The organism is Devosia yakushimensis (assembly GCF_030159855.1).
Taxonomy (GTDB): Bacteria; Pseudomonadota; Alphaproteobacteria; order Rhizobiales; family Devosiaceae; genus Devosia; species Devosia yakushimensis.
In genome coordinates, this window is record NZ_BSNG01000004.1 from 1 (window position 1) to 221,030 (window position 221,030).

General features: G+C 62.7%; 229 protein-coding genes, 3 tRNA genes and 1 pseudogene (1 of these 233 running past the window's edge). 115 read left to right on the forward strand and 118 right to left on the reverse strand.

Translation table 11 applies throughout. The features are described 5' to 3' along the window. The 3 genes from QQL79_RS20495 to QQL79_RS20505 all read left to right on the forward strand — a co-directional run. A partial coding sequence (locus tag QQL79_RS20495; protein ID WP_370461277.1) for a heme biosynthesis protein HemY occupies positions 1 to 1,062 on the forward strand: 1,062 nt, incomplete at its 5' end. Positions 1,063 to 1,089: 27 nt separating this feature from the next. Next, positions 1,090 to 1,165: transfer RNA gene (locus tag QQL79_RS20500), tRNA-Thr, on the forward strand. A gap of 81 nt (positions 1,166 to 1,246) precedes the next feature. Next, positions 1,247 to 1,501, forward strand: coding sequence for a hypothetical protein (locus QQL79_RS20505; protein ID WP_284393995.1), 255 nt, complete (start codon positions 1,247 to 1,249; stop codon positions 1,499 to 1,501). Positions 1,502 to 1,509: 8 nt separating this feature from the next. Here the strand turns inward: QQL79_RS20505 and QQL79_RS20510 are convergent, their stop codons facing one another. Then, positions 1,510 to 3,792 carry a putative bifunctional diguanylate cyclase/phosphodiesterase gene (locus QQL79_RS20510; protein WP_284393996.1) on the reverse strand — a complete coding sequence of 761 codons (2,283 nt, stop codon included), beginning with the start codon at positions 3,790 to 3,792 and terminating at the stop codon, positions 1,510 to 1,512. Between the two features lie 206 nt (positions 3,793 to 3,998). Here QQL79_RS20510 and QQL79_RS20515 point away from each other — a divergent pair, with 206 nt between their 5' ends. Beyond that, the gene (locus QQL79_RS20515; RefSeq protein WP_284393997.1) at positions 3,999 to 4,289 is read left to right on the forward strand and encodes a 4a-hydroxytetrahydrobiopterin dehydratase; all 291 of its coding nucleotides are present in this window, start codon (positions 3,999 to 4,001) and stop codon (positions 4,287 to 4,289) included. Between the two features lie 9 nt (positions 4,290 to 4,298). Here the strand turns inward: QQL79_RS20515 and QQL79_RS20520 are convergent, their stop codons facing one another. From QQL79_RS20520 to QQL79_RS20530, 3 genes are read right to left on the reverse strand one after another with little or no spacing between them, the layout of a single operon-like run. Continuing rightward, positions 4,299 to 7,772, reverse strand: a complete 3,474-nt coding sequence (locus QQL79_RS20520) for an error-prone DNA polymerase (RefSeq protein ID WP_284393998.1) — start codon at positions 7,770 to 7,772, stop codon at positions 4,299 to 4,301. Beyond that, the gene (locus QQL79_RS20525; RefSeq protein WP_284393999.1) at positions 7,769 to 9,430 is read right to left on the reverse strand and encodes a Y-family DNA polymerase; all 1,662 of its coding nucleotides are present in this window, start codon (positions 9,428 to 9,430) and stop codon (positions 7,769 to 7,771) included. The genes QQL79_RS20520 and QQL79_RS20525 overlap by 4 nt, the downstream gene beginning before the upstream one ends. Continuing rightward, complete coding sequence (locus QQL79_RS20530) at positions 9,315 to 10,118, reverse strand: hypothetical protein (protein ID WP_284394000.1); 804 nt, start codon at positions 10,116 to 10,118, stop codon at positions 9,315 to 9,317. Before QQL79_RS20530 ends, QQL79_RS20525 begins: the two co-directional genes overlap by 116 nt. 231 nt (positions 10,119 to 10,349) lie before the next feature. Between QQL79_RS20530 and QQL79_RS20535 the strand changes: the two genes are divergently transcribed. Beyond that, on the forward strand, positions 10,350 to 10,790 hold the full coding sequence (locus QQL79_RS20535; protein ID WP_284394002.1) for a tellurite resistance TerB family protein: 441 nt from the start codon (positions 10,350 to 10,352) through the stop codon (positions 10,788 to 10,790). Position 10,791: 1 nt separating this feature from the next. Here QQL79_RS20535 and QQL79_RS20540 read toward each other — a convergent pair whose 3' ends face one another. Next, the gene (locus tag QQL79_RS20540; RefSeq protein WP_284394003.1) at positions 10,792 to 11,349 is read right to left on the reverse strand and encodes a hypothetical protein; all 558 of its coding nucleotides are present in this window, start codon (positions 11,347 to 11,349) and stop codon (positions 10,792 to 10,794) included. A gap of 142 nt (positions 11,350 to 11,491) precedes the next feature. Between QQL79_RS20540 and ppa the strand changes: the two genes are divergently transcribed. After that, positions 11,492 to 12,025, forward strand: a complete 534-nt coding sequence (gene ppa, locus QQL79_RS20545) for an inorganic diphosphatase (RefSeq protein ID WP_284394005.1) — start codon at positions 11,492 to 11,494, stop codon at positions 12,023 to 12,025. 130 nt (positions 12,026 to 12,155) lie between these two features. Beyond that, positions 12,156 to 12,635, forward strand: a complete 480-nt coding sequence (locus QQL79_RS20550; protein ID WP_284394007.1) for a YegJ family protein — start codon at positions 12,156 to 12,158, stop codon at positions 12,633 to 12,635. 122 nt (positions 12,636 to 12,757) lie between these two features. On the opposite strand, the gene QQL79_RS20555 is transcribed toward QQL79_RS20550, so the two are convergent. The 4 genes from QQL79_RS20555 to QQL79_RS20570 all read right to left on the reverse strand — a co-directional run bounded on the left by QQL79_RS20555 (position 12,758) and on the right by QQL79_RS20570 (position 15,724). Continuing rightward, on the reverse strand, positions 12,758 to 12,952 hold the full coding sequence (locus QQL79_RS20555; protein WP_284394009.1) for a hypothetical protein: 195 nt from the start codon (positions 12,950 to 12,952) through the stop codon (positions 12,758 to 12,760). 182 nt (positions 12,953 to 13,134) lie between these two features. Next, entirely contained in the window at positions 13,135 to 13,740 is a 606-nt protein-coding gene (locus tag QQL79_RS20560) for a chloramphenicol phosphotransferase CPT family protein (protein WP_284394010.1), read from the reverse strand. Then, the gene (locus QQL79_RS20565) at positions 13,737 to 15,101 is read right to left on the reverse strand and encodes a serine hydrolase (protein WP_284394012.1); all 1,365 of its coding nucleotides are present in this window, start codon (positions 15,099 to 15,101) and stop codon (positions 13,737 to 13,739) included. The genes QQL79_RS20560 and QQL79_RS20565 overlap by 4 nt, the downstream gene beginning before the upstream one ends. An 86-nt stretch (positions 15,102 to 15,187) precedes the next feature. Beyond that, complete coding sequence (locus QQL79_RS20570) at positions 15,188 to 15,724, reverse strand: cytochrome b (protein ID WP_284394014.1); 537 nt, start codon at positions 15,722 to 15,724, stop codon at positions 15,188 to 15,190. A 70-nt stretch (positions 15,725 to 15,794) separates the two neighbouring features. On the opposite strand from QQL79_RS20570, the gene QQL79_RS20575 reads away from it, so the two are divergent. Continuing rightward, entirely contained in the window at positions 15,795 to 16,238 is a 444-nt protein-coding gene (locus tag QQL79_RS20575; protein ID WP_284394016.1) for a MarR family winged helix-turn-helix transcriptional regulator, read from the forward strand. Positions 16,239 to 16,253: 15 nt separating this feature from the next. Here QQL79_RS20575 and QQL79_RS20580 read toward each other — a convergent pair whose 3' ends face one another. From QQL79_RS20580 to QQL79_RS20630, 11 genes are all read right to left on the reverse strand, one after another. Continuing rightward, the gene (locus QQL79_RS20580) at positions 16,254 to 16,835 is read right to left on the reverse strand and encodes a dihydrofolate reductase family protein (protein ID WP_370461278.1); all 582 of its coding nucleotides are present in this window, start codon (positions 16,833 to 16,835) and stop codon (positions 16,254 to 16,256) included. A 669-nt stretch (positions 16,836 to 17,504) separates the two neighbouring features. Beyond that, entirely contained in the window at positions 17,505 to 18,659 is a 1,155-nt protein-coding gene (locus QQL79_RS20585; protein WP_284394019.1) for a hypothetical protein, read from the reverse strand. A gap of 70 nt (positions 18,660 to 18,729) precedes the next feature. Continuing rightward, positions 18,730 to 20,871 carry a sodium-translocating pyrophosphatase gene (locus tag QQL79_RS20590; protein WP_284394020.1) on the reverse strand — a complete coding sequence of 714 codons (2,142 nt, stop codon included), beginning with the start codon at positions 20,869 to 20,871 and terminating at the stop codon, positions 18,730 to 18,732. A 298-nt stretch (positions 20,872 to 21,169) separates the two neighbouring features. Next, positions 21,170 to 21,496: a DUF167 family protein gene (locus tag QQL79_RS20595; protein ID WP_284394021.1), complete on the reverse strand. Its 327-nt coding sequence runs from the start codon at positions 21,494 to 21,496 to the stop codon at positions 21,170 to 21,172. Positions 21,497 to 21,501: 5 nt separating this feature from the next. Beyond that, positions 21,502 to 21,792, reverse strand: a complete 291-nt coding sequence (locus tag QQL79_RS20600; protein ID WP_035099089.1) for a YggT family protein — start codon at positions 21,790 to 21,792, stop codon at positions 21,502 to 21,504. Between the two features lie 301 nt (positions 21,793 to 22,093). Continuing rightward, on the reverse strand, positions 22,094 to 22,711 hold the full coding sequence (locus QQL79_RS20605; RefSeq protein ID WP_284394022.1) for a DedA family protein: 618 nt from the start codon (positions 22,709 to 22,711) through the stop codon (positions 22,094 to 22,096). A 107-nt stretch (positions 22,712 to 22,818) separates the two neighbouring features. Next, entirely contained in the window at positions 22,819 to 24,630 is a 1,812-nt protein-coding gene (gene typA, locus QQL79_RS20610; RefSeq protein WP_284394499.1) for a translational GTPase TypA, read from the reverse strand. 355 nt (positions 24,631 to 24,985) lie between these two features. Continuing rightward, on the reverse strand, positions 24,986 to 25,375 hold the full coding sequence (locus QQL79_RS20615; RefSeq protein ID WP_284394023.1) for a VOC family protein: 390 nt from the start codon (positions 25,373 to 25,375) through the stop codon (positions 24,986 to 24,988). Positions 25,376 to 25,419: 44 nt separating this feature from the next. Further along, positions 25,420 to 26,010 carry an RNA polymerase sigma factor gene (locus tag QQL79_RS20620; RefSeq protein ID WP_284394024.1) on the reverse strand — a complete coding sequence of 197 codons (591 nt, stop codon included), beginning with the start codon at positions 26,008 to 26,010 and terminating at the stop codon, positions 25,420 to 25,422. A 513-nt stretch (positions 26,011 to 26,523) separates the two neighbouring features. Further along, positions 26,524 to 28,653, reverse strand: a complete 2,130-nt coding sequence (locus QQL79_RS20625) for a putative bifunctional diguanylate cyclase/phosphodiesterase (protein WP_284394025.1) — start codon at positions 28,651 to 28,653, stop codon at positions 26,524 to 26,526. Between the two features lie 120 nt (positions 28,654 to 28,773). Then, positions 28,774 to 29,997: an argininosuccinate synthase gene (locus QQL79_RS20630; protein WP_284394026.1), complete on the reverse strand. Its 1,224-nt coding sequence runs from the start codon at positions 29,995 to 29,997 to the stop codon at positions 28,774 to 28,776. 131 nt (positions 29,998 to 30,128) lie between these two features. On the opposite strand from QQL79_RS20630, the gene QQL79_RS20635 reads away from it, so the two are divergent. The 3 genes from QQL79_RS20635 to QQL79_RS20645 all read left to right on the forward strand — a co-directional run bounded on the left by QQL79_RS20635 (position 30,129) and on the right by QQL79_RS20645 (position 32,367). Beyond that, a complete protein-coding gene (locus QQL79_RS20635) occupies positions 30,129 to 30,596 on the forward strand; it encodes an Lrp/AsnC family transcriptional regulator (RefSeq protein ID WP_284394500.1) in 468 nt (155 codons plus the stop codon). Between the two features lie 216 nt (positions 30,597 to 30,812). Continuing rightward, the gene (locus QQL79_RS20640; RefSeq protein WP_284394027.1) at positions 30,813 to 31,460 is read left to right on the forward strand and encodes a LysE family translocator; all 648 of its coding nucleotides are present in this window, start codon (positions 30,813 to 30,815) and stop codon (positions 31,458 to 31,460) included. Positions 31,461 to 31,518: 58 nt separating this feature from the next. Continuing rightward, positions 31,519 to 32,367, forward strand: coding sequence for a 23S rRNA (adenine(2030)-N(6))-methyltransferase RlmJ (locus QQL79_RS20645; RefSeq protein ID WP_284394028.1), 849 nt, complete (start codon positions 31,519 to 31,521; stop codon positions 32,365 to 32,367). Here the strand turns inward: QQL79_RS20645 and QQL79_RS20650 are convergent, their stop codons facing one another. From QQL79_RS20650 to thpR, 8 genes are all read right to left on the reverse strand, one after another. Continuing rightward, complete coding sequence (locus tag QQL79_RS20650; protein WP_284394029.1) at positions 32,368 to 32,769, reverse strand: type II toxin-antitoxin system VapC family toxin; 402 nt, start codon at positions 32,767 to 32,769, stop codon at positions 32,368 to 32,370. It lies immediately after the preceding gene. Then, positions 32,766 to 32,996, reverse strand: coding sequence for a type II toxin-antitoxin system Phd/YefM family antitoxin (locus QQL79_RS20655; RefSeq protein ID WP_284394030.1), 231 nt, complete (start codon positions 32,994 to 32,996; stop codon positions 32,766 to 32,768). Before QQL79_RS20655 ends, QQL79_RS20650 begins: the two co-directional genes overlap by 4 nt. A 65-nt stretch (positions 32,997 to 33,061) precedes the next feature. Continuing rightward, a complete protein-coding gene (locus QQL79_RS20660) occupies positions 33,062 to 33,481 on the reverse strand; it encodes a GNAT family N-acetyltransferase (protein WP_284394032.1) in 420 nt (139 codons plus the stop codon). Then, positions 33,481 to 33,855: a VOC family protein gene (locus QQL79_RS20665; RefSeq protein ID WP_284394033.1), complete on the reverse strand. Its 375-nt coding sequence runs from the start codon at positions 33,853 to 33,855 to the stop codon at positions 33,481 to 33,483. Before QQL79_RS20665 ends, QQL79_RS20660 begins: the two co-directional genes overlap by 1 nt. A gap of 218 nt (positions 33,856 to 34,073) precedes the next feature. Then, positions 34,074 to 35,282 (reverse strand): dual-specificity RNA methyltransferase RlmN, encoded by a 1,209-nt coding sequence (rlmN, locus tag QQL79_RS20670; RefSeq protein WP_284394034.1) that lies wholly within the window; start codon positions 35,280 to 35,282, stop codon positions 34,074 to 34,076. 165 nt (positions 35,283 to 35,447) lie between these two features. Then, on the reverse strand, positions 35,448 to 35,951 hold the full coding sequence (locus QQL79_RS20675) for an invasion associated locus B family protein (RefSeq protein WP_284394035.1): 504 nt from the start codon (positions 35,949 to 35,951) through the stop codon (positions 35,448 to 35,450). Between the two features lie 87 nt (positions 35,952 to 36,038). After that, complete coding sequence (locus QQL79_RS20680; RefSeq protein ID WP_284394036.1) at positions 36,039 to 36,560, reverse strand: invasion associated locus B family protein; 522 nt, start codon at positions 36,558 to 36,560, stop codon at positions 36,039 to 36,041. Positions 36,561 to 36,769: 209 nt separating this feature from the next. Further along, positions 36,770 to 37,309, reverse strand: a complete 540-nt coding sequence (gene thpR, locus QQL79_RS20685) for an RNA 2',3'-cyclic phosphodiesterase (protein WP_284394037.1) — start codon at positions 37,307 to 37,309, stop codon at positions 36,770 to 36,772. A 204-nt stretch (positions 37,310 to 37,513) separates the two neighbouring features. On the opposite strand from thpR, the gene QQL79_RS20690 reads away from it, so the two are divergent. The 3 genes from QQL79_RS20690 to QQL79_RS20700 all read left to right on the forward strand — a co-directional run bounded on the left by QQL79_RS20690 (position 37,514) and on the right by QQL79_RS20700 (position 39,375). Beyond that, a complete protein-coding gene (locus QQL79_RS20690; protein ID WP_284394038.1) occupies positions 37,514 to 38,284 on the forward strand; it encodes a Bax inhibitor-1/YccA family protein in 771 nt (256 codons plus the stop codon). Positions 38,285 to 38,385: 101 nt separating this feature from the next. Then, complete coding sequence (locus QQL79_RS20695; protein WP_284394039.1) at positions 38,386 to 38,883, forward strand: GNAT family N-acetyltransferase; 498 nt, start codon at positions 38,386 to 38,388, stop codon at positions 38,881 to 38,883. Positions 38,884 to 38,886: 3 nt separating this feature from the next. Then, positions 38,887 to 39,375, forward strand: a complete 489-nt coding sequence (locus tag QQL79_RS20700) for a P-loop nucleotide/nucleoside kinase family protein (RefSeq protein WP_284394040.1) — start codon at positions 38,887 to 38,889, stop codon at positions 39,373 to 39,375. On the opposite strand, the gene QQL79_RS20705 is transcribed toward QQL79_RS20700, so the two are convergent. From QQL79_RS20705 to acnA, 4 genes are all read right to left on the reverse strand, one after another. After that, positions 39,356 to 39,862, reverse strand: a complete 507-nt coding sequence (locus tag QQL79_RS20705; protein WP_284394041.1) for a GNAT family N-acetyltransferase — start codon at positions 39,860 to 39,862, stop codon at positions 39,356 to 39,358. The genes QQL79_RS20700 and QQL79_RS20705 overlap by 20 nt on opposite strands. 22 nt (positions 39,863 to 39,884) lie before the next feature. Next, complete coding sequence (locus QQL79_RS20710) at positions 39,885 to 40,238, reverse strand: DUF2794 domain-containing protein (RefSeq protein WP_370461283.1); 354 nt, start codon at positions 40,236 to 40,238, stop codon at positions 39,885 to 39,887. A 334-nt stretch (positions 40,239 to 40,572) separates the two neighbouring features. Next, positions 40,573 to 41,307, reverse strand: a complete 735-nt coding sequence (locus QQL79_RS20715) for a DUF1223 domain-containing protein (protein ID WP_284394042.1) — start codon at positions 41,305 to 41,307, stop codon at positions 40,573 to 40,575. A gap of 153 nt (positions 41,308 to 41,460) precedes the next feature. Further along, entirely contained in the window at positions 41,461 to 44,214 is a 2,754-nt protein-coding gene (gene acnA / locus QQL79_RS20720; protein WP_284394043.1) for an aconitate hydratase AcnA, read from the reverse strand. 173 nt (positions 44,215 to 44,387) lie between these two features. Between acnA and ccmA the strand changes: the two genes are divergently transcribed. The 6 genes from ccmA (at position 44,388) to QQL79_RS20750 (ending at position 47,818) form a co-directional block, all read left to right on the forward strand. After that, positions 44,388 to 45,023, forward strand: a complete 636-nt coding sequence (gene ccmA, locus QQL79_RS20725) for a heme ABC exporter ATP-binding protein CcmA (RefSeq protein WP_284394044.1) — start codon at positions 44,388 to 44,390, stop codon at positions 45,021 to 45,023. Beyond that, complete coding sequence (gene ccmB, locus QQL79_RS20730; protein ID WP_284394045.1) at positions 45,020 to 45,685, forward strand: heme exporter protein CcmB; 666 nt, start codon at positions 45,020 to 45,022, stop codon at positions 45,683 to 45,685. The genes ccmA and ccmB overlap by 4 nt, the downstream gene beginning before the upstream one ends. Before the next feature lie 13 nt (positions 45,686 to 45,698). Next, positions 45,699 to 46,460, forward strand: coding sequence for a heme ABC transporter permease (locus tag QQL79_RS20735; protein WP_284394046.1), 762 nt, complete (start codon positions 45,699 to 45,701; stop codon positions 46,458 to 46,460). Next, a complete protein-coding gene (gene ccmD, locus QQL79_RS20740; RefSeq protein ID WP_284394047.1) occupies positions 46,457 to 46,627 on the forward strand; it encodes a heme exporter protein CcmD in 171 nt (56 codons plus the stop codon). The genes QQL79_RS20735 and ccmD overlap by 4 nt, the downstream gene beginning before the upstream one ends. After that, complete coding sequence (locus QQL79_RS20745; RefSeq protein WP_284394048.1) at positions 46,627 to 47,160, forward strand: DsbE family thiol:disulfide interchange protein; 534 nt, start codon at positions 46,627 to 46,629, stop codon at positions 47,158 to 47,160. The genes ccmD and QQL79_RS20745 overlap by 1 nt, the downstream gene beginning before the upstream one ends. A 67-nt stretch (positions 47,161 to 47,227) precedes the next feature. After that, entirely contained in the window at positions 47,228 to 47,818 is a 591-nt protein-coding gene (locus QQL79_RS20750) for an ankyrin repeat domain-containing protein (protein ID WP_284394049.1), read from the forward strand. A gap of 8 nt (positions 47,819 to 47,826) precedes the next feature. On the opposite strand, the gene QQL79_RS20755 is transcribed toward QQL79_RS20750, so the two are convergent. Then, on the reverse strand, positions 47,827 to 48,039 hold the full coding sequence (locus QQL79_RS20755; protein ID WP_284394050.1) for a DUF1674 domain-containing protein: 213 nt from the start codon (positions 48,037 to 48,039) through the stop codon (positions 47,827 to 47,829). A 95-nt stretch (positions 48,040 to 48,134) separates the two neighbouring features. On the opposite strand from QQL79_RS20755, the gene htpX reads away from it, so the two are divergent. The 8 genes from htpX (at position 48,135) to QQL79_RS20795 (ending at position 58,502) form a co-directional block, all read left to right on the forward strand. Beyond that, positions 48,135 to 49,118, forward strand: a complete 984-nt coding sequence (gene htpX / locus QQL79_RS20760; RefSeq protein WP_284394051.1) for a zinc metalloprotease HtpX — start codon at positions 48,135 to 48,137, stop codon at positions 49,116 to 49,118. Positions 49,119 to 49,127: 9 nt separating this feature from the next. Next, complete coding sequence (locus QQL79_RS20765; RefSeq protein WP_284394052.1) at positions 49,128 to 50,432, forward strand: RsmB/NOP family class I SAM-dependent RNA methyltransferase; 1,305 nt, start codon at positions 49,128 to 49,130, stop codon at positions 50,430 to 50,432. A 120-nt stretch (positions 50,433 to 50,552) separates the two neighbouring features. Next, positions 50,553 to 52,145: a heparinase II/III family protein gene (locus tag QQL79_RS20770; protein WP_284394053.1), complete on the forward strand. Its 1,593-nt coding sequence runs from the start codon at positions 50,553 to 50,555 to the stop codon at positions 52,143 to 52,145. A 70-nt stretch (positions 52,146 to 52,215) separates the two neighbouring features. Next, positions 52,216 to 53,802: a bifunctional phosphoribosylaminoimidazolecarboxamide formyltransferase/IMP cyclohydrolase gene (purH, locus tag QQL79_RS20775; protein WP_284394054.1), complete on the forward strand. Its 1,587-nt coding sequence runs from the start codon at positions 52,216 to 52,218 to the stop codon at positions 53,800 to 53,802. A 198-nt stretch (positions 53,803 to 54,000) separates the two neighbouring features. After that, positions 54,001 to 55,341, forward strand: a complete 1,341-nt coding sequence (locus tag QQL79_RS20780; protein ID WP_284394055.1) for a lipopolysaccharide biosynthesis protein — start codon at positions 54,001 to 54,003, stop codon at positions 55,339 to 55,341. Positions 55,342 to 55,343: 2 nt separating this feature from the next. Then, complete coding sequence (locus QQL79_RS20785; RefSeq protein ID WP_284394056.1) at positions 55,344 to 56,579, forward strand: carboxylate--amine ligase; 1,236 nt, start codon at positions 55,344 to 55,346, stop codon at positions 56,577 to 56,579. 94 nt (positions 56,580 to 56,673) lie between these two features. After that, positions 56,674 to 58,080, forward strand: coding sequence for a 3-isopropylmalate dehydratase large subunit (gene leuC / locus QQL79_RS20790; RefSeq protein ID WP_284394057.1), 1,407 nt, complete (start codon positions 56,674 to 56,676; stop codon positions 58,078 to 58,080). Beyond that, positions 58,071 to 58,502, forward strand: a complete 432-nt coding sequence (locus QQL79_RS20795; protein ID WP_284394058.1) for a metallopeptidase family protein — start codon at positions 58,071 to 58,073, stop codon at positions 58,500 to 58,502. Before leuC ends, QQL79_RS20795 begins: the two co-directional genes overlap by 10 nt. Before the next feature lie 28 nt (positions 58,503 to 58,530). On the opposite strand, the gene QQL79_RS20800 is transcribed toward QQL79_RS20795, so the two are convergent. Then, complete coding sequence (locus tag QQL79_RS20800; protein ID WP_284394059.1) at positions 58,531 to 58,830, reverse strand: hypothetical protein; 300 nt, start codon at positions 58,828 to 58,830, stop codon at positions 58,531 to 58,533. A gap of 119 nt (positions 58,831 to 58,949) precedes the next feature. Here QQL79_RS20800 and rimM point away from each other — a divergent pair, with 119 nt between their 5' ends. The 4 genes from rimM to QQL79_RS20820 all read left to right on the forward strand — a co-directional run bounded on the left by rimM (position 58,950) and on the right by QQL79_RS20820 (position 61,897). Further along, positions 58,950 to 59,486 carry a ribosome maturation factor RimM gene (rimM, locus tag QQL79_RS20805; RefSeq protein ID WP_284394060.1) on the forward strand — a complete coding sequence of 179 codons (537 nt, stop codon included), beginning with the start codon at positions 58,950 to 58,952 and terminating at the stop codon, positions 59,484 to 59,486. Continuing rightward, positions 59,483 to 60,175 (forward strand): tRNA (guanosine(37)-N1)-methyltransferase TrmD, encoded by a 693-nt coding sequence (gene trmD / locus QQL79_RS20810; RefSeq protein WP_284394061.1) that lies wholly within the window; start codon positions 59,483 to 59,485, stop codon positions 60,173 to 60,175. Before rimM ends, trmD begins: the two co-directional genes overlap by 4 nt. A gap of 194 nt (positions 60,176 to 60,369) precedes the next feature. Next, positions 60,370 to 60,921 (forward strand): 50S ribosomal protein L19, encoded by a 552-nt coding sequence (rplS, locus tag QQL79_RS20815; RefSeq protein ID WP_284394062.1) that lies wholly within the window; start codon positions 60,370 to 60,372, stop codon positions 60,919 to 60,921. Positions 60,922 to 61,084: 163 nt separating this feature from the next. Continuing rightward, on the forward strand, positions 61,085 to 61,897 hold the full coding sequence (locus QQL79_RS20820) for an exodeoxyribonuclease III (protein WP_284394063.1): 813 nt from the start codon (positions 61,085 to 61,087) through the stop codon (positions 61,895 to 61,897). On the opposite strand, the gene QQL79_RS20825 is transcribed toward QQL79_RS20820, so the two are convergent. From QQL79_RS20825 to QQL79_RS20840, 4 genes are all read right to left on the reverse strand, one after another. After that, positions 61,894 to 62,580, reverse strand: coding sequence for a DUF930 domain-containing protein (locus tag QQL79_RS20825; protein WP_284394064.1), 687 nt, complete (start codon positions 62,578 to 62,580; stop codon positions 61,894 to 61,896). The two genes, QQL79_RS20820 and QQL79_RS20825, sit on opposite strands and share 4 nt — an antisense overlap. Before the next feature lie 32 nt (positions 62,581 to 62,612). Beyond that, positions 62,613 to 63,080: a Crp/Fnr family transcriptional regulator gene (locus QQL79_RS20830; RefSeq protein ID WP_284394065.1), complete on the reverse strand. Its 468-nt coding sequence runs from the start codon at positions 63,078 to 63,080 to the stop codon at positions 62,613 to 62,615. A 108-nt stretch (positions 63,081 to 63,188) separates the two neighbouring features. Next, positions 63,189 to 63,872: a response regulator transcription factor gene (locus QQL79_RS20835; RefSeq protein WP_262170938.1), complete on the reverse strand. Its 684-nt coding sequence runs from the start codon at positions 63,870 to 63,872 to the stop codon at positions 63,189 to 63,191. A 158-nt stretch (positions 63,873 to 64,030) separates the two neighbouring features. After that, a complete protein-coding gene (locus tag QQL79_RS20840; protein ID WP_284394066.1) occupies positions 64,031 to 64,723 on the reverse strand; it encodes a YggS family pyridoxal phosphate-dependent enzyme in 693 nt (230 codons plus the stop codon). Positions 64,724 to 64,853: 130 nt separating this feature from the next. Between QQL79_RS20840 and leuS the strand changes: the two genes are divergently transcribed. The 3 genes from leuS to holA are packed head-to-tail and all read left to right on the forward strand — an operon-like array spanning position 64,854 to position 68,987. Continuing rightward, positions 64,854 to 67,472, forward strand: coding sequence for a leucine--tRNA ligase (gene leuS / locus QQL79_RS20845; RefSeq protein WP_284394502.1), 2,619 nt, complete (start codon positions 64,854 to 64,856; stop codon positions 67,470 to 67,472). Between the two features lie 28 nt (positions 67,473 to 67,500). Beyond that, positions 67,501 to 67,965 carry an LPS assembly lipoprotein LptE gene (gene lptE, locus QQL79_RS20850; RefSeq protein WP_284394067.1) on the forward strand — a complete coding sequence of 155 codons (465 nt, stop codon included), beginning with the start codon at positions 67,501 to 67,503 and terminating at the stop codon, positions 67,963 to 67,965. Beyond that, the gene (holA, locus tag QQL79_RS20855; protein ID WP_284394068.1) at positions 67,965 to 68,987 is read left to right on the forward strand and encodes a DNA polymerase III subunit delta; all 1,023 of its coding nucleotides are present in this window, start codon (positions 67,965 to 67,967) and stop codon (positions 68,985 to 68,987) included. Before lptE ends, holA begins: the two co-directional genes overlap by 1 nt. Positions 68,988 to 69,029: 42 nt before the next feature. Here holA and QQL79_RS20860 read toward each other — a convergent pair whose 3' ends face one another. The 8 genes from QQL79_RS20860 to hemE form a co-directional block, all read right to left on the reverse strand. Beyond that, on the reverse strand, positions 69,030 to 69,905 hold the full coding sequence (locus QQL79_RS20860; RefSeq protein WP_284394069.1) for a ParB/RepB/Spo0J family partition protein: 876 nt from the start codon (positions 69,903 to 69,905) through the stop codon (positions 69,030 to 69,032). 9 nt (positions 69,906 to 69,914) lie between these two features. Continuing rightward, on the reverse strand, positions 69,915 to 70,715 hold the full coding sequence (locus QQL79_RS20865; RefSeq protein WP_284394070.1) for a ParA family protein: 801 nt from the start codon (positions 70,713 to 70,715) through the stop codon (positions 69,915 to 69,917). A 22-nt stretch (positions 70,716 to 70,737) separates the two neighbouring features. Then, positions 70,738 to 71,385: a 16S rRNA (guanine(527)-N(7))-methyltransferase RsmG gene (rsmG, locus tag QQL79_RS20870; protein WP_284394071.1), complete on the reverse strand. Its 648-nt coding sequence runs from the start codon at positions 71,383 to 71,385 to the stop codon at positions 70,738 to 70,740. Then, positions 71,385 to 73,247, reverse strand: a complete 1,863-nt coding sequence (mnmG, locus tag QQL79_RS20875) for a tRNA uridine-5-carboxymethylaminomethyl(34) synthesis enzyme MnmG (protein ID WP_284394072.1) — start codon at positions 73,245 to 73,247, stop codon at positions 71,385 to 71,387. The genes rsmG and mnmG overlap by 1 nt, the downstream gene beginning before the upstream one ends. Positions 73,248 to 73,328: 81 nt before the next feature. Next, positions 73,329 to 74,624, reverse strand: a complete 1,296-nt coding sequence (mnmE, locus tag QQL79_RS20880; protein WP_284394073.1) for a tRNA uridine-5-carboxymethylaminomethyl(34) synthesis GTPase MnmE — start codon at positions 74,622 to 74,624, stop codon at positions 73,329 to 73,331. A gap of 51 nt (positions 74,625 to 74,675) precedes the next feature. Further along, positions 74,676 to 75,941 carry a transcription termination factor Rho gene (rho, locus tag QQL79_RS20885; RefSeq protein WP_035099144.1) on the reverse strand — a complete coding sequence of 422 codons (1,266 nt, stop codon included), beginning with the start codon at positions 75,939 to 75,941 and terminating at the stop codon, positions 74,676 to 74,678. Between the two features lie 185 nt (positions 75,942 to 76,126). Beyond that, positions 76,127 to 76,549, reverse strand: a complete 423-nt coding sequence (gene hemJ / locus QQL79_RS20890; protein WP_284394074.1) for a protoporphyrinogen oxidase HemJ — start codon at positions 76,547 to 76,549, stop codon at positions 76,127 to 76,129. A 36-nt stretch (positions 76,550 to 76,585) separates the two neighbouring features. Continuing rightward, positions 76,586 to 77,620, reverse strand: coding sequence for a uroporphyrinogen decarboxylase (gene hemE / locus QQL79_RS20895; protein ID WP_284394075.1), 1,035 nt, complete (start codon positions 77,618 to 77,620; stop codon positions 76,586 to 76,588). A 441-nt stretch (positions 77,621 to 78,061) separates the two neighbouring features. On the opposite strand from hemE, the gene QQL79_RS20900 reads away from it, so the two are divergent. From QQL79_RS20900 to dnaQ, 4 genes are read left to right on the forward strand one after another with little or no spacing between them, the layout of a single operon-like run. Beyond that, entirely contained in the window at positions 78,062 to 78,664 is a 603-nt protein-coding gene (locus QQL79_RS20900) for a Maf family protein (RefSeq protein WP_284394076.1), read from the forward strand. Then, on the forward strand, positions 78,661 to 79,488 hold the full coding sequence (locus QQL79_RS20905; RefSeq protein WP_284394077.1) for a shikimate dehydrogenase: 828 nt from the start codon (positions 78,661 to 78,663) through the stop codon (positions 79,486 to 79,488). Before QQL79_RS20900 ends, QQL79_RS20905 begins: the two co-directional genes overlap by 4 nt. A 2-nt stretch (positions 79,489 to 79,490) precedes the next feature. Next, entirely contained in the window at positions 79,491 to 80,087 is a 597-nt protein-coding gene (coaE, locus tag QQL79_RS20910; RefSeq protein WP_284394078.1) for a dephospho-CoA kinase, read from the forward strand. Next, positions 80,084 to 80,797 (forward strand): DNA polymerase III subunit epsilon, encoded by a 714-nt coding sequence (dnaQ, locus tag QQL79_RS20915; RefSeq protein WP_284394079.1) that lies wholly within the window; start codon positions 80,084 to 80,086, stop codon positions 80,795 to 80,797. Before coaE ends, dnaQ begins: the two co-directional genes overlap by 4 nt. A 57-nt stretch (positions 80,798 to 80,854) precedes the next feature. Here the strand turns inward: dnaQ and secB are convergent, their stop codons facing one another. Continuing rightward, a complete protein-coding gene (secB, locus tag QQL79_RS20920) occupies positions 80,855 to 81,376 on the reverse strand; it encodes a protein-export chaperone SecB (protein ID WP_284394080.1) in 522 nt (173 codons plus the stop codon). An 82-nt stretch (positions 81,377 to 81,458) separates the two neighbouring features. Further along, positions 81,459 to 81,914 (reverse strand): FxsA family protein, encoded by a 456-nt coding sequence (locus QQL79_RS20925; protein ID WP_284394081.1) that lies wholly within the window; start codon positions 81,912 to 81,914, stop codon positions 81,459 to 81,461. A 168-nt stretch (positions 81,915 to 82,082) separates the two neighbouring features. On the opposite strand from QQL79_RS20925, the gene QQL79_RS20930 reads away from it, so the two are divergent. From QQL79_RS20930 to QQL79_RS20940, 3 genes are read left to right on the forward strand one after another with little or no spacing between them, the layout of a single operon-like run. After that, a complete protein-coding gene (locus tag QQL79_RS20930; RefSeq protein WP_284394082.1) occupies positions 82,083 to 82,799 on the forward strand; it encodes a Tim44/TimA family putative adaptor protein in 717 nt (238 codons plus the stop codon). 24 nt (positions 82,800 to 82,823) lie between these two features. Further along, the gene (locus tag QQL79_RS20935; protein WP_284394083.1) at positions 82,824 to 83,408 is read left to right on the forward strand and encodes a Smr/MutS family protein; all 585 of its coding nucleotides are present in this window, start codon (positions 82,824 to 82,826) and stop codon (positions 83,406 to 83,408) included. After that, the gene (locus tag QQL79_RS20940) at positions 83,405 to 83,770 is read left to right on the forward strand and encodes a helix-turn-helix domain-containing protein (protein WP_284394084.1); all 366 of its coding nucleotides are present in this window, start codon (positions 83,405 to 83,407) and stop codon (positions 83,768 to 83,770) included. The genes QQL79_RS20935 and QQL79_RS20940 overlap by 4 nt, the downstream gene beginning before the upstream one ends. A 31-nt stretch (positions 83,771 to 83,801) precedes the next feature. Here QQL79_RS20940 and hslU read toward each other — a convergent pair whose 3' ends face one another. The 3 genes from hslU to hslV are packed head-to-tail and all read right to left on the reverse strand — an operon-like array spanning position 83,802 to position 86,205. Continuing rightward, entirely contained in the window at positions 83,802 to 85,112 is a 1,311-nt protein-coding gene (gene hslU / locus QQL79_RS20945) for an ATP-dependent protease ATPase subunit HslU (protein WP_284394085.1), read from the reverse strand. Next, a complete protein-coding gene (locus QQL79_RS20950) occupies positions 85,109 to 85,648 on the reverse strand; it encodes a GNAT family N-acetyltransferase (protein ID WP_284394086.1) in 540 nt (179 codons plus the stop codon). Before QQL79_RS20950 ends, hslU begins: the two co-directional genes overlap by 4 nt. After that, on the reverse strand, positions 85,645 to 86,205 hold the full coding sequence (hslV, locus tag QQL79_RS20955) for an ATP-dependent protease subunit HslV (RefSeq protein WP_284394087.1): 561 nt from the start codon (positions 86,203 to 86,205) through the stop codon (positions 85,645 to 85,647). The genes QQL79_RS20950 and hslV overlap by 4 nt, the downstream gene beginning before the upstream one ends. Before the next feature lie 510 nt (positions 86,206 to 86,715). Here hslV and hisB point away from each other — a divergent pair. The 7 genes from hisB (at position 86,716) to coaA (ending at position 91,307) form a co-directional block, all read left to right on the forward strand. Next, positions 86,716 to 87,354: an imidazoleglycerol-phosphate dehydratase HisB gene (gene hisB / locus QQL79_RS20960; RefSeq protein WP_370461279.1), complete on the forward strand. Its 639-nt coding sequence runs from the start codon at positions 86,716 to 86,718 to the stop codon at positions 87,352 to 87,354. Between the two features lie 135 nt (positions 87,355 to 87,489). Further along, positions 87,490 to 87,846: a DUF2628 domain-containing protein gene (locus QQL79_RS20965; protein ID WP_284394089.1), complete on the forward strand. Its 357-nt coding sequence runs from the start codon at positions 87,490 to 87,492 to the stop codon at positions 87,844 to 87,846. Next, positions 87,843 to 88,496, forward strand: coding sequence for an imidazole glycerol phosphate synthase subunit HisH (hisH, locus tag QQL79_RS20970; protein ID WP_284394091.1), 654 nt, complete (start codon positions 87,843 to 87,845; stop codon positions 88,494 to 88,496). Before QQL79_RS20965 ends, hisH begins: the two co-directional genes overlap by 4 nt. Further along, positions 88,493 to 89,224: a 1-(5-phosphoribosyl)-5-[(5-phosphoribosylamino)methylideneamino]imidazole-4-carboxamide isomerase gene (hisA, locus tag QQL79_RS20975; RefSeq protein ID WP_284394092.1), complete on the forward strand. Its 732-nt coding sequence runs from the start codon at positions 88,493 to 88,495 to the stop codon at positions 89,222 to 89,224. Before hisH ends, hisA begins: the two co-directional genes overlap by 4 nt. Further along, a complete protein-coding gene (gene hisF / locus QQL79_RS20980) occupies positions 89,221 to 90,018 on the forward strand; it encodes an imidazole glycerol phosphate synthase subunit HisF (RefSeq protein ID WP_284394093.1) in 798 nt (265 codons plus the stop codon). Before hisA ends, hisF begins: the two co-directional genes overlap by 4 nt. Before the next feature lie 17 nt (positions 90,019 to 90,035). Then, entirely contained in the window at positions 90,036 to 90,359 is a 324-nt protein-coding gene (locus tag QQL79_RS20985; RefSeq protein ID WP_284394094.1) for a phosphoribosyl-ATP diphosphatase, read from the forward strand. Then, positions 90,360 to 91,307 (forward strand): type I pantothenate kinase, encoded by a 948-nt coding sequence (coaA, locus tag QQL79_RS20990; RefSeq protein WP_284394095.1) that lies wholly within the window; start codon positions 90,360 to 90,362, stop codon positions 91,305 to 91,307. Positions 91,308 to 91,320: 13 nt separating this feature from the next. Here coaA and QQL79_RS20995 read toward each other — a convergent pair whose 3' ends face one another. Continuing rightward, on the reverse strand, positions 91,321 to 91,671 hold the full coding sequence (locus tag QQL79_RS20995) for a VOC family protein (protein ID WP_284394096.1): 351 nt from the start codon (positions 91,669 to 91,671) through the stop codon (positions 91,321 to 91,323). 121 nt (positions 91,672 to 91,792) lie between these two features. On the opposite strand from QQL79_RS20995, the gene dapB reads away from it, so the two are divergent. Beyond that, entirely contained in the window at positions 91,793 to 92,605 is an 813-nt protein-coding gene (gene dapB, locus QQL79_RS21000) for a 4-hydroxy-tetrahydrodipicolinate reductase (RefSeq protein ID WP_284394097.1), read from the forward strand. Positions 92,606 to 92,622: 17 nt separating this feature from the next. After that, positions 92,623 to 93,237, forward strand: coding sequence for a 2,3-bisphosphoglycerate-dependent phosphoglycerate mutase (locus QQL79_RS21005; RefSeq protein WP_284394098.1), 615 nt, complete (start codon positions 92,623 to 92,625; stop codon positions 93,235 to 93,237). Between the two features lie 145 nt (positions 93,238 to 93,382). Here QQL79_RS21005 and QQL79_RS21010 read toward each other — a convergent pair whose 3' ends face one another. Both QQL79_RS21010 and QQL79_RS21015 read right to left on the reverse strand, forming a co-directional pair. After that, positions 93,383 to 94,264: a methylated-DNA--[protein]-cysteine S-methyltransferase gene (locus tag QQL79_RS21010; RefSeq protein WP_284394100.1), complete on the reverse strand. Its 882-nt coding sequence runs from the start codon at positions 94,262 to 94,264 to the stop codon at positions 93,383 to 93,385. Positions 94,265 to 94,332: 68 nt separating this feature from the next. Beyond that, positions 94,333 to 94,815 (reverse strand): DUF2244 domain-containing protein, encoded by a 483-nt coding sequence (locus QQL79_RS21015; RefSeq protein ID WP_284394101.1) that lies wholly within the window; start codon positions 94,813 to 94,815, stop codon positions 94,333 to 94,335. 46 nt (positions 94,816 to 94,861) lie between these two features. Here QQL79_RS21015 and nth point away from each other — a divergent pair, with 46 nt between their 5' ends. Then, complete coding sequence (gene nth, locus QQL79_RS21020) at positions 94,862 to 95,536, forward strand: endonuclease III (RefSeq protein ID WP_284394102.1); 675 nt, start codon at positions 94,862 to 94,864, stop codon at positions 95,534 to 95,536. Between the two features lie 3 nt (positions 95,537 to 95,539). On the opposite strand, the gene QQL79_RS21025 is transcribed toward nth, so the two are convergent. After that, a complete protein-coding gene (locus QQL79_RS21025) occupies positions 95,540 to 95,995 on the reverse strand; it encodes a DUF2214 family protein (protein ID WP_284394103.1) in 456 nt (151 codons plus the stop codon). A gap of 60 nt (positions 95,996 to 96,055) precedes the next feature. Here QQL79_RS21025 and QQL79_RS21030 point away from each other — a divergent pair, with 60 nt between their 5' ends. Then, positions 96,056 to 96,616: a TetR/AcrR family transcriptional regulator gene (locus QQL79_RS21030; protein WP_284394104.1), complete on the forward strand. Its 561-nt coding sequence runs from the start codon at positions 96,056 to 96,058 to the stop codon at positions 96,614 to 96,616. A gap of 95 nt (positions 96,617 to 96,711) precedes the next feature. Beyond that, a complete protein-coding gene (locus tag QQL79_RS21035; RefSeq protein ID WP_284394105.1) occupies positions 96,712 to 97,716 on the forward strand; it encodes an adenosine kinase in 1,005 nt (334 codons plus the stop codon). Positions 97,717 to 97,887: 171 nt separating this feature from the next. On the opposite strand, the gene QQL79_RS21040 is transcribed toward QQL79_RS21035, so the two are convergent. From QQL79_RS21040 to QQL79_RS21055, 4 genes are all read right to left on the reverse strand, one after another. Beyond that, positions 97,888 to 98,658 (reverse strand): TIM barrel protein, encoded by a 771-nt coding sequence (locus QQL79_RS21040; protein ID WP_284394106.1) that lies wholly within the window; start codon positions 98,656 to 98,658, stop codon positions 97,888 to 97,890. Continuing rightward, positions 98,655 to 99,353 carry an orotidine-5'-phosphate decarboxylase gene (gene pyrF, locus QQL79_RS21045; protein ID WP_284394107.1) on the reverse strand — a complete coding sequence of 233 codons (699 nt, stop codon included), beginning with the start codon at positions 99,351 to 99,353 and terminating at the stop codon, positions 98,655 to 98,657. The genes QQL79_RS21040 and pyrF overlap by 4 nt, the downstream gene beginning before the upstream one ends. A gap of 63 nt (positions 99,354 to 99,416) precedes the next feature. Beyond that, positions 99,417 to 100,025 carry a histidine phosphatase family protein gene (locus QQL79_RS21050; RefSeq protein ID WP_284394108.1) on the reverse strand — a complete coding sequence of 203 codons (609 nt, stop codon included), beginning with the start codon at positions 100,023 to 100,025 and terminating at the stop codon, positions 99,417 to 99,419. 2 nt (positions 100,026 to 100,027) lie between these two features. Next, on the reverse strand, positions 100,028 to 100,576 hold the full coding sequence (locus tag QQL79_RS21055) for an NADPH-dependent FMN reductase (protein WP_284394109.1): 549 nt from the start codon (positions 100,574 to 100,576) through the stop codon (positions 100,028 to 100,030). A 135-nt stretch (positions 100,577 to 100,711) separates the two neighbouring features. On the opposite strand from QQL79_RS21055, the gene QQL79_RS21060 reads away from it, so the two are divergent. Next, entirely contained in the window at positions 100,712 to 101,116 is a 405-nt protein-coding gene (locus tag QQL79_RS21060) for a VOC family protein (RefSeq protein ID WP_284394110.1), read from the forward strand. A 262-nt stretch (positions 101,117 to 101,378) separates the two neighbouring features. Here the strand turns inward: QQL79_RS21060 and dnaJ are convergent, their stop codons facing one another. The 3 genes from dnaJ to dnaK form a co-directional block, all read right to left on the reverse strand. Continuing rightward, a complete protein-coding gene (gene dnaJ, locus QQL79_RS21065) occupies positions 101,379 to 102,512 on the reverse strand; it encodes a molecular chaperone DnaJ (protein ID WP_284394111.1) in 1,134 nt (377 codons plus the stop codon). Between the two features lie 192 nt (positions 102,513 to 102,704). Further along, positions 102,705 to 103,772 carry an alpha/beta hydrolase gene (locus tag QQL79_RS21070; protein ID WP_284394112.1) on the reverse strand — a complete coding sequence of 356 codons (1,068 nt, stop codon included), beginning with the start codon at positions 103,770 to 103,772 and terminating at the stop codon, positions 102,705 to 102,707. A gap of 186 nt (positions 103,773 to 103,958) precedes the next feature. Next, positions 103,959 to 105,872 carry a molecular chaperone DnaK gene (gene dnaK / locus QQL79_RS21075; protein ID WP_284394113.1) on the reverse strand — a complete coding sequence of 638 codons (1,914 nt, stop codon included), beginning with the start codon at positions 105,870 to 105,872 and terminating at the stop codon, positions 103,959 to 103,961. Between the two features lie 280 nt (positions 105,873 to 106,152). On the opposite strand from dnaK, the gene pncA reads away from it, so the two are divergent. Then, on the forward strand, positions 106,153 to 106,788 hold the full coding sequence (gene pncA / locus QQL79_RS21080) for a bifunctional nicotinamidase/pyrazinamidase (protein ID WP_284394114.1): 636 nt from the start codon (positions 106,153 to 106,155) through the stop codon (positions 106,786 to 106,788). Between the two features lie 132 nt (positions 106,789 to 106,920). On the opposite strand, the gene QQL79_RS21085 is transcribed toward pncA, so the two are convergent. The 3 genes from QQL79_RS21085 to hrcA form a co-directional block, all read right to left on the reverse strand. Further along, the gene (locus QQL79_RS21085) at positions 106,921 to 107,667 is read right to left on the reverse strand and encodes a class I SAM-dependent methyltransferase (protein ID WP_284394115.1); all 747 of its coding nucleotides are present in this window, start codon (positions 107,665 to 107,667) and stop codon (positions 106,921 to 106,923) included. A gap of 74 nt (positions 107,668 to 107,741) precedes the next feature. Next, positions 107,742 to 108,323: a nucleotide exchange factor GrpE gene (gene grpE, locus QQL79_RS21090; protein WP_284394503.1), complete on the reverse strand. Its 582-nt coding sequence runs from the start codon at positions 108,321 to 108,323 to the stop codon at positions 107,742 to 107,744. A 221-nt stretch (positions 108,324 to 108,544) separates the two neighbouring features. Beyond that, positions 108,545 to 109,615: a heat-inducible transcriptional repressor HrcA gene (hrcA, locus tag QQL79_RS21095; protein WP_284394116.1), complete on the reverse strand. Its 1,071-nt coding sequence runs from the start codon at positions 109,613 to 109,615 to the stop codon at positions 108,545 to 108,547. Positions 109,616 to 109,769: 154 nt separating this feature from the next. On the opposite strand from hrcA, the gene rph reads away from it, so the two are divergent. The 4 genes from rph to hemW are packed head-to-tail and all read left to right on the forward strand — an operon-like array spanning position 109,770 to position 112,494. Continuing rightward, positions 109,770 to 110,486 (forward strand): ribonuclease PH, encoded by a 717-nt coding sequence (rph, locus tag QQL79_RS21100; protein ID WP_284394117.1) that lies wholly within the window; start codon positions 109,770 to 109,772, stop codon positions 110,484 to 110,486. Next, positions 110,483 to 110,656, forward strand: a complete 174-nt coding sequence (locus QQL79_RS21105; protein WP_284394118.1) for a hypothetical protein — start codon at positions 110,483 to 110,485, stop codon at positions 110,654 to 110,656. The genes rph and QQL79_RS21105 overlap by 4 nt, the downstream gene beginning before the upstream one ends. Beyond that, the gene (gene rdgB / locus QQL79_RS21110; protein ID WP_284394119.1) at positions 110,653 to 111,300 is read left to right on the forward strand and encodes an RdgB/HAM1 family non-canonical purine NTP pyrophosphatase; all 648 of its coding nucleotides are present in this window, start codon (positions 110,653 to 110,655) and stop codon (positions 111,298 to 111,300) included. Before QQL79_RS21105 ends, rdgB begins: the two co-directional genes overlap by 4 nt. A gap of 33 nt (positions 111,301 to 111,333) precedes the next feature. Next, complete coding sequence (gene hemW / locus QQL79_RS21115; protein WP_284394120.1) at positions 111,334 to 112,494, forward strand: radical SAM family heme chaperone HemW; 1,161 nt, start codon at positions 111,334 to 111,336, stop codon at positions 112,492 to 112,494. A 190-nt stretch (positions 112,495 to 112,684) separates the two neighbouring features. Here the strand turns inward: hemW and QQL79_RS21120 are convergent, their stop codons facing one another. Then, complete coding sequence (locus QQL79_RS21120) at positions 112,685 to 113,908, reverse strand: penicillin-binding protein activator (protein ID WP_284394121.1); 1,224 nt, start codon at positions 113,906 to 113,908, stop codon at positions 112,685 to 112,687. A 122-nt stretch (positions 113,909 to 114,030) separates the two neighbouring features. Between QQL79_RS21120 and rsmI the strand changes: the two genes are divergently transcribed. Further along, positions 114,031 to 114,918, forward strand: coding sequence for a 16S rRNA (cytidine(1402)-2'-O)-methyltransferase (rsmI, locus tag QQL79_RS21125; protein WP_284394122.1), 888 nt, complete (start codon positions 114,031 to 114,033; stop codon positions 114,916 to 114,918). Then, the gene (locus tag QQL79_RS21130) at positions 114,887 to 115,270 is read left to right on the forward strand and encodes a YraN family protein (RefSeq protein ID WP_284394123.1); all 384 of its coding nucleotides are present in this window, start codon (positions 114,887 to 114,889) and stop codon (positions 115,268 to 115,270) included. The genes rsmI and QQL79_RS21130 overlap by 32 nt, the downstream gene beginning before the upstream one ends. Here QQL79_RS21130 and QQL79_RS21135 read toward each other — a convergent pair. Continuing rightward, positions 115,267 to 116,388, reverse strand: a complete 1,122-nt coding sequence (locus QQL79_RS21135; protein WP_284394124.1) for an endonuclease/exonuclease/phosphatase family protein — start codon at positions 116,386 to 116,388, stop codon at positions 115,267 to 115,269. The genes QQL79_RS21130 and QQL79_RS21135 overlap by 4 nt on opposite strands. A 148-nt stretch (positions 116,389 to 116,536) precedes the next feature. Between QQL79_RS21135 and gshB the strand changes: the two genes are divergently transcribed. The 5 genes from gshB to QQL79_RS21160 all read left to right on the forward strand — a co-directional run bounded on the left by gshB (position 116,537) and on the right by QQL79_RS21160 (position 119,642). Further along, positions 116,537 to 117,478, forward strand: coding sequence for a glutathione synthase (gshB, locus tag QQL79_RS21140; RefSeq protein WP_284394125.1), 942 nt, complete (start codon positions 116,537 to 116,539; stop codon positions 117,476 to 117,478). A gap of 56 nt (positions 117,479 to 117,534) precedes the next feature. Beyond that, on the forward strand, positions 117,535 to 117,789 hold the full coding sequence (locus QQL79_RS21145) for a DUF4258 domain-containing protein (protein WP_284394126.1): 255 nt from the start codon (positions 117,535 to 117,537) through the stop codon (positions 117,787 to 117,789). Beyond that, positions 117,786 to 117,980: a DUF2283 domain-containing protein gene (locus QQL79_RS21150; protein ID WP_284394127.1), complete on the forward strand. Its 195-nt coding sequence runs from the start codon at positions 117,786 to 117,788 to the stop codon at positions 117,978 to 117,980. The genes QQL79_RS21145 and QQL79_RS21150 overlap by 4 nt, the downstream gene beginning before the upstream one ends. Positions 117,981 to 118,005: 25 nt before the next feature. Next, positions 118,006 to 118,938, forward strand: a complete 933-nt coding sequence (locus QQL79_RS21155) for a serine hydrolase domain-containing protein (protein WP_284394128.1) — start codon at positions 118,006 to 118,008, stop codon at positions 118,936 to 118,938. A gap of 71 nt (positions 118,939 to 119,009) precedes the next feature. Further along, positions 119,010 to 119,642, forward strand: a complete 633-nt coding sequence (locus QQL79_RS21160) for a MarC family protein (RefSeq protein WP_284394129.1) — start codon at positions 119,010 to 119,012, stop codon at positions 119,640 to 119,642. Between the two features lie 299 nt (positions 119,643 to 119,941). Here QQL79_RS21160 and QQL79_RS21165 read toward each other — a convergent pair whose 3' ends face one another. From QQL79_RS21165 to QQL79_RS21175, 3 genes are all read right to left on the reverse strand, one after another. Continuing rightward, the gene (locus QQL79_RS21165; protein WP_284394130.1) at positions 119,942 to 120,064 is read right to left on the reverse strand and encodes a hypothetical protein; all 123 of its coding nucleotides are present in this window, start codon (positions 120,062 to 120,064) and stop codon (positions 119,942 to 119,944) included. Positions 120,065 to 120,150: 86 nt separating this feature from the next. Next, positions 120,151 to 120,990: a glycoside hydrolase family 25 protein gene (locus QQL79_RS21170; protein ID WP_284394131.1), complete on the reverse strand. Its 840-nt coding sequence runs from the start codon at positions 120,988 to 120,990 to the stop codon at positions 120,151 to 120,153. A gap of 165 nt (positions 120,991 to 121,155) precedes the next feature. Then, positions 121,156 to 122,709 carry a phosphodiester glycosidase family protein gene (locus tag QQL79_RS21175; RefSeq protein WP_284394132.1) on the reverse strand — a complete coding sequence of 518 codons (1,554 nt, stop codon included), beginning with the start codon at positions 122,707 to 122,709 and terminating at the stop codon, positions 121,156 to 121,158. 154 nt (positions 122,710 to 122,863) lie between these two features. On the opposite strand from QQL79_RS21175, the gene QQL79_RS21180 reads away from it, so the two are divergent. Beyond that, on the forward strand, positions 122,864 to 124,387 hold the full coding sequence (locus QQL79_RS21180; protein WP_284394133.1) for a YifB family Mg chelatase-like AAA ATPase: 1,524 nt from the start codon (positions 122,864 to 122,866) through the stop codon (positions 124,385 to 124,387). Then, on the forward strand, positions 124,387 to 124,794 hold the full coding sequence (locus tag QQL79_RS21185; protein ID WP_284394134.1) for an NUDIX domain-containing protein: 408 nt from the start codon (positions 124,387 to 124,389) through the stop codon (positions 124,792 to 124,794). Before QQL79_RS21180 ends, QQL79_RS21185 begins: the two co-directional genes overlap by 1 nt. On the opposite strand, the gene QQL79_RS21190 is transcribed toward QQL79_RS21185, so the two are convergent. Together QQL79_RS21190 and cfa are read right to left on the reverse strand one after the other, a co-directional pair. Further along, positions 124,791 to 125,213, reverse strand: coding sequence for a tetratricopeptide repeat protein (locus QQL79_RS21190; protein ID WP_284394135.1), 423 nt, complete (start codon positions 125,211 to 125,213; stop codon positions 124,791 to 124,793). The two genes, QQL79_RS21185 and QQL79_RS21190, sit on opposite strands and share 4 nt — an antisense overlap. A gap of 104 nt (positions 125,214 to 125,317) precedes the next feature. Then, the gene (gene cfa / locus QQL79_RS21195; protein ID WP_284394136.1) at positions 125,318 to 126,433 is read right to left on the reverse strand and encodes a cyclopropane fatty acyl phospholipid synthase; all 1,116 of its coding nucleotides are present in this window, start codon (positions 126,431 to 126,433) and stop codon (positions 125,318 to 125,320) included. A 159-nt stretch (positions 126,434 to 126,592) separates the two neighbouring features. Here cfa and QQL79_RS21200 point away from each other — a divergent pair, with 159 nt between their 5' ends. Then, positions 126,593 to 127,240 carry a DUF1294 domain-containing protein gene (locus QQL79_RS21200; RefSeq protein ID WP_284394137.1) on the forward strand — a complete coding sequence of 216 codons (648 nt, stop codon included), beginning with the start codon at positions 126,593 to 126,595 and terminating at the stop codon, positions 127,238 to 127,240. Positions 127,241 to 127,273: 33 nt separating this feature from the next. Here the strand turns inward: QQL79_RS21200 and QQL79_RS21205 are convergent, their stop codons facing one another. The 3 genes from QQL79_RS21205 to QQL79_RS21215 form a co-directional block, all read right to left on the reverse strand. After that, positions 127,274 to 127,975 carry a helix-turn-helix transcriptional regulator gene (locus QQL79_RS21205; RefSeq protein ID WP_284394138.1) on the reverse strand — a complete coding sequence of 234 codons (702 nt, stop codon included), beginning with the start codon at positions 127,973 to 127,975 and terminating at the stop codon, positions 127,274 to 127,276. Positions 127,976 to 128,038: 63 nt separating this feature from the next. Continuing rightward, complete coding sequence (locus tag QQL79_RS21210) at positions 128,039 to 129,154, reverse strand: epoxide hydrolase family protein (protein WP_284394139.1); 1,116 nt, start codon at positions 129,152 to 129,154, stop codon at positions 128,039 to 128,041. A 427-nt stretch (positions 129,155 to 129,581) separates the two neighbouring features. Next, positions 129,582 to 130,592, reverse strand: a complete 1,011-nt coding sequence (locus tag QQL79_RS21215; protein WP_284394140.1) for an aldose epimerase family protein — start codon at positions 130,590 to 130,592, stop codon at positions 129,582 to 129,584. 221 nt (positions 130,593 to 130,813) lie between these two features. Here QQL79_RS21215 and QQL79_RS21220 point away from each other — a divergent pair, with 221 nt between their 5' ends. From QQL79_RS21220 to QQL79_RS21270, 11 genes are all read left to right on the forward strand, one after another. Next, positions 130,814 to 131,857 (forward strand): LacI family DNA-binding transcriptional regulator, encoded by a 1,044-nt coding sequence (locus QQL79_RS21220; protein WP_284394142.1) that lies wholly within the window; start codon positions 130,814 to 130,816, stop codon positions 131,855 to 131,857. A gap of 92 nt (positions 131,858 to 131,949) precedes the next feature. After that, positions 131,950 to 133,413 (forward strand): xylulokinase, encoded by a 1,464-nt coding sequence (gene xylB / locus QQL79_RS21225; protein WP_284394144.1) that lies wholly within the window; start codon positions 131,950 to 131,952, stop codon positions 133,411 to 133,413. Continuing rightward, positions 133,410 to 134,717, forward strand: a complete 1,308-nt coding sequence (gene xylA, locus QQL79_RS21230; RefSeq protein WP_284394145.1) for a xylose isomerase — start codon at positions 133,410 to 133,412, stop codon at positions 134,715 to 134,717. Before xylB ends, xylA begins: the two co-directional genes overlap by 4 nt. 155 nt (positions 134,718 to 134,872) lie before the next feature. After that, positions 134,873 to 136,483 (forward strand): glycoside hydrolase family 43 protein, encoded by a 1,611-nt coding sequence (locus QQL79_RS21235; protein ID WP_284394147.1) that lies wholly within the window; start codon positions 134,873 to 134,875, stop codon positions 136,481 to 136,483. Between the two features lie 213 nt (positions 136,484 to 136,696). Then, a complete protein-coding gene (locus QQL79_RS21240) occupies positions 136,697 to 137,539 on the forward strand; it encodes a DUF2189 domain-containing protein (RefSeq protein ID WP_284394148.1) in 843 nt (280 codons plus the stop codon). An 86-nt stretch (positions 137,540 to 137,625) separates the two neighbouring features. Continuing rightward, positions 137,626 to 137,928, forward strand: a complete 303-nt coding sequence (locus QQL79_RS21245) for a hypothetical protein (protein ID WP_284394150.1) — start codon at positions 137,626 to 137,628, stop codon at positions 137,926 to 137,928. Positions 137,929 to 138,015: 87 nt separating this feature from the next. After that, positions 138,016 to 140,730 carry a DNA mismatch repair protein MutS gene (gene mutS, locus QQL79_RS21250; RefSeq protein ID WP_284394151.1) on the forward strand — a complete coding sequence of 905 codons (2,715 nt, stop codon included), beginning with the start codon at positions 138,016 to 138,018 and terminating at the stop codon, positions 140,728 to 140,730. Then, the gene (locus QQL79_RS21255; protein WP_284394153.1) at positions 140,711 to 143,509 is read left to right on the forward strand and encodes a [protein-PII] uridylyltransferase; all 2,799 of its coding nucleotides are present in this window, start codon (positions 140,711 to 140,713) and stop codon (positions 143,507 to 143,509) included. The genes mutS and QQL79_RS21255 overlap by 20 nt, the downstream gene beginning before the upstream one ends. A 36-nt stretch (positions 143,510 to 143,545) precedes the next feature. Then, on the forward strand, positions 143,546 to 145,111 hold the full coding sequence (murJ, locus tag QQL79_RS21260) for a murein biosynthesis integral membrane protein MurJ (RefSeq protein WP_284394155.1): 1,566 nt from the start codon (positions 143,546 to 143,548) through the stop codon (positions 145,109 to 145,111). An 89-nt stretch (positions 145,112 to 145,200) separates the two neighbouring features. Then, positions 145,201 to 146,232: a tryptophan--tRNA ligase gene (gene trpS, locus QQL79_RS21265; RefSeq protein ID WP_284394157.1), complete on the forward strand. Its 1,032-nt coding sequence runs from the start codon at positions 145,201 to 145,203 to the stop codon at positions 146,230 to 146,232. A gap of 15 nt (positions 146,233 to 146,247) precedes the next feature. Further along, positions 146,248 to 146,718: a universal stress protein gene (locus QQL79_RS21270; RefSeq protein WP_284394158.1), complete on the forward strand. Its 471-nt coding sequence runs from the start codon at positions 146,248 to 146,250 to the stop codon at positions 146,716 to 146,718. Positions 146,719 to 146,744: 26 nt separating this feature from the next. Here the strand turns inward: QQL79_RS21270 and QQL79_RS21275 are convergent, their stop codons facing one another. Continuing rightward, the gene (locus QQL79_RS21275; RefSeq protein WP_284394160.1) at positions 146,745 to 147,047 is read right to left on the reverse strand and encodes a DUF3817 domain-containing protein; all 303 of its coding nucleotides are present in this window, start codon (positions 147,045 to 147,047) and stop codon (positions 146,745 to 146,747) included. Positions 147,048 to 147,179: 132 nt separating this feature from the next. Here QQL79_RS21275 and QQL79_RS21280 point away from each other — a divergent pair, with 132 nt between their 5' ends. Further along, the gene (locus tag QQL79_RS21280; protein WP_284394162.1) at positions 147,180 to 147,746 is read left to right on the forward strand and encodes a NifU family protein; all 567 of its coding nucleotides are present in this window, start codon (positions 147,180 to 147,182) and stop codon (positions 147,744 to 147,746) included. A gap of 114 nt (positions 147,747 to 147,860) precedes the next feature. Here QQL79_RS21280 and QQL79_RS21285 read toward each other — a convergent pair whose 3' ends face one another. The 3 genes from QQL79_RS21285 to QQL79_RS21295 form a co-directional block, all read right to left on the reverse strand. Next, positions 147,861 to 148,892: a hemolysin family protein gene (locus tag QQL79_RS21285; RefSeq protein WP_284394164.1), complete on the reverse strand. Its 1,032-nt coding sequence runs from the start codon at positions 148,890 to 148,892 to the stop codon at positions 147,861 to 147,863. A gap of 74 nt (positions 148,893 to 148,966) precedes the next feature. Continuing rightward, positions 148,967 to 149,425, reverse strand: coding sequence for an rRNA maturation RNase YbeY (gene ybeY, locus QQL79_RS21290; protein WP_370461284.1), 459 nt, complete (start codon positions 149,423 to 149,425; stop codon positions 148,967 to 148,969). Positions 149,426 to 149,436: 11 nt separating this feature from the next. Then, on the reverse strand, positions 149,437 to 150,468 hold the full coding sequence (locus QQL79_RS21295) for a PhoH family protein (protein WP_284394166.1): 1,032 nt from the start codon (positions 150,466 to 150,468) through the stop codon (positions 149,437 to 149,439). Between the two features lie 197 nt (positions 150,469 to 150,665). Here QQL79_RS21295 and QQL79_RS21300 point away from each other — a divergent pair, with 197 nt between their 5' ends. Next, positions 150,666 to 151,190, forward strand: a complete 525-nt coding sequence (locus QQL79_RS21300; RefSeq protein ID WP_284394167.1) for a hypothetical protein — start codon at positions 150,666 to 150,668, stop codon at positions 151,188 to 151,190. A 115-nt stretch (positions 151,191 to 151,305) separates the two neighbouring features. Here the strand turns inward: QQL79_RS21300 and miaB are convergent, their stop codons facing one another. Next, complete coding sequence (gene miaB / locus QQL79_RS21305; RefSeq protein ID WP_284394168.1) at positions 151,306 to 152,703, reverse strand: tRNA (N6-isopentenyl adenosine(37)-C2)-methylthiotransferase MiaB; 1,398 nt, start codon at positions 152,701 to 152,703, stop codon at positions 151,306 to 151,308. A gap of 100 nt (positions 152,704 to 152,803) precedes the next feature. Here miaB and QQL79_RS21310 point away from each other — a divergent pair, with 100 nt between their 5' ends. From QQL79_RS21310 to QQL79_RS21330, 5 genes are all read left to right on the forward strand, one after another. Then, positions 152,804 to 152,992 carry a hypothetical protein gene (locus QQL79_RS21310; RefSeq protein WP_284394171.1) on the forward strand — a complete coding sequence of 63 codons (189 nt, stop codon included), beginning with the start codon at positions 152,804 to 152,806 and terminating at the stop codon, positions 152,990 to 152,992. A gap of 284 nt (positions 152,993 to 153,276) precedes the next feature. After that, positions 153,277 to 155,007, forward strand: a complete 1,731-nt coding sequence (locus tag QQL79_RS21315) for a sensor histidine kinase (RefSeq protein WP_284394174.1) — start codon at positions 153,277 to 153,279, stop codon at positions 155,005 to 155,007. A gap of 30 nt (positions 155,008 to 155,037) precedes the next feature. Further along, a complete protein-coding gene (rpsO, locus tag QQL79_RS21320; RefSeq protein ID WP_284394176.1) occupies positions 155,038 to 155,412 on the forward strand; it encodes a 30S ribosomal protein S15 in 375 nt (124 codons plus the stop codon). Positions 155,413 to 155,773: 361 nt separating this feature from the next. Further along, positions 155,774 to 157,912, forward strand: coding sequence for a polyribonucleotide nucleotidyltransferase (gene pnp, locus QQL79_RS21325; protein WP_284394179.1), 2,139 nt, complete (start codon positions 155,774 to 155,776; stop codon positions 157,910 to 157,912). Positions 157,913 to 158,151: 239 nt separating this feature from the next. Continuing rightward, positions 158,152 to 158,775, forward strand: a complete 624-nt coding sequence (locus QQL79_RS21330; protein ID WP_370461280.1) for a L,D-transpeptidase — start codon at positions 158,152 to 158,154, stop codon at positions 158,773 to 158,775. Positions 158,776 to 158,940: 165 nt separating this feature from the next. Here the strand turns inward: QQL79_RS21330 and QQL79_RS21335 are convergent, their stop codons facing one another. The 6 genes from QQL79_RS21335 to QQL79_RS21360 form a co-directional block, all read right to left on the reverse strand. Continuing rightward, entirely contained in the window at positions 158,941 to 159,483 is a 543-nt protein-coding gene (locus tag QQL79_RS21335) for a histidine phosphatase family protein (protein ID WP_284394181.1), read from the reverse strand. 75 nt (positions 159,484 to 159,558) lie between these two features. Beyond that, on the reverse strand, positions 159,559 to 162,390 hold the full coding sequence (gene infB, locus QQL79_RS21340; protein ID WP_284394184.1) for a translation initiation factor IF-2: 2,832 nt from the start codon (positions 162,388 to 162,390) through the stop codon (positions 159,559 to 159,561). A 14-nt stretch (positions 162,391 to 162,404) separates the two neighbouring features. Next, complete coding sequence (locus tag QQL79_RS21345) at positions 162,405 to 163,085, reverse strand: RNA-binding protein (protein WP_284394185.1); 681 nt, start codon at positions 163,083 to 163,085, stop codon at positions 162,405 to 162,407. 23 nt (positions 163,086 to 163,108) lie between these two features. After that, positions 163,109 to 164,707: a transcription termination factor NusA gene (nusA, locus tag QQL79_RS21350; protein ID WP_284394187.1), complete on the reverse strand. Its 1,599-nt coding sequence runs from the start codon at positions 164,705 to 164,707 to the stop codon at positions 163,109 to 163,111. Further along, complete coding sequence (rimP, locus tag QQL79_RS21355) at positions 164,708 to 165,331, reverse strand: ribosome maturation factor RimP (RefSeq protein ID WP_284394189.1); 624 nt, start codon at positions 165,329 to 165,331, stop codon at positions 164,708 to 164,710. A gap of 118 nt (positions 165,332 to 165,449) precedes the next feature. Next, a complete protein-coding gene (locus QQL79_RS21360) occupies positions 165,450 to 166,115 on the reverse strand; it encodes an FAD-binding oxidoreductase (RefSeq protein WP_284394191.1) in 666 nt (221 codons plus the stop codon). A 25-nt stretch (positions 166,116 to 166,140) separates the two neighbouring features. Here QQL79_RS21360 and QQL79_RS21365 point away from each other — a divergent pair, with 25 nt between their 5' ends. After that, positions 166,141 to 166,311 (forward strand): hypothetical protein, encoded by a 171-nt coding sequence (locus QQL79_RS21365; protein ID WP_284394193.1) that lies wholly within the window; start codon positions 166,141 to 166,143, stop codon positions 166,309 to 166,311. Positions 166,312 to 166,373: 62 nt separating this feature from the next. Beyond that, positions 166,374 to 166,661, forward strand: a complete 288-nt coding sequence (locus QQL79_RS21370; protein ID WP_284394195.1) for a hypothetical protein — start codon at positions 166,374 to 166,376, stop codon at positions 166,659 to 166,661. A gap of 55 nt (positions 166,662 to 166,716) precedes the next feature. Here the strand turns inward: QQL79_RS21370 and QQL79_RS21375 are convergent, their stop codons facing one another. The 4 genes from QQL79_RS21375 to lnt form a co-directional block, all read right to left on the reverse strand. Then, positions 166,717 to 167,103, reverse strand: coding sequence for a winged helix-turn-helix transcriptional regulator (locus QQL79_RS21375; protein ID WP_284394197.1), 387 nt, complete (start codon positions 167,101 to 167,103; stop codon positions 166,717 to 166,719). 203 nt (positions 167,104 to 167,306) lie between these two features. Beyond that, positions 167,307 to 168,011 (reverse strand): tRNA (guanosine(46)-N7)-methyltransferase TrmB, encoded by a 705-nt coding sequence (gene trmB / locus QQL79_RS21380; RefSeq protein ID WP_284394198.1) that lies wholly within the window; start codon positions 168,009 to 168,011, stop codon positions 167,307 to 167,309. 85 nt (positions 168,012 to 168,096) lie between these two features. Then, a complete protein-coding gene (gene metK / locus QQL79_RS21385; RefSeq protein WP_284394200.1) occupies positions 168,097 to 169,353 on the reverse strand; it encodes a methionine adenosyltransferase in 1,257 nt (418 codons plus the stop codon). A gap of 610 nt (positions 169,354 to 169,963) precedes the next feature. Next, entirely contained in the window at positions 169,964 to 171,580 is a 1,617-nt protein-coding gene (gene lnt, locus QQL79_RS21390; protein WP_284394202.1) for an apolipoprotein N-acyltransferase, read from the reverse strand. A gap of 116 nt (positions 171,581 to 171,696) precedes the next feature. Between lnt and tsaB the strand changes: the two genes are divergently transcribed. The 5 genes from tsaB (at position 171,697) to QQL79_RS21415 (ending at position 174,409) form a co-directional block, all read left to right on the forward strand. After that, positions 171,697 to 172,308, forward strand: coding sequence for a tRNA (adenosine(37)-N6)-threonylcarbamoyltransferase complex dimerization subunit type 1 TsaB (tsaB, locus tag QQL79_RS21395; RefSeq protein WP_284394203.1), 612 nt, complete (start codon positions 171,697 to 171,699; stop codon positions 172,306 to 172,308). Continuing rightward, positions 172,305 to 172,784, forward strand: coding sequence for a ribosomal protein S18-alanine N-acetyltransferase (gene rimI, locus QQL79_RS21400; RefSeq protein ID WP_284394204.1), 480 nt, complete (start codon positions 172,305 to 172,307; stop codon positions 172,782 to 172,784). Before tsaB ends, rimI begins: the two co-directional genes overlap by 4 nt. 89 nt (positions 172,785 to 172,873) lie before the next feature. Next, on the forward strand, positions 172,874 to 173,260 hold the full coding sequence (locus QQL79_RS21405) for a Fur family transcriptional regulator (RefSeq protein WP_284394506.1): 387 nt from the start codon (positions 172,874 to 172,876) through the stop codon (positions 173,258 to 173,260). After that, the gene (locus QQL79_RS21410) at positions 173,257 to 174,060 is read left to right on the forward strand and encodes a lysophospholipid acyltransferase family protein (RefSeq protein WP_284394205.1); all 804 of its coding nucleotides are present in this window, start codon (positions 173,257 to 173,259) and stop codon (positions 174,058 to 174,060) included. The genes QQL79_RS21405 and QQL79_RS21410 overlap by 4 nt, the downstream gene beginning before the upstream one ends. A 46-nt stretch (positions 174,061 to 174,106) precedes the next feature. Further along, a complete protein-coding gene (locus QQL79_RS21415; protein WP_284394207.1) occupies positions 174,107 to 174,409 on the forward strand; it encodes a hypothetical protein in 303 nt (100 codons plus the stop codon). On the opposite strand, the gene QQL79_RS21420 is transcribed toward QQL79_RS21415, so the two are convergent. The 5 genes from QQL79_RS21420 to QQL79_RS21440 all read right to left on the reverse strand — a co-directional run bounded on the left by QQL79_RS21420 (position 174,406) and on the right by QQL79_RS21440 (position 178,527). Further along, positions 174,406 to 174,660, reverse strand: coding sequence for a hypothetical protein (locus tag QQL79_RS21420; protein ID WP_284394209.1), 255 nt, complete (start codon positions 174,658 to 174,660; stop codon positions 174,406 to 174,408). The genes QQL79_RS21415 and QQL79_RS21420 overlap by 4 nt on opposite strands. Positions 174,661 to 174,787: 127 nt before the next feature. After that, positions 174,788 to 176,098, reverse strand: coding sequence for a nicotinate phosphoribosyltransferase (gene pncB / locus QQL79_RS21425; protein WP_284394211.1), 1,311 nt, complete (start codon positions 176,096 to 176,098; stop codon positions 174,788 to 174,790). A 430-nt stretch (positions 176,099 to 176,528) separates the two neighbouring features. Further along, positions 176,529 to 177,671: a winged helix-turn-helix domain-containing protein gene (locus QQL79_RS21430; protein WP_284394212.1), complete on the reverse strand. Its 1,143-nt coding sequence runs from the start codon at positions 177,669 to 177,671 to the stop codon at positions 176,529 to 176,531. Positions 177,672 to 177,908: 237 nt separating this feature from the next. Next, positions 177,909 to 177,984, reverse strand: a tRNA-Ala gene (locus tag QQL79_RS21435). 138 nt (positions 177,985 to 178,122) lie between these two features. Further along, positions 178,123 to 178,527: a TIGR02300 family protein gene (locus tag QQL79_RS21440; protein ID WP_284394213.1), complete on the reverse strand. Its 405-nt coding sequence runs from the start codon at positions 178,525 to 178,527 to the stop codon at positions 178,123 to 178,125. 184 nt (positions 178,528 to 178,711) lie between these two features. Between QQL79_RS21440 and aroA the strand changes: the two genes are divergently transcribed. The 15 genes from aroA (at position 178,712) to QQL79_RS21515 (ending at position 191,693) form a co-directional block, all read left to right on the forward strand. Then, positions 178,712 to 180,061 carry a 3-phosphoshikimate 1-carboxyvinyltransferase gene (gene aroA, locus QQL79_RS21445; protein WP_348523195.1) on the forward strand — a complete coding sequence of 450 codons (1,350 nt, stop codon included), beginning with the start codon at positions 178,712 to 178,714 and terminating at the stop codon, positions 180,059 to 180,061. Positions 180,062 to 180,168: 107 nt separating this feature from the next. Next, positions 180,169 to 180,810, forward strand: a complete 642-nt coding sequence (locus QQL79_RS21450) for a (d)CMP kinase (protein WP_284394215.1) — start codon at positions 180,169 to 180,171, stop codon at positions 180,808 to 180,810. Between the two features lie 163 nt (positions 180,811 to 180,973). Beyond that, on the forward strand, positions 180,974 to 182,683 hold the full coding sequence (gene rpsA / locus QQL79_RS21455; RefSeq protein ID WP_370461281.1) for a 30S ribosomal protein S1: 1,710 nt from the start codon (positions 180,974 to 180,976) through the stop codon (positions 182,681 to 182,683). Between the two features lie 70 nt (positions 182,684 to 182,753). Continuing rightward, positions 182,754 to 183,257, forward strand: coding sequence for a GNAT family N-acetyltransferase (locus QQL79_RS21460; RefSeq protein WP_284394217.1), 504 nt, complete (start codon positions 182,754 to 182,756; stop codon positions 183,255 to 183,257). A 48-nt stretch (positions 183,258 to 183,305) separates the two neighbouring features. Continuing rightward, positions 183,306 to 183,605 carry a BrnT family toxin gene (locus QQL79_RS21465; protein ID WP_284394218.1) on the forward strand — a complete coding sequence of 100 codons (300 nt, stop codon included), beginning with the start codon at positions 183,306 to 183,308 and terminating at the stop codon, positions 183,603 to 183,605. Beyond that, positions 183,577 to 183,909 carry a BrnA antitoxin family protein gene (locus tag QQL79_RS21470; RefSeq protein WP_284394219.1) on the forward strand — a complete coding sequence of 111 codons (333 nt, stop codon included), beginning with the start codon at positions 183,577 to 183,579 and terminating at the stop codon, positions 183,907 to 183,909. The genes QQL79_RS21465 and QQL79_RS21470 overlap by 29 nt, the downstream gene beginning before the upstream one ends. A gap of 63 nt (positions 183,910 to 183,972) precedes the next feature. After that, the gene (gene sppA / locus QQL79_RS21475) at positions 183,973 to 184,938 is read left to right on the forward strand and encodes a signal peptide peptidase SppA (RefSeq protein WP_284394221.1); all 966 of its coding nucleotides are present in this window, start codon (positions 183,973 to 183,975) and stop codon (positions 184,936 to 184,938) included. Between the two features lie 39 nt (positions 184,939 to 184,977). Then, positions 184,978 to 185,259 (forward strand): integration host factor subunit beta, encoded by a 282-nt coding sequence (locus QQL79_RS21480; RefSeq protein WP_035099264.1) that lies wholly within the window; start codon positions 184,978 to 184,980, stop codon positions 185,257 to 185,259. A gap of 35 nt (positions 185,260 to 185,294) precedes the next feature. Further along, positions 185,295 to 185,654 (forward strand): lipopolysaccharide assembly protein LapA domain-containing protein, encoded by a 360-nt coding sequence (locus QQL79_RS21485; protein WP_284394256.1) that lies wholly within the window; start codon positions 185,295 to 185,297, stop codon positions 185,652 to 185,654. A 7-nt stretch (positions 185,655 to 185,661) separates the two neighbouring features. Next, the gene (locus QQL79_RS21490; RefSeq protein ID WP_284394257.1) at positions 185,662 to 186,309 is read left to right on the forward strand and encodes a phosphoribosylanthranilate isomerase; all 648 of its coding nucleotides are present in this window, start codon (positions 185,662 to 185,664) and stop codon (positions 186,307 to 186,309) included. Between the two features lie 58 nt (positions 186,310 to 186,367). Beyond that, positions 186,368 to 187,579, forward strand: a complete 1,212-nt coding sequence (gene trpB / locus QQL79_RS21495) for a tryptophan synthase subunit beta (protein WP_284394259.1) — start codon at positions 186,368 to 186,370, stop codon at positions 187,577 to 187,579. A 3-nt stretch (positions 187,580 to 187,582) separates the two neighbouring features. Then, a complete protein-coding gene (trpA, locus tag QQL79_RS21500; protein WP_284394260.1) occupies positions 187,583 to 188,407 on the forward strand; it encodes a tryptophan synthase subunit alpha in 825 nt (274 codons plus the stop codon). Positions 188,408 to 188,624: 217 nt separating this feature from the next. Then, positions 188,625 to 189,599 (forward strand): acetyl-CoA carboxylase, carboxyltransferase subunit beta, encoded by a 975-nt coding sequence (accD, locus tag QQL79_RS21505; protein ID WP_284394262.1) that lies wholly within the window; start codon positions 188,625 to 188,627, stop codon positions 189,597 to 189,599. A 120-nt stretch (positions 189,600 to 189,719) separates the two neighbouring features. Continuing rightward, positions 189,720 to 190,178: a preQ(1) synthase gene (gene queF / locus QQL79_RS21510; RefSeq protein WP_284394264.1), complete on the forward strand. Its 459-nt coding sequence runs from the start codon at positions 189,720 to 189,722 to the stop codon at positions 190,176 to 190,178. Positions 190,179 to 190,400: 222 nt separating this feature from the next. Then, positions 190,401 to 191,693, forward strand: coding sequence for a bifunctional folylpolyglutamate synthase/dihydrofolate synthase (locus QQL79_RS21515; protein WP_284394266.1), 1,293 nt, complete (start codon positions 190,401 to 190,403; stop codon positions 191,691 to 191,693). Between the two features lie 162 nt (positions 191,694 to 191,855). Here the strand turns inward: QQL79_RS21515 and QQL79_RS21520 are convergent, their stop codons facing one another. The 11 genes from QQL79_RS21520 to rpmI all read right to left on the reverse strand — a co-directional run bounded on the left by QQL79_RS21520 (position 191,856) and on the right by rpmI (position 207,118). Further along, on the reverse strand, positions 191,856 to 193,526 hold the full coding sequence (locus tag QQL79_RS21520) for a glycoside hydrolase family 3 protein (protein ID WP_284394267.1): 1,671 nt from the start codon (positions 193,524 to 193,526) through the stop codon (positions 191,856 to 191,858). Positions 193,527 to 193,588: 62 nt separating this feature from the next. Continuing rightward, positions 193,589 to 193,912: a thioredoxin gene (gene trxA, locus QQL79_RS21525; protein WP_284394270.1), complete on the reverse strand. Its 324-nt coding sequence runs from the start codon at positions 193,910 to 193,912 to the stop codon at positions 193,589 to 193,591. 162 nt (positions 193,913 to 194,074) lie between these two features. Beyond that, positions 194,075 to 194,398, reverse strand: coding sequence for a thioredoxin (trxA, locus tag QQL79_RS21530; protein ID WP_035099248.1), 324 nt, complete (start codon positions 194,396 to 194,398; stop codon positions 194,075 to 194,077). An 83-nt stretch (positions 194,399 to 194,481) separates the two neighbouring features. Next, entirely contained in the window at positions 194,482 to 197,925 is a 3,444-nt protein-coding gene (addA, locus tag QQL79_RS21535; RefSeq protein ID WP_284394272.1) for a double-strand break repair helicase AddA, read from the reverse strand. Further along, the gene (gene addB / locus QQL79_RS21540) at positions 197,922 to 200,933 is read right to left on the reverse strand and encodes a double-strand break repair protein AddB (RefSeq protein ID WP_284394274.1); all 3,012 of its coding nucleotides are present in this window, start codon (positions 200,931 to 200,933) and stop codon (positions 197,922 to 197,924) included. The genes addA and addB overlap by 4 nt, the downstream gene beginning before the upstream one ends. After that, complete coding sequence (locus tag QQL79_RS21545) at positions 200,930 to 201,622, reverse strand: nucleotidyltransferase family protein (RefSeq protein ID WP_284394276.1); 693 nt, start codon at positions 201,620 to 201,622, stop codon at positions 200,930 to 200,932. The genes addB and QQL79_RS21545 overlap by 4 nt, the downstream gene beginning before the upstream one ends. Before the next feature lie 142 nt (positions 201,623 to 201,764). Then, complete coding sequence (gene pheT / locus QQL79_RS21550; protein WP_284394278.1) at positions 201,765 to 204,191, reverse strand: phenylalanine--tRNA ligase subunit beta; 2,427 nt, start codon at positions 204,189 to 204,191, stop codon at positions 201,765 to 201,767. Between the two features lie 12 nt (positions 204,192 to 204,203). Then, entirely contained in the window at positions 204,204 to 205,247 is a 1,044-nt protein-coding gene (locus QQL79_RS22545) for an ASCH domain-containing protein (protein ID WP_348523196.1), read from the reverse strand. A gap of 5 nt (positions 205,248 to 205,252) precedes the next feature. After that, complete coding sequence (gene pheS, locus QQL79_RS21565; RefSeq protein ID WP_284394280.1) at positions 205,253 to 206,383, reverse strand: phenylalanine--tRNA ligase subunit alpha; 1,131 nt, start codon at positions 206,381 to 206,383, stop codon at positions 205,253 to 205,255. 109 nt (positions 206,384 to 206,492) lie between these two features. Beyond that, positions 206,493 to 206,894: a 50S ribosomal protein L20 gene (gene rplT / locus QQL79_RS21570; RefSeq protein WP_284394282.1), complete on the reverse strand. Its 402-nt coding sequence runs from the start codon at positions 206,892 to 206,894 to the stop codon at positions 206,493 to 206,495. Positions 206,895 to 206,917: 23 nt separating this feature from the next. Beyond that, positions 206,918 to 207,118, reverse strand: coding sequence for a 50S ribosomal protein L35 (gene rpmI, locus QQL79_RS21575; protein ID WP_035099236.1), 201 nt, complete (start codon positions 207,116 to 207,118; stop codon positions 206,918 to 206,920). Positions 207,119 to 207,414: 296 nt separating this feature from the next. Here rpmI and QQL79_RS21580 point away from each other — a divergent pair, with 296 nt between their 5' ends. Continuing rightward, the gene (locus tag QQL79_RS21580) at positions 207,415 to 207,729 is read left to right on the forward strand and encodes a hypothetical protein (protein WP_284394288.1); all 315 of its coding nucleotides are present in this window, start codon (positions 207,415 to 207,417) and stop codon (positions 207,727 to 207,729) included. A 56-nt stretch (positions 207,730 to 207,785) separates the two neighbouring features. On the opposite strand, the gene QQL79_RS21585 is transcribed toward QQL79_RS21580, so the two are convergent. After that, complete coding sequence (locus QQL79_RS21585; RefSeq protein WP_284394290.1) at positions 207,786 to 209,306, reverse strand: MFS transporter; 1,521 nt, start codon at positions 209,304 to 209,306, stop codon at positions 207,786 to 207,788. A gap of 121 nt (positions 209,307 to 209,427) precedes the next feature. On the opposite strand from QQL79_RS21585, the gene QQL79_RS21590 reads away from it, so the two are divergent. Further along, positions 209,428 to 209,970: a TetR/AcrR family transcriptional regulator gene (locus tag QQL79_RS21590; protein ID WP_284394293.1), complete on the forward strand. Its 543-nt coding sequence runs from the start codon at positions 209,428 to 209,430 to the stop codon at positions 209,968 to 209,970. A gap of 156 nt (positions 209,971 to 210,126) precedes the next feature. Here QQL79_RS21590 and QQL79_RS21595 read toward each other — a convergent pair whose 3' ends face one another. Both QQL79_RS21595 and QQL79_RS21600 read right to left on the reverse strand, forming a co-directional pair. After that, positions 210,127 to 212,316, reverse strand: a complete 2,190-nt coding sequence (locus QQL79_RS21595; protein WP_284394294.1) for a methyl-accepting chemotaxis protein — start codon at positions 212,314 to 212,316, stop codon at positions 210,127 to 210,129. A 141-nt stretch (positions 212,317 to 212,457) separates the two neighbouring features. Next, the gene (locus tag QQL79_RS21600) at positions 212,458 to 213,303 is read right to left on the reverse strand and encodes a glycosyltransferase family 2 protein (protein ID WP_284394295.1); all 846 of its coding nucleotides are present in this window, start codon (positions 213,301 to 213,303) and stop codon (positions 212,458 to 212,460) included. Positions 213,304 to 213,450: 147 nt separating this feature from the next. Between QQL79_RS21600 and QQL79_RS21605 the strand changes: the two genes are divergently transcribed. Further along, the gene (locus tag QQL79_RS21605; protein ID WP_284394297.1) at positions 213,451 to 213,870 is read left to right on the forward strand and encodes an Hsp20 family protein; all 420 of its coding nucleotides are present in this window, start codon (positions 213,451 to 213,453) and stop codon (positions 213,868 to 213,870) included. Positions 213,871 to 213,885: 15 nt separating this feature from the next. Next, positions 213,886 to 214,173: a DUF1150 family protein gene (locus tag QQL79_RS21610; RefSeq protein ID WP_284394299.1), complete on the forward strand. Its 288-nt coding sequence runs from the start codon at positions 213,886 to 213,888 to the stop codon at positions 214,171 to 214,173. A 71-nt stretch (positions 214,174 to 214,244) separates the two neighbouring features. Here QQL79_RS21610 and QQL79_RS21615 read toward each other — a convergent pair whose 3' ends face one another. The 7 genes and pseudogenes from QQL79_RS21615 to QQL79_RS21645 all read right to left on the reverse strand — a co-directional run bounded on the left by QQL79_RS21615 (position 214,245) and on the right by QQL79_RS21645 (position 219,870). Beyond that, positions 214,245 to 214,712: a PTS sugar transporter subunit IIA gene (locus QQL79_RS21615; RefSeq protein WP_284394510.1), complete on the reverse strand. Its 468-nt coding sequence runs from the start codon at positions 214,710 to 214,712 to the stop codon at positions 214,245 to 214,247. 48 nt (positions 214,713 to 214,760) lie between these two features. After that, on the reverse strand, positions 214,761 to 215,336 hold the full coding sequence (locus QQL79_RS21620) for a ribosome hibernation promotion factor (RefSeq protein ID WP_284394300.1): 576 nt from the start codon (positions 215,334 to 215,336) through the stop codon (positions 214,761 to 214,763). A 409-nt stretch (positions 215,337 to 215,745) separates the two neighbouring features. After that, a complete protein-coding gene (gene rpoN, locus QQL79_RS21625) occupies positions 215,746 to 217,257 on the reverse strand; it encodes an RNA polymerase factor sigma-54 (protein ID WP_284394302.1) in 1,512 nt (503 codons plus the stop codon). Between the two features lie 135 nt (positions 217,258 to 217,392). Beyond that, positions 217,393 to 218,295 (reverse strand): LPS export ABC transporter ATP-binding protein, encoded by a 903-nt coding sequence (gene lptB, locus QQL79_RS21630; protein ID WP_370461285.1) that lies wholly within the window; start codon positions 218,293 to 218,295, stop codon positions 217,393 to 217,395. Then, a pseudogene (locus QQL79_RS21635) lies at positions 218,268 to 218,600 on the reverse strand (LptA/OstA family protein); the annotation flags it as partial. The pseudogene QQL79_RS21635 and the gene lptB, both read right to left, overlap by 28 nt. Next, the gene (locus QQL79_RS21640) at positions 218,597 to 219,235 is read right to left on the reverse strand and encodes a hypothetical protein (RefSeq protein ID WP_284394308.1); all 639 of its coding nucleotides are present in this window, start codon (positions 219,233 to 219,235) and stop codon (positions 218,597 to 218,599) included. The pseudogene QQL79_RS21635 and the gene QQL79_RS21640, both read right to left, overlap by 4 nt. Before the next feature lie 20 nt (positions 219,236 to 219,255). Next, the gene (locus tag QQL79_RS21645) at positions 219,256 to 219,870 is read right to left on the reverse strand and encodes a ribonuclease D (protein WP_284394309.1); all 615 of its coding nucleotides are present in this window, start codon (positions 219,868 to 219,870) and stop codon (positions 219,256 to 219,258) included. 161 nt (positions 219,871 to 220,031) lie between these two features. Between QQL79_RS21645 and QQL79_RS21650 the strand changes: the two genes are divergently transcribed. Beyond that, entirely contained in the window at positions 220,032 to 220,805 is a 774-nt protein-coding gene (locus QQL79_RS21650) for a CPBP family intramembrane glutamic endopeptidase (RefSeq protein ID WP_284394311.1), read from the forward strand. A 72-nt stretch (positions 220,806 to 220,877) separates the two neighbouring features. On the opposite strand, the gene QQL79_RS21655 is transcribed toward QQL79_RS21650, so the two are convergent. Together QQL79_RS21655 and QQL79_RS21660 are read right to left on the reverse strand one after the other, a co-directional pair. After that, positions 220,878 to 220,962: transfer RNA gene (locus QQL79_RS21655), tRNA-Leu, on the reverse strand. 59 nt (positions 220,963 to 221,021) lie between these two features. Beyond that, positions 221,022 to 221,030: the final stretch of a GFA family protein gene (locus QQL79_RS21660; protein ID WP_284394312.1), read on the reverse strand. The gene runs 354 nt beyond the window's last position; the window shows 9 of its 363 coding nt (coding positions 355–363); its start codon lies beyond the right edge, outside the window — the gene reads right to left on this strand; its stop codon occupies positions 221,022 to 221,024.

Sequence of the window (221,030 nt, forward strand, 5' to 3'; positions counted from 1 at the left end):
CTGGCCCGCGAGGCCCAGTCGCGCCTGCCGGCCAATGCCGCGGCGCGCCTGCTCGAAGCCCGCGCCGACCTCGCCCTGGGCGACATGTCCGCTGCCCGCGAGCATTACCGCGCGCTCATCGCCAGCGAGAAAACCGCCGTTGCGGCCCTGACCGGTCTTTACGACCAGGCCCGCACCCAGAACCGTCCGGAAGCCGCCCTCACCTTCGCGCGCAAGGCGCTGGCCCTGGCGCCGGCCAGCGGCTGGGCCGCCGAAGCCGTCTTCGACGACCTGACCCGGCGCGGCCAATGGGCCGAGGCCGTGGCCATGGTCAATGCCGAAGCCGTAAGCAGCCGCGAGGCCCGCGCCGTCAAGCGCCGCCGCCAGGCCGTGATCGAAACCGCCCGCGCCCGTGAGGCCGAAACCAGTGCGCCGCTTTCCGCGCTTGACCATGCCCTTACGGCCCTCAGACTCCTGCCCGATTTCGTGCCAGCCGCATTGATCGCCGCACGCATCCACATCAATCGCGGCGAGACGCGCAAGGCCATGAGCCTGTTGCGGCGCATCTGGCGCTCCACCGGCCATCCCGATATCGCCGCGCTCTATGCCCATGCCCAGCCCGGTGCCTCGGCCATCGACCGGCTCAAGCGCCTGGGCGAGATCATCGAAACGCCACCCCCGCACCGGGCGGCCGGCATGGCTCTCGCCCGCGCCGCCATCGACGCCTATGACTGGCCCCGTGCCCGAGCGGCGCTGGAACCCTTTGCCGGCGCCGACGCCACCCAGGGCGTTGCCAGCCTCATGGCCGAGATCGAGGAAGGCCAATCGGGCGACCAGGGCAAGGCACGCGAATGGCTGGCCCGCGCCGTGCGGGCGCCGCGCGATCCAGCCTGGACCGCCGATGGCCTGGTGAGCGACGAATGGGAGCCGATTTCCCCCGTTACCGGCCGGCTCGACGCCTTCGAATGGAAAGTGCCGGTTTCGGTCACCGGCCGCCCGGTGCCCCCGCCTGCCCCACCCGGTTTGCAATTGCCCGCCGCCGACCCCGCCTTGCCTCTTGCACCGGCGGAAAACCCAACGTAAAAGACCCAGCGTTCCGCACCGCGGAAAGCCGCTTTAGCTCAGTTGGTAGAGCACATCATTCGTAATGATGGGGTCGCGTGTTCGAGTCACGCAAGCGGCACCACGCCTTCCCATATTGCCGCGGTTGATCCTGTTCCCGGTGCCGGGGCCAAGCGGTCTGCTGCGCGTCGCCATGAGCCCTTCGATGACCGATAAACAGCCTTTGCCCACCAAGCTCATCGTGCTGCTCGCTTTTGACAAAGGCGAGGATGGCGATCTTGTGCCCGCCTTCGAGGCCCGCGAAATGCGCGACGAATCCACCGCCATCCGCACCGGCCGCGATCTTGCCAGCCGGCATGCCGGCGTCATCGCCTGGTCGCGCTCGGCCGATCTGGTCAATGGCGAATTCGGCGATCCGGTTGTGCTGTTTCAGCAGGGCGATGTGCCGGATCTGGAATAGACCGGTCCCTAGCCATGCCGCCGGTTTGCCCGGCCCATGCGCCGCGGTGCATTGAGCCGGCCGATCAGTTCGGCAATATCGCGCGCTGGTAGCGGCCGGCTGAAGAAATAGCCCTGCACCTGCTGCACCTGCGTCTGCTCGAGCACCACATTGAGCTGGGCTTCGGTCTCGACGCCCTCGGCGACCACGATGAGATCGAGATCGCGCCCAAGCCGGGCCACATTGGTCAAAAGGCGCTTGGATTTCTCGTTGCTGGCAATATCGGCCACGAAGGAGCGGTCGATCTTGAGCTTGGTAAAAGGCAGGGCGTGCAGATAGCTGAGCGAAGAATAGCCCGTGCCGAAATCGTCGAGGGCAATCGCGATGCCCTTGGCGGCCAGCGCCGTCAACAGGCGCTTGGCGATTTCATGCTCCTCGATCACCGCCGTTTCGGTGACTTCGATTTCGAGCCGCGCCGGATCGAGCCCGGAACGGGCCAGTGACCGCCCGATAACGGCCTCGAGATCCATGCCGCGGAAATCGCGCGCCGAGATATTGACCGCAACGCTGACCACGCCGGGCCATTGACTGCATTGGCTGGTTGCCGTGCTCACCACCCATTCGGTAATTTCGGAAATCAGCCCCATTTCCTCGGCCAGCGGAATAAAGGTCGAGGGCGCGACCAGCCCCAGTTCGGGATGGTTCCAGCGCGTCAGCGCCTCGCAGCTCACGATCCGGCGCGTGCCGATATCGACCAGCGGCTGAAATGCCAGGGTGAGCTGCCCATGGCGTAGTGCTTCGCGCAGATCGGCCTTGAGCCGCTGGCGATAATGATAGTCGATATCCATCTGGGCATGAAAAATCTGGCTTCTGGCCTTGCCGTCGCTTTTGGCCGAATAGAGCGCCAGATCGGCCTTGGTCATCAGCTCCTCAAGGCCTTCCTCGATATTGGCGCTGGTGACCAGGCCAATGCTGACATTGGCATTGAGCGTCATGCCATCGAGCAGAAAGGGCGCGCCAAAAGCCTCAAGCACCGCACCGGCCTGCCGATTGGCGGCTGCCGGATCGGGGATCGAGCGGCAATAGACGACGAATTCGTCGCCCCCCAGCCGCGCCAGTATCGTTTCGGCCGGCGTCGCGGCCCGCAGCCTCTGCGCCACCTGGGTCAGCAATTGATCGCCCGCGATATGGCCGGACGTATCGTTGACATGCTTGAAGTCATCGATATCGACAATCATCAGCGCCACCGTCCGGCTGCCATCATTGGCATTTTGCCGGCCGGCCAGATCTTCGGTGGCCAGCTCGCCGAAATAGCTGCGATTGGGCAGGCCGGTCAGCGCATCGTGCCGCGCCATGAAGGCGATGCGCTCCTCGGTATCGACCCGGGCGCTGATATCCTCGAACAGCAGCACGCAGCGCTCCTGCCGCACGCTCACCGTCACCTCGTAGTAGAGGCCGCCGGGCAGGCTGAGCAGCACTTTGCCTGATTGCCGCCGGCCGATCATGTCGAGCAGCCTGTCCACCGCCGTACGCGGCAGCCGGCCATCCTCGCCCATGGCGGCCAGGGTCGCGGCAAAAGGCCGGCCCAGCAGATCACGGGCGCCCAACGCCGCGAAACTGCGCGCCGCCCGCTCGTTGACCACCGAGACGATGCCCGCTTCATCGAGCATGCACAGGCCATGTTCGAGCGTGGCCATGGCCATGTCCAGCTCCGCCGCCAGCCGCGTAGCCTCGACCCGGCCATGCACCGCGCTCAGCAGCAGCGCGCGGATATCGGCGGCCAGCTTGCGGAAACCGGCCAGCATGGCACCCAGCAGCGCTGCCAGCGCGATATGATAGAGATCGCCATGCAGGGCATAGCCCGCCGTGAGCGGCACGATGATCAGCAGCATCTGGATGGTGACCAGCCGGTCGAGCCCGAAATTGCGCGCGCAGATGCGCACCATGACCGCAATGGAGACCGAGGCGCTGGCCAGCTCGGCAAAGGGGTCGCGCACAATGACCATGGCGACGAAACACCAGCTGCCATAGGCCAGGGCCAGCAGGCCTCCGCTGACCACCGCGCGATGCTCCCAATATTGGGCCGCCTGCGCGTCGTCGCTGTCTATGGCTGCGCGCCAGAACGCGCCGATATCGGCATAGCGGACCAGGCCAAGCACCACAAAGGCGAGAGTGACCAGAACCAGCGCGGCGGAATTGGCATGCTGGGCGGTCAAACCGGCTATGATGGCCGTGGCGAGAACCCCGGCCAGCATCGACCGCCTGTCGCCATGGACCGAGCGGATGATGGACACGTAATCGAGCGCCGGCATCGATTTTCGGGCCGAGGTAAACACCCTTTGTCCCCAATATATTGGGGCGATATCAGGCGCTTGAGGCATTAAGAACGCCTTGCCGAACCGCTTTTCCGCTGGGAAAGGTGAACAAGCTTTTAACGGGCTTTGCGAAGGCAGCGCCTTGGAAGCGTCGCTTTGCCCGGTTAAACCGCTGGTGGAAACAATAAAAGGAGGGCGGTGGCATGACGGAAAAGCTCACGGGCGGAGCGCTTGAGGATGGCCTTCAAACCCTCAATGGCTGGGTTTACGACGAAGCCGCCGGCGCGATCAGCCACGCCTTCAAGTTCAAGACCTTTTCCGAGGCTTTTGCCTTCATGAGCCGGGTGGCACTAGCCGCCGAAAAAGCCGGCCATCACCCCGACTGGTCCAATAGCTACAATAGCGTCACCATCACGCTGTCGACCCATGACGCCGGCGGGCTGACCGGCAAGGACATCGCCCTGGCCAGGGCCATCGACGCGATATTGGCCTAGCACCCGCGCTCAATGGAAATTGCGCCCCCCGGGCAAGGCCGCATAGGCCTGCCGTCGGGCCTTTTCCACTTCGAGCAAGGCCCGTCGGTCCCGCCCCGGCGGCGAACCAGACCTGGCTTCGTCGCCATGTGCCAGCATGCGCGCGCCGATATCCTGGCCATGAGCGAGATCGAGCAGATGGTGCGTCATGTCGGTCACCTGCTCGGCAATGATATGGATGACAAGTCCTTCGCGCTGCAATTGACCCCGCACCGCCAGCATGCGCGCACCCAGGATCGTCTTGCGATAGGCCTCAAAGACCTTGGGCCAGATCACCACATTGGCAATGCCCGTTTCATCCTCGAGCGTGGCAAAGATCACTCCGCTCGCCGTGCCCGGCCGCTGGCGCACCAGCACCAGCCCCGCCACCTCGATGCGCCTGCCCGGCGTGACATCCTTGAGCCGGTCCGAACGCACGACATGGCGAGCTTCGAGCAGCGGCCGGACGAATTGTAGCGGATGACCCTTGAGCGAAAAGGAGAGGGTCGAATAATCGTGGATCACCTCCTCGCCCGGCAGCATGGACGGCAAGTCCGCCTCGCACTCCCGTTCCGTTTGCACCTGTCCCGCCGCCTCGAACAGAGGCAGCGTATCGGCGCCATGAGTGCCGATCAGCCCCTTGACCGCCCAAAGCGCCTCGCGCCGCGATAATCCCAGAGACGCAAAGGCATCGGCGCGGGCGAGTTTTTCGAGACTGGCAATGGGCACCTGGGTCCTGAGCCAGAGATCGCGGACGGAATCATAGCCGCCTCCACGACGGGCGACGATAATATTGATATCGGCCTCCGCCACCCCGATCGCATGGGTAAGTCCCAGCCGGATCGCCTTGTTCGAACGGATGTCTTCCTTCATCTCGGCATGCTGCAACCAGAGATGATCGCGGGCCATGCGGTGCGTACCGTCTTCCTGTACGCAGTTCTCCAACACGCATTCGAGATCGGACAGGTTCACATCGACCGGCCGCACCTCAACCCCGTGTTCGACGGCATCGCGGATAATCTGGGATGGAGAATAAAACCCCATCGGCTGGCTATTGAGCAAAGCGGTCGCGAACACATCGGGATAATGGCATTTCAGCCAGCACGAGGCATAGACCAGCAGCGCAAAGGACGCCGCATGACTCTCGGGAAAGCCATATTCGGCAAAGCCCTTGATCTGAGAGAAGCAGCGCTGCGCGAATTCGAGGGGATAGTTGTTCTCGATCATCCCCTTGATGAAACGCTGCTCGAAGATTTCAATTTTTCCGGTTCGCCGCCAGGCAGCCATGGCCCGCCGTAGCTGATCGGCCTCGCCGGGGGAGAAACCCGCTCCCTTAATAGCCATTTGCATAGCCTGTTCCTGGAACAGGGGAATGCCCTTGGTTTCTTTAAGGACTTGATCGAGTGGATCATTGGGGTCGGCCTCCCATGGGTCGGTCCCATCGCGCCGCTTCAGATAAGGATGAACCATGCCACCTTGAATTGGGCCCGGCCGGACGATGGCAACCTCGATCACCAGATCATAGAATTTTACCGGTTTGAGTCTAGGCAGCATCGACATCTGCGCCCGGCTTTCAATCTGGAATACACCCAGCGTATCGGCCCGATGCGTCATGGCATAGACGCGCTCCTTGGCATAGGGGCCCTGCCCGGTTTCCTCGGCCAGCAATTCGGTCAACTCCAGCTTGCGCTGGTAATGGATCTGCATTAGCTCGAAGGCCCGCCGCAGGCAGGAAAGCATGCCCAGCGCCAGCACATCGACCTTGAGAATAGCCAGGGCGTCGATATCGTCCTTGTTCCATTCGATGATATTGCGGCTATCCATGGCCGATTTTCCGATCGGTACCAGGCTTTCCAGCGAGTCGCGGGTAATGACGAAACCGCCCACATGCTGGGAGAGATGACGCGGAAAACCGCGCAGCACTTTGACCACTTCGAACATCTGCGCCAGCACGGGATCGTCCGAATTGAGCCCGATGGCGCTCACCCCCGCCAGATCGAGGCTGGAGCCCCAGCCCCAATGGAGCTGATTGAAGGCATTGATCGTATCGTCGGAGACGCCAAACACCTTGGCCGTTTCACGAATGGCGCTTTTGGAGCGGTAGGAGATGACATTGGCCGTCAGGCCCGTGCGCTTGCCGCCATATTTCTGGTAGACATATTGCATCACCTCTTCGCGCCGCTCGTGTTCGAAATCGACATCGATATCAGGTGGCTCATCCCGTTCGGTGGAGATGAAACGGCCGAAAACCAGAGTCCTTTGGTTGGGATCGACTTCTGTAATCCCAAGGCAGAAACAAACGCTCGAATTAGCAGCCGACCCCCTTCCCTGGCACATAATCTTGCGATCATGCCGGGCATACATAACGATGTCATGCACGGTTAGGAAATAAGCGGCATAGCCTTTGTAGCCAATGAGGCAGAGCTCGGACCAAAGGCTGCGCTTGATTTTTTCGGGAACACCTTCCGGATAGCGCTTGCCCGCACCCTCCCAGGTTAGCCGCTCCAATGTCTGTTGCGCCGTTTCGCCATCACCGATGGTTTCCTCGGGATAATTATACTTGAGCTGGTCGAGCGAAAAATCGATGCGAGCGAGGAAGCGCTGGGTTTCCGCGATTGCCTGGGGGTGATCTTCGAACAGGCTGGCCATTTCCCGCGCCGGTTTCAGATGCCGTTCGGCATTGGCGGCGAGCCGCCAGCCGGCATTTTCGAGCGTCAGGTGCTCGCGGATACAGGTCACCACATCCTGCACAATGCGCCGGGACGGGGCGTGATAGAGCACGTCATTGCTCGCCAGCAGCGGCACGCCATGCCGCTTGGCAAGCTGGTCGAGGCGGTTGAGCCGGGCCCGGTCATTGCCATCAAAGCGCAGCGAGCCGGCGAGCCAGACCTGCATGCGTGCCTTGTCCGCGAGCTCTCCCAGCACACGTTCGCTCAGACCCCAATCGGTCTCTTCGGGTATGAAAATAAACAATTGCCCCTGGGCAAAATTCTCGGTTGGCCCCTGCTCGCTTGGCGATGCCGGCCCGCCCGAGCCGAAGAGATCGCTGAAGAACAGTACCGGCTTACCCTTTTCGCCGCGCTGATTGGCCACGGTGAGGAGTTTGCAAAGCCGTCCATAGGCCAGCCGGTCGGTGGGATAGGCGATAATGTCGGGCGTGCCGTCGGCAAAGCACAGCCGCACGCCAACCAGATAGCGGAAACCAGCAAATCGCTCAGGAAACTGCTCCTTGAGATCCCGCGCCTTCACATAGCCGCGCACCACGCCAGCAAAGCTGTTGCGATCGGTAACGCCGAACCCGGCAAGCCCCATGAACATGGCCCCAGCAACCATTTCCTCTGGATGGGAGCCGCTATGGAGGAAGGAAAAATTGGTGGTGGAGACCAGTTCGGCATAGGAGGGAGCGGGCAATGGCGCCGGCTTCCGGGATGGCTCTCGCGGCGTGAAGTCGACGACCTGGTTCATGCGAAAAACCCATGCAGGTACCACACCGCCGGCTCGCCTGGCTGATGGAAACCCTGCCGATAGATCCAGAAGCGGCGGCCGGTTTCGTCCTCGACGACATAATAATCGCGCGTCGCAGCATCGGGATCGTGCAGCGGCAGATCGGGAATATAGGGCGGTTGCTCGCCCTTTTCGGGCCTTGTGGCCAGCACCAATTGCAGCCGCTGGCCGCTGCGCCACCACTCGGCCCCCAGCCGCTCGGGTCCCGAGGCCCTTTCGATCTTGTAGCTTTCCCGCCGCCAGGTCATCGAGGCCGGCAGACCATGCGGCACCTCGGCATTGATGGCCACCGGTTCGGGCACCGGCAGCAGCCGCAAGGGGCGGACCAGCGCCGGCCGCGTGCCGGCGCCGGCCGGATCATTATTCGCCACCAGGGCCGGAACCAGCCGCGCTGCCCGCTCCGGAATATGGCTGGCAACCAATTGCGTCCGCAGCACTGCCAGCGATCCCAGCCGGCTGCTCATCCGGTCGTTGAGCTGGTCGAGATCCTCGGCGACATCCTGATGTGAAAAGGCACCCAGTTGCGCCGCATCGAGCCCGGCCACCGAACTCACCGCCAGCCGGATCATATCGATGCCGAAACCGGCATCGTAAGCCCCTTCCAGCCGTTCCGAGCGATGGGTGAAGAGCTTGGTGATATGCTCGGGATCGCGGCTGAGCCGGGCCGAATTGACCGAAAGGGTCATCACCTGATGGTCCACCCGATAGAGAAAGAGATGAAAGGCCTGCCCGCCCAGCCCTTCGGTTTCGAGGCGAATTGCCAATTGGATGGCCAGGTCATGGGCGGTCATCAGCACATCGTCCATCAACCCGATGGGGTCGGCGAAGCGGCGCTCGGCATAGCGCTCAGCCAAAGGCAGGCGCGGCGTCATCCGCTCTTCGATCATGCCATAGGCCTGATCGAGCCGGGTCAGTAGGGAAATGCCGAACCGGGCCTGCAGCGGCTTGCGTTCGCGCCCCCGCAATGGGCCGATGGTCTTGAGCCCCATCTGCGTGAGGCCGGCGATCTGGGCCTGGTCGAGCCGCAGCGCCGCGACCGGCAATGCATCCAGCACCGGTTCGAGATCGCCTGTTTCCACCACCTGGCTGCGGGCAAAATGGCTGATGGCCCAGGCTGCCCCAATGGTGGGAGCAATGGCGCCTGAAACCGTATAGCCCAGCTCACGCAGCCGGGTCAGCACCATGGCCAGCATGGCCCGCTCGCCCCCGAAGAGATGGGCCACCCCGGTAATATCGAGCACCAGATCGCCATAGCCGGCGCTCTCTTTCATCACCGCAACCAGGGGGCTGGCATTGGAGTGCCAATCGGCGAAATCGGCAAAAGCCGCTTCGAGCAGCGGGCGATTGAGTTCCTGTACGGTGAGCCCGGGCACCATGGCGCGCGCATCGGCCAGGTTCTGTCCCACGCTGAGACCGCTCCGCGCCGCCTCGCCATCGATGGCGGCCAGCCGCAACCCGCCCTTTATCCGCTCGTAAAGCGCCAGCGGAGCCTTGAGTGAGCCATCACCCCGCTTGAGGTAATCGGTCGGCCAGAACGGCAGGAACAGCGCGAGATAGCGGCGCGCCGGCAGCGATCCGGTCTTGAGAGCGACGTTGAGAAGCGATTGCTGAAAATCCATTTTCCGTCCAACCGAGCAGCCATTCGGTCTGTTTGATAAGCGTTCCCTTTTCCAGTTGCGCCCGCCATCGCAAGGGCCCGGGCGCCTTGGCGTCGTAGCGCTGCCGCGCACTGGGGGCCGGCAGCAGGCGCCAGCGCAGATGCGCCGCGCTTGCCTCGCGCCCCGCGCCATAGCGCAGGAGGAAGATCGAACTGCCCGTTTCGGCCGCCCTGAGGCTCAGCCGCCGGCTGGCCGTGAAATCCAGCAGCCGGGAGGGACTGCCGATATCGGCGATCACCGCCGCCACGGCACGGCAGGCGACCGCTTCCTCGGCCGCCCAGAGCAGCTCGGCCATATTGGCCGTGCGCACCAGGATCAGCGCCTCGGGAGCCAGCCCGAAGCTCACCAGCCCTGGCCCATAGGGCAGACCCAGCTGCTGAGCTTCAGCGGCCAGTTGCAGATAGATGATGGCCAGCCGCTGCTCGCTGAGCAGGCTCCTGGCCTGAGCCAGCGCAAAGCCCAGGATTGCTCCGGCATTGCGGCGCTGGTCGGTGAACACTTCCTGCAGGAGCCCCCCGGCCAGCACCGGAAACCCCTGCGCATCGTTCTTCACCATTGCCCGCGCTTCGGCCAGCGCCGGCTTGCGCTCGATATCGGCAATAGTGTCGCGCAGCGCGGCAAGGCGCTGTTGCCGGTCAGGCAAGCTCATCGCCCCGACCTTTCTTAAGTGAACAAAACAGGAACAATTAGACTCCGTTTGGCCGCAGAGTCGAGTCCTTTTTATTGGGCAGCAGCTGTGGCGGGGCTGCATCAATGCCAGTCAAGACCGCGTGACAGCGGCCGCCGGCCATTGAGAGAATCGAAAGGACTGCTATCTGTCTAAGGCCTGCCTCCCGGCGCGCACCCACATTACCGCCGCGCCCCACAGAGGAGGCCATTCATGTTCGAGGCCATCACCCGCCTGTTCAACAAGCCCGAAAGCGCCCTGTCCGACCACGACCCCAAATTGGCCGTCGCCGCGCTCCTGGTGCATCTGGCTTCCGTCGATGGCCAGGTCAACCAGGAGGAACGCCGGGCGATCAAGGGCGGCCTCATGGATTATTACGATCTCGACGAGGCCGCCGTGGAGCGCCTGGTGGAACAGGCCACGCTGCGCGATGCCGAGGCCGTGGATTTCTATAAATTCACCTCGGCACTTTCCTCGCTCGACAATGACGAGCGCCTCGAAATCGTGCGCATGATGTGGATGGTGGTCTTTGCCGACAAGAAGAACCACGAGCTCGAGGACAATATGGTCTGGCGCGTGGCCGAGCTGATCGGGGTATCCAGCCGCGACCGCACATTATTGCGCCAGCAGATCGGCAAGGCCGAAAGGGCCTGAGTTACCAGGCCTCGAATTTCCCGATCGTCTCGACCTCGTCATTGACGCAATCGAAATCGCCTGCCTTGTCGGCCGCTTCCCGCGCCAGGTCATTGGCATTCTCATTGGCCAGGGCATCGATATAGGCAATATGGCAGCTATTGCCCTCGGCCAATTGCGTCACCACCAGCACCTGGCCCTTGTTCTCTCCGGTTTCGGGGTCCGCGGTGTGATAGCGGACAATGGTGGCTACCGGCAGCCAGCGGCCCGACGCATTGGAGAGGCGCCATTCCAGCTTTGGCCCCAGATTGTTGAACGGCCCCAGCGTCTGTCCGCGCGGCTCCTTGTCGATATTGAAGCCATAGCGGATGGAAAAACGCAGATCGCCCTCGCTGACCAGCATGGGATAGCCCTTATAGCCCGGGCAGGCCCAGCTGGCGCCGAAATCATCGGCATCGAGCACCAGGCATTGGTCCAGGTCGATATCGGTATAGGCGCTGTTGAAGGCGGCATGGGCCGGCAGGGCCAGCGACAGGGCGCAGCAGGCGCCCAAGAGAATCGCCTGTATCGTGGATTTCATGGCGCTTTCCTTTCCGGGGACAAGTTTTTGCCGCGAGCAGCGGGGACAAACGGATAAAGCCAAACTGGCTTGCTTTTGCGGCCCGTTCTGGGCAACAAAAGCCCACTTTCCGCCCCCTTGATGAACGGACTTTGAACGCAAAATGAATATCGACGCGATCCCAATCGGCAAGACCCCGCCCGACGACCTCAATGTCATCATCGAAGTTCCCCTGGGCGGCGAGCCGATCAAATACGAGATCGACAAGGCATCGGGGGCGCTGTTCGTCGACCGCTTCCTCTATACGCCCATGCGCTATCCGGGCAATTACGGCTTCGTGCCCCATACCCTGTGCGGCGACGGCGACCCGCTCGACGTCATCGTCATGAATTCGCGTCCCCTGGTGCCCGGCGCCGTGGTGCGGTCCCGCCCGGTCGGCGTGCTCTTCATGGAAGATGATGGCGGGCAGGACGAAAAGATCATCGCCGTCCCCGTCAGCAAGCTCACCCGCATGTATGACAACATCAAGGATATCGAGGACTTCCCCGAAATCCAGCTCGAGCGCGTCAAGCACTTCTTCACCCATTACAAGGATCTCGAGCCCGGCAAATGGGCCAAGATCGACCGGATCGGCAACCTGGCCGATGCGCGCAAGGTGATCCTGGATTCGATCGAACTGGCCAAGACGCAGAAATAGGCCTTTGTCGGCCCTTTGGCTGAGGCTGCCATTCCCCGCCCCAAGGGTGAGGGACGCCTGGCAGTCTCGGCCGCTTTCCTATTACGGTCATATTCGCCGGGTTCAATCACCGCAGCTTGGAGAGACCGGCATGAACAAAATCGCTTTTCGCGCCATTGGCCTTGTGGCGCTGCTGGCTGGCCCCGCCTTGGCGGAAGATGTCGTCATTCCCTTTGCCACCGACGATGCCGAGATGAATGCGGCCATCGACAAGGCCCGCGCGAGCCTGCCCGAATTCTGGAGCAAGTTTGCCGCCCCGGCGGCCAATGAGGACGATTTTTCGCTCAAGCTGGGCATTTCCGACGGCAGCCAGACCGAGCATTTCTGGTGTGGGCAGATCGAGGGCAATGCGCAGGACGCCACCTGCGTCATCGCCAATGAACCCATCGATGTATTCACCGTCGCCTATGGCGAACGGGTAAAGGTCGATCCCACCGAGATTTCCGATTGGCTCTATTACCGCGACAACAAAATCGTCGGCGCCGAAACGCTGCGGGTCATGCTGCCACATCTGGAAAAGAAGGAAGCCGCCGCCATGCGGGCCCTGCTGGGCGATCCCCAGGACCAATAAACGTTCAGCTCTCTGATCGGCAGCAAACCCTGATCCGGTTCCCTCCCCTTAAGGGGAGGCAGGTCAGCTTTTTCGCGTCGCGAAAAAGCTGGGATCGCGGCTCTCGGCGGCCGGGCGGCAGTTCAATGCAGCGAACGGCGCATGCGATTGTTCCACCACAACAGAACGGCTCCGGCGATCACCACCAATATGCCCACGACCAGCCATTGGCCGCGGCCCGACATGGCGCTGCCGGTCAGCACATTGGCGCCCTGCAGAATCCAGACGGCACCGATAATCAGCAAGACGGCGCCGACGGCATTTCTCAGCATGCTCATAATGTCACCCTCCTTCCTTGGGCGAAGGGTGCGCTTGTGCGAGGTGCACGGCAAATCACGTTGTTGGGGGGCGCCAGGCAGAAGGCTCGCGGTTCCCGGTGAGAGGACCACGAACATCTCTTCAACCCCGATGACACCGCGCTTTTAATGCGCCCAGGTGCAGTCACGACATGAAGTTTGGCTCAATCCCCTGCCAGAATCTCGAAGGCACTCGGCCGCGGCGGGTTGGACAAAGCCGCCGCGATCGCTGCCATGCAGGCCTCCGGCGTCAATGCGCCCGTGTCGACCCTCAGGTCATAAATCCCGGGCACATGCACCGCGCTCTGCCAGCGCAAGACCGGCGGCGGTACCGTGTCGCCCCCCAGATAATGACCATTTTGCGGATCGGCATTGCGTCGCGCCATGATGGTTTCAATGGGGCAATCGACCCCCACGAACAGCACCGGCAGCCCGGCGAGGCGCCGGGCGCATTGCGGCAGGATGCCGAGCGGGCGCGAATAATCATCATGATGGCCAAGATCGGCAACCACATCGAAACCGGCGCGGGCATGGGCGGCAATGGCATCGTAGAGCGCCAGATAGAGCGGGGTCACATTGGGCTCGAGGTCCGGCCGCTCGCCGCCAGGACGCAGGCCGATGCCCGGCAGCAGCGCGGGCGGCAGGGTCCGGTTCTGCGCATCGACGCCCAGATTGATCCATTGGCCGGGCAGGTCGCGCTGCATGGCCGCCGCGATCGAGGATTTGCCGGCGCGCGGCGGGCCATTGAGGATGACGATACGCCCGCTCACAGCTTGCGCCCCGCAATATCCTGCCCGTTCTGGTGCAGGATCAGGCCCGTCGCCGCCCCACTGGCATCGGTTTCAAAACTGATCTGGGCATCGACCTGGCGGTAGAAAAACCGCGTGGCGCTTTCGGGAAAGACTTCGAACTTGTCCTGCCCGCTGGCCTTGACGAAGAGGCGGCCATTTTCGGCGGTGACCGTGAGGTGGAATTCGGGCCCGAGCTGATATTCGCCGGCATAGCCCGGCAGCACGGCCCGATCGATCTCGACCGTGGCGCGCGGCGCGGGCTGGACCGCCAGCGGCAGGCTCGCATCGAGCAGGTGAAAGCCGATATCCTCGATGCCGGTCTGGGTCACCTGATTGGCCAGCACCACCACGCCCTCCCCGCTTTCGCTGTTATAGCCGGCAAAGCTGTTGAAGCCGCCGGTAATGCCATTGTGCCAGACGATTTCGCTGCCGGGATGGGCGAGGATCATCCAGCCCAGCCCGATGCTCATATTGGGGGAACCCGCCGGGCGGGTCCTTGCCAGCATCAGCTCGAAAGCCGGCTTGAGGTCGCTGGGGGCGGCGCCACTGGCCGCGGCGATGAATTTGGCCATATCCTCTGCCGTCGAGCGATAGGCTCCGGCGGGCGCAAAAACATCGAAATCCCAATGCGGCACCGCCGTTCCGGCCGCGTCATGGCCGCTCGCGAAACGGGCCTCATCCACCGGCTGCAGCGTAGTCTCGCTCATGCCGAGGGGGGTGAGGATGCGCTCGGCGACAAGATCGGCATAGGGCTTGGCCGCGACATGGCTGATCGCCTGACCCAGAAGCGCAATGCCGATATTGGAATATTGGAATGTGTCGCCCGGTGCGCGCGGCAGCTCATAGGCGGCAAGAAACGCCGCAAGATTGTCGGCCCCATAGGCGGCATAGGGATTGGCCGGATCGCCAAGGCTCAATTCGGGCGGAATGGGCGGCAGGCCGGCGCTATGGGTCGCCAGATCGAAAAGGGTCATGGCCTGCCCGTCAAAGCCGGGCAATTCGGTATCCCGGGGCAGATAATCGGCAACGGGCTTATCGAGATCCATCCGGCCCTCCAGCACCATTTGGGCCAGCAGCAGATTGGTGAAGAGCTTGGTCAGCGAACCGATTTCGAAAATGCTATGTTCATCGACCGCAGCGCCATCACCGGCAAGTTTACCGCTGGAAACAAAGGTGATATCGGCGCCTGCTATCTCGCCGGCGACAATACCGACACCCTGTTTGTCGCGGGCAATACGGTCGGCAAGGATTTGGCCGATATCGGGAGCGGCCGTCTCCTGCGCCAGGGCGGGAAGCGCGCCCAGGCCGAGCACAAATAGCGTCGCGAACAGAAATTGCATCGAGCCCTCCGGTAAATGCGACCCCTATGCCGCATCGATGGGGCGAGGGTGTGACACAACGCGATCATGGCCCAATAGAGATTTGTCTAGCGCCCCAGCCCCATCCGCGCCAGCAGCCGGTCGCCGCGGATGAATTGGTGATAAAGCGCCGCCCCGATATGGCCCAGCATCAGCACGATCAGCAGCCGCGCCAGAATGCCATGGGCGCTATAGGGCGGCACAGCCGAAAAATCGGGCAAGGGCAGCGCGCCGCCACCGAATATCTGCTGACTGGCGCCGGTCAGCAGAAGCGTTGCCACCCCGCTCGACACCATGACGAGAATGACCCCATAAAGCCCGTAATGCACGCTTTTAGAGGCAATGGCCTGCCAGCCCGGCATGCCGGACGGCGCGGCGGGGCGCCTGTCGGCGGCAAGCCACCACAATATCCGCAACACCGTGAGCACCCCGATGCAGATGCCCATTATGGCATGCACCCGCAGGATCGCCGCCTCCGCCGCAGGGTCAGCGCTGTTGGCGGCGGCCAGCCCGCTGCCCAGCATGGCGAAGATCGTCAGGGCGGTAACCCAATGAATGGTAATGGCCACCAGGCCATAGCGCTCTGCTGTGCTTTTGAGGGGCATGGCAATTGCCTTTCCGCGGGATCAGGTCTAATAGATAGCATACTATGAATAAACATAGCAAGCTATCTAAATGCTGACCCGTGAAACTTCGGCAGGCTATCTCACCAATTGGGCGGCGCGGCTGTTTGCGCGCGAGCTGGAGCGGCAATTGGCGCCCAGCGGCATTTCGCCGGCCTATATGCCCATCATGTTCGCCCTGGCCGATGGCGGGGCGCTGACGCAAAAGGCGCTGGCCCAACGGGCGGCGGTGGAACAGCCCACCATGGCCGCCACGCTCAACCGCATGGAACGCGACGGCTTCATCGCCCGCCGCCCCGATCCGGCCGACAAGCGCAGCGCGCTGATCTCGCTCACCGGGACGGCCATGGCGCTGGTGCCCGAGGTCGAGCGCGTCGTCACCACCATCAACGCCCTGGCGCTGGACCCGCTCGATCCCGATGAGCGGGCCCAATATCTCACGCTGGTCCGCCGGATCATCGCCGTATTGGAGGCGCGTGACGCCCAATATGAGTGAGGCTTACTCGGCCTTTTACTTGGCCAGGCTATAGGTCTGGACCACATTGCCCTTGGACGTGGTGGTGCTGTTGACCAATGTCAGCCGCGTCGTCGCATCGCCCGGCTGGAACAGATGCCGCCGCCCTGCCCCCGCTACCACCGGATGGGTGATCAGCGTCAATTCATCCAGCAGCCCCGCGAACAGCAATTCGCGCACCAGGGTAATGCCCGCCATGGCGGCGATCTCGCCACCCTCCTGGGCCTTGAGCGCGCGGACGAAATCGAAGAAATCGCCCTCGACCAGGCTGGCATTCTGCCAATCCAACTTCCCCTTCAGCGTGCGCGAGGCGACATGCTTGGGCACCCCATTGATGAAATCGGCAAAATCACCATCGGCGGTGGCATTGGGCCAATAGCCCGCCCATTCCTGGTAGCCGACCCGGCCCAGCAATACCGTATCGACCTTGCCCATGACATCGCCGAGAAGCGCGCCCAATTCCTGGTCGAACGCATCGAATTGCCACTGATCGGGAGCCTCGACGACCCCGTCGACGGAATGGAACAGTCCGGCTGTTACTTTACGCATGATGATATTCCCTCTTCCAGCGCCCGTCATGGTCGCCCTTCACCAGCACAACGAGCGGGCCACGACGATTTCGACAGGTTGCGGGAAATTTCGGCCATGCCAAAGCGCCGCCCGGTTGCGGTTTTCGAATGGACGGACGGACCCCGAGACGGCATTCGCCTCGTGAGGAGTTTAGAATGAGACGGACGTCGCCTCGGGGTGCCGGGACTTTTTCGGACGGCGCGATCGCAGACCTCAGCGTTTGCCGTAGCGCCCGCCCGATTGCCTCGTCCGCTCGCCCCGGAGCGGAGCGCGACCCCCACTCCCCCGGCTGGCTTCCGGACGCTCGTCGCTGCAACGCCGCCCGTATCCCGGAAGATGGGAGGAGTATGGGGGAGGTTTTGCGGAGGGGGATAAGTTTTGGGGTTTGGGGCTCTGGGTGCGCTTTAAAGCGCGGTGTCATTCCGGCGAAGGCCGGGATCCATGCTGAGATGGATCAACACGCGCCAGATTGGCTGGTGAAACCATCTGAACCACTCACACACCTTGCGGCTGGGGAGATATCTCGAGATGGGCCCCGGCCTGCCGGGGTGACACCGTGGATGGAGGGCATTTGCGCAAAAGCCCGCCGACCCCCACCCTCAATCCCTCCCCTCAAGGGGGAGGGAGGCAGATCGGGGCAAATTGGCCTCAAGCTCAGCGTCGATTCAAGTTAGGCGGCTATACAAACGAAAACTGGCCTTCCTCCAGGTCCCAACGCACCAACCGCGGATTCTCAGGCCTAAATTGGGCGCCCATTACGGCAAGACCGTCCGGGAAAATGGCTCCCTCTAGACCGCCACGGCTACCCCTTGCTTGGTCGATAACGTCTTGAGGAATCGGGTCAATTTCCATATCTCCCCTGACTGCGGATGCTTGTGAGGAGCGAAAGTAGCTAAGGACCTTCTTGGCAATGCCCTGGTCGATGGCGAAGTAGAGCTGATAGCGGTCATACCACCACCTTGGTTCGTCGTAGTCATCCGGCCAGGATCGAAACTCCTCGCGGTGTGGCGATCGGGTTAGCCAATGACGCCCCTGCCATTGAAATCGCAGCAGCAGAGGTACACGCTCGACAAAACCCCTTCGAAACTGAGTTCCGTAACTCGATCCGAACACAAGGCTAAGTGCCGTCGCGTAATTTTGCCGTTGAACAAGTCCAAGCGAATAGTGGTCTACCTTTTTATCATCAGACGGCTCTGTCTCGGTTTGGTGGACCAAGATTTCGGCCTTAGTGGTGGAAGTAAGCCATGAGCCGATGCAGAAACCGTGACTCGCTTCGATCGCTCCAATCGATTTCCCAAGATGGGGTTCAACTTGGCCAAGGTATCCAGCTTCAACAACACTATCGAAGCTATTTTTGCCTGAACTGCGCGTACCTTTGGCCTCGGTCAACGCAACACCAGCTTCAACTGACGCAAAAACAAAATCTGGGGTGCGCCCCTTCGTGCCGACGCCCACCACATTTTCAAAATGATCAGACCAGTGATATCCGCCCTTGATCATGGTCAAATATGACACGCCAGCGGCCACCGTTCCAACGAAGAAACTCTTCACATAATCCTTGAAATCGTTGGCGCTGGAGAGAACTGCAAATTCATCGCTCATGTCATCCACATGGTGCTGGATTAGAGCAGCAATCATTTGAGATTCTGAGGTGACAAGCAGCGGGTCAACGAAGTGCATATGGCTGCAGCGAGCGGCGGCACCAAATAGCTCTAGCGCCGTAAAATCAATACTGGTGATTCCTAGCGCTTGGCCAACAACACCTTCCGCGTTGTTCATATGATCAGTAGCTAGAGTTATTGGCAGTTGCTTCGTCTTATGGGCCCAAGTCATTCCAGTTTCCCAACAGTTAGGCCCGGGATCACTCCCGGGCCTTCTTCATTCCAGTCCAGACTAAGTCTGGTTAGCCCAAGTGCGCCAGCACGGCCAACAACAACAGCGCCACGATATTGGTGATCTTGATCATCGGGTTCACAGCCGGACCAGCCGTGTCCTTATAGGGGTCGCCGACGGTGTCGCCGGTGACCGAGGCCTTGTGGGCGTCGCCGCCCTTGTGGTGGACGACGCCGTGGCTGTCGGTAAAACCGTCTTCAAAGCTCTTCTTGGCATTGTCCCAGGCGCCGCCGCCGGCAGTCATGGAAATGGCGACGAAGAGCCCGGTGACGATGACGCCCATCAGCATGGCGCCCAGGGCCGAAAAGCCCGCCGCCGGCCCTGCGATCCAGTAGATCACGAAGAAGACGACGATGGGGCTGAGCACCGGCAGCAGGCTGGGCACGATCATTTCCTTGATCGCGGCCTTGGTCAGCATATCGACGGCGCGGCCATAATCGGGCTTTTCGGTGCCGGCCATGATGCCAGGCTTTTCCTTGAACTGGCGGCGCACTTCGACCACCACCGATTGGGCCGCGCGGCCCACGGCAGTCATGCTCATGCCGCCAAAAAGGAAGGGCAGGAGCCCCCCGAACAGCAGGCCCACCACGACATAGGGGTCGGCCAGCGAGAAGCTGAGCGTGCCCAGGCCCGCAAAGATGGCCGGGGCGTCAGGCAGGGACGAGAAATAGATCAGGTCCTGCGTATAGGCCGCGAACAGCACGAGAGCGCCCAGGCCCGCCGAACCGATGGCATAGCCCTTGGTGACGGCCTTGGTGGTATTGCCCACCGCGTCCAGCGCATCGGTATTGTGGCGCACTTCCTTGTCGAGCCCGGCCATTTCGGCAATGCCGCCAGCGTTATCCGTGACGGGACCGAAGGCGTCGAGCGCCACGATGATACCGGCCAAAGCCAGCATGGTCGCCACCGCAAAGGCAATGCCGAACAGCCCGGCAAGATTATAGGTGACGATAATACCCGCAATGATGACCAGGGCCGGCAGGGCCGTGGATTCCAGCGATACGGCCAGGCCCTGGATCACATTGGTGCCATGTCCCGTCACCGAGGCTTCGGCAATGGAATTGACCGGGCGCCGATTGGTGCCGGTATAATATTCGGTGATGACGATGATGAGCCCGGTAATGACCAGCCCCGCCGCGCCGCACCAGAAGAGGCTCATGGGGGTGAAGCTCTTGTCGGAAGCCGCGATGACCGTATTGAGATCGCCAAAGATCATCCAGAGCACCGGCAGCAGTGCGATCAGCGACAGCACGCCGGTGGCAATGACGCCCTTGTAGAGCGCGCCCATGATATTGTTGGAGGCGCCCAGCTTGACGAAATAGGTGCCGATGATCGAGGTGACGACGCAGGCCCCGCCAATGGCCAGCGGCAGCACCATGCCGGCCAGCTTCCACTGCTCGGGCAGGATGATGGCGGCCAGGACCATGGTGGCGACAATGGTCACCACATAGGTTTCGAACAGGTCGGCGGCCATGCCGGCGCAGTCCCCGACATTGTCGCCCACATTATCGGCGATGGTTGCCGGGTTGCGCGGATCATCCTCGGGAATGCCCGCTTCGACCTTGCCCACCATGTCCCCGCCCACATCGGCGCCCTTGGTGAAGATGCCGCCGCCCAGACGGGCGAAGATGGAAATCAGCGAAGCGCCGAAGGACAGGGCCACCAGCGCATCGATGACCGTGCGGCTGGTGGGCGCATGGCCCATGGATGTGAGAATGATGAAATAAAGCGTGACGCCGAGCAGGCCCAGGCCCGCCACCAGCATGCCGGTGACAGCGCCCGATTTAAAGGCCAGGTCCAGCCCCTTGGCCAGCGAAGTGGTGGCCGCCTGGGCCACGCGCACATTGGCCCGCACCGAGACGTTCATGCCGATAAAGCCGGCCGCGCCCGAGAGCACCGCCCCGATCAGGAAGCCGATGGCGGCGTGGATGCCGAGCAGGAAAAAGGCGGCGATCAGGATGACCACCCCGACAATGCCGATCGTGGTATATTGCCGCTTGAGATAGGCCGACGCCCCCTCGCGCACGGCCGCCGAGATTTCCTGCATGCGGGCCGAGCCGGCATCGGCCGCCAGCAGCCCTCGGGTGGTGATCACGCCATAAACAATGCTGAGCGCGCCGCAGACGACGATCAGCCACAAAGCCAAAGTCATTCCTTTAGTCCCTCTTGTTCCTCCAGGGACGCAGCATGGACCGGGCCGATCCTCCAATCGGCGGCGAGCCATCCTCCTCTGTGCCCCTTCTGGAGCCGATGATGTGATGGATTGGCCCGTTAAGCAATGGATATTGCGGTGATTTGTCGCAGATGGGGTGGGCGGAACGTGGCGTGGGGCCGGGCAGCATCGGAGTACCCCCTCCTGGCCTCCCCCCGACAGGGGGAGGGATCTCTCCACTCTTGGAGCTGGATCGCGTTCCAATCACAAGGCGGTCCCTCCCCCTATCAGGGGGAGGCTAGGAGGGGGTATCTTCGAGCGCTTCGACAAGGCCCGCCAAAACACCCCCATCTCCCACCACCGCCAGCGTCTTGAGCCTTGCAGTCTCCCCGCTCACCACGCTCACCGCCGATTTGGGCACGCCCAGCGCCTTGGCGACCAGCGCCACCACCGCCGCATTGGCCTTGCCCTTGTCCGGCATCGCCTTGACCCGCAGGCGCAGCACGGCGCTGCCGTCGTCGCGCAGCTCCACCCCTTCGATGGCGTCGCGCCCGGCATTGGGCGTGACCCGAACGAAAAGGCTCAGCCCCGAGGGGCTGAGCCGGTAACAGGCCGCGCGATCCAATCGGATCAGAACACGTTGGGATAGATGTAATAGATGATGATGCGTTCGATGAAGAACAGGATCAGGAACAGGATGATCGGGGAAATATCGAGCCCCGAGAAATTCGGCATCACCCTCCGGATCGGCCGCAGCACCGGCTCGGTGAGCTGGTTGAGGATGCGCCAGACCGCGGCGACGAACTGATTGCGGGTATTGATCACGTTGAACGAGATCAGCCAGCTCATGATGATCATGGCCAGGACAACCCACCAGTACAGCTGGAGGATGAGAAGGATGATATCGAGCACGGCGCGCATGGGCGTCTCCGGTGAAGCGTTCGGCAAATTATCTAATGGCTATGCGCCCTTGCCACAAGAGCACATTGCCTCTCCCCCAAAGACATGAGAGCCCCGCACCGGTCGCACGGTGCGGGACCCACATGACTGACATCCGGTACGCATTACATGGGAAACTTCCGGACATCGCCTTCATTGCAACAAGCGTGCCAGACCGGACCCGCCCACAAACCGGGCGGCAGAGATTAAGGCATTGTGAATATTGCCATTTTACGGGCGGGATGCCTTGCAGAATGCGAGGCGCGTTGCGTTTTGCGAAAGCCTATTCCGCTGGCGTGCTGGGCTTGCTCGGCTTCCACATCACCAGCCGCACCAGATAGATCAGCACCACCAGGGCCAGCACCACATAGCTGAGCGGATCAAGGATCACCTCGACCAGTTCGTAATGCTCATGCAGCAGATAGCCGGCCGTGGTCAGGATGATATTCCAGATCAGCGCGCCGCTGGTCGATGCCAAAAGGAACACCGGCAACGGCATGCGGGCCAGGCCCGCCGGAATGGAGATCAGCGTGCGGATCAGCGGCATCAGCCGGCCGAACAGCACGATAATGGGGCCGAAGCGGTGGAACCAGTTGACCGCCACATCGATCTCTTCGGCATTGAGCGTCATCACCCGCCCGAAACGGTCGGCCAGGCGCCGCACGCGCTCGAGCCCGAACAGCCGCCCGGCATAATACCAGGGCAACATGCCCACCACCGCCCCGAACGTGGCGGCGGCCAGGACGCCAAAGAAATTGAGATCGCCATTAGCGGCGGCAAAGCCGGCAAAGGGGATGATCAATTCGGACGGGATGGGTGGAAAGATCGATTCGGCCAGCATCACCGCGAAAATGCCGGCATAGCCCCATTGGGAAATGGTCTGGATAATCCAATCGGTCATGGGGGTACTCCTGTTGAACTCTTCTGCCCGGCCCGAATGGCAAGATGGCGGCCAAATGCCAAGAAAAAGTAAGGGCCCCGACGTTTCCGTGGGGCCCTCGACTTGTCTTAGCCGGCTTTGGCGCGCAGCGCCCGCTTGCGGTCATTGGGATCCAGCCAGATCTTGCGCAGGCGGATCGACTTGGGCGTGACCTCGACATATTCGTCTTCGGCGATATAGCCCAGCGACTGTTCGAGGCTGAGCTTTTTCGGCGTGGTCAGGCGCACCGCTTCGTCCTTGGAGGTGGTGCGGATATTGGTGAGCTGCTTGCCCTTGAGCGCATTGACCTCCAGGTCATTGTCGCGGGAATGCTCACCGATGATCATGCCTTCATAGATATCGACGCCGGCATCGATCATGATCGGGCCACGGTCTTCCAGGTTCCAGAGGGCAAAGGCCACCGATTGCCCGGTGCCGTTCGAGATCAGAACGCCTGTGCGGCGGCCCGGCAGGTCGCCCTTATAGGGCACGAAGGAGTGGAACAGGCGGTTGAAGATCGCCGTGCCGCGGGTGTCGCTCAGCAATTCGGGCTGGTAGCCGATCAGCGCGCGGGTGGGAACCAGCAGCTTGATGCGGGTGCGGCCGACGCCCGAGGGGCGCATATCGGTCAATTCGCCCTTGCGCTCGGTCAGCTTCTGCACCACCGAACCGGTAAATTCGTCATCGACGTCGATGATGACTTCCTCGACCGGCTCGAGCTTGACGCCGTCTTCTTCCTTGAACAGCACTTTGGGGCGGCCGATGGTCAGCTCGAACCCTTCCCGGCGCATGTTTTCGATCAGGACGGCCAGCTGCAATTCGCCGCGGCCAGCCACGTCATAGCTGTCATTGTCGTCGCCGGGGGTGACGCGGATGGCCACATTGCCCTCGGCCTCGCGGAACAGGCGCTCGCGGATGACGCGCGACTGCACCTTGTCGCCTTCGCGGCCGGCCAGGGGGCCGTCATTGATGCGGAAGGTGACCGACAGGGTCGGCGGATCAATCGGCTTGGCGGTGATCGGGGTCGAGACAGAAAGCGCGCAGATCGTATCGGCCACGGTCGAGGTCTCAAGCCCGGCAATAGCCACGATGTCGCCGGCTTCGCCGACATCGATCGGGGTGCGTTCGAGGCCGCGGAAGGCCAGCACCTTGGACACGCGGCCCTTTTCGACTTCCTTGCCTTCACGGTTGAGCGTGTGGATCGGATCGTTCGACTTGACGCTGCCCGAGGCGATGCGGCCGGTCAGGATACGGCCCAGGAACGGATTGCGCTCGATAGTGGTGACGAGCATGCGGAAGGCGCCCTCTTCCACCTGGGGCTCGGGCACATGCTCGACGACCTTGTCGAGCAACGGGCCCAGGCTTTCCTTGGGGCCGGTGGGATCGAAAGCCATCCAGCCCTGCTTGGCCGACCCGTAGAGCACGGGGAAATCGAGCTGTTCGGGCGTGGCGTCGAGCGCGATGAAGAGATCGAAGATTTCTTCGAGCACTTCCAGATGCCGCTCATCGGCCTTGTCGATCTTGTTGATGGCAACGATGGGACGCAGACCCTGTGCCAGCGCCTTGCCGAGCACGAACTTGGTCTGGGGCATCGGGCCTTCGGCCGCGTCCACCAGGATCACCACGCCATCGACCATGGACAGGATACGTTCGACCTCGCCGCCGAAATCGGCGTGTCCGGGCGTATCCACGATATTGATGCGGGTTTCTTTCCACAGCAGGCTCGTGACCTTGGCCAGGATAGTGATGCCGCGTTCGCGTTCGATGTCATTGCTGTCCATGGCGCGTTCTTCGACGCGCTCGTTTTCGCGGAACGAACCGGACTGCTTGAGCAGCACGTCGATCAGCGTAGTCTTGCCATGGTCAACGTGGGCGATGATGGCGATATTGCGCAAGCTCATAGGGATCAGCCTCATTGGCATGATCCCAAAAATTGGCCCCGCAAATGGTTCGGGGCGCGCCTTGGCTGAAATCATGCGGAAACATGAACGCCAGCCGCATTTTGGGCAGGCTGGCGCATTTGTCGCGGCTCTTACAGCACTTGGACCCGCCCGACAAGCGTCCGCCATGCAAAGGTGGGTTGCAGGGGCAATCGCAGACTAGGCCGCGATCTCTCCACGTTCGCCTCCCTCCCCCTTGAGGGGAGGGATCGAGGGTGGGGGTCGATGGGCTCCTGCGCAAATCTCCAAGACCCCCTCCCTGGCCCTCCCCTCAAGGGGGGAGGGGACGCAGAAGCCTCTGCCGAGGTGATCGTTGTTAGAGAGATTTCAACGAGCGCGGCAACTCCCCCGATTGCCAGAGCCCCAGGCCAAAGCCATCCGGGTCCAGAAAGTCCGCGCTCCAGCCACCCGGCGCCTCCGAAACCGGGGTGACGATGGTAATGCCCTGGGCCGCGAGATCGGCCACGACATCGTCAATGCCGCCCTCGGTGACATCGAAGACCAGTGCCGGCGTATCGCCGCGCTTGCCTTCCATCTGGAAGAACACCATGTCCGGTCCCCCTTCGAGCCGCCCGGACAGCCAGAAGGGCTCGGCGCCCTCCATCCGCTGCAGGTCAAGCTGCAGCGTTTCATTGTAGAAGCGCTCGGTGCGCACGATGTCGGAAACGTAGAATACAATACTGGCCGATTTGGGTTTGAATGCCATGGCGTCCTCCTGTGATGCCGGTCTGATGTCCAGAGTTGCCGCTGTCACGGCTTTTGTGAGCGCCTGACGATAAAAAGATGCCCATCGGGATCGTGACTGGCAAAAATCCCGCCCTGCCGCAGCAGGCCCGGCAGCAGGGCGTCGCGGATACGGCCATAGGCCAGGTCCAGATTGAGCCCCGGCATGCCCTCGGGCATGGCGATGCCTGCCCCCTTGAGCTGGCGCTTGAGCGCGGCGATGCGCTGGCGCAGGGCGGCGTCGGAAAGATCAAGCAGATAGGCGATCTCGCGGCGGTTGTGACCGGCAAGGGTCAGCGCCGCCACAGCCTTGAGCGATGGCGGCAGGCCCGACAGCACCGCGGATAGATCGAGTGTTTCGGCCGCAGGTGCCGGCTCGGGCCGCAAGGCATGCCAATGAGTTTCCCGCAGCCGGGCGCGGCCCGCGCCCCTGGCCGCCAGTTTGGCCCGGTTGCGGATAATGCCGGCCAGCCAGCGCATATCCTGCGGGCCGGCAATCATCCGCCCGGTCCGCACCGCCTCGAGCAGCGCATCCTGCACCAGATCATCAGCCTCATCGGCCCGCCGCGTCGCGCGACGGGCAATGGCCAGCAATTGGGCATAATGGCTCGGCCGCATGATCTCTCCTCCTCCCCGAGGGTGACAAGGGAGGGATCAAAAGGCAATTGGCTTGTCTTTTGGGATGAGGAGAGGTGTGGAGCCGCTTACCGGCCAAGTACTCCCTCACCCGCCGCGCTTGTGGTGAGGTGAGCTTGGGGATCGTTCCGGGAGCTACTCCTTTCCGCGGTGTCATCCCGGCGCAGGCCGGGATCCATGCTGAAGGCCATCCGAACATCCAATGCCCGGAGAGTGCACAGCATGGATTCCGGCCTGCGCCGGAATGACGCGGTGGATGGATGAGTACGTGCCGGTTTCCTACCCGCGTATTTGCCGTGCGCCGCCCACACCCACCGCCGCTTCCCTCGGGCTTGACCCGAGGGCCCCTCCCAATCCGGCACAAGCGGCGAATGGCCCTCGGGTCAAGCCCGAGGGAGGCGATCGTGGTGCGTGGGATTGGGGGCACTCCCACTTTCACTTCGTCATCCAGCACGACGACGCAGCGGGGTGGGTAAATCCCCCCAACACCACTACCTACGACGCCTTCTTCCGCTCGGCTTCGCTCGCCCCCTTCTCGCTCTGCAGCAAATTGGCGAGCGCCGCGGGCGGCAGGGGTGGGGAAAACAAAAAGCCCTGCACTTCCGAACAGCCCTCGGCCCGGACCATGGCCAATTGCTCTTCGGTTTCCACCCCCTCGGCAGTGGTGGACATGCCCAGCGACTGGCCCAGCCCGATCACCGCCCGGATAATCGCCTGGCTGTCCTGCCGGCTGGTGAGGTCGGCCATGAAGGAGCGGTCGATCTTGATCTTGTCGAAGGGAAAGCTGCGCAGATAGGAAAGCGAGGAATAACCGGTGCCGAAATCGTCCATGGAGATGCGCACGCCCATGGCGCGCAGCTCATGGAGTGCCTTGAGCACGCTTTCGCTCTCGGCCAGCAGCAGCGATTCGGTGATCTCCAGCTCCAGCCGCGTTGGCGCCAGCCGCGCTTCGCTCAGCGCGGACTTGACGAGGCCCACAAGGTCCCGGCTCTTGAACTGGATGGGCGAGAGATTGACCGCCACCCGCACCTCGCCCGGCCAGGTCGCCGCCGTCCGGCAGGCCTCGCGCAGCACCCATTCCCCGATCGGCACGATGAGCCCGGTTTCCTCGGCAATGGGAATGAATTCGACGGGGGAAATCGTGCGATCGTCATGGTCCCAGCGCAACAGGGCCTCGACGCAGGTGACCCGGTTTTCCTTGAGGCCCAGCAGCGGCTGGTAGACCAGCCGCAATTCCTGGCGCTGCAAAGCCAGCCGCAACCCGGCCTCGATGGAGCGCCGCTGCTGCAGCGCCGCATCCATCCCCGCTTCGAAGAAATGATAGGTCGAGCGCCCTTCGCTCTTGGCCTTGTAGAGCGCCAGATCGGCATTCTTGACCAGCGTATCGGTCTTGACGCCATCGCCCGGCCCCAGCGCAATGCCCACGCTGACGCCGATCTCGATCTGCTGGCCGGCAATGTTCATCGGCGCCGAAATCGCCTTGATGATGCGATCGGCCACCTTCGCCGCGTCCCCCGCATTGTCCACCGGCCGCATCAGAATGGCGAATTCATCGCCCCCCAGCCGGGCCAGCAGGTCGGTTTCCCGCGTCGTGCCCCAGAGCCTTGCCGAAGCCTGCTTGATCACCTCGTCGCCCACCGCATGGCCCAGCGTGTCATTGACCGCCTTGAAGTGATCGAGATCGAGATAGAGCACGGCCGCCATTTCCCCGCGCCCCAGCCCCGCCTCGGTCTTGGCCATCTGTTCGAGGAATTCGATGCGATTGGGCAGGTCGGTCAGGGCGTCGTGCCGCGCCAGGTGCCGGATGCGCGCCTCGTTCTGGCGCTGTTCGGTAATGTCTTCATGGGTCGAGACCCACCCGCCATCTTTCATCGGATGGTGCTGCATCAGGATGACGCGGCCATTGAGCTCGTGCACGGTCTTGCCATATTCGCGGCGCGCGATCACCTCGCGCCTCCAGATGACATATTCCTCCCGCGTGCCCGATGCGCTCATGCCCACATCGAACAGATGCCCTAAAATATCCTCGAGCTGGGTGCCCGGCTTATGGAAGCGCTCGGGAAGATTGTAGATCTTGATATAGGGCTGGTTGCAGATGACCAGGCGCCCCTTGGGATCGAACATGCAGAGGCCCTGGCTGATATTGTTGACCGCCGCATCGAGCCTGATGTTCTGCCGCTCGAGTTCGAGCTTGCGCTTGGCCACGATTTCGGTGCGCGCGATCTCGTCGGTAACGTCCTCATGCGTCACCACCCAACCCAGCGCGTCCGAATAGATATGGGCGGTTTCAACGATCCGCCCGCCATGCACCACTTCCTGGCTTTTGTAACGGGCCCCGCTGCGATTGCCGAGCAGCTCGGCCGTATAGGCCTCGTAAAAGCCCTGCGCGCCCTGTTCGGGGTGGTTGCCCAGCCGGGCCGAGAGTTCCACCACCTCTTCAAGGCTCATGCCCCGCCGGACCTGATCGAGCCGGAAGCCATAGAGATCGCGCCAGTTCTTGTTCCACATGACGAGGCGGAACTGGGGTGACCAGACGCAGAAACCATAGGGAATATTTTCGAGGGCCGCATCGAGCAGCAGCGCCTCGGCCATCTCGCTCAAGCTGCCCGCGTCTTCTGACCGCACCAGCCGATAACTCCCCCGCCCGCCTGCCCCTGCATTCATGCTGGCGGAAAGCTAGAGTTTTCCGATTAATGACCCATTAAGGGCATCCGCCGGGCCCTGAAAGCCCGGCGGAAAGCTGCATTATTTGCCGGCCTTCTGGTTGCGGGCGGCATAAGTCTTGAGCCGCAGACCATTGAGCTTGATAAAGCCCTCGGCATCGTGATGGTCGTAAGTGCCCGAACCTTCCTCGAAGGTAACCAGGTCCATTGAATAAAGCGAATAGGGCGAGGTGCGGGCGATGACGCTGGCCTGGCCCTTATAGAGCTTGACCGTCACGTCGCCGGTGACGAATTGCTGGCTCTTGTCGATCAGCGCCTGCAGCATTTCGCGCTCGGGCGCATACCAGAAGCCATTATAGATCAGCTCGGCATATTTGGGCATCAGCTCATCCTTGAGATGGGCTTCCCCGCGATCGAGCGTGATCGATTCAATGCCGCGATGGGCCACCAGCAGGATCGTGCCACCGGGGGTCTCATAGAGCCCGCGCGACTTCATGCCGACGAAGCGGTTCTCGACCAGATCGAGCCGGCCCACGCCATGCTTGCCGCCCAGCTCATTGAGCTTGGTGAGCAGCGCTGCGGGCGACAGCTTTTCGCCATTGATCGAGACCGGATCGCCCTTTTCGTAGCCGATGGTGATGACCTCGGCTTCGTTGGGCGCGTCTTCGGGATTGACCGTGCGCTGGGCGACATAATCGGGTGCCGGCACGGCGGGGTCTTCCAGCACCATACCTTCGGACGAGGTGTGCAGCAGATTGGCATCGACCGAGAACGGCGCCTCGCCGCGCTTGTCCTTGGCGATCGGAATCTGGTTCTTCTCGGCATAATTGAGCAGCGCGGTGCGGCTCTGCAGATCCCATTCGCGCCAGGGCGCGATCACCTTGATGGCGGGATCGAGCGCATTGGCGGTCAATTCGAACCGCACCTGGTCATTGCCCTTGCCGGTCGCGCCATGGGAAATGGCGTCAGCCCCGGTTTCCTGGGCGATCTCGACCAGGCGCTTGGCGATCAGCGGGCGGGCAATGGAGGTGCCCAGCAGATATTGCCCCTCATAGACCGTGTTGGCGCGGAACATGGGGAACACGAAATCGCGCACGAATTCCTCGCGCAGATCCTCGATGCGGATATCCTTGATGCCGAACATCTCGGCCTTCTTGCGCGCCGGCTCCAGCTCTTCGCCCTGGCCCAGATCGGCGGTGAAGGTCACCACCTCGCAATTATAGGTCTCCTGCAGCCATTTGAGGATGATGGAGGTATCGAGCCCGCCCGAATAGGCCAGCACGACCTTTTTGATGTCTTTTGCCATGATAGAACGCAGTTCCCTTGGATTACCGGCGGAACAATAGACCAGACCCGGCGCAATGATCTTGCGATTCCATCACGCTGGGCTCATTATCTGGCACAATCTGCCAATTTTGCTTGGACAGGAGACCAAAAATACCAATATCGCTCGATGCCATCGACCGCCGCATCCTCAAGGCCCTGCAGCGCAATGCCCGCATGAGCAATGTCGAACTGGCCAACGAAGTGGGCCTCTCCCCCTCCCCCTGCCTGCGCCGGGTGAGGCTGCTCGAGGAATCGGGCGTCATCGAGCAGTACGTGGCCGTGCTCAACGGTCCCAAGGCCGGCGTGGGGCTGACCGTCTTCGTCCGCGTCTGGTTCAAGACCCAGGATTCCACCATTACCGCCCAATTTGCCGAAACGGTGCGAAAATTCCCCGAAGTGGTCGAATGCTACCTCACCACCGGGGAATGCGACGCCATCATGCGCGTGGTCACGGCGGACCTGCACGCCTATTGGCGCTTCCAGGCCGATTACCTCACCCGCATCCCCAGCGTGCAAAGCGTCAAGACGGATGTGCCCATGGAAACCATCAAGCGGAGTTATGAGCTGCCATTGGCGTGAGGGCATCCCGGGTGCTTGGTTGTTGCCCTCCCTCCCCCTTGAGGGGAGGGCCGGGGTGGGGGTCGTTTGGTTTTGCGCAAGGGCCCGCCGACCCCCACCCTCAATCCCTCCCCTCAAGGGGGAGGGAGACGGATCAAGGTCCCCAAACGCACTCGCTTCCCCACGCCTGGCACGCTATGGCTAATCCCCCCATCCAATTCCCCCGCGGAAAAACCCATGCCCGGCTTCGTTCCCGATCTCCCCGTCATCCTGGCCTTTGCGCTGGCGACTGTGGTTCTGGCCATCACGCCGGGGCCGGACATGGCGCTGCAGCTCAGCCGAGCGATCAATTATGGCCGCGCACATGGCCTGGCCTGCATGGCCGGCGCCATGGCGGGGATCATGGTGCATACCACGCTCGTCGCCCTGGGCATTTCCGTGCTGATCATCGCCGCCCCGCCTTTGTTCCTCGGCCTCAAGATCGTGGGCGCGCTCTACCTGCTCTGGCTCGCCTATCAGGCCGTCGTCCACGGCGGAGGCCTGCGCATTGCCGAGGCCGCCAAGCGTCAGCCAACGCTTGGCCAGAGCTTTGCCACCGGCATCGGCATCAACCTGCTCAACCCCAAGGTCGTGCTGTTCTTCGTGACCTTCCTGCCCCAATTCGTCGACGCACACGATCCATCCGCCACCGGCAAACTGTTCTTTCTCGGCGCCGAATTCGTACTGCTCTCGATCCCGTTGGGCGTCGCGACCGTCTTTGCCGCCGATTGGCTGGCCGCCGCCTTCCGCCACAGCAAATGGGTGGAACGCGCCCTCAACTGGAGCTTTGCGGCCATCTTCACCACCTTCGCCGTGACCATCCTCACCGCACAAGCCCGCCACTAGCCATGATAGTCGCGCTCCCGAAACGGAAAAGTCTGCAACTTTTCCTGGTCACGCTCCGATGAATTACCGCCACGCCTTTCATGCCGGCAATTTTGCCGATGTGGTCAAACACCTGATCCTGGTTCGCATTCTCGACTATCTCAAACGCAAGCAAGCCGCGTTCCGCGTGCTCGATACCCATGCCGGCGTCGGGCTCTATGATCTGGAGGGCGATCAGGCCGAGCGCACCGGGGAATGGCTCCAAGGCATTGCCCGCCTGGTGCAAACCGGTCTGCCCGCCGAGGCGGCGGAATTGGCAAAACCCTATCTCGACAGCGTCAAGGCGCAGAACCCCGATGGGCAATTGCGCTTTTATCCCGGCTCGCCCCTGATCACCCGTTCCCTGCTGCGCGAACAGGACCGGCTCTTTGCGCTGGAACTGCACCCCGCAGATGCCGAGGCACTGCGCGAAAACTTTGCCGGCGATTTCCAGACCCGCGTCACCCATCTCGACGGCTGGGCCGCTTTGGGCACCCATCTGCCGCCCAAGGAAAAGCGGGGCCTGGTGCTGATCGACCCCCCTTTCGAGGAGAAGGGCGAATTCACCCGCATGGTCCAGGGGCTCGTCAAAGGCCACCGCCGCTGGCCCGGCGGGATTTTTGCCTTCTGGTATCCGATCAAGGAGCCGAGCGAAGTGCAAAGCTTCGTCGCCGATCTCAAGGCCACCGGCATTCCAAAAATCCTGCGCATCGAACTGACCATTCGCGCGCCCTCCACCCCGGCGCGGCTTTTCGGCACCGGCATGATCGTGGTCAATCCGCCCTATGCACTGGAAGAAGAAATGAAGCTGCTGCTACCGCCGCTGGCGGAACTCTTGGCCGATGCAGGCCGGGGCGGGTTCAGGATTGAGTGGGTGGCGGGGGAGTAGCTACCAAACGCGGCCGGGCCAGTTTTGCAGCGATGCAATCTCGTCGAACACACTGTCGGCGGAAATCAGCGCGAGCCCTTCCGTCAGCGCGGTAGCGGCGACAATGCGGTCGAAGGGATCGCGATGCGCCCAATCCATTGTCGCGGCCATCAGGCTGGCCTGGGGCGAGATGGGCAGAAGCCGTCCACCCTGCCTGTCCGCCGCCGCAATCAGTTCCGACAGGTGGGGCGCCATTTCCGGCCATTTGCCCAAGCGCACCTTTTGCCCGATTTCATAGAGGCTGATGGCGCTGATCGAAACATCATCGGCAGCCTCGATAGCGGCCATGGCCGAGGCGGAAAGCCGGCCATCTGCTGTAAGCGTCCAGGCCCAGGCATGGGTGTCGAGCAGAATGCGGCTCAATCCGCGCCTTCCCACTCGGCCAGCTCATCGTGGCTCATCGGCTCGAGGAAATCCGGGCCCGGCCCGAGATTTTCCGTCCATATGCCGATCTCGAAACGGCGCTGCTTGATCGGTACGATTTTGACGACCGGCCGCTTGCCCTTGGCGATGACGACTTCCTCGCCCGACAAAGCGGCATCGATGAGCTTGGAGAGATTGGTCTTGGCCGAGTGGACGGTGAATTGCAACGGAGCTTCCTTAGCTAAGTTAGCTACATATAACACATTGCCATCGGCATTTCCAGAAGCCACGGCTAAAGCTTGAATTCGTAATACTTGATCGTGTCCTCTTCTCCGCCAAAGCGGCGATAGAGGCCATTGGCCGCGTCATTATCGAGTTCAGTACCCAGCCATGCCTCTTCGCAGCCCAACTCGCGGGCCCAGGCGAAGAGTTCGGTGAGCATGGCCGTGGCAATACCCTGCCGCAGATAGGCGCTCGCCGTACCGACCTCATCGACATAGAGCTCGGTAACCTTGTCGGGATGGTAATGCACGACGCCCACGCATTGCCCGACGACCAGATCGCCATCGAAAGCCAGCACCATCAGATGCCCTGGCGCATCGAGATAGGCCATGAGCCGGTCCAGCCGCACCGCCTCGTCGAACACATCATCGGCAATATTGACCAGAAGCGGCGCATCGCCGGGCACCATGCGCCGATAGGTGATGGCCATCAGTCCGGCCGAACCTGGCTCATAATGGCCAGCGGCCGCCCTTCATTGTCGGAAAAAAACGCCATCCATTCCTCCAGGCCATCGGCATGGCGATGGATCATATGGGGAGGATCGACAAACACCACGCCCCGGGCCGTCAATTCGGCGTGGCTGGCCGCAATGTCGGACACACGAAAATAGATGACATTGGCCTGCGACGGACCGGCTTCGGCGCTGAGCATCAGCCGCACGCCGCCGCAATCGAAAAAGGCCAGCGGCCCATAGGTGTAAAGATGGGGCATGCCCAAGACATCCCGCCACCACGCCTCGGCCGCCTCGATATCGGCAACACTGCGGCTGAGCTGGCCAATGGCGCCAAATTGGTTTGCTGTCATGGCCTAGCCTCCCCAACATGAAATGCCCCGATGTCATTCCGGCGAAGGCCGGAATCCATGCTGAGAGCTATCCCGCACCTGGATGCTCGCCGCTCGCTACGGACCTGGATCCCGGCCTTCGCCGGGATGACATCGTGGATTATTCATACTTTGAGGCAATTGCGCCCCTCCCCGCAAGGGGGGTGACGACTGAGAGGGTCAGTCAAAAAACTAAACGCTCAGACCCCAGCCAGCGCGTCACGATCTTTCTTGCTCAACCGTTCGCTTTCGCTCTTGAGCTGGCCGCAGGCGGCAAAGATATCGCGGCCGCGCGGGGTGCGGACGGGGCTGGCATAACCGGCTCTATTGACGATATCGGCAAAGCGCTCGATGCGGCTCGAAGGCGAGCAGCCGTAATTGGTGCCCGGCCAGGGATTGAACGGGATGAGGTTGATCTTGGCGGGAATCCCGGCCAAGAGCCGCACCAGTTCGCGCGCATCGGCGTCGCTGTCATTGATCCCGTCCAGCATCACATATTCGAAGGTGATGCGGCGGGCATTGGAGAGGCCCGGATAATTGCGGCAGGCCTCGAGCAGCTCGGCAATCTTCCACTTCTTGTTGATCGGCACCAGCACGTCGCGCAGATCGTCATTCACCGCATGCAGGGAAATGGCCAGCATGACATCGATCTCGCGGCCGGTCGGCTCGATGAATGGCACAACACCGGACGTGGACAAGGTGATGCGGCGCTTGGAAAGGCTCATGCCGTCGCCCGCCGAGGCGATCAGCAGCGCCTGCTTCACATTGTCGAAATTGTAGAGCGGCTCGCCCATGCCCATCATCACGATATTGGTGATGGCGCGGCTTTCGCCACCGGGGACCAGGCCCCCATCGTCCGGCCGGCTGCCGCCGGGGAAATCACCCAGACGCTCGCGGGCCATCAGAATCTGGCCCAGGATTTCGCCCGCAGTCAGGTTGCGCACCAGCTTCTGCGTGCCGGTATGGCAAAACGTGCAGGTCAGCGTGCAGCCCACTTGCGAGGAGACGCACAGCGTCCCGCGGTCTTCCTCGGGGATATAGACGGTTTCGATCTCGACCGGAGGATAGTTCGGATTGGCCGGATCGCGGAAGCGGAACAGCCATTTGCGGGTGCCGTCGGAAGAAACCTGCTCGGAGGCGATCTCGGGACGATCGAGAATAAAGGTATCGGCCAGTTTCTGCCGCACCGGCTTGGCCACATTGGTCATGCGGTCGAAATCGGTGACGCCATTGACATAGAGCCAGTTCCACAACTGGCTGGCCCGCATGCGGGCTTCCTTGTCGGCGGCGATGCCGGCCGTGGTCAGCGCCTCGGCGAGCTGCAGCTTGCTCAGCCCGATCAACGACGGCCGGCTCACCGCCGCAGGGCGGAGGGCAGACGAATGATCGAGATTAAGCGCAATGCTCATGGCAAAGGGGGTCCGGAGCTAACGGGAAACGCGGGCCAATACCATATAGGGCAGCTTTTGGCAAAGTCACGGGCGCGGGAGGCGGCTTTGCTTGGAGCGCAGGAGACCGAGTTCCTCGGTGTCATTCCCGCGAAAGCGGGAACCTCCGTTACCGCGCCCTCGGACCTAGCACCCGCTGCTGATCGACTGCGACGCAGCGGTGGCGCCGGATAGCGAGAACGTCTCCACCACCTTGATGCCGCCCGCCGTGGTGCCTTCAACGGTCAGGCTCGAACCCGCGCGGATGGCGCTGGCCAGGGCTCCGGACTGGCCGGCATCGTCGAGCCAGGCCGCATCGTTCTGGGTGAAGAGGTTGAAACTCTGTCCGCTCACCGTCACCGTCGCCATGCTGTCGGGCTGGAAGGCGAAGCCGGCAACGAGGTTGAATTCATTGGCGACATTCTCGCCCGGCCGGTTGGTGATATAGAGATAGGCCTGGCTATAGCCATCGGGCTCGGGCTGCACATTGGTCGGCTTGGTCATGGCAAAGCACACCGCGCCCGCCCCGTCGCTGGCCGCATAGCTCGACCAGGCGCGATGCTCACCCAGCAGCCGCACCGATTGCGCCATGGCTGCACCGGGCAGCGCCACACTGGCGGCAAGGGCGAGTGCAAAAGCGAGTTTGGTCATTATGGCCTCTTGATATGCAATAGGGGCGAGCCCTCTTTTGGACCCGCCCCAGTTATGGCGTTTCGCCCGAGCCGGGCAATGACAAAATTACTTGCAGGCCGCGTCGATGGCGTTGATCGCTGCCGTCGCGCCCGAAAGGGAATAGGTATCGGTCGTATTGGTGCCGCGCTGGCTGGTGCCCTTGATGACCAGGTTATTGCCCGCCTTGAAGGCCGAGACGAACCCGGCCTCGTCGCCGGTCGAAGCCAGCCAGGCGGCCGAGCCTTCGGTGACCATGGGATAGCTCTTGCCATCCACGGCCGCGCTCGCGCCGGCATTGGTCGTGTTATAGGGATAGCCGATGATCGTCTGCACCTCGTTCTTGGTGCCCATGCCCTTGCGGTGGATGATCATGAAATGGATGGGGTCGCGATTGGCCCCGGCCGGCTCGCTCTTCTGCGGCGTCGCCGACACATAGCAGATCACTCCGCTCGCGTCGGTCGCCTGCCAGGCGGTCCAGGCATTGAAGGTTCCCAGTTCCGTCGCCTGCTGTGCCTGGGCGGCCGGAGCCAGAGCCATGATTGCGGCGACCGCGAGCCCGAGCGTGAGGCCACCGGTTTTCGTCGTCATTGCCAATTCTTTCCTCATCATCAGATCCGGTTGGGAAGAGCTTGCCCGCTTCAACTTGCCCCAACATGGTTACCAAGGTGTCAAACGCCGCCGCATCCGACCGATTTGTCTCAAATGCGAGCCAATCGCGGCGGCAATTTGACACCGGCGCCGTCATAAGCCCCGGTTTGCGCCGTCAGGGTTAACAATGTGCTAACACTTGCGTGACTTCAGGCCGCCAAGGGGTAACTCTGTTCCACCACATAGGGGCCCCCGCCCACCGAGTCCTTGCTCGAATAGAGCACGAACCGGCCCACCGGAAAACTCAGCGGTTCGAACCGCCCCGCCTCGGCCATGAAGCGCGCCGCCTCCCCCGCGCTGCAATTGCGCAACCGCGCCAGCGACACATGCGGCACGAATTTGCGCCCCTCCGGCGGCAGGCCGGCCCGCTGCAACACCCGCTCCTGGGCGGCCTGCAAGCGGCTCAAAGCCTCGTTCATCTCGACCCCGGCATAGAGCGCCCGCGGCTTGTCGCCACCGAAAATACCTAAATGCGTCAAGCGGATGGAAAAGCGCAGCGAATTGGACAGCCGGTCGAGACTATCGACCACTTCATTGGCCGTCTGGTAATCGACATCGCCAATAAAACGGAGCGTGATATGATAATTTTCCGGATCGATCCAACGCGCCCCGGTCAACCCGCCCCGCTTAAGCGAGAGGGCAAATCCCACATCGGCCGGGATTTCGAGGCCGGTAAAGAGCCTGGGCATCGGCTCCTCCTCTGATAGATCAGACAGGCGATTCGCCCGATGACCCTAACACAAGCGCGTCATGTCGCCAGACGAAACGTCGCGGCGCTCCGTTCGGCCTTGTAAACGACTGGCGGGCCATCCATATTGTGCTGCAAGTGGCCAACATAATGCCCACCGGCGGTGCAAAAGGACCGCGCCATCAATTGGGAAAGGAAACCGACTATGGCTGAATATGACCGTCAGACCCTCAATGCGCGGGCCGGCTCGGCCTTGGCCATCGACGAGGGCCTGCGCAGCTACATGCTTCGCGTCTACAATTACATGGGTGTTGGTCTTGTCGTGACGGGCCTGGCGGCCTGGTTTGCCGCCGCTGCCGCCATCACCACCAATCCGGATGCCGCCGTGGGCCAGCTGGCCAATGGCCAATATGTGACCCAGTGGGGCTACTTGCTCTATGCAAGCCCGCTGCAATGGGTCGTGATGCTGGCTCCCCTGGCCTTCGTGCTGGTGCTGAGCTTTGGCATCAACAAGCTCTCCGTGCCCGCCGCACAGGGCGTGTTCTGGGCCTTTGCCGCCATTATGGGCGTGTCGCTGAGCTCCATCTTCCTGGTCTATACCGACGCTTCGATCGCCAAGGTGTTCTTCATCACCGCCGCGACCTTTGGTGCCATGAGCCTTTACGGCTACACCACCAAGCGCGACCTGACCCAGATGGGCAGCTTCCTGTTCATGGGCCTGATCGGCCTGATCATCGCTTCGGTGGTCAATATCTTCATGCAGTCCTCCATGCTCGAATTCGCCATCTCGGCGGTCGGCGTGCTGATCTTTGTGGGCCTCACCGCCTATGACACGCAGAAGATCAAGGAAGGCTATTCGGAGGCCCATGGCGCCGACGTGCTGGCCAAGGGCGCTATCATGGGCGCACTGAGCCTCTATCTCGACTTCATCAACCTGTTCATGATGCTGCTCCGCCTGTTCGGCAATCGCGAGTAAGCCTCAGCTTCCTTGATCGGACGATCAAGGAATTTGGTTGGACGACCGATCGGACCGCATCCTAAAAGGGATGCGGTCCTTTTCTTTTGCCGAGCTCTGCCGTGTCCACCCCCATACTGCGCCCCTTCGCCTGGGCCGACGTGCCCGCCATCACCGCCATCTACCGGCACTATGTGGACAATACCGCGATCACCTTCGACACCGAGGCGCCCAGCGAGGCGGCCATGGCCGAAAAATTCGCCCATCTGATCGCGCTGGGCCATCCCCTGATCGTGGCCGAACAGGATGGCAAAGTACTCGGCTACGCCTATGCCAGCTTCTACCGCCCCCGCGCCGCTTACCGCTTCACCTGTGAGGATTCGATCTATCTCGATCCCGCCGCGACCGGGAAGGGGCTGGGCAAGACCCTGCTGACCGAGCTGCTGGTCCAGTCCCGCGCCTTTGGCTTCAAGCAGATGCTGGCGGTCATCACTGCCGACACGGCCAATTCCATCGCCATTCACGAAAAGTTCGGCTTCACCCATGTCGGCCGCTACGAGGCAGTCGGCTATAAGTTCGACCGCTGGCACGATATCGTGCATCTGCAGCTGTCACTCTGATCCATGACCACGCTGCATCTCATGGTGGGACTGCCCTGCTCGGGCAAAAGTACGCGGGCAAAGCAGCTCGAGGCCGAGCTTGGCGCTCTGCGGCTGACGCCCGACGAATGGCATATTACCCTGTTCGGGAACGACGCGACCGACCCGGACCATGACCGGCGCCATGATGCGGTGGAAGCGCTGATGTGGCGCGTTGCCAGCACGGCACTGGCCAAGGGTGTCGACGTCATCCTCGATTTCGGATTCTGGGCCCGCGTCGAGCGCGAGGATTTTGCCGCCCGCGCCGCCGCCCTGGGTGCGGCGACAAGAATCCACTTCATGGACGTTTCCCGCCAAGAGCTATTGGCGCGCCTGGAACAGCGCAATGCCCAGGCGCCGGAATACGCCTTCATCATCACGGCAGATGACCTGCTGGGCTGGCTGGCGCGCTTCGAGGCGGTGACGGCCGACGAGCTTGCAACGATCGCAGCGATCAGCAGCCAAACTCGGTAGTGCCGCTATATCCCTCATCCAACAGCGTCTTGCGCATGGGATAGCCATTGACCACCCGGCCGCTGGCCTGCGGGCCATCGGCCTGCCAGCCCTGGCTTTGGTAGAAACTACGCGCTGTTCTGGTGCTTTCGAGCCGCCCTTCCCGATGCCCTAGTGCGACAAGCGCGGCTTCCAGATGCGCCAGCATGGCCTTGCTGACCCCGGAAAAACGCGCTTTCGGAGCGACATAATTGAGCGTGATCTTGCCGTCCTGGCTCACGGCGCCGACAGCCAGCACAGCGCCGTCGCGCTCGGCCACGTAAAAATCCTGCTCGGGATTGGCCAGCATGGCGGCAACGCCCGCCTCGCTCTTGTTGCGCGTCCAGGCGGCGATGGCGTACGGCTTTCCGCCATGGTCGGCGACACAGAGTTCAGTGATCGAGGCGGTCAATATCACGCTCATTGCCGGGATGTCGGCCTGCGTGGCGCGGCGAATGGTCAGGCTCATGCGCAGACCAGGACCCAAAAACTCACCCCACCACCACCAATTGCGGATCGAGCACGCGCAGAACCTGGGCCAGGTCGTGCCCGCGCTTGAGAATGCGGCCCTGCTGGTTGGTGACCGAATATTGCCCTTGCCGGTTGCGCAGCTTGGGGGACTTCTCGACGATGAAGAGCGGCCGTTCGGAGACACGGGCATAGATGGAGAACACGGCCCGCTCGCGCAGGAAATCCATGGCATAGTCGCGCCACTCGCCTAAGCTCACCTTGCGGCCATAGACCGACAGGATGAGCATCAGCTCGCGACGGTCGAAGGCGACGATGGGAAGGGCCCTGGCTTGTGGCGCGCTCGCGGGCGCCTCTCCGGAATGGACCAGAGCCAGGCTGACCGACTTGTCATGCGGCGTACGGCCCTGCACCGGTTACGCTCTCTCCGCTTGTCAACGCAATGTCATGATTGCGGTATTTGCGCTTTCGCGCAAGGGTCCGCGCCCGGGCATTTGGCACTGGGACCAAATACCTAAGTTTGAACACAGTTTCTCCCTCACAGCGCCCGATTGGCCGATCAGTCTGTGACCATTGCCTCCAGTGGTTGGCAACCGGACCGAACGAGCCCCCAAACCATGACGTCCGGTTGCCAACCGTCCTTTAGTTGACCAGTCAGCTATCTCCCGCTCCTGCCCCCAGGAGCGGGAGTTTCTTTTTGTGCCTCCGGCGCTAGCGTTCGAACGCGGCGGCCCCCAGGATCGGCCCCGGCAATCCGTTATTTTCCTGCTGCACGATAACGGCCATGCCGGTATTTTCCGCCAGCATCTCGGGCAGCGGCAATTTGAGGTCCGCGCCCGTATCGTTTTCCCACATGCCCAGCGCCTGCCGCCCGGTCACCACCTGGGTATAGACCATGGTCTTGCCGGCATTCTCACCCTTGTCGATCGCCACATCCGCGCGGTCGAGATAGGTCACCAGCCACACCACGGCATCGGAATAATTCGCATCTGGCGGCACGGCGATCTTGAGCATGTCGCCCTGCTTGGTAATGGCGACATCGAGCGGCAGACTGGCCGTGTCGAGCGCGCCATGCACTTCGCTGCGGCGCGACCCGACCACGCCCTTGTCGCCATTGACCACCATTTGCGGGGTATAGATGCGCGAGGAGCCCCAGCTTTTGGCATAGGCGCGCTGGCGGTCGGAATAATCGGCTTTGCCGAACGTGTCTTCCCAGCCGACGTAGTCCCAATAGTCGACGTGATAGGCGAGCGCGATGACGTCGCCCTCCTCGGCCAGGCTCGTGAGCAAGGCATCGGCCGGCGGGCACTGGGCGCAGCCTTGGCTCGTGAACAATTCCACCACCGCCTTGGGGCGGTCGCGCACTTTCTCCGCGCCGGCCGGAAGGGCCAGAACGGCAAAAGCGACAATGCCGAGAACCGGTGCAAGGAAGGAACGGGATATCATAGGGCAAACTTGTAAGCTGGCGCCTGCAAGCCCCGCTAGTCAAAAGAGGGTGAGAGCGGGCAAAAACGCCCCAAGAGTTTCCTTGATGCCACGCTCAAAGAAAATGGCGGCCCCGGGGGACCGCCATTTCCGGTTCAGCAATGCAGGCGGTGATTACGCCGCGACGAGGCTGCGCAGCACGTAATGCAGGATGCCGCCATTCTTGTAGTAATCGAGCTCATTGGCCGTATCGATGCGGCAGCGGGTCTCGACATTGAGCACGCTTCCATCGGCGCGGGTGATCTTGACGGTGACCATGGCGCGCGGCGCGATCTCGGTGACGCCTTCGATATCGATCGTCTCGGTACCGTCGAGCCCCAGGCTCTGCCAGCTCTCGCCATCCTTGAACTGCAGCGGGATGACACCCATGCCGACCAGGTTGGAGCGGTGGATACGCTCGAAGGACTGGGCGATCACGGCGCGCACGCCGAGCAGGTTCGTGCCCTTGGCCGCCCAGTCACGCGAAGAACCGGTGCCATATTCCTTGCCGGCAAAGATCACCAGCGGCGTGCCGGCGGCCTGGTAGGCCATGGCAGCATCATAGATCGCCATCTGGCTGCCATCGGGGCCCTTGGTATAGCCACCCTCGACGCCATTGAGCATCTGGTTCTTGATGCGGATATTGGCGAAGGTGCCGCGCATCATCACTTCGTGATTGCCGCGGCGGGCGCCATAGGAATTGAAATCGCGCGGGGCGACCTGGCGTTCTTCGAGATACTTGCCGGCCGGGGTCGAAGCCTTGAACGAACCGGCCGGGGAAATGTGGTCGGTGGTGATCGAATCAAGGAACAGGGCGAGCACCTTGGCCTTTTCGACATTGGTGATGGGCTTGGGCTCCATCGACATGCCATCGAAATAGGGCGGGTTCTGCACATAGGTGGAGCTTGAATTCCACTTATAGGTCTCGCCGCCATCGACAGCGATGCCCTGCCAATTGGTGTCGCCCTTGAACACGTCCGAATAGCGGGCGCGGAACATTTCGGCGGTCACGTGCTTGCGCACGATCTCGGCGATCTCGTGGTTGGAGGGCCAGATATCCTTGAGATAGACCGGCTGGCCATTGCTGCCGATGCCCAGGGGCTCGGTGGTGACATCGACATTAAGCGAACCGGCCAGTGCATAGGCCACCACCAGCGGCGGAGAGGCCAGGTAATTGGCGCGCACGTCGGGATTGACACGGCCTTCGAAGTTACGATTGCCCGACAGCACCGAGCAGGCGACCAGCTTGTTCTCGTTGATGCAATCGGAAATGGCCTGCGGCAGCGGGCCGGAATTGCCGATACAAGTGGTGCAGCCATAGCCGACCAGGTTGAAGCCCAGCGCGTCCAGATCATCCTGCAGTCCCGCGGCGGTCAGGTAATCGGTGACCACCTGCGAGCCGGGGGCCAGCGAGGTCTTGACCCAGGGCTTGGAATTGAGGCCCAGCGCCCGCGCCTTGCGGGCCACAAGGCCGGCGGCGACCAGCACCGAAGGATTGGACGTATTGGTGCAGGAGGTGATCGCCGCGATCACCACATGGCCGTCATCGATGCCATATTCGGCGCCATTGACGGGGAAAGCGGTTTCTTCGGGGATGTCGCCGACGCCGGTAGCGCCTTCATCGACAAAGCGCGATTCCTGCTTGTCCGCCGGCAGGCGGGTGCGTTCAGCGCGGCCACCGGCCAGCTCGGGCAGCGCCTTGGCGAAGGACGCAGCGGCATCCTTGAGGGCAACGCGGTCCTGCGGGCGTTTGGGGCCGGAGAGGGACGGCACGACGGTCGAAAGATCAAGCTCGAGGGTCGAGGTGAAGACCGGATCGGGCGAATTGGTCTCGCGGAACATGCCCTGGGCGCGTGAATAGGCTTCCACCAGCGCCACGCGCTGCGGGTCGCGGCCCGACGTGGTCAGATATTTCAGCGTATCGCTGTCGACCGGGAAATAGCCGCAGGTGGCGCCATATTCAGGGGCCATATTGGCAATGGTCGCCTGGTCTTCGAGGCTGAGATAGTCGAGGCCCGGCCCGTAGAATTCGACGAACTTGCCGACCACGCCCTTCTTGCGCAGCATTTCGGTGACCGTCAGCACCAGATCGGTGGCGGTAATGCCTTCATTGATCTTGCCGGTGAGCTTGAAGCCCACGACTTCGGGGATCAGCATGGTGATGGGCTGGCCCAGCATGGCCGCCTCGGCCTCGATGCCGCCCACGCCCCAGCCCAGAACGGCCATGCCATTGACCATGGTCGTGTGCGAGTCGGTGCCCACCAAGGTGTCGGGATAGGCGACGGTTTCGCCATTCTCGTCCTTGGTCCACACGGTCTGAGCCAGATATTCCAGATTCACCTGGTGGCAGATGCCGGTGCCGGGGGGCACGACGCGGAAATTATCGAATGCCGACTGGCCCCAGCGCAGGAATTCATAGCGCTCGCCATTGCGTTCATATTCGAGCTCGACATTCTGCCCGAAGGCCAGGGCCGTGCCGAAGCTGTCGACCATCACCGAGTGATCGATGACCAGATCGACGGGGACCAGCGGATTGATCTTCTGCGGATTGGCGCCGAGCTTGGCGGTGGCGTCGCGCATGGCGGCCAGATCCACCACGGCGGGAACGCCGGTGAAGTCCTGCATCAGCACGCGGGCCGGGCGATAGGAAATTTCATGCTCGGAGGTGCGGGTCGTGAGCCAAGTGGCGACGGCCTCGATATCGGCCTTGGTGACCGTGCGGTTGTCTTCGAAACGCAGCAGGTTTTCCAGCACCACCTTCATCGAATGGGGCAGGCTCGACACGCCCTTGAGGCCGTTCTTTTCGGCTTCGGCGATGGAATAATAGGTATAGGTCTTGCCGCCGACCGTAAGGGTCGATTTGGACTTGAAGCTGTTTACTGAGGTCACGGTGCTCCGCCCTTTGCTGGAATTGCTGCTGACGCGGCCAGGGCAGTCGGAAAAGCTCCCGAAATCCGCCGGATAGCGTCGCCTTTTCTGGAATGACTCCAATCTGTGACGGCTTATAGACACTAAAGATTGCCCTTGCCAGTCTTGCCTTTGGTTCAATACGAGATGGGGTCATGACGCAAAGGCAAGCCTACCCATCTTTAGTGCTGCGCGCGCAGGGGCTTGCCTGTGGCCGCGGCGGCCTGCCGCTGGCCGATGACATGAGCTTTGCCGTCCATGGCGGCACCTGTCTTTTGCTGCGCGGCCCCAATGGCACCGGCAAGACCACGTTGCTGCTGACGCTGGCGGGGATCGTGGCGCCTCTGGGCGGATTTTTTGCCCTTGAAGGGGCGGACCCGGAGGCCGGGCCGCTGCTGCATTATTGCGGTCACCGCAATGCCGTTAAGCCGCGCCTCAGCGTAGAGGAGAATTTGGGCTTTTGGGCGGGGGTCAATGGCGCAACCGGCGAGAGAATAGATGATGCGCTTGACCGGGTCGGCCTGGGCGAGCTGGCAACGCTCGATGCCGGCTATCTCTCGGCCGGACAGAGCCGGCGGCTGGCGCTGGCGCGGTTGCTGGTGACACGGCGGCCGCTCTGGCTGCTGGACGAGCCGACAGCGGCGCTCGACACCGAGGGCCACCAATTGGTGACCGAACTGATCGACGAGCATCTTAACGCCGGCGGCATTGCTATCGCGGCCACGCATGACCCGATCACCCTGCCCGACCCCGCCCGCATGGAAACCCTGGCCTTGGGGAAAGCGGCATGAGGGCCTTTTCCGCCATTATCGGCCGGGAGATGGCCCTGGCACTGCGCGGCGGCGGCGATGTGCTGACGCTGGTGCTGTTTTTTGTGATCACCGGCGCCATCGTGCCCTTTGCCGTGGGCCCCGATCGGGCACTGCTGGCCACCATCGCACCGGGGATTATCTGGATTGCAGCGTTTCTTGCCATGCTGCTGGGCCTCGACCGGCTGTTTCGTCCCGATCACGAGGACGGCACGCTGATCCTGCTGCGTCATGCCGACCTGCCGCTTGCTGGCATCATTGCCGCAAAAGTGATCGCGCACTGGCTGCTGACGGCTGTGCCGCTGATCCTGGCCAGTCCGATCCTCGCCGTGCTGCTGGCAATGGATTTCTCGGCCTTCTGGCGCATGGTGGTTTCGCTGCTGCTGGGCACCCCGGCTTTGGCCGCTTTTGGAGCCATCGGCGCTGCCGTGACCGTGGCCATTCGCCGCGGCGGCCTCATCGCACCCATCCTCATCGCGCCCTTGTCGGTGCCGGTGCTGATCTTTGGCACGGGAGCCATAGCCACCGGCCCCGGCCCGGACCAATCCACCCCCGCCTTGCTTTTTCTCGCCGCGCTCAGTCTCATAGCCGTAGCGCTGGCCCCGTTCGCGGCAGCACTTGCGATAAGCTCCGCCGAGGATTAGAGCGCTAGGGATCATGACTATCGAAACCGCCCCCAAACAGAGCTGGTGGAACCGGATTGCCCATCCGGGGCAATTCGTCGCCTGGACCCGCCCCCTGCTCTGGCCGCTGACGATCCTGACCGCATTGCTGTTTGCAGCGGGGCTCTGGTTCGCCCTCTTCAACTCGCCCGAGGACTATCAGATGGGCGATACGGTGCGGATCATGTATGTGCATGTCCCCACCGCCTGGCTCAGCCAATTCGTCTATGGCGTGATGGCAGTTTCGGCGCTTGGTTCGCTCGTCTGGCGCCACCCCATGGCCGATGTATCGATGAAGGCGGCTGCCCCCCTGGGCGCGACCTTCACCGCGCTGGCGCTCTTTACCGGCTCGCTTTGGGGCCGGCCCACCTGGGGCACGTTCTGGGAATGGGACGGCCGCATGACCTCGACCCTGGTGCTGCTGTTCATCTATCTCGGCATTATCGCGCTGTGGCGGGCCTTCGACGATCAGCTCCGCGCCGCCCGCGTCATCGCCGTCTTCACCCTTGTGGGCGCTGTTAACATTCCCATCATCAAATTCTCGGTCGATTGGTGGAGCACATTGCACCAGCCGGCCAGCGTCTTCCGCGCCGATGGTCCGCGCATGCCCGGTTCCATCCTGACGCCGCTTTTCGTGATGTTCTTCGCCTTTACATTTCTGTTCCTGGTGCTGCATCTCAAGGCCATGCATACCGAAGTGCAGCGCCGTCGCGTTGCCGCGCTCGAACGGCAGGCGGCGCAGGGAGCCCGGGCATGATCGATCTGGGACCACACGCCGTTTTCATCGTCTCGGCCTATGCAGGGGTAACGCTCGCCATTGCCGGGCTGATCGGCTGGACCCTCTTCGACGCCAGGCGCACAGCAAAAAAGCTCGCCGATCTCGAAGCCCGCGGCATTCGCCGCCGCTCGGCCGGACCCGCCTGATGCGCTATGTGCTTTTCGCCCTGCCGCTGCTCCTGCTGGTTGCGCTGGTCGCCATCTTTGCTTCTTCCATGGACCGCGACCCTTCGCTGGTGCGCAGCGTCCTGATCGATAAGCCCGCCCCGGCCTTTGCCATGGAAGCCATACCCGAGCTTGGCGTACCGGGCTTCGATACGGCTGCGCTCAAGGGCGAGGTCACCGTGGTCAATGTCTTTGCCAGCTGGTGCCTGCCCTGCCGGGCCGAGCATCCCCTGCTCGAAGCGGTCAAGGATGTCGCCAAGGTGCGCATGTTCGGCATCAACCAGTCCGACGCTCCCGAAAATGCCCGCGCCTTCCTCGCCGAGCTGGGCAATCCCTATGACGCGGTGGGTGCCGACCGCGACCGGCGTGTCTCGATCGATTGGGGCGTCTATGGCGTGCCGGAAACCTTCGTGGTCGACGCCAATGGCGTCATCACCTTCAAGCATGTCGGGCCCCTGACGCCACAGGCCGTGGACGATCACCTGCTGCCAGCCATCGAAAAGGCACGAGGCTAGCATGGTCCGCTCCTGGCGCAGCGCGGCACTGGCGGTTCTGGTAGGCCTGATAATGGGAGGAGCCGCCATGGCCAATGATCTGATCACGGCAGCCCGGCAGGGCGATATAGCCACCGTGGCGGCGCAAATCGCCGCCGGCACCGACCTCGAGGCCCGCGATGGCGACGGGGCAACGGCGCTACTGGCCGCAACGCACGCCAACCAGATCGAAGCGGCAAGACTGCTGATCGAGGCGGGTGCAGACGTCAATGCCAAGGACGCCATTGCCGATAGCCCCTATCTCTATGCCGGGGCGCGCGGACATCTCGAAATCCTCAAGCTGACGCTGGCCCATGGCGCGGACCTCAAGAGCATCAATCGCTATGGCGGCACCGCCCTGATTCCGGCAGCCGAGCGGGGTCATGTGGAAACGGTAGCGACCCTGATCGCCGCCGGGGTCGCTGTCGATCACGTGAACCGCCTCGGCTGGACGGCGCTGCTCGAGGCCATCATCCTGGGCAATGGCGGGCCCAGCCACGTCGCCATCGTCAAACTGTTGCTCGATGCCGGCGCCGATCCCAATCTGGCCGATGGCGATGGCGTCAGCCCGCTCGCCCATGCCCGCAGTCGCGGCTTTGACGAAATGGTGCAGATGCTGGAGGCGGCGGGCGGGCGCTAGCCGTTCGCCTAAAAGTCGCTGGTCAGGCCCTTGATTTCCCAATCGCCATAGCGGCCGGGTTCCAGCCCGCCGCGCCCGCCTTTTTCCTTTGGAGCAAAGGCGGTTTTGCCGTCGATGGCGTTGCGCCGGGCCTCGGCTTCGGCAAGGGCGCGCCGGGCGGCCGCGCTCAGTGGCGGCCGTGGGGCCTCTTCACCCTCAAAACTCTCTTCTGCATCACTCATCGACGGCTTTCGAAATGTGCTATGTTCATGCGCCTTGCATGAAACCCCTGTCGGCACAACATAGTTGCGGGAAAGACGAACCCCAAGAGGCTCCGATGTTCAACATGTTTCGCACTGCCGTCCTGATCGCCGGGCTGACGGCCCTGTTCATGGTGGTGGGTTATTTCATCGGCGGCACCGGCGGCATGATGATCGCCTTCCTCTTTGCCGCTGCCACCAACCTTTTCAGCTACTGGAATTCGGACAAGATGGTGCTGCGCATGCAGAACGCCGTTCCTGTCGAGCGCAGCCGGGTGCCCGAGCTTTACGACATGGTGGATACGCTCTCCAAGCGGGCCGGTATTCCGACGCCGGCGGTCTATATCATCCAGTCCGACCAGCCCAATGCCTTTGCCACCGGGCGCGACCCAAACAATGCTGCGGTGGCAGTTTCGACCGGCCTGCTGCGGAACCTCGAAACGCGAGAAGTGGCCGGCGTGGTTGCCCACGAACTGGCCCATATTCGCAGCCGCGACACGCTGACCATGACCATCACGGCGACCTTTGCCGGCGCGATTTCCGCCCTGGCGCAATTCGGGCTCTTCTTCGGTGGCGGCAATAATCGCGACAACCCGCTGGGCGGCATCGGCGCCCTGCTCATGGTGTTCCTGGCTCCCCTGGCTGCCATGGTGGTGCAGATGGCGGTAAGCCGCACCCGCGAATATGAGGCCGATCGCGACGGCGCCGAGATATCGGGCGATCCGCTAGCGCTGGCCTCGGCCCTCAACAAGATCGCCAGCCTGGCCGGCCGCCAGGTCAATGTCGCGGCCGAGCGCAACCCGGCCATGGCCCATATGTACATCATCAATCCCCTCTCAGGGCAGCGGATGGACAATCTCTTTTCCACCCATCCCGATACCGGCAATCGCATCGCGGCCCTGCAGAAGCTTGCAGCCGAGATGCAGGTGAACGATAAGGGCCCTGCGCCCCAGCCTCGTTCGCAACCGGCTTCGACCGCTCGCGGCACTGGCAGCGGCTGGCGCGTGCCGCCCACCGGAAGGTCCGATGACGGCGGCGGACAAAACGGTCCCTGGGGATAATTCTGAAGCGTGGCACCTAAAACCGAACCGGCGGGGCTCAAGCTCCGCCTCGTTGCCGCCCAGCGGCTCAAATCCGTTCTGGCGGGCGACAATTTCGCGCCGCTGACCGCGGCAGAGCTGGCCGATGGGCGCGATCGCGCGCTGGCCAACAGGCTGATCACCACGGCGCTGCGCCGCCAGGGCCAGCTCAATTTCATCATCCATGCCCTGCTCGACAAGGGCATGCCGGGCAAGTCGGGCACTTTCGAAGCCATTCTGCGCCTGTCGCTGGCGCAGCTGGTTTTCCTGCCCGATCTGGGCGCGCATAGTGCATTGTTCCTTGCCGTCGAGGCCACCAAGCGCGACCCCAAGGCACGCCATCTGTCGGGCCTGATGAATGCTGTATTGCGCAGCGCCCAGGCCAATTCGGCCAAGTTCGGCATGCTGAGCGATGACCTGCTGATCCCCGACACTTTTGGCGATACCTGGCTCCAGGCCTATGGCGAAGAAGCCATTGATGGCTTTTCCGACGCCCTGCTCGCCGGCGCGCCGCTCGACCTGACGCTCAAGAATGTCGATCCGGAGCTAATCGAGACGCTGGGAGCAGAACCGGTTCTTGCCGATACCGTGCGCATCGAGCAGCGCGACCGGCCCGTCGAGGCCCTGCCCGGCTATGCCGAGGGCCAATGGTGGGTTCAGGACGCCGCCTCCGCCATTCCGGCGCGCCTGCTGGCGCTTGAGCCGGGCGCCCGCGTGCTCGACCTCTGCGCCGCCCCCGGCGGCAAGACCGCCCAGTTGATCAAGGCCGGCTATGCCGTGACCGCGCTCGACAGCGATGCCAGCCGCATGGAACGCCTGCGTGGCAATCTTGCCCGCCTCAACTATACGGCGACCGAGACCATTGTCGGCGACGCCGGCACATTCGCACCGACCTCGCTCTATTCCGGGGTCCTGCTCGACGCGCCCTGCTCGGCTACTGGCACGTTCCGGCGCCACCCCGAAGTCATCTGGCATCGTTCGGTTGGCGATGTGGCAGGCCGGGTGCGCCTGCAGCGGGCGCTGCTGACCAATGCCTTCCGCTGTCTCGATACCGATGGAGTATTGCTCTATTGCGTCTGTTCGCTCGAACCGGCCGAAGGCGAAGAGCAGGTCGAATGGGCCCTTGATTCGCTGCCCGGGCTTGAGCTTTTCCCCGTTACAGCAGCGGAAATGGCCGGTCTCGAGCAGGCCGTGACCGAAAAAGGCCTGGTGCGGACCCATCCGGGCATGAACCCGGGCGGATTGGCTGGGGGCATGGATGGATTCTTCGTGGCGCGATTCCGCCGCCATCGCTAGAATCGGCTTGGGGGCGAACGGCAACGGTCGGGGGACGTTGCAGCGCAAAGGATTTGGGTCGTTGAGGTTTTTGAGGTGCAGTAGACTTGTCCTGGGCGCTGGGCGCGCGGGGACAGGCTGATGGCCGGACAGCTCGGTTTCACGCTGCGCCGGCTGCTGCTGGGCCTGGCCGACAATGTAGTGACGCTGCCCCTGCTGCGCTGGACCTGGCGCGGCCTGGCCGATGACGCCTTTGCCGGTGAGCTTCCCGAATTCCGCCCCGCCGACCGCGATGCGGTGCGCGACATGATGAGCGGCCGCTATCTTCTGGCCTCCAAATTGGTGGAAACCGGCGGCGCCTCGCCTTTCAATCTCGATATCGACCACATGGATTGGTGGCTCAATCTGCATGGCTTTTCCTGGCTGCGCCATTTCCGCGACGTGCGCGACCCCGGCGAGCGCAAGTTTGCCCGCATGCTGGTGCTCGACTGGATCAGCCGCGAGGGCCAGTTCGAGCGGGATACCTGGGCCCCCGCTCTTTGCGCCCAGCGCGTGCTCAATTGGCTGCGCCATCTGCCACTGCTGCTCGATGGCGCCAATCCCGAACAGGCCAAGACCATCCAGCGGGTGCTGGGCGCCCAGATCCAGAGCCTCAAGGTCCGCGCGCCACTGACCAGCGACCCCACCGAAACGCTTTATGCCGCCATCGCCCTGCTGGGCGCCGAAATCTGCGACCAGGACGACAAGACTGACGTGCCTGCCCGGCTCACCAAGCTCAATGCGGTTCTCGCCGGCCAGCTCGATGCCGATGGCATGCATCTGTCGCGCAGCCCCAAGCTGCAATTGCAATTGTTGGTGGAACTGGCCAGCGTCCGCCGCGCGGCGGGCGCCTGGAAGACCGAAGAAGGCAATGAACTGGGCGCCCAGATCGACCGCATGCATGAAAGCCTCGACGCGCTGACGCTCTCCAGCGGCGAGCCCGTCTATTTCAATGGCTGCGGACAATTGCCCCATGACGTGCTGATTGCCGTGCAGGCGCTCGCCCCCACCCGCAAGCGGCGATCCATGCTGCTGGGCGGCTACGGTATTCTGCGCAATGGCGAGGCCGTGGTCATCGCCGATTCCGGGCAAAGGCCGCCCAAGGGGTTTGACGCCGACGCCCATGCCGGCGCCCTCGCCTTCGAATTTTCCTATGGCAATGAATTGATCCTGGGCTCCTGCGGGCCGGCGCCGGCTGATCTCCCCGAGAGCCAGGCCCTGTTCCGCCAGACCGTGGCCCATTCGGCGCCCTCGATGGATGCCGACGATGCCGAGCGGACACCGCCCGCATTGGCGCTCGATCCGGCCGATCATCTGCTGACCTTGGGCACCGGCGGCTATGCCAAGCGCTATGGCGTCGATCTCGAGCGCCGCCTGACCCTGCTATCGGAGGGGACGACCCTGGTTGGGCAGGATCGCATGATTGCCAATGGCACGCCCTCGGGCCTGCTTTCAGTACGCTTTCACCTGGCGCCCAATGTCATGGTCCGTCGCGTTTCGGGCGAGGGGCTGGTGCGGCTGGTATTGCCCAATGGCACGGTCTGGAGCTTTTTGTGGGAAGGCGCCGATTTCCACGAGGAGGAAAGCGTGCGCCAATCCTCCTATCTCGGTTTTCACAAGACACGCCAGCTCGTGCTGGAAACCCCGGCGGCTCCCGATCGCGAGATCGCCTGGATCTTTACGCTCGAGCAGTAACGCGTGGTTCCCATCGCCGCCGCTTCGTGCTAGCGAGCGGCCGACATCATCACACGGGCGGAACATCCTCATGAGCAAGACGGTCAAGGTCGGGCGCGCGCTGCTTTCGGTATTCGACAAATCCGGCATGGCAGACTTTGCGCGGGGGCTGAGCGAAGCAGGCGTGGAGCTGGTATCGACCGGCGGCACGCATAAGCTCATCAGCGATGCTGGCCTGCCAGTCCGCGAGATTTCCGACCTGACCGGCTTCCCCGAAATGATGGATGGCCGCGTCAAGACGCTGCATCCCAAGGTACATGGCGGGCTTTTGGCCGTACGCGACAAGGCCGACCATGCCGCCTCCATGGCCGAGCATGACATCGGCGCCATCGATCTGGTCGCGGTCAATCTCTACCCCTTCGAGAAGACCGTGGCCTCGGGCGCAGGCTATGACGACATTATCGAAAATATCGATATTGGCGGGCCGGCCATGGTGCGCTCCGCCGCCAAGAACCATGCCTATGTGACCGTCGTCGTCGATCCCGCCGATTATCCAGCCATTCTCGACGCCATCAAGACCACTGGCGGGGTGCCGTTCGAGCTGCGCCAGAGACTGGCGGCCAAGGCCTATGCCCGCACGGCGGCCTATGACAGCGCCATTTCAAGCTGGTTCGCCAAAGCGATCGACTATCCCGAAATCCCCTATCGCAGCTTTGCCGGCACGCTGCGCGAAGTCATGCGCTATGGCGAAAACCCCCATCAATGGGCCGGCTTTTACGCCAATGGCGACAGCCGCCCGGGCGTTGCCACCGCAACGCAGGTGCAGGGCAAGACGCTCAGCTACAACAATATCAACGATACCGATGCCGCCTTCGAGCTGGTCAGCGAATTCGACCCCGTCCAGGGCGCGGCAGTGGCCATCATCAAGCACGCCAATCCCTGCGGCGTCGCCGTCGCCGATGATCTGGTGACCGCCTATAAGAACGCCCTGCGCACCGACCCGGTCAGCGCCTTTGGCGGCATCGTCGCCACCAATCGCGAGATCGACGCGGCCACTGCCGAAGAAATCGTCAAGGTCTTTACCGAGGTGATCGTGGCTCCCTCGGCCACCCCGGAAGCCCAGGCTATCATCGCCGCCAAGAAGAACCTGCGCCTGCTGCTGACCGGGGGCATTGCCGATCCCAAGGCCGATGGCCTCGTGGTCAAATCGGTCGCAGGAGGCCTCTTAGTCCAGTCGCGCGACAATCGCAATGTCGATGATTGCGATATCAAGGTGGTGACCAAAAAGGCTCCGAGCGCGGCCGAGCTGGCCGATCTGCGGCTGGCCGCCAAGGTTGCCAAGCACGTCAAATCCAACGCCATTGTCTATGTCCGGGACGGCGCCACGGTCGGCATTGGCGCCGGACAGATGTCGCGCGTGGATTCCGCACTCACTGGCCACCGCAAGTCGATCGATGCCGCAAGGGCGGCAGGCATCGAAGGCGCCCTGACACAGGGCTCGGTCGTTGCCTCGGATGCCTTCTTCCCCTTCGCCGATGGCCTTGAAGCATTGGTTGCTGCCGGCGCCACCGCCGTAATCCAGCCCGGCGGTTCGATGCGCGACGACGAGGTGATTGACGCGGCCGATGCCGCCGGCATTGCCATGGTGATGACCGGCATGCGCCACTTCCGGCACTAGAGTTTCCAGCAAAAGCGGCAATGTTTCGCGGTTCGCAAACGCGAAAAATCAAGGCTTCCAGCCTTACCGAATTGTAACGGGACCAGTAAGGGCTTCTTGAGATAGACCTGCCACAGTGGAAGCGCCGGTTCTGCCGGCCGCGATGGGGCAGATATGCTGAGGCAAGGGGGCGCTTTTGGGTCGCTGCTGCGAACGGGTTTGACCCGGTCGTTATCCTCGCTCGCGATCAAGCTGGCCTCGGCCGGCCTGACCTATATCGGCTTTGTTGTTCTGGCCCGCACCATGAGCGCCGCCGAATATGGCTATTTCGCCTTCGGCCTGGCGCTGGCAACCGTATTGGCGATCGGCGCCGGCATGGGACAGCAGACCGCCGTGATGCGGTTCCATGCCGAGGATATGGCCCGCAAGGACAGCGCCGCCGCCCGCACCACCTTGCGCGCCGGCAGCATGCTGACCATCCTGGGCAGCCTCCTGGTCGCCGCCGCGCTCTGCCTCTATGCCGCCATTGCCGATGCCCTCCGCGGCAGCGCGCCGAGCTGGCCGCTCTATGCCGCCGCCCTATTGGTGCTGCCCATGGCGCTGGGCGAATACACATCCGCCGCCTTGCGCACCCAGGGCTCGATCTGGACCGCGCTGGCGCCGCGCGATGTGGTGTGGCGGATCGCTCTGCCTCTCCTCGCGCTGGCCCTGGCTGCCGCCGGGGTCATGCTGACCGGCTGGGGTGCATTGCTGCTGGCCGCTGGGCTGCTGCTGGTCGTGGTGGCGGCGCAATACGGGCTGGCGCGGACCGAGCGCTATCAATTGCCGCTTGGCTTTGCCGGCCTTTCCGGCTTCTGGCGCGCCCGCGGCAAGATCAGCCTTTGGCTATTGCTGGGCGGCTTTATCAACGCGGCGGCGCTCAATGCCGATACCATCGTCATCGGCGCCCTCCTCGCCCCCGAACAGGCCGGCGCCTATTTCAACGCTTTCCGCACCGGCGGGTTGATGACCCTCTTCGCCTTTGCCATCTCCCTGGTAATAGCCCCGCCCATCGCCCGCCACTTCTATGCGGGGGAACGGCACAAGGCGCAGCTATTGCTGGCAGCCGGAACCTGGGGCGGCTTTATCTTCTCGCTGCTGGCCTTCCTTGCTTTCGTCTTTTTCGGCAATCCGATCATGAGCCTGTTCGGGGAAAGCTATGGCGATGCTTCCATCCTGCTGATCATTCTTGCCGTGGGTTTTCTGGCCGATGCGGCCACTGGCCCCTCGCGTTCGGTGCTGATGCTGACCGGCCATGAGAAGCGCTATGCGGCCATTTTCGGATTAACCACTCTGATCAGTATCCTGGCCCAGATCGCCGTGCTGCCTAGCTTTGGCGTCATTGGCGTGGCCATAGTAAGTTCACTTAACCGTATGCTGGCCTATGGCCTGATGAGCTGGCAATGCGCGGTTCGAACGGGGTTGGACCCCACTATTTTTGGCATTTTGCGGCTCCGGACCCATTCGGGGGGACAGGAGGGCGCCACATATGAAACACCGCTGGTGAAAAACGAGCCATGAGCATGTTGAAGACGTCCCCTCGCCCCAAAGGGGCAATTATCCTGGCAGGCTCCCACGGCGCCATCGCCCTGGCCCGCAGCCTTGCCAAGCAGGGGCTCGACGTCTGGTTCGTCACCAATTTCACCCCATTGCCGCGCTTCTCCAACGCCGTCCACCACTGGGCCGAATGGCCTGGGGCCGAGAACCCGGGCGCCATCGAGGCCCTCGAAGCGCTGGTGCGTGAGCATAGCCTCGAGAATTATCTGCTCGTTCCGGCCGCCGATGCCGATGTCAAACTTGTCGCCCAGGAGCATGCCCGGCTATCGGCCATGCTGCAGGTCGCGCTGCCCGATTGGGCGCAACTGCAATGGGCCTGCGACAAGGCGCTGACCTATCAGCGCGCCACCGAATTGGGCATCGCCGTGCCGCGCATCTACACCATCGGAGACGACCCGGCCGCCATTGCCGCGACCATGCAGTTTCCGGTGGTGCTGAAGCCGACCATGCGGATCACGCTCAACCGGTTCACCCGCGCCAAGGCCTGGCGTGCCGACAACGCGGCCCAGTTCCTCGAACTCTATGCCGAGGCGCTGCAATTGCAGGGCAAGGAGCATATCGTCGTTCAGGAATACATTCCCGGCGGCGGCGAGAACCAGTACTCCTATGCGGGCCTGTGGTGGAAGGGTAGCCCTCGCGCGAGCTTTGCCGCCCGGCGCAGCCGCCAGTTTCCGCTCGAATTCAGCTATACCTCGACCTTTGTCGAAACTGTCGAGCAACCCGACGTCATTGCCAAGGGCGAAGCCTTCCTGACCTCGATCCGCCATCACGGGGTATGCGAGATCGAGTTCAAGCGCGACCCGCGCAGCGGCGATCTGAAATTGCTCGACGTCAATCCGCGGCCCTGGTCCTGGTTCGGGCTGGCGCAGGCGGCGGGCGTGGATTTCGGCGCCATGCTGACCACGCTCAGCGCCGGAGAAATGATCGCCGCCACCGCGGCGACGCCCGGCATCGGCTGGATGTTCCTGTTGCGTGACGTCGTCGTTGCCGTGCAATTGCTAGGCCTGGGCAAGCTGCGCCTTGGCGATTACCTGCATTCGGTCGGCCGCACGCGAACCTTCGCCACCTTCTCGCTGCGCGACCCCAAGCCAGGGCTCGTGGAGCTGCCACTGACCGCATTGCGCCTGCTCAAGCGGCGGATCAGACCATCCCAGGCCAGCGCCCCGACGCCCGGCACGGTCACAAGCAGCATTTCGGAATAAAGAACCGTACCCGACGGTACGGTTGTGCTTGACCCCTGCCCCGTCCCGGCTTAGAACGGCTCCAAACTTCGCATTCCCTGCCGGAACCTAAACGATGACCAAGGCGCGCACGCTCTACGACAAGATCTGGGACGACCATCTGGTGCAGAACAACGAGGACGGGACCTCGCTGCTCTATATTGATCGCCACCTCGTGCACGAAGTCACGAGCCCCCAGGCCTTTGAAGGGCTGCGCATGAACAATCGCAAGGTGCGCCACCCCGAGCGCACCCTGGCCGTTGTCGATCACAACGTGCCCACCACCGACCGTTCCTTGCCCAATCCGGACCCGGAAAGCGCGATCCAGATCGCCGCTCTGGCCGAGAATACCAAGGATTTCGGCATCGAATATTTCGACCCCTTCGATAAGCGCCAGGGGATCGTGCATATCGTCGGTCCCGAACAGGGCTTTACCCTGCCTGGCATGACCATTGTCTGCGGCGACAGCCATACCTCGACCCATGGGGCTTTCGGCGCCCTGGCGCATGGCATTGGCACCTCCGAAGTGGAACACGTTCTGGCTACCCAGACGCTGATCCAGCAGAAGGCCAAGAACATGCTGGTGCGCGTGGATGGCAAACTGCCCCCGCACGTCACCGCCAAGGACATTATCCTCGCCATTATCGGTGAGATCGGCACCGCCGGCGGCAATGGCCACGTCATCGAATTCGCTGGCGAAGCCATTCGCTCCCTCTCCATGGAAGGCCGCATGACGGTCTGCAACATGACCATTGAGGGGGGTGCCCGCGCCGGCCTGATCGCGCCCGACGAGACCACCTTCAACTATGTGAAGGGCCGCAATCGCGCGCCGACCGGCAAGGCCTGGGACATGGCGCTCGACTATTGGAAGACGCTCAAATCCGATGAAGGCGCCCACTACGACAAGGTCGTCGTGCTCGACGCTGCCAAGCTCCCGCCGATCGTCTCCTGGGGCTCCTCGCCCGAGGACGTGATCTCGGTGACCGGCGTCGTGCCCAATCCCGACGAGATCGAGGACGAGAACAAGCGCGCCTCCAAATGGCGGGCGCTCGACTATATGGGCCTCAAGCCCGGCACCAACATCACCGATATTACCGTCGAACGCGTGTTCATCGGCTCCTGCACCAATGGCCGTATCGAAGACCTGCGCGCCGCTGCTGCCGTGATCGGCGATCGCAAGGTTGCCGCCGGGGTCGATGCCATGGTCGTGCCCGGCTCGGGCCTGGTCAAGGATCAGGCCGAGGCCGAGGGTCTGGACAAGATCTTCAAGGATGCCGGCTTTGAATGGCGCGAACCCGGCTGCTCGATGTGCCTGGCCATGAACCCGGACAAGCTCAAGCCGCAGGAACGCTGCGCTTCGACTTCCAACCGCAATTTCGAGGGCCGTCAGGGCTTCAAGGGCCGCACCCATCTGGTATCGCCCGCCATGGCGGCAGCGGCAGCCATTGCCGGCCACTTCGTCGATATTCGCGAGTGGCAGTAAGCAGCGCCGACTGGGGTTCGCGCTTCGCGCCCACCCTCGACGACATCGAGGCACTGGCCACCGCTGCCTTGAAGGAGCTCCCCGAGCCCTTCAAGTCGCTGGCGGCTGATGTCACCTGCTCTGTTGCCGACTTCGCCGAAGATGACGTGCTCGAAGGCTTCGGCATGGAAAGCCCTTTCGAGCTGATGGGGCTGTTCACCGGCATTGGCATGACCGAAGATGGCGCCGTGCCCCAGACCGGGCAATTGCCCAATACGGTCTTCCTCTATCGCCGCGCCATTCTCGATTACTGGGCCGAGAACGACGACAACACATTGGGTGAAATCGTCACCCACGTATTGATCCACGAACTGGGCCATCATTTCGGTTTTTCCGACGACGACATGGAAGCCATCGAGGCGGCGGCGGATAGGGACGAATAGCCGTGAAACCGATAGTGAGGTCTACCTCCTATCCACGCTCCACAAACTCGAACTCTGCCTCGCTCCCGCCCGCCGGATCGTCCGACACCCGCAGGGCCAGCTTGGCAGCCTCAAGCGCGGCAAACCAATCGTCCCAGCTGACGAGCTGAAAGCCGCCCACCCGGTCCGGTCCCTCATTGCCATCGGTATTGATGGCATGCTGGCCAAAGGTGAGCTGCAACAGCGTGCGGCTGCCGGTGCCATCGGGCGTTTCCATCAGCATCGGATTACCGCCGCGCGCTTCGGCCCATTGCCTTATATCGTCGTGGGAAGTCAGGGTCTTGGCCATCGCGGCGCTCCTTGTTGTTTCCTGCACAATCGTCATGACCATGGCACGGTTCCCAGGCCACGAGAATTCCCATTCCCACCGCCGCCTGCTAGGAACAGCCAGCAAAGCCGGAAACCGCAATGACCGAGACCAGTAATCGCATCCTGATGGGCCAGATCGGGGCCGCCCACGGCATCAAGGGTGAAGTGCGCATCACGCCCTTCACCCAGCATCCTGAAGCTATTGCCGACTATGGCCCGCTCCATACCGACCGGCCGGGGCTTGTCATCACCATTACCAAGGCCCGCGTGCAGAAGAATGTTATCGTCGCCAACATAAAAGGCGTCGCCGATAGAAACGCGGCCGAAGCGCTGAATGGGGTCTCCCTCTTTATCGACCGCTCCCGCCTGCCCGAGCCTGACGATGAGGATGATTTCTACCATGCCGACCTGCTCGGTCTTGAAGCCAGGCTCGATAATGGCGTGGTGCTGGGCAAGGTTTCGGCACTGCCCAATTTCGGCGCCGGCGACCTGATCGAAATCCGCGACTCCCAATCGGGCGACACCTTTCTTTATCCCTTTACCAAGGCCGTGGTGCCTACTGTCCGCATTGCCGAAGGCTATCTGACCATCGTGGTGCCGCTCGATGCCGAAGAGGGCGAGGAAGAACCCGATTGAGTTTTTCCGCCGAGATCATCACCCTTTTTCCCGAACTCTTCCCGGGCCCGCTTGGCGCCTCCGTACTCGGACGGGGACTGGCGGATGGCCTGTGGTCGCTCAAGGCGACCCAATTGCGCGATTTCGCCACCGATCGCCACCGCACGGTCGACGATACGCCGTCGGGCGGCGGCGCGGGCATGGTGCTCAAGCCCGATATTCTCGCCAGCGCGATAGACGCCATATCGCCAGCCGGTGACAAGCGCCCGCGCATCCTGATGTCCCCACGCGGCGCCCCGCTGACCCAGCACAGAGCGCGGCAACTGGCACTGGGCCCCGGCGCGCTCATCATCTGCGGGCGCTTTGAAGGCGTCGACCAACGGGTCATCGATGGCCGCCAGCTCGAGGAAATCTCCATCGGCGATTATGTGCTGGCCGGCGGAGAAGTTGCCGCCATGGTGCTGCTCGAAGCGGTGGTGCGGCTTATTCCCGGCGTCCTGGGCAAGGCCGAAAGCCATGCCGACGAGAGCTTCGAAAACGGTCTCCTGGAATACCCGCACTATACCAGGCCCCAGCAATTCGAGGGCGTCGACATTCCGGCCGTGCTCACCTCGGGCGACCATGGCCGCATCGCCAAATGGCGCGCCGAGCAAAGCCAGGCCCTGACCCGGAAGCGGCGGCCGGACCTGCTGGAACCGGACAAGTCATAAAACTGTCCGAAACCCTAGACTCCCGGCCATTTTTCCCCTATAGCCGCGCCACGACTGCGGCAATGGGCTGATCGGACCCGTTGTTGCGCGAATAAAAAGACGAAAACCCTCCGTTACCAACCAAGACCGGGCGATCGGAATCCTCAAAAATTCCGAACAATCGCTCCATTGAAAAGATCAGAACGGATCGACACATGGCCAATATCATCGAACAGCTCGAGGCCGAGCAGGTTGCCAGCCTCGCCGCCAAGCGCGAACTTCCAGAATTCACCCACGGCGACACCATCAAGGTGTGGGTCAAGATCAAGGAAGGCAACAAGGAACGCCTGCAGGCCTATGAAGGCGTCGTGATCGCCCGCACCGGCGGCGGCATCATGGAAAGCTTCACCGTGCGCAAGATTTCGTACGGCGAAGGCGTGGAACGCGTATTCCCGCTCTACTCCCCCAATGTTGCCTCCATCGAAGTGCTGAAGCGCGGTAAGGTGCGTCGCGCCAAGCTTTACTATCTGCGCGACCGTCGCGGCAAATCGGCTCGTATTTTCGAATCGACCAATTCGCGCACCAAGAAGATCGAAGCCAACGAACGCACCGCTGCCCAAGCTGCGCGCGACGCTCGTGAAGCTGAGAAGGTTGCCGCCGCAGAGGCTTTTGCCGCTGAACAGGCCGCCAAGGACGCAGAAGCCGCAGCAGCGGCCGCCGCTGCCGAACAGGCTGCTGCCGCCGAAGGCGAAGCCAAGAGCGAATAAGCTTTTTCGACAATGCGCTGATTTGAGAAACCCGGTCGCAAGGCCGGGTTTTTTGTTGGCTACTGACGGCAAGTGTCAGCAACGAGCGCCCCGCCGCCATTTCCGGCTTGTCCTTGGCGCCCCCCTCCGCGATAAGAAAGCCCGACAATCAAGGGCCACAAGAATGACCGTCGCCGTCGTCACCTGGAACATCAATTCGGTTCGCCTGCGCCTGCCCATGGTACTCGATTTTCTCAAGCAATATCAGCCCGACGTGCTGATGCTGCAGGAAATCAAATGTACCAATGACCAGTTTCCGGCTATGGCCTTTATCGAAGCCGGCTATCCCCATCAGGCGGTGCACGGCCAGAAGGGTTATCACGGCGTCGCCATCGTTTCGAAATTCCCTCTGACCGATATTTCGAGCCGCGTCTTCTGCGAAATCCCCGAATCGCGCCACGTCTCGGCAGTGCTCGATCTGGGCCGCGGGCCGCTGACAGTGCATAATTTCTACATTCCCGCCGGCGGCGACGAGCCTGATCCCGAGATCAACCCCAAGTTCAAGCACAAGCTGGGCTTTCTGAGCGAATTGACCACCTGGTTTGCCGAACCGGGCTTCCAGCGCGGCCATCTGATCGCCGGCGATTTCAATATCGCGCCGCACGAAAACGATGTGTGGAGCCACAAGCAATTGCTCAAGGTGGTGAGCCACACGCCTGTCGAAACCGAAGCCCTCAACGCCATTCTTAATGGCGGCCATGGCTGGACCGACCTAGTGCGCAAGCACGTGCCCTTCGACCAGAAGCTCTATTCCTGGTGGAGCTATCGCAGCGCCGATTGGCAAAATGCCGATAAGGGCCGCCGGCTCGACCATATCTGGGCCACCGCCGATATAGCCGAGCACTGCATCGCTGCCGAAATCGCCAAGCCCTTCCGCGGCTGGACCGATAAACCAAGCGACCACGTGCCGGTCATCGTCCGGTTTGCCGGGGTCTAGTCCAGCCAGTCGTCGTCACTATTGAGAAAGTGCTCTTCCCACTGGCTTTCGGGCACGGGGTCGCCAATGGCATATTCAAACGCCACAACCGCGCTCACATCAGGCGAGACCGCGCAACGATACCGCAGGTGGAACCAGCCTCCCCTGCTGCGAAACGCGCCGCCGTCAGCAGCAAGCGTGTTGCCCTGGACTGAAAGGTCCGCGAAAGCGTAGCCGACCAAAGCGTCGGGCGCCAGGTCGGTCCTGGCCAGATGAAGCTGTTCCAATGCTTCCATGTTGCACAATTGTACGACCTGCTCGCTGCTGGCGAGCAGCGGGAAATTGACCCGTACCTCCGCATTGGCCGGATCAGCGAGAATGCTGGCGGCGTAAAAGTCCGTCGCCCGCACCATGCCGTCTTGCGGTTCGGGCGGAGAAACCGGTGCCGCGGGCGCGATCGGGGATGACAGAACCGGCGCAACGGGCGCGGGCAATGTGGGCGGCGGGGCCATCGCCTGGCTTATGATCTCGACAGCAATAACCCGCATTCTGGGCTGCTCCAGACTACGCGGCACGACGAGCCACGCCACGGCCAGCAATATCGCGCCATGTGCCGCCACCGACAGCGGCAGCGACCAGCGAGTGATCATGAAGGGTTGCACCGGGGCCATGGCACGCGAAGCGTTCGAGATGACCGATGTCATGCCAAGCTATTGGGGCTCTTTGCGGGCGCCTGTTAGCTGTTGTCGCCAGACTTCATGCGAACGGCCACCGGCTCGAGCGCACCCAAATAATTGCCCAGATCGCGCTGCACGCGTTCGACCGCGCGCTGCGCCAGGTCGGGCGATTGCTGCACGAGCTTGAGAAAAGCCTGGCGTGGCACGAACAGCGCCTGGCAATCGGTGACGGCGGTGATGGTGATCGGGCGCGGCTTGGACAGAATCAGCGCCATGGCGGAGACCACACTGCCCGGCTCGGACATCGCATAAGGCTTGCCCGCCGCCGGCCCCTCGGGCTTGGCTCGCAGCGTCCCCGAAATCAGCACGAAGGCGCCAAGCGGCACGTCGCCGGCTTTGTACAGCACGGCATCGGCGTCGAAATAGCGGACGTCGCCGGCAAACGCCAGCATCCGCCTTTGCTCGTCATCGCAAATATCGAAGAATTCGGCCCTGGCCAGAACCTCAGCCGCGTCGTCCCTGATCATAAGCCCCAGTCCAGATGCAAGACTGTCCGCACCTGGAGGAGCGGACAGGTTCATCCTATAAGGCATTTTGCTTCGATTTGTACCCGATTTCCGAATCGGGCGTCCGGCCTAGGGCACGAGGCGATAGCCACCCTCTTCGGTGACCAGCAGCCGGGCATTGGACGGATCGCGCTCGATCTTCTGCCGCAGCCGGTAGATATGGGTTTCGAGCGTATGGGTGGTGACCCGGTTATTATAGCCCCAAACCTCCTTGAGCAGCACGTCGCGCGTAATGGTCTTGGGGCCCTGGCGGTAGAGGAATTTAAGGATGGAGGTTTCCTTGTCGGTCAACCGCACCTTGCCACCATCATTGGCTTCGAGGAGCTTCGCCGATGGCTGGAAGCTATAAGGCCCGATGGTAAAGACCACATCCTCGCTCTGGTCGTGCTGGCGTAGCGCGGCGTTGATTCGCGCCAGCAGCACCGGAAAGCGGAACGGCTTGGTCAGATAGTCATTGGCCCCCGATTCAAGGCCCTGAATCTGGTCGGCATCGCTATCATGCCCGGTCAGCATCAGGATCGGGCTTTTATAGCCTTCGGTCCGCAGCACCTTGACGGCGTCGCGTCCATCCATGTCGGGCAGACCGACATCGAGGATCATCAGATCGATATTGTTTTCCCGCGTGGCCTTGAGCGCGTCATTGGCAGTGCCAGCCTGGAGAATGTCGAACTCATTATGCGTTTCGAGCTGTTCGACCAGGGTCTGCCGCAGATCGGTGTCATCATCCACCAGCAGAATGCGTCGCTTGTTCATTGTTTTCTCCGGGTTTTTGGCGCTTTGCCCGATCAAGGGTCACACTATTGCGACCGGTTTTTGTTCAACCAATCACAACGGCGTTACGTGAGGGCAGGAACGACCGAGGAGCGGTAAAAGTTGCAGTGATCTCCGCCTTTTACAGTTTCGGGCCCGCTCTATTGCGCGTTTGATTTGGGCCGATAGCCGAACAGCGCCGACCCTACCCGGATATGGGTAGCACCCATGGCAATGCCAAGCTCGAAATCCCCGCTCATGCCCATGGAGAGCCCGGTGACGCCGGACAATCGCGCCAGCTCGGCCAGATGGGCGAAATAGGGCCCCGCCGGCACGCCATCAGGCGGGATGCACATCAGCCCGGCAATATCGAGCCCATATTCCCCACGGCAGCGGGCGACAAAAGCGGCGGTCTCCACCGGAGCAATGCCGCTCTTTTGCGCCTCCCCGCCAATATTGACCTGCACGAAGCAAGCCAGCCGCTTGCCGGCCCGCGCCATTTCCTCGGCGAGCACCTTCGCAAGCTTGTCCCGGTCGAGGGTTTCGATGACGTCGAACAGCGCCACGGCCTCACGTGCCTTGTTGGTCTGGAGCGGACCGATGAGGTGCAATTGCACATCGGGATAGGCCCCGCGCAGCGCCGGCCACTTCTCCTTGGCTTCCTGCACCCGGTTTTCCCCAAAGACACGTTGCCCGGCCTTGAGGAACGGCAAGACCTCTGCAGCCGCGAACGTCTTGGACACCGCGACCAGCTCGACCCCTTCGGCCCCAGACCCGAAACGCTTCTGCGCCGCTGCCATGCGGGCCCGGATATCGCCCAGGCTGCGGGCGGCAAGGATATCGCTCTCGTCCATGCTTTTGCCCTGTTCCTGTTGACCTAAGGGGGGTTTTCTGTTGATGGTCCGGTAGCCAAAATCCCCTTACAACGCAAGCAGCGCAGCAATTTTTCGCCGCTTGACCAAAAGCATATTCGAGGACGAAATCGTGAGCGTCGAACGCTACAATCCGCGCGAAGCAGAGCCCCGCTGGCAGCAGGTCTGGGACGATGCCAAGAGCTTCGTGACCAATACTGACGATCCGCGCGAGCCCTATTACGTCCTCGAGATGTTCCCCTATCCGTCCGGCCGTATCCATATGGGCCATGTGCGCAACTATACCCTGGGCGACGTTGTCGCCCGCTTTCAGCGCGCTCAGGGCAAGAATGTGCTCCACCCCATGGGCTGGGACGCATTCGGCCTGCCAGCCGAGAATGCCGCCATGGAGCGCGGGCTCAATCCGGGCACCTGGACGCGCCAGAACATTAGCGCGATGAAGGCCCAGCTCAAATCCATGGGCCTGTCCATCGACTGGACCCGCGAAATTGCGACCTGCGAGCCCGAATATTATTCCCATCAGCAATCGATGTTTATCGACATGCTGGAAGCCGGGCTGATCACCCGCAAGAAATCCAAGGTCAATTGGGACCCGGTGGACATGACGGTCCTCGCCAACGAGCAGGTCATCGATGGCAAGGGCTGGCGCTCCGGCGCCGCCGTCGAGCAGCGCGAGCTGACCCAGTGGTTCTTCAAGATCTCCGACTATGCCGAAGACTTGCTGAGCGCCTTGGACGGCCTGACCGACTGGCCGGAAAAGGTGCGCACCATGCAGCGCAACTGGATCGGCAAGTCCGAGGGGCTGCGCCTGCGGTTCGAGCTGACTGACGGTACCAGGGCCGATGCCACCAGCATCGAAGTCTTCACCACGCGTCCCGACACGATTTTTGGCGCGTCGTTTATTGCCCTATCGCCCGACCATCCGCTCACCACCCTCCTGGCGGTCAATAATGCGGAGCTGAGCGAGTTCGTCGCGGAGTGCCATCGCATGGGCACCGCGACCGAGGCCATCGAAACCGCCGAAAAGCGGGGCTATCGCACCGCCCTCATGGTGAAACACCCCGCGATCGAGGGCGCTACGCTGCCCGTTTATGTCGCCAATTTTGTGCTGATGGACTATGGCACCGGCGCCATTTTCGGCTGCCCGGCACACGATCAGCGCGATCTGGACTTCGCCCGCAAGTATGACCTGCCGGTCAAGCCCGTCGTACTGCCGCCCGGCGGCGACGCCGCGAGCTTTGCCGTCGGCGATATCGCCTATACCGATATGGGCTCGATCTTCAATTCCGGTTTCCTTGACGGCCTCTCCATAGAGGAAGCCAAGAAGGCCGCGGCGACCCATTTTGCCGCCCGCCTGGTCGACGGTGAGCCGCAGGGTCAGGTTGAGGTCAATTACCGGCTGCGCGACTGGGGCCTGTCACGCCAGCGCTATTGGGGAGCCCCCATCCCCATCATTCATTGCGAGGTCTGCGGCACATTGCCTGTGCCCAAAAAGGACCTGCCGGTGGTGTTGCCTGACGATGTGACCTTCGACAAGCCCGGCAATGCACTGGATCATCATCCGACCTGGAAGCATGTGAACTGCCCACAATGCGGCGGCGCGGCGCGGCGCGAAACCGACACCATGGACACCTTCGTCGATTCGTCCTGGTATTTTGCGCGCTTCACTGCCCCACACGCCGATACGCCTACCATCCCGGAAGTGGCCAATCGCTGGCTTCCGGTCGATCAGTATATCGGTGGCATCGAGCACGCGATCCTGCACCTGCTCTATTCGCGCTTCTTCACCCGCGCCATGAAGGCAACGGGGCATCTGGGCCTGGACGAACCCTTCAAGGGCATGTTCACCCAGGGCATGGTGACCCACGAAACCTATAAATCCGAGGACGGCCGCTGGCTCTCGCCCGAAGAGGTCCGGTTTGAAACGGTCGACGGCGAAAGGCGCGCGCTGGAAATCCAGTCCGGCCGCCCTGCCCGTATCGGTCCCATCGAGAAGATTTCGAAATCCAAGCGTAACGGCACTGACCCCGATGACATTCTCAAGGTCTATGGGGCCGATGCCGCGCGCTGGTTCATTCTCTCCGACTCGCCTCCTGAACGCGATGTCGAATGGACCGAAGCCGGCGTCGAAGGCGCCAGCCGCTTCCAGCAGCGCATCTGGCGGCTGGTCGGCGAGACGATCGATATTGCCAAACAGTCTTCTGATATTGTTCGAACTTCCGATGATGATGAAGCCCTGGCGCTGCGAAAATCCGTCCATCGCGCCGTGCATAATGTCGGTGGCGATATCGAAGGGCTTCGCTTCAATCGCGCTGTGGCCCAGATTTACGAGCTGACCAATGCCCTGGTCCGCTCGGCCGGCCTAGTCGCCGTGGCCCCCGCTGCCCGCCTCTCGGCGCTGGAGGAAGGGGTTGCAAGGCTGATCCAGCTGATCGCTCCGATGATGCCGCATCTGGCCGAAACCTGTTGGGAAGCATTGGGCAAGGCGGGCCTCGTGGCTGACGCAGCCTGGCCGGACGTCGATGCCGCCATGCTGGTGGATGACACTGTGACCCTGCCGATCCAGCTCAATGGCAAGCGCCGTGGCGAGATCGTGGTTGCCAAGGGCCTGCCTGCGGCCGAGGTGGAAAAACGCGTCTTGTCACTCGACGAGATTGTCCGCATGTTGGATGGCAAGGCACCCAAAAAGATCGTCATCGTGCCGGACAGGATCGTCAATGTCGTTGTCTAGAGCCCTGCGCCCCATCGCAATTGCCGGCATGCTGACGCTGTCGGCAGCGTTGGGGGCATGCAGCTTTGCCCCGGTTTACTCAAGCGGCTCGCTGGCCAGCCAACCGCTCCTGAACCTGGCTTTTGCCAAGCCCAATTCAAGGCTGGAGCAAGTGGTTTATCAGGAGCTAGCATTGCGTTTCGGTCATTCCGAGGCGCCGACGGCTCCCCTGGCACAGGTTTTTGTCAGCGCGTCGGCCAGCGACAGCGTTTTGTCGCGAACCGCAAATCCGGCAAAACCCATGGAAGTGACGGCTACTGCCACACTCACCATTACCTACCGGGACGACAGCGGCAAACAGCCGATTCGACTGACCCGCTTCGCCACCGCCGGCTACTCGCGCTCGGGTCAGGTTCTGGCCGATAAAGAGGCCGAACGAGAGGCCGCGGAAAGAGCGGCCAAGGCCGCCGCCGAATCGTTGCGCCTGGGCCTGTTGGCAACGCTGAGCCGCTGATGAGCGCGCTCAAAGCGCATGAGGTCGCCCGCTTTCTCGCACGGCCGGATCTGAGCGAGGGCATTTTCCTGGCCTATGGGCCCGATACCGGCCTGGTGCGGGAAACCGCGCAACGCCTGATTCGCGCGCTGACCAATAACGATCCTGAATCGGCAAGTGTGACCGTGCTCGATGGCGCCGAAGTCGATGCCGATCCCTCGATCCTTGCCGTTGAGGCCAAGACCATATCGCTGTTCGGTGGCAAGCGCATCGTGCGGGTGCGCGGCGCGAGCAAGTCCCTGGTCGTGACGCTCACCGAATTGCGGGACGATCCCGGCGGCGCGGCGATCGTGCTCGAGGCCGGTAATCTGACGCCCAAGGATGCTTTGCGAGCGCTGGTGGAAGCAGCAAAGCTCGGCCGCGCCCTGCCCTGTTATCCCGACAATGACGAGACGCTGACGGCGCTGATCCGCGAAACCTTCAATCAGCAGGGCATTCGCGCTGATGGCGATGTCATCGCCACACTACGCGAGATTCTCGGCAATGACCGCGAGATCACCCGGCGTGAGCTGGAAAAACTCTCGCTCTACGCCGCCGCCAGCAAGAGCCTGACGCGCGAAGACGTATTGCTGCTTTGCGCCGATAATGGCGCGCTGGTCATCGACGCCATTCTCGATGCCACAGCAGGCGGACACCCCGAAAAACTGGAACTGGCCCTCAATCGGGCCCTGTCATCGGCGGTTGACCCGCAGCGCCTGCTGGCCATGGCGACGATCCATTTTGGCAATCTGCGGCGGTGGCGCGTCGATGTCGATGCCGGAAAATCACCACGCGCGGTTCTCGATGGCCTGCGGCCAAAGCCACATTTTTCGCGCGTCTCGGCCCTGGAACAGCAATTGCGCCTCTGGACGGACAGTGCTTTGGCCGCGGCTGCAGACCGCATCCTGCAAGCGACCGCCGATAGCCGCCGGCGACCGGCTTTGGCTGAAACCAGCCTGCGCCGCGCCCTGCTCGCCCTCTGCCTGATGGCCGCTTCGCATTAGCATCGAGGTGCACGTTTCACGTGAAACGCAGCTATTACCCGATCAGTTGGGGTAACCCGTGAGACGGGCGCAAATGCCGTCCAGCTGTTCCAGCGTCTTGTAGCGGATTTCGAGCTTCCCGCCTCGCTCGCTATGGGCCAGCGATACCGATAGCCCCAGCGCATCCGACAAGCGCCGCTCCAGCGCCACCGTATCGGCATCCCGGCTGGCAACCGGTTCCGTAGGCTTGCGCTTGCCCGCGACATCCCGTTGCTGGCTGAGCGCCTCGGCCTCCCGCACCGACAGGCCTCCGGAAACGATCTGGCGCGCAAGATCGGCCGGATCATCGGCGGTGATCAATGTACGGGCGTGTCCGGCGGTCAGCGTGCCGCTGGCGACCATGCCGCGCACATCCTCGGGCAGTTTCAGCAGGCGCAGCGTATTGGCGACATGGGACCGGCTTTTCCCGATCACCTGCGCCAGATCCTGCTGCGTATACTCGAACTGCTCGATGAGCTGACCATAACCCTGCGCCTCTTCGAGCGGATTGAGATCGGCGCGCTGAACGTTCTCGATAATCGCGAGTTCCAGAGCTTCCTTGTCACCGACATCCCGCACGATAACCGGGACATCATGCAATCCGGCCTTCTGCGAGGCCCGCCACCGGCGTTCGCCGGCAATCAGCTCGAAAATATTGGGGTCGTCGCTAGGGCGCACCAGCAAGGGCTGCATCACACCCTTTTCGCGAATCGAATTGGTCAGCTCTTCGAGCTGATCAGGATCGAAGGTTCGGCGCGGATTGGCGCGATTGGCGATGATCATCTCCACCGGAAGACGCTTGACGCCACCGGTTTCGGTCACCCTTGCACCTTCGATCGTCGCCATATCGCCGATCAGCGCGGCCAGCCCGCGGCCCAGTCGTGTCGGTTTTTCGTTCATATCGGGCTCCTATGCCGCGTTGAGCTGCCGCTCGCGGCGGATCACTTCGGTCGCCAGCCGCAGATAGGCCTGGCTGCCGGCACATTTCAAATCATAGAGCAAAGCCGGCTTGCCGTAAGACGGCGCCTCCGACAATCGCACATTGCGGGGAATCACCGTGTCATAGACCAGATCGCCCATTTCGCTGCGAACATCCGCCAAGACCTGTTCGGAGAGATTGTTGCGCTTGTCAAACATCGTCATCACCACACCCTGTATCGACAGGCGGGGGTTGAGCGTCGAACGGATTTGTTCAATCGTCTGCAGCAGCTGGCTAAGGCCTTCCAGCGCAAAGAACTCGCATTGCAGCGGCACCAGCACGGCATCGGCCGCAACCAGGGAGTTCACGGTCAGCAGATTGAGCGAGGGCGGGCAATCGATGAGAATGTAACTAACGGGCCGATCATTAATCGTCAGATCGCCCAAATGCTTGAAAGCATTGCGCAATTTAAACGCGCGATCGGCCTGCCCCGCAATGGTCAACTCGACGCCGAGCAAATCCATGGTCGAGGGCACAATGGCGACATTGGGAACGCTGGTCATGATGGCCGATTGCGCGACTGTCGCCTCACCCACCAGCAGATCATAGGATGACACTTCGCGATCGGTGCGGGAAATGCCCAGCCCCGTCGAGGCATTGCCTTGTGGGTCGAGGTCGACGATCAACACGCGCTCACCAATGGCCGCCAGGGCCGTTGCGAGGTTGATCGCCGTCGTGGTTTTGCCCACGCCGCCTTTCTGATTGGCCAGTGTCAGAATTCGGGGCGTCACATCAGCCTCCAGAGTCGTTCCGCTAACGCACTGAAATCCGTCGCAGATTCGTGATCTCAAGGATCACGCCGCCCGGATCGGTGTTACTGGGAACCATTACCACGTCATGATGCCAATGCGCACCCGATTCCGCCAGCTCTTCAACATATTCCCGGCCCTTATGCAGTAAGGCACGGGTTTTGCTGACAAAAAAAGGCTCCATCCATTCGCAGAGCAGCGGCATGGCGGCCAGCGCCCGGGACGTTATGATATCTGGCGCCGGTGTTTCACGTGAATCAATTTCGTCGCTTCGCTGCGCCAGAACGGTCACTGCCAGACCCAATTCCCGCGCCACCGTGCGCAAAAAGCTGGCCTTGCGGCCATTGGGCTCAACCAATAGGAATCGCTGCGGTCCGCCCTTCAGCGCAATGGCCAATGGCAGCGCGGGAAAGCCGCCACCGCTACCGAGATCCATGAAGCTGCTGTCCCCGTCGCGCAATAGCGACAAAAGCTGCAGGCTATCGGCAAAGTGCCGGGTCCAGACCTGATTCAGTGTTTCACGTGAAACAAGATTCTGTACCGCCTGCCACTTGCGAAGAAGCTGAGCATAGGATTCCAGATCGGCAATAACGGCATCCACGGGCCGCACGAAATGCGACGCGTATCGATCAACGGCAGTGGCGTCGTTCATCAGCTCGCCTTGCGCAGTTCGCCGCGGCGAATGACCGATAGCAGCAAGGTGATCGCCGCCGGCGTCATGCCATCCATCGCCTGCGCCTGTGCGATCGTCTGCGGCCTGTGCTGCTGCAACTTCTGGCGGATCTCGATGGAAAGCCCTGGAATGGCGGCATAGTCGAGCCATTCGGGAATATTGCGCTGTTCATCGCGTCGAACGGCAGCAATATCTTCGCGCTGCCGTTCCAGATACACGGCATATTGCGCATCAACGACCAATTGCTCGACTGTCCCGGAATCGAGCGCCGCGATCTCCGGCCATAGTCGGATGACGTCCTCGGGCGCAACGTCTGGATAGGACAGTAGATCGAACGCCGATCGCGCCTTGCCATCCTCATTGACTGCAATCCCGACCTTACGCGCGGCACTTGGCGACGTGCTGAGTGTCTCCAAGAGATGACGACCGCCGCGCAAGGCCGTGGACTTGCGCTCGAAGATGGATTCACGTTGTTCGCCGACCAAACCAATATCGACACCGGACTGCGTCAAGCGTTGATCGGCATTGTCGGCGCGCAGATAAAGCCGGAATTCGGCGCGCGAGGTGAACATGCGATAGGGCTCCGACACACCGCGCGTCACCAGGTCGTCCACCATCACGCCGAGATAGCTTTCCGTGCGCGACAGGGTCAATGCGTCAGCGCCGCGGGCCGCCAGCGCGGCATTGGCACCAGCCAACAAACCCTGCGCACCGGCTTCTTCGTAGCCCGTCGTGCCATTGATCTGACCAGCCAGGTAGAGGCCCGGCTGCTTCTTGACCTCGAGCGTCAGACGCAACTCGCGCGGGTCGACATAGTCATATTCGATGGCATAACCCGGCCGGACGATCCGCACATTTTCGAGGCCCGGCATGGACTTCAAAAACGCTTCCTGCACATCGGCCGGCAGTGAAGTGGACAGGCCATTGGGATAAATCGTGCTGTCATCAAGCCCTTCGGGCTCAAGGAAAATCTGGTGGCTATCGCGATCGGCGAAGCGCACCACCTTGTCCTCGATGGAGGGGCAATAGCGCGGGCCCCGGCTCTGGATGCGGCCGGAATACATGGCCGAGCGATGCAGATTGTCCGAGATGATTTTGTGGGTCTCGGCCGTGGTGCGGGTAATATGGCAACTGACCTGTGGTGTCCTGATCGCCGTGGTCAATGCAGAAAAGGCCTCAGGCGGATTATCGCCGGGCTGCTCTTCCAGAGCCGAAAAGTCGATGGACGTGCCATCAAGCCGCGCCGGCGTACCCGTCTTGAGGCGGCCGAGATTAAGGCCAAGAGCCTCCAGCCGCGTCGATAGACCAAGCACGGGCTTTTCGCCGACCCGGCCGGCAGGGACGGTTTCTTCGCCGCGATGAATCAGGCCGCGCAGGAATGTGCCGGTTGTCAGCACAACAGCCTTGGTGGAAATCTGGCGCCCATCCAACAACACCACGCCGCTGACCAGGCCATCGGTGACGACAATATCGTCGACCTCACCCTCTATGACATCGAGATTGGGTTGAGCTGTGATCGCGGCTTGCATAGCCTGCCGATAGAGCTTGCGATCGGCCTGCGCGCGGGGACCACGGACAGCGGGTCCCTTGCGGCGGTTGAGCACGCGGAACTGGATACCAGCCTGGTCGGCGACACGGCCCATCAGCCCGTCCAACGCATCGATCTCGCGCACCAGATGGCCCTTGCCCAGGCCACCAATAGCGGGATTGCAGCTCATTTCGCCGATGGTCGCAAATTTGTGGGTCACCAGGGCCGTCGGAACACCCAGACGTGCCGAGGCCGCGGCAGCTTCGCAGCCCGCATGACCACCTCCGACAACGATGACTGCATAATCGCGCATGATAACTCTCCGGCGCGCCCTCATAGGCCAATGTTTCACGTGAATCAATTCACGGCACTGCAGGGCCGTGTTTCACGTGAATCATTTGCCGATGCAAAAGCTCATGAATAATCGGTCCAGCACGCGTTCCGCATCGAGCCGGCCAACCAGTCGCTCCAGCGCGAATGAGGCTTGGCGCAGGTTTTCGGCTGCCAGCTCCATGTCGTCCAACCGGGCCGCGGCGGCGTCGAGGGCGGCACTCGCCTCCTGCAATGCCAAGCGATCACGTTCGCGGCTCAGCAGCGTCGGCTCGCCCGTACCCATGGTTTCGCCGATGGCGCGAAGGCGGGCAAAGAGCTCATTTAGGCCAGCCCCCGTCTGCGCGGAGACGGCAATATCAGCCGCGACGTTCGCGTTTCCGAGATCGGACTTGGTCGCTATATGCAACATCGGGACTGACACAAGGGGCGGCACCATGTCGGGCGTGTCAGGTGCCGTTAGCCAGAGCACGATATCGGCAAGCTCGATGGCGTGACGCGCGCGACGCACGCCTTCGGCCTCAGCTTTGCTGTCGGTCTCGCGTAGTCCGGCCAAGTCCAGCAGCACAAAAAGTTGCCCGGCAATATCGAGCGGGACTTCCCGCACATCGCGGGTGGTTCCCGCTTCGTCGGTGACAATGGCAATATCCGAACGCGCCAAGGCGTTGAGCAGGCTAGATTTTCCGGCATTCGGCACGCCGGCCAGCGCCACGCGAATACCCTCGCGGACAATACGACCGTGTTCGATCGAGGCCAGCGCCGTACCAATGCTGGATTTCAGCACGGCGATATCGTCGCCGAATTGCGCCGGCAGACCATCGGCAACATCGCCTTCATCGGAAAAATCCAGCCGAGCCTCGATCTCAGCACGCAGATCAAGCAGGCGATTGCGCCAATCATCAATCTGCCGCGATAGGCCGCCTTCAAACCGGGCCAAAGCTTGGCGCCGCTGGTTTTCCGTTTCGGCCTGCAGTAGATCGCCCAAGCCTTCGATTTCAACGAGGTCGAGCTTGCCATTCTCGAAGGCCCGGCGGGTGAATTCGCCGGCTTCGGCCAGGCGAGCCCCCTGCCCGGTCAGCAATTTGAGGATGGCGCGCACGCCGGCGGGCGAGCCATGCACCTGTAATTCCGCGCAGTCTTCGCCGGTAAAGCTATGGGGCGCAGGAAAGTAGGCGACGAGACCACGATCGAGGACTGAGTCCAGACCAATCGGTCGAAGCACCATGCGACGCGGTTCGGGGACGCTACCAGCCACCTGGGCGAGGATTTGGGGCACGGCGGGACCGGAGAGCCGGATTACGGCCACGCCCGAGGGCGGTGCCCCGGAGGACAACGCCACGATTGTATCGCCTGACCGCATCGGATCAGACGGCAACAGGCGCGGCGAAAGCTCGCAACGCGCCCATATGCTTTAGGTATTCATCGAATCGAAGAAGTCGGAATTCGTCTTGGTCTGGCGGATCTTGTCCATCAGGAATTCCATGGCGTCGATCGTGCCCATCGGGGTCAGGATACGGCGCAGCACATACATCTTCTTGAGGATATCGGGCTCGACCAACAGCTCTTCCTTGCGGGTGCCGGACTTGGTGATATCCAGCGCCGGGAAGACGCGCTTGTCGGCGACCTTACGGTCCAGAATAATTTCCGAGTTACCCGTGCCCTTGAATTCTTCAAAGATCACTTCATCCATGCGCGAACCGGTATCGATCAGCGCGGTCGAAATAATGGTCAGCGAGCCACCATCCTCGATATTGCGGGCGGCGCCGAAAAAGCGCTTGGGGCGCTGCAGGGCATTGGCATCCACACCACCGGTCAGCACCTTGCCCGAGCTTGGCACGACAGTGTTGTAGGCGCGGCCGAGGCGGGTGATGGAATCGAGCAGGATGACCACGTCGCGCTTGTGTTCGACCAGGCGCTTGGCCTTTTCGATCACCATTTCGGCGACCTGGACGTGGCGGCTGGCCGGCTCGTCAAAGGTCGAGGAGATCACTTCGCCGCGCACCGAGCGCTGCATATCGGTCACTTCTTCGGGACGCTCGTCGATGAGCAGCACGATGAGATAGCATTCGGGGTGATTGGTGGCGATTGATTGTGCAATATTCTGCAACAATACCGTCTTACCGGTACGCGGCGGCGCAACAATCAAAGCACGCTGGCCTTTGCCGAGCGGCGCCACCAGATCCAAAATGCGGGCCGAACGATCCTTCAAAGTCGGATCGGGCAGCTCCATACGGAGCCGTTCTTCCGGATAAAGCGGGGTGAGGTTGTCGAAGTTGACCTTGTGGCGAACCGCCTCGGGATCTTCGAAATTGATGGTCGAAACCTTGAGCAGCGCGAAATAGCGCTCGCCTTCCTTGGGAGAGCGAATTTCGCCCTCGACCGTGTCGCCGGTCCGCAGGCCGAAGCGGCGGATCTGGCTAGGGCTGACATAGATATCGTCGGGACCGGGGAGATAATTGGCGTCGGGAGAGCGCAGGAAGCCAAAGCCATCCGGCAGCACTTCGACCACGCCTTCCCCGGTTATGTCGATATCCCGAGCCGCCAGCTCCTTGAGAATGGCAAACATCAATTCCTGTTTGCGCATGGTCGAGGCATTCTCGACCTCGTGTTCTTCGGCGAACACCAGCAATTCGGCCGGAGATTTGGCCTTGAGCTCGCTGAGCTTCATATTCTGCATGTAGCGGATGGACCCTTGAGGGAAATCGAAAAAAGCGTTGAGGCTATTTTGGGAGGGAGGCACCGCGCAGCGACTTGGGAAGTCGGCTTGGATATTCGGGTGCATTGGCAATCATGTAGCGTGATCCCCGCACTATTTCAAGATTGAAACGCGGCGCCCGGATTCGATTCACGTGAAACAGCATTTCAGAACGGCCGCCCGATCACCGCGATGACGATCAGGATCATGAGCACCGTGGGCACTTCATTGATGATGCGGAAATATTTCTGCGGCTTGGTATTGCTGTCCTGGGCGAAGTCGCGCGTGTGCCGGACAAGGATGCCGTGGCAGGCGCTGAGCGCAAGAACCGCGGCCGCCTTGAGATAGGGCCAGCCCGCGCTCCAATCGACCACACCGAACGATAGCATCCAAAGCCCGAAAATCCAGGTCGCGATCATGGCCGGTGTCATGATGCCGCGCAGCAGGCGCCGCTCCATGACCTTGAAGGTTTCCGATTTATCGGAGCCGATTTCAGCAACCGAATGATAGACGAACAAACGCGGCAGATAGAGCATGCCGGCCATCCAGGCGATGACCGAAATCACATGCGCTGCCTTGACCCATTCCATTTTGCGAACTCCTCAACAGTTCAGCTTTTTTGCGCTCTAGCCGTTTTTGACCACATCGACCAACCGCTCGACATGCGTGATCGGGGTTTCCGGCACAATGCCATGGCCGAGATTGAAAATATGCGGCCGGTCGGCAAAGGCGGCAATGATCTGGCGGGCGCGGTCTTCCATCTGCGCACCACCGGCCACCAGCCGCAAGGGATCAAGATTACCCTGCACGGTGAAACCGGCCGGAACGTGCCTCGCCGCAAATTCGAGCGGGGTAGCATAATCGAGCCCCACCGCATTGACCCCCGTCGCCGCGACATAGGCCGCGATATTGCCGGCCGCGCCACGCGGAAAGCCGATGATCGGCGCATTGGGCAGGCGGGCGCGAACGCCTTCGACGATGCGGCGATTGGGTTCAATGACCTGCCGGACAAAGGCCGCGTCATCCAGATTAAGCGCCCAACTCTCGAACAGCTGCACCACATCGGCGCCGGCGGCAAATTGGGCAACCAGGTAATCAATGCTGGTTTGCACCAGAATATCGATCAGGGCGTCAAAGGCTTCCGGGTGCTGCAGCGCAAAGAGCCGCGCGGCTGCCTGATCCGGCGAACCGCGCCCGCCGATCATATAGGTCGCCACCGTCCAGGGAGAGCCGCAGAAGCCGATAAGCGTCTTGTCCGGCGTAAGGCCGGCGCGAACCCGGCGCAACGTCTCGAATACCGGCGCCAGATGGTCCAAGGCCCGATCAGGCTGTAATTGCCCGATTGTCTCGGCCGTCACCGGCTCAAGCAACGGCCCTTCCCCAGCGGCAAACCGCACCGATTGGCCCAGGGCGTCGGGAATGACCAGAATGTCTGAAAACAGAATGGCCGCATCGAGCGGGAACCGGCGCAGCGGCTGCAGCGTCACTTCGGCCGCCAGCTCCGGCGTATAGCAAAGTTCGAGAAAGCCACCGACCTTGGTCCGCAACTCGCGATATTCCGGCAGATAGCGTCCAGCCTGGCGCATGATCCAGATGGGCGGCCGTTCCTGGCGTTCGCCAAGCACCGTTGCCAGCAAGGGTTTATGGGCCACAGCGCTCACTCGATCACCTCTTCCAAAACCTCAAAAGAGAATCTTGAACTTAGTATCTTTATTATCATGGCGGTGTTTTGGATGAATTCAGCGCCGTCCACAATTGCCCATGGTGGTGACACAAGGGCGCAGCCGATTGGTTAACAGGATGTGAATCCGCATCGGGAGGGGCCAGTTCTTAACGAAAGGTAAATGGTTAACGTCGCGTTAACGGGCGCGAGTCCGGAGTCAACGATTCGAATCCGCCTGTGCGTATCGGCTGGAAACAGCGCCCCTGCGCCAAACGGGTTTTCCCCAGACCTATCCATGACTCGTGTCGCACCGGGTGCCAACGCGAACTGTTAATGTTTCGTTTACCAAGTCGAACAAGTCCGGCCTCCCGCCAAATCCATGAGTCATTATCACAGCCAAGGCTTGAGCTGGGGATAACTCTATGGAAAACATGGCTCCATGCTGATCCTCGCCTCGCAAAGCAACACAAGAAAAACCCTGCTGGCACAGGCCGGTCTGGTCTTTTCTGCCCAGCCGGCAGCCATCGATGAACGCGTGATCGAAACCGAGGCTTTGGCCAATGGCGCCGACGCGCGCGACGTCGCTCTGCTCCTCGCGCAAAGAAAGGCCGAGGCCGTCTCCGCCCTTAATGAAGGGGCCTTTGTGATCGGCGCCGACCAGACCCTGGCGCTCGGGACCGAGCTTTTGCACAAGCCGGCCGACCGGGCTGCCGCTGCCGCTCAGCTCGAGCATCTCAGGGGCAAGACCCATCGCCTCCATGTTGGCGTGACCCTGGTGCAAAATGGCGCCGTGCTATGGTCCGATCTGCAGACGGCCGAACTCACCATGCGCGATTTCACCGCTGCGGAACGCGAGGATATCCTTGATCGCGAAGGCGAGGCCTTGCTGAGTTCAGTGGGCGGATACCGGCTCGAAGGGCCTTCCATTCGGCTCTTTGAAACCGTCATCGGCGACTACTTCACCATTCTGGGCCTGCCGCTGCTGCCGCTCCTGGCCGCGCTTCGCGCTATCGCCCCCGAACTTCTCGACGGAAAACCGTGACCATCAAGGCCTTTGTCATCGGGCACCCCATAGCCCATTCCCGTTCGCCATTGATTCATGGCGCCTGGCTGGCCCAGCATCACATCGATGGCAGCTACGAGGCCATCGATGTGGCGCCCGACCATCTGCCCGCTTTCTTTGACCGTCTTCGGGCGGGAGAATTTGCCGGTGGCAATGTCACGATCCCGCATAAGGAAGCGGTTTTTGCGCTCTGCGACAGCGTCGACCCGCTCGCCACCACGATCGGCGCGGTCAATACGCTGGTCGTCAGGGATGGCAAGGTGCATGGCACCAATACCGACTATCTCGGGTTTCTGGGCAATCTGGATGCCGGCGCGCCCGGCTGGTCGGATGGCGGGAGGCCGGCAATCGTGCTCGGCGCCGGCGGCGCTTCGCGGGCTATTCTGGTTGCTCTCAGGAGCCGCCATATTCCCGTCATTCTACTCAATCGGACCCGCTCGACCGCCGATCGCCTGGCCGCCGAGATCGGTGGTGACATCCGTACTGGAGACCTCTCCGATTTCAACGCTCTGGCGCCGCTGGCGGGCCTTGTGGTCAATACCACCTCGATCGGCATGCATGGCAGCCGGTTCGACGGCTTCGATCTCGGCCAATTGTCGCCCGGAACGCTGGTGACGGATATCGTCTATGCGCCGCTGGTGACCCCTTTACTGGCCGATGCCAGGGCGCGTGGCTTGCCGGTTGTCGATGGGCTGGGCATGTTGCTGCATCAGGCGGTGCCGGGCTTTGCGGCCTGGTTCGGCATCCGACCCGAGGTCACACCGGCCTTGCGCACCAGTATCGAGGCCACGCTGGAGCATTGAGCATGTGGCGCATCGGCATTACCGGATCGATCGCAACGGGCAAATCTACTGTCCTTGCGGCCTTCAAGGATCAGGGTGTGCCGGTGTTTTCGGCCGATACCGCCGTGGCTGAACTCTATGCCGGCGAGGCCGTGGGGCCTGTCGAAGCTCTGTTTCCCGGCGTGGCGCAGGATGGCAGGATCGATCGCGACCGGTTGTCGCAAAGGCTGGCGGCCGATCCCGGCGGTTTCAAGCGGCTCGAATCTGTGGTGCATCCCCTGGTGCGGAGACGGATCGCCCATTTTCTCGATTCTGCCGAGGCAGAGGGTCATGCACTGGCCGTGGTGGAAGTACCACTGCTGTTCGAAAGCGGCTATGATTATGGGTTCGACGCCATAGCCGTCACTGCGGTCGATGAAGCCATCCAGCGGCAACGGGCTTTGGCGCGGCCGGGAATGACCGTGGAAAAGCTCAATACCATCCTTGTTCGCCAGACTCCCCAGGCCGAAAAGAGGAAGCGCGCCACCTATATATTCGATACCGGCTCATCAATCGCACAGACCCGCCAGGAGGTCGCCGCGCTGGTCGCCGATATCCGCGCCAAAGGGCCCAAAAAATGAATCGCGAGATCGTGCTCGATACCGAAACCACAGGCCTGTCGCCCGCCGATGGCGACCGGCTGGTGGAAATCGGTGGCGTCGAGCTGATCAATCACATCCCGTCCGGCCGGCACTACCACGTCTATATCAATCCCCAGCGGTCCATGCCGGAAGAGGCTTTCCGCGTGCATGGCCTGTCGGAGGAATTCCTGTCCGACAAGCCGCTTTTTTCCGCCGTGGCCGACGAGTTCCGCGACTTTCTGGGCGATGCCAAGCTTATCATCCACAATGCCGCGTTCGACATGGGCTTCCTCAATGCCGAGCTCAAGAAAACCGGCCGGCCGGTCCTTGGCAATGAGGTGATCGATACCGTAGCGCTGGCGCGCGCCAAGCATCCCGGCTCGCGCGTCAGCCTCGACGCGCTCTGCAAGCTCTACGGCATCGACAATTCGCGCCGCACCCTGCATGGCGCCCTGCTCGACAGCGAGATCCTGGCCGAGGTCTATCTCGAACTGATCGGGGGCAAGCAGGTCAGCCTGGCGCTGATCGCGGAAAACCGTATATCGGGCGCCGATGCCATTGCCGCCCGCGTCGCGGTGGCGCCGCGCCCCGTGCCCCTGGTGCGCCAGATCAGTGAAGCCGAATTGGCAGCGCATGCGGCCCTGGTGGCCAAGCTCGGCCCCGATTCGGTCTGGGCGCAATATGAGAGCGAAGTGGCGGCCGCCGAATAAAAAACCCCGGATGGACCATCCGGGGTTTTTTTCATCGCAGAGCCAAAATGGCCAAAATTAGTTGGGCTTGTCGGTCTCGGCGCTGGCGGCGGTCAAGGGCGCTGCGCCCTGCTTGGCGGCGAGCTGGGCCAGATTCTGCCGATAGATGGCGGCAAAATCCACCGGTTCCATCATCAGCGGCGGGAAACCGCCCTGCTGGGTGACGCTGGCCAGCACCTGGCGGGCAAACGGGAAGATCAGGCGCGGGCATTCGATCATCAGCAATTGGCTGAGCTGGGCCTCGGGCACATTGCGCAGGCGGAACACCCCGCCATAGACCAGTTCCACATTGAACAGGATCGTGGTTTCGCGATTGGCCTTGGCATTGAGGGTCAGCTCGACCGCATAGACGTCATCGGCCTGCTTCTTGACGCCCACCGAGATTGAAACGTTGAAGGCCGGATTGCCGCCGCCGGCCATGATCGAGCCGGGCGCGCCGGGATTTTCGAAGGAAAGATCGCGGATATACTGCCCCACCAGATTCATGGAGGGCAAATTGCTGGGCTGGGGAGCTGCGGCGCCCTGGTTCTCGTCAGCCATTCTCTAGTCCTTTGCGGCAATAGCACTGCCCGGCTGGCTAGCATCTTTGGCCCGGTGCCACAAGCGCGGCGCCCGGTCCGGCTTATTTGGGGCGATAGTCTTCCTCGTCGAGGTCAATTGTGTCGGCCCCGGCAATGCGGCCATCCTGGTCCCGGGGCTGGGTCCGATAGCTGGTGACATCGACCACGCTGACCCGGCTCGACAACGCGCCATAAATCCAGCTGCGCACCGGTGGCAGCAGGAGCGCCAGGGCGGCGATATCGGTCAGAAAGCCGGGCAGGATCAGCAGCAGGGCAGCAAGGCCGATCATCATCGTATCGGCAATGGTGCGTCCGGGCAGGCGGCCGGAACTGATATTGCCGCGCATCTGATTGAGGACGTTCATGCCCTGCAACCGTAGCAGAAGCCCGCCAGCGATCGCGGCAATGACGACCAGCGCCAGCGTGGGCAAAAGCCCGATGGTCTGGCCCACCTTGATAAAAAGGGCGATCTCCACGATCGGCAGGACCAACAGGCCAAGGGCGAAAAAGCGGGCCAAGGGCATCCATCCTTCCACTAAATCCACGCCGCAGCGCGGCAAATTGCAACTCGCCCCATCGTGAACTGGTTTTGAGGTGAGGCTTTGCCTATATATAGGCCGATATCCGCGCTCAGCGAGCGTCACCCGCGTCGAATTTACGATGCGTCTTACGCAAGGTACCTATTGATGGACGAATTCTTCGACCTGCCGACCCTCATCGTCATCGCCGTGGCGGTGTTCGTCCTGTTCAGGCTTCGCTCGGTTTTGGGCACAAGAACCGGAACGGAGCGACCCCCGCTCGAGCGGCGCAAACCTGCCGAAGCCCAGGCCAGCGAGGATACGGTGGTGCCCATGCGTCCCCGCCCCGCCACGGCCGCCCCCGATCTTGACGAGGAGCGCCGCGCCCGCAAGGTCGAAGCCGAAATCGAGCAATTCTCCCATGGCGATGCCGGCCTGGCCAATGGCTTACGCCAGGTGGTCGAGGCCGACCCGACCTTCTCGCCCAAATCTTTCCTCGATGGCGCCAAGCAAGCCTATGAAATGGTGGTCACCGCCTTTGCTTCGGGCGATCGCACCATGCTCCGGAACCTTCTCGAAAAAGATGTGTTCGACGGCTTCCAGCGCGTCATCGCAGACCGCGAAGCGGCCGGGCATAGTGTGGATTTCACCTTTGTGGGCCTGCCCAAGGTGGAAATCTCCGAGGCTGAATACGACAGGAAGAACATCCTCCTCACGGTCCGTTTCCACGCCGAAGTCGTTTCGGCCACCCGTGACAAGGATGGCAATCTGGTCGAAGGCAATGCCGATCAGGTGCAGACCGTCGCCGATGAATGGACTTTTGCGCGCAATCCAAAATCGCGCGATCCCAATTGGAAAGTCACCTCCACCAGCCAGCTAGATTGATCCTTTGTCCGGCAGGCGTCTTGCATGTCCAAGCGTGATCCCAAGCGCCTGCCGCACGATTTTCATCTGTGGACGGCCGTTGCCGCGACGGTCGATCCGCTGCGCCGCAAGGGCCTGCTGAAAATGGCGGCCGGCCCTTTGCCCCTGCCCCTTGCCGATCCCGCGCCCGATCTGCCCAAGCCGCCGCCCACGCGAAAGCCGCCCCGCAAGGCTTTCCTGCCGCCCTATCAGGCGCCTCCGGGCAATACGCCCCTGCCCGACAAGGTGGTGGAGCCTTCGGTGCGCAAGAAGGTGGTGCGCGGCCGGATCGAGATCGACGGCACGATCGATCTGCATGGCATGACGCAAAACGAAGCGCGCGGCGCGCTGCATCGTTTCATCCAGGCGCGATTCGCCCGCGGCGACCGCACCGTTCTGGTCATCACCGGTAAGGGTCTCAAGACGGACAATGACTACATTGCAGCCATGAGCGAGCGCGGTGTGCTGCGCACCATGCTGCCGGTCTGGCTCAACGAGGCAAGCCTGGCGCCGCTGGTCTCGGGCTGGAGCGTGGCGGCGCGCGGCCATGGTGGCGAGGGGGCGTGGTATGTGCGCCTGCGCCGCTCATGACCCCGCTGGGCGCAAAAATCCGGGCGCTACGCGAGGAACGCGGCATCTCGCTCAAGGATATGGCGGCGGCGCTCAATGTCTCGAGCGCCTATCTCTCGGCGCTCGAACATGGCAGACGCGGCAAGCCCACCGGCTTTTTGCTGCACCGCATGATCACGTTTTTCAACGTCATCTGGGATGAGGCCGAAGAACTGCAGCGCCTGGCCGAGTTGAGTGACCCCAAGATCACCATCGATACTGGCGGGCTCGTGCCCGAGGCGACCGAGCTGACCAATCGGCTGGCCAAGGATATCGGCAAGCTCGATCCCGAAGATCTGCGGTTTTTGACCAATGAGGTCATGCGGCGGTCAGGGAAGAAATAAGAGGTGGCACCATCGCGCCACCCCCCATCGCCTACAGTACGAACTTGCTCAGATCCGTATCCGCCGCCAGCACGCCGACTTTCTCTGCGACAAAGGCAGCGTCGATCTTGATGACCTGGCCCTGCTTGTCCGGCGCGTCGAAGGAAATATCCTCGACCAGCCGTTCCATCACGGTCTGCAGCCGGCGGGCGCCGATATTTTCGACCGAATTGTTGACCCGCACGGCCGCGTCGGCAATCGCCTCGATGGCATCCTGCGTGAAGTCGAGCGTTACCCCTTCGGTGCCCATCAGCGCCACATATTGCTTGATGAGGCTGGCATCGGTGCTGGAGAGGATCTGGATGAAATCCTCGCGCGTCAGCGCCTTGAGCTCGACCCGGATCGGCAGGCGCCCCTGCAATTCGGGCAAGAGGTCGCTGGGCTTGCTGACATGGAAGGCGCCCGAGGCGATGAACAGGATATGGTCGGTGCTGACCGGGCCATATTTTGTGGAAACGGTCGTGCCCTCGATCAGTGGCAACAGATCGCGCTGCACGCCTTCGCGCGACGGACCACCGGTCACCCCGCCTTCGCGGGCGGCGACCTTGTCGATCTCGTCGATGAAGACGATGCCGTGGTTTTCCACGAGCTCAATGGCTTCGCTCTTGAGCTGGTCCTGGTCGAGCAGCTTGTCGGCCTCTTCGGCGATAAGCGGCTCATAGGCATCCTTGACCTTGATCTTGCGCTTGACCCCGCGCCCGCCCATGGCCTGCTTGAACATGTCGGAAAGATTGATCATGCCGATGCCGCCATTGGGCATGCCGGGAATTTCAAACCCTCCGGTATTGGCCGCCGGCATCATCTCGATCTCGATTTCGCTGTCATCGAGTTCGTTATTGCGCAGCTTCTTGCGGAAGGAATCCCGGGTCGAAGGGGCAGCCGAATGGCCGACCAGCGCATCGAGCACGCGGTTTTCCGCATTCTGATGCGCCTGGGCCTGCACATCGGCGCGGCGCTTGTCCCTGAGGACTGCAATGCCGGCTTCGACGAGGTCGCGGATGATCTGCTCCACATCGCGGCCGACATAGCCCACTTCGGTGAATTTAGTGGCTTCAACCTTGATGAAGGGGGCTTGCGCAAGGCGCGCCAGGCGGCGTGAAATCTCGGTCTTGCCGACGCCGGTCGGCCCGATCATCAAAATATTCTTGGGGCTGACCTCGCGGCGCAGTTCAGCCGGCAGCTGCTGGCGGCGCCAGCGATTGCGCAGGGCCACGGCCACGGCGCGCTTGGCGTCCTTCTGGCCCACGATGTTGCGGTCGAGCTCGGAAACGATCTCGCGCGGGGAAAAATTGGTCTCACTCACTTTTTGTCACTTTCCGTGGTGCCTTGCTGTTGGGCCGGTTCCCGGTCCAGGAAGCGCACCATCATGTGTTCGTCGACATAGCGACCGTTCACGAATTGGAAGCGGGGATCGGTGCCATAGATGGTGAACCCCGCCTTTTGATAGAGCCGGAGGGCCGGCTCGTTATGGGTGGCGACGGCCAGGTGCAATTGCTTGACCGTCGATTTTGCGTGAGTCACGACTGCTTCGAGCAAGGCCCTGGAGCAGCCGCTGCCGCGCATGTCCGGCTTGACGTAAACCTGCAGCAGCCAGCCGCGATGGGCTTCCCGCCCGGCGCCCTGGTCGAAGGCCATGATGCCTACGAGGCTCCCATCCGGCGTCACCGCTCCGAAAAAGCTCAGCTTTTCCAGGAGGCTTTCCAGGTCCTCGACCGAGCGCAGCAGAAATTGCTCGGCCGTGCTGGCAAAGGCCTCGGGATGATTGGTCAGCGCTTCGAGCCTTATGGCCCGATAGGCGGGGACATCGTCCCGGGTAAGACGCCGGACGGAATAGCTCACGCGTCGAGCTCGATGGTTTCGAGCGTCACATTGCCATTGGTATAGACGCAGATTTCCTCGGCGATCTTCATGGCGCGGCGCGCGATCTCTTCGGCGTCGAGTTCGGTCGCATCGGCCAGCGCCAGGGCGGCGCTCAGCGCATAATTGCCGCCCGAACCGATGGCGGTAACGCCGTGATCGGGCGTGAGCACGTCGCCGGTGCCGGTGAGGACCAGCGTCTCTTTCTTGTCGGCCACGATCATCATGGCCTCGAGCCGGCGCAGATAGCGATCGGTGCGCCAATCCTTGGCCAGTTCGACCGCAGCCCGCATCAACTGGTCGGGGTATTGCTCAAGCCGGGCTTCGAGCCGTTCGAACAGGGTAAAGGCGTCGGCAGTCGAGCCGGCAAAGCCGCCGATCACCTTGCCGCTAGCCAGGCGCCGGACCTTCTTGGCGCCATGCTTCATCACGGTCTGGCCCATGGAGACCTGGCCATCGCCAGCCACCACGACCTTATTGCCCTTGCGCACGGAAACGATCGTCGTCCCGTGCCACCCGGGGAAGTTATTGTCACTCATAGGGAGGGTACTCCAGAACTGTTGAGTGATATTTAGGTGACATGGCCGGGAATGCAATGCGTGCCAATACCCCGCACGGCGCTGGCGCCTGCGGTTACACGGTAACGGGCGGCCTTTGACTCGGCCAGTGTAGACTAGGGGAGCCAAAGGCCGCCCGTCACGATCCGCTTTTGCGCAAGGTCCGGTTCAGGCGGTACCATTCTTGCAGGTCCGGCTGCCGAGTTTCCAACCCCACTGGAAAGGCGCCCCTCTCCCACGGTCATTCCGCCCGGCCCTGCGTCGGGACCGGTGACTGGCGGAACGGGGGCATAGTCGCATGCGGTTTGGGGGCGGGGATAAGTTTTTGGGGCGGGGTTGGTTGTGGCATCGGAGTACCCCCTCCTAGCCTCCCCCTGATAGGGGGAGGGATCTCTCCACTCTTAGGACTGGCTCGTCACAACCACCAGACAGTCCCTCCCCCTATCAGGGGGAGGCTAGGAGGGGGTACCCCGATCCCGCAACGCAATCTTTATGCGTTCAGTCGCATATGTTAGAGAGCCGCCATACCCGGAGACACCGCCGATGCGCACCGCAAAGATTGCCCGCAAGACCAACGAGACCGAGATATCAGTCTCGATCAATCTCGATGGCACCGGCGCGCATAACATGGCGACCGGCATCGGCTTTTTCGATCACATGCTCGACCAGCTTTCCCGCCACTCGCTGATCGACATGGATGTCTCCTGCAACGGCGACCTGCATATCGACTTCCACCACACGGCCGAGGATGTCGGGATCGCGCTGGGCGAAGCCATTCGCCAGGCGCTGGGCGACAAGAAGGGCATTCGCCGCTACGCTTCCTGCGACCTGCCCATGGACGGTACGCTGACCCGCGCGGCGCTCGATGTCTCGGGCCGCCCGTTCCTGGTGTTCCGGGCCGAATTTTCCCGCGACAAGGTGGGCGAGATGGATACCGAACTCTTCCGCGAGTTCTTCCAGGCCTTCGCCATGAATGCCGGCATTACGCTGCATATCGAGAACTTCTACACCGACAATAACCACCATCTGGCCGAGTCCATGTTCAAGGCCGTGGCCCGCGCCCTGCGCGATGCGGTTGAGATCGATCCCCGCGCCGCCGACCGCGTGCCGAGCACCAAGGGCGTGCTGTAGGCTTTTGTTTTCCGGCCTTTTGCACTAAATCCACCCCAACCACGGTGTCACCCCGGCGAAAGCCGGGGCCCATCCTGAGATCTCAGGATGGATTCCGGCCTGCGCCGGAATGACATCGAGTTTTTGGAGCGTTCAGTGACCCTCTTTGCCATTTTCGATTCCCCTGCCCGCAAGTCTCTTGCCCCGGTCGCGATTCCGGAGAAATTCTCCTGGTTTGCCGCGATCCTGCCGCCGGTTTTCGCGCTGGTGCATGGGCTCTGGTTCGAACTGATCGGCTTTGTCGTGGCGCTGGTGGGCTTGAGTTTTGCTGCGCCCTGGCTGGGCCCGGACGCCACCATCTGGCTCTATATTCTTTTCGCTGGTGGCATCGGCTTCGCGGCCCCCGGCCTGCGCCGGCATAATCTTGCCGCCCGTGGCTGGCGCCATCGCGGCGACCGGGTGGCGGGCGATGCGGATCTGGCGCGGCTGGGCGCGCTGGAGAGCCGCTCATGAGTCTCGTCACCATTATCGATTACGGCGCGGGCAATCTGCACTCGGCCGCCAAGGCGTTTGAGCGCATGGCCGCAACGCTCGATTCCCGCCCGGTGATTGAGGTCACCTCCGACCCCGACCGCGTGCGTCGGGCCGATCGGATCATGCTGCCCGGCGTCGGCGCCTTTGCCGAATGCAAGGCGGGGCTCGATGCCGTTGATGGCATGGTCGAGGTTTTGCAGGAGCGGGTGATTGCCGGCGGCGTGCCCTTTCTCGGCGTCTGCGTCGGCATGCAATTGCTGGCCAGTGAAGGCCGCGAGAAAGTCGTCACGCCCGGCCTTGGCTGGATTGCCGGCGCGGTCGAAAAACTTGACCCCTCCGATCCCGCGCTGAAAATTCCGCATATGGGCTGGAACACGATTGAGGTCCTGCGCCCCCATGCGCTGCTTGCCGGCATTCCCACCGGGCCCGATGGGCTGCATGCCTATTTCGTGCACTCCTATCATCTGGTGACAGATGCGCCCGACACGCTTGTTGCCACCGCCGATTACGGCGGGCCGGTTACCGCCTGCGTCGGCCGCGACAATATCTTCGGCACCCAGTTCCACCCGGAAAAAAGCCAGGCGCTGGGCCTCAAACTGATCGAGAATTTTTTGCGGTGGGCGCCATGATCCTGTTTCCAGCCATCGACCTCAAGGATGGCCAATGCGTGCGCCTCAAGCTGGGCGACATGAACCAGGCCACCGTGTTCAACGACGATCCGGCGGCCCAGGCCAAGAGCTTTGAGGATCAGGGGTTCGAGTATCTCCATGTTGTCGATCTCAACGGCGCCTTTGCCGGCGAGAGTGTCAATGGTGCGGCCGTCGAGTCCATCCTGAAGGCGGTCAAATTCCCCGTCCAGCTGGGCGGCGGCATTCGCAATCTCGGCCATATCGAAAGCTGGCTCGACAAGGGCCTGGCCCGGGTGATCCTCGGTACGGTTGCCGTGCGCGATCCGGCACTGGTCAAGGAAGCGGCCAGCAAGTGGCCCGGCCAGGTCGCTGTGGGCATTGATGCCCGTGGCGGCATGGTGGCGGTTGAGGGTTGGGCGGAGACGTCCGAACTGAGCGTCATCGAACTCGCCAAGCGCTTTGAAGGCGCTGGGGTCGCGGCCATCATCTATACCGATATCGACAGGGATGGCGTGCTGGCCGGCATCAATTGGGAGTCGACGCTGGAGTTGGCTCGCGCCACCTCCATTCCGGTGATCGCCTCCGGGGGTCTGGCCTCCATGACCGATATCGAGCGCATGACGCAGCCCGATTATGCCGTGCTCGAAGGCGCCATTTCCGGCCGCGCGCTTTATGACGGGCGGATTGATTCACGTGAAGCATTGGCCTTGTTGAGGAAAGCCGCATGACCCTCAAGACCCGTCTGATCCCCTGCCTCGACGTGATGGGCGGCCGTGTCGTCAAGGGTGTGCAATTCGTCGATCTCAAGGATGCCGGCGACCCGGTGGAAGCGGCCATCGCCTATGATGCGGCGGGCGCCGATGAATTGACTTTCCTCGATATCACCGCCAGCCACGAAGGCCGCGACACCATTTTCGACGTCGTGGCGCGCACCGCCGAACACTGCTTCATGCCGGTGACGGTGGGCGGCGGCGTCCGCTCGATCGAGGATATCCGCAAGCTCCTGCTCGCCGGCGCCGACAAGGTCGCCATCAATTCGGCGGCGGTCAGCGATCCCGATTTCATCGAGCGGGCGGCCGACAAATTCGGCAATCAATGCATCGTCGTTTCGGTCGATGCCAAGCAGCGATTGGCCCAGCGCATTGGCGGGGACAATAAGTCCGAATGGGAAATCTTCACCCATGGCGGCCGCAAGCCGACCGGGCTCGATGCGGTGGAATTTGCCATCCGCCTGGTCGAGCGCGGGGCCGGCGAATTGCTGGTGACCTCGATGGATCGCGATGGCACCAAATCCGGCTTCGATCTGGCGCTGACCCGCGCCATTGCCGATGCGGTGGAAGTGCCGGTTATCGCTTCGGGCGGTGTGGGGAGCCTGCAGGATCTGGTCGATGGCGTGAAAGAGGGCCATGCCAGCGCTGTGCTGGCGGCCTCGATCTTCCACTTCGGCACCTTCACCATCCCCCAGGCCAAGCACTATCTGCGCGAGCATGGCGTGGATGTGCGCATGGACCGGGCCGCCTAACGGCATTGGAGGCATTCATGCCTATGACTCTTGAAACTCTCGACCAGCGCCTGGCTCTGCGCGCCGCCGCTTCGCCCGACGAAAGCTACACCGCCAAGCTGATTGCCCGTGGCGTGGAAAAATGCGCGCAGAAGCTGGGCGAGGAAGCCACCGAGGCGGTGATTGCCGCGGTCAGTCGCGACAAGCCGGAACTGGTCAAGGAAAGCGCCGACCTGCTCTATCACCTGCTGGTCCTGCTGCGCGCTTCGGGCGTCGCGCTGGACGATGTCATGGCCGAACTCGATGCCCGCACCGCCCAATCCGGCCTCGCCGAAAAGGCCAGCCGCAAGGACAATTCCTGAATGAGCAAGCGCAAGGGACCCAATCCCTACCACCATTTCACCAAGGCGGAATGGTCCGCTTTGCGCGCCGATGAGCCCATGACGCTGACGCGGGACGACATTGCCCGCCTGCGCACACTGTCGGACCCCATTTCGCTGGAAGAGGCCGAGGAAGTCTATCTGCCGCTGACGCGCCTCCTGTCCTTCTATGTCGAGGCCATCCAGGGCCTGCACAATGTTTCAGCGCGGTTCCTCGAAACACCGGACCACAAAGTGCCCTTCATCATCGGGGTCGCCGGATCAGTCGCGGTCGGCAAATCCACCACCGCGCGTATTCTCCAGGCCCTGCTGCAGCGCTGGCCGTCGAGCCCCAAGGTTGACCTGGTGACCACCGACGGTTTTTTGTATCCCAATGCGGTGCTGACCGAGCGCGGCATCATGCAGCGCAAGGGCTTTCCCGAAAGCTATGACCGTGGGCGCTTCGTCGCCTTCCTCGCCGATATCAAATCGGGCAAGGCCAATGTCAAAGCCCCGGTCTATTCGCACCTGGTCTATGACGTGGTGCCGGGAGGAGAGGTCGTGGTCGACCGGCCCGATATCCTGATCGTCGAGGGGCTCAATATTTTGCAGCCCGGCGAATTGCCGAAAAACGGCAATCCGATCGTCTTTGCGTCCGACTTCCTCGATTTCTCGATCTATATCGACGCCGACACCGACGAGCTGGAGGGCTGGTATCTCGAGCGCTTCTTCCGTCTGCGCGAAACCGCCTTCCAGGACCCGACCTCCTATTTCCGCCGTATCGCTGAAATGAGCGAGGAGGAAGCCGGCGAGTTCGGCCGCAATATCTGGCGGACGATCAACTTGCCCAACCTGATCGACAATGTCCTGCCCACCCGCGGCCGCGCCGATCTGGTGCTCAAAAAGGGCAGGGATCATCTGATCGAGGAAGTGCAGCTGAGAAGGGTTTAGGTTTTTCGCCGCCTCAATAGGTGCCCTGTTGTGGCTGGCTCAGGATGATCTGGTTACCATCCGGATCGCGGAACTTGGCGGTTTTGAAAAAATCCCCGAAGGCTTTGGCGACCGGCACGATGCCGTGCAGCCCCAGCCGCCCCAATTCCTCGGCAATGTCGTCGACCACCAGGGTCAGCGCCGAAGCGCCCGCCCGGTCGGCATCGGTGAACACCTGGATCCAGCCGCCGCCCGGCGTCTTCCATTCGGCCACGTCATTGATCGGCCTGGCATCGGGCATGCGTCCGAACAGGCGCTCGTAGAAGTCGATCGCCTCGCCAATGTCTTCCACGGCAATGCCGGCCAGGGCGTTGGTGATGGTCATGTCGCGTCCTGATTTGGTCTGTTGCTGGGCAAACACTATCACGCCCATTGTGTTCCGGTAGCGCTGTTGGCGTTTGCGCGTGCCGCTGCTATAGCCGATGCCGACTATTCGGAGATGGATGATGACGCAGCTCAAGGTGGTAGTGGCGGGTGCAGGCGGGCGCATGGGCGCGGCCAATATCAAAGCCATAGCCGGCCATCCCGATCTCGTGCTGCATGCCGCTATCGACCGGCCCGGCTCGCCCGCCATCGGCAAGGATGCGGGCACGCTGGCCGGCAGCGATGCCCTGGGCGTTCTGGTGAGTGACGATATCGATGCCGTGCTCGCTGGCGCCGATGCCATTATCGATTTCACCGCGCCCGGCGCCAGCGTCGCCCTGGCGCAAAAGGCTGCGGCGCGGGGGCTCGTTCATATCATCGGCACGACGGGTTGTTCGGAAGCCGACGATGCGGCCATTGCCGCCGCCGGCGCGGCGGGCGCCCGCATCGTCAAGTCGGGCAATTTCTCCATGGGCATGGTGGTGCTGGCCAATCTGGTGCGCCAGGCCGCGGCGGCCCTCGCCGATTACGATGTCGAAATCTTCGAAATGCACCACGCCAAAAAGGTCGATGCCCCCTCGGGCACCGCGCTGATGCTGGGCGAGGCCGCGGCAGCCGGACGCAATGTCCTGCTCAAGGACAAGAAAGTCAGCGGGCGCGATGGTCATACCGGCGCGCGCGAACCCGGCACGATCGGTTTTACCGCTTTGCGCGGCGGCACGGTGATCGGCGATCACCTGGTGATCCTGGCGGGGCCCTCTGAGCGCATCGAGCTCAATCACAAGGCCGAAGACCGCACCATCTATGCCAATGGCGCCGCCCGCGCCGTGCTCTGGGCCCATGGGCAAAAGCCGGGCCTTTATTCCATGGTCGACGTGCTCGGCCTTATCGACTGAACAAGGACAATTCCCATATGACCGGCACCCTGATCCTCGTGCGCCATGGCGAAAGCGAGTGGAACCTCAAGAACCTCTTTACCGGCTGGCGCAATCCGGACCTGACCGAAAAGGGCATCGGGGAAGCCCGCGCCACCGGCAAGGCGCTGAAAGCCAAGGGCATCTTGCCCGATCTCTATTACACCTCCGCCCTGCGCCGCGCCCAGCACACGCTGGACCTGATGCTGGAAGAGATGGATATCCTCAACGTCACCATCACCCGCAATATCGCGCTCAACGAGCGCGACTATGGGGACCTCTCGGGCCTCAACAAGGATGATGCGCGGGCCAAATGGGGTGAGGAACAGGTGCTGATCTGGCGCCGCTCCTTCGATGTGCCCCCGCCGGGCGGGGAAAGCCTCAAGGACACCGCGGCCCGCACCCTGCCCTATTACGAGGCGGAAATCCTGCCCCAGCTCAAGGCCGGCAAGACCATTCTTATCGCCGCCCATGGCAATTCGCTGCGGGCGCTGGTGATGGCGATTGAGGGGCTGACGCCCGAGCAGATTTTGAAGCGGGAAATCGCGACGGGTCAGCCCACGGTTTACAATATCGGGGCCGAAGGGCAGCTCGAAGCGCGGATCGAAATTTAAGAGGGATACCCCCTCCTAACCTCCCCCTGATAGGGGGAGGGACCGCTCAGTGGTTTGACTCGATGCAGTTCCAGGAGTGGAGAGATCCCTCCCCCTATCAGGGGGAGGCTAGGTGGGGGTAATCCCCCACCGATTCACGTGAAACTTAATGCGCGGCCGAGACCACGCCGGCTTCCCAGCCCAGGATGGCCCGTTTGCGCGGCACGCCCCAGTGATAGCCGGTCAGCGCGCCTGATGTGCCCACCACGCGATGGCAGGGCACGACGAAGCTGATGGGGTTCTTGCCCACGGCCGCGCCGACGGCACGCGCCGCGGTGGGCCGGCCGATATGGTTGGCGACGGCCGAATAGGTCGTTGCCTGCCCCACCGGAATCTTGAGCAGCGTTTCCCACACCTTGACCTCGAAATCGGTGCCGATCAGCACCACCCGCACCGGCCGGTCTGCCGACCAGCGCGCGGGATCGAAGGCCTGGGCGATCAGCGGGGCGACACGGGCATCGTTGCGGGTAAAGCGCGCCTTGGGCCAGCGATTGGCCAGGTCTTCGAAGGCCTGTTCCACGCTGGTTTTGGCATCGGCAAAGCCCAGCCCCGACATGCCATATTCAGTAGCCGTTACCACGGCCAGCCCGAAGGGCGAGGGCGCGACGCCCCAGACCATGTCGAGCCCTTCCCCACCGGCGCGGAAAATGCCGGGCGGCATGGCTTCATAGGCAACGAACAGGTCGTGCAACCGGGATGTGGAGCTCAATCCCACCTGATAGGTGGTATCGAGCACGCTTTCCCGCGCGCGCAGCAGGCTCTTGGCATGGTCCAGCGCCACGGCCTGGGCAAAGCTTTTGGGAGAAAGGCCGCACCAGCGCCGGAAGAGGTCGCTCAATTGCCGCTCGGTCAATCCCAGCGCGCGGGCAAAGCGCGGCAGGTCGGCAACGTCCGGGCCATTCTCGCTCAGATAGCGGATGGCAGTCTGGATGGTTTCGTAGTCGGTATCGGGCGTAAGGGGCATGATCTGGTTCATTGGAACACCCATGATCTTGTCTTGGTCATGGGATGATCTAGGCATTTGTGACTGATAATGCGACCCGGTTTTGACGCGCCTCAGGCGCGGGCCTTGCGCAGCGCGGTGCCAAAAGCCTTGGCGAAGCTCGCCTTGTCATCGCTGTTGAGGAAGGCTCCGATTTCGATGTCTTCGCGCCCGGCCCGCAGGCGCAGGGCCAGCGTTCTTTCATTGTCGTCCCGCTCCAGCACCAGCCGCACCAGCCGCGGCTCGAAGCGGCGCAAGACGCGGTCGCCTTTGGCATCCACGCTGGCAATCTCCAGCTGGTCGGACCACATGCGCACGATTTCGCGCCTTTTGCCCTGGCGCGAGGAAAAATAGAAGGTGAGGGCAATCGCCACGCCATCAAGCGCGGCAAAGCCCGCCATGGCCCAGAACGAGCCGGACAGCACCAGCAGGAGCGGCGAGAGAATCAAAAGAACCAGCAGGGCCGCGACAAGCCGCTTGCCGCCCCGCCCCAAGGCGCGGTGAGGCGTCAGTTCCGCGGCAAACAGCGGCGAAGTGGTTGTGGCTTGCATCGGCATGGCTGTCTCTGGGAAAGACTATAGGCGCAGAATCAGTGTCGAGAGAATGGCCGTGGCAAAAAAAGTGAAGAGCCTTCCCAAGGCGGATATCGAAGCCATCTTCGCCCGGTTTCATGAAATAGAGCCCGAACCCAAGGGCGAACTCGATTATATCAATGCCTTTACGCTTCTGGTGGCCGTGGTGCTTTCGGCCCAGGCAACCGACGCGGGGGTCAACAAGGCCACCAAGCGCCTGTTCGAGCTGGCCCCCTCGCCCGCCGCCATGGTGGCCCTGGGGCAGGACGCAATCGAAGCCCAGATCAAGACCATTGGCCTCTTCCGCACCAAGGCCAAGAATGTCTTTGCCCTGAGCCAGATGCTGCTCGATCGGCATAATGGCGAAGTGCCCGAGGATCGGGAGGCGCTCGAAGCCCTGCCCGGCGTTGGCCGCAAGACCGCCAATGTGGTGCTCAATATCTGGTTCAAGCAGCCGACCATCGCGGTGGATACCCACCTGTTCCGCGTCGGCAATCGCACCGGGCTGGCACCCGGCGCCACGCCCCTGGCGGTGGAACAGGCCCTGCTCAAGGCCGTGCCGCCGCAATATCTGCTGCATGCCCATCACTGGCTGATCCTGCACGGCCGCTATGTCTGCAAGGCGCGCAAGCCCGAATGCTGGCGCTGCGCCATCGCTCAATGGTGCCGGTTCGAGCCGAAATCACCCTTGCCCAGGGGTGCCTGAGCCTCAGGCTATGCCATAGCCGCGTGCCATGGCCGCGGCGAAGATCGGGATCAGCACCAGCACGGCCACCTCGCCATGCACGAATCTGCGGCTGGCGGCGATTTCGCTGGCCGGCGGGGCAAAATCCGGCTCGCTGGCCAGCCGCTTGCGCCAGCGCAGCAGCGATAGCGTCGGCTGGATCGACAATAGCCCCACCACGAGGAAGGCCGCCATTTTGCCCCAGAAGGCGAAATTGGTCAGGTAATAGCTCGCATCGGTGCCGCCGAAAAAGACGCGGAGGAACCCCACCACGATAACCAGGCCCGCCACCGCGCCATAGGCGCCATCGATTTTGGCGAGCTGGTTGAGCCGGCTTCCGGCAATGCCCGGCCGCAGCATGGCAAATTCGGCGGCAATGATGCCGACCAGGGTAAAGACCGCCAGGTGGTGAGCAATCGCCAGCAGGAGTCCGATATCCATTTGCCCGTCCTCAACACGGTATGTTATCATCGATCACATATCTGCTCTCTTATGTGATCAATGTCAACATCCATCAACGCCCCCTATCATCACGGCAATCTCCGCCAGGCCCTGCTCGAAGCGGCCCTCATTATTCTCGAGCGCGAGGGCGAGGCGGGGCTGGGTCTGCGCGATCTGGCGCGGGCCGTCGGCGTTTCGGCGGCCGCGCCCTATCGCCATTTCGATAGCCGGGCGGCCCTGCTCGAAGCGCTGGCGGTGACCGGCTTCCAGCGCTTCACCGCCGCCATGGAGGCCATTCCCGCCACCAATCCACCTGACCTGATGGCGGCCATGGGCAAGACCTATGTGCTCTTCGCGCTCGACAATGCCAATCTCTTCCGGCTGATGTTCTCGCCCCAACTCAGCAAGGACGGCCGCCCCGGCCTGCGCATCGCCGCCGATATGGCCTTCGATACCCTGCGCCATGTCAGTGGCGGCGATACCAGGACAGGCCGGATCGCGGCGCTGGCGGCCTGGGCCAGGGTGCATGGCCTGGCCGTATTGCTGCTCGACGGCCAGATCGCCCTGCGCGCCGGCGAGGACACCGAGGCGCTGATCGCCGAGATTGTCGAACATCTTTGAGGCCCGCATTGCGGCAGACGCGGCTAAAGCTTGCCCCGACGCCGTCACCCGTCTAAACCGGGCGACGGTAATTTTCCTCACCGGCGGACCGCTTCATGTCCCACACCCGTTTCGACGTCCTCACCATCGGCAATGCGATTGTCGACATCATCGCGCCGGTGGAAACAGGATTCATCGAGCGTGAGGGCATGAGCGAGGGCATCATGCACCTGATCGATACCGACCGGGCCGAAGAGCTCTACGGCAAGATGCCGCTGACCCGGCAGCAGATTTCCGGTGGCTCGGCCGCCAATACCGCCGCCGGGGTCGCCTCGCTGGGGGGCCGCGCCGCCTTTGTCGGCAAGGTCGCCGATGATCCGCTGGGCGATGTGTTCGAAAGCGATCTCGATGCCATCGGCGTGCATTATGCCACCAGCCGCCTCAAGAACGGCGCCTTGACCGCCCGCTCGATGATCTTCCTGTCCGAGGATGGCGAGCGGACCATGAATACCTATCTGGGCGCCTGCCACCAGCTGACCGAAGCCGATATCCGCCCCGACGAGATTGGCGGCGCTTCCATCACCTATATGGAAGGCTTCCTCTGGGATCCGGTCGAGGCCAAGAAGGCCTTTATCCTGGCTGCCCATTATGCCCACAAGAATGAGCGCGCGGCCGCCTTCACGCTGTCGGACCCGTTCTGCGTCGATCGCTATCGCGCCGAATTCCTCGACCTGATTCGCAGCAAGACCATCGACTACGTGTTTGCCAATGTGCATGAGCTGAAATCGCTCTATCAGACCGATGATCTGGGGGAGGCCGTGCGCGAAATCGCCAAGGATGCCGAACTTGCCGCCATCACCATGGGCGCCGATGGCGCCATGGCGGTCTATAATGGCGAAATCACCTCGGTTCCGGCCTTTCCGGTCGACAGGGTCGTGGACGCCACCGGCGCAGGCGATCTCTTCGCCTCAGGGTTCCTGCTCGGCATGGCCCGTGGCCAGACCATGGAATCGGCGCTCAAGACCGGGTGCCTGGCGGCCTCCGAAGTCATCAGCCATATCGGCGCGCGGCCGCAGGTGGAACTGACCGAATTGGCGGAAAGGCATGGGCTGGCGGGGTAAGTCCCTCTTTTTTCCCTTCTCCCCTTGAGGGAGAAGGTGCCCACAGGGCGGATGAGGGGTTTCTTTCTTCTGCGCTTCTGGCATGGGCGAGCGCAGAACCCCTCACCCTGTCATTTCTGCTGAACGCAGAAATGCCGTCCCTCTCCCTCAAGGGGAGAGGGGAAGAAAGAACTATCGCCCCAATGCCGCCCGCGTCTCGTCAAGCGCCACGGCAGTCTTGCCTGTCGGCTTGAACTCCAGCCCCACATAGCCGCCATAGCCATTGGCCGCGAGCCAATCGAGGCTTTCCCGCAAGGGCAAATCGCCCGTTCCGGGCTGGTTGCGGCCCGGATGATCGGCGACATGGATATGGGCAATGCGATCCACCCGCCCCGCCAGCACCTCTTGCGGCACTTCGCCCATCACCATGGAATGGTAGAGATCGTAAAGCAGCGCGATTTCCGGGCGGTTGACCGCCTCGACGATATCGAGGCCCTCAGCCGTCGAGTGCAAAAAGTAGCCGGCGTGATCGACCAGGATATTGAGCGGTTCCAGCGCCAGCCGCACCCCTGATCCCTTGAGCACATCGGCCGAGCGCGTCATGGCCTCGGCCAGCGCCTCATGCTGGCTTTCCCGCGACACGCCTGACAGCAGCGGCCCGGCCTGGGCGATCATCACCTTGGTCCCCAGCCGCTGCGCCACGGCCAGGCTTTGCGCCAGCCCGTCGAGAAAACGATTGTGATCGCTCGTCCGCGTCAATTCGGCAAAAGGTTCGGCAACGATCCCCGCCAGCGCCAAGCCGGTCTGGCCCAACCCGTCCTCGATGGCATTGAGGTCCTTGTTGGACCAGAGCCAGAATTCAACCGCAGCCATGCCGGCCGCCTTGGCGAGACGAATGCGCTGCGCCACATCGGCCGTTTCCGGCACGAAGAGCATGTCGATACAGGCAGAATATCCCCTCATGCCAACCGCGTGCCGCTGTTCATTTCGTTGAGGATCGCTTCGGCGGCCGCCTTGGGATCGGGCGCCGCAATGATCGGCCGTCCCACCACCAGGTGCGTTGCGCCCAATGCCAGGGCCTCGGCCGGCGCCATCACCCGCTTTTGGTCGCCAAAAGCCGAGCCGGCCGGCCGAATGCCGGGGGTGACGATGAACATTTTGTGCCCGATGATGGTGCGCACCATCTCGGCTTCATGGGGGGACGTCACCACCCCGCCGATGCCGGCATCGCGCGCCTGCTGCGCCCGCAGGGCCACCAGCCCTGCCGCGTCGCGCGCATAGCCAGCTTCCTTGACGTCTTCATCGTCCATCGAGGTGAGGACAGTGACGCCCAGCACGCAGAGATCGGAGCCCTCGGCAGCCTTGGCGGCGGCACGTATCGCCTTGGGATAGGCATGGACCGTCAGCATGGTCGCGCCGGTCTCGGCGATGGCGGCCACGCCCTTTTCCACCGTATTGTCGATATCGAGAAGCTTCAGATCGAAAAACACCTTCTTGCCGGCCCTGAGCAGGTCCCGGCCCAGGCCATAGCCGTCGGCGCCGTAAAAGCACTGGTAGCCGATCTTGTAGAAATCGACGCTGTCGCCCAGCAGCGAGACGATTTCCTCGGCGCGCGCGCGTGACGAAACGTCGAGGCCCACGATCAACTGGCCACTCATGGTCTTTCCCTCCGATGTCGCTATTATTGCCGCGTTAAAGCAAAAAGGGCTGCGCCGCAAGCCTCAGCCCCGGTGCCAGTCCGCCGCGATATCCTCGATCCGGGTCCATTCGCTGTGCAATTGCCGGCGGGCAAAGTCGAACACAAAGCCATTGCCGCCCCCGGTTCCACCCGTCCGGCCTTGGTCTTCCGCCCGGTCTATGGACCGCCCCCCGACATGGCATTTGAGCAGCGAACCCACCGCGCCATGGCCGCAAAAGATGACAATCGCATCCTGCGATACCCCTGCCAGCGCCACACGCACTGCGTCCACAATGCGCGCCTGCGCATCCACCGCCCGCTCCCAGCCGTCGACGCTGGTTTCCGGTTCGGCAAAGAACCGGTCGGCCGTGGCCTCGAAAAGTTCGGGCGGCAGGAAGCCCGTGGCACTACGATCATTCTCGCCCATCATGTGATCGCTGACGATCGGGCCGCCCGCCACCGCGGCGATGATCTCGGCCAGCTCCACCGCCTTGCGTTCGCTGCTCGAGAAAATCGTCGCGCCCCGCGGCACCGCGCTGCTGGCGGCAAAGTCTTCGGCGCGCCGCCGCCCTTCGGCGGACAATCCCCAGAGTGGCACCGGCACATTGGGGTCCATGGCAACCTGCGGATGGGTGAGATAAAGCGCCCGCATGCCTATCGCCCCCGCGAAAAATGCGTCAGCTCTTCAATCAGCTGTTCGACCTTGCGGATGATTGCCGGCTCGACCGGCGCCCCTGCCTCGTCGAACGCCTCGCTGGCCGGCCCGATGCCCAGGAGCGTCGGCACCACCAGGGCGCCCACCTTGGTCAGCGATTCGCGCAAGTGGCTGAGGGCCCAGATAGTGCCGTATTTGCCCGAGCTGACCCCACCAATGCCGAAGATTGCGTGCCGGAACGGGCTGGGCCGCTGGCGGCTGACCCAGGCCAGGGTGTTGACCATCAGCGGGGATACCCCGCCATTATATTCGGGGCTGGCGATGAAGACGATGTCATGGCTGCGCCAGAGCTCGGCCAGCCGCACGGCGGCCTCGGGCACATTGTCGGGCTCCAGGTCCTCGTTGAAGATGGGCATGTCGAAATCGCCGAGGTCGAGGGCGGTGACGGCAATGCCGGCTGCCTCCAGCTTCTGCCCGACATGGGCCTGCAGCATGCGATTATACGATCCCGTGCGGATAGAGCCGGAAAGGGTGAGAGCGGTCGGCATGGGTGGGGAAAATCCTCTTCGAACAAAGGAACTTTGCCCGGCCCTCCCCGCTTCGGCAAGAGCCGGCTTGACGCGTTGCCCCGCTTCGATTTAACTTAAGCAAATGCTTTAGTGAAAGCGTGAGGAGATCGCATCATGGCCACCAATATCTTCGTCAACCTGCCCGTCGCCGATCTGGAGGCGTCCAAGGCCTTTTTCGGCAAGCTTGGCTTTACCTTCAATCCCCAGTTCACCGACGAGACCGCGGCGGCCATGGTGATCGACGAGAATATTTTCTCGATGCTGCTGACGCATGAAAAATTCAGGCAATTCACGCCCAAGGCGATCGCCGATGCCAAGGTGGTGAGCGAGGTGCTGATCGCCATTTCCCGCGACAGCCGGGAAGCGGTTGCCGAACTTTTCGACAAGGCCATCGCCGCCGGCGGTAGCGAAGTGCGGCCCGGCGACGACTATGGCTTCATGGTCTCGAAGGCCTTTGCCGACCTCGATGGCCATATCTGGGAAGTGATGTGGATGGACCCGAATTATGTGCAGGAGTGAGGGCTAGAGCGGTCGAGCACTTTCTCTGCCCCGCCTCACCCACCGCGCCTCCCTCGGGCTTGACCCGAGGGCCATTCTCAGCCCGACACAAGCGACGAAAGGTCCTCGGGTCAAGCCCGAGGAAAGCGACTGTGGGAGACGAATACACAGCTCTCCCCAACCACGATGCCGGGATGGCATTCGGTATGGATTCCGGCCGGAGCCTGTCCTCGGGCGCGAAGCGTCCCGGGGGCCGGAATGACACCTTGGGTAAAACGGAAGCTTAGGCCTCAAACATCTTCTTGAGTTTGTCGAAGAAGCCACCCGAGGTCGGGCTGTTTTCTTCCGTCTCGAGCCGCGCAAATTCCTCGAGCAGTTCGCGCTGCCGCCGGCTCAGGGCCTGGGGCGTCTCGATATCGAGCTGCACATAGAGATCGCCGACATCCTTGCTGCGCAGCACGGGCATGCCCTTGCCCTTGAGGCGCACGCGCTGGCCCGGCTGGGTGCCGGCGGCGACCTTCACCTTGGCGCGGGTGGCGTCGAGCGTGGGCACTTCGAATTCCCCGCCCAGGGCCGCCGTGGTCATGGCAATGGGAATGCGGGCATAAAGATCGGCGCCGTCACGCTGGAACAGCTCATGCGGCTTGATCGAAATGAAGATGTAGAGATCGCCGGGCGGGCCGCCGCGCAGGCCGGCTTCGCCCTCATTGGCGAGGCGAATGCGGGTGCCGTCTTCGATGCCCTTGGGAATATCGACGCTGAGCTTGCGGTTTTCCTGGCGCCGGCCCTGGCCACCGCAATCGGTGCAGGGCTGGTCCATCATCTGGCCGCGCCCCTGGCAGACCGGGCAGGTCCGCTCGATGGTGAAAAAGCCCTGGGCCGCGCGCACCTTGCCATGGCCATTGCATTGCCGGCAGGTATGGGTGCCGGTGCCCGGCTTGGCGCCCGACCCATCGCAGGTGGTGCAGCCGACCAGGGTGGGCACATCGATTTCGACCGTGCGGCCGGCAAAGCTCTCTTCGAGGCTGATTTCGAGATTATAGCGCAGGTCGGCCCCGCGGAGCTTGGCCGCGCCACCTCCCCCGCTACGGCGGCCGCCACCCATGAAGTCGCCGAAAATGTCCTCGAAGATATCGGACATGGAGGAATTGAAGTCGCTGCCGAAACCGCCAGGGCCCCGTCCGCCGCCATTTTCAAAGGCGGCATGGCCGAACCGGTCATAGGCGGCGCGCTTCTGGCCATCCTTGAGCGTATCGTAGGCTTCGTTGATTTCCTTGAACTTGGCCTCGGCCTCGGCATTGCCGGGATTGCGGTCGGGGTGGTGCTGCATGGCGAGCTTGCGATAGGCGCTTTTCAGCGCTGCATCGTCGGCGCCCTTGGCCACGCCAAGCACCTCGTAGAAATCCCGTTTGGCCAAGAAACAACTCCGAATGCATTTTGGGGGCGCTTACGCCCCTGATCAAACCAGCCCCACGTCAAGCCCCTAGATGGCAATCAACCCCGCTCCCCGCAAGGGGCTGGGGGTTGCATAACGGGCAAAACCTGTGCCGCCGCTCTTAGCAAGCGACGGCACCGGGTTCAACATTGCTGATTCGAAGGTGCAAGCGGATTAGCCGCGCCGGTCGGACATAAAGGCCTTGCTCAGCGCATCGGCGGCGTCGCCCTGGGCGAACAGCGCCTTGGTGACCAGCACGCCCAGCCCGAAAAAGCCCTGCGTCACCCCGTCATAGACCCAGCAATTGACCGGGACATTGGCGGCCTCGAGCGCTTCGGCCAGCGCTTCGCCCTCCGAGCGCAGCGGATCGATGCCGGCCAGCACGATGGTGGCGGGAGCAACGCCGCGCCAATCGTCGCGCGCGACAAGATCGATGCGCTTGTCCGTGATGGCCTCGGCATCTTCGAACAGATGCCGGAAGCGCCAGCGCATGGCGGCCAGCCCGATCGGGCGGACCCGCAAGGTGGCGCCATAGGACGCGGTGGCGAGATCGCTGCCGGCAATGGGGTGGATCAGCACCTGATGCACGGGCTGGGTCACGCGCTCCTTGCGCGCGCGCAGCGCCACATTGGCTGCCAGATTGGCGCCTGCATCCTCGCCGGCAATCGCCAGCCGGCGAGGATCCCCGCCCAACTCGCGCGCCTTGGCCACCAGCCATTTCCACGCCGCCCAGGCATCCTCATGGGCGGCCGGGAATTTGTGCTCGGGCGCCAGCCTATAGGCTACCGAGATCACCATGGCGCCGGTGCGCCGCGCCAGGGCCCGGGCCGAGGCGTCATGGCTATCGAGATCGCCGGTGACAAAGCCGCCACCGTGGAAATAGAGGATCATCGGATTGAGCCGGCTGAGCAGGCCCAGCGGCCGGTAAAGCCGGCCGGGCAATGCGCTGTCCTCGCCGGTTTCGATGTCGATATTCTCGGCAGTGACGCCATCATCGGCAGGTTCGCGGGTCTGCAGCGCCAGGATGCCCGCAATGGCATCGGCGGCCTTGGGCTGGCGCCGCGCCGCGCTGGGCGTCGATTGCTCCAGTGGCCGCGCGCCCAGTTCGGCCAGGGCGTCGAGCACATGCTTCATATCGGTATCGAGCCGGCTCATCGGATCGCCGCCGATCAATTCGGCAAGGCGTCCGATCGTATCCATATTGGCTGCCGGCTCCGGAAGGTTCGCGCTGGAATCGGTCATGAGGCCACCTCGTTCTTGGCAAGCCTCTGTTTGATCCCCCTATTCGGCCGGGATTTAGGCCCAATCGTGCTGTTTTTGCGGCGGTGATTCACGTGAAACGGCGGGCTGGCATCGGCGCAACACCAGCCCAAAACAAAAAGGGCCCGGCTTGCGCCGGACCCCTTCTGCAAAAATTCAAAACCGGGCTTAAGCCGATTTCTTGTCGTCGTCGTCCTTGACCTCTTCGAAGTCGGCGTCGACGACATCGTCTTCGTCCTCATCGGCGGTGCCATTGGCCTTGGCTTCGGCTTCCGCCTGGCTGGCCTTGTACATGGCTTCGCCCAGCTTCATCGAGGCTTCGGCCAGAGCGGCGGTCTTTTCCTTGATCGCCTCGCCATCCTCGCCCTCGATCACGCCCTTGAGGTCGGCAATCGCGGTTTCGATGGCGGCCTTGTCCTCGGCCGTAACCTTGTCGCCATATTCCTTGAGCGACTTTTCGGTCGAGTGGATCAGGCTCTCGCCCTGGTTCTTGGCTTCCACAGCCTCGCGCTTGGCCTTGTCGGCTTCGGCATTCTGCTCGGCTTCCTTGACCATCTTTTCGATATCGGCGTCGGACAGACCACCCGAGGCCTGGATGCGGATCTGCTGCTCCTTGCCGGTGCCCTTGTCCTTGGCCGAAACCTGCACAATGCCATTGGCATCGATATCGAAGGTCACTTCGATCTGCGGCACGCCGCGCGGTGCCGGCGGAATGCCGGTCAGGTCGAAATTGCCGAGCAGCTTGTTGTTGGCGGCCATTTCGCGTTCACCCTGGAACACGCGGATGGTCACGGCAGACTGGCTGTCCTCGGCGGTCGAGAAGGTCTGGCTCTTCTTGGTCGGAATGGTCGTGTTGCGATCGATCAGGCGGGTGAACACGCCACCCAGCGTTTCGATGCCAAGGCTCAGCGGGGTCACGTCGAGCAGCAGCACGTCCTTGACGTCGCCCTGCAGCACGCCGGCCTGAATGGCCGCGCCCAGCGCCACGACTTCGTCCGGGTTCACGCCCTTATGCGGCTCTTTACCAAAGAGCTGCTTGACCACTTCCTGCACCTTGGGCATGCGGCTCATGCCACCGACCAGCACGACTTCGTCGATCTGGGCAGCGGTGAGGCCGGCATCCTTGAGCGCCTGCTTGCAGGGCTCGACGGTCTTCTGGATCAGGTCATCGACCAGCGATTCGAACTTGGAACGGCTGAGCTTGAGCGTCAGATGCTTGGGGCCAGACGCGTCGGCGGTGATGAAGGGCAGGTTGATTTCGGTCTGGGTCGAGCTGGAGAGTTCGATCTTGGCCTTTTCGGCAGCTTCCTTGAGACGCTGCAGAGCCAGCTTGTCATTGCGCAGGTCAATGCCCTGCTCTTTCTTGAACTCGTCGGCAAAGTAATCGACCAGACGCATGTCGAAGTCTTCGCCGCCCAGGAAGGTGTCGCCATTGGTCGACTTCACTTCGAACACGCCATCGCCGATTTCGAGCACCGACACGTCGAACGTGCCGCCGCCAAGGTCATAGACGGCGATCGTGCCGGCGGCCTTTTTGTCGAGGCCATAGGCGAGCGCGGCCGCGGTGGGCTCGTTGATGATGCGCAGCACTTCAAGGCCGGCAATCTTGCCCGCATCCTTGGTGGCCTGGCGCTGGCTGTCGTTGAAATAGGCCGGAACGGTGATGACGGCCTGCGTGACGGTCTCGCCGAGATAGGATTCGGCGGTTTCCTTCATCTTCTGCAGGACCATGGCCGAGATCTGGCTCGGCGAATATTTGTCGCCCGAAGCTTCGACCCAGGCATCGCCATTGTCGGCCTTGACGATTTTGAACGGAACCAGGTTCTTGTCCTTGGCCACGACAGCATCGTCAAACCGGCGCCCGATCAGGCGCTTGACGGCAAACAGGGTATTTTCGGGATTGGTGACCGCCTGGCGCTTGGCCGGCTGGCCGATCAGACGTTCGCCATCCTTGGAAAAGGCGACCATCGAGGGGGTGGTGCGCGCCCCTTCCGCGTTTTCGATGACCTTGGGGTTCGAACCATCCATCACTGCGACGCAGCTATTGGTGGTGCCCAGGTCGATACCGATAACTTTAGCCATTACTCTAGCCTCTCTTTCAGCAAACCCATTGGGGAGCCCTCCTTGCGAAGCAGCCCCGTGGCCATGCGAGCCGGGTTCCTTGCAACTGGAATGTGCCCATTGCTGGGCCTTGGGCGTATATAGGGGGGTGGCTCATGGGCTTCAAGCGCGCAGAGCCCTGATTTGCAACGGCTTGGTCGATTGTTGACGGCCAGTTCGCTTCATCGCCTGCTTCCACACCCTCTTGCCCCTTCTGTCGGGGCCGGGCACTCTGGCAGGAGTTCACTTCGAGGAGCCTGCCATGACGATCGCCATCACAACCAAAGACGTGCTGGTCGTCGTTGATATGCAATATGATTTCCTGCCCGGGGGGAGCCTGGCCGTGGCCGGCGGCGACGACATCGTGCCGCTGATCAATACGCTGGCCAAGAAATTCACCAATGTGATCTTTACCCAGGATTGGCACCCCGCGGACCACATTTCCTTTGCCAGCCAGCATGAGGGCAAAGCGCCTTTCGAAACCATCGAACTGCCTTATGGCAGCCAGGTTCTCTGGCCGGACCATTGCGTCTGGGCCAGCCATGGCGCCGAACTCTCGGCCGATCTCGATATCCCCCAGGGCCAGTTGATCATTCGCAAGGGCTATAATCGCCTCATCGATTCCTATTCCGGTTTCCAGGAAGCTGACCGCGAAACGCTGACGGGCCTGGCCGGTTATCTCAACGAGCGCGACGTGGACCGGCTCTATGTCGTGGGCCTCGCCACCGACTTCTGCGTCGGCTGGACCGCCATCGACGGCGCTGCGGCGGGCTATGACGTCACCGTCATCGAGGATGCGACACGCGCTATCGATAATGCTGGGAGCCTGGCCAGGGCGTGGGACGATATGGCGGAAGCCGGCGTGGAACGCGTGATGAGCAAGGATATTTTGGGGTAGTTCGATCTCTCAGTCGTCACCCTCCCCCTTTGCGGGGAGGGTCAGGGAGGGGGCGAGAGCCCCGATATCCGGGCTCATGCACCCCCTCCCAACCTCCCCCGTCGAGGGGGAGGTGCAGATCGAGTTTTTTTGCTACTTTGCTGCGCAGACCACCACTTGCCGCATGCTGGTGGGCGTGAGCGGACGACGATCAAACCCACCAAACCGCTCGACCAGCGCAAAACCGCCGCGCTCAAGTAACAGCACCAGCTCCTGCGGATAAATCTGCCGCATCTCCAGTCTCGTATGGCGGAAATCGCTCTCTGCCGGACGCGACCAATACCAGTCGATATGGCTGATCTGGCTGATCGGGTCATAAGCGATGGTTTCTTCGATACGGACCTCTCCCAATTCGGGATGCTCGAACAATCCCAATAACTGGCGTTCCCCGCTAGGCCGGCTGAGTATCCAGGCGCTGGGCACAAAAATATCGAAGATGAGGCGACCATCTGGCTGCAAATGCCGTGCCGCAGCGGCAAGAAACGCGAGGTGATTCCCTGTCTGGGTGAGGTGCAGTAGCGAATTGGCCGCCACGACAATCGTGTCAAAGCGCCGCCCAAGCTCGAAATCGCGCATGTCGAGCTGCGCCAGCCTGGGCGCCAATCCCTCTGCATTCGCCCGCTGCCGCGCTGTCGCGAGCATGGTCTGGGACAGATCGCCGCCCGTGACATCGGCCCCCGAACGCGCCAGCGGCAGGGTTAGCCGTCCGGTGCCACAGGCCAGTTCCAGAACCTGCCTGCCGGGTCCGCCCGCCTCCTCCACGTAGAAGTTCTCCATTTCCGGGTCGGCAGGCGACACCAGATCATAAAGCTCGGGCCGATCATACAGATCGTCTGCCAACGCCATCCTCCTCCCCGGAAAACAAAAAGGGCGCCATTGCTGGCGCCCTAGCTTGCTCAGCCGGCTTCACGCCGTCAAACGCTCTTGTCGACCGTTTCGTCCGCCGGGGCGTGGCTGGGGCCGCCTTTGGCGACGCCCACCATGGCGGGGCGCAGCACGCGGTCGCCAATGGCGAAACCGGCCTGCACCACCTGCACGACCGTACCTTCCGGCCGGCTCGGATCGGGCACTTCGAACATCGCCTGGTGCTTGTGCGGATCGAATTTCTGGCCTTCGGCCTCGATCGGCTTGACGCCATGCTTGGCGAGCAGGCGCTGCATTTCGCGCTCCGCCATTTCGATCCCCTCGATCAGGCCCTTGGTGGTGGCATCGCCCGATTCGCGTGCTTCGGCCGGCAGCACCAAGAGGGCCCGGCTCAGCGCATCGGTGGCTGCCAGCATGTCGCGGGCAAAGCCGGCAATGGCATAGGAGCGGGTATCGGCAACGTCGCGCTCGGTGCGCTTGCGCAGGTTTTCCATCTCCGCAATGGTGCGCAGCACCCGGTCCTTGAGCTCGGCATTTTCCGCGCGCAGTGCCTCGACCGGATCGACTTCCGGCGTCACTTCAGGGATTTCGACTTCGGGCGTTTCGCCATTGGCGGCGTTTTCGTCGCTCATCATGAATTTGGGTTCCGCAGAGATATCGGGATTTAACCAGCCATATCGGCCAAACAGGGCAGTTTTTCAACCCTTGGAAAACTTGGCGGGATCTTGGGACAGCCCCTCCCTCGCCCCTGAGGGGAGGGATTGAGGGGGCATGCGGCTTCTTGTTCCAACGACCCCCACCCCGGTCCTCCCCTCTGGGGCGAGGGAGGCAAACTATGCGCGGCCCAGCAATTCTACCGTTTCCGCGCCATCATCGCCGAAATCACATTGGCGGTGTAATCCACCACCGGCACGATGCGGGCATAATTGAGCCTTGTCGGCCCGATTACCCCAAGCACGCCCACCACCTTGTCATTGGCGTCCTTATAGGGGGAGAGGATCACCGACGAGCCCGAGAGCGAAAACAGCTTATTCTCCGAGCCGATAAAGATGCGCACGCCCTGCGCCTTTTCAGCATCGCCCAAGAGGTCCAGCAGCCCATCCTTGCTTTCCAGCTCATCAAAGAGCTGCCGCATCCGCGCCAGGTCGTCCGAGGCCATGGCGTCATTGATGAGATTGGCGCGGCCGCGCACGATCACCGTCGGCTGGCTCGAGGCCGAGGCCTGGCTGAGCGTCGCAATCCCAGCATCGACCAGCTTTTGGGTCAATTCATCGAGTTCTGCCCGCTGCTCGGCGCGTTGTTCGGCCAGGATCTTGCGGGCCTCGGCAATGGTCCGCCCCACTACATGGTGGGCCAGGTAATTGCTCGCCTGGGTCAGCGTGCTGGCGGCCAGGCCTGGCGGCAGGTCGAGAATCCGGTTTTCCACCTGCCCGTCCTGCCCCACCATCACGGCCATGGCGCGCGTGGCGTCGAGCCGCACGAATTCGATATGGCGCAGCACCATGTCCGATTTTGCCGCGATCACCACGCCTGCGCCCTGGCTGAGGCCGCTTAGCAATTGGCTGGCTTCGGTCAAAAGGTCTTCCACCTGCCCCTGTCGGCCTTCGATGTGGCTGGCGATCTGGCTGCGCTCGCGTTCATCGACCGCGCCCACTTCGAGCATGGCATCGACGAAAAACCGCAGGCCTTCCTGGGTCGGCGCCCGTCCGGCCGACGTGTGCGGCGCCGCGATCAATCCCAGATCTTCGAGATCAGCCATCACGTTACGCACCGAGGCGGGCGACAGCCCCACCTGCAGCATGCGCGAGAGATCTCGCGATCCCACCGGCATGCCGGTATCGAGATAGCGCTCGACGATCTTTCTAAAGATGTCCTGGCTGCGGGCGTTGAGCACGCTCAGGAAGTCTTCCGGGGGCTTTGTCATCACAAAAAGATAAAAACGTCCGCTTTAACCTTCTGCCCTCATTTAAGGGTATTGCTGGCCCGCGCCAAGCCGGTGCGGCTTGTGAGCGGGGCTCATCAGGGTTAAGAGGCGGTTAACAGCCCTTTTCTTTGACTTGTCTTCAGGTGATTTGCCCATGCGGCCTTCCGGACGTGAGCCCAACCAGATGCGCGCCGTAACAATCGAGCGCGGCGTCGCCCAGAAGGCGGAAGGCTCGTGCCTTGTCAGCTTCGGCAATACCAAGGTGCTGGTGACGGCTTCAGTCGAAACCAGCATCCCCAGCTGGCTGCGTGGCAAGGGCCAGGGCTGGGTCACCGCCGAATATGGCATGCTGCCCCGTGCCACCGGCAGCCGCACCCGCCGCGAAGCCACCGCCGGCAAGCAATCGGGCCGCACCCAGGAAATCCAGCGCCTGATCGGCCGCTCGCTCCGCGCCGTGGTCGACATGCAGTTGCTGGGCGAAAACCAGATCACCGTGGACTGCGACGTGCTCGAAGCCGATGGCGGCACCCGCACCGCCTCGATCACCGGCGCCTATGTGGCGCTGAGCGACGCCATCAAATGGATGGATGAGCGCAAGCTCACCAAGGGCGTGGCGCTGCGCGATTCGGTTGCCGCAGTGTCCTGCGGCATCTATCGCGGCACCCCGGTGCTCGATCTCGACTATCTCGAAGACGTCGAGGCCCATACCGACGCCAATTTCGTCATGACCGGCTCGGGCAAGTTCGTCGAAATCCAGGGTACGGCCGAACAGGTTCCCTTCAGCCGCGACGAGCTCAATGCGCTCATGGCCCTGGCTGAGCAGGGCATTGGCGAACTGACCCTGCTGCAACAAGCGGCTTTTGCCCCATGATCGGCTGGATCCTCAAGAAGATCGCCCGCAATCAGCCGGCGCCCCCGGTCGAGCCCATCCGCTCGAGGCCCGGCGAAAATTGTGCGCTCTGGCACGATGTGACCCGCGCCCTCGATCAGTCGGCGCGCGCCGCCGGCAAGGGCGGCAAGGCCAAGGGAGCAACCCGATGACTGCCATCCCGCGCCTGCATGCCGGCGACCGCCTCGTGCTGGCCTCCCACAACAAGGGCAAGCTGGTCGAATTCCAGGAATTGTTCGAGCCCTTCGGCCTCGAAATCGTCTCGGCGGCCGAGCTCGACCTGCCCGAGCCGGACGAGACCGGCACGACCTTCGCCGAAAATGCCCGCATCAAGGCCCATGCCGCCGCCCAGGCGTCGGGCATGCTGGCGCTCTCCGATGATTCGGGGCTGTGCGTCGATGCGCTGGGCGGCGATCCCGGTGTCTATACCGCCAATTGGGCCGGCCCCAACAAGGATTTCGGCCATGGCATGAAGCGCGTCGAGGATGCGCTGCAGGCCGCCAATGCCACCTCACCCAGCCAGCGCCAGGCCCATTTCATGGCAACGCTGTGCCTGGCCCATCCCGACGGCCGCGACGCCCTGTTCGAGGGCCGCGTCGATGGCACCATTGTCTGGCCACCGCGCGGCGAGATGGGCCACGGCTTCGATCCGGTTTTCATGCCCGCGGGCCACGACATCACCTTTGGTCAGATGGCCAGCACGGCAAAGCATAGCTGGACGCCGGGCCAGAATGGCCTCAGCCATCGCGCCCGCGCCTTTTCCAAGTTCGTCGAGGACCAGATTGCCCGGGACTGACCACATCGTGGCAGCCGTTTTGGGGAGCCGGTAATGTCTCAGCCAGCCAGCAATGACCTGTTCGGCGTTTATGTGCATTGGCCGTTCTGCGCGTCCAAATGCCCCTATTGCGACTTCAACAGTCATGTCCATCGCGGCCCCTTCGATGAGGAGGGTTATGTCGCTGCCTATGAGCGAGAGATCGCCCATGCCGCGCAGCTGACGCCGGGCCGGGTCGTGCAATCGGTGTTTTTCGGGGGCGGCACGCCCTCCCTGATGAGCCCCTGGGCCACCGGCAAGATCATCGACGCCATTGCCAAACACTGGACCATCGAGCGCAATGCCGAGATTACGCTCGAGGCCAATCCCACCAGCGTCGAAGTCGACCGCTTCAAGGGATTCCGCACCGCCGGCGTCAACCGCGTCTCGCTGGGCGTGCAATCGCTGCGCGAAAAGCCGCTGGCCGAACTGGGCCGCCGGCACACGGTCGAAGAGGCCGTGGCCGCCGTGCGTATCGCCCAATCGGTGTTCGAGCGCTCCAGTTTTGACCTGATCTATGCCCGTCCCCACCAGACGCTGGACGATTGGGAAGACGAGCTCAAGGAAGCGCTGTGGATGGCGCGCGGCCATATCAGCCTCTACCAGCTCACCATCGAGCAGGGCACGCGCTATTTCGATCTGCACCAGGCCGGAAAACTGGCCATGCCCGACGAGGACCTCTCGGCCGATTTCTATGAGCTGACCCAGGAATTGACCGCGGCGGCGGGCTTGCCCGCCTATGAGATTTCCAACCACGCCCGCCCCGGCCAGGAAAGCCGGCACAACATGCTTTATTGGCGCTATGGCGAATATGCCGGCATCGGTCCGGGCGCCCATGGCCGGCTGATGATCAACAACCAGCGCCACGCCACCGCCGCCGAGAAAATGCCCTTCGACTGGCAGAAAAAGGTCAATGCCCATGGCCACGGCATGGTCGTGGATGACGTGCTGACCTGGGAAGAACAGGGCGACGAATTCCTCGTCATGGGCCTGCGGCTCAAAGAGGGCATTTCCCCCTCCCGCTTCACCGCCATTTCCGGCCGCAAGATCAACCAGCGCCAGATCGATGACCTCAAGGGCTATGGTTTTGTCGAGACATTGCCCAATGGCAATATCCGCGTGACGGACCGTGGCTGGCCGGTGCTCGATGCGGTGGTGGCGGATCTGGCGGCCTAAATCGAAGACAGGTCGTTTGGGGGACTGAGAATGACCAGGATGGACGAATATCTTCGTGGGAAAAGAGACGGTGTTCGGCTGGCGGTTACCTGGCTCCACCAGCGCGCGGAGCGCATGAATGACGGGCATGCCCGCCAGGTCTTGAACGATGCGGCGTTCAACTTCGGCGCTGAGATGGCTCAGGAGCGGGCTAAAGCTTCACCCCGTCCACCATCACCGCCCCCCCCGTCGCGATCTTCTTGACCACCAGCCCATATTCGCTGCGCCCATTGCCTAAAAACCGGAACACGCCATCGCGCCCGTTAAAGCCGGTGGCCGAGATCAGCAGCGTCTGGTTATAGGGCGGGTTGGCCATGGAGAGTGTATTCACATTGGCCAGGATCGTGGCCGTATAGGCGATGGTCGAGAGCGGATGCGGCTGGGTGCCGAAGCGGGCCTGATACTCGCCGCGGATCGCATTGAGCCCGCCATCGTCGACACTGGGGAAAACCGCGCCGCTCAACGACGCCGATTGCAAGATCGCCATGTCCCCCTGCCAATCGGCCGAGCCCACGAGGAGCACCCGGCCGGGCGCCACGCCCGCTTGCTGCAAGGCCGCGGCAAAACCCGGCGCGCTGGCCCGATCAGGCAAAAAGAGCGTATCGATCACCCCGCTCTGGATCAGTGGCAGCGCCTGGCCGATGATTTGCGGGATTTCCCCGGCACTGGTGAAGCCATAAACCGCCTGCGGCTGATAGCCCGCCACCGCCGCCTGCTGCCGGAACGCCGCCTGTTGCGCCTGGCCAAACTCGCTATTGGGAAAAATCCCGGCAATGCCGCGTTTGCCTTGCGTCCGCACATAGGCCAGCGACCGCTTCATCTCGGCATCGGGCAAGACGCTCAAGAGGTATACCCCGGGGGCGGCGGCATTGGGATTGTTGGAAAATCCGATCAGCGGCAGTCCGGCCGAGCGCGCCACCGCGCCCGCCGCCGTCACCTGATCGGCCCGCAATGGCCCCAGGATCAGCTTGGCCCCATCCGACACGGCAGCACTCGCCGCGCTGGTCGCGCCCTCGATGCTGGTGCCCGTATCGCGCAGCGTGATGGTGATATTCTCGGCAATATTGGGATTGGCCTCGATGAAGCCGATGGCAAGCTTACTGGCATTGGCCAGCGCCATGCCTACCGAAGCCGTGCCGGGATCCCCGCTCAGCGGCAGCAGCAAGGCCACTTTGACCGGCCCCCGCCCAAAACTCTCCGAGGGCCCCGCCGCGACCGGCATGGGCATCATGCCCCCCTGTTGCATGGGGATGGGCTGCGCCTGTTGTTGCGGGCTCGAATCGCCAAAGGGAAAGCTGAAGGTGCGCGAGCCGATCTGGTATTGGCCGGGGGTGCAGGAGGACAGGGCGAGTGCCGCCGCCAGGAGCAGCGCCAACCGGATTCGCCCTGCGGATGGTCCGATATTGCCCATCCCCTGCCCTCGAATTGATAGCAATCGGTTAACATCTTGAGCCGATATCGTTAACTCGGCGTCAATGACGTGCGACAAGCAGAGCCATGACCGAACCCACCTCCGGCTATTTCATCGCCGGCACCGCCTTTGCCGCCCCGCCCCTCGCCCCCGGCCTTTATGTCGTGGCGACGCCGATCGGCAATTTGCGCGATATCACCATAAGGGCGCTCGAAACCCTCGCTGCCGCCTCTGTCGTGCTGTGCGAGGATACGCGCATGTCCGCGCGCCTGCTCGATCACTATGGCATCAAGGGGCGCCGGGTGGCGCTGCACGAGCACAATGAGCGCGCCAAGGCCGACGACATTGTCGCCCGCGTCGCTGCCGGCCAGGCCATTGCGCTGATTTCCGATGCCGGCACGCCGCTGCTGTCCGATCCGGGCTTTCCGCTGATCCGCGCTTTGGCCGAAGCCAATCTGCCGGTCTTCCCCATTCCCGGTGCTTCGGCCCTGCTCTCGGCGCTGGTCGTGGCGGGTCTGCCCACCGACGCCTTTGCCTTTCACGGCTTTTTGCCCAACAAGGCCGGCGCGCGGGCCAATGCCATTACCGCGCTCAAGGATTCACGTGAAACTTTGGTGTTTTACGAAAGTCCCCGCCGGCTCGATGACACGCTGGCTGCCATGGCCGAAATCCTTGGCGAGCGGCAGACCGCCGTGGCGCTGGAGCTGACCAAGCGCTTCGAGCGCGTCCATCGCGGCACCCTGCCGGCTCTGGCCGCCGAATTCGCCGATAGCGAAACCAAGGGCGAAGCCGTCATCGTCGTTGCCGGCGCTGCCGAAGCCAGCACGCCGGATGCCGCCGATTGGCAGGCCGACCTGTCTGCCGAAATGGCCAAGCAGCCCTTGCGCGCGGCAGTCGATGAAGTGACCAAAAAATATGGGCTAAAGCGCAAGGAAGTCTACGATGCCGCCCTCGCCCTCAAAGCCGAAAAGTAAGGCGCGCGTATCAGCCCAATTGGGCGGCCATCGCGGCGAGGCGCTGGCCGCCTGGTTCCTGCGGCTAAAACTCTACCGCATTGTCGAGACCCGTTACAAAACCCCGGTCGGGGAAATCGACCTCATCGCCGAGCGCTTCGGCGTGACGGTCTTTGTCGAGGTCAAGGCGCGCCGCGATGCCGCGAGCCAGGCTGAGACGCTCGAAGCGATCAACCAGCAGCGTATCGTGCGGGCAGCCGAATATTGGCTATCCCGCCACCCCGCGCTGGCGGCAACGCCACTGCGTTTCGACGTGATCTTTCTCACACCCCGCCGCTGGCCGCTGCACATCCGCAACGCCTTTGGTGGTTAGACCTGGTCGGAAATCTCCACCCAGATCAGATGGTGATCGCTGGCGGCGTGGATTTCCTTGTCCAGCTCAGGAAACACTTCCCAGCGCTTGGGCCGGGAGCCCGGCCAGGCGCCCTTGCGGAAAATGCCCGCCGCGGTCACCCGGTCAAACAGCTTTGGCGACAACAGCAGATAGTCGATCTTGTTGCTGTCATTGCCCAGCCCATAGGTGCCCTTGCCGGCAAACTCGCCGGTCGAGAAATTGGGATGGTCGGTGACTTCCCTCAGATCGGTTTCTGCCAGGAGGCGCTGTAGCGGTTCGGAATCGGGCGTGTCGTTGAGGTCGCCCAGGATGACGATTCCGTCGTGCCCCTCGGCACGCAGTCCCTCATAGATTTCGGCCGTGCGCTTGGCCTGGTCGCGGCGCTTGCCGATCGAATTTTCGTCATTGCCGCCGAATTTGGATTTGAAGTGATTGGGCAGGATCCAGATGGTCTCCCCGCCCGGCGTGATCACCTGATATTCCGGGCAATCGCGCGAATAGATGCGCTCGCCATTTTCCCGCATATCGGCAATGTGGCTGCGCATCAGGCCGACCGAATAGCCATTGGTGACCATCAGGCCCACGTCGATCCCGCGCTCGTCATTGCCATCGATCAGCATGATTTCGTCATAGGGATCGCCGCCCAGCTTGAGCAGCACCTGTTCGGAAAACTGTTTCAGCGCAACGCGATCTTCCGCCTCGATCACTGCCAGGATATCGGCACCGGCTTCCTTGATCACCCGCCCGGTATTCATCACCGCCACGGCATTGTTGGGCTCGGTGCGCAATTCCACCCAGCCCACCCAATCGGCGCGGCCCTTGGCTGATATCACCATGGGCCCGGTCTTGGGCTGTTTCCAGAAGCTGCCGCGAATCTTGCGGAAGATGGCGAAAGGCGGATTGGGCGAAGTGAGCTTGAGCTCCTTGATCAGCACCAGCATCCGCTTCTTGTCGGCTTCGGAATACTCGTCCTTGTTGATCAGGACATTGATCTCGGCCACCGCATCGGTGATCTCGGCACCCTTGGCCTGGTCTTCCAGATTAAAGGCCCGGGGCCGGTCGAACAGATTCTCCACATTGAATGCTGCGATCTTCATGGTGCCCTCCAGCGCATGAACAGCGCATGCACTATGCGCCGCCATTGTGACACTGGCGACTCGGGAAAAATCACTGGGCCAAAAGCTCTTGCGTCCGGCCGCGCCGCGCGCCATGTCATTGCACTCATTGCCAAGCAAAGGGCCTTCCATGTCGCTCAAAGTCGCCGTCCAGATGGACCATGTCGCCAGTATCAATCCACGCGGCGATTCCACCTTCGCCCTGATGCTGGAGGCCCAGGAACGCGGACATCACTTGCTGCATTATACGCCCGACACGCTGGCCCTGCGCGGCAATGTGGTCTCGGCGCTGGCCGCCCCGATCACCGTCATCGACAAGCCCAAGGACGAGCATTTCACCCTGGGCGAAGCGAGCCGGATCGATCTGTCCACCCAGGACGTGGTGCTGATGCGCCAGGACCCGCCCTTTGACATGAACTATATCACGCTCACGCATTTGCTTGAGCGCATCCACCCCAAGACGCTGGTGGTCAATCCGCCGGCCGCCGTGCGCAATGCGCCCGAAAAAATCCTCGTCACCGACTTCCCCGAACTGATGCCGCCGACATTGGTGACGCGCGATCGCACCCAAATCCACGAGTTCCGCAAGGAGCATGGCAATATCATCGTCAAGCCGCTCTACGGCAATGGCGGGGCGGGCGTGTTCTTCATCCAGGAGGGCGACCATAATCTGGCGAGCTTGTTGGAGCTGTTCGAGGCCAATTACCGCGAGCCCTTCATGATCCAGAAATACCTGCCGGACGTGCGCAAGGGCGATAAACGCATCATCATCATTGATGGCGAGCCGGTGGCCGGCCTCAACCGCATCCCCGCCGATGGCGAAGCGCGCAGCAATATGCATGTCGGCGGCCGCCCCGAACTGTCCGAGCTGACCGAGCGCGAACGCGAAATCTGCGCCACCATCGCCCCGGCGCTGAAAGAGCGCGGCATGATTTTCGTCGGCATCGACGTCATCGGCGACTACCTCACCGAAATCAACGTCACCTCCCCCACCGGCATCCGCGAAATCAAACGCTTCGGCGGGCCAGATATTGCGGTGATGATCTGGGATGCGATCGAGAAGCGGCGGTAGTTTTTCAGCTCAACCATTGCCGAACTAAGGATTGGCCTAATTCTTGGAGGTAAGAGATGGCCAAGCCAATGCTATTCACTCAACACGCGCTGGACGCCGTGGCGGAGCGGCAGCTCGATCCGGTCTGGGTGGAGCTGACGGTTTTCGAGCCCCATTGGCAGGAGGCCGACCCAGGCAATCCCGACGTCATTCGCCGCTTCCGCGCCATTCCTGAGCGCGGCGGCCGTTACCTCCGCGTGGCTCTTGTGGAAACTTCGGCAGAAATCCGTATACTTTCGGCGTTCCTTGATCGCCGCGCGAGGCCCAAATGAAGCCGACCGTCACCTATGACCGCGAAGCCAACGCCGCCTATATCCGCTTTTCGCCCGAACCCATCGAGGAAAGCGAAGAGGTCTCGGAAGGCATTGTGCTGGACTATGACGCCGATGGGCGCATTGTCGGCATGGAAGTCCTGGACGCCCGCGCGCATCTGTCGCCTGATCTGCTCGACAAGGTCGCTTAGCCAAACAAGTCGCAGAGGTGGTTGAATGCGTCCGCTGGCATCGCTCGTTGATCTTGCGGGCTTTGCCGCGGGCAATCCGGTCACTGTGGCGCGCTGCACCGCGTCCGGCATTATCGAGGATTTTGTCACCGGCACTTGGCCGGATGGCCGGGCGGTCGTGGCGTCCGACCGCTTCTATGGTGCCAGCCTTGCCAAGCAACTCACCGGGGCAGCGGCCGCAATCCTCGTCCGCGACGGGCGGCTTGATCCGGATCAGCCGGTGACGCGCCATTTGAGCGATCTGCCGCCTTGGGCCGCAGATATTACGCCGCGTCACCTTGCCCATCACCTTGCCGGCCTGCCTGCCGCCGGTGCGTTGGAAGCGCAGGCGTCAGGCGATTGGACCGAGGATTTTGTTTCCACGGCGCTGGCTGCCCTGCCGCGTTTGGTAACGCCACCCGGCACCAGCTATGCCTATTCAAATCTGGGCTATATTCTGCTCGCCCGGCTCGTGGAGCGCATTGCCGGCGAGCCATTCGCCGCCTTCGTCAATGCCCGCCTGCTTGCGCCGCTGGGCATTGCGGGCATGGCTTTTGTGCGGGATATCCCAGCCTATCCGCAGGTCGCTCATATGGGGCCGTGCCTGCCTCTGACGCAGGGCGATGGCGGGCTCTGGACAACCAGCCGCGCCTTTGCCCTGTGGCTGCGTCAGCAGAACCAGGACGCGCTGGGCATTGCCGGCATTGTCGAGGCTCCAGGGCAACTCGCCAATGGCATGACTGCGCCCTATGGCTGGGGTCTGGGCCTGCGGACCCATCACACCCAGCGCCTGCTCATTCATGGCGGCGAATGGACCGGCGCTGTCGCCAAGGCCGTGCGTTGCCCCGCCCGCGGCATCGCCGTCGTCGCCATGGCGGCCAATTGCCCGTTCCAGACGCTGGATCGCCTGGTCGAAATGGTGTTGAACGAGGCTTGGTGATCGCGCAGGACTGGCCCCCGCCCGTTTAAGCCGCTAATGCTGGTGGCCAAAAGCCGGGGACCTTTCAGCCAATGCCCACCACGACATTCTTCGTCGCCTTCGCGACCCTGTTTGCTACTGTGGGCGTGGCCGATATCGCGTTCATTTTCGCCGCGCTCACCAAGCACAATACGGCTAAGCAGCGCTTTGCCTTCGCCACCCGCGGCGTTGTTATTGCCGGGGTGATCCTGTTGCTGTTCGGAGTTCTGGGCAGCGCTATTCTCGAAATTTTCGGCATTACCATTCCGGCGCTGCGCACGGCGGGCGGGCTGCTGCTCTTCCTGATTGCCATCGACATGGTCTTTGCCCGCCATTCGGGTGGCACCGGCACGACCGATGAAGAAGAGGTCGAAGCCCGGCAACGCGAGGATATTGCCGTCTTCCCGCTGGCCATGCCGCTGCTGGCCGGTCCCGGCGCCATCAGCGCGGTGATCCTGCTCACCACCGGCGCCAGTACCAATCTCGAATTCTGGGCAGTGCTGGTTGCCGTCGTCGTGATTCTCTTCCTTGCCTGGCTGACCCTGCTGGTCGCCATCCCCATCCAGCGCGTGCTTGGGGTTACCGGGCTCGCCGTGGTGTCGCGCGTGGTCGGCATTCTCCTGGCGGCGCTGGCGGTGCAATTCGTCTTCGACGGCGTCAAGGCCAGCGGCCTGCTGGGCGGCTAGGCGCACCGTCCAAAATCTAAAAATTTCGTAAAATTGTTATGTTAATCAAGTCTTAATGGCATGGTTGACCCTTCGACGCGAGGGGCGCACCTATCGTTCCCAGGACCGGAATGAGGCGGAGGGGGCCTATGCGTATCACCGCAGCAATCGTCTTGCTGATCTTTGCCATTATCGGCACCGGGGCAGCCGGGATCGGTGCCACGCGCACCGTGCCATCGGCCGTTGTCGATATTTCGCATTGAAACGGAAACGGCCGGCATGAGCCGGCCGTCAGCAATCCCAGCGCAAAAAGCCTCGGCCTATTTCTTGGCCACGTTGCCATTGCTGCCGGCGCCCAGTCCGGTGACGGGCTTGGCGGCGGCCAACTTGTCCTTCTTGGGCTTTTTGGCTTCCTTGTTGCTGCGCATCTGTCCTTTGGCCATCTTCTGGTCCTCCTCGTGGTCGGGCGCCCGCCCGCAATTACGCTGCCGAAGCTAATCCCGCCTCAATAGGCTGGCAAGGCCCGCCACTACTTGGCAAAACCGCATCGCCCGGTCGGCAATAGTGCGGCAATGGCCCGCGGATCGCATCCGGTCGAGAGGAACGTCAGCCAGTCATTCTGGTTGCCGTAAAAGGCATTGCGGTCCACTTCCCCGCGCACGCCGCGCACCACCCCGGTCTGCGTCCACTGCCAGAAGGTCCAGGTGCGGTTCTTGTAGCGCTCATGCGGCTCGGCGGCCGTGGAGCGCAGCCAGAAGGCATTGGGGAAATATTCGCCTTCCAGAATATCGCGGTGGAAATTCATGTCGGTATAGATGATGGGCAGCTTGCCGGTATGGCGTTCCATCACGTCCAGCATCAGCCGGATCTTTTCCAGCGCATCGGCGCGGCTGGGCTTGTTCCTGCAGCTCGAATGATTGTTCCATTCGAGATCGAGCACCGGCGGTAGCGCATCGGGGTCGTTGGGTACATTGGCCACGAACCAGGCCGCCTGTTCGGACGCCAGCGAGCACCAGGTCATGAAGTGATAGGCGCCGCGCGGCATGCCCGATTGGCGCGCGCGTTCCCAGTTCACCCGGAAATTGGGGTCGATATAGTCCTTGCCCTCGGTCGCCTTCATGAAGACGAAGTGGATACCGGCGCCGAACGCCGCGGGAAAATCCACATTCTCCTGATAGCGGGCCACGTCGATCCCCTGGATCGGCATATTGCGGGCCCGGTCGACCCCCTTATGCGGCCGGTTATCGCCCGGAATGGCGCCGTAAAGCCCACCGCCCGTCGAACAGGCCGCCAGAATGAACACCAATGCGGCGGCAAGGCTCGCCTTGGTCAGGGCGGAAATGGAAAAGAATGGCCGGCTGGCGGTCATCGGGCAGAACTCTACGCAACAAATAAAATCTGCCTTTGAATCAACATGCTCGGGTTAATGGAGAATTAGGGTAACCAGTGTGGCAGCCGGCATGGTTAACAAGCCATAATCCGTTCGTGCCCCGTTCCGGGGCGCGGCAAAGCTCCGCGCCCCTGGCCCATCAGCCTATTTGGTGCCGAGCAGCACGATGGCATCGGCGTCGGGGCGCTCCCCGGTGGCGTCCGAAGGCACGCCGATCAGCTTCTGGCCGATGACCATGGCGGTCGAGCCGCCGCCATCGAGATTGATCGCATCCTTGGCGCCCAGCGCCGCGAGCAATGCGCCCATTTCGGGAATGCTGGCGCCCAGGCTATGTTCGGGCCTGCGGCCATCGACAGTGACCAGCAGCAGCCAGCCATCGGCAGTGACGCCGGCCGCGGTGCGCGGATTGCGGCGCACGAACCAGCCATTGAAAAAGCTGTTGCGATCGGTTTCCCCGATCATGTCGGGCGACCAGCCTTCGGGCGTTGGACCCTTGGCGACCGCAACGCCGGCCGCCACCAGGGTCGGGCCGCCATTGACCAGATAGTCGCCCTCACCCAGCGATACCGTCTCGCCGGCGCTGCTGACGGCAATGTCGAAACTCGCAGCTGCCCCGCTCTTGGCCGCCTCCGCCAGCGCCTCGGCCTGGCTACCGGTGGTCTGGACCACAAAGCCCTCAGCCGGCACCGGTCCGCCCAGCGCCGGGGTAGCCGCGATCAGCGCGCCGTCAGCGGCGAACCGGGCCTGAAAGCCCGGGCCACTGGGCAAGGGCGCGCCAAAGGCCGGGGTGAAGATCACGATCTCGTCGGCATCGGTGCAGGTCAAATCATGCGCCGGGGTCTCGAGCGGCGTGTCGCCCGGATTGCCGCAATTGGTGATAAGGCCGGGCTGGCGATTGAGTCCATCGGCCGTAAGGGTCGCGCCACCGGCAAAGCTCAGCGCGATGTCGCTGCGCATATCGGGCAGGATGCCGAACTGCGTGCCCAGGCGCAGCGCCGGCCGACCATTGACCGCCTCGCTGACCACCTGGCCATCGATGACGCTGATGCCGGCTGGATCGCCGGGCGTGCCACCGGTTTCGTTGACAACGAAATAGCCGCCATTAACCGCTGCGATGGCGTCCAATCGCTGGGCAATCGAGGAGGTGGTCTCCCGGCCGGCCACGGCATCGGCCGCCAGGGCCGCCTGCACCGAACCCTCGAACCGGCTTGGGTCAATCGCCAGGATATCGACGACGAAGGGTCCCTGCGCCGCCCCGCCATCTTCGCCGGTAAAACGCAGCGCCGGCTTGAGCCCCGCGGCCACCAGGGCGGCCATGCCGTCGGCGGCCTCGGCAGCGGTCGCGAATTGGCCGGAGCGGATCATGTGACCCAGCGGCTTGCCGTCGAGCGAAAAGGTGCTGGGGTCGCGGCGCGGCTCCAGCCCGGCAGCCACGAGCTTTTCTTCCAGATTCTGGGCGGCCGCATCGGTAGCGGCAAAGCCGATCTCGATGGTCCAGAACTGGCTCTCGGCCGTGCCGCCGCGCAGGATATGAACATGCTGCACGCCGGGCACCACATCCTCTGTGCTGCGCTCTTCCTGCAGGCCGGCGCTGCCCAGCGGCAGCTCGGCTTCGGGCAGCGTCCAGGCCCAGGCTTGCGGCACTATCGCGGCGCCGAGCGAAAAGGCGAGTAACAGAGAGGTGGAAATCTTGGACATGCCGGGCTCCGGACTGGGTGTGTGTAACCCTTCCCTAGCGGCCCCCTGTAACGGCGCTGCGACGCCGGGATGAACCTTGCCGCTGTTCGCTCTACGTTCTTGTTCGTCCCAATGAGCTCTGTTAGGGTCCAAGCGGGTTTGGGGGGTGTTGGGCATGGTCACTCGCGTTGCGACCGTGGCGTTTCAGGGCATCGAAGCGGTGCCGGTCGATGTGCAGGTGCAGATCGCGCCGGGCATGCCGAAATTCCTGATGGTGGGCTTGCCCGACAAGGCGGTCAAGGAGGCGAGCGAACGCGTCTATGCCGCCATGATTGCCTCGGGGCTGGGCCTGCCGCCCAAGCGCATTACCGTCAATCTTGCTCCGGCCGATCTGCCCAAGGAGGGCAGCCATTACGATCTGCCCATCGCCCTGGGCCTGATGGCGGCCATCGGGGCCATCCCGCAGGATGCGCTCGACAATTATCTCGTATTGGGCGAGTTGGGGCTGGATGGACGCCTTGCCCCGGTCAGCGGCGTGCTGCCGGCGGCCATTGCCGCCCAGGGGCGGGATCTGGGCATTATCTGTCCGGCTCCTTCGGGGCCCGAGGCGGCCTGGGCCGGCGAGGGTATCGATATCGTCGCCGCCGAGAGCCTTCTGGCGCTGGTCAATCACCTGACCGGCCGCCAGCTTGCCGCCCGGCCGCAGCCCCGCAAATACCTGCCGAACGGAGCGCTGCCCGATCTGGCCGAAGTGCGCGGCCAACAGGTGGCGCGGCGGGCGCTCGAAGTGGCGGCGGCCGGCGGGCATAACATGCTGATGATCGGTCCGCCCGGCGCCGGCAAATCCATGCTGGCGGCGCGGCTGCCTTCGATCCTGCCGCCGCTCAATCCACGCGAATTGCTCGATATTTCGATGATCCAGTCCATTGCCGGCGAATTGGCTGGCGGCGCTATTTCCGACCGGCGGCCGTTCCGCGCGCCACACCATTCCGCCTCCATGGCGGCTTTGGTCGGCGGCGGCCTGCGGGTGCGGCCCGGCGAGGTGAGCCTGGCGCATAATGGCGTGCTGTTTCTCGACGAATTGCCCGAATTCTCACCCCAGGTGCTCGATAGCTTGCGCCAGCCGCTCGAAAGCGGGGAAACCGTCATTGCCCGGGCCAATGCCCGCGTCAGCTATCCCAGCCGGGTGCAGCTGATCGCGGCGATGAATCCCTGCAAATGCGGCATGGCCGGCACGCCCGGCCACACCTGCAAGCGCGGCGCCGCCTGCGCGGGCGATTACCAGGCCCGCGTTTCCGGCCCCTTCCTCGATCGCATCGATATCCGCATCGATGTGCCCGCCGTCACCGCCGCCGATATGATCGCCCCGGCCGCGGCCGCAGAAAGTTCCACGACCATCGCCCGGCGCGTCGCCATTGCGCGGGAACGGCAACGCCAGCGCTTCCTCGAGCATGGTGCGCCCGAAATCTTCACCAATGCCGCGGCCGGGCCGACGCTGATCGAAAAACTGGTCAACCCGGACAAGGAGAGCCAGAACCTGCTCCTGCAGGCCGCCGAAAGGTTCAATCTCTCCGCCCGCGCCTATCATCGTGTGCTCAAGGTGGCGCGTACCCTGGCCGATCTAGCCGGGACCGATCGGGTGGCGCGCCCCCATATCGCCGAGGCGCTGAGCTATCGCGTCAATATGGGGTTGGCATAGTGGCCCACCGCATTTCCGCCGGCGCCTTGGTGCTGCGCGAGGAGAAAATTCTGCTGGTGCGTCATCACCGGACGGGTCGCCATGATTTCTGGGTCGGCCCAGGTGGTGGCGTCGAAGGCGGCGAAACGCTGGAAGCTACAGCAGAACGCGAAACGCTGGAGGAAAGCGGCGTGACCATAAAGGTCCGACGCCTAGCCTATCTTGACGAATTGTGGAGCGACACCGAAATCGACGTGACGGCCAATCCCGCCGAAAGCGAATCCATCATCGAAGCCAATTGGTTTGCCCGCGATCAATTACCTTCCGGCCACCTCTTCCCAGAGCCATTGCGCGATCGCTTCTGGTCAGACCTGCAAACCGGCTTCGCTGCCCCCATCAAGCTGCCGCTGCGCCGGCTGCATTTTTAGGGCGCGGCGTCGAGGGCGGCCTTGAGTTCGCGATATTCTTCGCAGTCCAGGCCGCAAACCGTCTCGATGACGGCCAGGCGGTCGGCCGCCTTGTCCCGCGCCCCGGTCTCAATATAGAGCTCGCCGAGATATTCATTGGCGCCAAGGTGACCGGGCTCGATTGCAAGCGCCCGCAGATAAAATCGCTCGGCACCGGCCAGGTCCCCGGTGTGACGCAATGTATAGGCCAGCAGGTTGAGGCTATCGGCATCGTCGGGATCGGCGGTCACCAGCCGTTGCAGCACCATTTGGGCGCTAAGCCACTTTTCACCTTCGACGAGGCGACGCGCGTCATCAAGCGTGTCGCCCGTGCTGATGTCGATCGCCCGGGCAGGCGCCGACAGCACTGCTAAGACAATGACAAGGATACGGCCGCGCATGACGTGTGCACACCCCATGAGAGCCGCAATCCAAGCATTGGCGCATGGCAGAGTGACGACAGCTGTGCAAAACCCTGTGGACAATGTTCCACGTGAATCACGCCTCAGCGCACGCTCGTATAGCCGCCCGGCACCCCCTGCGGCGACAGCACCACCTGCCAGAGGCTGATATTGCGCGCCCGGAACAGGGCGGCGAAGACATTGAGATAATAGCGCCACATCCGGTAGAAGCGCTCGTCATACTGGTCTTTCAGCCGCGGCCAGGCGGCGACGAACCGCTCATGCCAGGCCATCAGCGTCCTGTCGTAATCGGCGCCGAAATTGTGCCAGTCCTCCATCACGAACAGACCCTCTATGGCTTTGCCTACCTGGGCGATGGAGGGCAGCATGCCATTGGGGAAAATGTATTTTTCGCTCCAGGGATCGCCATGGCTGGTCGAGTTGTGCCCGCCGATCGTGTGCAGCAGCATCAGTCCGCCCGGCGCCAGGAGGTGTGCCGCCTTTTCAAAATAGGCGCGATAATTCTTGTAGCCGACATGCTCGAACATGCCGATCGAGATGATGCGATCGAATTGCCCGTCCAGCGCCTGATAATCGAGCAGTTTCGTCTCGACCGGCAGATGCGCCGTGCGCTCATTGGCAAGGGCGGCCTGTTCCTTGGAGACGGTGACGCCAATGCCCGAAACGCCATAGCGCTCGGCCGCAAATTGCAGGAACCCGCCCCAGCCCGAGCCGATATCGAGAATGCGCATGCCGGGCTCGAGCCCCACCTTGCGGCAGATCAGGTCAAGCTTGGCTTCCTGTGCGGCCTCGAGCGTATTGGCATTGTGCCAATAGCCGCAGGAATAGATCATGCGTTTGTCGAGCATGGCGGCGTAGAGATCGTTGCCGATATCGTAGTGCTTCTCGCCCACCTCGGTAACGCGCAGCCGCTGCAGGTTGAGCAGCTTGCCCTTGAGCACGCTGCCGATCAGGGCCAGGTCCTTGGGGAAATTGTCCTGGATATTGGCGGTGATGAGCTTGAACAGGAACTGGTCGAGCGCTTCGGCATCCCACCAGCCATCCATATAGCTCTCGCCCAGGCCCAGAGTGCCCTGGCTGAGCACCCGGCCATAGAGGCTCTCATTATGCACCTGCACGTCCCAGGGTCTTTCGCCCCCGATCTCAACCTCTGTGCGGGCCAATTGGGTTTGAACGAAACGCTTCGCGGTATTGGACATGACGAACGGCATGAAAAAATGAAAGGAAGCCGCAGCCTAACTCCATCGTCGTTTACCGATCAATAGGAAATGCAAATCGATTTGAGGCCGGGCGGTGGAGGTTGGAAAGGACAAACCTGCTTAACCGGCTGCGCTTATGCTGACTGCAGGGAGACAAGCATGCGCGAAACCGGACAATTGGTCGATTGGAATGACGAGCGCGGCTTCGGCTTCATTCGCGATGCGCGCGGCGAACGCTATTTCGTGCATATCAAATCCATAGAGCGCATTACCACACGCCCCTTTGCGGGCGATCGGGTCAATTTTGAAAAAGGCGTCGATCCGCAGGGCCGCCCGCGCGCAATCAAGGTGCGGATTCTTGGCGCCAACCCTGCCCCATCGCGACAGGTTCGGCTGCGCGAGGAGCCGGTGGCTAACCCGCGGCCCTTCGATATGCGGCCCTGGCTGGCTTTGGTGCTGACCGCACTGCTTGGCTATGATCTCGCCATGGCCGCCGCGCCGGCCTGGCTGGGTCTGGCCTATCTGGTCATGGGCGCCCTGTCCTTCGGGCTATATGCAGCCGACAAACGCTATGCCCAGGCCGGGCAATGGCGCATTGCCGAGGTGACGCTTCACGGGGTCGATCTCGGCTTCGGCATTATTGGCGGCCTTTTGGGGCAAAGCCGGCTGCGGCACAAGACGGCCAAGCCCGGCTTTGCCCTGCTGACCTGGTGCCTGGCCTGTGTGCAACTGCTCTGGCTGGCGGGTATTGCGGCAGGCCGCATCACGCCGGAGGATCTGGCCGTCGTGGCCAATCTGTTCAATTAAGCTCGTTCTGCGATTCACGTGAAACGCCGCCAGCTATTCGCCCCGCCGTTCCGCCGCCAGCACTTCCCGCCATTCGCGTTCGAGGATAACCCGGCGCTTGCCATAGCGATCATCGGTAATATCAAGCGAGACGATACGGTCGGTGCGGAAATTGCGGAAGGCCTGGCGCAGGCAGCACCAGGCGGCAATGACCTGCTTGCCTTCATAATAGGCCAGCTGCACCGGCCAGATGGCGCGCTCGCTGGCGCGGCCACTTTCATCTTCATAGGCAATTTGCAGCGCCTTTTCCGTGCGCATGGCCAGCCGCACCTGGCCCAATACGGGCATGGGCGTTGGGGCCCTTGCGCTCCACACCGCCACTGGCCACAGCCCGGTATCGTTGATGCGGTCGCGCAGGTCTTCGGGCGAGGCGGTTGCAATTTTTGCCAGGGCGTTTTGCGCTGCCGCCCCCAGCCCGTCATCGGGCTGCGCCCCCACCCAGCGCGCCCCCAGAACGAGAGCTTCGAGCTCCTCGGGTGTAAACATCAGCGGGGGCAGGAAGAAGCCAGGTTTCAGCATATAGCCCACCCCCGCTTCCCCATCGATGGGCGCGCCCAGCCCGATAAGGGTTTGCACATCGCGATAGAGCGTGCGGACGGAAACGCCCTGTTCCTCGGCCAGAGCCGCCGCCGTAACCGGCCGGCGATGCCGCCTGAGCGCGTCCATGACCGCAAAGAGCCGCTCGGTTTTGTCCATGTTTCGTTCTCCTCTGGCAGCTCTGGATGCCAGATTCCCACGACCCCGCCAAGCATTCTTGCGCTAGGCGATCTGGCCATAAAACGCGCGGATGTCGTGGGCCATGGCCTCGGGTACTTCGAGGGCCGGGAAATGGCCCCCCTGGCTCAGCTCGGTCCAGCGCACGATATTCCAGAGATTGCGTTCGCCCCAGGCGCGCGGCGCCGGATTGTCGGCGGGCGGCAGGAGAATGGCATGGGGCACATTATGCCTGGCCGGCTTCTTGGGCAATTCGGCATCGGCAAAGGCCTCCTTATAGAGCCGCACCGACGAACCGATGGTCTGGGTGAACCAATAGACCGAAAGGATCGTCGCCAGGTCTTCGAAGTCGAAGGCATTGCTGATATCGCCGCCATTGTCCGACCAGGTGCGGAATTTTTCGAGAATCCAGGCCGCCAGCCCCGCCGGGGAATCGTTCAGGCCCACCGCCAATGTCGCCGGCTTGGTGCCCTGGATCATCGCATAGGCGCCTTCGGCAAAGGCCCAGTAATTGCCGCGCTGGATATAGGCCTGTTCTTCCGGAGACAGGTCGTCGGGCTTGGGGAAGCCGAAATAGACATTGATGTAATGGGCCCCGATCAGGCGCTCGGGGAAATCGCGCACCAGCGCCATGACGGCGCCTGCCCCCATGTCGGAGCCGGAAACGAGAAATTTCGGATAGCCCAGCCGGCTCATCAGCTCGGCCCAGAGCGGGGCAACGCGGGTAAGGTTCATGCCCGGCCGGCTGGGCTTGCCGGAAAAACCATAGCCCGGCAGCGAGGGGATCACGACATCGAAACCAACGCCATCGACCGGCTCGGTCAGCAGCGGCACCAGCGGCAGCAATTCGACGAAATTGCTCGGCCAGCCATTGGCCAGGAGGATCGGCACATTGGTCTCGCCCCGCCCGCGTACATGGACGAAATGCACCAGCTCGCCCTCGATGACCTCGGTAAACTGGGAAAAGCCATTGAGCCGCGCCTCGGCGGCCCGCCAGTCGTAGTCCTCGCGCCAATAGGCAATGAAGCTGCGCAGGAACGCCTCGTCTATCCCATCGTCCCAACCGGCATCCGGCAGGGCCTGGGGAAATCGAGTCTGCGCCAGCCGCGCCTTGAGATCGGCAATATCGGCATCGGAAACGGCAATCGTGAAGGGGGCCATCTTGTCTCTCCTCGTCTCACAGCAACGCTGCAACATGAGGAAAGCTTCAATCAGCCGTGCTGACAGCGCTTGGCAGCAGTGATTCGGCCTATTGCCGCTCTCTGCGGCCCGTTCCCACCCCCGATGTCATCGCGGCCTGCGCCGGAATGACACGGTGGGTACAACGAGACGCCGTGCCGTTTTCCAGCCGCGCATCCCCAGGAACCACCCACACCCACCGCGCTTCCCTCGGGCTTGACCCGAGGGCCGCTCTCAGTCTGGCACAAGCGGCGAATGGCCCTCGGGTCGAGCCCGAGGGAGGCGATTGTGGTGGGGTGGAATTGGGGGCCGTTCCTTAAATCATCCCGGAATAACACCGAGTTTTGGGAAACAGCAACGCCCGCCACCCCTCCCCGCAAGGGGTGGGGCGACGGCTGAGAGCCTGTCGTCAGGCGATCTCGAATTCGCACCAATGGCTATAGGGCCGCTCGGGCGAATAGATCACATTGGGGAAATGCGGATTGTGCACCGCATCGGCAAAGGCCTGGTCTTCTAGGCAGAAGCCGGCATGCTTGCCGTAATGGCGTCCGCCCAGGCCCGGCACGGGAATATCGGTCCAGACGCCATTATAGACCTGCACGCCCGGCCGGTCGGTCCAGAGCTTGAGCGTCAGCGCTCCGTCCGGCCCGGTGACGGTGGCGATGGGGTCGGCGTGATTGCGTCCGGTATCGAGTACCATGCCGATATCGTAATCTACCGCCGCGCCATTGCCGTCCCGCATGGTGCGGGGCTTGCGCAGGTCATATTGCGTGCCGGCCGATGGCAGGATGGCCCCGGTGGGCGCCAGGTCTTCGCCCAGTTGCGTATAGGCGCTCGAATTGACCTGGATACTGTGGTCGAGCACGTCTGGCCCGGTACCCAGGTTGAAATATTGGTGCTGCACGAGGCTGATCGGCGTCGCACGGTCGGTCGTGGCGGCCAGTTCCAGTAGCAGACGATGGCCCTTGAGCCGGTAGGTCGCCGAAAAATTGACATTGCCGGGATAGCCCATGGCCCCATCGGGGCTGAAATGGGTAAAGCGCACCATATTATTGGCTGCGTCCACTTCCCCGTCCCATACCTGCCGGCCCAGACCCTCGGCCCCGCCATGCAATTGCAGGTCACCGACATTTGCCGGCAGCTTGTATGTTTTTCCGTCAAGCTCGAAGGAAGCGCTCTTGATGCGGTTGGCCACGCGCCCGGCCAGCGAACCCAGATGGGGGCTATGGGCGGGATAGGCATCGAAAGTGTCAAAGCCCAGCACCACCGAACGCGGCGCTCCGGCCACCGGCACGCGCCAGTCGCGCACCACAACGCCATACCCGATAATGTCGACTTCAACGCCCGTATCGCTCACCAGGCGAAACTGATCCACCCGCTTGCCTGCGTGCTCGCCGAATGTCGAAACCGCAATGGTCATACTTTTTCCTCCAGAGTCCGGCGGTAAGCTCTAAGCGTTTTCAGGAAAAGTGGACACCACTTTTCCGGTTCGAAAACGCGACAACAAAAAACGTAGAGCCCCCGTTCTGATGCAATCAGAACGGGTAAGCTCTAGCGCGCTTTCTTGGCCGCAAGCAATGTCGGACTTGACCTTTTCTTGAGCGCTGCCGAGTGTACGAGCAAAGAGAAAGGGCTAGTGCCGTGAACGAGATCGGGGCCAGACGGCGCGTCACCGTGCATGACGTAGCGCGGGTGGCAGGCGTGTCGCTCGCCACGGTAGACCGCGTGCTCAATGGCCGCCCCGGCGTGCGCGCGGCGACGGTCGAGAAGGTCGAGACGGCCATTGCCGAGATCGGCTTTCAGCGCGATCTCTCCGCTTCGCTCCTCGCCCGGGCCCGCGATATCGGCGTCACCTTCATCATTCCCGATGGCTCCAATGCCTTCATGGCCAGCCTTGCCGATGCCGTGACCCGCTGGACCGGGCCGGCCCTGACCGACCGGGTGCATATCGAAACCCTGCGCGTCCGTGCGCTGGACGGCGCCGCATTGGCCCAGGCGCTCGATGGACTCGACCCGAAAACCTGCGATTGCGCTGTTATCGTGGCAGGGGAAGATGCGGCCGTTCTCGCTTCGGTCGATGCCGCCACCCGAAGGGGCATGGCCGTGCTGACCCTGGTCTCGGACCTGCCGGGCACCCAGCGGCGGCATTTCATCGGTATCGACAATGCGGCAGCCGGACGCACCGCCGCGTCCCTTCTTGGCCGTTTCCTGCCCCAGGGCGGCAAGGTAGCGGTGATCGCCGGGTCCCTGCATTTGCGCGATCACTCCGATCGGCTGGCCGGCTTTGCCGCTGTCCTTGCCGCCGAATTTCCCGCCATAAATATGGTCGGCCCGCTTGAGGGCCATGATGAAACGTCTGAAACGGCATCCATTGTCGCCGCCCTTCTGGCCGAACATCCCGACCTTTCCGGGCTCTACAATCTCGGCGCCGGCAATGCCGGGCTGGTCGAGGCGCTGGAGGCCTCCGGCCGTGCCGGGACCATTCGCGTCATTGCCCATGAATTGACCACTGCCACCAGGCAAGGCCTGACCAGTGACGCCATAGACGTGGTGCTCGACCAGAATCCGGATGGCGAAATCCGCCAGGCTATCGCGGCGGCGCGGGCCCTGGCGCTGGGCGGCAGCGGGCCGCTGAGCGACGCGCCCATTGAAATCGGGATTTTCCTGCGCGACAATTTGCGCTAAGCAAGACGCCAATCACCAAACCGGCGTGGCCCGAAAACGGGCCGGGAGGACGTTCAGATCATGTTTTCGACCGCAATTGAGGTACGTGCCTCATGACCTTTCTCGGCATTGATATCGGCACGTCCGGCGTCAAGGCGCTGTTGATCGACGAGCGCGGAAAGCCGATCGGGGAAGCTTCGGCCGCCTCGGTCGAGCCCACCCGCCCCCATCCCGGCTGGTCCGAACAGAATCCGGCCGATTGGTGGACGGCCACGCTTGCCGCCGTGGACAAGCTCAGCGCCGCTCATGCGGGTGATCTCGCCAGGGTCCGGGGCATCGGGCTCTCCGGCCACATGCATGGCGCGGTGCTTCTGGGCAGGGATGACGAGGTCCTGCGGCCTTCCATTCTCTGGAATGACGGCCGTTCGGCTGCCGAATGCCTCGAAATGGAAGCCGCTCTTCCGTCGCTGCGCGATATTGCCGGCAACATCGCCATGCCCGGCTTCACCGCCCCCAAAATCGCCTGGGTGCGCAAACACGAGCCCGATATCTACGCCAAGATCGCCAAAGTGCTGCTGCCCAAGGCCTATGTGCGGCTGCTGCTGAGCGGCGAGCATGTCGAGGACATGTCCGACGCGGCCGGCACGCTCTGGCTTGATGTCGCCAAGCGCGACTGGTCCGATGCGCTTTTGGCCGTCACCGGCCTCAATCGGTCCCATATGCCGCGCCTGGTCGAAGGCTCCGCCCCCTCGTCCAGCCTCAAGCCTGATCTGGCCGCGCGCTGGGGCATGTCGGGCAATGTGGTGATTGCCGGCGGTGCCGGCGACAATGCCGCCTCGGCCTGCGGCATCGGCGCGATCCGCCCGGGCGAGGGCTTCGTGTCGCTCGGCACCTCGGGCGTGCTCTTCGTCTCCAATGACCGGTTCCGTCCCAATACCAAGGGCGCGGTGCACGCCTTCTGCCACGCCATCCCCGATACCTGGCACCAGATGGGGGTGATCCTTTCGGCCACAGATAGCCTCAATTGGCTGTCGCGCATCACCGGCCAGAAACAGGCCGAGCTCTCTGCCGCCGCCGAGGCCCAGTTCAAAGGTCCCGGCGAAGAAATCTTCCTGCCCTATCTCTCCGGTGAGCGCACCCCGCATAACAATGCCAAAGCGCGCGGCTCCTTCACTGGCCTCAGCCAAAGCACCGAGCCGGCTCAATTGGCTCAGGCCGTGATGGAAGGCGTCACCTTCGCCATGCGCGATTGCCAGCGCGTCCTGTCCGACGCCGGCACCAAAATCGATCGCCTGCTCGCTGTCGGCGGCGGCTCCAAATCCGCGCTCTGGCTCAAGCTGCTGGCCACCAATCTCGACATGGAAATCGCCCTCCCCGAGGACGGCGATTTTGGTGGCGCGCTGGGCGCCGCCCGGCTCGGCCTCTGTGCCGCCACCGGGGCCAACCCGGCCGACATCATGACCATGCCGCCGATCAAAACCGTCATCGCGCCCGACACATCTCTGTCGGCCGCCTATTCCGACCAATACCAGCGCTATCGCGCCCTTTACCCCGCCATCGAGGAGGCAATTTCGTGAGTGATTTTTTCAAGGGTCTGAGCCAGGTCAAGTATGAAGGCCCGGCCAGCAAGAACCCGCTGGCCTATCGCCATTACAACAAGGACGAAGTGATCGCCGGCAAGCGGATGGAAGACCATATCCGCCCGGCTATCGCCTATTGGCACACCTTTGCCCAGGAAGGCGGCGACCCGTTTGGCGGCCGTACCTTCGATCGCCCCTGGTTCGACAAGGGGCTCGACGGCGCCAAGCTCAAGGCCGAAGTTGCCTTTGAATTCTTCAACCTGATCGACGTGCCCTTCTTTGCCTTCCACGACGTTGATGTGGCCCCCGAAGGCGCAACGCTCGAGGAGAGCAACAAGAACCTGCGCGTCATCGGCGATATCCTGGCATCCAAGATGCAGGAAAGCGGCAAGAAGCTGCTCTGGGGCACGGCGAACCTGTTCTCCAACCGCCGCTATATGGCGGGCGCCGCCACCAATCCCGACCCGGAAGTCTTCGCCTATGCCGCCGGCCAGGTGAAGGCCGTGCTCGAGCTGACCAATGAACTGGGCGGCGAGAATTATGTGCTCTGGGGTGGCCGCGAAGGCTACGAAACCCTGCTCAACACCAAGGTCGGCCAGGAGCAGGACCAGATGGCCCGCTTCCTACATCTGGTCATCGAGCATGCCGAAAAGATCGGCTTCAAGGGCCAGATCCTGATCGAGCCCAAGCCGCAGGAGCCGTCCAAGCACCAGTATGACTTCGACGTCGCCACGGTCTTTGGGTTCCTGCAGAAATACGGCCTCGAAAAGAAGGTGAAGTGCAATATCGAGGTCGGTCACGCCTTCCTCGCAGGTCATTCATTCGAGCATGAACTGGCCGTTGCCTCCTCGCTCGGCCAGCTCGGCTCGGTCGACGCCAACCGCAATGATCTGCAGTCCGGCTGGGACACCGACCACTTCCCCAACAATGCGGGCGAAATGGCTTTGGCCTTCTACTACATTCTCAAGCAGGGCGGTCTGGGCAAGGGCGGCTTCAACTTCGACGCCAAGGTGCGCCGCCAGTCGCTGGACCCCGCGGACCTGCTGCATGGCCACATTCTGGGTCTCGACACCTTGGCGCGCGGCCTCAAGGGCGCCGTCGCCCTGATCGAGGATGGCGAATATGACAAGCTGCTCGATGGCCGCTATGCCGGCTGGGACAATGGCCTGGGCAAGGACATCCTTGCCGGCAAGTTGAGCCTGGCTGACATCGCCGCCAAGGTTCATGCCGACGCCATCAACCCCCAGCCCAAGTCCGGCCGCCAGGAATATCTCGAAAACCTGGTCAACCGCTTCGTCTGATCTAAACACAGGACCCTTCCCCTCTCCCCTTGTGGGAGAGGGTGCCCGAAGGGCGGGTGAGGGGTTCTTTCAACCATCGCAGACCCCTCATCCGGCGCCGCGCGCCACCTTCTCCCACAAAGGGGAGAAGGAAGACGGTGGCGGGAGGAGGAAACATGCCCCAGATCACCAATCCCATCCTGCCCGGCTTTAATCCCGACCCCTCCATTCTGCGTGTCGGTGAGGATTATTACATCGCCACCTCGACCTTCGAATGGTTCCCCGGCGTGCAGATTCATCACTCCAGAGATTTGGCGAACTGGGAGCTGGTCACCCGTCCGCTGACGCGCAAGGCCCAGCTCGACATGCGTGGCGATCCCGATAGCTGCGGCGTCTGGGCGCCCTGCCTCTCCCATGACGGGGAAAAATTCTGGCTGGTCTATACCGACGTCAAGCGCAAGGACGGCTCCTTCAAGGACGCCCATAATTACATCGTCACCGCGCCGGATATCGAGGGTCCCTGGTCCGACCCGGTCTATGTTAATTCCTCGGGCTTCGACCCCTCCCTGTTCCACGATGACGACGGCAAGAAATGGTTCGTCAACATGCTGTGGGACCATCGCGCCCGCCCGCTCAAATTCGCCGGTATCGCGCTACAGGAATTCGATCCCGCCCAGGGTAAGCTCGTGGGTCCGGTCAAGAACATCTACCAGGGCACCGATCTCAAACTGGTCGAAGGCCCCCATCTCTATAAGCGAAACGGCTGGTATTATCTGCTGACCGCCGAGGGCGGTACGGCCTATGACCATGCCGTCACCTTCGCCCGCTCCCGCAACATCTGGGGGCCCTACGAAACCCATCCCGATAAGCACATCCTCACCTCCAAGGACGCGCCCTTCGCCGCCCTGCAGCGCGCCGGCCATGGCGACCTGGTCGAAACCCCCGAGGGCAAGACCTATCTCGTCCATCTCACCGGCCGGCCCACTACGCAGAACCGCCGCTGCGTCCTTGGCCGCGAAACCGCGATCCAGGAAGCCTATTGGGGGCAAGACGACTGGATTCACGTGAAACAGGGACCGGTCCCATCGCTCCATGTCGACGTGCCCGGCACCTTCGACGCCGCAAAATACTGGGCCGAGCAGCGCTACACTTTCGAGGGCGCCCTGCACAAAGACTTCCAATGGCTGCGCACCCCCGAGCCCGACCGGATTTTCACCCTCAAGGACAACAAGCTATGCTTGTTCGGCCGCGAGTCGATCGGCTCCTGGTTCGAGCAATCGCTCGTCGCCCGCCGCCAGACGCATTTTTCCTATGACGCCGAAACCGTGCTGGATTTCCCCGCCACTGACGAGCGCACCATGGCGGGCCTTACCGCCTATTACAGCCGCTACAATTTCTTCTATCTGGCGGTAACAGCCCATTCCGACGGGCAGCGCGAGCTGCTGCTGATGAGTTCGGAAATGAGCTGGCCCGACGGCAATCTGCGTTTCCCAGCCGATCCCTTGCGGATTCCCAATAGCGGCAAGGTCAAGCTGGCCCTAACCATCCGCGGCGCAAAACTGCAATTCTTCTACGCGCTGGACGGCGAGCAATTGCAGCCCATCGGCCCGGTGCTCGACGCTTCCATTCTCTCGGACGAATGCGGTGGGCACCAGGCCCATGGCAGCTTTACCGGCGCCTTTGTCGGCATGGCCGCCCACGATCTCAACGGCACTGCCAGCCCGGCTGACTTTGAGTATTTCGTCTATCGGCCGGTCGAGGACCCGACGGATCGCTACGAGATTTAGCGACTAGGGCGCGCGCCCACCCGCAATGTCATTCCCGCTTTCGCGGGAATGACTCCCCGGTGCAAACGTCCCCTTCACAATTTTCCGAGCCGGGGGCGACAATCTGTCGCATCTGGGCTATCCTTCATCGTCTATCTGGTCGCGCTTCGTGACCGAAGCGATGTTACCCGGTCATGCAACGCGGCCTCCCCACGCTCTGGAGGAGGGCAATTCATGGCGAATTTTCATGTGATTGGCGGCGCTACCGAGGTGCTGGAGCACCCCACGATCCGCAAGATAAGTCTTGCCGATCTGATGGACGCACTTAAGCGCGGAATGTCCGACTTCTGGGCCAAGCCATCCCATTATGTCCTGCTCACCCTGATCTATCCGCTGGTCGGCATCGTGCTGGCCGTCTGGATGTCGGGCTATCACACCTGGCCGCTGCTCTATCCGCTGATGGGGGGCTTTGCCCTGATCGGCCCCTTCGCCGCCATCGGGCTTTATGAAATCAGCCGGCGGCGTGAATTGGGGCTCGATACCTCCTGGGTCCATGCCTTCGAAGTCCTGCGCTCGCCCGCCATCGCTTCCATCGCCGCCGTGGGGGTTTTCCTGTTTGCCGTCTTCACCTTCTGGCTCACCACCGCGCAGGGACTTTACCAAAGCCTCTTTCCTGCCTCGACGCCCGATCAACTGGGCGCCCTGGTCAATCAGGTGCTGACCACGCCCGAAGGATGGACGCTGCTCATCGTGGGCAACCTGCTGGGACTGGCCTTTGCCATCATTACCCTCTGCACGACAGTCGTGGCCTTCCCGCTGCTGCTCGATCGGGACGTGGGCGCCTATGTCGCCGTCACCACCTCGATCCGCGCCGTGCTCAAGAATCCCATCCCCATGTTTGCCTGGGGCCTCATCGTGGCCATCGGATTGGCGCTGGGCTCGCTTCCGCTCTTTGTCGGGCTGGCGGTGGTCATTCCCATCTTCGGCCATGCCACCTGGCATCTCTATCGCAAGGTGATCGAGCCGGCCGCCGCCCCCGCCCCGGCCACGCGGCGCCGTACCTCCAGGGCCAAGTAGCATCTCGCCAAGCCTTCGGCCTTCCGCCATAATTGCAAGGGCACCGGTCTCGTGACCGGTGCCCTTTTCCTGGCTACAAGGATTCCATGTCCCGTTTCCTGATTACCGCCGTGCCCGTGCTGGTGGCTGTTCTCTGTGCCCTGGCTCTCGTCCCCTGGATCCTGGGCATTCCCGGCACCGACAATAATTACGCCAAGGGCTGGACCATCGGTTTTTATGCGATCCTGGCCTATCTCACCGCCTTCATCGTGCTGGCCGTATTGCGCGTCGCCTCCCATCTGGGCTGGTTTCGTTTTCCCGCTCACATTGCCGATAGTCTTTCCTGGTCGGCCGTGCTGGCATTTTGCATCGCCCAGGGCCTGGCCTGGTGGCTGATTCTGGGCAATTGAGCGGGGGGCAAATGCCCGGCGCGCGGTTGTGTCATCCGCCAACCTGCCCTAGTTTGGCCCCTTCCTTCCGCATATTTCAAAGCATTCATGGACCAGGCGCTCCCCGACTCCGTACCCATCTCGCCCGCCCCGGCGCTGACGCCGATGATGGCGCAATATTTCGAGATCAAGGCAGTCAATCCGGGCTATCTGCTGTTCTACCGCATGGGCGATTTCTACGAGCTGTTCTTCGAGGACGCCGAGATCGCCAGCGCCGCCTTGGGCATTGTGCTGACCAAGCGCGGCAAGCATCTGGGCGAAGATATCGGCATGTGCGGCGTGCCCATCCATGCCGCCAATGACTATCTCAACAAGCTCGTCAAACTGGGCCATCGCGTCGCCATCTGCGAACAGGTGGAAGACCCCGCCGAAGCCAAGAAGCGCGGTTCCAAATCGGTGGTCAAACGCGATGTCGTGCGCCTCATCACCGCCGGCACGCTGACCGAGGACGATCACCTCGACGCCCGCGCCAGTAATTTCCTCGCCGCCCTCGCCATGGTGCGCCATGGGGAAACCGACTTCGCCCTCGCCTGGACCGACGTGTCGACCGGGGAGAGCTTCACCGCCGATCTCGCCGCCGATCAGGTGCAGGACGAATTGGCCCGCATTGATCCGGCCGAACTGATCCTGAGCGAGGCGACGCGGCTGGCTTTGGTCGAGCGGCATCTGTTCGCGCCCGCCTGGCTGCCGATCAGCCATATTGCGCCCGCCGAAAGCTTTGACAGCGAAGTGGCCGGTATCGTGCTGCGCGACGCTTTCCCGGGCGGCAGTTTTGATGCCTCCGCCCTCTCCCGCGCCGCCCGCTCGGCACTGGGCGCCGTCGTCGCCTATATCAGTGATAGCCAGAAGGGCGTCGGCGTGGCATTGCGCGCGCCGGTGCTTGGCAGCACGGCCCGCAGCATGGCCATCGACCAGGCCACAAGAGCCAGCCTTGAACTGCACCAGACCCAGCGTGGCCAGCAGCGCGGCTCGCTGCGCAATGCCATCGACCTGACCGTCACCGCGCCCGGCTCGCGCCTGCTTTCGGCGCGGCTGGCTGCGCCCCTGGCCGATGCATCAGCCATCAACGAGCGGCTCGATGCCGTGTCGGCCCTGGCCGGCGATACCATGCTCAACGGGCGCTTGCGCAGCGATCTCAAAGCCGTGCCCGATCTGGCGCGGGCGCTGACCAGGCTTGCCCTCGATCGCGGTGGCCCGCGCGATCTGGCTGCCATCGGCAAGGCGGTCGGCGCGGCCTTGGCACTTTCCACCCACTTCAGCCGCCTTGATGACGCCCCCGCCGTGCTGGCGCGGCTTGCCGCCACGCTTGCCGCCGCCCCTGCCCCGCTCGCCTCCGAATTGACGCTGGCGCTGGACGATGACTTGCCCCTCTTCAGCCGCGATGGCGGTTTCGTGCGCAAGGGCTACGACCAGCCCCTCGACGATGAGCGGGCGCTCGCCAGCGAGACCCGGGCCGTTGTTGCCGCGCTCCAGGCGCGGCTGATCGAGGAAACCGACGTCCGCTCCCTCAAGATCAAGCATAATGGCGTGCTCGGCTATTTCGTCGAAGTGCCGGCGGCTCATGGCACCAGGCTCCTCGAAGAGCCGCACCGGCAAAGCTTCATCCACCGCCAGACGCTGGCCAATGCCATGCGTTTTACCACGACCGAATTGGCCGATCTCGAAGGTCGCATTGCCCGGGCGCATGAGGCCGCGCTTGAAATCGAGCTCAGAATCTTTGCCAGCCTGCGTTACGATGTCCTGACGCGCACCGATGCCTTGCGTCAGCTCGCCGATGCCCTGGCCGAGCTTGACGTTACGACGGCCCTCGCCCACCTGGCCGCTACCCGCAATTATGCCAGGCCCGAGATCGACACTTCCCTGGCCTTTGACATCCGTGCCGGCCGCCATCCGGTGGTGGAGGATATGGTGCGGGCCGAAGGCCAGAGCTTTGTTGCCAATGATGCCGATCTCTCGGGTGCCGATGAGATCGGCGGCGGCCGCCTCTGGCTGGTGACCGGCCCCAATATGGGCGGTAAATCGACCTTTCTGCGCCAGAACGCCCTGATCGCCATTCTCGCGCAAATGGGCAGTTTCGTGCCTGCTACATCGGCCCATATCGGTGTCATCGACCGCGTCTTCTCCCGTGTCGGCGCCAGCGACGACATTGCCCATGGCCGCTCGACCTTCATGGTCGAAATGGTCGAAACCTCGGCCATTCTTAATCGCGCCACCCGTCGCTCGCTGGTCGTGCTCGACGAAATCGGCCGTGGCACCGCCACCTTCGATGGTCTCTCTATCGCCTGGGCGGCGGTCGAGGCGCTGCATGAAACCACCGGCTGCCGCGCCCTTTTCGCCACCCATTTCCACGAACTGACAAGTCTCGCCAAAACTCTCTCCCGCGTCTCCAACGTCACCATGAAGGTGCGCGAATGGGAGGGCGAAGTGGTCTTCCTGCATGAAGTGGGGCCCGGCGCCGCCGACCGTTCCTATGGCATCCAGGTGGCGCGGCTGGCCGGTCTGCCCGAGCCGGTTCTGGCCCGCGCGCGCCAGGTGCTCGATATTCTTGAGCAGCGCTCGGCCGGTACGGCCTCTTCCGGTCAGAAGGCCAGCGTGCTAGATGATCTGCCGCTCTTTGCCCATCAGCCTGCCGCCAAACCGGCCGGTCCTGATCCAGTCCACGCCGCGCTCGACGCTGTTCGTCCAGACGAAATGACCCCCAAGCAAGCGATCGAAGCCCTCTACGAACTAAAGAAACTCCGCGATGACGCTCGCCGAAGCTGAAGCCAAGCCGCGAAAACCTCAATTCGCGCTGAAAAGCGCCGAGGCGCTATTGGCCGAACTGGACGCCGCTATTGGCGATGAAGCGCCCAAAAGCGCCGCCGCAAGGGCCGTCGTTCTGGCCCATATGCGCAAGACCCTGGCCGAGGCGCGCAAGAGCGCCGAAGATGAACTGCTGGCCAATGGCAAGGGCACGCGCTGCGCGCAAAACCTCTCCGACGCGCAGGACGAGATCATCACGGCGGTCTATCTTTTCGCCACCAGACGCGTCTATCCGGTCGACAATCCCTCTGGCGCCGAAGCCATCGCGCTCTCCGCCGTCGGCGGCTATGGCCGGGGCACGCTGGCGCCGGGCTCCGACATCGATCTGCTGTTCATCCTGCCCTATAAGCAGACGCCCTGGGGCGAGCAGGTCACCGAATATATCCTCTATCTGCTGTGGGACCTGGGCCAGAAGGTCGGCCACGCCGTCCGCTCGGTCGATGAAAGCATCCGCATGGCCCGCGCCGACATGACCGTGCGCACCGCTACGCTCGAAGCCCGCTTCCTCACCGGCGACAAGACCCTGTTCGATTCCCTGGTCAAGCGCTTCGAAACCGAAGTCATGCCCAAGACCGGTCCCGAATTCATCGCCGCCAAGATGGCCGAGCGCGATGAACGCCACAAATTGATGGGCAATACGCGCTATGTGGTCGAGCCCAATATCAAGGATGGCAAAGGGGGCCTGCGCGACCTCAATACCCTCTTCTGGATCGGCAAATACTTTTACCAGGTCAAGACCAGCCATGAACTGGTCGGCAAGGGCGTGCTGTCCAATGGCGAATATCGCCTCTTCTCGCGCGCCGAGGATTTTTTGTGGGCCGTGCGTTGTCATCTGCATTTCCTCACCGGCCGCGCCGAGGAAAAGCTGACCTTTGACGTGCAGCCCGAACTGGCCCATCGCATGGGCTATGCCCAGCGCCTGGGCATGCTGGGCGTCGAGCGCTTCATGAAGCGCTATTTCCTGGTCGCCAAGGATGTGGGCGATCTGACCCGCATCATCTGCGCCAGCCTCGAATTCAACCACGCCAAGGATATGGACCTGGTGGGCCGCGTGCTCGCCCCCTTCCGCTCGGGCAAGTCCCGTATCAAGGGCGAAACCGATTTCGTGCTCGATACCGGCCGGCTCAATATCGCCGCCCCCGATGTGTTCGAGAAAGACCCGGTCAATCTCATCAAGATATTCCTCGTCGCCGGGCGCGAGCAATTGCTGTTCCATCCCGACGCCATCAAGGTCATCTCCCGCTCGCTGCGCCTCATCGACAACAAGGTGCGCAACGATCCCAAGGCCAATAGCTATTTCCTGACCACGCTCACCGCCCCCATGTCGGTCGAACGCATCCTGCGCGCCATGAATGAAAGCGGCGTGCTGGGCAAGTTCGTGCCCGATTTCGGCAAGATCGTCGCCCTGATGCAGTTCAACATGTATCACCACTATACCGTGGACGAGCATTTGATCCGCTCGGTTGGCGTCATGGCCGATATCGCCAATGGGGGCCTCCGCGATCAGCTGCCCCTCACCCATGAGCTCCTGCCGCAACTCAATGACACGCGCCTCCTTTATGTCGCGCTGTTCCTCCACGATATCGCCAAGGGGCGTCCGGAGGACCACTCCATCGCCGGCATGCGCATCGCCAAAAAGCTTTGCCCGCGCTTTGGCCTCACCCCCGCGGAAACCGACACCGTCTCCTGGCTGATCGAACATCACCTGCTGATGAGCGAAATCGCCCAGGCCCGCGATATCCAGGACCCCGAAACCGCCAAGGCCTTTGCTGACGTGGTCCAATCGCCCCAGCGCCTGGCGTTGCTGATGATCCTCACCGCCTGCGATATCCGCGCCGTGGGGCCGGGCGTCTGGACCGGCTGGAAGGGCAGCCTGTTGCGCGCGCTCTATTACGCCACCGAGCCCCTGCTATCCGGTGGCCACAGCCAGGTCACGCAATCGGATCGCATCGAGACTGCCCGCCACCAACTGGCCGAAAAGCTCGATACCTGGCTCCCCGCCGATGTCGAAGCCTATATGGCCCGCCACTACGATCATTATTGGCTGCGCGCCGAGCCCGAATTGCAGTTCGAACATGCCCGCATGATCCGCCATGCCGATAGCTCAGGCGAAACCTTTGCCGGCTCGATCCGCATCAAGGCCTTTGAGGGCATTACCGAAGTCAGCTTCTACATGGCCGATCATCCGCGCCTGCTTTCGCTCATCGCCGGCGCCTGTACCATGCAGGATGCATCTATTATTGGCGCGCAGATTTTCTCCACCCGCGACGGCCGCGCCATCGACACCTTCCGGCTACGCCGCTCCTTCACCTCCGATGAGGACGAAAAGGTCCGCGCCACCCGCATCATCGACACGGTCCGCCAATTGCTGCAGGGCAAACGGCAGATCCTGATCGATCTGGGCAAGGAAAGCCGCCACAACAAGCGCCTCAAGCCCTTCGCCCTGCCCGCGCAGGTGTCGGTTTCCAACGCGCTGTCGGAAAAATTCACCGTCATCGAGGTCTCCGGCCTCGACCGCATGGGCCTTCTCCACGCCATGACGCGCGAAATCTCCGATCTCAACCTCACCATCGGTTCCGCCCATATCGGCACCTATGGCGAAAAGGCCGTTGACGTCTTCTACGTCACCGATTTGACCGGCCAGAAGATCATGAGCAAACCCCGCCAGCGCAAAATCCACGACGCGCTGATGACCGTGTTCCACCCCAAGCCGGCGGAACAGAAGGTGGTCAATGGCTAGGGTGAGGGGGCCGAACCCCTCGCGCACGCGGCACCCATGAGCCTCTACCGCAATTTCCTCTCTGTCGGCGGGCTGACACTGGTCTCGCGCATTGCCGGCTTTGTGCGCGATGCGCTGATGGCCGCCGTTCTGGGCATCGGCCCGGCCACCGACGCCTTCAACGCCGCCTTCCGCTTCCCCAATCTGTTCCGGCGGCTCTTTGCCGAAGGCGCCTTCAACACTGCCTTCGTGCCCATGTTCTCCACAGCGCTGGAAACCCAGGGCGAAGAGGCGGCAAAACTGCTGGCCAGCCGCATCATGAGCTGGCTGGTCGCGGCAATCCTTCTCGTCACCATCCTGGCCGAAATCTTCATGGAGCCCATAATGCGGGTCTTCGTGCCGGGGTTCGACGATCCGGAAAAATTCGCGCTGACCGTCTACCTCACGCGCATCATGTTTCCCTATCTCGCCTGCATGTCGCTGATGGCTGCCTATGCCGCCATTCTCAACACGCTCGGGCGCTTCTTCGCCTCGGCTTTCGCGCCGATCATTCTCAATATCGTCAACATTTCCGCTCTCGTGCCGCTGGCTATTCTGGTGCTCGAGGACAAAGCTGACATCGCCTTCTGGGTGGCGATCGCCACCATGCTTGGCGGCGTTGCGCAGCTCGCCCTGGTCTATGGCGCGGTTCGCCGCGCTAATTTCGTGCCGCGCATAAGTATTCCCCGCCCCAATGCCGAGACCCGCCGCTTCTGGCTGCTCGCCATTCCCGCAATCCTTGCCGGCGGCATTACCCAGATCAATATCCTGGTCGGCACGGTCATCGCCTCGGGCGTTGAAGGGGCTATTTCGGTGCTGTCCTATGCCGATCGGCTCTATCAGCTCCCCCTCGGCATTATCGGCATCGCCATCGGCACCGTGCTCCTGCCTGAACTCAGCCGCCATCTGAGCGCCGGTCGCAATAAGGAAGCTGCCCAAAGCCAGGATCAGTCACTGCTGCTTTCCATGCTGCTCTCCATGCCCGCCGCCGCCGCGCTTGCCGCGCTCTCGGTGCCCATTGTGCGGGTTCTCTTCGAGCGCGGCGCTTTCGACGCGACCGCCACCATCCCCGTCGCTGAAGCGCTGGTGGGCTATGCCTGGGGCCTGCCCGCCTTTGTCCTGATCCGCGTACTCCAACCGGGCTTTTTCTCGCGCAAGGACACCGTCACCCCCACTATTTTCGCGGGCCTCTCCGTGCTCGCCAATATCGGCATTTCGCTCTGGCTGTTCCCGAGCCTGCAACATGTCGGCATAGCGCTCGCCACCACCATTTCCTCCTGGCTCAATGCGGCCCTGCTCGGCCTGTTTCTCGCCCGTCGCGGCTATTTCTCTCTGCCCCTGGCCTCATTGCGCAAGCATGGGTTGATCATAGCCAGCAGCCTTGTCATGGCCGCCATACTCTATCTGCTCGCCCAGCGCGCCACAGCGCTCTTTGCCCCCGGCGCGCCCTTCCTTGCCCAGGCGGCCGCGCTCTTTGTCATCTGTGTCTTCGGCAGTGTGGTCTATTTCACCCTGGTCTACATCACCGGGGCGCAAAAACTGGGCCTGCTGGCCAGCAGGCTCCGGCGCAAGCGCACCCAATAGGCCGCATCCGAGAAGACAGTTCCCAATATCCATTCTCGGATATAAGTGTTCCCTCAATACCGGCTTCTTTGAACCGCTAGGCTTTCTTCATGGCTTTCACTCCCCGCGTCTTTTCCGGCATCAAGCCCTCGGGCGATCTGCATTTGGGCAATTATCTCGGCGCCATCCGCCGTTTCGTGCCGCTGCAGGACACCCATGAGACGATCTATTGCGTCGTCGACATGCATGCCATCACCGTGTGGCAGGAGCCTGAAGACCTCAAGCGCTGGACCTATGAAATCGCTGCGGCCTATATCGCGGCCGGTATCGACACCAAAAAGTCGATCATTTTCAATCAGTCCCAGGTCATGGAACATGCCGAGCTGAGCTGGATTTTCAATTGCGTTGCCCGCATGGGCTGGATGGCGCGCATGACCCAGTTCAAGGACAAGGCCGGCGAAAACAGCGAGAATGTCTCGCTGGGTCTGTTCGCTTATCCCTCACTGATGGCCGCCGATATCCTGCTCTATAAGGCCACCGGGGTGCCGGTGGGCGAAGATCAGAAACAGCATCTCGAGCTGACGCGCGACATCGCCAAGAAGTTCAATCACGATTTCAAAAAGCAGATCAAGGCGCTGGGCCACAAGGGCGATTTCTTCCCCATCACGGAAACCCTGGCCACCGGCCCTGCCATGCGCGTCAAATCGCTTAAGGACGGTTCCAAGAAGATGAGCAAGTCCGATGCCTCGGACCTCTCGACCATCTACATGATGGACGATGCCGATCTCATCGCCAAAAAGATCAAGCGCGCCACCACCGATGCCGAAGCCCTGCCCAGCGAAGCCGCCGGCCTTGCCGGGCGTCTGGAGGCGGAAAACCTCGTCGGCATTTATGCCGCCCTTTCCAATCGCACTGTCGATGACGTGCTGGCCGAATTCGGCGGCCAGGGCTGGGGCGTGTTCAAGCCGGCTCTCGCCGATCTTTCGGTCGCCGTGCTTGCCCCCATTGCCGAGGAAATGAAGCGGCTGGTCAGTGATCGCGGCGAAATGGACACGATCCTGCGCGGCGGTGCCGACCGGGCCCGCGCCATCGCCCAGCCCATCATGGCCGATATCCGCAATATTGTCGGCTTCATCCGCTAACCGCGAGCCAACGTCATGTACGATACCGAATACCGGCGGAAATTCCTGGTCGTCATCGATGAAACGCCCGAATGCGACCGGGCGCTGACCTTTGCCGCCTTCCGCGTCAAGCGCACCGGCGGCACCGTGGTGCTGATGAGCGTGGTGCAGAAGCCCGAATTTATCGGCCTGGGCGTCGAAGATGTGCTGCGCGCCGAGGCGGTGGAAGAAGCCGAGCGCAATCTTGATGCGCGCCTCGCCCGCCTCAAGGAAATCGGCGATGTCAAAGTCGAATCGGTGATCCGTGAAGGCGAGGGCCCAGAGCAGATCGAAACCGTCATCGGTCAGGACCGCGACATTGCCATTCTGGTGCTCGCCGCCTCGACATCGGCCGATGGTCCGGGCCCGCTGGTCATGCATTTCGCCAGCCGCGCCAATGCCCTGCCCATCCCGCTCACCGTCGTCCCCGGCCGCATGAGCGACGAGGAAATCATCGCGATCTGCTGAGGGATGGCGCGGCTACGCCAGAAATCTCAGGCGATCCGCGCCTCATCGGCCAATTGCTTGCGCTTCAAAAACGGGTCATTGAGAAAGGTCCCGAAGGGAAAGAACGAGGCGATGGTCGTCCGCATCCAATCCTTGCCCGAAAAGCCCCGGCCCGGCAGGATAAAGACCATCGCCAATATATAGGCGATGAAGGCCAGGCCGTGGATCATGCCCACCGGGCGCACCAGCTCGGGCATGCCGAACCAGTATTTGAGTGGCATGGCGACCAGAAACAGCGCCAGCGTGGTAATGCCTTCGACAAGGCCGATAAAGCGAAACAAGCGGATCATGGGATCAAGCCATATCGCCCATTGGTTTCGCCGTGAACGCGGCGCATGGTCGCGATGCGCGTTTGGCCTTGCACTCCGCGCTCAAAAGACTATTTTAGAAGCGTTCTAAGTGCCCGTCCGAGGACCTGATCGATGTTCATCCAGACCGAAGCCACGCCCAATCCGGCAACCCTGAAATTCCTGCCCGGGCGCGACGTGCTGGTTGGCGAACCGCGCGATTTCCGCAGCCTCGATGCCGCCGCGGCGTCCCCGCTGGCCACCGGGCTGTTTGCCATTTCCGGCGTGACCGGCGTGTTCCTGGGGTCCGATTTTATCTCGGTCACCAAGGACGAGACCAATTGGGCCCATATCAAGCCGGCCATTCTGGGCGTGATCATGGATCACTTCCTCTCCGGCAAGCCCGTCATCGCCGAGGGTGCTGCCCCTGCCGCCGATTTCGACGAAGTCGAGGAATTCTTCGAGGAAGAAGACAGCGAGACCGTCGAGGTGATCAAGGAATTGCTGGCCACACGCGTCCGGCCGGCCGTTGCCATGGATGGCGGCGACATCACCTTCAAGGGTTTCAAGGAAGGTACGGTCTTCCTGCACATGCAGGGTGCATGTTCCGGTTGCCCCTCCTCCACCGCCACCCTCAAAAGCGGCATCGAAAACCTGCTCCGCCACTTCGTCCCCGGCGTTGAGGCCGTTCAGCAGGTCTGAGCGTCTTACCAGTTACGCAGCAAGCCAAAGGCCCAGGGAGCAATCCTTGGGCCTTTTGTTTTTTGGTCACGCGCTGCGGTGGAACAAAAAGCCCGGATCACTCCGGGCCTTTCTCTATTCCGCTGCGGCTTTCTCGGCCTCGCTGCGCTGGTCGGTGATCGCCAAGGGCTCGGCGCTTCCTTCCGGGCGCTTGCGGCGGATGCGCAGCCGCTTGATGCGGCGGCTGTCGGCGGCAAGGATTTCGAACTCAAAGCCTTCGAGCCGTGTGACCCGCTCGCCCCGCTTGGGCACATGGCCGGCCAGATCGAACACCAGCCCGCCAATGGTTTCCACTTCCTCGCCGAATTCGCCGGGGTCGAAATCCGGCCCGATCAGTGTGCGTACATCACTCAGCTCCGCGCGGGCATCGGCGATATAGGTATCGATCCCCACTTTGCGGATCAGAGCCGCGGCCAGCTCGTCATGCTCGTCCTCGATCTCCCCGACCACCGCTTCGAGCAGGTCCTCGATGGTAACCAGGCCATCGGTGCCGCCATATTCATCCACCACGATGGCCATATGGACTCTCGAGGCACGCATCGATTGCAGCAGATCACCGACCGGCATGAAGGTGGGCACGAACATGGCCGTGCGCATCAGATCGAATTTGCCGATCTTCTGCTTGAGCACGGTGGAAACCAGCTTGACCGGCACGTCCTTGCTCGGATCAGTCACCGGCTCGGTGATCTTGCCCAGCGCGTCCTTGACGTGGATGAAGCCCAAAATATTGTCCAGCCCATCGTCATAGACGGGCAGCCGCGAATGGCCGACTTCGCGGAATTTGGCCAGGAGCGTGCCCAGATTGACATCGGCTTCGATGGCCTGGATGTCGCTGCGCTCCACCATCACGTCGGCAACCGACACATTGGAGAGCTTGAGCACATTTTGCAGGATGGTCCGCTCGCTTTCGGAAAAGTCGGCGGTTTCGGCGCTCCCCTGCTCTTCGAGTGCGACCTGGAGATCGTCGCGCAGGGAAACCGTGCGCAAGGCCAGAAGGGCCTTGATGCGGTTCCAGATCGAAGGCCCCCGTGTTGAAACGGGGGCGGGACTAGAAGGAGGCTCGGGATTGGTGGGCGCTGTGTGGCCCAGACTGTCGCTATCGTTCATTGCATCATGCCGCCAAACGGGCGGCTTTCTGTCCTCATTTGGGAAACTGCGCCCGCAACTATAGGGGCACCGCGCTAATCGGCATAGGGGTCGTCTATCCCCAGTGCCGCCAATATCTGGGTTTCAAGGCCCTCCATTTGAAGGGCCTCGGCGTCGGTAAGATGATCATACCCCAAAATATGCAGGAATCCATGCACGATGAGGTGGGTGAAGTGATCGGGAAGGCTCTTGCCCAGATCCGCCGCTTCCCGCTCCAGCGTCTCGCGCGCCAGCGTGATATCGCCCAATATGCCGATGACCGGCCCGAAGGGCTCGATCTGGGGAAAGCTCAAGACATTGGTCGAGCTGTCCTTGCCGCGCCATTGCTTGTTGAGCTCATGCTGCTCTTCGTCATCGGTGAGCAGGATCGACAGCTCCGCCGCCCCCTTGATCTTGGGCTTGGCATGTTTGAGCGCCTCCAGAACAGCGCGTTCGGCCAGAGGATCGAAATCCTCCGGCCAGCTTTCATCATTGCGGATAATGGCAATATCGATCGGCGGATTGGTCAGCGGCTCAGTCCTTCGGAGGCCTTGTCGGCCAGTTTCTTGGCCGTGTCGGCCTCGTAGGCCCGCACGATACGACCCACCAGGGCGTGGCGCACCACATCCTTGTCGCTGAACCGGCTGATATGCACGCCCTCGACCTTTTCGAGCAGATGCACCGCCTCGACCAGCCCCGATTTCTCCCCGCGCGGCAGATCGACCTGGGTCGGATCGCCGGTGACGATCATCTTGGAGTTCTCGCCCAGACGGGTCAGGAACATCTTCATCTGCATCGATGTGGTATTCTGTGCCTCATCGAGGATGACCACGGCATTGGCCAGTGTCCGGCCACGCATGAAGGCAAGCGGCGCCACTTCGATAATGCCCGAGGTGATGCAGCGCTCGACATTTTCCGGCTTCATCATGTCATAGAGCGCGTCATAGAGCGGGCGCAGATAGGGATCGACCTTTTCCTTCATGTCGCCCGGTAGAAAGCCCAGCCGCTCGCCCGCTTCCACGGCCGGACGCGACAGGATGATGCGGTTGATATCGCCCCGTTCGAGGAGCGACGCCGCATGGGCCACCGCCAGATAGGTCTTGCCCGTACCGGCCGGCCCCACCCCGAATACCAATTCGCTCCGCTCCATGGCGCGCATATAGGCGTCCTGGGCGGGCGTGCGCGCGACAATGGTGGATTTGCGCGTGGCGATCTGGGCCATGCGCACCTTGCCCTTGCGCTCCAGCGTCGGCAGGGTCAGCTGGCTGTCCTCGGTCTCGATCATGCGGATCACCGCATCGACATCGGCAATGTCGACGCTGCGGCCTTCCTCAAGGCTGGCATAGAGCGATTCGAGCACACGCCTGGCCTGGTCGACCGTGGAGGCCGCGCCTTTGAGCAGAACATGATTGCCGCGGGGAGTGGCCGAAACCTTGAGCCGCTGTTCGATCAGCGCCAGGTTCTGGTCGAAATCGCCATAAAGCTGGGCAGCCAGGCGATTGTCTTCAAAAGCGAGTTCGAGTTGCGATGCGAGTGCGTTGTCGGCGGTCGGTGACAAATGCCTGCTCAAACTGGTGTGGCTCCCTGAAGGGACGCGGCGCGGGCTTGCACCGCGAATACAAGACCGACGCTAGGCCGATTTGCGCGTCATGTCTGTAGCAATATTGTGACGCTTGCTGCCGTTGCCAAGGGCGCAATTTGCGCTTGCGGGCAAATGAATGCGAGAAACTAACGGCAGGACCGGGAGGGAAATCCGTGACGACGCTGTTCAGCCAAAATATCAGTGTGCAATATGGTCAGGCCTATCTTGAGCTTGGCGGTCAGTTTAATGGCTCGATGGAGGACTGCTTTCGCGGTCAGAGCAACGGCATCTGTGGGGCCAGCGCGCCCGATCTCCTGTTCCTGATCACTGGTCTGCATACCGGCAAGGTGGGCCTCACCATCAATCTGTTCGATACCGATCCCGGCATTGATGAAACCTGGGATGAAATTGTCGAGGTCTCCTGCCAGGCGCCCAAGGGCGAAGTGGCCCTATCGGAATGGGCGGCCGATAGCGGCCCCCCCATGGCGGTTCCGGCCGGCTCGTATCGGGCGCGATACCATGCCCGCAAGATGCAGGCCGCGAACGAGCTGGACACCAATGTCACCGAGGTCCCGGTCGATACTTACCGGCTGGACCTGTGGCCTGCCCCGCCCGCCGCCGACCGCATCATCAAGCAAACCTCCGAGGTCGCGGCCTATTGGCACGGTTGGGCCAAGGGTCTGGCGATGGGTAAATAACCGGGTCTGGCGGCGCTCCCCGGCTACTTTCGGCCCACCCGTTCCCAGCCCCATCACGTCGCAAATATTTGGTGGGAGCGGTGGGGTGTCGGCTTCGGTTCTCAAGCAGTGCCCCCTAAGCCGCCACCGCCACTTTCAACCGCCCCACCAACGAATTGGTGCTGGTGCCAACAATCTCGACCTGGTGGATCGCCCCGATCAGGTCCGTTGATCCTTCCAGGTGCACAGCCTGCAGATATGGCGAGCGTCCGCCCACCTGTCCCGGCATGCGGCCTGGCCGCTCGATCAGCACCGGCAGCACCTTGCCCACGCAGGAGGCGTGGAAGGCGGTGGTCTGGCTATTGACCAGTTCCTGCAGCCGGTAAAGGCGTTCGGTCTTGATCTCCTCGGCGACCTGGCCATCGAGATTGGCCCCCGGCGTGCCCGGGCGGGTCGAATATTTGAACGAATAGGCCGAGGCATAGCCGACATCGGCAATGATCCTGAGCGTGTCCTCGAAATCCCTATCGGTCTCGCCCGGGAAGCCGACGATGAAATCGCCCGACAGCGCCATGTCCGGCCGCGCCGTCTTGATGGCCTCGATGACCTTCATATATTCGGCCGCCGTGTGGCGTCGGTTCATCGCCTTGAGGATGCTGTCGCTGCCCGATTGCACCGGCAGATGCAGATAGGGCATCAGGATGTCGAGATCGCGATGGGCTGCTATCAGCGCATCGTCCATGTCGCGCGGATGGCTGGTCGTATAGCGCAGCCGTTCCAGCCCGGAAATTTCGGCCAGTAGGTAGGCCAGTTCGCCCAGCCCCACCGCCCGGCCCGCTCCGTCGACGCCGTGATAGGCGTTGACGTTCTGGCCCAATAGCGTGATTTCCTTGACCCCGGCCTCGACCAGGCCCCTTGCCTCGGCGATGACCTGGCTCACCGGACGGCTGACTTCCGCCCCGCGCGTATAGGGCACCACGCAGAAGCTGCAGAACTTGTCGCAGCCTTCCTGCACGGTCAGAAACGCGGTCAGTCCGCGCTTGATGGTCACTTCCTTTTTTGCCGCCGGCAGGTGGTCGAACTTGTCTTCCTCGGGGAAGTCGGTGTCGATCACCGCCTGCTTGAGGCTCGGATGCATATGCCGCTGCGCCTCGGCGCGGGCCAGCATATCGGGCAGGCGGTGATAGGCCTGCGGCCCGAATACCATATCCACCACCGGCGCACGCCGGGCGATTTCCTCGCCCTCGGCCTGCGCCACGCAGCCCGCCACCCCGATCAGCATGTCGCCGCCCAAAGCCCGGCGCTCATTCTGCAATTCCTTGAGCCGGCCCAGTTCGGAAAAGACCTTCTCGGACGCCTTTTCGCGGATATGGCAGGTATTGAGCAGCACGAGGTCCGCCTGCGCAATGTCGCCCGTCGGCTCATAGCCTTGCGGCGCCAGGGCGTCGGCCATCCTGTCGCTGTCATAGACATTCATCTGACAGCCATAGGTCTTGATGAAAAGCTTCTTGGTATTGGCTGATATCTCGGTCATGGCCGCTCTTTACCAGAGCCGGCCCCAAGACTCAAAGCCCTGCAACCAGCGCCAGGGCCCATGAATTGTACTGCGAGCAATTAGGAATAGGGAGGTCTTCATGACCAAGGCCAAAAAAGACGCCGCTGCAGCCATGCGGGACGGCAAAAAGCCCGGCCCCAAGGATTCCCCGGTCCAGGTCCGCAATGCCGGCAAGGACGCCCAGGCCGGCTCCCCCAAGGACTGGGACGAACAGGACGAAGCCGTGGACGAAAGCTTTCCGGCCAGCGACGCCAGCGCGAAATATTGAGGCTACGCACAGCGCGGGTGGGAGCCCCTGTTTGCTTTCTTGTTGGGATACCCCCTCCTAGCCTCCCCCTGATAGGGGGAGGGACCGCCTTGTGGTTGGAACTGGATCGAGCATCAAGAGTGGAGAGATCCCTCCCCCTATCAGGGGGAGGCTAGGAGGGGGTACTCCAATCCTCGAGCATCCCCCCCTCCGTCCTCTTCCCATCCGCACCCGTCCCCCGCCTTTACGATTGCCCATCCCCGACCAAACCCCCTATGCTGCCTCAAGGCAAAGTGGGACGAATCGTGCGCCTGCTGCCGCTGCATTTTCGGGTGTGCATGGCCAAGGCGGAAACCAACCATATCCAACCCCGGTCCGGATCCCGCTCGATCGTCTTTTACCTTCTGGTTCTGGCGCTTGTCGGCATTGTGCCCAGCTTCCTGTTCGCCGGCATTCTGATCCAGCGCAACCAGGTCGCCCAGGAGAGCACGGTCGAGACGCTGATCGTGGCCACGTCGCGCTCCATCGTGCAGGCCATGGAGCGTGAAATTGCCGCCAATGTCACCACGCTCCGCGTGCTCGCCGCCTCGCCCTTGCTGCGCATGGGCGATTTCGAGACCTTCTACGATACCAGCAAGCTGGCTTTGGCCGAAACCAGCGCCAATCTCTTCATCGTCAATCCTGACTTCACCACTTTCGCCAGCACACGCCAGCCGTTCGACAGCCCCTCCAGCGTGACGCGCGACGTGAAATCGAGTGAGCGCGCCTTCGAGAGCAACGAGATCGTCGTTACCGACCTGCTGCTGGGCGCCGTCTCCAGGCAATGGGTCTACAATATTCTCCTGCCCGTCGATCTGGGCCCCCATGGCCGCAAGCTGATCGCGCTCAACCAGCCGGCCAGCAATTTCGCCGGCGCGCTCACCTCCAATAGCCTGCCCGAGGGCTGGAACACCGCCCTGCTCGACAATGACGGGCGGATCATTGCCGCGACGCCCGGCGTCGGCGCCACCGGCGAGGTCTTTGCCCCCTTCAATGCCATGACGCAGGGTTTTGCCCTGGGCTGGCAGCATTTCGACACCAAGCAAGGCGCCGCTTTGGGCGTGATCCAGCGTTCGGGAACGACCGGCTGGCGGCTTGTCGCCTGGGCGCCGGTCTGGAGCATTTCCCAGCCCCTGCTGATTGCCGTGCTGCTGCTGATCGCCGGTGGCATTGTGCTGCTCGGGCTGATCCTGGCGGCTCTGTTCTGGGGCAGCCGGCGCATCGGCAGTTCCGTACGGGGTCTGGCCCGCGATGCGCGGCGGCTAGGCGCGGGCGAACCGGTCGTCGCCAAGCCCTATCCGGTTTCGGAAATCGCCGAAGTGTCCGAAGCGCTGGAACAGGCTTCCGAGGCGCGCCAGGCCGCCGAGCGCGAAGTGCGTTTCCTCATGCGCGAGCTGGCCCATCGCTCCAAGAACCAGATGACGGTTATCGCCGCCATGGCCAAGCAGACCGCCCGCGGCGCCACTGACCTGCCCAGCTACGTGCAGGCCTTCGAGCGCCGCATTCTGGGCCTGGCCCGCTCCACCGACCTATTGCTCACCCACGGCACGGCCGGGGTCCTGCTGGCCGAATTGATCGAGCATCACATCGAGCCGTTCAGCCCTACCGCGCCCGGGCGCGTCACCATTGCCGGCCCCGACATTCGCCTCAACGGCCAGGCCGCGCAGATCCTGGGCATGGCCATGCACGAACTGGCGACCAATGCGGTCAAATATGGCGCCTTCCTCGACGATGAAGGGCACCTGTCGGTCACCTGGGATCGCGTTGACGACAGGCTCGATCTGGTCTGGCGGGAAAAGGTCGCTCGCAAGATCGAGACCAGCGAGCATAAGGGCTTTGGCACCACCGTCCTCAAATCCATGGTTGGCGGCGCGCTCGACGCCCAGGTAGAACGCATCGGCCATGACGATGGCATGGAATGGCGCTTTGCCATTCCCCTGGCCGGCATTGACCCGGCTCTGGCCCCTGCCCCGGCCGCCGAACCCGATTCGGAATAAATTCTGGCGTTATTGCCCGCTTTGCCCTATATGCAGCCCCAAGTTCGCGGCCTTTGGGCCCCGGGCGTTAGCGGCCCCGCCTGGACGACATCCCGGCCGGGGCGACCCCAATCCTCCTTTGAAAGGATATTTCCGATGTCGATTACGCCCGAGCGCAAGACCGCTTTGATCCAGGAATATGCAACCAAGCCGAACGATACCGGCTCGCCCGAAGTGCAGGTTGCCATCCTCTCCGAGCGCATTGCCAACCTCACCGAGCACTTCAAGGATCACGGCAAGGACAACCATTCCCGCCGCGGCCTGCTCAAGCTCGTTTCGCTCCGTCGCCGCCTGCTCGACTATGTCAAGAAGTCCGACGAAGCCCGCTACAAGACCCTGATCGAAAAGCTCGGTCTGCGCCGCTAAGAGCGCATTCAACTTGCGGATGCGGGGTCTTTTCTCCGCATTCGCCTTTTGCCGCCGAAATGCGGCGCAAGCGTAGACCGGCGAGAGCCGGAGCATGGCAGGATTATTGGCCGCTCCTCATGCCGCACGCTGCAAAATCAGCTCCTGGTTTTGTTGTCCTGCGGCGCCCGATCCAACAGGGGAGCTGCTTGTTGTCTTGCCCATGTTTCGTCCTAGCCAGCTGTAAAAACAGTGCCTGATTTTGAGCCTTTTACGCACATGGGGTGCGGATGGGGTGCGGGCACACCGGATTGAGTTCGCGTGGGTTTGCTACGCCCCTCGCGTTCCCGCTCAACCGGCAGAATGGAAAGACGATACCAAGATGACTATCGATTTCGACTACCACAAGGTCGAGCTCAACTGGGGCGGTCAGCCCCTGACGCTGGAAACCGGCAAGATCGCCCGCCAGGCCGATGGCGCTGTGCTGGCGACGCTCGGTGAAACCGTTGTCCTCGCCACAGTTGTCAGCGCCAAGTCGCCCAAGCCGGGCATCGACTTCTTCCCGCTGACCGTGAACTACCAGGAAAAGTACTTCGCCGCCGGCAAGATCCCCGGTGGTTACTTCAAGCGCGAAGGCCGCCCGACCGAAGCCGAGACGCTGATCTCGCGCCTCATCGACCGCCCGATCCGCCCCCTCTTCCCTGATGGCTACAAGAACGAGACCCAGGTCATCGTGACTGTTCTCCAGCACGACATGGAGAACAATCCGGACGTGCTCTCGATGGTCGCGGCCTCCGCCGCCCTCACTATTTCGGGCGTGCCCTTCATGGGCCCGATCGGCGCCGCCCGCGTCGGTTATGTCGATGGCGAATATGTGCTGAACCTGCCCGTCGACCGCCGCGCTGATAGCAAGCTTGACCTGGTCATGGCCGGCACCGCCGACGCCGTGTTGATGGTTGAATCGGAAGCCAAGGAACTCAGCGAAGAAATCATGCTGGGTGCCGTCATGTTCGGCCATGCCGAAAGCGGCAAGGTCATCGAAGCCATCATCAAGCTGGCTGAACTCGCCGCCAAGGACGCCCGCGATTTCGAGCCGGAAGATCATTCGGCAATCGAAACCGAAATGCTCGCCGTCGTCGAAGCCGATCTGCGCGCTGCCTATAAGCTGACCAAGAAGGAAGAGCGCTACGCTGCCGTCGACGCCGTCAAGGCCACGGCCAAGGCGCATTTCGCCGCCCGCGTCGAAGCTGGCGAACTCTCGGCCGAAGACGTTGGCGCCGTGTTCAAGCACCTGCAGGCCAAGGTCGTGCGCTGGAACGTGCTCGACACCGGTTTCCGCATCGATGGCCGCGATCTCAAGACCGTTCGCCCGATCGTTTCCGAAGTTGGCGTTCTGCCCCGCACCCATGGTTCGGCGCTGTTCACCCGCGGCGAAACCCAGGCGCTGGTTGTTGCCACGCTGGGCACCGGCGAAGACGAGCAGTTCATCGACTCGCTCGAAGGCACCCAGAAGCAGAACTTCCTGCTGCACTACAACTTCCCTCCCTATTCGGTGGGTGAAGCTGGCCGCATGGGGTCGCCCGGCCGTCGCGAAATCGGCCATGGCAAGCTCGCCTGGCGTGCGATCAACCCGATCCGCCCCTCGGTCGAGGAATTCCCCTACACCATCCGTATCGTCTCCGAGATCACCGAATCCAACGGTTCGTCCTCGATGGCGACCGTCTGCGGCACCTCGCTGGCGCTGATGGATGCCGGCGTGCCGATGGCGCGTCCGGTGGCTGGTATCGCCATGGGCCTGATCCTGGAAGGCGAAAAGTTCGCCGTTCTCAGCGACATCCTGGGTGACGAAGATCACCTGGGCGACATGGACTTCAAGGTTGCCGGTACCGACCAGGGCATCACCTCGCTGCAGATGGATATCAAGATCGCCGGCATCACCGAGCAGATCATGCAGATCGCCCTTGGCCAGGCCAAGGACGGCCGTATCCACATCCTGGGTGAAATGGCCAAGGCCATCTCGGCCAGCCGTGGCGAAGTGGGCGAGTTCGCTCCCCGCATCGAAACCATGAAGATCCCGACCGAAAAGATCCGCGAAGTGATCGGCACCGGCGGCAAGGTGATCCGCGAGATCGTCGAAAAGACCGGCGCCAAGATCAATATCGAGGATGACGGTACGATCAAGATCGCATCGTCCGACGGCAGCCAGATCGAAGCGGCCATCAAGTGGATCCGCTCGATCACCGACGAAGCCGAAGTGGGTGCCATCTATCAGGGCACCGTCGTCAAGACCGCCGATTTCGGCGCCTTCGTCAACTTCTTCGGCGCCAAGGACGGCCTGGTGCACATCTCCCAGCTGGCCGATCAGCGCGTTGCCAAGACCACCGACGTGGTCAAGGAAGGCGACAAGGTCTGGGTCAAGCTCTTGGGCTTTGACGAGCGCGGCAAGGTCCGCCTCTCCATGAAGGTCGTCGACCAGGCGACCGGCAAGGAAATCAAGACCGAAGAAGCCGCTGCCGAGTAATCCGGCTCGTTACGGAATCAGGAAAGGCCCGGATATTCCGGGCCTTTTCGCTTTTGTGGTAACTTTGCCACAAGCATAAGTCCTTCACTTTGCTGAGAGGAACCGGAAGCCTCGCACGCCGTTCGGCAAGTGATGCTTTCCTGCACTATGCAACTCAGCTTTGTCTGCATAGGTCATTGCTAATTCAAACCTTATTGCGTTGCCCCATAGGATTCGCTGTGCTCAATCGCCGTTTGTTTATGATCGGTATGCCCCTCGCTCTGGCCGCCTGCACCACATCGCGCGCCCCGGTGGTCGAAGAGCCCCGCATCGATCCCTATTACCAGGCCATGTATGGCCCCGTTTATAACGAACCCTTCCCGATTGCCGCGATGGACCTGCGCCGCGTCGATCCGCAATGGTGGCGCCAGGAGGTTCCCTACATCACCTCCGAGCCCGTTGGCACCATCGTCGTCGATACCCCCGCTCGCTTCCTCTACCTGGTGCTCGAAGGCGGCCGCGCGCTGCGCTATGGCATCGGTGTCGGCAAGAGCGAAGCCCTGGTGTTCCGCGGCACTGCCACGATCGGCCGCAAGGCCCAGTGGCCGCGCTGGACGCCCACCCAGTCCATGATCAAGCGCGAGCCCGACCGCTACGGTCCCTATGCCGGCGGCATGGAAGGCGGCCCCACCAATCCGCTCGGCCCGCGTGCCCTCTATCTCTATAAGGGCGGCCGGGACACGCTCTTCCGCCTGCATGGCACGACCGAGCCCTATACCATCGGCACCAATGTTTCCTCGGGCTGCATCCGCCTGATGAACCAGGACATCCTCGATCTTTATGCCCGCGTCCCCACCGGCACGCGCGTCACGGTGATCAATTAAGCTCCGCATTCGGGCCATTATCGCGACAGCGGGGATCCTTGTTTCGGAATCCGTAGTCACCGAAAAAAAGATTGCCGCTGCCGCGACAATGGCCCGGAAAATTACAGAGAAGACCCGGCTCGAAAGAGCCGGGTCTTTTGGTTTTGGGGCGGGAGCCGGGCTCCGCTAGAGGATATCCAACGCTGCGCCTTCAACCTCTATCGCCATTGGAAGGGTCAACGAGCGCCAGAATGGGAGCGGAGCAATGCCGATCGTGCGGGCGAGGTAGAGGGTCAGCGCCGTGCCATGCGTGACCAGAGCGACAGTGCCGTGGCCTGGCTCCAGACCGCGCCTTACCGCACCCGAAAAGCGCTCGAAGACCTGGTCCGCCGTCTCTTCGCCGAAAACCAGCTCTTCGGGCTGGGCAAAGAACCGGGCGATGCTTGCCTCGAATTCGGGCCTTGGCAGATAGCCTGTATTTGCCCGCTCATGCTCGCGCAGGTCTCTGTCCAGGGTGAGCGGCAGCCGCAAAGCGGCGGCGATCGCCTCGCCGGTTTGGCGGGCCTTTGGCTCGTCGCTGGAGACCATTGCGGCTATTCCCCGATCGGTCAGCCGTTCGGCAAGCACGACCGCCGCCGCGTGGCCTTCTGCACTGAGCACCCAATCTTGGGCGGGCCGTGCTGAATCGATCAGCGGCATGCTGTGCCGGATAAGGACCAGCTTGGTCATTGGCGCCATCCCAAATGAGAAAGGGCGCAGCCGGTTGGCCACGCCCTTTGCTATATCGTGTCTGCCGCTCGCGCCTTACAGCGTCCGCTGCACCGTTTCGACGCGGAAGCATTCGATGACGTCGCCCTGGCGGATGTCTTCGTAGTTTTCGAAGGCCATGCCGCATTCCTGGCCCATCTGCACTTCCTTGACTTCGTCCTTGAAGCGCTTGAGCGTCTTGAGCTTGCCTTCGTGGATGACGACGTTGTCGCGCAGCAGGCGCACGCCGGCGCCGCGTTCCACAATGCCCTCGGTGACCCGGCAACCGGCGACCTTGCCGACCTTGGTGATCGAGAAGACTTCCAGGATCTCGGCATAACCGATGAAGGTTTCGCGGCGCTCGGGCTTGAGCAGGCCGCTCATCGCCGATTTCACGTCATCCACGAGATCGTAGATGATGTTGTAATAGCGGATCTCGATGCCGTCGCGGGTCGCCAGATCCTGGGCCTGCTTGTTGGCGCGCACGTTGAAGCCGATGACGATGGCATTGGACGCCGCCGCCAGGGTCACGTCCGATTCGGTGATGCCGCCCACCCCGCTCATCAGGATCTGCGCCGACACTTCGTCGGTCGAGAGCTTGTTGAGCGAAGCAACGATGGCTTCAACCGAACCCTGCACGTCGCCCTTGATGATCAGCGGGAACTTGGAGATGCCGGCGATCTTGAGCTGATTCATCATCTGCTCAAGGCTCGTCGCACCGCCCCCGGCCGTCTTTTCACGGATGGCGCGCTGACGATATTCGGTGACCTCGCGGGCACGGGCTTCGGTTTCCACCACCGAGAAGCGGTCGCCCGCGCTCGGCACACCGGTAAAGCCAAGCACTTCCACCGGAATGGAGGGACCGGCTTCCTTGACCTGCTCGCCCTTGTCATTGATCAGGGCGCGGACGCGGGCAAATTCGGTGCCGGCAACGAGAATGTCGCCGACATGGAGGGTACCGCGCTGCACCAGCACCGTCGCCACCGCACCGCGGCCGCGATCGAGCTTGGCTTCGATGACCAGACCTTCGGCACGGCCGTCGCGGGCCACGCGCAGTTCGAGCACTTCGGCCTGCAGCAGAATGGTTTCGAGCAGCTTGTCGAGACCCGCCTGGGTCTTGGCCGACACTTCCACGTCGAGTACGTCGCCGCCCATCGATTCCACGAACACTTCGTGCTGCAGCAGCTCGGTGCGAACGCGGGTCGGATTGGCTTCGGGCTTGTCCATCTTGTTGATGGCCACGATGATCGGAACCCCAGCCGCCTTGGCATGCTTGATGGATTCGATGGTCTGGGGCATCACGCCGTCATCGGCCGCCACCACCAGCACCGCGATATCGGTCGCCTGGGCGCCGCGGGCACGCATGGCGGTGAACGCCTCGTGGCCCGGGGTGTCAAGGAAGGTGATCTTGTGACCGTTCTTTTCGACCTGATAGGCGCCGATATGCTGGGTAATGCCGCCGGCTTCGCCGGAAACGACATTGGCCTCGCGGATCGCGTCGAGCAGGCTGGTCTTGCCGTGGTCGACGTGACCCATAATGGTCACCACCGGCGCACGATCGGTCAGATCCTCGGCCTTGTCGTCGGCCGGGATGTCATAGAGACCTTCTTCGACGTCCGCATCGGAAACGCGCTTGACCGTATGGCCCAGTTCGGCCGCGATCAGCTCGGCCGTATCGGCATCGAGCACATCGTTGATCGTGGCCATCTGGCCCTGCGCCATCAGCATCTTGATGACGGTAACGGAGCGTTCGGCCATGCGGTTGGCCAGCTCGCCCACCGTGATGGCTTCCGGAATGGTCACTTCGCGGCTGAGCTTGGGCGCGGTCTGCTGGTTGCGGCCCATCTTCTTGTCGCGGCGGCGGCGCATGGCGGCCAGCGAGGGACCGCGATCGCGATCGCTCTCTGTCGTGGCGCTGGCAACGGTCAGGCGGCCGCGGGCATTGCCCTCATCGTTACGGCGAACCGGGCGCTCGGGCGCAGCGCGCGAGGCGCGGCGGGCATTTTCGAGCTCGGCTTCCGAGGTCGGCCGGGTAACGGGCGCGCCGGTCCGGATCTTGCGGCCATCGGCCTCGCTGGGCGGGGCAGGGGGCACATTGCCGATCGGGGCCATGCCGGCACCAGCCGGACGGCGTTCGCCGGCCGGGCGGCCGGCAGTGCCCGAAGGACGAGCGCCGGGAGCACCAGGACGGGCGCCAGCGGTGCCCGGACGAATCAGCGCATTGGCACCGCGTTCGTTTTCAGGGCGCGTATTGCTGGGCCGTTCGGCCCGGGGCGGGCGCGGCGGCTGGCCTGGGCGGCCCGCTACGACACGCACGCTTGAGGGGCCGGCATTGCGCTGGGAGGCCGGAGTATAGGCCGGCGCGGCTTCCGCCTGCGGGGCCGCAGGCTCTTCCGGCTGCGGCTCGGCCACGGGGGCAGGGGTCGTTACAGGACCCGCTTCGGCCTCGGTGGCCTGGCGGCGTTCTTCTTCCTGACGTGCAGCTTCCTCGCGAATCTGGCGGCGGCGCGCATCTTCTTCGATGCGGCGGGCCTCTTCGGCGGCAAAGCGCTCACGATCCTCGCTCTGGCGGGCAGCGGCCAGCGCCAGGGCCTGGCGACGGGCCTCCGATTCCGCGGCGGACAGGCCGAGCGGCGCCCGCTGCTGGGGTGCAGGGCGGCCCTGAGGCGGACGCCCCTGGCTTGGCGCACCCGACGATTGCGGGCGTTGCGGCACACCACTGGGAGCACCCGGCGTGGGGACGCGGCGGGTGCGCTTCTCGACGACCACTGTGCTGCGCGACGGTCCACGCGACATGCCGGGGCGATTGCCCAGACCCGGGCCCCCCTTGAGTGTCAGCGTCTTCTTGGCGCCAGTGTCGTCCGTGCGCTTGTCGTCGTTATCAGCCATACTTCTCGCGTCTCTCAAACTTGTCCGTTCGGCAAAAGATCACCGTCAACCGCATGGCGGCCGGTGCCTTCATCCGTCGGTTTGGCGGTGTAGAGGGCCAGTCTTCGGGCCTTTTCTACCGCCGCTTGGGCTGCCGCCCCTTTCGTCAGGGCAGCATGTATCACATTTTCGAGCCCAAGTGCCAAACCCAATTGCTCGGAACTGAGCAATTCGAAATGTGGCACGTCGAACCCCGAAATTCCCTCCTCGCGGGCCGCATGATGCAGGGCCTTCCAGGGCCCTACCATCTTGCTGCGCCCGTCGGCGGAGGCGTCTGTCGCGGTGATCAGTGCGATCAGATTGCCCGTTTCGAGCAAACCGCGCACCTTCATCGCGCCGCTGACGAACTGCCCGGCCTTTTTGGCCATGCTGAGCGCGCCCAGATAGCGCTGCACCAGCCGCAATTCGGTCAGTCCGGGCAGGTCCTCGGGCAAGCCTACCTCGGTCTTGAGGCTGCGCCCGAATACCTTCTTCTTGACAGCCTCGGCCACCGCATCGTGGCTGAGACTAATCCACACGCCCCGTCCCTCTGCTTTCGCTTCGGTATCGGGCACCAGCACCCCGTCGGGGCCGAGCACGAAGCGGATCAGTTCCGCCACGGGCTTTTCCGCCCGGGTCAGGGCGCACATGCGGGTGGTCTGGTCGCGCTGGGCCATTGCCGCCCTCCGCCCCGAACCGATCAGGCCGTGGCCTCTTCGCTGATTTCGCCGTCTTCGGCAACCGGCAGGTCTTCTTCATTGATCCAGCCGGCCTTGAGGCGGGCCTGCAGGATCATGTCCTCGGCTTCCTCGCGGGACACGGGGAAATCCTTGAACGTGCCGTCAAAGCGCTTAGTCTCGCCATCCTTGCGTTCCGACCAGCCGACCAGGTCATCGGAGGCGCAGCCGGCGAAGTCTTCCACCGTCTTGACGCCATCCTTGCCCAGGGCGACCAGCATGGCCGCGTTGAGGCCGGGGATCTCGTAGAGTTCGTCCTCGACGCCAAGCGCCTTGCGCTCTTCATCGAAAGCCCGGTCGATCTCGGCCAGATATTCGGCGGCGCGGTTCTGGATTTCGCCGGCCGTCTCTTCGTCAAAGCCTTCGATCGAGGCGATTTCATTGAGATCGATATAGGCCAGCTCCTCGACCGAGGAGAAGCCTTCCGAAGCCAATAGCTGGGCAACCATCTCGTCCACGTCAAGGGCATTCATGAACAAGGTCGAGCGTTCGGTGAATTCCTTCTGGCGGCGCTCGCTCTCTTCCTGTTCGGTCAGGATGTCGATATCCCAGCCGATCAGCTGGCTTGCCAGGCGCACATTCTGCCCGCGGCGGCCAATGGCCAGCGACAGCTGCTCGTCGGGCACCACCACTTCGATGCGCTCGGCCTGCTCGTCCAGCACCACCTTGGCCACATCGGCCGGCTGCAATGCGGAGACGACGAGATCGGCAATCGAATCGGTCCAGGGAATGATATCGATCTTTTCGCCCTGCAATTCGGCCACCACGGCCTGCACGCGGCTGCCGCGCATACCCACGCAAGCGCCGACCGGATCGATCGAGCTATCCGAGGAGGTCACGGCGATCTTGGCGCGCGAGCCCGGATCGCGGGCAATCGAGCGGATGGTGATCACGCCATCATAGATCTCGGGCACTTCCTGCATGAAGAGCTTGGCCATGAATTGCGGATGCGTGCGGCTGAGGAAAATCTGCGGGCCCCGCTGTTCGCGGCGCACGTCATAGACATAGGCGCGCACGCGATCGCCATAGCGGAACATTTCGCGCGGGATCAGCTCGTCGCGGCGGATAATGGCTTCGCCCCGGCCCAGATCGACGATCACATTGCCATATTCGACACGCTTGACGCTGCCGTTGACGATTTCGCCGATGCGGCCGAAATATTCTTCATACATGCGGTCGCGCTCGGCATCGCGCACCTTCTGCACGATGACCTGCTTGGCCGACTGGGCGGCAATGCGGCCGAATTCCATGGGCGGCAGCGGCTCGGTCAGGAAGTCGCCGATCTTGGCTTCGGGCGAGCGGGCCTGGGCCGTCTTGAGATCAACCTGGCGGCTGGTTTCCTCGACCTGGTCGACGATTTCGAGCAGGCGCCACATGCGGGTTTCGCCCGAACGTGGGTTGATCTCGACCTTGATCTCGGTTTCTGCGCCATAGCGACCCTTGGCGGCCTTTTCCATGGCGTCCTGCATCGCCTCGATCACAACCATACGGTCGATCGACTTTTCACGGGCAACGGCATCTGCGATCTGCAAAAGCTCGAGGCGGTTCGCGCTGACTGCCATTTAATGTGTCTCCTTGGAGAAATCTTCGTCGTCATTGGCGGCGATTTCGACCGTCTCGGTCTCATCGTCGTCGATCGGGTGGAGTTCCTGGTCGAGCCGCGCCTTTTCCATCAGGGCGTCGGTCATCACCAATTTGGCGTCGGCCAGGGTGGTAAAGAGCAGGCGGTGGTCGGGATCGGTCCCGCCGGGGGCGTCGGGCAGGGTGATCGTCACTGCCTCGTCGTCGGTCGCCTTGATGAAGCCGCGGAAACGCTTGCGGCCATTGATCATGTCGCTGAGCTCGATCTTGGCTTCATGGCCGATATGGGCCTCGAAATCCCGCCGGCGCACCAGCGGCCGGTCGATGCCCGGCGAGCTGACTTCCAGATGGTATTCGCGATCGATCGGATCTTCGACGTCGAGGACCGGCGAGAGGTCCTTGGAAAGCGCTTCGCAATCCATGATGGTGAACCGAGCATTCTCGTCTTCCGCCATGATCTGCAACGTGCAGCCGTTCTCCTGGGTCACCTTGATGCGAACCAGCGAGAAGCCGAGATCGTTGGCGACCGGCTCGACAATGCGGGCGATCCGGGCTTCCAGGCCCGTCTCCTTGATGTAGCGTTTCTCTGTGAGATCGAAACCCATGGGTCCCTTCGGATAATAAAAAAGAGCGGGGCCGGGCGGCTCCCACTCTGCAAACTGCCAGAGATGTTGGCCCTCTATATAGCGCCGTTGGCGCCACACCGCAAGAGCGCCGCCACCGCTAGCGCTCCCAGGTCACGCTGCCGACATCGGCGCCCAGCTGTTCGAGCGTCCCGCGCAACTGGTCGACCATGGCATCGGGCCCGCAGAGATAGAAGCGTCCATCGAAGGCACCAACATGCCTGCGAAGGAAATCGGCATCGATCCGCTCCTGCAGCAGAGACGATTTCGGATCATTGGTCACTGTCCAGAGCGTTTCGAGCCCGGCCATGGCCTCGAACTCGTCCCGCAGGATGATATCCTTCTCGGTCTGGTTGGAAACGATCAGCCTATTGCCTGCAAGACCACCCTTGGCATGGAGCTGCCGCAGGATGGCGATGAATGGCGTCACGCCGGCGCCGCCGGCAATGAAGGTGCCGGCCCCTTTATATTGAATCGTTCCCCATACATCGCGCAGCAAGAGCCGGTCGCCCGCTTCCAGCCCCCAAAGGGCATTGGTCACGCCCGGATGGTCGCGATAGCTCTTGATGGTGAATTCGAGCGTGTCGTCATTTTGTAATGAGGTGAAGGTAAACGGCCGCTTCTGATCGCGCCAACCATCCTTGTCGATGGACACTTCGGTGGCCTGGCCAGGGCCAAAGTGAAAATTTTTTGGTTTTTCGACGCGATAATGACGCACATTGTGGGTGACCATTTCGGTCTTCAAAATTGCGACGCTGATGGGCATTTTCGGCTCCTTTGAGGGTTAAGCCGTGCCCTTCAAATTGGTTCCGGACACCCGCAAAGCCGCAGCATTGCTGATCGTGTTGGCGGCGAAACATGGTGGCGTCGAGGAAACCGAGTTACACCAGAACCCCTTGATTTCCCTGATAAAACCCTCTGAACGATTTTCCGAACTTCAAGGGGTCGGCGCAGCAATTTGATATCTTGTTGTTTGGCCGACGCGAGATCATTTCCAGAGTGTTCAAACGAAAGGAACACCAAAATGATCAAGAACACAATGCTTGCCCTGGTTGCCGCTGCTGGTCTCGTTGGCGTGGCTCTTCCTGCTTATGCCAGCGATTCGCTGACCAGCTCGTTCGCCTCGCACAACAATGGCGGCTACAGCACCTGGGATGGCCAGGTTGACGTTGCCAAGCTGCGCGCCAACGGCATCAACGCCGTCTCTGCCGAAGAATGGAATGGTTATGTGCGTGCCTTCGTCGCTGACGATGCCGGCCATCAGACCATGCAGTTCTTCGACCGCGACACCCTGGCTCCGGTCAACCTGTAATCGTGCCGGTCCCACTCCAGGCGCCGCCGGACTACCGGCGACGCCCGGATGCCCTTCAGCTGCTGGAGACCAGCCTTATCGCTGGTTCGCCGGCGGCCAGGTCGAAACGGTGCCGGGCCGCCTCCACCGCTACGCGGTTGCGGGCGGCAAACTGGCGCCAGCCATCGGCCAGCTGCAGCAATTCCTGGCCCAAAGCGGTCAATTCATAATCGACCCGGGGCGGAATGGTGGGGAATATGGTGCGCGAGACGAACCCGTCCCGCTCCAGTTCACGCAGGGTAATGGTCAGCGTCTTCTGCGAAATATCGCCGATGCCACGCCGCAGTTCACTGAACCGCCGTGTCTCGCTGCGCAATTGCATGACCACGACCAGGGTCCATTTGCCCGGCTTGACCACGAGCCGGTCTTCTTCAGCTTCGTGGCTGGCAGATAGTGCTGACATGGCAAAACCTCGCTGACGCTGGCACAATAGGCTGGGCAGGCCCCAATGGGTCTCCGCCAAAACCTTGGGCCCGCGATTCGACCGAATCGCACAGGGCCATACGCATATGGGTTTGAATCCGGCCGGTTCTAGGCCAGCCTTCGATTAAACTTTGACATGGCTGCTATTCAGCCCGTTCGCCATGAGCGAACGATCGCCGGGTCCTATCGCCGCGGAAAGCTGAAATAAAAGCTCACCATCCGCCCTTCCCGCCGGGCTTTCTGCTCATAGCGCGTCGCCTGCCAGCCGGGATAGGGCTCGTGCCAGCCGCCCGGCTTTTCCGGCAGGAAGCTGAAATCAGGCGAGCGCACGATATGGGCCAGCGTCCAATTGGCATAGTCCTCGATATCGCTGGCAAAGTGAAACAGCCCGCCCGGCCGTATCACCCGCGCCAGCTCCCGCAACGTGGTTGGCGAGACAAAGCGCCGCTTGTGATGGCGCGTCTTGGGCCAGGGATCGGGATAAAGCAGATAGACCTCGTCCACCGAGGCATCGGGCAATTCCACCAGGAGTTTTAGCGCATCGTCGGTAAAGAGGCGGATATTGGCGAGGCCCTGGGCGGCGATGGTCTGCACCATCTTGCCGATGCCCCCGGTAAAGACCTCGCAGCCGATATAGCCGGTTTCGGGATGCCGCCCGGCTTCGAGCGCCAGATGCTCGCCCCCGCCATAGCCGATCTCGATGATGATCTTTTGTGCCGCGGGAAAAAAGCTCCTGGGATCGAGTCTGCCGCTAAGCTTGATTTCAAGCTCGGGCAGGGTGGCGTCGAATATGGCTTGCTGGCCGCCATGCAGCTTCTTGCCCGAGCGGCGGCCGAAAAAGGCGCGCGGTTCGCCCGAACGGGTTTTGGGAAGCTCGTGGTCGGTCATTGCGGTCGCCGTCAAAAGAAAACAGGGGTTCCCGCTGGCGCGGGAATGACCCTGTGATGAATACCATGGCAGAGAGGGGTGGGGATTACTTCACCGCCGCCTTGAGGGCGCCGACCAGGTCGGTCTTTTCCCAGGAGAAAGAGCCGTCGCGGCCGGCCTTGCGGCCGAAATGGCCATAGGCTGAGGTCTTGGCATAGATGGGCTTGTTGAGATCGAGATGGGTGCGGATGCCGCGCGGGGTCAGGTCCATAACCTTGGCCAGCGCCCCTTCCACCACCGTCTCATCGACCTTTCCGGTGCCATGCAGGTCGACATAGATCGACAGCGGCTGCGCCACGCCGATGGCATAGCTGAGCTGGATCGTGGCGCGATCGGCCAGGCCCGCCGCCACCACATTCTTGGCCAGATACCGGGCGGCATAGGCGGCCGAGCGGTCCACCTTGGTCGGGTCCTTGCCCGAAAACGCGCCGCCGCCATGCGGAGCCGCGCCGCCATAGGTATCGACAATAATCTTGCGGCCGGTCAGGCCCGCATCGCCATCGGGACCACCAACCACGAACTTGCCGGTCGGATTGACGTGCCAGACGGTGGCGTCATCGATCCAGCCTTCGGGCAGGGCTTCGCGGATATAGGGCTCGACGATTTTGCGCACATCGGCCGAGGACAATGTCTCATCCAGATGCTGGGTCGAGAGCACGATCTGGGTGACGCCCACCGGCTTGCCATTCTCGTAGCGCACCGTGACCTGGCTCTTGGCGTCGGGGCCCAGCTTGCCGGCGGGGCCATGATTGGCCTTGCGGGCGGTGGTCAGGGTCTCGAGGATCTTGTGGGCGTAATAGATCGGCGCCGGCAGCAGCTCGGGCGTTTCGCGGCTGGCATAGCCGAACATGATGCCCTGGTCGCCCGCGCCCACATCCTTGTTGCCCGCCTCATCGACGCCCTGGGCGATATCGGCCGACTGGCCATGCAGCAGCACATCGATCTTGGCCGTCTTCCAGTGGAAACCGGATTGCTCATAGCCGATGGCGCGGATCGCCTTGCGGGCGGTGGATTTGAATTTGGACGGGTTCACCAGCGGATGCCCGGCGGCGTCCTTGAGGATGGCGCCGTCCTTGCCCTTTTTGAGCAGCGTATCGGGCACGCGCACTTCGCCCGCGATGATGACGCGATTGGTGGTGGCCAGCGTTTCGCAGGCAATGCGGACCTGGGAGGGGTCCATGCCGGCCTTCTTGGCCTCGCGGAACACCAGATCGACGATTTCGTCGGAGATGCGGTCGCAGACCTTGTCGGGATGACCTTCGGACACCGATTCCGAAGTGAAGAGATAAGACGACCGCGTCACGGCTACCCTCGAATCTGTCGAAAACTGCCCAAAATGAGCTATTCCAGCCGGTTTTTGACATTTGGGCGACCGGCGGTCAAGCGGATATAAAGAAAGCTTGATATGTCTGGGGCGTAGGAAACGGAATGTTTTGGCGTGCGGAAACGCCGCCCGGCCCTGAGGCGTCGCGGTTTCACTGTAACGGGCGGCCTTTGACTCGACCTTGTAGACAATTGGGAGCCAAAGGCCGCCCGTCACGATCCGCTTTTTCTGCAGGGTCCGGTTCAGGCGGTACCATTCTTGCAGGTCCGGCTGCCGAGTTTCCAACCCCACTGGAAAGGCGCCCCTCTCCCACGGTCATTCCGCCCGGCCCTGCGTCGGGACCGGTGACTGGCGGAACGGGGCCATAGTGGCATGGGGTGAAGGGGGCGGGGATAAGTTTTTGCGCGGGGTTGGTTGTGGCATTGGAGTACCCCCTCCTAGCCTCCCCCTGATAGGGGGAGGGATATGCCGGTGGTTGTGACTCGATCCAGTTCTAAGAGTGGAGTGGTCCCTCCCCCTGTCAGGGGGAGGCTAGGAGGGGGTATTCGGGGGCAGCCGCAAACTCATAGTCCTCAGTCTGCCTGGCAGCCTACCCCACCCGCCGCTTGCGTCCGCCGCGCGACACAGCCACCGAGATCAGCAACCCCGCACCCAGCGCAATCAGCAGCGGCCAATAGCGGACCTGGGCGAAGACCGTGCTAGCCAGCCGCTGGTCGGGGCGCACGTCGAGGGCCGCCATCTGCATGGGCGCCAGCTGGGCCTTGATGCGGCCCAGCGGATCGGTGGCGAAGGTCAGGCCCGAATTGGCGGCGCGGATCAGGCTCATGCCTTCTTCTACCGCTCGAACCCTGGCGTGATGGGCGTGCTGGGCCGGGCCGATGGAGCCGTCGAACCAGGCATCATTGGTGATGTTGAGAAGGTATTGGGCGCCCGTAACGTCGCCCAGATCGCCTGAAAACAGGATTTCGTAGCAGATCAGCGCCAGGAATTTGGGCGTATTGGGCAGCGCCATCAACCGCCGCCTGACATCGCCATGGCCCCAGCCTTCGGCGCCCGGCACGAATTGCTTGATGCCCAGCCGGCCGAAGAAATCCTGGAACGGCAAAAACTCGCCGAACGGCACGAGGTGGGATTTGTCATAGGACGCCACCACCTCGCCATTGCTGTCGATGGCGAGCAGGGAATTGAACGGCGGTCCGGCGCTTTGCGTCGCGCCGGGTTCATATTGCTGGCGCGGCGCCCCGGCCAGCAGCATGGCGCCATCGGGCAGCATGCGGGCAATGCGCGCCAGCGCGTCGGGATAGGTGGAGAGGAAAAAGGGCAGGCTCGATTCGGGCCAGACCAGATGGGTGATATCGGCCAGCCCCTTGTCCTCGGGGTTCATCCGCATATCCGACAGCATGATCAGCCGGTCGATCAGTGCCACCGGATCAGCCTGGCCCCAATCGGCATGCTCATAGACCAGGGGCTGCACCAGCCGCATCGATACATCCTGGCGCGGCGTCGCCACCGTGCCCGCCAGCCGGTTATAGCCATAGCCCAGTTGCGCCGCGATGACGCCAATGGTCAGAAAAAACGGCAATAGCCGCCGGCTGAGATTGCGATTATCGGCCGGCCAGATCAGGGCAGGGGTCATGGCCATGAGTGCGGCGACGAAGGTCAGCCCGTAAATCCCGATCACCGAAGTAATCTGCATCATCTCGTCGGTCGGGGTCAGCGCATAGCCGAGCAGATCGAAGGGAAAGCCGGTCAGCACATGGCCGCGGGCCCATTCGGCCATGGTGAGGAAAGTCGCCAGCGTCAGGATGCGCCAGGGACCATGGCTCCACAGCAAATGCGCCAGCGCGCTGGCCAGGCCCCAGAAAAAGGCGATCATCGCCGCCAGCGCCAGAATGGCGAACGGCATCAGCGCGATCATCACTCCGCCATCGACGAAGAAGGCGGCGCCCAGCCAATGGAAAGCGACGGTGAAATAGCCCCAGCCAAAGGCAAAGCCGATGGTGAAAGCCGGGCCGAACAGGCGCCGCAATCCGCCCTTGCGTTCGGCACCATCCAGGCACCACACCCAGATCGGGAAAGTGACGAACAGCGCCGGGACGATAAAGAGCGGCGGAATGGACAAGCCGGCGATCGCGCCCGCCACCACCAGCAGCAGGAAACGCCGCCAGCCATGGCTGAGCATCGCGGTCTCGGCCAGCCAGGTCATCGGAAAGCGGTCATCGAATCGGTGTGCATAAGGGGCAAGCTGGCTTTGTCGGCTTTGACAGTCAATGTCGGACAAGGTCAGTCGACATCTCGAGGTCTTGGCGCTAGAGCGATGCCATGAGTGTTCTGCCCGTCACGCTTGCCATCGACACAGCCGCGCCGCGCCTGCAATTGGCGCTGTTGCGGGCCGATGGCAGCACCGATATTTCCATCGACGAGATCGCCACCGGCCACGCCGAATTGATCTTCGGGCGCATCGCGGCGCTGCTGGCGCGCAATGGCATGGACTATCCCGGCCTGCAGCGGGTGGTGACGACGACCGGCCCCGGCTCTTTCACCGGATTGCGCATCGGCCTCTCGGCGGCACGCGGCATTGGCCTGGCGCGTTCTATCCCGGTGATTGGCGTGCCCAGCCTCTTGGCGCTCTCGCTGGCCGGGACTGGCCCGGTCACCGTCTTGCTCGATGCGCGGCGCGAGGAAGCCTATTTCCAGACATTTTCGGCTCCCGGAATTGCCGATGGTCCGCCGCGTCTCTTGCCCATGGCCCAGGCGCAGCAATCGGTGCTGCCCGGTTCGGTCCTCATCACCACGCCCTTTGTCGATATCGCCGCCATGGCCCGCTATGGCGCGCTGGCCGATCCGCTTGCCCATCCGCCCGAGGCTGCCTATGTGCGGGATGCCGATGCCAAGCCGCAAACCGCGGCACGGATCGAAAGGCTGAGATCATGATGAAGCTCTGGATGGCGCCGGCGGGCCTGCATATCGAGCCGGGCCAGACTGGCGATGCCGATGCGCTGGCGCGTATTCATCAGGCCGGTTTCTATCGCGGCTGGCCGCGCGAGGAGTTTCTGGCTTTTTTGTCCGAGGGCGGCACCCCCGTCTATGTCGCCTGCGACGCCAAGCGCCGCATTGCCGGCTTCGCGCTGATCCGCATCGCGGCGGACGAAGCCGAATTGCTGACCATCGCGGTCGATCCCAAATGGCGCGGCAAGAAAGTGGGGCAGGCGCTGCTGCGCGCGGCCCTCGATGATCTGCGGATGAGCCCGGCCCGGCGCATGTTCCTGGAAGTCGACGAGCAGAACGCGCCTGCGGTCAAGCTTTATGGGCGGGAAGGTTTTGCCACCATTTCCAGCCGCAAGGGCTATTATCCCCGCCCTGACGGCACGGCGGCGACCGCGCTTGTCATGGCGCGTGATCTTGGATAACCCGGAAAAAACGGGCCAACCAGCGGAGCAATGGCGTGAGCAAGACCCAGACCGATCCGACCCTGGAAGAAGCCTGCGTGGCCAAGGGCATGCGCATGACCGACCAGCGTCGCGTCATCGCCAGGGTGATCGAGGAATCCTCCGATCACCCCGATGTCGAGGAACTCTATCGCCGCGCCTCCGCGATCGATGACCGCATCTCGCTGTCCACCGTCTACCGCACCGTCAATCTTTTCGAGGAAGCCGGGCTCGTCACCAAGCACGATTTCAAGGATGGCCGCGCCCGGTTCGAATTGATCCCGGACGAGCATCACGACCATCTGATCGATATCCGCTCGGGCAAGGTCATCGAATTCCGCAATGAGGAAATCGAGGCCATCCAGGAGGTTATCGCCAAGCGCCTGGGCTATCGGCTGGTCGATCACCGCCTCGAACTCTATGCCGTGCCGGTGGACGGCAAGGACCAGTCTAAATGATCTTCCGCGTGCTGTTCTTCATCTTCGTTTTCGTGCCAATAATGATCGTGGTGATCCCCCTGCAGGCGCTGATCAATGCGCTGAAGCTCCCCTTCTGGAATGTGCTGCCGCGCCTGTTTCATCGCATTGGCTGCTTTTTCCTCGGGCTGCGGGTCGAGGTCATCGGCCAGCCGGCCACCGGCCGGCCGACCCTATTGGTATCTAACCATATTTCCTGGACCGATATCGTGGCAGTCGGCTCGGTCGCCGACGTCACCTTCGTGGCCAAGCGCGAAGTGGGCGACTGGCCTTTCGTGGGCATGATGGCGCGACTGCAGAAAACCATTTTCGTCGACCGCACGCGCCGCTCCGATGCCGGCCGCACGGCGCAGGAAATGGGCAGCCACATGGCCAACGGCAATGCGGTCCTGCTGTTTGCCGAGGGCCAGTCCGATATCGGCACCCATGTCCTACCCTTCCGCTCGGCGCTGGTGGGCGCAGCCCAACACGCCATGATCGAGGCCGGCGCCAGGGACGTGGTGATCCAGCCGCTCACCATCGCCTATACCAGGCTCCAGGGCCTGCCCGTCAGCCGCAACGAGCGCTCGCTGATCGCCTGGATCAAGTCCAAGTCGGTCAAGCAGAATATCCGCGAAATCCTGGGCGGACCGGTCAAGGACGTGACGGTAGCCTTCGGCACCCCCATCCCTCTGGGCGAAAACGACAATCGCAAGCAGGTCACCAAGGCCGCCGAAGATCAGGTGCGCGCCATGCTTGTGGCGCTCAATCGCGGCCAGAAACTGCCTGTCAAAGCCGCCTGAGGCATTGCCGACAAGTTTACGCGGTAAGGCTAACAAGAGCCTGTGCTTGGGCATTAAGCTTTCGTTAGCTATAGCGCTGTCCATGATGATGGATGTGCAAATCGCCTGGCAGCTGCTGGCAATCTGGGCAATCGTGCTGGGCACGCTTGTCTGGTTCGTGCGCGACGAACGCCGGCTGGAGGCCGACCGGGCCCTGGCCCGCGCCGCGCGCTATTATGCCCATGCGCCGCGATATCGGGCCGTGGCCCCGCAAGCGCCCGCGCCATTACCGAAACCCCGCATGGGCGCCATCCGACACACCGATCGCGCCTATTTCGAGCAGATGCTTGCCGGCAAGCTGCGGCGCTAGTCCGCCACCTCCAACTTTGCCTTGAGCCGGCCGACAATGTCGGCGGCTTTCAGCATCAGGGCCATGTCGATATCCCCAGCGCTGGCATCGCTTGCCAGGTCTGCCCACACAGAGATTGTCAGCTCGTGGGTCTGCTCGCGGCCATCGCGGGTTTCGCTCAATACCGCCCGGACGCGTCCGGTGGTTCGCCCGGCCAGCCGGGGATGGCTGGTCCGGCTCTGCACTTCTATGTCGATCAGTTGAAAAGTCATACCGGCCCCGAGTGGAGCCCCCATGGCAACGCTAATATCGGATGGTTCACGGCGCGTTAATCGCCACGGCCTGACCTAGCCGATTCTCCACCGTTTTTGCGGCAGCGTGTCCAAAATTCAGGCAGATTCACACCTTGACGGCATGCGCCACCATGCCCGCATCGCCAAAAACGCTGAGATAGCGGGCAATCTCTTCGGGCGTACCGGTCGCCTTGGCGGGATTGTCGGAAAGCTTCACGGCCGGCCGTCCATTGGCCTCGCTGACCTTGGCGACGATGGAAATCGGATCGAGCCCCGGATTGGGACCATCGGGCGCACAGCCCTCGAAATCATTGGTCAGATTGGTGCCCCAGCCGAAGGTCATCCGCACCCGCCCGTCGAAATGGAGGTACGCCTCCTCGATCATGTCGACATCGAGCCCGTCGGAAAAGATCAGCAGCTTTTCACGCGGATCGCGGCCCCGGCTCTTCCACCAGGCGATGATCTTTTCCCCGCCCTCGATGGCCGGCGCGCTATCGGGCCGGAAGCCGGTCCAATCGGCCACCCAATCGGGAGCATGCTTCAAAAAGCTGTCGGTGCCGAAAGCGTCGGGCAGCACGATCTTGAGATTGCCGCCATAATAGCTCTCCCAATCCTGCAGCACGCGATAGGGCGCCGCCATCAACGCCTCGTCATTGGGGGCGAGAGCGGCCAGCACCATGGGCAGCTCATGGGCATTGGTGCCCAGAGCTTCCAGGTCATTATCCATGGCGAGCTTGACATTGGAGGTGCCGGTAAAGGCTTCGCCAATGCCTTCCTTGAGCGCTTCCACGCACCAGCGCTGCCAGAGAAAGGAATGGCGCCGCCGCGTGCCGAAATCGGAGATCTTGAGATCGGGCAACTTTTGTAGCCGCTCCACCTTTTCCCACATCTTGGCCTTGGCGCGGGCATAGAGCACGTCGAGCGCGAAGGGCCCGTAATTCTTGAGCGCCGCCCGTGAGCGCAATTCATTGATAATGGCGAGCGCGGGGATTTCCCACATCGAGGTCTCGACCCAGGCTCCGGGAAATTCCAGCACGAATTGCCCGTTCCGCTGCTCCAGCCGGTATTCGGGCAGGCGGAACTCTTCGAGCCATTTAAGGAAAGCCGGCTCGAAAATCTGTTTGCTGCCGTAAAAGCTGTTACCAGCCAGCCAGATCATTTCCTTCTTGGTGAAACGCAGCGTGCGGCAATGATCGAGCTGGGCGCGCAATTCATCGATATCGATCTCTTCGGCTAATCTGACCGATCTTGTGCGGTTGATCAGCGAGAAAGTCGCGTTGACCCGGGGATAGAGGCCCCAGATCATCTGCAGCATCAACAGCTTATAGAAATCGGTATCGAGCAGGCTGCGCACGATGGGGTCGAGCTTCCAAGTGTGGTTATACACCCGCCGCGCAATATCGGTATAAGTGGCCATGGCTCTCGCCCCCGTTTCGCGGCTGGCCTTGTAGCGCGCCGGGCGGGGGATGGAAAGGCGGGGAGGGGGTAAACCGTCTCGTTGATGCGTCGCGGCAAACTGATAGGGCTGCTCAGCACCTCCCACAATGCCGGCAATTTTGCACTGTCTCCGCACACCACAATCGCCTCCCTCGGGCTTGACCCGAGGGTCTCTCCTCGCTTGTGCCGGGTTGAGAAAGGCCCTCGGGTCAAGCCCGAGGGAGGCGGCGGTGGATGGGAGAGGAGAGGTGGAAGGATCAGGAATATTCTTACCAACCACGGTGTCATTCCGGTGGAGGCCGGAATCCATGCTGTGCCTCATCCCCACGCTGGATGGTGCTGATAGCGTTCAGCATGGATCCCGGCCTCCGCCGGGATGGCACCGCGCAATTAAGGTACTCAGGGGGCCGCTAATCCCCGAACTGGAACCGTTCGAACCGTCCCAGTGCCTCGTCGATCGCCGCCTTGGCTTCCGCTCCGGCATCTTCCAGCCAGGTCCATTTCTGGATCAGCACCTTGCCCGCTGCCCTGTCGGTCTTGAGGTCGATGGCGGCAACGATGCGGTCACCAGCCAGCACCGGCAGGGCGAAATAGCCCAGCTTGCGCTTGGCGGCCGGCACATAGGCTTCGAACAGATGGTCATAGCCAAAGAACAGTTTGAGCCGTTTGCGCTGGATGACCAGCGGGTCGAAGGGCGACAGGATATGCGTCAATTCCGGCGGCGCGATCCGCTCGCTGGCCAGCGTTTCGGGCGTGGCCCAGTGTTCGGCCTTGTCCTGGCCCGCGATATGCACCGGCACCAATAGCTTCCGGCGCACGCGGCTTTCGATCAGCTCGCGCACCGCCTTCTTGCGCGGCGCATCCAGATGACAGACCGAATCGAGGCTCACCATGCCCTGGCTGCGCAGGGCCCGGTCCAGGAGATAGGCGGTGATCTGCCGCTCGGTCGCCGGTTTGGGCGCCTTGTCCCAGCCGAAATGGCGGGCCATGAGGTCATAGGTCTTGACCATGCCCTGCCGCGTGCCGATCGTTACCAGCCCCTGGAAAAACATCATTTCCAGCACCCGTTTGCTCGGCTTGCGGCTGGCCCAGGGATGGTCCTTGTCCACCAATTCGTCATCCCCGATATCGCGGATCGACAACGGTCCCTCGCTGCGCAGGCGGCGGGCCATTTTTCGCACCTCGAGCGGGGTTACCGAGCCGAACCAGCGGCTGGGCGTTTCGCGGTATTGCTTCATGGCCGGCAGGAAAAACGGCAAATCTGCGCTCGGCACATAGCTCAGCGCATGGGTCCAATATTCAAAGACCGATTTATCCGCCGATTGGGCCTGCGCCAGATGCGCCCGGGCATAGCCGGGAATGCGCGACCACAGGATATGATGGTGGCAGCGCTCGATGACATTGATGGTGTCGATCTGCACGTAACCCAGATGGGCAATGGCCGCGAGCGTGGCTGCCGGCCCCTCGCCAAACGGCGAACTCACATCCAGCCGCTGTGCGCTCAGCCAGATATGGCGGGCGTGATCGGGCGAAAGCGGGCGGGATTTCGGCACGGAACGACTCGGCAAGGGTTTACTGGAAACAAACCTAGAACAAGTCGGGGTCGAGGGGCACCCGGTTCTGTGGACAATTCGATACCCGCTGCCCTAAAGCCGCTTCTTGGCAAAAAATTCTGCCCGACGCAGTCTTTAGCTGCGCAACTCTGGCGCGACAGCCTTCGCAATGATGTCCGCAAGCTTTGGGCTAGGCCTCAAAGGCCTGCCGAGCCGAAGCTGCGGAGCAGCGAAGGCTGGTGGAGCCAAGCGGGATCGAACCGCTGACCTCTTGCATGCCATGCAAGCGCTCTCCCAGCTGAGCTATGGCCCCATTCCGTGGGTTCCGGCGGGTATTCCCGTCCGGAGCGAGGCGGAACCTATTGGATGATCCGTCCCCATGCAAGTGCCTATTTGACACTTTTTCGTCCCGCCGGATTTTTTGTGAATCCGGCGGAAAAATCGTTTGAAATCAGCGGTCTTCGTCGCCGCCGACGTCGAAGCCGAGCTCGTCGTCTTCGTCCTCGTCTTCCTCAAGGAAGACGTCTGCATCGTCATCGCCGAGTTCTTCGTCGACTTCGACGTCCTCGGTTTCCGGAATGTCCTCGTCGCCACCTTCTTCGGCGTCGGCGTCTTCGAGGCTGACGATTTCGGGCGCTGCCACGTCCTCGGCTTCCTCTTCTTCCTCGACCTCATCCTCGTCATCGACCTTGCGGGCGGTGGCGGGGGAAGGCTTGCCGGCCAGCACCTGCTCGAAATACGAGCGCGGATAGCTCTTGCCGGTATAAGGCGAGACGATCGGGTCCATGTTGAGGTCGTAGAACTTCTTCCCGGTATCGGGATCGGTCCGTTTGGTGCCGCGTTCGGAACTGGCCATCGATGTTCCTCGTGGGGGAATGGATTTGCGGGGGAGAAAAGCTGCCGCCGCTTCGGTCAGTCCGGTTATGGGCAAACCATGCCCCTGTCAAACCGAAAATGCTGGTATCAGCACTGGCAACGATATCGGCGGTGGCTTCAGGCGCCTGGGCCATGCTAAACCCGCGCCCGCCGCAAACCACTTCATGGCCGCCATGCCCGACGCCAAATCGCCGCTCCAGCCGCTTTCCGCTCACCGTGCCGGTCCCTTGTCCGGGCGTTTTGCGACACCCGGCGACAAGGCGGTTTCCCACCGCGCCCTGATTGCCGGGGCCCTCGCGGTGGGCCGCAGCCGAATCGAGGGATTGCTCGTCGCCGATGATGTGCTGGCCACCGCCAATGCCCTGCGTGCCCTGGGCGTCGCCGTGGATTTCGATGGCACACAATGCACGGTGCAGGGCCTGGGTATAAACGGGCTTCTGGCGCCCGCCGCTCCGCTCGATTTCGGCAATTCGGGCACCGGCGCCCGGCTCATGCTTGGTCTGCTCGCTCCCTTTTCCTTTGTCAGCCGCCTTACTGGTGGTCCAACGCTCACACGGCGGCCGATGCAATCCCTGTTCGATGCCCTGGCGGGAATGGGCATGACCGTGCTTGAGAGCGAGGCGGGCCACTTGCCGGCCGCCATCGAAGGGCCAGCCATTGCCGTGCCGATCCACTACACCATGCCGGAGCCCTCCGAGCAGATCAAATCGGCGCTGCTGCTGGCGGGCCTGGCCATCCCCGGCACAACGACAATTATCGAGCCCGTGCCGACCCCCGATCACACCGAAAGAATGCTTGCCGCTTTCGGCGCCGACATCGCGACCAGTTTCGATGCGGCGGGCGCCGCCACCATCAGGCTGACCGGACTTCCCGAGTTGAGACCGCGCCGTGTCATCGTGCCGGGCGACCCATCATCGGCGGCCTATGCCATTGTCGCCGCGCTCATCGTTCCCGGCTCCGACCTCGTGGTCGAAAACGTTCTGATCAATTCCAATCGCACCGGGCTGATCGACACCCTGCTCGACATGGGCGGCGATATTGCCTTCACCAATCAGCGCGAGGCGGGGGGCGAGCATGTCGCCGACCTGCGCGTTCGTTCGTCGCGCCTGCGGGGCGTCCGCGTCCCGGCCGAGCATGCCGGGGCCATGCTGGATGATATTCCGGCCCTGGCCATCGCCGCCGCCTATGCCGACGGCTCCACCGCCATCGAGGGTATCGCGGCCCTGCGCGAGCAGGAATGCGACCGCCTCGCGGCAATGGCGGCCGGACTTGTCGCCAATGGCGTCGAGTGTCTCGAAGGACGCGATCAATTGCTGGTCAAGGGGGCCGGGGGCGTTCCGGGCGGCGGCAGCGTCGACACCCATCACGATCACCGTATCGCCATGAGCTTCCTGGTACTGGGTTTTGCCAGCAAGGCCCCCGTCACAATCGACGATGCGCGGCCCATTGCGGCAAGCTTTCCCGATTTTGTCGCGGCCATGACCGCTGCTGGCGCGAATATTCTCGCAGCCTAGGCGCGCGGCGCGCGTGGATTTCTCGCAATTGCCGGTTCTTTTCGCCCGCCGATTATGCCAAAGCCATGGGGCAACTCGCAAAAGGCAAAAGAGGGGAGGCCAAGCCAATGATCATTGCCGTTGACGGACCCGCCGCCTCCGGCAAGGGCACTCTGGCTTCCGGGCTTGCCCGCCATTATGGCCTGCCCCATCTTGATACCGGCCTGCTCTATCGCGCCGTCGGCCGCGCCGTTTCCGCTCGGGAAGACCAGCCTGGCTTTGAAGACGCCGCCATTGCCGCCGCCCGCGCGCTCGACGCCAGCCATCTGGCCGATGTCGCCGAACTGACCTCGGCCCGCTCGGGTGTCCTCGCCAGCAAGGTCGCGGTGATCGGCCCGGTGCGGGCGGCTCTGTTCGATTATCAGCGCAACTTTGCCACCCAGCCCGGCGGTGCCGTGCTTGATGGCCGCGATATCGGCACCAATATCTGCCCCGATGCCGATGTGAAACTGTTCATCCAGGCCGATTCCAAGGCCCGTATGGAGCGCCGCGCCCGCCAGCTGGAATCTCGTGGCGTGGAGGTTGACCGCTACGCCCTCTATCACCAGATAGAAGAACGGGACGCCCGCGACATGGCCAATCCCAATGGCGGTTTCTATAAAGCTGACGACGCGCACTTGCTCGATACGACGCTTCTCGATATAGAGGCCGCACTCCGCGCAGCCATCGCGATTGTCGAGACGACCATGGCGCACAAGGCAAGGCTCTAGAGCTTTAATTTCCTCCTTGCGTGTTTCGGTTCCGCCAATCAGCCAAGCTTTGGCCCGGACTTATACCCAATAGACATCGATCGGGCGCTCGCGCGCCGGCATTTTGCATTTGCGAAGTGGCGGGTTTCCGGTCTCAACCTCAAGCCCCCGGTGCACTGGAGATATGAATTTGGCACAGCAAACTGTGACGAAAGAAGATTTTGAATCCCTGTTGATGGACTCGTTCATCGACAACGAACCCCTAGAGGGCGCCGTTGTTAAGGGCACCGTGGTCGCGATCGAAAAGGATCTGGCGATCATCGACGTTGGTCTCAAGACCGAAGGGCGCATCGCGCTCAAGGAATTCGGCCAGGCCGGCCGCGACGGCACCATCACCGTCGGCTCGATCGTCGAGGTCTATGTCGACCGCGTCGAAAATGCCGCTGGCGAAGCCGTTCTGTCGCGCGAGAAGGCTCGCCGCGAAGAGAGCTGGGTCAAGCTCGAAGAAATGTACAACAACAATGAGCGCGTTGAAGGCACCATCTTCAACCAGGTCAAGGGTGGTTTCACCGTCGACCTCGAAGGCGCCATTGCCTTCCTGCCGCGTTCGCAGGTCGATATCCGCCCGATCCGCGATATCGCTCCGCTCATGAACGTGCCGCAGCCCTTCCAGATTCTGAAGATGGACAAGCGTCGCGGCAATATCGTCGTCTCGCGCCGTGCCATTCTCGAGGAATCGCGCGCTGAACAGCGTTCGGAAATCGTCCAGCAGCTCGAAGAGGGCCAGGTTGTTGACGGCGTGGTCAAGAACATCACCGATTACGGTGCGTTCGTTGATCTCGGCGGCATTGACGGCCTGCTGCACGTCACCGATATCGCCTGGCGTCGTGTGAACCACCCGTCCGAAGTGCTCACGATCGGCGAGACCATCAAAGTCCAGATCGTTCGCATCAACCACGAGTCTCACCGTATCTCGCTCGGCATGAAGCAGCTGCAGGCCGATCCGTGGGATGGCATCGAAGCCAAGTATCCGATCGAGGCCAAGTTCACCGGCCGCGTGACCAACATCACCGATTACGGTGCGTTCGTCGAACTGGAGCCGGGCATTGAAGGCCTGATCCACGTTTCGGAAATGAGCTGGACCAAGAAGAACGTTCACCCCGGCAAGATCGTCTCGACCTCCCAGGAAGTCGAAGTCGTCGTGCTCGAGGTCGATCCCGACAAGCGCCGCATTTCGCTCGGTCTCAAGCAGACCCTGCAGAATCCGTGGGAAAGCTTCGCCGAGAAGTTCCCCGTTGGTTCGGTCATCGAAGGCGAAGTCAAGAACAAGACCGAATTCGGCCTGTTCATCGGCCTCGACGGCGATGTGGACGGCATGGTTCACCTCTCCGATCTCGACTGGCAGAAGTCGGGCGAAGTGGCCCTGGAAGACTACAATCGCGGTGACATGGTTTCGGCCAAGGTCCTCGACGTTGACGTCGAAAAGGAACGCATCTCGTTGGGCATCAAGCAGCTCGCCACTGGCGAAGTTGCCGATACGGCCGGTTCGGAAGGCGGCATCAAGAAGGGCTCGGTCGTGACCGGCACTGTCATCGAAGTCAACGATGGGGGCATTGAAGTCCGTATCGCCGACAGCGAAATGACCGCCTTCATCCGCCGCGCCGATCTTAGCCGCGATCGCAACGACCAGCGTCCCGAGCGTTTCAGCAAGGGCGAAAAGGTCGACGCACGCGTCACCCAGTACGATCGCAAGACCCAGCGCATCCAGCTGTCCATCAAGGCACTTGAGATCGCCGAGGAAAAGGAAGCCGTGGCCAATTACGGCTCCTCGGACTCGGGTGCTTCGCTCGGCGACATCCTGGGCGCTGCCCTCAAGGATCGCGACACGAAGTAATTCGTTCGCTTTGCAAGGATTGCAGGGGCCCGCACTTCACAGTGCGGGCCTTTTGCTTTTAGAAGACCCCATGAACCAAGCAATGCACTGGCGGGCCCTCACCACACTCGACCTGCCCGCGGTGGAGGCAATCGCCAACCGCGTGCATCCCGGTTTTCCCGAAGACCAGGCGGTCTTTGCCGAACGCCAGCGCCTCTATCCCGATGGCACGCGATTGCTCGAACTCGATGGCGTGTCCTCCGGCTATATCCTGTCCCATCCCTGGCGGTTCAAATCGCTGCCCGCGCTCAATTCGCTGCTCGGCGCGGTGCCACCCGACGCCGACACCTATTACCTCCACGACTTGGCACTATTGCCCACCGCCCGCGGCACGGGCGCCGCCGCCATGATCGTCGGCGAAATCCAGCGCCACGCCCGCAGCCGGGGCTTTGCCAATATGAGCCTGGTCGCCGTCAACGGCTCGATCCCCTTCTGGACCAAGCACGGCTTCCGCCCTTTCCCGGCCCCCGAGTTGGCAGACAAGCTGCTGAGCTATGAGGCCGCAGCGCGGTTCATGGTTAAACGGCTTGTGTAGTTACAAAACTGTAGTTACATTATTGCCGTTACGCGCAGGGGGCTACGCGTGGAATTTGAATGGGACGAAGACAAGAACCGCAGCAATAAGCTCAAGCATGGCATCAGTTTCGAAGCAGCGATTGAGATTTTTGACGATCCGTTCGAGCTGACCGAGTTCGACCAGTTTGTTGACGGGGAGGAGCGTTGGAAGACGCTCGGTGCTTGGCAGCATGGATGGTCGGTACTTGTTGTGGTTCATGTCGAACGGGATCGGGCCGATGCCTTGACTGTCCGGATAATATCGGCGCGAGCGGCCAATAAGGACGAGAGGAAGCGATATGAGCGAAACCGAAGGAAAGACCGTTAGATATACGCGTAAGCCGCTGACCCAGGATCAGATCGAAGAGCTCAACGCATTGGCGAATCGCCCCGATAGCGAGATCGATTTCTCCGACATTCCCGAACTCGATGACGAATTCTTTAAAAATGCCAAGCAGGGCGTCATGTATCGCCTGGTGAAGCAACAGATGACGCTCCGCCTCGATGCCGATATCCTTGACTGGTTCAAGCGCCATGCCAAGGATGGCAAGGGCTATCAGACCGACATCAACAAGGCGCTGCGGGCCTATGTGACGGCGCAGGAAAAGCGGGCGCAGAAGAAGGCCGGCTGATCCCGTCTTGCCAATCTGGCGCCCGCTCGCTACCCCTTCGGTCGTCAAACCAATGAGGCAGAGATGACCGATCAGCCCATCGAGGAGCCGGCCCGGCCCTCCGATCCGCATGAAATCATCGCCGCCGAAACCTATCGCCGCTCGCGCGGCTTCTGGCGTGTGCTTGCTTTTGTGGCACTGGCCATTGCCATTCTTGCCGTGGCGGGCCGCTTTGCGCTCAGCAACACGGCGACGGGCGATCACATTGCCCGCGTGGTAATCGATGGCACGATCGCCACCGATCCCGAACGGCTCAAGCTCATCGAGGACCTGGCCGACGACGACAGCGTCAAGGCGGTGGTCGTCGCCATCAATTCGCCTGGCGGCACCACGGCGGGCGGCGAGGAGCTCTACGAGGCGCTTGGCCAGCTCCGCGCCAAAAAACCGGTGGTTGCCGTGGTCAAGGAATTGGGCGCCTCGGCCGCCTATATGACCGCTATTGGCACCGATCACATCTTTGCCCGGCGCCTCTCCATCATCGGCTCGATCGGCGTGCTCTATCAGCACGTCAATGCCGGCAAACTGCTCGAAACCATTGGCGTCGATCTCGATAAGGTCGCCTCGGGGCCGCTCAAGGCCGAGCCCGATTATGACGAGCCCATGGTGGGTGAGGTGCGCGCCTCCATCGGCGCTTTGGTCGATGACAGCTTTCAATGGTTCGTCGATATCGTCGCCGAACGGCGTAACCTGGACCGCACCATTGCGCTGGGTCTGGCCGATGGCCGTATCATGACCGGCCGGGTGGGCGTGGAAACCGGCCTGATCGATGCCATTGGCGGAGAACTTGAGGCCCAGGCCTGGCTAGAGGCTGAGCGGGATGTGCCCAAAGACCTCGAAATCGTCACCGCCTGGCCCCAGGGGAGCTCCGGGCTGGGCTGGATTGGCACTTTTTTAGGCAGTCAGGCCCGTGCAGCGCTTGGTTTGCCTGTCAATGGGGCCATCACGCTTGACGGGCTGGTCTCGCTTTGGCAGGTTGGCGCAGCCTCGTAAACCTAGCGGGGTATGACGGTCTCGCACCGGGAGCCAGGGATGATCAAGTCGGAACTCGTCGAGAAACTCGCGGCGGAAAATCCGCATCTGTTCCAGCGTGATATCGAAAACATCGTCAACGCCATCCTCGATGAGATCGGGGACGCCATGGCCCGCGGCGATCGGGTCGAGTTGCGCGGCTTTGGCGCCTTTTCGGTCAAGAACCGTCCGGCCCGCGTCGGGCGCAATCCGCGCACCGGCGAACAGGTCGATGTCGGCGAGAAATACGTGCCGCAGTTCAAGGCGGGCAAGGAAATCCGCGAGCGGCTCAACCGCTCGTAACGGGGCAAGCAGTCCCCAACAGGCAAAACGCGACTATGCTCAACAAGATTGTCGGCTGGCTGGTCCTTGTGCCGCTTTCTCTGGCGCTGATTGCCTTTGCCCTGGCCAATCGGCAATTCGTGATCGTCAATTTCAATCCCTTTGCCCCGGTCGAGCAGCTGGCGACGCCCGGCTATGGCGTCCCGCTTTTCATGGTGCTCTATGTGGTGCTGCTGATCGGCGTATTGCTGGGCGGCATTGCCACCTGGTTCGCCCAGGGCCAGCACCGCCAGCGCGAACGCCACTGGCGGCGCGAGGCTAATATGCTCAATTCGGAGCTCGCCACCCTGCGCAAGAACCAGGGCCAGCCGAGCAATCCGTTGAGCGATGTCGATGACCTCTTGGAGCTCCGTTGAGCACACCATGGCCGACCCCCTGATTATCAAAATCTGCGGTATCAAGACGCTTGATATCCTGGAAACCACCATTGCCGCTGGTGCCGACATGGTCGGCTTCATGCATTTTCCGCGCTCGCCGCGTCATGTCTCGGTCGAACAGATCGGCGACCTGATTTCGAGTGCCCGCGGGCGCATTGAAACCTGCGTCGTGCTGGTCAATCCGGACAATTCCTGCGTGGCCGAAATTGCCGCGCTCGGCCCCGACTGGATCCAGCTGCATGGCCCCGAGACCCCCCATCGCGTCGAAGCCATCCGCATCGAGGCGGGTGTGGAAATCATGAAGGCTCTACCCATCGGCTCGGCCGAGGATGTCGCCCATATTGCCGATTTTGTCGGGGTCGCCGACCGCATTCTGCTTGATGCCAAGCCCCCCAAAGGCGCCGACCGGCCCGGTGGCCTCGGCGAAACCTTTGACTGGTCCTTGCTCAAGGCGCTTGACCCATCCATCCCCTTCATGCTTTCGGGTGGCCTGACGCCGCAAACCGTAGCCGATGCCATAAAGACCCTGCGCCCCTTCGGGGTCGATGTGTCCTCCGGCGTCGAAACGGCTCCTGGCGTCAAGGACAAGCGGCTGATCGAGGCGTTCATGCGAAACGCGCGGGCCGCCAGCTAACATAAGCGCGTCGACGGACCTCTGATGAGCCTGTCGAGGGGCATCGAGAGGACCATCAATGGACGGCATCAATTCCCTGCGCAACGGCCCGGACGAGCATGGCCGTTTCGGGCTCTATGGCGGCCGTTTCGTCGCCGAAACCCTGATGCCGCTGATCCTCGATCTCGAGCAGCAATACCGCGCCGCCAAGACCGATCCGGTCTATCAGGCCGAGCTCAAGGACTTGGCGGTCCATTACACCGGCCGCCCCAGCCCGCTCTATTTCGCCAAGCGCCTCACCGAGCATCTGGGTGGCGCCAAGGTCTGGTTCAAGCGCGAAGAGCTCAACCATACCGGCTCCCACAAGATCAACAATTGCCTGGGCCAGATCCTGCTCGCCAAGCGCATGGGCAAGACCCGCATCATCGCTGAAACCGGCGCCGGCCAGCATGGCGTGGCGACGGCCACGGTCTGCGCCAAGTTCGATCTGCCCTGCACCATCTTCATGGGCGCCACCGACGTCGAGCGGCAAAAGCCCAATGTGCTGCGCATGAAAATGCTGGGCGCCGAGGTTCGTCCGGTCACCGCCGGCGCCGGCACGCTCAAGGACGCCATGAACGAGGCGCTGCGCGACTGGGTCACCAATGTCGACACCACCTATTACCTGATCGGCACGGCCGCTGGCCCCCATCCCTATCCCGAAATGGTGCGCGATTTCCAATCGGTCATCGGCACCGAACTCAAGGAACAGTTCAAGGAGGCCGAGGGCAAGTTGCCCGACGCGATCGTCGCCTGCGTCGGCGGCGGCTCCAATGCCATCGGCACGTTCCACGCCTTCCTGGATGACCCTGAAGTCGCCATTTATGGCGCCGAGGCCGGTGGTCATGGCATCGATGTTGAAAACGGCCACGCCGCTTCCATGACCGGCGGCCGTCCCGGCGTGCTGCATGGCAACCGCACCTATCTGTTGCAGGACAAGGACGGCCAGATTCTGGAAGGCCATTCCATCTCGGCGGGCCTGGACTATCCCGGCGTCGGCCCGGAGCATTCCTTCCTGCATGACACCAAGCGCGTGACCTATGTGCCCATCACCGACGATGAAGCCCTGGCCGCCTTCCAGCTCTGCACCAGGATGGAGGGCATCATTCCCGCGCTCGAATCGGCCCATGGCCTGGCCCAGGTCATCAAGCTGGCGCCCACTTTGGGCAAGGACCAGTCCGTCGTGCTGTGCCTTTCGGGGCGCGGCGACAAGGACGTCGAAAGCGTCGGCAATTATCTGGGGCTGCTCTAGACCATGACCTCTCGCATCGAAAAACGCTTCGCCGAAGCCAAGGCCGCCAACCGGCCCGCCCTCGTCACCTATGTCATGGCCGGCGATCCCGACCTCGCCACCAGCCAGGCGATCATGGAAGCCCTGCCGCAGGCCGGGTCTGATATTATCGAATTCGGCATGCCCTTTTCCGACCCCATGGCCGATGGCGTTGCGATCCAGCTGGGTGGGCAGCGGGCCCTCGCCGGCGGCATGACGCTGCGCGGTGTTCTCGGCATGGTCGAGGATTTCCGCCGCAAGGACGAGACCACCCCCATCGTGCTGATGGGCTATTACAACCCGATCTATAGTTTCGGCGTCGATAAGTTCCTGGCGGCCGCCAGGGATGCCGGTGTCGATGGCCTCATCGTCGTCGACCTGCCTACCGAGGAAGACGAGGAATTGTGCATTCCCGCCCTCAAGGCCGGTCTCAATTTCATCCGCCTCACCACGCCCACCACCGATGACAAGCGCCTGCCGACCGTGCTCCAGAACACGTCGGGCTTTGTCTACTATGTCTCGATGACCGGCATTACCGGCGCCGCCATCAAGTCGCGCGCCGCTGTGGGCGAGGCCGTCGAACGCATCAAGAGCCATACCGATCTGCCGGTTGCGGTCGGCTTCGGCATCAAGACGCCCGAAGATGCCACCGAAATCGGCCGCTATGCCGATGGCGTGGTCGTGGGCACGGTGCTGGTCGATGCGGTGGGCCAGTCGCTGGCCGATGGCAAGGCGACCGACCGGACCGTCAGCGCCGTGCGCGACATCGTGGCGGGCCTGGCCGCTGGTGCAAAGCGGGCGCGCTCCTAGCGCGGTGTTGCAACGGTCACTGTATCATCGCGCAGGCCGGGATCCCGTCACCAGCATCCAGTGCGGGGAACGGGCACAGCCTGGATTCCGGAATGACCCGGTGAAAGGTAACGCTTTCCCCACCCCGACTTTGCCCTCCGCCGCCACCCCTGATAATATCCGCCACAATTGATCATTATGTCCTGTCCCGACAGGACACCCCGATAAGGCCGCCGCCATGAACTGGATCGACAATTTCGTCCGCCCCAAAATTCGCTCTTTCCTCTCCAACAAGCGCGAGACGCCGGAGAACCTTTGGGTAAAAGACCCCGAGTCCGGCGAGATGGTGTTCTACCGCGATCTCGAGGCCAATCAGTGGGTGGTGCCCAATTCGGGCTATCACATGAAGATCAAGCCGGCCGATCGCCTGGCGACCTTCTTTGACGAAGGCCAATATGATCTCGTGCCGGTGCCTGCCGTGCCGGTCGATCCCCTCAAGTTCCGCGACCAGAAGCGCTATACCGACCGCCTCAAGGAAAGCCGCGCCAAGACCGGCTATGATGACAGCGTCATCGTCGCCACCGGCAAGCTCTATGGCCGCGACACCACGGCGGCCGTGCAGGATTTCGATTTCATCGGCGGCTCGCTCGGCATGGCGGCAGGGCAGGGCATCATTACCGGGCTCGAAACCGCGGTCTCCCGCAAGACGCCCTTCGTGCTCTTCGTCGCCTCCGGCGGCGCGCGCATGCAGGAAGGCATTTTCTCGCTGATGCAGATGCCGCGCACCACCGTTGCCGTGCTGCGCCTGCGCGAAGCGGGCCTGCCCTTCTTCGTGGTCTTTACCGACCCAACCACCGGCGGCGTCACCGCCTCCTATGCCATGCTGGGCGATGTGCATCTGGCCGAGCCCGGCGCCCGTATCGGCTTTGCCGGCGCCCGCATCATCGAGCAGACCATCCGTGAAAAGCTGCCCAAGGGCTTCCAGCGCTCCGAATATCTGCATGAACATGGCATGGTCGACATGGTCGTCCACCGCCACAATCTGCGCTCCACCATCGGCTCGCTCGCCGGCATCCTGACCCGCGCCGAGCCCAGCGATGAATTGAACGGCACGTCTGCCGCGCTTCCCGCCATCAGCCTGCGCGATGCCGCCATCGCGGCCGAGGGCGATGATGGTGATCTGGCTGCGCCCAGCGCCGCCCACGCCGAATAATTTGGCGAAATGCCATGTTGTGAAGGCCGGTCCATAGCGACCGGCCTTTTTTTATGCGGCGGAAGGCTCTAATCGACATCCTGCGCAGGTCTGTATTGCCTGTCCGCAGGAGAAACCTTGATGTCCGATAATCTCAATCTCACCCAGCTCGGCCAAAGCGCCGGCATTCCCGCTTCCCCCCAAGCCGCCATTCTCGAGCGTGTGCCCAATCCGCAAGCCGACACCGATTATGTGTCCCGCTTCACCGCGCCCGAATTCACCTCGCTCTGCCCGGTCACCGGCCAGCCCGATTTCGCCCATCTGGTCATCGATTATGTGCCCGGCGACTGGCTGGTCGAATCCAAGTCGCTCAAGCTCTATCTGACCTCGTTCCGCAATCACGGCGCGTTTCACGAAGATTGCACCGTATCCATCGGCAGGCGGCTGGTGGCCCTGCTCGATCCGCGCTGGCTGCGCATAGCCGGCTATTGGTATCCGCGCGGCGGCATCCCCATCGACGTGTTCTGGCAGACTGGCACCCCGCCCGAGGGCATCTGGCTGCCCGATACGGGCGTGCCCTCCTATCGTGGCCGGGGCTAGGGCCAATCGACATTCATCTGATGCTGGCCTGCAAATGGCGGTTTTCTGCGCTTCCGGTGCTCACGTACCAAAACGTACGCTGCGCTCCGGTTCTCGAAAACCACCATTTTCGGCTCAGCCTGAGTGAATGTCGATTGGCCCTAGCGTCAACGCTGCCCTTGAGGCGCAATCCGACCCATTGTAAACCCGGCCGGCCGTTCCGTGCCGCAATCGAGTCTGCCCATGTCCCGTACCGACGCCATTCTCAAGCGCCTTTCGATGTTGCATCCCAAGCTGATCGACCTCAGCCTTGAGCGGCTCAATCGGCTGCTGGACGATCTCGGCCGCCCCGATCACCATATGCCGCCCGTCATCCATGTCGCCGGCACCAATGGCAAGGGCTCGACCATCGCCTATCTCCGCGCCATGCTGGAGGCGGCGGGCAAGTCGGTCCATGTCTATACCTCGCCCCATCTGGTTCGCTTCAACGAGCGCATCCGGCTGGCGGGCAAGCTGGTCTCCACCCGCCGGCTCAATGCGGTGCTGGAGCGGGTCGAACAGGTCAATGCCGGCCAGCCCATCACCTATTTCGAGGTGACCACGGCGGCCGCCTTCGTGCTGTTTTCCGAGATCAAGGCTGATTACCTGCTGCTCGAAGTGGGCATGGGCGGCACCTATGACACGACAAATGTGGTCGAGCACCCGCTGGGCATCATCATCACCCCGGTCGATCTCGATCACATGGCATTCCTGGGCAATACGATCGGCAAGATCGCGGTCGAAAAGGCCAATATCATGAAGCGCGGCTCTCCCGCCGTGATTGCCCGCCAGGCAGAAGAGGGGCTCGCCTCGATCAATCGTGTCGCGGCCAGGCTGGGTGTCGTCCCCTTCGTTGGCGGCGAGGATTTCGACGCCTTCGCCCAGGATGGCCGGCTGATCTATCAGGACGATAAGGGCCTGCTCGATCTGCCGCCGCCAAAACTCATCGGCAATCACCAGTTCGAAAATGCCGGTGTCGCCATCGCTGCCATCCGCCATTTCGGCCTGCCGGTCGATGAGGCGGCCATGGCCCAGGGCCTGGGCGATGTCGTCTGGCCGGCCCGGCTCTCCCCGGTCGCGGGCAAGCTGCGCGATCTGTTGGGCCCCGGCGCCGAGCTCTGGCTCGATGGCGGCCACAATGCCCATGGCACGCGGGCCCTGGCCCGGGCATTGGAGGATATGAACCGCGCCCGTCCCGCGCCGCTGGTGTTGATCATGGGCATGATGAACACCCGCTCGCCCGCGGCGGTCCTCGCCCCTTTCGAAGGCATGGCCGAGCGGATCATCACGCTCACCATTCCGGGCGAGCCCAATGCCCATGAGGCTCGCTACATTGCCGAGGAAGCCAGTAAGGCCGGCTTCAAGGCCAGCGCCGCCAGAACCATCGAAGCCGCGCTTAAATCGGCCGCCACCACGCCCAATGCCCGGGTGGTGATCTCGGGCTCGCTCTATCTGGCGGGGCAGGTGCTGCTCAAGAACGGGACGTTTCCGGAGTAAACCGCCACCGGGCAGCGGGTCATGCGTCCCCTCCCCCTTGAGGGGAGGGCTAGGGTGGGGGTCTGCCTGCTCTTGCACAAAACCCAACGACCCCCACCCCGACCCTCCCCTCAAGGGGGAGGGAGGCGATAGAGCCGGCGCGCACGAAATGGGTCAAGCGTCTCAATATTTCGCCTGCTCACTCCCGCAAAACGCATCCACCGGGCTGGTCCCGGCAAATTCCGTCCGCCCCAGCAGCGCCTCCACCACCGCGGCCTGCAGCGCTTCGCTCGAGCCATAGGCATTGACATAGGTGGGCACGCGCGGCGCGTCATAGAGATAATAGGGATAGCCCAGGCTGATCATCAGGGTGGGGATATCGTGCCAATAGCGCGCCATGCCGTCGAACACGCTGCCGGTGAGCTTGACCCAATCGAGGAAAATCCGGCTGCGCGTCAGCACGGTCTCTTCGGCGAAGAGATAGAGTATCAGGTCATAATCCTTGGGGCTGACGCTCATGCCGGGTTCGAACAGGGTCACGGCAAACCCCTCCCGGTCCAGTCGCTCGGGGATGCTGAGCGGCAGTGGCTGCGGCACGAAGGGAATGACCGCGCCGCCTGAAAATACCAGCACGCGCTTGTGCCTGGCCGGTGACAGCGGCAAGAGGCCAGCCACATCCTTGACCAGGGTCGGCACCCGCCGATGCACGGCTTCGGCGATCTGCCGGTTGGCCCGGCTGCCCACCACCTGTTGGGCTGTTTCGAGGCTGGGCTGGCTGGGATTGCGATGCAGACCCAGCGCCGCCTTGAGCGCCAGCACCCGCGTCACCGCCTCGTCCACCCGCTCCTGGCTCAGCCGTCCATCCGCGACGGCTTTGACCAGCCGCATCAGATCGGCATTGGGGTCGTCCGAGAACAGGATCACATCGCAGCCGGCAATGATCACCTCGGGCAATACGCTGTCGCGTGGCCCCCAATCGCCCATGCCGGCCATGGGCGTGGCATCGGAAACAATGAGGCCATTGAACCCCAGTTCGCGCCGCAACAGGTCTTCATTCAAAATCCGGCTCAGCGATGCGGGGCGGTAGGCTTCCGCGCCCGCCTCGGGATCGAGCGCTCGCACAAAGGCGGGAAAGGCGATATGGCCCGACATCACGCTCATCACGCCTGCCTTGATGGCGGCGCGATAGAGTCGGCCGAAATTGCTTTCCCACGCCTTCATGGTCAGCGGATTGACCGTGGTCACCAGATGCTGGTCGCGGTCGTCATAGCCTTCGCCCGGCCAATGCTTGACCGTGGCGGCGACGCCATTGGCCTGGAAGGCAGCGATCTGAGCCAGCGCGTGCCGCTCGATCCGGTCCACTTCGCTGCCGTAGGATCGGGTGCCGACAATGGCGCTGCGGAAGGCCGCATTGATATCGATGACCGGGGTAAAGCTCCAATTGAGCCCCAAAGCATGGGCTTCCCGCGCCATGATGGCGGAAATGGCGCTGGTCGCTTCCACGTCGTCCACCGCCGCCAGCCCCAGCGGATTGGGCACGGGCGTACCGAAGGGCAGGCTCATGCGGCTGCCTTCGAGATCGGCGCTGACCAGCATGGGCACACTGCCAATGCCATCAAGGGCCTGCGCCAGCGCCACCTCGCTCGCCAGATCGCCCGAATAGATGCGGGTAATGCCGCCGGGCTTGAAAGCCCGCAATTGCTCGAGCACGTCGCCAGGCTCGCCCCGCGCCAGAAGCACGAAGAGCTGCGCCAGCTTGTCGCGCGGGGTCAGGCTGTCGCGAGTGGCATGCACCCAGGCCATGGCCTCGTCATCGAGGTTGAACGGGGCGGCGCTGAGATCGATTGGGGCCATCGGGCCTGTCTCCCTTAGTCTTTTTATGACTGGAAGCTATCAGGCCCGGTGATCTCCGCCAATCAGGCGGTGTGGCTCTCGAGCCACTTGGTCAGCTGAGCGCGCGACTGGCCTGCGCCCACTTTGACATCGGCCGGCTGGCCGTCCTTGAACACGATCATGGTGGGCATGGCGCGCACATGATATTGCGTCACGGTGCCGGGATTGCTGTCCACGTCGAGCTTGACGATCTTGACCTTGCCGGCCAGGTCGATTGCCACCTGCTCCAGGATCGGATCCATCGCCTTGCAGGGGCCACACCATTCCGCCCAGAAATCCACCAGCACCGGCTCGCTGGAATTCAGCACTTCGGCAGCAAAATCGGCGTCGGTAACGTGGTGGGCCATGATCATCTCCATCGGTAAAGAGCGATGGAGATTGCGCCGAGTCGGAGCAAATGAAAAGCACAACATGTTGTGTTCGTTACCGGGCCCGACCCATTCACATAGCGCAAACAAAAACACCGCCGGGTTGCCCCAGCGGTGTTCTGCAATTTCTAAAGCCAGCTGTTAGGCTGCGTGGCCTTCGAGCCACTTGGTCAGCCCGGCCTTGGGCGTACCGGCGCCGATCTTCATATCGGCAGCTTCCCCGCCCTTGAACAGGATCATGGTGGGGATGGAACGGACACCGTATTTGACGGTGGTGGACGGGTTCTCGTCAATGTTGAGCTTGACGATCTTGACCTTGCCGGCCAATTCGCTCGAAAGCTCATCGAGCACGGGTGCGATCGCGCGGCACGGCCCGCACCACTCCGCCCAGAAATCCACGAGAACGGGCTCTTTGGAGTTAAGGACTTCCTCGCCAAAATTGGCGTCGGAAACGTGTGTAGTCATGGGTTATGTTGCCTTATGGGTTGAAAGCGGTGGTCTCATTGCTCCCAAAGCTGGTGAGAGTCCAGCCTTGCTGCAAGCTTACGTCACCGCAAGGTGAAGCCCTTCGCCGCTTCGACAAGCAGATCAGACGGCAAAATCATTAACGATTCCAGTCCTGTCCATAGAATAGCCGCCTCCACGCTCCGGTCGGGGAAAAGCTGGCTTGCAACCAGCGCATACAACCCCAATTGCGTCAAATACGGCCCCGGCACATCGCCCGGCCCCCCGGGCACCGACATGTCGGACTTGTAGTCGATCACCATTAGTCTTGAGTCGTCAATCACCAGCCGGTCGATCCTTCCGGCCAACCGGATCGGCGCGCCATCCCGACATGCTTCCACTAGGAACGGCACTTCCGCCCGGCTATTGGGCGCGAATATCCCTGCCAGCTCCGGCCGCGTCAGAATGGACATGGCCTTGGCGCCAATCCGTTCATGCTGCCCCGCCGCCTCGGGCAGCAGCGCCATCAGCGCCTTGGGCACGATTGCGGGCCACAGTGCCCGGTCCACCCGCCCCAGATGCTGCAGCAGGGCGTGCAGCGCTATTCCTTCGCGCCGCGCCGCTTCGGCATCGCGCGCCTGTTGGGCCAGGCTATCCAGCGCCGCGACCGGCCGCACATGGCCACGGGCCGAGGAGGGGGAAACCAGCGGCACCGGCCGGGGCGCCGGCACGGCGGCAAAAGCCTGGGGCAGGCTTGCCGCCGGCACCGGGCTGGTGAGGCTTTTGACCGGCTGCGGCGCGACCCGCTCGCGCGGATAGATGAGGGCGGTTTCCTGGCCCTCCGCGTCATGCACGATCTCGGCCTCCGCACGCAGCGCCCGTTCGATCGCCTGATACCAGGTGCCTTCCAGCTGCCGCTCGGCCTTGGCAGCCGGCGTCAGCGCGCCGGTGACATAAAGCTCGTCCTCGGCCCGCGTCATGGCGACATAGAGCCGGCGCCAATATTCCTTGGCCAGATTGGTCTCGACCTGGCTTTTGACGCTCAGGCTCCCCGGCACATGGCTCTTGCTGCCCGAGGCATGCACCAGCAGCGGCCCCGGCGCCTCGGTCAGAAGATAAACCGGCCGGTTGACCTGATTGCCCTGCGGCTTGCTCGCCGCATCGGCCAGAATGACGATCGGCGCTTCGAGGCCCTTGGCGCCATGCACGGTCATCACCCGCACGCCATTGCCCGCTTCGGCCAATTCGCGCTTGATGGACACTGCGCTTTGTCGCATGGCGACGACAAAGCCCTGTAGCGAGGGCTGCGGTCCCTGTTCATGGGCCAGCGCCAGTTCCAGCAATTCGGCGAAAACCTCGTCCACTTCCTCGCCCAGCCGGGCATGAAACCGGCGCAACCCGCCTTCGGCATAGAGCACCTGGGTCAAAAATTCGAAAGGCCGTTCGAAGTCGAGTTCGCCCCGCCAGCGCGCGAGCGCCCGATGGGCTTCGACACAGCCCGGTGTGACCGCGGCCTCCAGCGCCTGCCACAGCGTCCGCCCCCGGTCGCGCGGCTGCGCCAGCGCAAACAATTCGTCCTCGTCGATATCGAACAATGGCGAGCGCAGCAGCGCCGCCAATTGCAGGTTATCGGCCGGGTTGAGCAGCACGTCGCAGAGCGCCAAGAGGTCCAGTACGGCAATATGGTCGGACACGGCCAGCCGGTCGGCGCCGGGCGTGGGCAGCCCGGCCTGCCGCAAGGCCCGGATCACCTCCTGAAACATCGCCCCGCGCGATTGCACCAGGATCAGCACGTCATTGGGCCGCACCGGCCGCCCGCGATTGGTCAGCGGCCGCTTGCTGTCGATCCAGCCCTTGATTTCCCGCGCAATGCGTTCGGCGACCTGACGCGGCGCGGTTTTTTCACCGCCTTCGGCCGGTTCCACCGGCCATTCCCTGGCATCGCCCGTCGCTGTCCCCTGTTGCAAGGGCGGCCATAGCCAGACGCTGCCCCCATTGGTCGGGCGGCTGGTATCGTGATGTACCTTGTCGCTTTCCAGCAGCGCATTCTGGATATTGGGGTCGTCGCTGACCTTGTCGACCGCTCGCAACACCTCGGGCAGGGTGCGAAAGCTCATATGCAGTCGTAGCGGCAGGAACGGCACCTCGACCTCGGCCGCGCGGCGCCGGAACAGATCACCCGTTTCCCCGAACAGGGTTGGTTCGGCCCCCTGGAAGGAATAGATCGACTGCTTCTGGTCACCCACGGCAAAGAGCGAGCGCAGGCGCGTGACGTCCCCGGCGCCATTGAAGAACTCGTCGGCAATGGCCCGCACCACCCGCCATTGCTCGGGATTGGTGTCCTGGCTTTCATCGACCAGAATATGGTCGATCCCGGTATCGAGCTTATATTGCACCCAGGGTCCCGCATCGGGATTTTCGAGGAGATCGCCGAGCTTTTCGACCAGATCGTCGAAATCGAGCAGCGAGCGGGCCCGCTTATGGGCCTGGTAGCGGCTGGCGATCAGCGCCACCACATCGAGCAGCGCCTCGCTGCGTTCCACCAGCAGTGCCGTGCTTAGAGCATCGACCAGCTTGCTGACCCGATCCTGCTCGGCTTCGAGCCGCGCCAGAATATCGGGCCGGTCCGCCTGCTGCTTGGCCGTCAGCAGCTTGCGAGCCGTGCCCTTGTCGGTGAGAAAGGCCGTGCGCAATTGCCCGCCGTCCAAAGCCGCGGGGTCGAGGCGCGCAAGGAGGTCGACAAAGCGGTTATTGCCGCTGGGATCGCCGCCAAAGAGCCGCACGATCTCCCTTATGCCTTCCGGCGTCAGCAGGCTTTCGCTGGTCAGCCGGTGCTGCAATTGGGCCGAGCCCACCCCGTCATGGCCCACCAGGCGCCCCAGATTGGCCTTGGCGCGGGGAATATCGGCGAGCACCGCCTTGAGTTTGCGGCCATCGGTCAGCGCCAGTTCGATCGCATCGCCCAGTGCGAAATCGCTCAATAGGCCAAACAGCGTTTCCACCGCCGCCGTGGCGCCTTCGCCACGCAGGCCCTGCGCCAGCACTGCCTCACGCGTCTGCGTCAGCAGCTGGATGCGTTCTTCATCCTCGATCACCTTGAAATCGAAGGGCACGCCCGCTTCCAGCGGAAAGCGATGCAGCACCGATTCGCAGAAGGCGTGGATGGTGACGATCTTGAGCCCGCCCGGCGTTTCCAGCGCCTGGGCGAACAAGGTGCGCGCCCGCTCGATCAGGGCCGGCCGATAGGCGCTGCCCTCGATATCCTTAAGCTCCCGCACCAGGTCGGGTTCGGGCAGAATGGCCCAGCGCGCCAGCTCCTTGGCAATACGGCCCCGCATCTCGGCCGCCGCCGCCTTGGTATAGGTGAGACACAGGATCGATTGCGGCGTGGCCCCTGCCAGCAGCAGCCGCAACACGCGCCGGGTCAGCACGAAAGTCTTGCCCGAGCCGGCATTGGCCGACACCCAGATGGAAAGGTTCGGGTCTGCCGCCCGCGCCTGATTGGTCCGGGTCTCGGCGGAGATGACGGGCTTGCCGCGCTCGCTCAAAACCCGTCCTCCTCGTCTTCATCCACCGCTGTCCATTCGTCGACCCGCGCCAGATGGTCATAGGCGCCGGCGAAACGCTGCGTCTTGAGCGGCAGGATACGGGCCGGCATCGGCATGTCGTTGAACAGGAAGAAGTCGACATGGCGCTGCATGCGCTCGACGATTTCGGCGGCCGCACTCATGATCGTATGGCCTTCGCCCAACGAGAAATCCCGGGGGCTGAAAGCCTCGGGACCCAGCCCGATCTTGATATAGGTCAGCCCTGAACTATCCGCCGCCGGCACGCCCGCCATGGCCCCGGCCCGCGCCATCTGCGCTTCGAGCAGCATTTGCGGAGCTTCGAACGCCTTCATCGCGCCGGGTGCCGGCAGCGAGCCTGTCTTGAAGTCGAGAATTTGCAGGCTCCCATCGACCATTTCATCCACCCGGTCGGCGCGCCCCTTGAGGGTGAAGCCGGTGGGCAGCGGCCAGAGGCCCTCGATTTCGGCATGGCGCCGCCGCACCGCCCCATTGCGCTCGCGCTCGAAATCGAGAAATTGCCGCGCCGCCGTCTCGAACCGCCGGAGCCAGATGTCGCGGCGTTCGGCAATGCCTTCGAGACCCGCAAACGCCTCCACCGCAAATTGCCGCAACAGGTCGATGGCATTGGCCGCCATCACGTCATGCCCCTCCTCGACGAAGCGGGCCAGGATATCGTGGATAATGGTGCCGCGTTCGCGCGCCTCGGGCGTTTCGCCCAGCGCATCGAGCGGCCGCAGCCCCAGCACATGGCGCGCGTAAATGTCATAAGGCGAGCGCAGCAGCGTCTCGATCTCGGTAACCGAGAGCTGGCGCGGCCTTGTCTCGACGGGGGGATTGGGCGCCGGCCTGCTGGCCGCCCGTGTCTCGGTCACCGCGTCCAGCCGCCGGGCCTGCTCCAGCCAGGTTTCGCCGCGTTTCTGCCAGGCTGCCACATTGTCCTCGCCGGCAAAGGCTTCCAGCCGTTGCACCAGCCGCGAGGGCAAAGCCGGGCTGGTGCCGATGCGGCCGGAATAGGCGATGATGATGCTGTCATTGCCCAGACCCTGGGCAAAGTCATGCGCCGCGAGGCCCTGCCGCCGCTCGGGCGGTTCCAGCCCCGCCGCCAGCCGCATGCCGCGGCTGAGCCAGGGTCCTGGATCGGCCGCCTCGGGCCATTTGTCCTCGTTGAGCGCGCAGAGGATCAACAGGTCCGGGTTCATCAACCGCGCTTCAAGCTGCCCCCAGATGGCGATGTCACTGCGCCGCTCCTCACGCGTCCGCACCTGGAACCCGGTCATCAGCGCGGCCAATACGCTATCGAGCCCGCGAGGGGGAAAGCTGTGCCCCTCTTCCGCTTGCGCCGCCATCTGGCTTGCCCAGTCGGCCAATTCCGTGCGGCCCGGAATTTCGGCGCCATCGGCCACCGCATCGAATGCCCGACAGATCGCCTCCGCCAGTGCCCCGGCGCTGATCCGGCTTTCCCCCATCAGGGCCAGCAACGGCGCCAGTGCCGCCTCGATACGGCCGAACAGCGCCGCGATGGCTTCCGCCTGCCGCTCATGCAGCCGCCGGGCAACATGAGCGGTCACCCCCGCGACATTGTCCGCCAGCAGGGCCCGCAGGCCCGCCAGCCCCGGATTGGGCCGCTGCCCGCGCAACAGGCCAAGCTCGATATCGTCGGCCAGCCGGGCAATGTCCGCGCGCGCCATGCCGAACAGGGCCGCCCGGTGCCGCAGCAGCGCCATCAGGTCCACCGGCGCGCAATTGCCGGCGGCCAGGGTCAATATCTGCCGCAGCAATCGTCCCGCCGCCGACTGGAACAGCGGCGCTCCCGCCGCGTCATCGACCTCGATATCGAAGCGCTTGAGTTCGGCGGCGATGCGGCGAGCGAGGTTCCGGTCGGGCGTGACGATACCCACGCTCTTGCCCCCGGCCAGCGCCTGCCGCGCCGCCAGCGCCACCGCTCGCCCCTCCTCATCCTCGTTGCGTCCGGCAATGATGGAGAGACCATCGCAGGCCATGCCGATTTCGAGCTGGGTCAATCTCTGTCCGGGCCAGCGCGCCGTATCCTTGGTCAGCGCCAGCGCGCGATTGACCAATATGGTGCGCAGATTGTCGGGCTGTCCCAGCTCGGTCACCGCATCGACACCGGCGCCCAGATGGCGCAGCAGCCGCGCCAAGCCATATTGCGGATGGCCATGGGGATTATTGGCCTCGTCGAGCAGGGCGGCATGATCGGCCTCGCTCATGGAGCAGTCGAGCCCCGGTAGCACCACTGCCCCGCGCGGCAACAGGTGAATAGCCCTGAGCAGCCGGGCCGTCGCCGGGATCGAGCCGGTCGAGCCCGCCGCGATCACCGGCCGATCGCCCCAGAGCAAAGGCGCAGCCTCGGCCTGCCGGTCAAGCCGCAGGCCACGCAGCTTCATACTGTCCTCGAGCCCTTTGGCCGCCAGCCGCTGCGGCCAATAGCTGAGCGCGATATCGAGAAAGGTCAGCGTTTGCTGCCAATAGGCGCCCAGCTCGCCGCCGAGTTCAGGCACAATGGCGCGGATATCGGCGGCGCTGCGCTCCTCGGTCAGTAGGTCATCGATGAGCGCACCCAGCGATTCGGCCATGGAGAGAATTTCGGCCGCGGTTGGCGGGGTCGAAAAGGCGCGCCGCCCATCGGGCGTCTCCGCCCAGGCCGCCACCAGCCGCGACAGCACCAGCCGCCGCTCCAGCGCCGTCGCTGCGGGGAGGGGCGCGGCGCTGTCGAACGGCGGCAGGAAGGGTTCCTCGTCGTTCACGTCGCCGCCAAAGGTGCGGATATCGGGCAATAGCCCGTTGCCGCGCCGGGCAAATTCATCGGCCAGCGCCAGCCGGGCCCGCCGTGTCGGCACGACGATGGTGACATCGCTCAGCCAGAAAGGGCTCGATTGATCCCAGCCGCCCAGCAGCGTGCCATCCATCACCCGCTCGGCCAGCGTGGCGAGAAACCGCTCATGCGGCGGTATGGAATAAAGGCTCATCGGGCCAGGAGCCGCTCGGTCTCGGCCAGCGCCTTGGGGTCGCCCACATGGTACCAGTCGGCATCGAGCGCCACGCCGAACAGGGCTTCGCGTTCCAGCGCCGCCTCGAAAATCGCGTTCAGGGAAAAGGCCTCGTCCGGCACGGCGCTGAACCAGCTTTTGCCCAAAAGCGCCACCCCGCCATAGATCACCGGCGCACCATAATCGCGGGTGATCTGTCCTAGTGGGTCCAGGCAAAAATCATGGCTGCGATCAAACCCGGTTGCCTGCCGGGGATGCACGCAAAGCAGCACGACGGCCTCGTCCTCCCGCTCGAAGCGCCCGATCATCCGGCCCAACGGCCGGTCCTGGCCTTCCGGCCAGAAGGCATCGGTATTCATCACGAAGATGGGGTCCGAATGCAGCATGGGCAGCGCCCGCTTGACCCCGCCCCCGGTGCCCAGCAACTCATCCTCGCGGCTGACCTTGAGCAGCCCGCCGAAATGGGCCAGCACCTGATCGGCCCGGTAATGCGCATTGGCCACGAACCGCTTGGCGCCCTCGGCCCGGGCATTACCCATGATCCGCTCGATCAGCGGCACGCCATGAACCGGCACCAGGGGCTTGGGCAGGCTCTCGGTCACCGGCCGCAACCGCGTGCCCAGGCCCGCCGCCAGCAGCATAACATCGGGGAATCGGGGTTCGCTCATGGCCGGATTTGACTGGTTCGCCCCGGCTTTGTCCAGCAACGTTCCCGCTGTTGGGCACTATCTCCCTACCCACAGGATTCAGTAGTCCTCCCCATCAAGGGGAGGGTGAACCCGGTGGGTATGGCGAGATGTAGCCCTGAGCCTAAGCCCTGAGCACCCCGCCACTCGCCTTGGTCACCGCGGCCACCACGGAGGCGGAGACCTTGTCGATCTCCTCATCGGTCAGGGTCTTGTCCAAAGGCTGCAATGTCACCTCGATGGCGACCGACTTCTTGCCCTCCCCGACATGGCTGCCTTCGAACACGTCGAACACGCTCACATCGGCGATCAGGCCCTTGTCGGCCCCACGCGCCGCCTTGAGAATGGCCGCGGCACTCACGCCCTTATCCACCACAAAGGCGAAATCGCGCGACAGCGGCATCAGCCCGGAGAGGGTCAGCGCCGGCTTGGTCCTGGTCGCCTTCTTGCGGGCTTCGGGCAGGGCATCGAGATCGAGTTCGAACGCCACCACCGGTCCTTCGATATCGAGTTCGGCCGCCCAGGCCGGATGCAGCTCGCCAAACCAGCCCAAAGTCACCTTGGGGTTGAGCGCAATGCGCCCGCCCCGGCCTGGGTGGCTCCAGGGCGCCGGCTCGGCAAAAATCTGCACCTTGTCGATATCGAGGCCCAGCGCATCGAGCAGCGCGCCGAGATCGGCCTTGGCGTCGAATACGCCGACCGCTTCCGCCTTGCCGTTCCAGCGCCGCCCAGCGCCATCGAGCCTGGCCGTGCCGGTGCGGATGCCGGTGGCATAGGTATGCTGCCCGTCCGGCGCATCGCTCAAAAACACCTGGCCCACTTCAAACAGCGCCAGATCGGCTATGCCGCGATTGGCATTGCGCCGCGCCGCTGCCAGGAGGCCCGGCAGCAGCGAGGGCCGCATGTCCGTCATATCCGAGGCGATAGCATTGGCCAATTGCAGGCTTTCCTGCCCGCCACCAAAGCGCACGGCCTCGGCATGGGGAATGAACGACCAGGTCACCGCCTCGTCGAGGCCACGCGCCGCCAGCGCGCGCCGCGCAATGCGGCGGCGGTTCTGGATATTGGTCAGCATGCGCTGGGCAACATGGTTGAGGCGCGGCAGCGGCTCGACGGGCACATTGTCCACGCCCACCATGCGCATCACTTCTTCGACCAGATCCGCCTTCTGCGTCACATCCGGACGCCAGCTCGGCACCTTGACACTACGTGTCTCGCCATTGCCCGAGAGCACGAAACCCAGCGATGTCAGGATCGCTTCGATCCGTTCGGCTCCAAGGTCCAGCCCGGTCAACCGCCCGACTTCGCGCAGCGGGAATTCGACAACTGTGTTGGGGAACACGTCCTCGCCCGAAATGGCCGGCTCCATCGGCTCGCCGCCGCACAGCTCCAGCACCAGGCGCGTTGCCAGTTCCAGCCCCGGCTCGGTCAGCGCCGGATCAACCGAGCGCTCCAGCCGATAGCGGGCATCCGAAACGATGCCGGTCTTGCGGCCGGTGCGGGCCACCAGTTCGGGGTCCCAGCTGGCGCATTCCATGAACACATTGGTTGTGCCCTCGGTCACGCCCGAGCGGATGCCGCCCATAATGCCGCCCAGGCATAGCGGGCCGGCATCGTCGGCAATCACCGTCATGGTCTCGTCCAGCGCATAGACCTTGTTGTCCAGCGCGTCGAATGCCTCGCCCGGTTTGGCATTGCGCAGCAGCGGCGCGCCAACAATCTTGTCGGCATCATAGGCATGCAGCGGCCGTCCCCAGCCCAGCGACACCAGGTTGGTAATGTCTACAATGGTATTGATCGGCCGCAGGCCCACCGCCCGCAGGCGCTGCTGCAGCCAGTCCGGCGAGGGCCCATTGCGGACACCCCTGATATAGCGGCCGGCAAATTTGCGGATGGTCTTGGGTTCGTCATCGGCAAAAATCTGCGGCAGCGGCGCAATCGGGCTTTTGCCCTTGGAGGGTACCGGCGACATGTCGGTCTGCTTCAACGTCCCCAGCCCGAACGCCGCCAAGTCCCGTGCCACGCCATAAACGCCGGTGGCGTCGCCGCGATTGGGGGTGATGGCGATGTCGAACACCACGCCATTGATCCCGGCATAGTCGACATATTTTGCGCCGATCGGCGCATCGGCCGGCAGCTCGATAATGCCGTCATGGTCGTTGGAGAGTTCCAGTTCCGCCGCCGAGCACAGCATGCCATTGGACGGCGCCCCGCGAATGCTGACCCCTGCCTTGAGCTCGAAATCCTTGCCCGGAATATAGGTACCGGGGAAAGCGAACACCGATTTGAGGCCCGTCCGGCAATTGGGCGCACCGCAAACCACGTCGATCAATTCGCCCGTGCCGGCATCCACCTTGCAGATATTGAGGTGATCCGAATTGGGGTGGCGTTCGGACGAAACCACATGGGCCACGACAAAGGCCGACAGCGCCTTGCCCTGGTTTTCGACGCCTTCCAGCTCCAGTCCGACCGAAGTCAGCGCCGTGCCGATCTGGTCCACCGAAGCCGTGGTGTCGAGGTGCTCCTTGAGCCAATCGAGGGTGAATTTCATTGTTTTGGCACCTTAACGGAAATCGGACTTGCTGCCGGTGATAGGGGGCAGCGCACGGGAAATCTTGAACAATTCGACCAGCACATGGGCAAAGCCCCGCGCATCGTCGATGGCTTTGTGGGTATGGGCGATATGGCCGTAAAACTCGGCCGGCAGCTTGCTCATGCCCCAATCAAGATAGGGCGCGCCGCGCAGGGTGCCGGCCATGGTATAAAGGCAGATGCCGCCGCCACGGAAAATCTGGCGCGTCTTGAACGGCCCGCTCAGCACGCGCGTCCCGGCAAATTCGTCCAGGTAATGGTCCATCCACAGCCCGTCGAAAATCATCGGCGCCGCGACAAACACCTTTGGTCCCGGCAGGCTTTCCACCCAATCGGCAAAGCGCGGCATCACCAGAGCGGGCGCCTCGGCATTGGCCGTGGTTGCTTCCCACGCCTCGGGCTGGGTTGCCCACCAGGCCATGGTCTGTTCGTTCGTGGTCCGGTCCGGCCGTTGGGTCAGCTGCGCCTCGAATTCGCCATGCAGCGTGCCATCGGCCTCGATGGCGACCGAAGCAAAGCTCAGCATGGAATTATGCAGCGGCGTCGGCCCATCGCTCTCGATATCGGTGACGATGAAGATCGGGCTCGCCACCTGATTATAGAGCGCCCGCCCGGCCGCCAGCACTTCGATCAGCTTGAAGCGCTCGCAGACCACGTCCATCTCAGGCGAAAACCCGCCATTGCGCGTGAAATAGGCTTCATGCTCGGCGCGCCATTGCGCATAGGGGCCTTCGCCTTCAAGATCGGAAAAGCTGGGCTCGACGTGGTCAAAGCGCCTGATCTCAACCGACAGCGTCTCGATCACCGCCGCCGGCTCGCCTGCGCCATTGAGCACCACATCGCGCCGTCCCGCCACCGGCATGGCTTCCTTGCCCTGCTGATAATCGCGCAGCGCGCCGCAGGTCGCGGTCTTCTTGCCGGCCAGCACCAGGCCAAGCAATTGCTCGTTCAGCTCCGGCGAGTCGCCAAAGCTGAACGTGATGGCATCGGTATAGGGAGAGGGCAGATTGGCCATTGGCTTTAGCTGCTCAGCCCCCCGAACAGCGTCGGCAGGTCGAGCGGGCGGAAGCCGTAATGATTGAGCCAGCGTTGGTCGGCATCAAAGAAGGCGCGCAGATCGGGCATGCCATATTTCAGCATGGCGATACGGTCGATCCCCATGCCCCAGGCAAAGCCCTGATAGACATCGGGGTCGAGCCCGGCATTACGGATGACATTGGGATGCACCATGCCGCAGCCCAGGATTTCGAGCCAATCGCTGCCTTCGCCGATCTTGACCTCATTGCCCGAGCGGTCGCATTGCACGTCCACTTCCATTGAGGGCTCGGTGAAGGGGAAGAAGCTCGGCCGGAAGCGCAGCGTCACATTGGGCACTTCGAAATAGGCCTTGAGGAATTCCTCCAGCACCCAGCGCAGCTGGCCGATATGGCTCGACTTGTCGATCACCAGCCCCTCGACCTGATGGAACATGGGCGTATGGGTCTGGTCTGAGTCATTGCGATAGGTGCGGCCAGGCATCACCACGCGGATCGGCGGATCCATCGGCGGCGTCAGATAGCTGGCGGCCGGCTTTTCATTGGTCTTCTGCATCACCCGCATCTGCACGGGCGAGGTATGGGTGCGCAGCACTTTTTTGACGCCATCGGCGCCCGGCTTCATGAAGAATGTGTCGTGCATTTCCCGGGCCGGATGGCCTTCGGGGAAATTGAGCGCGGTGAAGTTGAAATAATCGGTCTCGATATCGGGCCCTTCGGCGATCGAGAAACCCATGTCGGAAAAGATCGCGGTGATCTCGTCAATGGTCTGGCTGATCGGGTGAATGCGCCCACGCGCCGTCGGCGCCGGTTGCAGGGGCAGGGTGATATCGACCGTCTCGGCCTTGAGCCTGATATCGAGTGCCGCCGCCTTGAGGGCTGCGCTCTTGGCCTCGATCAGCCCGGCAATTTCCTGCTTGAGCCCATTAATGGCCGGGCCGGCGCTCTTGCGGTCTTCCGGCGCCATGCTGCCCAGCGAGGCCAGCAGCGCCGAGACGCTGCCTTTCTTGCCGAGAGCCGCGACGCGCACGCTGTCCAGCGCCGCCTCATCGCCGGCATTGGCAATGGCGGCCGAAAGTTCGGTGCGGAGGGTATCGATCTGGCTATCGAGGGACATCTAAAGGCTTCCAAATGAACTGCGGGCGTTAGACCAAAACAAAACGCCTCGCGCCAGCCCTTTCGGGATAGCGCAAGGCGTCAATTTGGGCCTCAGCGTAAGCGAGGTATTAGGCGGAGACGCGCTCGTGGGTCGTCTTTTCGACGCCTTCGAGATACGCCAGAGCTGCCTTGGCCTTTGCGACCAGCACGCCGAACGCTTCAGGCTGGGTGATCGCCAGATCGCTCAGCACCTTGCGGTCGACGGCAACCTCAGCCTTGCTGAGGCCGTCGATAAATCGGCCATAGGTCAGGCCGTGATCGCGCACGGCGGCATTGATGCGCTGGATCCACAGCGCGCGGAAATTGCGCTTCTTGACGCGACGATCGCGATACGCGTACTGGCCGGCCTTTTCGACGGCCTGCTTGGCGATACGGATCGTAGACTTGCGGCGGCCATAATAGCCCTCCGCTGCCTTCAAAACTTTTTTGTGGCGGGCGTGGTTGGTAACGCCTCTTTTAACGCGTGACATGTGTCAGCTTCCTTTTCAGCGTTTTAGCGGTTGTACGGCATGTACCACTTGACCAGACCCTCGTCGCCCTTGCTGAGGATCTTGGTGCCGCGGTTGGTGCGGATGTACTTTGCGTTGTGGTTGATCAAACGGTGGCGCTTGCCTGCGACACCAGCCTTGACACGACCGGTCGCTGTGAAACTGAAACGCTTTTTCGCGCCAGATTTCGTCTTCATCTTGGGCATTTTGCGGGTCCTTTAGAGTATTTGGATGGATTGGGGCCCATCGCATTCAAGAACCGCCACGGCATGCCTGTTGGCCGGGCGGTCCGGAGAAGTGGGCTCTATAGGGGCAAAGCTGCCCCAAGGCAAGGCCCACTGTGCCGCCGGGTTCCATTCCTTCGCATTAGTGCGTCCAAACACCGCGTTCACGCGCCAGTGTTCAGAAAATCGCACCTATCGTTGAAACTTTTTGGTCCGCCCAAGCGTAATTCCTTCCGACTTCCAGACGACGTGCCTAAATCTAACCAAAGGATTTTATTATGAAAATGTTCAAGATCATTGCCATTTCGACCGTGCTTATCGCCGGCGCTGGCGCAGCTTCTGCCAGCCCGTTCAACGCCAATGGCGGCTATACCGCGCTCAATGCCATCGGCACGGCCCAGTTCGCCAATGTGCAGAAGGTCAATGCCGGGGAGGCCTCCAGCCTCAAGTTCGACACTGATACTGCCGCGCTGCAGAGCCGCCTGAGCAATAATGCCCAGCTGACCCGCGCCATTGAAGCGCAGGGCTATAGCGTGAGCGATATTGTGGGCATCGATGGCACCTCGGCCAATCTGACACTCTACGCGCTGTAATTGCTTGGCGGGCAAATAAAGGGCGGCTCCATTCGGGGCCGCCCTTTATTTTGCCTTTAGTGCTGCCTGGCAACCACGGCGGCAGGCTCGCGATAATTGCGCAGCGCGATCAGTACCGCGATGGCCAGGATGCCGATAAGGCTGGCCGCGGTCAGCAGCACCGTGCCATGGGCGCTGGAAAAGGCTTGCCGTGCCGCCGCTTCCAGCGCCAACCCTTCGGCGCCGCCCAGGCCCTGGGCCGCCACCATGGCCTCTCCGATCGAATGCAGTGCCCCTTCGGGCACCTGTCCGGCAAGGGTCTGTGGCACGATCATGCCCGCACCATAGCTGGCCGCCAGCAGCACGCCGAAAAAGGTAATCCCCAGGCCCGCACCCAGCTCATAGCCGGTAGCCTCGAGCGAGCCTGCGGCGCCCGCCTTTTCAGCCGGCGCACTGCCCATAATGGCGATGGACGAAGCGGTGAGCCCGATGCTGAGCGAAAGGCCCAGCAGCACCATGCACACAATCACGCCCAGGCCCGGCTGGTGGAAATCGCTGACGCCCAGCCCTGCTAGCGCGGCTGCCGAGACCACCAGCGACGCCACCGCCACCAGCCGCAGGCCCAGCAGATTGGTGAGATATCCCGCCAGCGGTCCGCCCAGCGCCGAGGCCACTACCAGCGGCAGCATGAACAGTCCGGCTTCCAGGGGAGACTTACCCACCACGAATTGCAGCTCCTGGGCAATTGTCAGTTCCACGCCCGCCAGCGAGCCGGACACGACCAGCGCGATGATCATGCCCATGGAAATGGCCGGCCGGGCAAAGAGAGCGAGATCGAGCATGGGCGAAGCGGCGGTCAATTGCTGGCGCGCAAACCAGGCCAATAGGCTCAACCCCATGACGAGCGTCGCCCCGGTCACCAGCGGTGAAGACCCCGTTTTGAAGCCCGATTTGACCGCATAGACCGTGGCGATCAGCCCGCCGATCAGGATCAGCGCCTGTCCGATGGTCCAATTGCCGCCACCCTGCGGCTTGCGCTTGGGCACGGCGAAATAGGCCAGCGGCCACACCACCAGCATGATCGGCACATTAACCAGAAAGACCGAACCCCACCAGAAATGCTCGAGCAGGATACCGCCGGCCAGCGGCCCCAGAGCCGCGCCGGCCGAGCCCACCGTGCCCCACAGGCCCAGCGCGATGGCGCGTTCGCGATCGTCCTCGAAGGTCTGCCGGATAATGGCGAGAATGGAGGGCATGACCATGGAGGCGCCCAGGGCCAGCAGCACGCGGGCGCCGATCAACAGCATCGCGCTCGGCGCAAAGGCGGCCAGCACCGAGGCGACAACGAAGATCGCCAGCCCCACCAGCATCATGCGGCGATAGCCCAGCCGGTCGGCCAGCGTGCCCATCGGCACCAATAGACCCGCCATCATCAGCGGATAGATATCGATGATCCACAAGATTTCCGTGCCGCTGGCGCCCAGGGCGAGCGTGAGCGAGGGCACGGCGATATGCAGGATCGTCATGTCGACCACGATAGGGACGAAGGCCAGCATGACGGCGACCAGGGTGAGCCAGCGATTGGCGGACCAAGACATCGAAAACCTCTTTGCGCTAGGCGCGAATTCCATTGTTATAGGACAGCGCACCATATATATCCGTCCAGACGGTTTGAAAAGAGGGAAGTGTTTTGAAAGGTAAGTGTTTGAGAGGCAGGTCATGGGCCGACGTCAGACGATAGATCGCGGTGCGCTGCTTGATGCGGCCGAACATGTAGTCTTGCGCGATGGCCCCGCCCATCTGACCATCGACGCGGTGGCGGCCGAGGCCGGGGTCAGCAAGGGCGGGGTGCTTTATGCCTTCGCCACCAAGGACATTCTGATCGACGCCATGCTAGCCCGCGTCGTGGCCGAGTATGACGAATTGGCCGAAGCCTTTCTCGCCAAGGCGCCGGACCATTCCGAACGCCATATCCTGGCCCATGTGCAGGCCAGCGCGGGCGCCGATCCTGCCAGGGGCAGCCGCGCCGCTGCCCTCATGGCCAGCTTCATCCGCTCACCCCAATTCCGCAAGGAAACCATCGACTATTACCGGGGCCTCTTCGCCCATATCGATCCCGCAACCGAACGCGGCCGTCGCGCCCGCCTCGCCCTGCTGGCCGCCGAAGGCGCCTTCGCCCTGCGCGGCTTCGGTCTCCACCCTTTTACCGATGCAGACTGGCAGGCTATTCACGATGATATTATTGCGGTGTTGTTGAGCTGAGGGGTTTTTTGGCAAGCGGATACCCCCTCCTAGCCTCCCCCTGATAGGGGGAGGGACCGCCTTGTGGTTGGAGCTGGATCGAGCCTCAAGAGTGGAGAGATCCCTTCCCCTATCAGGGGGAGGCTAGGAGGGGGTACTCCGATCTAACGGCCCCCCTTACGCCACCAGCCTTGCCACCCCACGCCGCGTAAACGCCCCCACAATCCGATCCAGTTCGCTCGCCTGGGCCTGGGTCTGTTCGATCGCCGCATTGGTTTCTTCCACCAGCGCGGCATTGTGCTGCACCACTTCGTCCATCTGGCGCATGGCCATGCCGACCGTCTCTACCGCCCCCGCCTGGCTGCGGCTCGATTGGGCAATGGCCTGCATATGTCCATTGTCCTTGTCCACGGCGAGCAGGATCGTATTGAGCGTGCGCGCCGCTTCCTCGACCAGCTTGGAGCCCGCCGCGACCGCTTCGGCCGATTGCCCCGTCAGCGCCTTGATATCGGCCGAAGCCGCCGCCGCCGATTGCGCCAGCCGCCGCACCTCCACGGCCACCACGGCAAAGCCGCGCCCCGCTTCCCCGGCCCGCGCCGCTTCCACCGAGGCATTGAGCGCCAAGAGGTTCGTTTGGAAGGCAATGTCCTCGATTACCCCCGTCACATTGGAAATCTTGCCCGAGGCCTGGGTAATGCCTGCCATGGCCTCGGTCACCCGGGCCATCACCACCCCGCCGTTCCGCGCCAGCGCCGCCGAAGCCCGCGTACTGGCCGCTGCCTGTTCGGCCTGACCCGTATTGACGACGATATCGTCCGATAGCGCCCGCACGGCCTGGCTCGTAGTCTCGATAGCAGCGATCTGCCGCCCCGTGCGGGCCGAAAGATCATTGGCCCCGGCCAGGATTTCGTCGGTGGCGCGGCGCAGCGCTGTCGACGCCGCCCCGATCCGATTCATGGTTTCCGCCATGGTCCGGGCCAGGGCATTGGTATCGGCCTTGAGCTGGCCGAAGGCCCCGGCATAATCGCCTTCGACCCGTCCGCCCAGCTCCCCGCGCGCCAGCGCCGAGAGCACCGATCCGGTCTCGTCCAGCCCCCGTACGACCGTGGCCACCAGCCGGTCAAGGCTGCGGGCAAAGCCATTGAGCTCATCAAGCCCGTAGTCGGAAGCCAGCCGCCGCCCGAAATCGCCTTCGCTCGCGGCCGTTACTACCGCTTCGACATCCCGCTGCAGCGCTGCGCGCAATTGCGCGGTTTCGAAGGCCTGGTCCATATCGGCCTCGCGGCGGGCCTGTGCCGCACGCACTTCCAGCCCATTGGCACCGAACACTTCGAGCGCCCGAGCGATCTGGCCCAGCTCGTTGCGTTGCCCGGCCTGTGGCAGTGTCACGGCGAAATCGCCCTCAACCATGCGGCCCATGGCCACCGACAGCGCCTTGATCGAGCCCGACAGCCAGCGGGCAATGACCATGGCCAAGGCCACACCCGCCACCAGCGTCACCAGCCCCGCGACCAGCGCGCCCAGGCTGATGGCCCCAGCCTGGCGGTCGGCATCGGCTTCCAGCATGGTCTGTTCCCGTGCCGTAGCTGTCGCCAATTCGCCCAGTGAAGCGGCAATGCTGGCATCGATCGCCGCGGCGTCCTGCGCCAGCGTCTCGCGCTCCAGCATGCGGGCATGCACCTGCCCGATCATGCCGGCATAATCGGCAAGCTGGCCCATGACGGCGTCGACCGCCTCGAGGTCACTGGTCTTGAAGAACGTGCCACGCAATGCGGTAAGGGTCGCCTGGGCCTGCCCGGCGCGCTCGGTCACCGCCGCAAGGCCTTCGCCCGCCGGATCGGCCAGCAGAGCGTCCACCATCAGCCGCAATTCCAGCGCCTGCTGCATGGCCAGACCCGAGATCGCTGCCGCCTTGGCATTGAGGCTGCTCGATTCGGCTCCCTGGGCGATCAGGCGGCCCAACGTATCGGTGGTGGTAAGGCCGCTCTGCTCCATGGCCGCGCTCAGCCCGGCAATATCGGCATCATGCGCCACCATGGCGTCGACAATGCCGCTATAGGCGCCCAATTGTTCCTTGATCGCGTTGTCGTGGCTTTCCAGCGCTGCAAGCAGGCTCTTCGCCCGGTCGGCATCGGCTGCTGCATGGTTGAGCTGGTAGCGCGAAAAGGCCAGCCGCGCCTCCGATAGCCCGCTGGTCAGTTGAGCGACGGCGCCGGCATCCTGGGCCGCCTGCCGGTATTGCCCGAATGTCGCCCCGCTCAGTTGCACGCCCCCGATGGCGATGGCCATCAGCAATGCCATCAATCCGATCAGCGCGCCGAAGGCCGCATAGATGCGCCCGGCAACCGAAAGTCGCGAAAATCCCATTATCGAGCCCCAGCAAAGCTTTCTCGTCCGCTCTGCCCCTATCGGCCAGGGGTTAAGCCTTTGAGAATGCTTTCGTCATGCCAATTTCACAAAGCCGGGCAAGGCCCGGCCGGCCCGGGGCAGGGCGCCGGATTATGAAATTTATGCCGCGGCGTCCGCCAGCATGGGCTGCAGGTGATCCTCGAATAACAGGCCCGGCTTCGCCGCCAGCGCGTCGCCATAAAGCTTCTCGGCCTCGAGCGAGATGCGCAGGAAGCGGGCAAGCCCGGCCGCATCCTCGTCCGGCAGCCCATAATAGCCCGCTTCCACCCGGCCCAGTATCGCGGTCTTGCTGGCAATCATGCCCGCCGCGACATTGGCGCCATTGCTCATCGAACTGGCGCGTTTGACATAGTCATGCAGCGGCGTTCCCAAATGGTAGGATACCGGCACTGCCCGGTAGAGCTGCAGCAGCAATTCCAGATCGGTCATATTGCTCAGCGTGGTGTTATAGCGGCCATCGGTCCGCCGCCGGTCCCAGATCACCATCGAATCCATGGAAAGATTGAGCCATTTATGGGCGCCGGCCTGCACCAGCCGGTCCGGCCCCGCCGCCACATGGCGCAAATGCGCGAAACTGTCGGTCATCACATCGAGTGCGGTGGTGACAATGGCGTGATCGCTCAGCGCCGCCATGGCCAATGCCAGCTTTTCCGGCTTGAAACGGTCGTCGGCATCCAGGATCGCCGCATAGGACGCCGTACTGGCCTCGAGCGCCAGATTGCGCGCCGCCGAAGCTCCGCCGCCCACTGTCCCGCTCGATAGCTGGACAATGCGCGGGTCGGCAATGCCTTGCCGGCCCAGCAGCTCGGCATAGTCGGTGCCGTCATCGCTGACGATCAGCAATTGCCAATGCGGATAGGTCTGCGCCAGGACGCTGGCAACGCTCGGCCCGATCGTGTCCTGGGCCTTATAGGCCGGCATGATGACGGCAATGGTTTCGCTCATTTCTCGTCAGCATCCGTTCATCATCGGGGGCGGCATAATACCGGACTTGAACCGGGAGAGTGCCTGTCCCATATCTTGCTCAGGCGCCGGATGCCACTCTCTTCGGGTCCAGTGCCAAGACGTTGCTTGTGACCAAGGACGGCGTAGATGTCGCGTATTTCGGTATTTTCCGCCCCATTTCTCCTCGGCTTCGATGCTTTCGAGGAGCGAGTCGACCGGCTGGCCAAGTCCGCCGACGGCTACCCGCCCTATAATATCGAGCGCACCCAAGATGAGCAGGGAACCGAACGGTTCCTGGTTTCCATCGCGGTCGCCGGTTTTTCGGTCGACGAGCTCGAAGTGATCGCCGAGGACAACCAGATTGTCGTCCGCGGCCGGCAGAAGGACGAACCGGGACGCCAGTATCTGCACCGCGGCATAGCCGCCCGTCAGTTCCAGCGTTCCTTCCTTCTGGCCGATGGCATGATCGTGAAGGATGCAACTTTAGGGCACGGTATGCTCGTTGTTGCTCTGGAGCGCCCGCAAGCGCCAAAGATCGCCCGACGTATCGATATTCGCTCATTATGAGGAAAGGGCCGACAAATGTATGAAAAACGCAACGATGCGCCCGCAGCGGACGCTCCCGTCCATCCCCTTCGGGGCCTCACCCCGGCCCAGTTCATGGCGCTGGGCGGCGATGCCGTCGTCTATGTGCGCCCGGTGAGCGGGGAAACCCTCTCCCATCTCATTGTTGATGCCCAGTTCGAACAGGACGAGCTCTATCAGCTGGTCATGTCGGCCGATGGCACCCCGCTTCTGGTCACCGACACGGCCGATGCCGTCGCTGAATGGCTGGGCGACAAGAATCTGGGCCTGGCAACGGTCCACTAGCTCAGGCTGCAAGGGCTGAAAATCAAAAACCCCCGGATCGTCTCCGGGGGTTTTTTGTCTCATTGGTGCTTTCAGGCGGCGTAGCTGCCCTCGAGCGGGCTGGTCAACACCTGATAGAGCTTGTGCGGGTCGTTGGTCCGCCGCAAATCGTCTACCACGCTTTCGGTGCGCAGTAGCCGCGCCACCCGCGACAGAGCCTTGAGGTGGTCGGCGCCAGCCCCGGCCGGAGCCAGCAGCATCATCACGATATCCACAGGCTGGTCGTCCACCGCGTCGAATTCGATCGGGTTGTCCAGGCGCGCGAACACGGCGGTCACCCCATCGAGCCCGGCAATCTTGCCATGGGGAATGGCAATGCCATTGCCCAGGCCCGTCGAGCCGAGTTCTTCCCGGCTGGTGATGGCAGCAGAGATGTCATCGACCGGTCGCCCGGTCATTTCGGCTGCCTTTTCAGCAAGCTGTTCAAACAACTGGCGTTTTGATTTCAGGCTCGTGCAAGAAAGCACTGCCCGTTCCGCCAGGATATCGGACAATTCCATAAAGTCTGCCTTGACTACTGTTGCGCTCAATTGTGGCGCCGGGCGCGTTCAATTGGTCCCGAGGGCGGGGTCGATCCACCCAATATTGCCGTCGGAGCGGCGGTAGACCACATTTAGCCCTCCATGTCCAGCATGGCGGAACATGACCACCTGTCCGCCGGTCAGATCGAGCTCCATCACGGCCTCTTCCACGCTCATCTGGCGCAGGCTTTTGGTGGTCTCGGCAATCACCGGGGGCGCATAGTCTTCGTCGAGTTCGTCCAGGTCCTCGCCCGCGCCGAACACGGTATATTGCACGGTCACGCCATCGGCAGTGCCATTGGCCCCGCGCCGGTGCGAGCGCAGCTTGCGATTGTAGCGGCGCAGGCGTTTTTCGATATTGAGCGCCATGATTTCATAGGCGCTGGTGGCATCGCCCCCCTGGGCGCTTGCCTGCAGCGTCGCACCGGTATCGAGATGCACCACGCAATCCGCGCGGAAGCCAATGCCGTCGGGGGTAAGGGTCAGGTGGCCGTCATAGCCGCCGTCGAAATATTTCCCGACGACCGTGGCGAAATGATCCGCTGCCTTGCCACGCAGCGCATCGCCCACATCCATGTTCTTTCCCGAGATGCGTAAGGTCATGGCTTCCTCTTCCTTCTTGTCGTTGTTTCGACACGAGGATCTCCGAAAGCCGGTTCCCGGATTTCGGGATCACGTCTGCCGCATTCCAGCATGTGGGTATGCAACATACCCGATGCTAGCCCCGCTGGCCGTCGCCATGCAATGCGCAACTCCCCCCTTGGCATGCTTTATGGGAGTGACTTCGCCCCAGTTTGGCCATAGCCTTCGCGGGCCATTAAAGGGCTCCGGCGATTTGCGCCGAATTTTCGCGGGGCAGTGCAGTATTTCGCGCTGTTTTTCGGAGGTGACCGGCAGCCACAGGCGCGCGTTCCTCCACCCGCCGCGCCTCCCTCGGACCCGACACGAGAGCCGCGATCAACACGGCGTGAAGACTGAGCCAAGCGCTGGGTCGCGAGGCGAGCCCGGCGTGCTAACCCACACGCTCCAGATTTTTCTTCTGCCGCCGCCGGATCACCGAGGAGGGGATATTCATGCCCTCCCGGTATTTGGCCACGGTGCGCCGGGCCAGGTCGATCCCCTGTTCCTTCTGCAGCAGCGCGGCAATGGTATCGTCCGACAGCACGTCGCTGGCCGCCTCGGCCTCGATCAATTGCCGGATGCGGTGGCGTACTGCCTCGGCCGAGTGATCTCCGCCGCCATCGCTCGAGGCAATGGCCGTGGTGAAAAAGTACTTCATTTCGAACAGGCCGCGTGGCGTGGCCATATATTTGTTGGACGTGACCCGGCTCACCGTCGATTCGTGCATATCGATGGTCTCGGCCACCATTTTGAGCGTCATCGGCCGCAAATGGGCAATGCCATGCAGCAGGAACTGGTCCTGCTGCCGCACGATTTCGGCCGCCACCTTGATCATGGTCTGTGCCCGCTGGTCCAGGCTTTTGGTCAGCCAATTGGCGCTGGCCAGGCAATCGGACAGAAAGGTCTTTTCCGCCGCGTCCCGCGTCTTCTTGGCCACGCTGGCATAATAGACCCGGTTGACCAGCACGCGCGGCAGCACTTCGCTATTGAGCTCCACCTGCCAAGCCCCATCCGGCCCCGGCCGCACGAAGACATCGGGCACCACCGCCTCCACCGGCCCGCGGTCAAAGGCCAGGCCCGGCTTGGGGTCGAGCTGGCGGAGTTCGGCCAGCATGTCGGCCAGGTCCTCGCGATCGCAGCCCACCGCCCGCATCAGCGCCACCACATTATGCTCGGCCAGCAGGTCGATATTGTCGAGCAGCGCCTGCATCATCGGGTCGAGCCGGTCGCGTTCGCGCAATTGCATGGCCAGGCACTCCGGCACGGTCCGGGCGAAAACCCCCACCGGATCGCAGCCCTGCAGCGCCCCCAGCACCGCTTCGACATCGCCCAGCTCGGCCCCCAGTAAATCGGCAATGCTGCCCAATTCGACCGCCAGATACCCCGCCTCATTGAGATTATCGATCAGGTGGCGCGCGATCATCCGGTCGGCCGGTATGCGCAGCAGCATATTGGCCTGCGCTTCCAGATGCTCGGAGAGCAGAGGGCGCGAGGCGACGAACTGATCGATATCGGGCGCTTCCCCGCTTTCGCCTGCTCCATTGCGGTCCAGCCGGCTGGTCGGATTGAGCTGGTCCTGCGCCGCCTGGTCGGGAAAGACATTCTCGACCGCCGTGTCATAGCCATCGGCGATCGAATCGGCGTCCTGGATGCGCTCGCCGCGCTCCACGGTATCCTCATAGGCACTGATTTCGGTGCTGCGCTCGGGCGCTTCGGCGGGCTCGGCCTCGCCCGGTTCGCTCCCGTCCTCGCGCTCGAGCAGGGGGTTGCGCAGCAATTCGGCGTCGACGAAATCGTTGAGTTCGAGATGGCTCAATTGCAGCAGCTTGATCGACTGCATCAATTGCGGCGTCAGCGTCAGGCTCTGGGCCTGCCGAAATTCGAGCCGCGGCGAAAGTGCCATCCAATCCTGTCCCTGAAACTGCAAAATTTCTAGCCGTTTCCGGCCACTTCCCGGCGGCACCATGCCTCATTTCGCGGCATGGGGCAAGCGATAGGGCAAGTTCCGTGCCAAGTGTAAATGGCTGTCCGGCGCGGGCTAGATCTCGAAATTCTCGCCCAGATAGACCCGTCGCGCATCGGGGTCGGCACTGATGGTTTCCGGGCGCCCCTGGATCATCACCTTGCCGCCATGGATCACATAGGCCCGGTCGACCAGCCCCAGCGTTTCGCGCACCGCATGGTCGGTGACGAGCACGCCAATACCCCGCCGCGTCAATTGCTTGACCAGTCCCTTCACCTCGGCCACCGCGATCGGATCGACGCCGGCAAAGGGCTCGTCGAGCAGCATGAAGACCGGATCGGCGGCCAGCGCCCGGGCGATTTCCACCCGCCGGCGTTCGCCACCCGATAGGGCCAATGCATTGGCTTTGGCCAGATGCTGGATGGAAAATTCCTCCAGCAGCGATTCCAGCCGCGCCTGGCGCTCGGCCTTGCCGTTCACATGGTTTTCCAGCACCGCCATGATATTGCCGGTGACGCTGAGGCCGCGGAAAATCGAGGGTTCCTGCGGCAGATAGCCAATGCCCAATTGTCCGCGCTGGAACAGGGGCAGCCTGGTAATGGGCCGGCCATCGAGCCTGATATCGCCGCTATCGGGCTTTACCAGCCCCATAATCATGGTGAAAACGGTGGTCTTGCCCGCGCCATTAGGGCCCAGCAGGCCCACCGCCTCTCCGCGCCGCACGGCCAGCGATACATCGCGCACCACGGCCCGCTTGCCGAAACTCTTGGCCAGGCTATGCGCCACCAGCCACCCGGTCTGGTCGACCCGTGGTTTTACCGTCGCGTCACTCATTGCGAATTGAAGACCCCGGTCACCCGGCCGCCGCTGCTGCTGGTAAAGGTCGACACATTGGTTTCGAGATTGACCACCAGTTCGGGCGAATTGACCGTGCCGCCCGAATTGGTCACCACCACATTGCCCGTCAGGCGCAGCAATTGGTCGGCGGGGGTAAACACCGCCCGCTCGCCTGTTGCCACCTGGTCCTTGGTTTCGAGCTTGACGTCGCCCGTGGCCTCAAAGCTCTTGATGTCATTGGTGCCGCCCTCGCCGTAAACGGCCACCACATGGGGCGCCCAGACGGTCACCGTCGGATGCTTGACCACCACATTGCCATCGAACACGGCTTCGCGCTTGGTTTCCTCGATGGTGAATTTATCGGCGGTGATCTCAACCTTTTGCTGGGCCCAGGCCGGAGCGGCCAGCAACAGCAAGCTCAGGGCAAGCAGGGTGCGCGGCATCATGGAATGGTTTCTCCAGGGGTCGAAGGCAGGGTTACCGTAGCCCGGGTAAATGTCCAGGTCTGCTGTTTGGCATCGTAAACCATGCCATCAGCCTGTATGTCGCTGCCATCCGAATAATTGATCGTCACCGGTCCCTTGGCGGTCAGCACCGATTTGGCCCAGTCGAATATCGATTGCTCCAATACGCCCACCGTGCCGGTCGAATCGGTGAAATGGGCAATGCCATCGATAAAAACCAGCTGATGGGTGGTGTCGAGCAACGCTTGGTCGGACTCGGCGCGCATCGAAACCCCCGTGGTCCGGTCCACTTCCAGCACGGCGTCGGTCAGCGCGATCCGGTCGGTGGCGTTCATCGCCGCCCGCGCCGCGCTTGCCGTAACGCGATAGGCCGCGCCATCTTCCAGCAGGCCCTCATATTCGGGTGCATCCACCGAAACCCCGTCGCGCGATACCGAAATCTGCCCCACCCCAAACCGGTTGGTGAGGCTCGACAGGTAAATCTGCCCGGCCAGCACGGCCAGGGTCAGCGCGCCCAGCGCCGGCACGCCGAGGCGCAGAACCGAAACGATCCGGTTGCGCCGTACCAGGCGCCGGTAGGTCGCCAGCCGTTCCGGCGCATCGGCATGGATTGTCATGGCAACCCCTTGGTGTCGCCCTAGCTATGGGCGAAAATATCGGTTTCTTCCCAGCCCAGCAGGTCAAGCTCGCAGCGCGTCTTGAGGAAGTCGAAACATTGCTGCGCCAGCTCGCTCCGCCCCTCGCGCTTGAGCATGCGGTCGAGGTGCCGCTTGAGGTCATGCAGATAGAGCACGTCCGACGCCGCATAATCGAGCTGGGCGTCGCTGAGCTTGTCCCCGCCCCAGTCCGAGCTCTGCTGCTGCTTGGACAGGTCCACATTGAGCAGTTCGCGCACCAGATCCTTGAGCCCGTGCCGGTCGGTATAGGTGCGCACCAGCTTGCTGGCGATCTTGGTGCAATAGACCGGCCCGGTCACCACGCCGAAGCGGTTCTTCAGCACCGCCACGTCGAAACGCGCATAGTGGAAAATCTTGGTGACATTGGGGTCCGACAGCAGCTTGACCAGATTGGGCGCCTCATTGCTGCCCTGGGGAATCTGCACCACATCGGCGCTGCCATCGCCGGGCGACAACTGGATCACGCAGAGCCGGTCGCGATGGGGATCGAGCCCCATGGTCTCGGTATCGATTGCCACCTCGCGGCCATAGCGGGAAAGGTCCGGCAGGTCGCCGCGATGTAGTCTGATGGTCATGGAACGTCTCGAAATTTAGCCATTACCTTCCTCTTGGCACAGCAAGTGGGCGTTGGAAAGGCGGCTCCCCCAAAAGCGATGGATCGGAGGGCCATATTCCCTGGGCCCGGCGCCGCTGCTACTGATTCGCCTGGGTAAGGCGGCAGCAGAGGGAGCCATCAATGCCGGGCACATACCGCATAGGCCTGTCCGTCGTCGCGGTGCTGATATGGGCCCTGATCACCGTCTGGGGCATCTGGACGCCGCATGATCCGGCGCCGCTGACCCAAGGCCTGGGCGGGCGCCTGGCCTGGCCGATCATCGGCGCGGGTCTCTTCATGCTGGTCGTGGCCATGGTCATGGGCTGGCGCGATATCGGCCTTGTCGCCCCGCGCCCCTGGACGTCGCTGCGGCTTCTGCTCCTGCCGGGGCTTTACTTGCTGCTGTTTCTGGGATTGGCCCTGGCCATTGGCCTGCCGCCGCCGGTCACCATCCTCTTTCTGCTCGCCAACACGCTGGCCGTGGGCTTTTCCGAGGAAATCGCCTTCCGTGGCGTGCTGTTCCATGCCTTGCGCACCAGGCTGAGCCTGTGGCCGGCCATCTGGCTCACCTCCGTCGCTTTCGGGGCCGTGCATGTCATCAATGGCTTTACCACTGGAGATTTTCTTGAGGCCGCCATTCAGGCCGTCACCGCCTTCATGAGCGGCGTATTCTTCATGGCCGTGATGCTGCGCACCCGCTCCATCATCCCGGCAATGCTGTTTCACGCCTTCTGGGATTTCCTGCTCACCCTGATCGCCGCCGGCGTGGTGAGCACTCCTGTAAAGGGCAGTGTGCACTGGTGGACCCTGGTGGTCCCCATCCTCTTCATCCTCCCCAATTTCCTTTATGGCCTTTGGCTGCTGCGCAAGCTGGACGCGCGCGAAACCGGCCTGGCGCCGCTGCCCGCCTCATAGCCGGGCCAGCAGATGGCCAAAAGCACGAAAGCCGCGCAATCCCAATGGATTACACGGCTCTCGCTCAAAAACTGGTGCCCAGAAGAAGACTCGAACTTCCACACCTTGCGGTACACGGACCTGAACCGTGCGCGTCTACCAATTCCGCCATCTGGGCAAGTGGCGGTGTAACTAGGGTGCCCGCTGACGCTTGTCAACGGGCTTTTGCACTTCCCCTCAATAGTT

What these genes read in the sequence shown, in the direction of transcription:
- addB (WP_284394274.1), bottom strand. Translation starts at nt 200,933, where the DNA reads ATGAGCCTTTATTCCATACCGCCGCATGAGCGGTTTCTCGCCACGCTG.
- QQL79_RS21615 (WP_284394510.1), bottom strand. Translation starts at nt 214,712, where the DNA reads ATGGAATTGTCCGATATCCTGGCGGAACGGGCAGTGCTTTCTTGCACG.
- rpsO (WP_284394176.1), top strand. Translation starts at nt 155,038, where the DNA reads ATGCAGCCCCAAGTTCGCGGCCTTTGGGCCCCGGGCGTTAGCGGCCCC.
- QQL79_RS20700 (WP_284394040.1), top strand. Translation starts at nt 38,887, where the DNA reads ATGACCACGCTGCATCTCATGGTGGGACTGCCCTGCTCGGGCAAAAGT.
- QQL79_RS20580 (WP_370461278.1), bottom strand. Translation starts at nt 16,835, where the DNA reads ATGACGGGCGCTGGAAGAGGGAATATCATCATGCGTAAAGTAACAGCC.
- QQL79_RS20820 (WP_284394063.1), top strand. Translation starts at nt 61,085, where the DNA reads ATGACCGTCGCCGTCGTCACCTGGAACATCAATTCGGTTCGCCTGCGC.
- QQL79_RS20535 (WP_284394002.1), top strand. Translation starts at nt 10,350, where the DNA reads ATGTTCGAGGCCATCACCCGCCTGTTCAACAAGCCCGAAAGCGCCCTG.
- QQL79_RS21450 (WP_284394215.1), top strand. Translation starts at nt 180,169, where the DNA reads ATGATCATTGCCGTTGACGGACCCGCCGCCTCCGGCAAGGGCACTCTG.
- QQL79_RS20605 (WP_284394022.1), bottom strand. Translation starts at nt 22,711, where the DNA reads ATGACCGATTGGATTATCCAGACCATTTCCCAATGGGGCTATGCCGGC.
- QQL79_RS21205 (WP_284394138.1), bottom strand. Translation starts at nt 127,975, where the DNA reads ATGGACAAAACCGAGCGGCTCTTTGCGGTCATGGACGCGCTCAGGCGG.
- trxA (WP_284394270.1), bottom strand. Translation starts at nt 193,912, where the DNA reads ATGGCCCACCACGTTACCGACGCCGATTTTGCTGCCGAAGTGCTGAAT.
- trxA (WP_035099248.1), bottom strand. Translation starts at nt 194,398, where the DNA reads ATGACTACACACGTTTCCGACGCCAATTTTGGCGAGGAAGTCCTTAAC.
- QQL79_RS21605 (WP_284394297.1), top strand. Translation starts at nt 213,451, where the DNA reads ATGTCGCGTATTTCGGTATTTTCCGCCCCATTTCTCCTCGGCTTCGAT.
- QQL79_RS20510 (WP_284393996.1), bottom strand. Translation starts at nt 3,792, where the DNA reads ATGCCGGCGCTCGATTACGTGTCCATCATCCGCTCGGTCCATGGCGAC.
- QQL79_RS20840 (WP_284394066.1), bottom strand. Translation starts at nt 64,723, where the DNA reads ATGGACGAGAGCGATATCCTTGCCGCCCGCAGCCTGGGCGATATCCGG.
- QQL79_RS21470 (WP_284394219.1), top strand. Translation starts at nt 183,577, where the DNA reads ATGAGCGAAACCGAAGGAAAGACCGTTAGATATACGCGTAAGCCGCTG.
- QQL79_RS20680 (WP_284394036.1), bottom strand. Translation starts at nt 36,560, where the DNA reads ATGACGACGAAAACCGGTGGCCTCACGCTCGGGCTCGCGGTCGCCGCA.
- QQL79_RS21150 (WP_284394127.1), top strand. Translation starts at nt 117,786, where the DNA reads ATGAAGCCGACCGTCACCTATGACCGCGAAGCCAACGCCGCCTATATC.
- QQL79_RS21595 (WP_284394294.1), bottom strand. Translation starts at nt 212,316, where the DNA reads ATGGGATTTTCGCGACTTTCGGTTGCCGGGCGCATCTATGCGGCCTTC.
- QQL79_RS20620 (WP_284394024.1), bottom strand. Translation starts at nt 26,010, where the DNA reads ATGCGGCCGAGCCATTATGCCCAATTGCTGGCCATTGCCCGTCGCGCG.
- QQL79_RS20600 (WP_035099089.1), bottom strand. Translation starts at nt 21,792, where the DNA reads ATGCGCGCCGTGCTCGATATCATCCTTCTCATCCTCCAGCTGTACTGG.
- QQL79_RS20860 (WP_284394069.1), bottom strand. Translation starts at nt 69,905, where the DNA reads ATGAACGAAAAACCGACACGACTGGGCCGCGGGCTGGCCGCGCTGATC.
- QQL79_RS21420 (WP_284394209.1), bottom strand. Translation starts at nt 174,660, where the DNA reads ATGACTTTTCAACTGATCGACATAGAAGTGCAGAGCCGGACCAGCCAT.
- QQL79_RS20565 (WP_284394012.1), bottom strand. Translation starts at nt 15,101, where the DNA reads ATGCAATTTCTGTTCGCGACGCTATTTGTGCTCGGCCTGGGCGCGCTT.
- QQL79_RS21165 (WP_284394130.1), bottom strand. Translation starts at nt 120,064, where the DNA reads ATGGCCAAAGGACAGATGCGCAGCAACAAGGAAGCCAAAAAGCCCAAG.
- QQL79_RS21610 (WP_284394299.1), top strand. Translation starts at nt 213,886, where the DNA reads ATGTATGAAAAACGCAACGATGCGCCCGCAGCGGACGCTCCCGTCCAT.
- QQL79_RS20705 (WP_284394041.1), bottom strand. Translation starts at nt 39,862, where the DNA reads ATGAGCCTGACCATTCGCCGCGCCACGCAGGCCGACATCCCGGCAATG.
- QQL79_RS20835 (WP_262170938.1), bottom strand. Translation starts at nt 63,872, where the DNA reads ATGAACAAGCGACGCATTCTGCTGGTGGATGATGACACCGATCTGCGG.
- accD (WP_284394262.1), top strand. Translation starts at nt 188,625, where the DNA reads ATGAACTGGATCGACAATTTCGTCCGCCCCAAAATTCGCTCTTTCCTC.
- typA (WP_284394499.1), bottom strand. Translation starts at nt 24,630, where the DNA reads ATGAGCTTGCGCAATATCGCCATCATCGCCCACGTTGACCATGGCAAG.
- QQL79_RS20755 (WP_284394050.1), bottom strand. Translation starts at nt 48,039, where the DNA reads ATGAGTGATGCAGAAGAGAGTTTTGAGGGTGAAGAGGCCCCACGGCCG.
- QQL79_RS20825 (WP_284394064.1), bottom strand. Translation starts at nt 62,580, where the DNA reads ATGACATCGGTCATCTCGAACGCTTCGCGTGCCATGGCCCCGGTGCAA.
- QQL79_RS20555 (WP_284394009.1), bottom strand. Translation starts at nt 12,952, where the DNA reads ATGAGCATGCTGAGAAATGCCGTCGGCGCCGTCTTGCTGATTATCGGT.
- rimP (WP_284394189.1), bottom strand. Translation starts at nt 165,331, where the DNA reads ATGGGTTTCGATCTCACAGAGAAACGCTACATCAAGGAGACGGGCCTG.
- aroA (WP_348523195.1), top strand. Translation starts at nt 178,712, where the DNA reads ATGGCCGCCATGCCCGACGCCAAATCGCCGCTCCAGCCGCTTTCCGCT.
- lnt (WP_284394202.1), bottom strand. Translation starts at nt 171,580, where the DNA reads ATGACCTGGCTGGCCGAGACCGCGATGCTCAGCCATGGCTGGCGGCGT.
- QQL79_RS21410 (WP_284394205.1), top strand. Translation starts at nt 173,257, where the DNA reads ATGATCTTCCGCGTGCTGTTCTTCATCTTCGTTTTCGTGCCAATAATG.
- rpmI (WP_035099236.1), bottom strand. Translation starts at nt 207,118, where the DNA reads ATGCCCAAGATGAAGACGAAATCTGGCGCGAAAAAGCGTTTCAGTTTC.
- QQL79_RS20640 (WP_284394027.1), top strand. Translation starts at nt 30,813, where the DNA reads ATGCCCGGCTTCGTTCCCGATCTCCCCGTCATCCTGGCCTTTGCGCTG.
- hemW (WP_284394120.1), top strand. Translation starts at nt 111,334, where the DNA reads ATGTCTCAGCCAGCCAGCAATGACCTGTTCGGCGTTTATGTGCATTGG.
- QQL79_RS21485 (WP_284394256.1), top strand. Translation starts at nt 185,295, where the DNA reads ATGCTCAACAAGATTGTCGGCTGGCTGGTCCTTGTGCCGCTTTCTCTG.
- QQL79_RS21275 (WP_284394160.1), bottom strand. Translation starts at nt 147,047, where the DNA reads ATGATCCGCTTGTTTCGCTTTATCGGCCTTGTCGAAGGCATTACCACG.
- QQL79_RS21480 (WP_035099264.1), top strand. Translation starts at nt 184,978, where the DNA reads ATGATCAAGTCGGAACTCGTCGAGAAACTCGCGGCGGAAAATCCGCAT.
- rdgB (WP_284394119.1), top strand. Translation starts at nt 110,653, where the DNA reads ATGACTGCCATCCCGCGCCTGCATGCCGGCGACCGCCTCGTGCTGGCC.
- QQL79_RS21280 (WP_284394162.1), top strand. Translation starts at nt 147,180, where the DNA reads ATGTTCATCCAGACCGAAGCCACGCCCAATCCGGCAACCCTGAAATTC.
- QQL79_RS20585 (WP_284394019.1), bottom strand. Translation starts at nt 18,659, where the DNA reads ATGACTTGGGCCCATAAGACGAAGCAACTGCCAATAACTCTAGCTACT.
- QQL79_RS21050 (WP_284394108.1), bottom strand. Translation starts at nt 100,025, where the DNA reads ATGCGGGCGCTTTATCTCACCCATCCGCAGGTTGCCATGGACCCCAAT.
- mutS (WP_284394151.1), top strand. Translation starts at nt 138,016, where the DNA reads ATGGACCAGGCGCTCCCCGACTCCGTACCCATCTCGCCCGCCCCGGCG.
- QQL79_RS20660 (WP_284394032.1), bottom strand. Translation starts at nt 33,481, where the DNA reads ATGGCCATCACCTATCGGCGCATGGTGCCCGGCGATGCGCCGCTTCTG.
- QQL79_RS21160 (WP_284394129.1), top strand. Translation starts at nt 119,010, where the DNA reads ATGCCCACCACGACATTCTTCGTCGCCTTCGCGACCCTGTTTGCTACT.
- QQL79_RS21180 (WP_284394133.1), top strand. Translation starts at nt 122,864, where the DNA reads ATGGTCACTCGCGTTGCGACCGTGGCGTTTCAGGGCATCGAAGCGGTG.
- QQL79_RS20570 (WP_284394014.1), bottom strand. Translation starts at nt 15,724, where the DNA reads ATGCCCCTCAAAAGCACAGCAGAGCGCTATGGCCTGGTGGCCATTACC.
- QQL79_RS21460 (WP_284394217.1), top strand. Translation starts at nt 182,754, where the DNA reads ATGAACCAAGCAATGCACTGGCGGGCCCTCACCACACTCGACCTGCCC.
- QQL79_RS21520 (WP_284394267.1), bottom strand. Translation starts at nt 193,526, where the DNA reads ATGGCCCCAATCGATCTCAGCGCCGCCCCGTTCAACCTCGATGACGAG.
- hisB (WP_370461279.1), top strand. Translation starts at nt 86,716, where the DNA reads ATGCGTTCAGTCGCATATGTTAGAGAGCCGCCATACCCGGAGACACCG.
- QQL79_RS21580 (WP_284394288.1), top strand. Translation starts at nt 207,415, where the DNA reads ATGAAAATGTTCAAGATCATTGCCATTTCGACCGTGCTTATCGCCGGC.
- QQL79_RS21370 (WP_284394195.1), top strand. Translation starts at nt 166,374, where the DNA reads ATGATCAAGAACACAATGCTTGCCCTGGTTGCCGCTGCTGGTCTCGTT.
- ccmA (WP_284394044.1), top strand. Translation starts at nt 44,388, where the DNA reads ATGACGCAAAGGCAAGCCTACCCATCTTTAGTGCTGCGCGCGCAGGGG.
- QQL79_RS21545 (WP_284394276.1), bottom strand. Translation starts at nt 201,622, where the DNA reads ATGAGCGAACCCCGATTCCCCGATGTTATGCTGCTGGCGGCGGGCCTG.
- rimM (WP_284394060.1), top strand. Translation starts at nt 58,950, where the DNA reads ATGACCGAGACCAGTAATCGCATCCTGATGGGCCAGATCGGGGCCGCC.
- tsaB (WP_284394203.1), top strand. Translation starts at nt 171,697, where the DNA reads ATGAGTGTTCTGCCCGTCACGCTTGCCATCGACACAGCCGCGCCGCGC.
- xylB (WP_284394144.1), top strand. Translation starts at nt 131,950, where the DNA reads ATGACCTTTCTCGGCATTGATATCGGCACGTCCGGCGTCAAGGCGCTG.
- QQL79_RS21055 (WP_284394109.1), bottom strand. Translation starts at nt 100,576, where the DNA reads ATGCCGACCGCTCTCACCCTTTCCGGCTCTATCCGCACGGGATCGTAT.
- trpS (WP_284394157.1), top strand. Translation starts at nt 145,201, where the DNA reads ATGGCTTTCACTCCCCGCGTCTTTTCCGGCATCAAGCCCTCGGGCGAT.
- QQL79_RS21010 (WP_284394100.1), bottom strand. Translation starts at nt 94,264, where the DNA reads ATGGGTGTTCCAATGAACCAGATCATGCCCCTTACGCCCGATACCGAC.
- QQL79_RS20735 (WP_284394046.1), top strand. Translation starts at nt 45,699, where the DNA reads ATGACTATCGAAACCGCCCCCAAACAGAGCTGGTGGAACCGGATTGCC.
- grpE (WP_284394503.1), bottom strand. Translation starts at nt 108,323, where the DNA reads ATGAGCGACGAAAACGCCGCCAATGGCGAAACGCCCGAAGTCGAAATC.
- QQL79_RS21235 (WP_284394147.1), top strand. Translation starts at nt 134,873, where the DNA reads ATGCCCCAGATCACCAATCCCATCCTGCCCGGCTTTAATCCCGACCCC.
- QQL79_RS20590 (WP_284394020.1), bottom strand. Translation starts at nt 20,871, where the DNA reads ATGACTTTGGCTTTGTGGCTGATCGTCGTCTGCGGCGCGCTCAGCATT.
- QQL79_RS21360 (WP_284394191.1), bottom strand. Translation starts at nt 166,115, where the DNA reads ATGCCCATCAGCGTCGCAATTTTGAAGACCGAAATGGTCACCCACAAT.
- QQL79_RS21585 (WP_284394290.1), bottom strand. Translation starts at nt 209,306, where the DNA reads ATGTCTTGGTCCGCCAATCGCTGGCTCACCCTGGTCGCCGTCATGCTG.
- QQL79_RS20770 (WP_284394053.1), top strand. Translation starts at nt 50,553, where the DNA reads ATGGCCGGACAGCTCGGTTTCACGCTGCGCCGGCTGCTGCTGGGCCTG.
- QQL79_RS20985 (WP_284394094.1), top strand. Translation starts at nt 90,036, where the DNA reads ATGCCTATGACTCTTGAAACTCTCGACCAGCGCCTGGCTCTGCGCGCC.
- leuC (WP_284394057.1), top strand. Translation starts at nt 56,674, where the DNA reads ATGACCAAGGCGCGCACGCTCTACGACAAGATCTGGGACGACCATCTG.
- QQL79_RS21025 (WP_284394103.1), bottom strand. Translation starts at nt 95,995, where the DNA reads ATGGATATCGGACTCCTGCTGGCGATTGCTCACCACCTGGCGGTCTTT.
- QQL79_RS21145 (WP_284394126.1), top strand. Translation starts at nt 117,535, where the DNA reads ATGGCCAAGCCAATGCTATTCACTCAACACGCGCTGGACGCCGTGGCG.
- QQL79_RS21105 (WP_284394118.1), top strand. Translation starts at nt 110,483, where the DNA reads ATGATCGGCTGGATCCTCAAGAAGATCGCCCGCAATCAGCCGGCGCCC.
- QQL79_RS21490 (WP_284394257.1), top strand. Translation starts at nt 185,662, where the DNA reads ATGGCCGACCCCCTGATTATCAAAATCTGCGGTATCAAGACGCTTGAT.
- murJ (WP_284394155.1), top strand. Translation starts at nt 143,546, where the DNA reads ATGAGCCTCTACCGCAATTTCCTCTCTGTCGGCGGGCTGACACTGGTC.
- queF (WP_284394264.1), top strand. Translation starts at nt 189,720, where the DNA reads ATGTCCGATAATCTCAATCTCACCCAGCTCGGCCAAAGCGCCGGCATT.
- dnaK (WP_284394113.1), bottom strand. Translation starts at nt 105,872, where the DNA reads ATGGCTAAAGTTATCGGTATCGACCTGGGCACCACCAATAGCTGCGTC.
- QQL79_RS21210 (WP_284394139.1), bottom strand. Translation starts at nt 129,154, where the DNA reads ATGGCCCCCTTCACGATTGCCGTTTCCGATGCCGATATTGCCGATCTC.
- gshB (WP_284394125.1), top strand. Translation starts at nt 116,537, where the DNA reads ATGTCGCTCAAAGTCGCCGTCCAGATGGACCATGTCGCCAGTATCAAT.
- QQL79_RS20935 (WP_284394083.1), top strand. Translation starts at nt 82,824, where the DNA reads ATGTCCAAGCGTGATCCCAAGCGCCTGCCGCACGATTTTCATCTGTGG.
- QQL79_RS20750 (WP_284394049.1), top strand. Translation starts at nt 47,228, where the DNA reads ATGGCCAATGATCTGATCACGGCAGCCCGGCAGGGCGATATAGCCACC.
- QQL79_RS21330 (WP_370461280.1), top strand. Translation starts at nt 158,152, where the DNA reads ATGATCGGTATGCCCCTCGCTCTGGCCGCCTGCACCACATCGCGCGCC.
- rsmI (WP_284394122.1), top strand. Translation starts at nt 114,031, where the DNA reads ATGACCGAACCCACCTCCGGCTATTTCATCGCCGGCACCGCCTTTGCC.
- QQL79_RS21405 (WP_284394506.1), top strand. Translation starts at nt 172,874, where the DNA reads ATGCGCATGACCGACCAGCGTCGCGTCATCGCCAGGGTGATCGAGGAA.
- QQL79_RS20930 (WP_284394082.1), top strand. Translation starts at nt 82,083, where the DNA reads ATGGACGAATTCTTCGACCTGCCGACCCTCATCGTCATCGCCGTGGCG.
- QQL79_RS20615 (WP_284394023.1), bottom strand. Translation starts at nt 25,375, where the DNA reads ATGGCATTCAAACCCAAATCGGCCAGTATTGTATTCTACGTTTCCGAC.
- coaA (WP_284394095.1), top strand. Translation starts at nt 90,360, where the DNA reads ATGAGCAAGCGCAAGGGACCCAATCCCTACCACCATTTCACCAAGGCG.
- QQL79_RS22545 (WP_348523196.1), bottom strand. Translation starts at nt 205,247, where the DNA reads ATGGCCAATCTGCCCTCTCCCTATACCGATGCCATCACGTTCAGCTTT.
- QQL79_RS21645 (WP_284394309.1), bottom strand. Translation starts at nt 219,870, where the DNA reads ATGACCATCAGACTACATCGCGGCGACCTGCCGGACCTTTCCCGCTAT.
- hisH (WP_284394091.1), top strand. Translation starts at nt 87,843, where the DNA reads ATGAGTCTCGTCACCATTATCGATTACGGCGCGGGCAATCTGCACTCG.
- QQL79_RS21155 (WP_284394128.1), top strand. Translation starts at nt 118,006, where the DNA reads ATGCGTCCGCTGGCATCGCTCGTTGATCTTGCGGGCTTTGCCGCGGGC.
- QQL79_RS20505 (WP_284393995.1), top strand. Translation starts at nt 1,247, where the DNA reads ATGACCGATAAACAGCCTTTGCCCACCAAGCTCATCGTGCTGCTCGCT.
- QQL79_RS21335 (WP_284394181.1), bottom strand. Translation starts at nt 159,483, where the DNA reads ATGACCAAGCTGGTCCTTATCCGGCACAGCATGCCGCTGATCGATTCA.
- QQL79_RS21255 (WP_284394153.1), top strand. Translation starts at nt 140,711, where the DNA reads ATGACGCTCGCCGAAGCTGAAGCCAAGCCGCGAAAACCTCAATTCGCG.
- QQL79_RS21620 (WP_284394300.1), bottom strand. Translation starts at nt 215,336, where the DNA reads ATGACCTTACGCATCTCGGGAAAGAACATGGATGTGGGCGATGCGCTG.
- dnaQ (WP_284394079.1), top strand. Translation starts at nt 80,084, where the DNA reads ATGAATCGCGAGATCGTGCTCGATACCGAAACCACAGGCCTGTCGCCC.
- pncB (WP_284394211.1), bottom strand. Translation starts at nt 176,098, where the DNA reads ATGGCCACTTATACCGATATTGCGCGGCGGGTGTATAACCACACTTGG.
- QQL79_RS21060 (WP_284394110.1), top strand. Translation starts at nt 100,712, where the DNA reads ATGGCCACCAATATCTTCGTCAACCTGCCCGTCGCCGATCTGGAGGCG.
- nusA (WP_284394187.1), bottom strand. Translation starts at nt 164,707, where the DNA reads ATGGCAGTCAGCGCGAACCGCCTCGAGCTTTTGCAGATCGCAGATGCC.
- dapB (WP_284394097.1), top strand. Translation starts at nt 91,793, where the DNA reads ATGACGCAGCTCAAGGTGGTAGTGGCGGGTGCAGGCGGGCGCATGGGC.
- QQL79_RS21070 (WP_284394112.1), bottom strand. Translation starts at nt 103,772, where the DNA reads ATGACCGATTCCAGCGCGAACCTTCCGGAGCCGGCAGCCAATATGGAT.
- ccmD (WP_284394047.1), top strand. Translation starts at nt 46,457, where the DNA reads ATGATCGATCTGGGACCACACGCCGTTTTCATCGTCTCGGCCTATGCA.
- QQL79_RS20995 (WP_284394096.1), bottom strand. Translation starts at nt 91,671, where the DNA reads ATGACCATCACCAACGCCCTGGCCGGCATTGCCGTGGAAGACATTGGC.
- nth (WP_284394102.1), top strand. Translation starts at nt 94,862, where the DNA reads ATGGCCGTGGCAAAAAAAGTGAAGAGCCTTCCCAAGGCGGATATCGAA.
- lptE (WP_284394067.1), top strand. Translation starts at nt 67,501, where the DNA reads ATGCTGACGCTGTCGGCAGCGTTGGGGGCATGCAGCTTTGCCCCGGTT.
- QQL79_RS21650 (WP_284394311.1), top strand. Translation starts at nt 220,032, where the DNA reads ATGCCGGGCACATACCGCATAGGCCTGTCCGTCGTCGCGGTGCTGATA.
- QQL79_RS21130 (WP_284394123.1), top strand. Translation starts at nt 114,887, where the DNA reads ATGCCGCCCTCGCCCTCAAAGCCGAAAAGTAAGGCGCGCGTATCAGCC.
- QQL79_RS20515 (WP_284393997.1), top strand. Translation starts at nt 3,999, where the DNA reads ATGACGGAAAAGCTCACGGGCGGAGCGCTTGAGGATGGCCTTCAAACC.
- htpX (WP_284394051.1), top strand. Translation starts at nt 48,135, where the DNA reads ATGTTCAACATGTTTCGCACTGCCGTCCTGATCGCCGGGCTGACGGCC.
- QQL79_RS20630 (WP_284394026.1), bottom strand. Translation starts at nt 29,997, where the DNA reads ATGGCAAAAGACATCAAAAAGGTCGTGCTGGCCTATTCGGGCGGGCTC.
- trpB (WP_284394259.1), top strand. Translation starts at nt 186,368, where the DNA reads ATGGACGGCATCAATTCCCTGCGCAACGGCCCGGACGAGCATGGCCGT.
- cfa (WP_284394136.1), bottom strand. Translation starts at nt 126,433, where the DNA reads ATGTCCAATACCGCGAAGCGTTTCGTTCAAACCCAATTGGCCCGCACA.
- purH (WP_284394054.1), top strand. Translation starts at nt 52,216, where the DNA reads ATGAGCAAGACGGTCAAGGTCGGGCGCGCGCTGCTTTCGGTATTCGAC.
- QQL79_RS21310 (WP_284394171.1), top strand. Translation starts at nt 152,804, where the DNA reads ATGACCAAGGCCAAAAAAGACGCCGCTGCAGCCATGCGGGACGGCAAA.
- ccmB (WP_284394045.1), top strand. Translation starts at nt 45,020, where the DNA reads ATGAGGGCCTTTTCCGCCATTATCGGCCGGGAGATGGCCCTGGCACTG.
- mnmG (WP_284394072.1), bottom strand. Translation starts at nt 73,247, where the DNA reads ATGCGCGATTATGCAGTCATCGTTGTCGGAGGTGGTCATGCGGGCTGC.
- mnmE (WP_284394073.1), bottom strand. Translation starts at nt 74,624, where the DNA reads ATGCGGTCAGGCGATACAATCGTGGCGTTGTCCTCCGGGGCACCGCCC.
- rph (WP_284394117.1), top strand. Translation starts at nt 109,770, where the DNA reads ATGCGGCCTTCCGGACGTGAGCCCAACCAGATGCGCGCCGTAACAATC.
- rplT (WP_284394282.1), bottom strand. Translation starts at nt 206,894, where the DNA reads ATGTCACGCGTTAAAAGAGGCGTTACCAACCACGCCCGCCACAAAAAA.
- QQL79_RS20830 (WP_284394065.1), bottom strand. Translation starts at nt 63,080, where the DNA reads ATGATCAGGGACGACGCGGCTGAGGTTCTGGCCAGGGCCGAATTCTTC.
- QQL79_RS20675 (WP_284394035.1), bottom strand. Translation starts at nt 35,951, where the DNA reads ATGACCAAACTCGCTTTTGCACTCGCCCTTGCCGCCAGTGTGGCGCTG.
- QQL79_RS20785 (WP_284394056.1), top strand. Translation starts at nt 55,344, where the DNA reads ATGTTGAAGACGTCCCCTCGCCCCAAAGGGGCAATTATCCTGGCAGGC.
- ppa (WP_284394005.1), top strand. Translation starts at nt 11,492, where the DNA reads ATGAATATCGACGCGATCCCAATCGGCAAGACCCCGCCCGACGACCTC.
- QQL79_RS20665 (WP_284394033.1), bottom strand. Translation starts at nt 33,855, where the DNA reads ATGACAGCAAACCAATTTGGCGCCATTGGCCAGCTCAGCCGCAGTGTT.
- QQL79_RS20520 (WP_284393998.1), bottom strand. Translation starts at nt 7,772, where the DNA reads ATGAACCAGGTCGTCGACTTCACGCCGCGAGAGCCATCCCGGAAGCCG.
- QQL79_RS21135 (WP_284394124.1), bottom strand. Translation starts at nt 116,388, where the DNA reads ATGAAGATCGCAGCATTCAATGTGGAGAATCTGTTCGACCGGCCCCGG.
- QQL79_RS21170 (WP_284394131.1), bottom strand. Translation starts at nt 120,990, where the DNA reads ATGACCGCCAGCCGGCCATTCTTTTCCATTTCCGCCCTGACCAAGGCG.
- QQL79_RS20690 (WP_284394038.1), top strand. Translation starts at nt 37,514, where the DNA reads ATGGCTGAATATGACCGTCAGACCCTCAATGCGCGGGCCGGCTCGGCC.
- QQL79_RS21015 (WP_284394101.1), bottom strand. Translation starts at nt 94,815, where the DNA reads ATGCCGATGCAAGCCACAACCACTTCGCCGCTGTTTGCCGCGGAACTG.
- rimI (WP_284394204.1), top strand. Translation starts at nt 172,305, where the DNA reads ATGATGAAGCTCTGGATGGCGCCGGCGGGCCTGCATATCGAGCCGGGC.
- hisA (WP_284394092.1), top strand. Translation starts at nt 88,493, where the DNA reads ATGATCCTGTTTCCAGCCATCGACCTCAAGGATGGCCAATGCGTGCGC.
- infB (WP_284394184.1), bottom strand. Translation starts at nt 162,390, where the DNA reads ATGGCTGATAACGACGACAAGCGCACGGACGACACTGGCGCCAAGAAG.
- QQL79_RS20800 (WP_284394059.1), bottom strand. Translation starts at nt 58,830, where the DNA reads ATGGCCAAGACCCTGACTTCCCACGACGATATAAGGCAATGGGCCGAA.
- QQL79_RS21035 (WP_284394105.1), top strand. Translation starts at nt 96,712, where the DNA reads ATGTCCCACACCCGTTTCGACGTCCTCACCATCGGCAATGCGATTGTC.
- QQL79_RS20900 (WP_284394076.1), top strand. Translation starts at nt 78,062, where the DNA reads ATGCTGATCCTCGCCTCGCAAAGCAACACAAGAAAAACCCTGCTGGCA.
- QQL79_RS20745 (WP_284394048.1), top strand. Translation starts at nt 46,627, where the DNA reads ATGCGCTATGTGCTTTTCGCCCTGCCGCTGCTCCTGCTGGTTGCGCTG.
- QQL79_RS20530 (WP_284394000.1), bottom strand. Translation starts at nt 10,118, where the DNA reads ATGAGCTTGCCTGACCGGCAACAGCGCCTTGCCGCGCTGCGCGACACT.
- QQL79_RS20540 (WP_284394003.1), bottom strand. Translation starts at nt 11,349, where the DNA reads ATGAAATCCACGATACAGGCGATTCTCTTGGGCGCCTGCTGCGCCCTG.
- QQL79_RS21285 (WP_284394164.1), bottom strand. Translation starts at nt 148,892, where the DNA reads ATGAACGATAGCGACAGTCTGGGCCACACAGCGCCCACCAATCCCGAG.
- pyrF (WP_284394107.1), bottom strand. Translation starts at nt 99,353, where the DNA reads ATGAGTGGCCAGTTGATCGTGGGCCTCGACGTTTCGTCACGCGCGCGC.
- QQL79_RS21240 (WP_284394148.1), top strand. Translation starts at nt 136,697, where the DNA reads ATGGCGAATTTTCATGTGATTGGCGGCGCTACCGAGGTGCTGGAGCAC.
- QQL79_RS21215 (WP_284394140.1), bottom strand. Translation starts at nt 130,592, where the DNA reads ATGACCATTGCGGTTTCGACATTCGGCGAGCACGCAGGCAAGCGGGTG.
- trmB (WP_284394198.1), bottom strand. Translation starts at nt 168,011, where the DNA reads ATGACCGACCACGAGCTTCCCAAAACCCGTTCGGGCGAACCGCGCGCC.
- QQL79_RS20715 (WP_284394042.1), bottom strand. Translation starts at nt 41,307, where the DNA reads ATGATATCCCGTTCCTTCCTTGCACCGGTTCTCGGCATTGTCGCTTTT.
- hslV (WP_284394087.1), bottom strand. Translation starts at nt 86,205, where the DNA reads ATGAGTGACAATAACTTCCCCGGGTGGCACGGGACGACGATCGTTTCC.
- rsmG (WP_284394071.1), bottom strand. Translation starts at nt 71,385, where the DNA reads ATGAACGACGCCACTGCCGTTGATCGATACGCGTCGCATTTCGTGCGG.
- QQL79_RS21345 (WP_284394185.1), bottom strand. Translation starts at nt 163,085, where the DNA reads ATGGCCCAGCGCGACCAGACCACCCGCATGTGCGCCCTGACCCGGGCG.
- QQL79_RS20550 (WP_284394007.1), top strand. Translation starts at nt 12,156, where the DNA reads ATGAACAAAATCGCTTTTCGCGCCATTGGCCTTGTGGCGCTGCTGGCT.
- QQL79_RS21190 (WP_284394135.1), bottom strand. Translation starts at nt 125,213, where the DNA reads ATGCGCGGCCGTATCCTTGTCATTGTCTTAGCAGTGCTGTCGGCGCCT.
- sppA (WP_284394221.1), top strand. Translation starts at nt 183,973, where the DNA reads ATGACCGATCAGCCCATCGAGGAGCCGGCCCGGCCCTCCGATCCGCAT.
- rlmN (WP_284394034.1), bottom strand. Translation starts at nt 35,282, where the DNA reads ATGAGCATTGCGCTTAATCTCGATCATTCGTCTGCCCTCCGCCCTGCG.
- pheT (WP_284394278.1), bottom strand. Translation starts at nt 204,191, where the DNA reads ATGAAATTCACCCTCGATTGGCTCAAGGAGCACCTCGACACCACGGCT.
- trpA (WP_284394260.1), top strand. Translation starts at nt 187,583, where the DNA reads ATGACCTCTCGCATCGAAAAACGCTTCGCCGAAGCCAAGGCCGCCAAC.
- QQL79_RS21005 (WP_284394098.1), top strand. Translation starts at nt 92,623, where the DNA reads ATGACCGGCACCCTGATCCTCGTGCGCCATGGCGAAAGCGAGTGGAAC.
- QQL79_RS21270 (WP_284394158.1), top strand. Translation starts at nt 146,248, where the DNA reads ATGTACGATACCGAATACCGGCGGAAATTCCTGGTCGTCATCGATGAA.
- QQL79_RS21375 (WP_284394197.1), bottom strand. Translation starts at nt 167,103, where the DNA reads ATGTCAGCACTATCTGCCAGCCACGAAGCTGAAGAAGACCGGCTCGTG.
- pncA (WP_284394114.1), top strand. Translation starts at nt 106,153, where the DNA reads ATGACGATCGCCATCACAACCAAAGACGTGCTGGTCGTCGTTGATATG.
- rplS (WP_284394062.1), top strand. Translation starts at nt 60,370, where the DNA reads ATGGCCAATATCATCGAACAGCTCGAGGCCGAGCAGGTTGCCAGCCTC.
- QQL79_RS20525 (WP_284393999.1), bottom strand. Translation starts at nt 9,430, where the DNA reads ATGGATTTTCAGCAATCGCTTCTCAACGTCGCTCTCAAGACCGGATCG.
- QQL79_RS21200 (WP_284394137.1), top strand. Translation starts at nt 126,593, where the DNA reads ATGCGCGAAACCGGACAATTGGTCGATTGGAATGACGAGCGCGGCTTC.
- QQL79_RS21040 (WP_284394106.1), bottom strand. Translation starts at nt 98,658, where the DNA reads ATGAGGGGATATTCTGCCTGTATCGACATGCTCTTCGTGCCGGAAACG.
- hrcA (WP_284394116.1), bottom strand. Translation starts at nt 109,615, where the DNA reads ATGACAAAGCCCCCGGAAGACTTCCTGAGCGTGCTCAACGCCCGCAGC.
- QQL79_RS21175 (WP_284394132.1), bottom strand. Translation starts at nt 122,709, where the DNA reads ATGTCCAAGATTTCCACCTCTCTGTTACTCGCCTTTTCGCTCGGCGCC.
- QQL79_RS21640 (WP_284394308.1), bottom strand. Translation starts at nt 219,235, where the DNA reads ATGACAATCCATGCCGATGCGCCGGAACGGCTGGCGACCTACCGGCGC.
- QQL79_RS20940 (WP_284394084.1), top strand. Translation starts at nt 83,405, where the DNA reads ATGACCCCGCTGGGCGCAAAAATCCGGGCGCTACGCGAGGAACGCGGC.
- QQL79_RS20645 (WP_284394028.1), top strand. Translation starts at nt 31,519, where the DNA reads ATGAATTACCGCCACGCCTTTCATGCCGGCAATTTTGCCGATGTGGTC.
- pheS (WP_284394280.1), bottom strand. Translation starts at nt 206,383, where the DNA reads ATGTCCCTCGATAGCCAGATCGATACCCTCCGCACCGAACTTTCGGCC.
- rho (WP_035099144.1), bottom strand. Translation starts at nt 75,941, where the DNA reads ATGCAGAATATGAAGCTCAGCGAGCTCAAGGCCAAATCTCCGGCCGAA.
- miaB (WP_284394168.1), bottom strand. Translation starts at nt 152,703, where the DNA reads ATGACCGAGATATCAGCCAATACCAAGAAGCTTTTCATCAAGACCTAT.
- pnp (WP_284394179.1), top strand. Translation starts at nt 155,774, where the DNA reads ATGACTATCGATTTCGACTACCACAAGGTCGAGCTCAACTGGGGCGGT.
- thpR (WP_284394037.1), bottom strand. Translation starts at nt 37,309, where the DNA reads ATGCCCAGGCTCTTTACCGGCCTCGAAATCCCGGCCGATGTGGGATTT.
- QQL79_RS21515 (WP_284394266.1), top strand. Translation starts at nt 190,401, where the DNA reads ATGTCCCGTACCGACGCCATTCTCAAGCGCCTTTCGATGTTGCATCCC.
- rpsA (WP_370461281.1), top strand. Translation starts at nt 180,974, where the DNA reads ATGAATTTGGCACAGCAAACTGTGACGAAAGAAGATTTTGAATCCCTG.
- coaE (WP_284394078.1), top strand. Translation starts at nt 79,491, where the DNA reads ATGTGGCGCATCGGCATTACCGGATCGATCGCAACGGGCAAATCTACT.
- holA (WP_284394068.1), top strand. Translation starts at nt 67,965, where the DNA reads ATGAGCGCGCTCAAAGCGCATGAGGTCGCCCGCTTTCTCGCACGGCCG.
- hemJ (WP_284394074.1), bottom strand. Translation starts at nt 76,549, where the DNA reads ATGGAATGGGTCAAGGCAGCGCATGTGATTTCGGTCATCGCCTGGATG.
- QQL79_RS21590 (WP_284394293.1), top strand. Translation starts at nt 209,428, where the DNA reads ATGGGCCGACGTCAGACGATAGATCGCGGTGCGCTGCTTGATGCGGCC.
- QQL79_RS21030 (WP_284394104.1), top strand. Translation starts at nt 96,056, where the DNA reads ATGTCAACATCCATCAACGCCCCCTATCATCACGGCAATCTCCGCCAG.
- QQL79_RS21245 (WP_284394150.1), top strand. Translation starts at nt 137,626, where the DNA reads ATGTCCCGTTTCCTGATTACCGCCGTGCCCGTGCTGGTGGCTGTTCTC.
- QQL79_RS21440 (WP_284394213.1), bottom strand. Translation starts at nt 178,527, where the DNA reads ATGGCCAGTTCCGAACGCGGCACCAAACGGACCGATCCCGATACCGGG.
- rpoN (WP_284394302.1), bottom strand. Translation starts at nt 217,257, where the DNA reads ATGGCACTTTCGCCGCGGCTCGAATTTCGGCAGGCCCAGAGCCTGACG.
- hisF (WP_284394093.1), top strand. Translation starts at nt 89,221, where the DNA reads ATGACCCTCAAGACCCGTCTGATCCCCTGCCTCGACGTGATGGGCGGC.
- secB (WP_284394080.1), bottom strand. Translation starts at nt 81,376, where the DNA reads ATGGCTGACGAGAACCAGGGCGCCGCAGCTCCCCAGCCCAGCAATTTG.
- QQL79_RS20575 (WP_284394016.1), top strand. Translation starts at nt 15,795, where the DNA reads ATGCTGACCCGTGAAACTTCGGCAGGCTATCTCACCAATTGGGCGGCG.
- QQL79_RS21600 (WP_284394295.1), bottom strand. Translation starts at nt 213,303, where the DNA reads ATGAGCGAAACCATTGCCGTCATCATGCCGGCCTATAAGGCCCAGGAC.